Origin of the sequence: Pseudomonas sp. Choline-02u-1, from assembly GCF_002836515.1 — a bacterium.
Classification (GTDB): domain Bacteria; phylum Pseudomonadota; class Gammaproteobacteria; order Pseudomonadales; family Pseudomonadaceae; genus Aquipseudomonas.
In genome coordinates this window covers 57,672-288,357 of record NZ_PJBC01000060.1, presented here as the reverse complement: position 1 = coordinate 288,357, position 230,686 = coordinate 57,672, and the positions used below count along the sequence as shown (strand labels likewise).

The following is a 230,686-nucleotide window of genomic DNA, read 5'->3' as shown; positions in this document are numbered from 1 at the left end:
AAGGCGACCGTGAAGGCCTTGCCGGTGGCCCGAAAGTCTCGTTCAAGGAAGTTGCGACCAAACACTGGCGCAGCCTGATGACCTGCATCGGCGTGGTCGCGGCGACCAACGTCACCTATTACATGCTGCTCACCTACATGCCGAGCTACCTGACGCACAACCTGCACTACAGCGAAAACCACGGTGTGCTGATCATCATCGCGATCATGGTCGGCATGCTCTTCGTGCAGCCGCTGATCGGTTTCATCAGCGACAAAATCGGCCGCAAGCCCTTCATCGTCGTCGGCAGCATTGGCCTGTTCATCTTCGCCATTCCGGCGTTCATGCTGATCAACAGCGGCAGCATCGGCCTGATCTTCTCCGGCCTGCTGATCCTCGCGGTGCTGCTCAATTTCTTCATTGGTGTGATGGCCTCGACCCTGCCGGCGATGTTTCCCACGCACATCCGCTACAGCGCGCTGGCCAGTGCCTTCAACGTTTCGGTGTTGATCGCCGGCCTGACCCCGACTGCCGTGGCCTGGCTGGTGGAAAGCACCAACGACCTGTACATGCCTGCGTATTACCTGATGGTTATCGCGGTAGTCGGCCTGGTCACCGGTGTGACCATGAAGGAAACCGCCAACAAACCCCTGCGCGGCGCCGCCCCAGCGGCTTCCGACCTCGAAGAGGCCAAGGAACTGCTGCAGGAACACCACGACAACATCGAGCAGAAAATCGAAGACATCGATGCCGAAATCGCCGCGCTGGAAGCCAAGCGCAAGGAACTGGCGCTCCAGCATCCGCGCATCGATTGAACGGTACGGCGTCGGCAATCTGTCCGACGCAGCGCCGAGCTTGAGCTAGCCTTGAAACCGGATCGCATGCCATTCAAGGAGTTCACATGTTCAAGCTGATGAAAAGTTCGGTCGCTGGCGGATTGCTCTTCGCCAGCCTCCAGGCCGAAGCCGGCGGCATCATGATTTACGAAGCCGGCCACGAAGGCAGCGGCCTGGCCAACGCCGGTTCCGCGGTCATGGCCAGTGATCCGAGCATTCTGATGACCAACCCGGCGGGCATCAGCCAACTGGCCGGCACCCAGATCAACTTCAATGCGCAGTTGATTCTCGGCGATATCAGTTTCTCCCGAGACAATGCCAATACCTTCGGCGGCAACGAAGGCGGCAACGCCTTGAAGTACCTGCCCGGCTCCAGCTTCTTCATCAGCCACCAGCTCGATGATCGCTCCTCGATCGGCTTCGGCATGTACGGCAATTTCGGACTGGCGCTGGACTACGACGATGACTGGGCCGGGCGCTATTTCGCTCAGGAGTCGGCCATTATCGGCGTGTCATTCCAGCCCACCTATGCCTACAAGATCACCGACGACCTGTCCGTCGGCCTCGGCCCGCGCTTCATGCTTGGCTACTTCCGCACCGAAGTGGCCGTCAACAATAACGTGCTCGGTCTGGGCAACGCCGAAGATGGTCAGTTGCGCTACAAGGACACCGACTGGGGCACGGGTGCCAACGTCGGCGTGCTCTACAACCTCAACGAACGCACAAAACTCGGGCTGGCCTGGACCAGCAAGATCAAGCTCAAATTCGAAGACAAACCCGAGCTGAAGAAAATCACCAATCCGCTGCTGCGTCTGGCGCTCAACCGTCTCGACGCCGATCAGCTGAACGTCGACATGAACGTGCCGCAGACCGTCACCACCAGCGTGTCCTACCAGCTCGATCCGCAATGGACGCTGCTCGGCAGCCTCGGCTGGCAGGATTGGAGCGATTTCGGCAAGGTCGGCGTGGAAGTCGACACTGGCCTGGGCTCGACCTCAAGAACTGCGCAGCGCCAATACAAGGACACCTGGCATGCCTCGATCGGCGCGCAGCATCAGATCAACCCGAAACTGCGCTGGAACGTCGGCCTGGGTTACGACTCCTCGGCGGTGGATGACAAGGATCGCACCGTCGACAACCCGATGAACGAAGCGTGGCGGCTGGCGACCGGGGTCAGCTATGCATTGCAGGACGATGTCGATGTGCACATGAGCTACACGCTGATCTACCTCGGCGACATGGACGTGCAACAGACCAAAGCGCGCTCTGGCGGCTCGGTCTCCGGCGAATATAAAAACGCCGCCCTGCACGTGCTGGGCGGCGGTATGGTCTGGCGGTTCTAGGGATCACTGCTGCTTCGGTGCCTGCGCCGGCGCGGTGTACCACTGCTCCGGCGGCACGCGTTTTTCCTGCTGCGGATCGCCCAGGTAATGCGGCGACATGATCTGCACGCCGTATTCATTGAACACGTCCTGAATATTGGCATGGAGCATGCTCAACAGCACCGCACGCGGTCGCGGCTGGCTGGGGATGGCCTGGGCCACCAGTCGATACTCGGGATAGAAGTCCGACAGTGCGGTCTGGAATACCTGCGCCGGCGGATCTTCGATTACGCCCGGAGTGCGTTTGGCCGCCTCCAGCAGCATCGCTTCGACCTGCCGCCATGGGGTGTCGTAGCCGATGGTCACCACCGTGTCGACCACGTAGCCCGGACCTTGCACGGTGCGCGAGTAGTTCTTGGTCACGGTGCCGGTGATCAATGAATTTGGCAGCGTCAGCACTTCACCGAGACCGGTGCGAATGCGCGTGGTGAACATGCCCAGCTCGGTAACAGTGCCTTCGTACTCGCCGATTCTGACAAACTCGCCGGGGCGCAAGGTTCGTGTATAGGTCAGGATCAACCCGGCCGCCGCTTGCCCGACGACGCTGGTGGCGCCAAGGGAAATCATCAGGCCGATCAGCACCGACAGGCCTTTGAACGCATCGGTACCGGCGCCGGGCAAATAGGGATAAGCCATCGCCAGAGCAAACAGCCAGACTGCCAGGGCTGTCAGGCGTTGCGTCGGCTGCAGGGTTTCATGGTTGAGCCAGCTGAACGTCCCCGGCGCGGCCATCCGACGCAAAATGCGTCGGGTAAATGCGGTCACGCCGCGGGCAATAAAGAAAATCGCCAGCGCCACGCCCAGGCCCGGTATCGCGTCGACGATGCCCTGCAACAGATAACCGGCCAGTTCCACCAGATAATTGTTAAGGCTTTCGCCCCATGGCCGCGTATACGGGAAGCGTGACAGCACAAAGCCGAGCCATTCGTAGGTCAGCAGTAGAATCAACAACCAACGCAGGAACAGCAGACAGCGGCTGACCAACGGGTAGAGGAAGTTCGAATCGATCAGTTGCACCCGCCCGACCTTCAGCGCCTGGGTGTGGCGATCCATCAGCGCCGGCAGTTTCGCCAACAGCTTGTGGCGCAGCCATGACAGGCACCAGAGCAGCGCCAGGTAGATCAGCGTGGCCACCGCCGCCAGCGCCAGCGAACGCACAATCATCTGCACGTTACGCGCTTCACGGGTTTCGTTGACCACCTGACGCAGTTTTTCCGCTGCGCCTTCGGCGGCTTCCTGCACCGAGGAATAGGCCAGGCTGTCGACATCCTTGGGCGCAACGATAAACGCCCGGGTATTGCCGATGAGCACCATGTAACTGTTCTGGATCGAATCCGTGCTGATCTTCAGTCCCGGGTCTTCCTCCAGCGCTTCACTGATCACCCGCTTCGCCCGCTTGACCCGTGAGGCCGGCGCCTCGCCGAGGATGGTCGCGCGAAACAGCATGATGCTGCGGTTGGCCACCTTCAGTTCTACCGCTTCGTCCTTTGCTGTCGTGGTGTCTTCCAGTGCCTGGCCGAGCCCGGACCACAGTGTTGCAGCCAGCATCATCGCCAGCACCATCAGCCCGTTACGCATGCGCCTTTCCTTATGGCTGATTGTCGTGGGAGGTTTCGTCCAGCACTTCGCTGACGTCGGTCGGTTGATAAACCCAGCCGATGAATAATTCATAACCGACCGCCAGAATCACCGGCCCGGTGAACAGGCCGATGATGCCGCTGGTGACCATGCCGCCCAGCGCGCCGATCAGCACCACCGGCATCGGCACAGCCACGCCACGTCCGAGCAACATCGGTTTGAGCACGTTGTCCGAAAGCCCGGCGATCACCATCCACACGGCAAATATGATCGTCCCGGCGCCGACGCCGTCATGGGCAAAGACGAACACCACCACCGGCACGGTGATCAGCAGAACCGGCAGTTGCATGATGCCCAGCAGCAACACCATCAAAGCCAGAATGCCGGCAGCGGGCACCCCCATGATCACCAGTGCCACGCCGATCAAAATCATCTGGATGAAGGCGATACCGACCACGCCCTGCGCCACCGCGCGAATGGTCGAGGTGCACAATTGAGCGATCTGCGGGCCACGCACCGGGCCGGAAATCCGCGTAGTGATCGCCACCGCTGTGCGATGGCCACGTTCGCCGTGAGTCATGATCAGCCCGGCGACAATCAGCGCCACGACAAACACCACGATGCCTGCGCCGACGCCGGCGGCCTGATGCAAAAGCACCCGGCCCCAACTGGTCAGGTGCGGCGCGAGTTCCTTGAACACCCAGCTCAGGTCCTGCGAAGCGTGCATCCAGATGCCATACAACGGCGCACCGATCAGCGGCCAGTCGGCAACATTGGCGGGTGGCGGCGGAATCTCGAAGTGCCCCGCTTCCACGGTTTGCATGCCCGCCTCCACCGAATCGGCCACGGATGCGCCGAGCAGGCTCAGCGGCACCAGCAGGATTACCAGCCCCAGCAACACCAGCACAATCGCCGCCCAACCGTAACGGTTGCCGAGTTTCGCCCCGAGTGTCTGGTTCAGCGGATACAGGGTGATCGCGAGTATCAGCGCCCACAGCATCACATTGAGAAACGGATGAAAAATGTCGTAGCAGAACAGCACCAGGGTCGCGATCAACCCGGCGCGGATCAGCACGTCGAGCAACGCTTTTGAGCTGTTGAAGGCAATCAGCGGCTTCTCTTCCATGGCAACATTCCTGAGGGCGCAGCATTCCGGATGCGCTGAGCCTAGAACATGTTGGCGCGGTCTTCCTGTGGAGAGCGGGATTATCGGTTTACACAAGACAATGTGGGAGCGAGCCTGCTCGGGAAAGCGCAAGGTCAGGCAACACGAATGCTCAGGCCACCTACCAACAAAACCATCACACCACCGATTACTCCGCCCGCCGCATGGTGTTAAATAGGCGCCAGTCTTGACCTTGTCGCTTAAAGCCGTGCCACGAGAACCGCTATGAATACCCCTGCCCAGAACATCCACGCTCAACAGGTGACCCCATGATTGAAGTCACCGAAGTCTGCATCGCCCAATTGCGCGCTGCCCTCGAATCCGGCCAGACCACCGCTGTGGAGCTGGTGCAAGCCTATCTGGCGCGTATTGATGCCTACGATGGCGCCGACACCCCGACGGCACTCAACGCCGTCGTCGTGCGCAATCCTGAAGCGCTGAACGAAGCCCGCGCCTCCGACGCCCGCCGCGCCAAAGGTCAAACCCTTGGCCCACTCGATGGCATTCCCTACACCGCCAAGGACAGCTATCTGGTCAAGGGCCTGACCGCCGCTTCCGGCAGCCCGGCGTTCGCTGATCTGGTCGCCCATCGCGACGCCTTCACCATCGAACGCCTGCGCGCTGCCGGGGCGATCTGCCTGGGCAAGACCAACATGCCGCCGATGGCCAATGGCGGCATGCAGCGCGGCGTCTATGGTCGTGCTGAAAGTCCGTACAACGCCGCTTACCTCACTGCGCCCTTCGCCTCTGGCTCGTCCAACGGTGCCGGCACTGCCACCGCTGCCAGTTTCGCTGCGTTCGGTCTGGCCGAGGAAACCTGGTCGAGCGGTCGCGGCCCTGCGTCGAACAACGGCCTGTGCGCCTACACCCCTTCGCGCGGCGTAATCTCGGTGCGCGGCAACTGGCCGTTGACGCCGACCATGGACGTCGTCGTGCCGTTCGCGCGGACCATGGCGGACTTGCTTGAAGTACTCGAAGTGGTCGTTGCCGAAGACCCGGACACCCGTGGCGACCTGTGGCGCCTGCAACCCTGGGTGCCGATCCCGCGTGTCAGCGAAGTACGCCCGGCTGCGTACCGCGAACTGGCCGCCGACGCAAAAGCGCTGGCCGGCAAACGCTTCGCCATCCCGCGCATGTACATCAATGCCGACCCGGACGCCGGCACCAGCGAAGCCCCCGGCATCGGTGGCCCGACCGGCCAGCGCATCAACACCCGCGCGTCCGTGATCGACTTGTGGCAGCAGGCGCGTCAGGCCCTTGAGGCCGCTGGCGCCGAAGTTATCGAAACCGACTTCCCGCTGGTCTCCAACTGCGAAGGCGACCGTCCTGGCACGCCAACCGTGTTCACCCGTGGGCTAGTGTCGAAAGAATTCCTCCACCATGAACTGTGGGATCTGACTGCCTGGGCGTTCGACGATTTCCTGCAGGCCAATGGCGACCCGACACTCAACCGCCTGGTCGACGTCGACGGGCCGAAAATCTTCCCGCACGACCCGGGCACCCTACCCAACCGCGAAGGCGATCTGGCCGCCGGCATGGACGAATATGTGCGCATGGCCGAACGTGGCATCACGCCGTGGAATGAAATTCCTACCGTGCCCGATGGCCTGCGCGGCCTGGAGCAGACCCGGCGCGTCGACCTCGAAGACTGGATGGACAAGCTCGGCCTCGACGCGGTGCTGTTCCCGACCGTCGCCGATGTCGGCCCGGCGGATGCCGATATCAATCCTGCCTCGGCCGACATCGCCTGGAGCAACGGCGTCTGGGTGGCCAACGGCAACCTCGCGATCCGCCACCTCGGCGTCCCGACCGTGACCGTACCGATGGGCGTGATGGCCGACATCGGTATGCCGGTCGGCCTGACCTTCGCCGGCCGCGCTTACGACGATTCGAATCTGTTGCGCTTCGCCGCCGCGTTCGAATCCACCGGCAGCAAGCGCCAGATCCCGCCACGCACGCCGCCGCTGTCCTGATCAGCGCGACAGCAAGCCCGCTCTCGGCATCGATTGGGTGTTGGGGGCGGGCTTACTGATCCGCAGTCTGCATTCCTGCCCGCGTCGATTTGCCCAGCGCATGGGCAAAAAACCGTCCCGCTTCGGAAATCAGGTTGCGGTGAATGTCCTCGCGATCGACGCCATCAGCATAGGTGCACAACGCCGGCATGGCGCGGATCTGCTCTTCATTGCAGGGTGCCAGGAACACGAAGTGGCCTGCCCCTGCCAACAGTTTGAAGTCCGGCGCGGTAGGCAGTTTGCGCGCCAGGGCGGCAGCGTTTTTATCGAAGGCCACCAGTTTGTCCCCGTCGCCGCTGTAGAGCAGCACCGGCACGTGCACATCGGCGAGGGTATGGCGGCCGAATTTGAGGCTCAGCGGCGCCATCAGCAGCAAGGCGTGAACCCGTGGATCGGCCACCGGTTGCAAGTCGTCGCGATCGACAATCAGCTCGCCCTGCGTATTGCAGGCGTCGTGATCGTCCGGGCGTTCCTGGCAATAGCGGCGCAGGCGATCCAGATCCGGTTGCGCTCCGGAAAGTATCAATGCGGTCTCGCCCCCCGCCGAATAACCGATCACACCGACCTGATCAGCATTGACGAACGGCGCCAGCATGTTATCGGCGAGCGTCGCGGTGATCGCCCGGGAAATCTGGATCGGCCGCCCGTACAGATTGCTCAACGTGCCGAGTCGGCTATGGTCCCGCCAGTTGTCACCGGGATGAATCACCGCCACCACCACAAAGCCTTTGCGTGCCAGCGATGTCGCCAGATCATGCAAGGCCAGCGGCGTGCCTGTGTTGCCGTGGGAGAGCATCAACATCGGGAAACGCCCCATCGCCACTTTGGTGTCTTCGCCGGCCTCGACCGAGTAACCCTCAAGCAAACTCATGTGCTCGCGGTCGCTGGACGGGTAGAAAGCAATGGCGCGCATCGGTTGCAGATCAAGCGGGTCGAGAAAAGTCATTTCGTGATACCCAACGCTCCAGACAGGGTGGCGTCCCGGCGCGGCCTGCACTGAATTCAGGCTGCCCAGCAGGCAAATCAGCAACATTGCACAAAGATGCCTCATGAACGCCCCACCCTGTTGGACCACATCGTCTGATGTGCCGGAACTGCATAACCCGGGCCAGATTATGTAACAGCCGGAAACAAAAAACTCCGCATCTGGCCCTTGCAGAACCAGAATACAGAGTTTTTTGGGGATTGCCTGAACAGTAGCTGTTCTTCACGCAAGCCTTACGCGGCGGCGAACAGTTGCTCGCTGATCTTCGCTTGCGCAGCGCCCATCGCGTTGTTGCGCACTTCTTCGCCATAAGCCAGGCCTTCAGCGCGGACGATCTCGATATCGGTGATGCCGAGGAAGCCCAGCACCAGCTTCAGATATTCTTCGTGAGCGATGCCGCTGGCCTGACCGGCGTGGATGCCGCCGGAGGTCGACACGATCACCACCTTCTTGCCACCGCACAGGCCTTCAGGGCCGGCTTCGGTGTAGCGGAACGTCTGACCAGCCACGGCAACGCGATCGATCCACGCTTTGAGCTGGGTTGGAACGGTGAAGTTGTACATCGGCGCGCCAATGACCACGGCGTCGGCCGCGATGAATTCGGCCAGGGTCGAAGCGCTCAGCTCGGCTTCGTGCTGTTGCGCAGCGTCGCGCAATTGAGCCGTGGTGCCAGCGGCAACCAGTGTGTTGGCGGAAAAATGGCTGATGGCATCAGCGGCCAGGTCGCGGTAGGTGACCACGGCGCTCGGCTCGGCGGCTTGCCAAGCGTCGACGACTTGACGGCTTAACTGACGGGAAGCCGAGTTGTCGCCCAGAATGCTCGAATCGATGTGCAACAGTTTCATGTGGGTTCTCCTGAAAGAATCGCCGGTGGCGACGGAATGGAGACAATCCTACGCAACAAACCAATAGCTGATTAGTCGCTGACAATGCGATAGTTCGTCCCACTGATAGAACGGCTGGAAGCACACATGCAGGACCTCAACGATCTCTACTACTTCGCCAAAGTGGTCGAAGCCGGCGGATTCGCTGCCGCTGGACGCCTGCTTGGCATTCCAAAGTCGCGGCTTTCAAGACGAATTGCCGAACTGGAAGAACGCCTCGGCGCACGTCTGTTGCAACGCACCACGCGCCAACTGAACCTGACTGCTGTCGGCGAGCGCTATTTGCGCCACTGTCAGGCGATGTTGCTGGAAGCCGAAATGGCTGACGAAGCCGTGGCGAGCATGTCCAGCGAACCGCGCGGGCGCTTGCGGGTGTCGTGCCCGACCGGGCTTGCCCATGAAATGCTGCCGACGGTGATCAGCGATTTTCTCGGCAAGTTTCCTCAAGTGCAGTTGGAGGTCGTGCTGCTCAACCGCCGAGTCGATCTGGTCACAGAAGGTATCGATGTGGCGTTGCGTGTGCGCGATCACGGTGATGAAGATCCGTTGCTGGTCACGCGGCGCTTGCGTCAGGCCCAAGCGGTCGTGATCGCCAGCCCGGCGTTCATGCAGGGCAAGACCATCAACCATCCGCAGGACCTGAAAACCCTGCCAGTACTCGGCGCCCTGGAAGCCGATCGCATGGTCCATGTACGTTTGCTCGACCAACAAGGCAAGAGCGTCGATCTGAGTATGGAGGCGCGGCTGGGCATCGATGACTTCGTGGTGCGCAAGGCCTGCGTGCTGGCCGGCCAGGGCTTTACCGTGCTGCCAATGATGTTCTGCGAGACCGAACTGCGTAACGGCACGCTGGTGCAGGTGCTGCCGGAGTGGTCATTGCCCGGCGGCTGGCTGCAAGCGGTGTATCCGCACCGGCGAGGGGTAATGCCCGCGGTACGTGCGTGGATCGATCATCTGGTCGAGTCGTTCAATGCTTGCGGGGAGCGGTTGCTATGAAACCGGGAAAAATGAGCGAAGCCGAAGTTGCCGAGTTTTGTCTGGCCCTGCCCGGCGCGCGGGAAGACTACAAATGGGGCGGCGTGCGGGTGTTCTCGATTGCCGGCAACAAGATGTTTGCCTTGCAGGGATTACGCGGCGACTCGCTGGCGTTCAAGGTCGACAAGGATCTGTTTCTCGGCCATTGCGACCGTCCGGGGATTCATCCGGCGCCGTATCTGGCGCGGGCGCAGTGGATCATCATGCATCCGCCCTACCCGCTGGGTGCCGTGGAACTGCAGGGCCTGTTGCAGCGTTCGCATCAATTGGTGGTGAGCAAGTTGCCTAAAAAGGCTCAAATCGGCCTGCTGCTGTAAGCGCGGCCCAGCTCCTACAGGGGATTTCGGCGGGATTCAGAACAGGGACAACAGGTTCGAACCGAGAAAAATCTGGTCAATCCAGAACACCTGGTGCAGCAGCACAATCACCCAGAACAGAATCTGAAACGACACCTTGCGGGTCTTGTGCCGAAATACTTGCTGCGCGATCAGCGCACCCGGCCAACCGCCCGCCAGCTCTACCGCGTGCAAGATGTTTTCCGGGGTGCGCCAGGCATCGGCGCGGGCCTTGCGCTTGTCGGCCCAGTACAGAAGAAACGCCAGCACACTGACCGCGCCGTACGCCGCCAGCGGCACCCGTGAAAGGCCGCTCAGCCACATCGACAGCGAGCCGAACAGCGGTAGCGCACAGACGACCAGCAGCACCACAAGCTTCAACTTCACCTGCTGAAGGCGCCCACCCGAAGGTTGTCCTTGCGGGCGGCGCATGCGGGAATCACTCATGCCTTCGCTGCCGACCAGTCCACCCAGCCGAACTGCCAGGTCGCCAGAATGAACAGGCCGAAGGCAATCCGGTACCAGGCAAACGCTGCGTAGCTGTGGTTGCCAATGAACTTGAGCAAGCCGCGCACGGCAATCATGGCGAAGACAAATGCGGTGACGAAACCAATCGCGAACACCGGAAAATCGGCCGGCACAAACAGATCGCGGTATTTGTAGCCCGAATACACCGCCGCACCGACCATGGTTGGCATGGCAAGGAAAAACGAAAACTCGGTGGCGGTCTTGCGCGACAGGCCGAACAGCAGGCCGCCAATGATCGTCGAGCCAGAGCGCGAGGTGCCGGGAATCATCGCCAGGCACTGCGCGAAACCGATTTTCAGCGCATCGGTCCAGCGGATCTCGTCGACGGTTTCGGCATGCACTTCGTGTTGGCGCTGTTCGGCCCACAACATGATGATCCCGCCAATGACCAGCGCTGCCGCCACGGTAATCGGGTTGAACAGGTATTCGTGGATCAGATCGGCAAAGATCACTCCGAGCACCACGGCGGGCAAAAACGCGATCAGCAGATTAGCCGTAAAACGCCGAGCGCTGGGCTGGGTCGGCAGGCCGATGACCACGTCGAGGATCTTGCGGCGAAACTCCCAGACCACCGCGAGAATCGCCCCGAGCTGAATGATGATATTGAACGCCATGGCCCGTTCGCCGCCGAAATTCAGCAAGTCGGCGACGATGATCTGGTGTCCGGTACTCGAAATGGGCAAAAACTCCGTCAGCCCTTCTACAACTCCTAGAATCAGTGCCTGCAAGGCGGTCCAAAGATCCATCAATCCCCCAGAGAGCGATGCGCGAGGCATGCCCCGATAGTATTTTTTCGTTCACTGCGTCCAGCGTAGCCGGTAAAAGCTGTAGCGATTGCGCGCGCACAGGATCCACACGAATCAGTAAAAATTCCGTGAAATATCAAAACCGGGTTCAGGTTTTCGCGCGCGGGGCCGAAATCCTAACAGACAAGCCTTAATAGCGCTCCCTGCGCGACGTGGCTTGGCTGGCGCAGCCCCGAGCACTCAGCTGCGGCTGGATGCTGGCGATCATTTATTACAAGAACAAGAATCCGGAGTGACAGCGTTATGAACAGCTTGCGCAGTGTGTCGATCAGCCGACGCTTGTGGCTCATCTTGATTGTGGCGGTGGTCATGTTGCTGACCTTGGGCGTGCTGATGCTCAAGCAGATCCACGACGACCTCTATCACGCCAAGGCGCAGAAAACCCAACACGTGGTGCAGACCGCCAGAGGGCTGCTGACCTATTACCATGGCCTGGAAACCGCCGGCACCCTGACCCGGAACGCGGCGCAAAAGCAGGCGCTGACCGCAATCCGTGGCCTGCGCTACGACCAGAGCGATTATTTCTGGATCAACGACCTCACGCCTGTGATGGTCATGCACCCGACCAATCCCAAACTCGAAGGCCAGAATCTCTCGGCGATCCGCGACCCGGACGGCTTTGCGGTGTTCAATGAAATGGTCGCTATCGCCAAGGCCAAAGGTGCCGGCATGGTTGATTATCGCTGGCCGAAACCGGGGGCGACGGATCCCGTAGCGAAGACCTCGTACGTGAAACTGTTCGAGCCGTGGGGTTGGGTGATCGGTTCCGGCGTATACGTCGACGATGTGCAGGCCGAATTCAAGGGGCAGATGATCAAGGCCTCGGCAATCGGTCTGGCGATTGCGCTGATCATGGCGCTGCTGGTGATTCTCATCGCCCGCAGCATCGTTCGTCCGCTGCAGGAGACCGTCAATGCGATGGCCAACATCGCCAGCGGCGAGAGCGACCTGACCCGCAGCCTCGATACCCATGGCAAGGATGAAGTCACTGAGCTTGCTCATCACTTCAACGCTTTCACCGCCAAGTTGCGCAGAGTCATCGGTGATTTGCAGGTTTCAGCCAGCGCCTTGGGCCAGTCTTCCAGTGACCTGGGCAACGACGCCTCGCAGGCGCAAGAGCGCAGTCAGCAGCAATCGCAGCAGATGGAACTGGTGGCCACAGCGATCAACGAAGTCACTTACGGCGTGCAGGACGTGGCAAAAAACGCCGAACACGCCGCCGCAGAAATGCGCGATGCCGAAGCGCAGGCGCAACAGGGGCAGATCAACATTGACGGCAGCCTGCAACAGATCGACAAGTTGTCCGGCACGATCGATCAGGCGGTGGAAGTGATTCGCACGCTGGCGGCCGAGAGCACGCAAATTGGCAGTGTGCTGGAAGTGATTCGCTCGATTGCCGAACAAACCAACCTGTTGGCGCTCAATGCCGCGATCGAGGCGGCGCGTGCGGGTGAGCAAGGACGCGGATTTGCCGTGGTGGCCGATGAGGTGCGCTTGCTGGCCCAGCGCACGCAGAAGTCGACAGCGGAAATCCAGTCGATGATCGAGCGCCTGCAGAATCACTCCGAAGCTGCGGTGAAGGTGATCGGCGACAGCAGCAAGGCCTCGCAATTGACCATTGAACAGGCGGGACTGGCCGGTGCGAGCCTCAATGCAATTGGCCAGGCGTTGCGTAATCTCAATGGCCTGAATGCTTCGATCGCCAGCGCCACGTTGCAGCAGGCGCATGTGGTTGAAGACATCAATCAGAACGTCACCCAGGCGGCCGGCCTTTCGCACAGCACGGCGTTGGCGGCGGAGCAATCCAGTGCGGCCAGTCTGCGGCTTGGGCAACTGAGCGAACAGCTCAACGGGCTGCTGCGCCAGTTCCGGGTCTGACCCATAACCTGTGGGGTTGGCGGGAATCCGCGCATAACCGCAACCCCTGTGGGACTGGGCTTGCTCACGAAAGCGGCCGGTCAGGCGAATTTGCTGTGTCTGACTCAATGTCTTCGCGAGCAAGCCCGCTCCCACATGAGATGGGTGGGGTTGGCGGGAATCCGCGCATAACCACAACCCCTGTGGGAGTGGACTTGCTCACGAAAGCGGCGGGTCAGGCGAAGAAGATGTCGGCTGGACAGGCCCTTTCGCGAGCAGGTTCGTTCCCAGCGGGTTCTTCAGTGTTTGGGTGAATGCAGTACAATCCGCCCCCTTCTTCATTCCCCCAAAGGAATCTTCATGTCCGGGCTTGAACTGTTCGCCGCTGCCCTCGGTGTGATTGCCGTGTGGCTGACAGTCAAACAGAACCCGTGGTGCTGGCCCATCGGGCTGGTCATGGTGTTGCTCTACAGCTGGATCTTCTTTGAAGTGAAGCTGTATTCGGACATGTTGCTGCAAGTGATCTACGCCGCGCTGCAGATCTATGGCTGGTGGCAATGGACCCGCGCCGGGACGATGCATGACGGTCGCGAAGTCAGCCGCCTCGACACGCGCTCGTTGCTGCTGGGCCTCACCACGGGTGCGATCGGCAGCGTACTGCTGGGCGCGGCGATGGCGCACTGGACCGACGCCGCGCAGCCGTGGCTCGATGCCGCGCTCACCGGTTTCAGTCTGGTCGCGCAACTGTGGATGGCGCAGAAACGCCTGCAATGCTGGGCGCTGTGGTTTGTCCTGGATGTCATTTTTGTCGGCCTGTTCATCTATAAAGGCTTGTACCTGACTGCTGGCCTCTATGCGCTGTTTACCCTGCTCGCCGTACAAGGCTGGCGAGAATGGCGCGCCGATCCGGCGTTGCGCACATGAAAGTCGTCGTGCTCACGGGCCCGGAATCCACCGGCAAGAGCTGGCTGGCGGCAGGGTTGGAACAGCGCTTCGGCGGCGTGCGCGTTGATGAATATGTGCGTCGGTTCATCGAGCAAAATCCCCGCGACACCTGTTTGGCGGATATCCCCGACATCGCCCGAGGCCAGTTGCAATGGGAAGATCTGGCGCGTGCGAAACAGCCCTCCCTGCTGATCCTCGACACTCACCTGCTGAGCAACATTCTCTGGAGTCAGACCCTGTTCGGTGACTGCCCCGCCTGGCTGGAACCCGAATTGCTCACACGCCATTACGACCTGCACCTGCTGCTGTCGCCGCAACAGATCGACTGGGCCGAAGATGGCCAGCGCTGCCAACCAAATCTTGAAGATCGCATGGCCTTCTACGAAGCCACCCGCGCCTGGTTGATTCAGCACCACCAGTCGCTGCAAGTCATCGAAGGCAACTGGGTCGAACGTCAGACTCAAGCGTTCGCGGCGGTCGAGCGTTTGCTGTCCGATTAAGGTCAACACGCCGCCATTTCGAGCACATCTGTCCGTTTTTGAAACACTCCTGAGCGCGCAAAGCCCCCGTCCAAACGTGGTTCATGGCTGCGTCACGTCCTCTGTTACGTCGATGAAACACATCGGCGCAAACCCTTGTTCCAGAGCTTTGTAACGCCAGTCGCCATTCCCTCGCCCACTGAGGTGTCTCAGCGCTGAAACAGTGCCCGCTACAGGCCATCCTGCAGATCAGCCAAGTAACTGAAAACACAGATCAATTCAAAACCGGCACAGCTTTCGCTCTCTCCTTCACAACGCTGAACAACCCAGCCCACTGAAGAAGGAATCGCAGCCGTGGGGACATTCAATAAAAGCCTGACCTGCCTCCTGCTGATCGGATCAGCAGCCAGCGCATTGATCAGCGTCGGCGCCCAGGCTGAAGGCAACGGCGTGATCGTTCTCAACCGCGATGTTCAGCCGATCCCGATCGGCCGCAATGGCGGTAAAGACCCCTACCCGACCACGGTCAACGCCAACCCTTCGGCGCGGATCAATCAGACCCTCAGCAGCACCGAACTCAGCGATGGCGATTTCGCCAGCGTCGCCAGCGGCTCATCGATTCGCGGCAACATGAGCACGCCCAGTTCCAACCTGCCCGGCATGAACACCCTGACCAACCAGAACGGCCTGCCCGGTATGCGCACTGGCAGTGGCGGTGGCTCCGGCGCGTCGATTTCCAACACTGTCAACCGCGCGATGAGCACCGGGCTGGCGCCTCTGACTCGCATGGCCGGAGGCCAATGACATGAATCGCACCCTGCTGCTTCTCGCCCTGCTCGGCTGCACCAGCGCCATGGCCGATCCGGCTTCGGTCAACAAGGCAAATATTCAGGATTCCGGTGCGCAGTATCGCGGCAACTTCAACGTCAACCAGGCCGCCGGCGATCAAATGCAACAAGCCAACGTCAAGGCGATTGCCATCGGCACCGAATCCCATGCCAGCACCCGCGTCAGGCAGAACATCGACGCGCCCGCCAGCCGCGCCATCGACGCGAGCGCCAACATCGGCGGCAGCTCTTTCAGCAATGGCAACGGCATCCTCGGCGTGAACCAGGGCGCCGGCGCCAACAATCAAATGGCCAACGTTACCCGGGTCAGCATCAGTGCCGGCCCGCAGAGCGTTGACGACAGCGCCCTTTCGCAACAGAACGTGGCGTTTTTACCGAGCTCAGGAGCAACTGGTACCTCAATCGGCAGTCGCCAGGTCACAACCAGTGATCAGGCCTTCACCGGCAGCCGCGGGGTAATTCAGGTGAACCAGAGTGCCGGGGTGGGGAACCGCATGGCTAACACCCTGAGCATCCGGGTCGCTGACTGACCCAAACACCAAGCAGTGCAATTAGAAAAGTCCCAACACTTAACCAACTAATAAGCACGACGGAGAAACAACCATGAAACCTACAATGGCTCTCAAACCACTGGTTTTCGCACTCGCAGCAGTGATGGCAATGGCAGCACAGGCCGACGGTCGTGGTAACGGGCATGGCAATGGTCACGGCAATGGTCACGGCCAGCCTCAGGGACCCAACCTTGAACAACTGCTGCAGATCACCGCAGGCGCTGGCGCCGCTGTACTCGACGCGCAAAACAGCGACGGCAACGTGGTAAAAAACCAGGGCACCCTGAACAACGCCAATGCCAGCGACTCGCTCAACGGCTCCAACGGCAACATGGGCGCCAACGTTGCAGCCGGCGACGGCAACCAACAGGACAACGCTGCGGCGCTGGCCACCGCTGACGAAAGCTTCATCTTCGGCAATGCTGTTGCAGCCTCGAGCGCGACTCAGGTGAACAACAACAACTACGTGAAAAACTCCTCCACCTTCAACAACGCCACGCTCAACAATGCCGGCAACAACGGTTCGGGCAACATCGGCATCAACGTGAGCTCGGGCAACTTCAACCAACAGAAAAACAACCTCGCCATCGCTGTGTCCGGCGGTCGTGTAGCCACCGCTGCAGCCTCAGCCAACCAGTCCTCGACTGGCCTGGTTGTAGAAAACAAAGGCGTGCAGGCATACAAAACCGACACCCTTACCGGTACTTATGCAGCCGCTGGCACGTTCAAAGCCAAAGGCACCGCGACCATCGAAGACGACAACCATGGCGGTTGGGGTAACCGTGGCGGCGGCCACGGCGGTAACGATGATCAAAAAGCCAAGTTCGAAGCCGTGGGTACTTTTGGCCTCGCTGGCGTCACCACCCAACAAGTGCTGACCAAAGACGGCTGGAAAACCCCTGTCGTCAACAACGCCAACATGACCAACTCGATGAACAACTTCTCCGGTAACGGTGGAGCCAACGTCTCGGCCGGTGTCGGCAACCAACAAAGCAACTCGCTGTCCATCGCTGCAGGTTGCAAGGCCTGCATGTAATCGCGATCGAAACGAAAGCCCCGGCAACGGGGCTTTTTCCCAGGTTCCACCAGGCGTATTCGATCATGCGGACTCCTGCCCTCCTCGCTCTGCTTTGTCTGTGCGGTCTGACTCAGGCGGCGCAAATGCCCGTCGCTGCCCTGCCGGGTGGCGTGCTGGTCTACAAGGACGTGCAAAGTATTCGTGAGCGCAAGTTTGCCGACATCGTCGAACAGAAAACCGATTTCAGCTGCGGCGCGGCTGCACTGGCGACGGTCCTGCGCCAGGCCTATTGGCTCGACGTCGATGAGGAGCACATCATCAAAGGCATGCTGGTCCACGCTGACCAGGACCTGGTGCGAACCCAGGGTTTTTCCATGCTCGACATGAAGCGCTACGTAGAAAGTATCGGCATGCGCGCCCGTGGTTACCGGATCCCGCCCGAGAAACTCGAAGCGGTGACCATTCCGGTGGTGGTTCTGATGGACATTCGCGGCTACAAGCACTTCGTCGTCCTGCAGCGTTCGGACAAGGACTGGGTCTACATCGGTGATCCGGTTCTGGGTCACAAGCGCTACAAGCACGATGACTTTGTCAAAGGTTGGAACGGCATTGTCTTTGCCATCGTCGGCCCCGGTTACGACAAGGCCAACGCCTTGCGCAGCCCTCCGGTGCCGCTGACGGCGAAGAACTCGCTGGACGGTTTCAACCCGGTCAAAGATGCGGAATTGATGGATTTCGGGTTCATTCAGAGCGACTTCTTTTAATCGCCGAGTTAGAGAATGGGACTGGACGTCCCGGGAGCTGCAGATGAAAACCTCATACTGGCTGGCCGCCGCCTGCCTGGCCGCGAGTGCGTCAGGTTTTGCCCATGCCGGATTCAAGCCCATCGAAATCAAAGACCAGGAGCTCGCCGAGCTGCGCGGTCGTTACGTCATGCCGGGGCGGATCATCAGCTTCGGCATTGTCATGAGCAGCACTTGGCGCAACGCCAGCGGCGACTTGATCGGGGCCGCAACCTCGATGCAGATCCAGGCTGCAACCGTCAAACCGGAGTTCTATGTCTCGACCATCAAGGAGTCGGGCAACGGCAGCACGCCCACCTTGGGCACCGGCACTGTCATCGGCGGCGCCGGCCTCAACAGCACGCAAGGCGTGACCCAAAGCGTGCGCGCGGCGGGCGATAGCAACACCGCCAACAACAATGTCGCGATCAATGTCAGCGAAGCCAGTCAGGCGCCGGCACTGGCGCCGTCGCAAGGTCAGGCGCTCGTCGCCGGTCAGACCATTACCGGCAGCAACGGCGCCGGCAGTGTTGCGGTTTCAGCCAATGGCGGTGGCGTGCAAATGGCGATTCAGGCCAGCGGCAACCAAGGCACCGCGCTGCAACAGGTCGCGCAGGGCGGGCTGCTGCAGAACACCCGCTTGCTGGGCAGCGCCAACGTGGTCAACAACCTCACGCAACTCAACGTCGTACTTAACAATAACGGCAGAAGCGCCGGTGCACTGGACTGCAACCTGACTCAACTCGGGGCCCTACGCAATATCGGATATTGAACTACGCTGAGTCTCGATCATTGGGCTTAAAGGGACGGCTTATTCATGTATCGATCAGTATCACTGCGTGCTGCAGTGTGTTTGAGTACCCTTCTTCCGGCGGCAATGCTGCAAGCAGCACCCGACGCCGACGTAGAAGCCCTGAAACGGGAACTTCTGGAACTGAAACAACGATACGAAGTACAACAACAAGCCCTGGCGGTACTTGAACAACGGGTCCGCCAGGTAGAAGAACAACCCGCCGCCCCACCGCCAAAACGGCTGGCCAAATCGCCGTCCGACATGAAAGGCAATCGCGTCGCCGCCGGAGCCGCCACAGGCACCGGTGCGGCCGCTGCATCGGGAGGCGCCGCCGGGGGCAGCGGTGCTTCCTACGGTCAATCGCTGGCCGACGATTCGCAACCGGCGCAGAGTGTTTCCAACCTGTATGACGAAGCCAGCGGCTTCTTCGGTGGGGGCAAGTTCAGCGTCGAAACCGGCCTGACCTATTCGCGCTACGACACCCGCCAGTTGATCCTCAACGGTTTCCTTGCGCTGGATTCAATCTTCCTCGGCAACATCAACCTCGACCGGATCAAGGCCGACACCTGGACCCTGGACCTCACCGGCCGCTATAACTTCGACAACCGCTGGCAGTTCGATCTGAACGTGCCGGTGGTGTACCGCGAGTCGACTTACCAATCCGGTGGCGGCAACCAGGGCGCGGCCGGTGTCACTACTGAAGAAACCGTGACCAAGGATCCAACCATTGGCGACGTCAACTTCGGTATCGCCTACAAGTTCCTCGACGAGTCGGTCAATACCCCGGACGCCGTTGTCACCCTGCGCGTCAAGGCGCCAACCGGCAAAGACCCGTTCGGCATCAAACTGCGCCAGACCGATGCCAACTCCAACCTGTTCGTCCCCGATACCCTGCCCACCGGCAACGGCGTCTGGTCGATCACCCCAGGCATCTCGCTGGTCAAGACCTTCGACCCGGCGGTGCTGTTCGGCAGCCTTTCCTACACGCACAACCTCGAAGAGTCGTTCGACGACATCAGCTCCACCATCAATCAGAAAACCCCAGGCAAAGTGCGCATCGGCGACAGCTTCCAGATCGGCGCCGGTATCGCCTTCGCACTCAATGAGAAGATGAGTATGTCGTTCTCGGTCTCCGATCTGGTGCAGCGCAAAAGCAAGCTGAAGCAGGACGGCGGTGATTGGGAGTCGGTAGTGTCGAGTGACGCCAACGCCGGTTACTTCAACGTCGGCATGACCATTGCAGCCACGGACAACCTGACGATCGTGCCTAACTTGTCGATTGGCATGACCGATGATGCACCGGACTTTTCGTTCAGCCTGAAATTCCCGTATTACTTCTAACGCAAAGCAAAAGATCGCATCCTTCGGCAGCTCTTACATTGTTCCGTGCAGGAGCTGCAGAAGGTTGCGATCCGTTGATCTTCAGCTAATCAACGAATCTGATGCTTGTGCAACAACCGATAAAAAGTAGGCCGCGAAACTCCGAGGACTTTCGCGGCCACACTCAAATTGTCACTGTGCCTATTCAACACATCACACAACGCCTGCCGTTCCGCCCGGGTTTTGTAATCCTCCAGCGTGCCCATTGGGGTAGCAATGGAATGCTGACTGATCAATCCCAGATCCCGGGCTTCAATCTGCCGCCCCTCCGCCAAAACCAAACCGCGCCTTACCCGGTTAGCCAGCTCGCGCACATTTCCCGGCCAGTCATGCTTGCCCATCGCGATCAACGCATCCTCGCTGAAGCTACGAGGCCGGCGCCCGGTTTCATGGCTGTAGAAATGCGAAAAGTGGTTGGCCAGCATCGACAGGTCGCCATGGCGTTCGCGAAGGGGCGCGGTCACCACTTGCAGGACGTTGAGCCGGTAATACAGGTCTTCGCGAAAACGCTTCTTCTCGATCGCTGCTTCCAGGTCAACGTGAGTTGCTGCCAGCACGCGTACATCCACCGGTATCGGCTGACTGCCGCCTACCCGCTCGATGTGCTTTTCCTGGAGAAAACGCAGCAGACTGGCTTGCAGTTCCAGCGGTAGATCGCCAATTTCATCGAGGAACAACGTGCCGCCATTGGCGGCTTCGATGCGCCCGACCTTGCGCTGATGCGCGCCGGTAAAAGCGCCTTTCTCATGGCCAAACAATTCGGACTGGATCAGGTGCTCGGGAATTGCCCCGCAATTGATCGCTACGAATGGTTTGTTATGGCGCTGGGATTGACGATGCAGCGTGCGGGCGACCAGTTCCTTGCCAGTGCCGCTTTCACCGCGAATCAGCACGGGTGACTCGGTGGGCGCCAGTTTGCTCAGCAGTTTGCGCAGTTCGCGGATCGGTTTGCTGTCGCCGAGCAATTCGTGTTCGGGTTGGTCGACATGGATCGTCCCCTGCCCGCGCAAGCGCGCCATGCCGAACGCGCGGCCGAGGGTTACCTGGACGCGTGAAACATCGAAGGGCAAGGTGTGGAAATCGAAAAACCATTCACAGACGAAGTCACCGACATTCTGTAAACGCAGGACTTCCTGGTTGAGCACGGCGATCCACTCGGTGCCGCTGCGGCTGATCAGCTCTTTGACCGCCTCGGGACGCTCCAGATGAAAAGGTTGCAGGCGCAGCAGGCCGACATCACAGGCGCGAGCGGCGGCGTTTTCCAAATTGCAACTGTCGACATCCCAGCCCACGGCGCGCAATCCGGGCAACAGGCGATGGCAGTCGTCGCAGGGATCGACCACCAGTAAACGTCTCGACGCAGGCGCTTCGCTCATGACTGTTCCTTGGCGCCAAATTTGATAAATGATCGTAAAAACAGTCGTTTGGCAGACCCGGTTGTAACACTAGCAAGATATTGACGCAGGCTTGTACCGATTGCTTATAGGCGAGGTGTGAAAGTAGTTATAAGAACTGCAGTTGTTAGTTAGCTATCGACTATTTAATGATCTTGATTCGCGCGCACTTAAGTTAAAAATCTTTGTGTCATTTGTGACCCACCCCCCGGTTGCGTGCATCAGTACAAGTAACCCGCCGCACGGTAAGCCCAACCGACGGCACATCACTTGATTGGGCGCTAATAGAGAGAAGAACCCATGACTGCCCCGCTCCGTATCAACGAAGCCCTTTTGATTGCCAACCACGCGTTCAAGCCTTTCCAGTGCGTGGCCTGGGCGCCACAAGACGGCAATGGCGAACTGAGCCTGACCGTCGTCGACCGCACCAATTCCCACATCGGTCGCAAACAGATTCCGAGCAGCGCCTACTCTGATCCGGCGCAACTTGAGCAACTGCTGCAGCAGGCCCGCGCCGAACTAAGCGAAGACGGCCACCTGTTGCAATCCTGGTCGATGCCACACTGATGATCGAACAAGGGCGGATGACTTGAAGTCATCCGCCCTTGTTATTGCCGGAAACCGTTAGTTCCCGGGTCAGGTTGCTTGAATACTTGGCTCGCTTGCGACTGGTTCAACAAGACACTGTTCTGGCACAGTGCGACCGTCGTTCTGTTGATTTGCCCAGTTGTACTTCTTGCGGTTCAGGGATTGAATGTTTCGCTCGTGCAGTCAGCCTCCCAATCACTGGGTATCGGTTCACTCGCAAGGAGACGCGTGCATGACTACCCTGAACACTTATGCGCTGCCCACTGCATGGAACAACTCCGGCTCGCTCGACCTGTCGTTCGCTATTGGCGGTATCGCGCAGGTGTACTTCGCCGGCAGTCTGTCCAGCCAGACCCAGCATGTCGCGCTTGATGCACAGGGACGGATTCTGGTCGCCGCCAAGGTTGGCACGCCAAGAGGCAGTCGTTTTGGCGTGGCGCGGCTGCTGGCCGATGGTTCGGCGGATTTGTCCTTTGGCAGTCAGGGCAGCGTGATCGGCAGCTTCGTCGGAGATTTCGAGGCCAGGGCCGGCAAGGTTCAGGTGTTACCTGACGGGAGGACGCTGCTGGCGGGCCTGCATTATGAAAACGCCCATCGCACCCTGCCCGCCCTCGCCCTGTTTGATGCCAACGGCCAACCAGACCGAACCTTTGGCGATGACGGCTTCCAGGTCGTGCGGCTTCCCGGCGAACTGTCCATCGGCACCCGCGACAACTGGTTGCCGCCGGGCGTGCCGGGTGTCGAAGCCTGTGATTTCGCGGTGCAGGAAGACGGCCGCATTGTACTGATCGCCAACCATCATTTCAGCCTCGCCGATCACGCCGGGATGCTGATTCGTCTGCAGCCCGATGGCCGTCTGGATGAATCGTTCAACGGGCGCGGATTTGTCATGGTCCGCCACCTGCTGCTCAATACCTGGTTGAGCACGCTGCTGTTGAAGCAGGATGGGCGCATCGTCGTCGCAGGTTCCATCGACTTCCCGCAACAAGGCCTGCTGGCGGTGTATCGCCCCGATGGAAGCCTGGATGAGCACTTTGCCGTGGACGGCTTCTTGGCCTTCAAGGCGCACGGCAATAGCGCACAGGTCAGTCAGATCATCGACTCCGACGACAGGCTGCTTTGTTTCGGCAGCAGCCGCGATCCGATCCGCTGCCTGACATTTGTGCTGCACGCCAACGGCCGTCCGGACTCGCATTGTCACCATGGCCTGCCCCAAGTGCTGGATATCGGTCCCAGTGGCTGCCAGTGGAACGCCGCCCAGTTGATGAGCGACGGTCGAATTATCGCTGTCGGGGCGACCATCGGCGGGGTCGAGGCGGACTTCATGGTCGCCCGCTATCAACGCAATGGCAGCCTCGATCCAGCGTTTGGCCAAGGTAGCGGCTGGCTGCGCACGCGACTGGGCCGAAGTCTCGATACGGCCAACTCCCTGGCCGTGCAAACGGACGGCGCCATTGTTGTCGGCGGGTATTCGCTGGATGGCAACTACCGGGCAATGGTCGCGCGTTATCTGAATCAGTGAGTATTCGACGGCCAACGCGGGGGGCGAGTTGATCGGCGACTTGATCTTCCCTGAAACATCCGGCAACTTTCGCGCTTCTTAATAAAAGGAGCAGCCGATGTCCGGTTCAATCGCCCAGGCGTTAGCGCACAACTTCCTCGGGCAATCGCCACGTTGGTACAAGGCGACCATCGTCGGTTTTCTCATCCTCAATGCCGTGGTGCTGTTCACCGTAGGCCCGGTCGCGGCAGGCTGGCTGCTGGTGATCGAGTTCATTTTCACGCTGGCCATGGCGCTCAAGTGTTATCCATTGATGCCGGGCGGGTTGTTGTTGATTGAAGCGCTGCTGCTGAAAATGACCACGCCGCAAGCGCTCTATGACGAGTTGGTGCACAACTTCCCGGTCATCCTGCTGCTGATGTTCATGGTGGCCGGCATTTACTTCATGAAGGATTTGCTGCTGTTTCTGTTTTCGCGGCTGCTGTTGGGCGTGCGTTCGAAAGCCATTCTGGCGCTGATGTTCTGCTTCTTGTCGGCGTTTCTCTCTGCGTTTCTGGATGCGTTGACGGTGACGGCGGTGATCATCAGTGCGGCTGTGGGGTTTTACTCGGTGTATCACCGGGTCGCTTCGGGCAATGATCCGCGCCAGGACAGTGAGTTCACAGATGACCGCCAGCTGCCGAAGCTGCATCACGAAGACCTCAATCAATTCCGCGCTTTTCTGCGCAGCCTGTTGATGCATGGCGCGGTCGGTACGGCGCTCGGTGGTGTCTGCACGTTGGTCGGTGAGCCGCAGAATCTGTTGATCGGTCATGAGATGGGCTGGCATTTCGGTGAGTTCTTCCAGAAAGTTGCCCCGGTGTCGCTGCCCGTGCTCGCGGCGGGTCTGGTGACGTGCGTGCTGCTGGAGAAGCTGCGCTGGTTCGGTTACGGCACCCTGCTGCCGGATAACGTGCGTACGGTGCTGGCCAACTACGCTGCCGAGGACAACGCCGAGCGCACGCCACGCCAAACGGCAGCGTTGCTCGTGCAAGGTGCGGCGGCGCTGATTCTGATCGGATGCCTGGCGTTTCACTTAGCTGAAGTCGGCCTGATCGGTTTGATGGTGATTGTGTTGATCACTGCGTTTACCGGGATCACTGACGAACATCGCCTGGGCGGTGCGTTCAAGGACGCCATGCCGTTCACGGCGCTGCTGGTGGTGTTTTTTGCGGTGGTGGCGGTCATCCATGATCAGCAACTGTTCGCGCCGCTGATCCAGTGGGTCCTGGCGCTGCCATTGGAGCAACAGCCGGGCATGTTGTTTATCGCCAATGGCCTGCTCTCGGCGATCAGCGATAACGTGTTTGTCGCGACCATTTACATCACCGAAGTGAAACAGGCGTTCCTCGCCGGGCACATGAGTCGCGAGCATTTCGAGACATTGGCGATTGCGATCAACACCGGCACCAACCTGCCGAGTGTGGCGACACCCAATGGTCAAGCCGCGTTTTTGTTCCTGCTGACCTCGGCGATCGCGCCGCTGGTGCGCTTGTCGTACGGGCGGATGGTGTGGATGGCGGTGCCGTACACCGTGGTCATGGGGTCTCTGGGTTGGTATGCCGTGAGCTATTGGCTCTGACCAACACTGAATAAACCTGTGGGAGTGGGCTTGCTCACGAAGAGGGAGTGTCAGCCAACAGATTCGTTGAATGACACACCGCTTTCGCGGGCAAGCCCGCTCCCACATTGGTTTTGTGTGTTGCCGGGATCTCGCGAACGCCACCAAACCCTGTGGGAGTGGGCTTGCTCACGAAGAGGGAGTGTCAGTAAAGAGATTCGTTAACTGACACACCGCTTTCGCGAGCAAGCCCGCTCCCACATTGGTTTTGTGTGTTGCCGGGATCTCGCGAACGCCACCAAACCCTGTGGGAGTGGGCTTGCTCACGAAGAGGGAGTGTCAGTAAAGAGATTCGTTAACTGACACACCGCTTTCGCGGGCAAGCCCGCTGCCACATTGGTTATGTGTGTTGCCGGAATCTCGCGCGTGCCGCCAAACACTGTGGGAGTGGGCTTGCTCACGAAGAGGGTGTGTCAGCCAACAGATTCGTTAACTGACACACCGCTTTCGCGGGCAAGCCCGCTCCCACATTGGTTTTGTGTGTTGCCGGGATCTCGCGAACGCCACCAAACCCTGTGGGAGTGGGCTTGCTCACGAAGAGGGAGTGTCGGCCAACAGATTCGTTGAATGACACACCGCATTCGCGAGCAAGCCCGCTCCCACATTGGTTTTGTGTGTTGCCGGGATCTCGCGCGTGCCGCCAAACACTGAGGGAGTGGGCTTGCTCACGAAGAGGGAGTGTCAGCCAACAGATTCGTTGAATGACACACCGCTTTCGCGAGCAAGCCCGCTCCCACAGTAGTTTTGTGTGTTGCCGGGATCTTGCGCACGCACCCGCATTGGTTTGTGTTGCATCACTGCGGAAGAATGTATTTCTCGATCGCCAGGACCACGCCGTCTTCAGTGTTTGGTGCGGTGACGACATCGGCCTGGCGCTTGACGGCCTCTTCCGCCTGGCCCATGGCAATCGATAATCCGGCGCATTTGAACATTGCCGGATCGTTGCCGCCGTCGCCGATGACCGCGGTCTGTTCCAACGGCACGCCGAGGTATTCGGCAATCGTCGTCAGCGCGGTGCCTTTGTTGGCCTCCAGTGCGGTGACATCAAGATACACAGGCTGTGAACGCGACACCTGCGCCATGCCGTTGACCTTGGGCAACAGTTGCGCCTCCAGCTCAATCAACAGTTCGGTGTTGTTGCTGGTCGCTACGATCTTGTCGATACGTTGCAGATACGGTTCAAAACTCTCCACGACTACCGGCGGATAGCCGAGGCCGTTCTGCTCACGCGGGACCATTGGCCCGAGCGGATCCTTGAGCAGCCAGTCGCCGCCGCTGAACACCCAGATTTCCACGTCCGGCTGATCGGCGAACAGTGCCAGTGCGATCAATGCCGTGGTCGCCGGTAAATAATGCGCGGCCAACAGCGTGCCGTCCGGTTTGACGATGGTGCCGCCATTGAATGCAGCTGTCGGCAGATCAACGCCCAAGGCCTCGATCTGTTGCAGCATGGCTTTGGGCGGGCGCCCGCTGGCGAGGCTGAACAGCACGCCGGACTCGCGCAACGAGCGCACGGCGTCAATGGTGCGTTGGCTCAGTGTGTGATCAGGCAGCAACAAGGTGCCGTCCATGTCGCTGAGCAGAAAACGGATGGGTTGTTTCGCCAAGTCACTCATCCCAGGCCATGCCAGACGCGGCCATCGCGGGTCAGGAGGTCTTCGGCTGCTTGCGGGCCATCTTCACCTGCCGCGTAGGCCTCGACGCTGGCGTCCTGCTGCCACGCATCCAGGAACGGCTGCACGGCTCTCCAGCCGTTCTCGATATTGTCGGCGCGCTGGAACAGCGTCTGGTCGCCGGTCAGGCAGTCGTAGATCAAGGTTTCATAGCCGGTCGAAGGCTGCATCTCAAAGAAGTCCTTGTAGGCGAAACCCAGTTCGATGTTGGCCATGTTCAGTGCCGGCCCCGGCCGTTTGGCCAGCAGGTCGAACCACATGCCTTCGTTCGGCTGGATCTGGATGCGCAGGTAGGTCGGCTGCAACTCGTCGACTTCGGTGTCGCGGAACTGCGCATACGGCGCCGGTTTGAAGCAGATGACGATTTCGGTGTCGCGCACGCTCATGCGCTTGCCGGTGCGCAGGTAGAACGGCACGCCGACCCAGCGCCAATTGTCGATCATCACCTTCAGCGCCACGTAAGTTTCGGTGGTGCTGTCGGGTGAAACGTTGGCTTCTTCGCGATAACCCTTCAATGGCTGGCCTTCGCGCTCGCCGGCGCTGTACTGGCCGCGCACCGAGTTGGCCCGGGCTTCTTCCGTCGACCAGGGACGTATCGCCCCGACCACCTTGGCCTTCTCACCGCGCACCGCGTCAGCGCCAAAAGCGGCCGGCGGTTCCATGGCGACCATCGCCAGCAACTGGAACAGGTGATTGGGTACCATGTCGCGCAGTGCGCCGGTGTGTTCGTAAAAACTGCCACGGGTTTCGACGCCGACAGTTTCGGCGGCGGTGATCTGCACGTGGTCGATGTAATGGTTGTTCCAGAACGCTTCGAACAGGCTGTTGGAGAACCGGCTGACCAGAATGTTCTGCACGGTTTCCTTGCCCAGGTAATGGTCGATCCGGTAGATCTGCTTCTCGCTCATGACCTTGAGAAGGCAAGCGTTCAAGGCTTCGGCGGTTTGCAGATCGGAGCCGAACGGCTTCTCGATGACCACCCTTCTGAATGCTTCGGGGGTCTCTTCGAGCAATTTCGCAGCGCCGAGACGGTGCACGACTTCACTGAAGAAACGCGGCGCGGTGGCCAGATAGAACACCGCATTGCCGGTGCCGCTGTCGGCGATTTTAGCCGCCAACGCTGAATAGGTGCTGTCGTCCAGGAAGTCACCCTGGACGTAGCTGATACCTTGGGCGAGCTTGGCCCACAAGACCGGATCAAGCATCTGATCGCCCTTGCCGACTTTCGCCGCCACTTCGGTACGGATGAAGTCTTCGAGCTTCTGCGCGAAGGCGTCATCAGTGATTGCGTTGTGATCAACGCCGACGATCCGCAGATTCTCGTCGAGCAGGCCGTCGCGACTGAGGTTGTACAGCGCTGGCATGAGCAAGCGCTTGACCAGGTCGCCGTGGGCACCGAACAAAAACAGCGTGGTCGGTGGTGCGGGTTCTGCCTTGGATTTTCTGCGGATCGTACGGGTCATTTTTTCGTGGTCTCCACGTGGCCGCCGAAGCCGAAGCGTTGTGCCGACAGGATCTTGTCACCAAAGGTGCCCTGCCCGCGCGAGCGGTAACGGGAGAACAGCGAGTTGGACAGCACCGGCACCGGCACCGCTTGCTCCATCGCCGCCTCGATGGTCCATTGGCCTTCGCCGCTGTCGGCGACCGAGCCAGAGAAACCATCGAGCTTTGGATCGCTGGCCAGTGCATCGGCGGTCAGGTCGAGCAGCCAGGACGATACGACGCTGCCACGACGCCAGACTTCGGCGATGTCTGCCACATTCAGGTCGAAACGCTGATCTTCCGGCAGACGTTCGCTGGATTTGGTCTTGAGAATGTCGAAGCCCTCGGCGAACGCGGCCATCATGCCGTACTCGATGCCGTTGTGAATCATCTTCACGAAGTGCCCGGCACCGGCAGGACCGGCGTGGATGTAGCCGTGTTCGGCACGGTGGTCATCAGACTTGCGGTCCCTGGTGCGCGGGATGTCGCCCATGCCCGGCGCCAGAGCGGCGAACAGCGGGTCCAGACGCTGGACCGTTTCGGCGTCGCCACCGATCATCATGCAATAACCGCGTTCCAGGCCCCATACGCCGCCGGAGGTACCGACGTCGATGTAGTGCAGGCCCTTTTCATTCAAGGTTCTGGCCCGACGAATGTCATCCTTATAGTTGGTGTTGCCGCCGTCGATGATGGTATCGCCGGGTTCGAGCAGTTCGCTCAGGGTGTTGATGGTGTCTTCGGTCGGTGCGCCGGCCGGCAGCATGACCCAGACAGCGCGCGGCTTGTCGAGACCGGCGACCAGAGCCGGCAAGTCGGCGACGCCGGTGGAGCCCTCGGCGACCAGGTTGTCGATGAAAGCGGTATTGCGGTCGTAAACAACGGTGGTGTGACCGTTGAGCATCAGACGTCGCGCAATATTGCCGCCCATGCGGCCCAGTCCAATAATCCCGAGTTGCATGTGCTGATGCTCCTTACTACAAATAAATGTGTGTCATTGGTTATAGCCCAACGCGACTGATGGAGGTTAGTCCAGAGCGTTGCGATGAAGTTTCCGGGCATTGTGCCCGATCCAGAGTGATAACGCCCCGAATCCTGCCGAAGACACACCGACCATGAAAAATAAAAAAGTTCCCTTTAAGGGCAAAAGAAATCAAAATTGGCGCCGATAGTAAGTCAAGCGCCTCGGAACGAGGAGTGACTTACAGTTGATGCACGCCATTTGCGAGGTGAGCAATGGGCACAGTACACACAGCAATGCCGCCACAAACCCTCTACGTTACGATCCGTCGCGATGAATTGCGCCAGTTGAAAGACGAGCGTGACCAGTTGAAGCACGAATTGGCGCAATTGCGCGCACTGACCCAGGGCTCGCAGCCGCAACCACGTCCGGTTGTGCAGCGCGCACCCCACGCCTGATCCCCGCCTGCTTCGGGAACGGCCCCCGTCGTTCCCGACACGTTGCACCCTCTGACCGCCTGATACAAATCCGAAGCGGCGCTTAACAAATCTTTCACATGCCCTTGGGGATACTCCGCCCCATTCTGGCCGTGCCTGCGTGTACGGCCTTGTTCGTCGGTGTCATGGAAGCGTTTCCGGCGTGGGTCTGATGATTGAGCTGGAGCGCTGAATGGCATTGTTCAAACGCAGCAAAACGACTGCGAGCGGTTTCGACTGGGCCGGATTCATCTGGCTGTTCATCTTCTTCTGGTACTTCTCGGGCATTACCCAACTGCTGATCCAACTGACCGGCACTTCCGGCTTCACCGGATTTCGTCAGGCATTCGTGATGAGCGCGCTGTGGCTGGCGCCGATGCTTCTATTCCCCAAACAGACTCGTGTGCTTGCGGCGATCATCGGCGTGGTGTTGTGGGGCTGCTCAATGGCCAGTCTGGGTTACTTCTTCATTTACCAGCAGGAGTTCTCGCAGAGCGTCATCTTCATCATGTTCGAGTCGAACGTGTCGGAAGCCGGCGAGTACATGACGCAATACTTTGCCTGGTGGATGATCCCGGCGTTCCTCGCCCATACCGCGGTCGCGTACTTCCTGTGGACGCGGCTGCGCCCGGTGTACATGCCCCGTGGTCGCGCGCTGGTTGCCGCTACCGCGATCGTGATTGCCGTGGCCGGCTACCCGCTCATCAAACAGACGATGCGCATGGGCAACTTTGCCGAAGGCTTCGAGAAATTCGAAACCCGCATCGAGCCTGCCGTGCCGTGGCAGATGGCCGTGGCCTATCACCGTTATCTGGAAACGCTCGAGGACATGCAAGGCATGCTCGACAGCGCGAGCAAGATCCCACCGCTGAAAAACCTCAAGGACGCTTCGGCCGGTCAGCCGGCGACGCTGGTGCTGGTCATCGGTGAATCGACCAATCGCCAGCGCATGAGCCTTTACGGTTACCCGCGCAATACAACGCCGGAACTGGACAAGCTCAAGGATCAACTGGCGATCTTCGACAACGTCATCACACCGCGCCCCTACACCATCGAAGCGTTGCAGCAGGTGCTGACCTTTGCCGACGAGCAGAATCCCGACCTGTACCTGTCGACACCGTCGCTGGTCAGCGTGATGAAACAGGCCGGTTTCAAGACTTTCTGGATCACCAACCAGCAGACCATGACCAAGCGCAACACCATGCTCACGACCTTTTCCGAACAGGCCGACGAGCAGGTGTATCTCAACAACAACCGCAACCAGAACTCGGCCCAGTACGATGGCGACGTCATCGAGCCGTTCAACAAAGCGCTGGCCGATGCAGCGCCGCGCAAGCTGATCGTGGTGCATTTGCTCGGCACGCACATGAGCTACCAGTACCGATATCCACCGACGTTCGACAAGTTCAAGGATCGCCAGGGCGTACCGGCCGGCGTACGTGACGATCAGGTACCGACCTACAACAGCTACGACAATGCTGTGCTGTACAACGATTTCGTGGTTTCGAGCCTGATCAGGGACTACGCCAAAACCGACCCGAATGGCTTCCTGCTTTACCTCTCTGACCACGGCGAAGACGTCTTCGACTCAGCCGGCCACAGCACCCTGGGTCGCAACGAAAACAAACCGACTGCGCCGATGTACACCATTCCGTTCATGGCCTGGGCCTCGCCGAAGTGGAAGGAAAACCACGACTGGAACTTCGCCGGCGACCTCAGCCGCCCGTACAGCAGCTCGCAGTTCATTCACACCTGGGCGGACTTGGCCGGGTTGAGCTCCGATGAGCTGGATCGCAGCAAAAGCCTGGTCAGCGACAGCTTCGTACCGCGCAAGCTGCTGATTGGTGACCCGTATCAGGCACCGAGGCGGGCGTTGATTGACTTCAGTCTGATGAAGCCCCCGCACCCTGTTCCTGCGGAAGTAGCGCAGAAGTAAAACGACAGAGGGCCGCAAGGCCCTTTTTTGTGCCCGCCGATCATGGTGTTTCTGTAATACGCCGCAATATAGCGCTGAGCGAGCGTTAACCCATTGTTAATGGTCGCGACCCAGACTCTCTATCGCGGTCTGCTTCAAGGACGAACCGACTCCCACTTGTTCAGTAGGAGGCAATATGAAAACCACCACAGTCATCCTCACCGCCCTGCTCGCTGTCGGCTCTACCAGCGCCTTCGCTGAAGGCGGTGCCGAGCGCATGCGTTATCACTACAGCAATTTCCCGGTCCAGCACGCACAAAGCGAGCAGAAGGCCGATGCCAACGCGAAAGAAACTCGCGTTCCTGCTGACCAGACGGCGCAGGTAACCGAGTCTTATCGCGACTGAGCTTTACCGAGCAACCGATGGACCTCCCGTGGCTCCGCTCTGGCCAGGGAGATGATATTTAGGCGCCCTGCCCTGGGCGCCTTTTTTTTATGTCCGGGCTGGTAATTGGCGGGCCTTTCAGGCCGGTAAATCCTTTGTCCAGAACAGCATCCGTCCGTGATCCGGATTGAACATCCCCGGCGCAAAGCCGAATTTGCGATATGAACCCTGCGCCACAGTATTGCCCTCCAACACCTCCAGGGTAATTTTGCAGCAGCCACGCTGGCGGGCGATCTCTTCAACCTTCTGCAGCATTTTCTGGCTGAGCCCCAGGCCGCGGAATTTGCCGACCACGGCAACATCGTGAACGTTGACCAGCGGTTTGCAAGCAAAGGTCGAGAAGCCTTCGAAACAGTTGACCAGCCCGGCCGGTTCGCCGCCAACGAAGGCCAGCACGCTGAAGGCATGCGGGCGGCGGGCGAGTTCTTCGGGCAGGCGTTGCAGCAGTTCGGGCGAGATCGGGTGACCGCCGCCCATGGGATCTTCGGCGTAGTGGTTGAGCACGATGCCGATGGCTTCGGCGTGCACCGGGTTGGTGTAACTGGCCTGAAGTACAAGTATTTCTGCGGAATCCATTTCCATCCCCGATAAACAAAGAGCCCCGGCGCGCAAGGTGCTAGCTGGAAGGCCTAGGGGGGACATTAGCTTGGGTGCGCCTGAGAGGGCAACTTGAAAAGCTGAAGATCAAAAGATCGCAGCCTCGTTGCACTCGTCAGCTCCTACGGTCCGATATGTGTAGGAGTTGACGAGTGCAACGAGGCTGCGATCTCTCGCGGTCAGTGGCCCCAGATAAGTTCTTCAGTCCAGCCCAGTTCGGCGAAGTCTTCGGCGCGCAATGTGCTTTCGCCGACACAGAAAAATTCATCCAGTTGCGGTGGCTTCACCGTCGTGCTGCTGAGCATGGCATGCACTTGGCCGCGATGATGAATCTGGTGTTCGAACAGGTGCGAGAGCATACGCAGACGGCTGTCATGTTGCGGTTCGTCGCGAGCGATAGTGACGATTCTCTGCAGATCGGCATCGCGCAGTTGCTCGCAATAGGCGATCAGCCGGCGATCAACGCGGGCCTGTTCTACACGCAGCGCCGCAGCATCGGTAAACGGCTCGTCTGCATTGAAGAAAACGTAGCAATCCGGGTGCGGCTCGTCCCCGCGCAATTCCCGCTCCAGCGCGTCGACATAGAACCAGTCGCAGGTGAGGATGTGATTGAGCGTGAGGCGGATGCTCGGGAAGAAGCTCACCCGTGGCGCGGCCAATTCAGTGGCGTCGAGCCGGGTCCAGGCCTTGGCCAGGCGATGGTTGGCCCAGGCATTCTGGTAGGCCATGGTCAGCAAATGATGGGACAACGGTTGGCTCATCTGTGCGCCCTCCTCTTTCAAGCTTCGGCGAAACGCTGCAACTGCATCTCCTGCAAGCGGCTTAGCGTGCGGCGAAACGGGAATTGCAAGTAACCCTCGGTGTACAGCGCGTGCATTGGCACGCTTGCCTCGACGTACAGCGGCACTTTGCGGTCGTAACACTCGTCGACCAGCGCGATGAAGCGGCGCACGCCGTCGTCATGCACCGACAACTGCGGCAGCTCCCGATCGCCGGCGACCACGCGCTCGGCGCCGTCCTCGGTGCCGCGGGCGATGCGCCCCTCGCGCTTCTGCGCGCTGAGGTTTGGCACTTCGCTCAACAGAATAGCCCGGTAGCGATCGCACAGAGCGATGAAGTCCATGGCGGCAAAAGGCTGCTCGCACAGATCGTGGTAACGGCACCACAGAATGGATTCACTGGCCTTTACCACGTTGAGCATGCGATGGCCGACGGCGACGGGATCTTCACTGCTGTTTTCACCCGCAATCAGCGCTTCGAAAACAGCCCTCAGCGCGCTTGGCGAATCGGCTGTGCGGACAAAATAGCGTTGTTCGATCGTGCCCGGATGCAAGCGATGATCCTCGGCGCCATTCACCGCGACCACCTGCATATGCGCCTTGATCGCCGCAATGGCCGGAGTGAAACGGTCGCGATTGAAACCATCGGCGTACAGCTCGTCCGGCGGCAGGTTGGATGTGCAGACGACCACCACACCTTCGTCGAACATCACCTGAAAAAGTCGCCCGAGAATGATCGCGTCGCCGATGTCATTGACGAACAGCTCATCGAAACACAGCACGCGCACGTCGGCGGCGAGTTCTCTGGCCAGGGCGCGCAGCGGATCGGCGATGCCGCTCAGCTGAAACGAACGCTGATGCACCCAGCCCATGAAGTGATGAAAGTGCTGTCGCCGCGCCGGCACTCGCAGGCTTTGGTAGAACTGATCCATCAGCCAGGTCTTGCCGCGCCCGACCGGCCCCCACAGGTACACGCCGTTGACCGAACGGACGCCGGCATGCAGGGCTTCGTGGCATTTCTGCAAGGCCCAGACCGCGAGTTCCTGGGCTTCATCCTGGATGAAACCCTTGTGTTCAACGGCGTATTGCCAGGCACTGTGGGGGGAGTCGAAAGTCATGCGCGGGAGTATGCCAATGCCACGGGCGCTTTTCCATTGCCGGTCGAGGCACGTTTGATCGTTCCCGCGCTCTGCGTGGGAATGCCTCAAGGGACGCTCCGCGTTCCAGCTCTGGAAGGGACGCGGAGCGTCCCGGGCTGCATTCCCACGCGGAGCATGGCAACGATCAGAACAAGGGAGAGGCAGTAAAACCTGACCTTTCAGGCAGTTATTGCTCGTTGCCCTCGCCGTCCGCTTGCGGCATTCTGCGCACCCATTTTCTGACCCGGCTCCGCCTCGCGGCGCGCACCTGACCATGACCGCCTCCGATAAAACCCCGCGCAACAACGACCTGATCTACGGCCTCAACGACCGTCCGCACCTGACCGCCACGGTGTTCGCCGCGCTGCAACACGTGCTGGCGAGTTTCGTTGGCATCATCACCCCGACCCTCATCATGGGCGGCGCGCTGGGCCTGCAAAGTGAGATCCCTTACTTGATCAGCATGGCGCTGTTCGTCTCCGGCCTCGGCACGTTTGTCCAGGCCAAGCGCTTTGGCCCGGTGGGCTCCGGCCTGCTCTGCCTGCAAGGCACCAGTTTTTCCTTTATCAGCGTGATTCTCAGCGCCGGTTTCATGGTCAAGGCGCGCGGCGGCGGCACTGACGAAATCCTCTCGACCATCTTCGGCGTGTGTTTCTTCGCTGCATTCATCGAAGTAGTACTCAGCCAATTCATCGGCAAGCTGCGCATGCTGATCACGCCGGTGGTGACCGGCACGATCATCACCCTGATGGGTTTATCACTGATCAAAGTGGCGATGACCGATATCGCCGGCGGCTTCGGCGCACCTGACCTCGGCGCTGCCAGCCATGTGTTTCTGGCGGCGCTGGTAATTGGCACCATTGTCGTGTTGAACCGCGTCGACGTGCCGTTTCTGCGTCTGGGCGCGATTGTTATCGGTCTTACCCTCGGCTACGTAGTGGCTTGGTTGATGGGCACGGTGGATTTCGCTGCGATGCCCGAGGTGCCGCTGGTCAGCGTGCCAGTGCCGTTCAAGTACGGCTTCAATTTCGACTGGGTGGCGTTCGTGCCGGTGGCGGTCATTTTCCTCGTTTCGCCACTGGAAGCGGCCGGCGACCTGACCGCCAACTCGATGATTTCGCGGCAACCGGTCAAAGGCCCGTTATACATCCGCCGAATCAAATCCGGCCTGCTCGCCGACGGGCTCAACTCGGCCATGGCAGCGGTGTTCAACAGCATGCCGATGGTGACCTTCGCGCAGAACAACGGCGTGATTCAGCTCACCGGCGTGGCCAGCCGCTACGTTGCCTTCTTCATTGCCGGATTGCTGGTGATTCTCGGGTTGTTCCCGATGATCGGCGCGGTGCTGCAATTGATGCCGAAACCGGTGCTTGGCGGCGCCGAGCTGGTGATGTTCGGCACCGTCGCCGTGGCCGGGATCAAGATCCTTGCCGAGGCCGGCCTGCATCGGCGCAACATGCTGATCGTGGCGATCTCGCTGGGCATGGGCCTGGGTATCGCGGCGGTGCCGCAAGTGTTGCGTGAACTGCCGCAGGCGCTGCGCAACATCTTCGAATCGCCGATCACCGTCGGTGCGTTGTGCGCTATCGTGCTGAACATCTTCCTGCCCGAAGAATTCATTGAGCTGGAAGAAGACGATTTCGACCCGGAAGCGTCGATTCTGCAGGTCATGGAAAACCCCGACGTCACCGCCAAAGCTGAACCCGGCCAGGCGGCGGGTGTCGCACCATTGAACCGCTGACGTCGCGCCTCGAAAAAAAGGGCTGCACCGGCGACGGTTCAGCCCTTTTTTGTCGAGAGATTTTTATGCGCCGCGTTCACGCCGTCATCCTGTCGCTCCTGCTGCTGTCGCTCAGTGCCTGCGCGCTGTTCCCCAATCGCGATCCGGTGAACATCAATGTGGTCGGCCTCGAACCGTTGCCGAGCCAGGAACTGGAAGTGCGCTTCGCCATCAAGCTGCGGGTGCAGAATCCAAATGAGACCGCGATCGACTACAACGGCGTCGCGCTGGACCTGGAGGTCAATGGTCATCCACTGGCCTCGGGCGTGAGCGATCAGAGCGGCACGATACCGCGTTTCGCTGAAGCGATTGTCACAGTGCCGGTCAGCGTCTCGGCGTTCTCGTTCCTGCGCCAAACGTTGGGCCTGAGCCAGACGCAGAGCCTCGACAACCTGCCCTACGTGCTGCGTGGCAAGCTGGCTGGCGGAGTGTTTGGCACGATGCGCTTTACCGACAGCGGCAAGTTGAGTTTGCCCAAGGCGAGTGCGGCGACGTGGTAAAACGTGCTGGTGACTGTTTCAGATCCGGGCACTGCCCCCTGTGGGAGCTCAAAGGTCAGGAGTTGAACCGCACCCCCGGCTTCGCGCGCTCATCGACGGTCAACTCAAACACATCCGGCCGCGCATAGTGGCCGACCACATCGTAGTCATACCGCGCACGGATCAATTCATCGGTGTCGATTTGTGCCGTGAGCAACCCCGCTTCGCCACGCAACGGTCCCGCCAGGACATCGCCCATCGGCCCGACGATCACGCTGCCGCCGGCGATCAACGGGCGATCGCCCGGCCAGTTGGCAATCTCAACGCCCAACGCATTCGGCGAGGCTTGCACCTGACAAGCGCTGACCACGAAGCAGCGGCCTTCATGAGCGATGTGCCGCATGCTGACCTGCCACATCTCGCGCTCATCCACGGTCGGCGCGCACCAGACCTCGACACCCTTGGCATACATCGCCGTGCGCAGCAGCGGCATCATGTTTTCCCAGCAGACCACCGCGCCGAGCTTGCCGACCTGGGTGTCGAACACCGGCAGCGTCGAGCCGTCACCCTTGCCCCAGATCAGTCGTTCAGTGCCGGTGGGCATGAGCTTGCGGTGTTTACCGATCAGCCCGGCCTGCGGGTCGAAATACAGCACTGTGCAATACAACGTGCTGCCGGCGCGCTCGATGACACCGATCACCAGGTTGGCACCGGTGCGCGCTGACAATCCGGCCAGCGCTTCGGTTTCGGCGCCGGGCACATCGATGGCATTGGCGAAATAACGCGCGAAGGCCTCACGCCCCTCGGGCAGTCGGTAGCCCAATTGAGTGCCGAAGCCCTCGCCTTTCGGATAGCCACCAAGCAAGGCCTCGGGCATCACCACCAGCGCAGCGCCGGCGTCACGGATCGCGTCTTCCCAGCTCAGGATCTGTTCGAGAGTTTCGCTTTTACCGCCGGGCAAAGCGCCGATCTGCAGCGCGGCGACAATGGATTTGGGCATGGTGTTACTCCATCAGGTTCAGATGTTGCTGATTCTCCAGCGGCACGCGATCATGAATAAAGCCCTGCCCGCTGCTGAATGATATGAGCCAAATGAATATCGCCGACATCGACCTGAACCTGCTGAAAGTTTTCGAGGCACTGCACGAGGAGTCCAGCGCCAGCCGCGCCGCACTGCGCCTGGGCGTGACGCAATCGGCAGTCAGCGCGGCGTTGCGCCGTTTGCGCGAGGTCTATGGCGATCAGTTGTTCGTCCGCACCGGGCGCGGACTGGCGCCGACCCTGCAAGCCAATCAGCTGAAACCAGTGATCAGCGATGCCCTGAACAAATGCCGACAAAGTCTGGCCATGCTCGATCCAGCGGCCAATCAATACGACGGGCGTTCGATTGCGATTGGCCTGTCGGATGATTTCGAAATTGCCTACGGTCGCCACTTGATCGAGGAAATCGCCTGGCGCGCGCCGAAGCTGCGGCTGATCTTTCGCCAGACCCATAGCCAGATCGTCGCCCGCGCGCTGATGGAACGCAGCATCGACCTGGCGATTACCGCTGGCGGGTTTGCCGAGCGCCTGCTCAGCCGTCAGGTGTTGGGCGAAGGTGGCTACGCCTGCCTCGTCGACCCGGCCAGTCTCGCGCCCGGCCAGCAGCACATCGAGTTGCAGGAGTTCGTTATGCGCGAGCACATTCTGGTGTCGTCGGGAGGCTTTATCGGCATCACCGATGAGGGTTTGGCGGCAGTGGGATTGAGCCGCCGGGTCTGCGCGTCGACCACGCATTTTGCCGCGCTGCCGTTTCTGCTCAAGGGCAGTCAGGCCGTAGCAACCATTCCAACCCATGCTGCCGCAAGCATCGCAGCGCTGAGCGGGCTGGCATTGCTGCCCTGCCCTTTGCCGTTGCCGCGCTATCCGGTGGAACTGGGTTGGCGCACCAGCACGCAGATCGATCCGGTGCTGGGCAAGGTTCGCGAGGCGATTGCCGCCACGTTCAGCCAGGTGTGAAGCGGTTTACTTGTTCGCCGCCATCAGGCGATTGACTTCGCTGCGCACCATGTTGGCGAACTCCGGTGGCGACATGCCGTCGAGTTCGGCGCGAACCCACTCGGCCCATTTGCCCTTGCGTTTGGAGCGTTCGCCAAACAGGCGCGCGGCTTCGCCTTTGGCTTTACCCAGATTGTTCTGCCAGAGTTCGAACAGACGGGATTTCTCATCTTCCAGCGCGGCGCGCTCTGCGAGGGATTTGTCGGCCAGATTGAAACTCATGGGGATTTATCCTGCTGCGTAAAATGGCGACATCTTACACGCTCGGCGGAAATCTCCGGTGCAGGTTTTTCCCTTGTCCGCGAATGACATGCAACTTTTCGCCTGCCGCTACACTCCATTGGTCACTGTCCATTCACCTGCAAGGAGTCATCCAATGGCCCGTAAAACTGCCTCGCAAGCTGCCGAAGAGCAAATCAAGGATCAAGCTTTCAGCGAGCTTCAGGCTCTGATCGAAGAATCGGACAAACTGCTCAAGAGCAGCGCTTCACTGGTAGGCGAAGAGGCGGAAACGCTGCGTGCACAAATTGCTCAGAAACTGCAGCTGGCGCTGGATTCGGTGTCCAGGGTGCGCGACCGCACCAAACCCGCCGTTGCAGCCACCGAGAACTACATCGGTGGTCATCCTTGGCAGACCGTGGCGGTTTCCGCCGGTTTCGGCCTTGTGGTGGGCCTGCTGCTCGGCCGTCGCTGAATCCAGCGTGACAAAAAAAAGCGAACCCTGCGGTTCGCTTTTTTTATGCCTGCGCGAACTATTCTCCCGCCAACTCGCGTAACTGCCGCAACGTCTGCTCATCCAGGGCGATCCCTTGGGTCATTGATCGACCGCGCTGCAAATGCCGCCGATCCCCCGGCAGGCGCTTGAGCCCGACCCCGTGCATCTGCCGCACCAGTTCCTCGCTGCGCTGGGCAAAGCTTTGCCCCGCCGCTTTGCTCGGATCGATGACGATCAATAGTTGGCCAGTCCATGGGGTTTTCGCGCCAGGGTGGTTGGACCAATCGAACTCGAACGAAAAATTGCCACCGGTCAACGCCGCCGCCAGCAACTCGACCATCATCGACAGCGCCGACCCCTTGTGCCCGCCAAACGGCAACAACGCCCCGCCTTCGAGAATTGCCTTGGGATCCTGAGTCGGTTGGCCGAGGCTATCAACGCCCATGCCGGCCGGCAGCCTTTCGCCGTTGCGCGCAGCGATCTGCACATCGCCGTGGGCAATGGCGCTGGTGGCCAAGTCGAAAACTATCGGCGCGGCATTGGCTCTTGGCGCCGCGAAGGCAATCGGGTTCGTGCCGAACAGCGGTCTGTCAGCACCATGGGGCACCACGCAGGTCATGCTGTTGACCACGCTCAACGCCACAAAACCTTCGTCGGCGAAGGGTTCAACGTCCGGCCAGAGTGCGGCGAAATGATGTGAGTTGCGGATCGCCAACACCGCGATCCCGGCGTGACGAGCCTTTTCCACCAGCAGCGATCGGGCCGCCGCCAATGCCGGCTGGGCAAAACCATTGCCGGCATCGACGCGGACAAACCCGGGCGCGACGTCTTCAACCCGGGGCACGGCATGGCCATTGACCCAGCCACTCTTCAGGGTCGAGACATAACCGGGAATGCGGAATACACCGTGGCTATGGGCGCCATCGCGTTCGGCGTTGGCGCAATTGGCCGCCAGCACACCAGCCACTTCGCTGGAGGTGCCGTGGCGTAGAAAAATCGTTTCCAGCAGTTGCGTGAGTGCTTCGACGGATAACGAGGACGAACCATGATCGTGTGGCGCAGACATCTGAAGCTCCAGAATGATTATTGGAGGGAACAACAGCGTACGGTCGATTTGACCACCGATTAACCGCGCCAGAGCTGTCGGCTGTCAACCCTTGGATTGAACGACAATGCTGATGCTGGCGAATACACATTCACCCTTGGCAGGTGCGGTAACTGAATACCGCCAGTGCTCGCGGTCGTGGATCTATGGTTGAGTCCCTGCCCGATGGCGCCCCGTTCAGAGCCCTATGATGTCCAGTTCGACCGCACCTCTGCTGTTTCCCGAGATTTTGAAATCCCCCGGCCTGCATGCTGATCTGGCCAAAACCCATGGTCTGAACAGCAAAGACTTCAGTTGGCTCGCGCACGTGCAACTGGCCACCCACGCTCTGCGTAGCGAACAGACCCCGCCAATGCTCGCCGAGCGAATTCTGCTTAACGCCGACAAGCAACTGCCCGTACCGTTGGCCGGTAGCTTCATTCTCGGCAGCGGCCCGGACGACGACGGCATGTTTCTCTACACCCCCTACGACGGGCTGAAGAAATACAGCGATGACGAAGCGCTGACGCAGGCGTTGCAGACGCGCCTGGACAATGCCGATGAACAGGACGATCTGTTGGCGTTCCTCAGCGCTTCGCAGCGCAAGGAACTGGTGGAAAAAAGCGTTATCAGCGTTACCCGCGAAACGATCGAAGGCGATGTATTCGAGGAGCAACAAAACTCGATCACTCTCGCTCAGCAAGCCTGTTCGCGCGACTTGCTTGACGAACTCAAGCGCCTGCCGTCGCTCGCCTCCCTGCTGGAAAAGATTCTCGATGAACGACTCGAAGCGCACTTTGGCAACTTGCGACAGAGTGACACCCGGGTCAGTTTTTACGCGGATACTGCGCCCTCTTCCGGAGAAACCAGGCATTGGGTCGAATCGCTGTCGCTCAGTGCAGCGCTGCTGCTGCACTTTCGCCGTCAGCAGTGGCCGCAAGGCCAGACCATTGAATTCTCCAATCCTGCCCGCCTCCCAGCCACGGATGATCAATCGGCATGGGAAACCGCGGTCAAGACCGCGTCGGGCAAACTGATCATGCTGTTGTTTCGTCAGCTCGAGACCTACTGGAGTGCCGCCTCACTGGAGGGGGCTCCGAGACGTACATTGTTCAGCCAGGCTTTGCACGACCAGGCACGCGCCGATCTGATGATCAAGCGCGAGACACAAATCCTCAGCGCCAGCGAGTTCGATGCGCTGCACAGTCTGATCCGTGAGCCGAACGTGGCCGTACGGCGCCCCACCTTCGAAACCGTGTGTCTGCGCGAGGCCGCCACTCAGGTAGAGTTGGCCGGCTCGCTGATGATCAATCATGACAAGGCTTATCTCTACACCCCCAGCGAGGGCCTGCAAGTGTTGACCAACTATGCCGATCTCAAAGAGACGCTCAGTGCCAAACTCGATACTGCAGGGCACGAAGACGAACTGTATGGGCTGATGAGCCTTGAGGAGCGTGATCACTACCTTGGTTTTACCAACGCCCAGGTGTCAGGCGAAAACATCGGTGGCGAAATAATGACTACCTTGTTCGAGGCCATCGTCACCAAACAACGGCAAAACGTCGAGTTTGCCTTGCAGCAATTTCGCCAGAGTGAACGTACCAGAGACATTCATGCACTGTTCGACAAGGCGCTGGATATCCGCTCGATGATCCATCAGCGCCTGCTCAAACTCGACGTCAATCAGCGCTGGAGCACCCGGCCGTCGTTTTCCAGCGCGCCGCCATCGTCACTGGTGCAGGCAGACAAGGCGGCGCAATTGACGAAAGAGCTTCAAGGACGGCTCAAACCCCTCACTGATGAATTCAACAATCAACCGACTGCAAGCAGCGGTGAACAGCGCGGCTTCGTGGAAAGCATGCTGTGGAAACTGGCGCAGGCTTACCAGGCGGGAATTTGCGCTGAAGCACACCTGAGAAACTTCAATGGTTCATGGCCGCAGGCCGAACGAAAAATCATCGAAACCGTATTCGACACTGCCCACGCCACCCGCGCTGAACGCCAGTCGCTCAATGGCTTTCGCCCGGACGCCTGGACAATGTCCTTGAAATGCGAAGGCCAGACTGACGCATTGCCGCTTGCCTACTGTGTGTTGCTGACCGAACGCGGCGGCCTGGACGTCGCGCATTCCGGCCGCGCCATTCTGTGGACGCCGGCTAACGGCCTCGAGTCGTTCGCCGACATCGCCGTTGCGCGCCAGCAATTGCAACGAAGGCTAGACGACACAAACCTGAGTTCAACCTTGCTGGAAAATCTGCCAGCGAAGCTGCGTCGCCTGGATCAGCCGTACACGCTCGGCACTTTCGAGTTGATTGACGGCAGTGTGTCAAGCGATCGCATGCAATCGGCCATTGACCATTACATGGCCGAGTGTGAGTTTTTACGGATTTGCATCAAGGACGAAGACACGCTGGCGAAGTTTCTCAAGCAAATGAAAGCCAACGTCATCGATACCAATTTGCTGCGGGCCATCGATATCGCTCGTTCCGTTTCCCGGCATCTGGACTACCCCGACTGGTTGCGCACGGCACCGGTGAAGGAACAGCGCACGCAACTTGCACTGCTGGATGAGGTGCGGCGAGCCTTTATCGATGGCAAGGACTTCATTGAAGGCGTTCCGACTCTGGCCACTCACGTGGAGCAGACACTGAAGACACTGCTCGATGCCAGATTCCCCAATAACCGGCTCCGTCCTCAAGACATCCAGATCACCCCTAACCTGACGCTTGCCGGCCCAGCCTGCGACCTGCTGGAATTTGCCCAGCATCACTACAACATCGTGCAGGACACAGGTTTTTCAGTATCCGCAAAAACAGCCACGGCGTTACCGAAAAACTTCGATCAGGCCGCCGTGCGTCAACTGCTGCTATCGCTGGAAGTCGCCACAACTTATACGCGCAAGGTGACCGAAGCGCTGTCGGGCGACACTGAGGCTGCGCGCCTCAGCAAACAACGATTCCTCCGCCAATTACCCTGGCAGTTGATGCAGCACGCGCACACGTTGAAGCTGCAACAGCAACTGTCCGATAGCGGTTACGACTACATCTGCCAAATACTCGATATGCCGGACGGGATTGCCCGTGCCACCGTCGACGGAGCACATGCCATCGTCAGCCCACTCTCGTTGATCAAAACCTCCGGCGCCGCTTCCGTTGACGCCCTCGGCCTGTACGTCATCGGGCCGGGCGCGGGACAAACGGGGCCACGGGTCTTGTATGCGCCCTATTCCAGGTTCGTATTGCGTGAATTTGAAAACGAAGCGCAGTTGATCGAAGCATTGAACACCCCCGGGCCTTTCCAGGATCTGATCATCAGGCGTCTGCCAGAGAATCAGCAGGCCGTATTCAGGAACCTGTTGCAAACCACGATTGGCAAACCCAGCGAGATCACGCTTCAAAGCACAGCCGTCAACGATAATGCGCTTGAGCTGTTTCACAAGGACACGCTCAGTCTCGTGCCGCACCTGCTCGGTAGCCAGCCACAGATCAATGCCCAGTCGGATTGGGAAGCGGCGAAAATTCTGTTCAGTAAAGGCGTGCGCCTGGTACCCCACTTGTTGCCGGCGAAGCTCGCGTCTGTGTTTTTCCTTTGGCAAAGCTACCAAGACTTCAAGGCCTCTGCCGAAGCCCTTCAAAATCACCATTGGGCGGACGGTCTGAAAAACTTTATAGCCGGCGCGATATCCCTGTTCAGTCTGGGCCGCTTGTCCTGGGAAGCAGAAGCAGAAACGGCCACCGTCGATTTCGCTCCACAAGCTCAGCCCGCTGCCGGGGCAGATACAACGACCAAAGTTGCCCCCCGCTGGGCAAAAGTGTCACCCGTTTCAGCCGCTCGGGTGGAGCTACAGTCATTTGAAACCAGCAAAGCGCTGCAAAGTCTCAAACTCGAGAGCAATAAGCTGGTGTATGGAGACACGTCGACAACCCAGAAATATGCGGCCATTGCTGGCAAGGTCTACCCGGTGGTCGAGTCTGAGAAAACCTGGTATTTGCAGGTCAAGCAGGGCGGCAGAGGGCCTGCTCTCGAAGAGAAAAACCAAAGGCTGGTGATTGCGCGGACCGGCAACCCCGTTCACTTGTGCCGATCGAAGCGGCGCGATCTCGTACAAATCGAAGTCGAGACAAGCCGTTGGATAGAAATGGATATTCAGGCCAAAGGGATGGCACAGATCAATCGCCGCTACCCCGCCAGGGCCTTTGTCATCGAGCAAGCCATAGGCCGGGCAAGACGCTACGCACTGAACTGTCTGCACAACCTGGCCTTATATCGCGACAACCTGGGCGGCAGTCGCCTGGAAACTGTATTGAAGGGGATTTTCGACATCTCGCAAGTCACACCTGCTCTGCTTGCAAACATCAAAAAAGTGCTGATCCCCCTCTGCCATGAGCTGGCCGACCCCAAAGATGACTTACTCCATACCGAACGGTTTTTCGCTGGTTTGAATTCCCGTTACTCCGACAACACGGTTGCATTCGTCTTCAAACAGGACAAGCGAAAAATAGTTCACCTCACCGAGAACTTCTTCAACCCGCAGCAGGATGTCTATACCGCCTACTTGCCGCAACGGTTCAACGTCGATTCTCACGCTCGGGCAGTGACGCTGATTCACGAACTGTCGCATCTGGTGTGCGACAGCGAAGATTTTGCGGGGGTAGACGCGATCAGTCCCTATCCCGATCTGATTGACACGAGCACTGCAGATGGGCAAACGCTTAAAGATGATCTCGAACTCAGGCGCAAGTCCTTGTCGCGCTCTACAGCGTCTGAACGCCTGTTCTCAGTGGAAAACGCCAGCAACGCCTGGATCGGCGTGGACCAGGTGCCGTCGCACGCTGATGATTACAAAAAGATTCTGCGACTTACCAAGAGCAAAAACCTTGCAGACGCCCGCAAAGCGTTTCGCAGCCCGGTCTCGGATGAGGCGCGCATTGCTGTGGTTCTGGCCAACGCTGATTCGATCGCGTTGCTGATGAGTGATATCGGCAGAGAACTGGACCCGCTACCGGCAGCCATACCCTTACCGGCCCCAGTGCCTGTCTCTGTCTCTGTCCCAAGTCAGACGCAATCCCCGCAACCAGAGCCGTAAACAAAAAAGTGCGCAGGTTCGACACCCGCGCACTTTTTATACAGCCAGCAGTGAGGACTCAGTCCTTCTGATCACGCAACACGTTGCCCGACGCGCCGTCAATTCGGAACTCGTAAACAATACCGTCGGCCTTGCGCCCTTCGCCTTCCCAGTAGCCGTCATTGTCGGCACCGATCTCATAGACTTCGACATAACCGGCTTTGGTCTTGGCGACCTCGATGGCTTTTTCGATGGTGATCCAGCCAGCGCCTGGCTTGTCCGCCAGGGCGGCACCGGCGCTGAGCAGACCGGCGGTGGCAATCAGGGCTGTGAATGTCTGTTTGATCATTTTTTCACTCCATTTATGGATAGTAGGCACTTGCTTCCTGTGTTTTTGGGCGCCACAGGGGAAAATAAGTTCCACGTTGATGGGTAAATGCCATGACGGATGTTCTCGGCAGCGGGTCAGCGAGGTTAGAATGAGCGAAATCAGGACGAGTCAATGACCCAAGACACTCTTTCGGAAGCCGAATACGATGCGATCACCGATGCCGCCGCGCAGTGGTGCATGCGTCTGCATGCCGTTGACTGCACGGACGAAGAGCGTCGCGCGTTCCAGGCGTGGCACGATGCGCATCCCTTGCACGCTTTCGAATACGAGGCCATGCAAGAGATCTGGGAGGTCGCCGGAGATCTGCCGCGAACCGAGCCCGAGGCACTCGCAGCACAACGCAAGCCTTCGCGCTCATGGCCCAAGTTCGCGGTCATTGCCGGCGCCTGCGCCCTCGCCTTGCCGCTCGCGGCCTACACCGGCTGGAGTCTGGGCTGGTTGCCCAACAGTTATCAGCATTACGCCGCCAGCGACAATGTCCGTCAGATCACTTTGAGTGACGGTAGCCAGCTGGAACTCAACCTCAACACCGACCTGACCTTCAGCAATTACAAACATGAACGCCGCGTGACCCTGAACAAGGGCGAGGCGTTTTTCAGCGTCAGTCACGACGCCGCACACCCGTTCGTGGTTCGCGCCGGCGAAGGCAAGATCCGTGTGACCGGTACGCGCTTCAATGTCTGGATGTATGAAGACCAGGTTCGGGTGAATCTGATCGAAGGCTCGGTGCTGGTCAGCAGCAATCGCGATCTACCGGGCGACGGTCTGCGCCTGACGCCATCGATGCAGGCACGCTACCGACATGGCGACTACACGCCACAAATCAGCCAGACCTACCCGAACGACACCTCGCTGGCTTGGCGCAGCGGCCGATTGGTGCTCGACAACCTTGCGCTTCACGACGCCCTGCCGTTGATCAATCGTTACCTCGACAAGCCGTTGATGCTCGCCGACACCAGCACCGGCGCGATCCGCGTGGGCGGTGTCTATAACATCAAAGAGTTGAACAACCTCGCCAACAGCCTGCCGAAAGTGCTGCCGGTCTACCTGACCCGCAACAAGGAAGGTAACCCGGTGATCAACTCGATGCCGCAACGTCCCTCGAAAAGCTGAAGGCCGCGTCCCTTGCGGGAGGCGGCCTTCGTTTGTTTCAGGTGATGAACTTTTACTGCGCTACCACCTTCCCTGCCTGTTCTTGTGCCTGGTGTATGGTCTGCACCTGATATTGCGGGTCTGCCTGGATTTGCTGCTCGGTAAATGGCAGAACGCTCCACTGTTTTCTGGAAAACGCCGCCGTCTGATCGCGCGAGTATTTCGACGCCGGATCACTTGATAACGAGAACGCCAACAGCCCTTGGGCATGTGGGCCGCTTTCGTCGAAGCTCACCACTTGCAGATAACTGGTGCCGCTGACCACCTCCAGTTTGCCGTCCTCGCGGGGCACGCTTTGCATCGCGTTGTAGATGCCAAGGGTCCCCGGCCCGCCGTGAATCGGCGTTTGCTGCCCGCCGCTGCTGACCACTTGAATATCACCCCAGCGCGTGTCCGGCTTCAGGCGCATCTTGCCAGTCAGTTTTACCGACGCCAGCATCGCCTCGCGTAGCGCTTTGGCGACAGCGGGTTGTTCAACCGCCAGACCACGCGGAGTGTTTTGCGCATCAGCCGGATCGAAGGTGACGCGCCAGATGTCCGGCGATTCAAGCAGCGCCTGCATGATGTTCCGGAAGTGCACCAGGCCAAGCCCGGAATCCAGATTGGCGCGGCCGTCCCAGGCTTTGAGGCTGACGCAGGCAGGCTTTAGTGTCGCCGCATCGCTGCCCAGATCCGATGCGCAGAACTTCAGCAGATCAGGCATGACCTGCGTGGCCAGGTACACCTGATCATCCATCACCATGCTTTGCAGATCCCTGATCCCCAGCGGGCCTTTTTTGCTCAGGTTGCTCAGGCGATCCAGGGCGAATCGCGAGCGCAGGCCCAGCGGTTGTCCGTCCTGGCTGATCAGCGGGGAATAGCCGGTAAGCGGTTGCGCCGGATTGGCCAGCCACGCAGAGTCGTTTGAGTGCTGGACAAAATCCTTGCGCAGCAACTGCGGCAACTGACTGGAGGCGAATATGCCCTGCTGTGCCGCTTGCGGATCGATATCCCAGACACACTCGCTGTTGGAACCGTCCAGAACAATCATGTGCAGGCCCGCGCGTGGGTCGCTGCATTTGGCCAGCTTGTCGGCGCTGACATTCGGCACCACCGAGAGGTTCATGTACAGCGTCTGGCCTTTGTCATCCACCGCCAGAGTGTTGACCCAGGGAATGCCCTGAATCTTGTGCACGGCGTCCTGCAGATTCGAGATGCTGTTGGCCTGGTTCATCGCATACCACTGCTTGAGCACACGATCGTTGTCCAGATTGGCATCGCGCAAGCTGTAGGCGTACTGCTTGTCCCAGTCGAGCTTGCCCGGCCACTGCACGATCGGCCCGAATTGCGAACTGTAGACGTCGCGCGTCACCGGTACGACCTGGCCATCAGCCTGCTTGACCTGCACGGTGACTGTCTGCCTGCTCAGCGCGAGCGACTTGCCGTCGACCAGGTAACGGGTCGGATCTTTCGGATCGAGTTGCAGACGATACAACGTGAAGTGTTTCGACGAGTCGACGGTATGGGTCCAGGCCAGATGCTGGTTGAAACCGATGTTGATCATCGGCAAGCCCGGCAACGCCGCGCCCATGACATCCAGCTTGCCGGGAATGGTCAGGTGCATCTGATAGAAGCGCATTCCACCCACCCAGGGAAAATGCGGGTTGGCCAGCAACATGCCGCGGCCGTTGAACGAGCGCTCGCTGCCGACCGCCACGGCGTTACTGCCTCGATCGAGGGCGAAACGCTGCTGACGTACGTCGGCCAATTGAAAGGCCTGAGCGTTGCGCTGAACCTGCGCAGTGGATTGCGGTGGGGTCGCACCGGCCAGGGCTTCGGCGAACTGGCCCACCCCGCCTTCTGCCAGCAGGCGCCGCGTCAGCTTGACCAGATCCTCGGCGTGGATCTCACGCACCCATTCACCCTGGCATTGCTGCGGCAGTCCCTGTTGACGGCGTTCGGCCAGATAGCGGTTGTAACCGGCGGCGTAGCCTCGTACCAGATCACGCACCTGAGCCGGTTGCGCCTGCCAGAACGCTTCGACCGCTGCAGGTGTGTTGAGCCAGGTGAAGAACACATCACTCACGCGATTTTCCCGTTGTTCAACGGTGAACTGTTCGGGACCAAAGTAACGGGAACGCTCGCCATTGACCGTGACGATTTCATTGGCCAGCAGACACAAATTGTCCTGAGCATAGGCATAACCGATACCGAAACCCAGACCGCGCTCGTTCTCGGCACGAATGTGCGGCACGCCGAAACTGGTACGCCGAATGTCGGCGCGGGTGTCCGTGGCCGGACTCAGTGCATGAGCCGACAGGCTCAGTCCGAATAAGGTGCCGGCAAGGGCCAGCCCGGTGAGTTGCCTGGAAATAATCACGCTCGCTCCTGATCGAAAGGTCGGTTGCCCCTGCGTCCACGCGCAATGAGCCTGTCGAAGAAACGAAGCTGAGAAAAAATATTTAGCGAGAAAACCACCGAGACCGCGCCGTCATCACGAGGCTGGGACGAATTGGCGACGAAATTTCTACATCTTTTCTTTCATGATTTGTCGTGCTGAAACGTCTTGTTTAGAGAACGCAACAAAACCTTTCCCGATCTGGCTCTGAAAAGGAGTAATCGCATGTACAACTCGCAACTACCATCGGACGGTAGCCAGACGCCACAGAGCGTTTCCATAAGTACGCACACCGACAATTTCACCCAGCGCGGCGAGCGTCCGGGCAACGAGCGCATCCGCGTTCTATTGAAGAGTTTCGGCCTGCGCACCAGCCTGATTCGGCTGAAAGTCATCGACGCGCTGCTGGTGGCAGCACAGAGCAATCGCCGCTTGGGCGTGCGCGGTGTGCATAGCCAGTTGCTCGATCTGGACGTGCCGCTGTCTTTTCTCAGCGTCCGCGAAGTGCTTAAACGCTTGTGCGCCGAAGGTGTGATCACCTTCAACGCCGACAAGAGTTACAGCCTGCACCCGCACGCTGCTGCGGTCCTCAGCGACGAATGAGGCCTGTGAAATAAACGTCAGGGCTTGACCTTGCGGCGCATTACGCCATTGATCACCACCACAATCACTGCCACGCCAATCGCGACGTACTGGAAAGTTTTTTCAGTGATCATTCCGGCGTTTTGCAGCCAGGACAGGCCGAGCATGATCGCCAGTACGGACAAAGCGATCAGAATCGAATAAATCAAGCGTTGCTTCTGGGTCATTGCGGTTTCCTGAAACGTAGAAATGTGTCCGCTTGCAGGCCACCTGCTCTGAGGATTCTGAGTAAACGCGACACAAACGGAGGCTCATGTTACAGCCGCTGAGGCGTTTTGGCTGCAGGATCGGCCACCTTGAGGCCGCCCGGTCGATTTGCCGCAACCCACGCCCGCGCCGCCAGTTCGGTTAGAACCTGTCTGGCCGTATCACGAAGATTCCTGTTTAGCGCTGATCACGGCGGCTCAATTGCGAAACTAACCGGTCATCGCTACGCATTTGTTTAGGCACGCAAGCAGCTAAAGCTTCGGCGCAGAACGACGATACGCTGTGATACCCGCCCTGTTTCAATTCCCGCCGTTCAACAAAAAGCCGCTCAAGGATCAGTTCCATGCCCGCACTGCGCACTATTCAGGCTCGCTACACGCTGTTTCTGGTTCTGTTTATCCTGCTGTTGTCAGTGCTGACCGTGGCCGGCATCAGCCAATTGGTCGCGCCGACCCTGCGCGATACCGAAGAGAAGGTCGTGCTCAACCGCATCGCCGAGGTCGCGGTACAGATTCAGGGCGAACTGAACAAGGTACAGGCGCAGCAACGCAGCATCACTCAGACCATCCCGCTGCTCGACAGCGCTGCCATCGATGTAGTGTTGCCAGGGCTGGTGGATCAGTACGGCGAACCGAAAGTCTTCGGCGGCGGCATCTGGCCGTTGCCCGGCCAGCGTGAAGCCGGGCGCAACAAGTTCAGCACCTTCTGGCATCGCGACGCCTCGGGCCAGCTCAAGGTCAATACGTTCTGGAACAGCGATGCGGCACCCAACTACTACGACCAGAGCTGGCACAAGGGCGGCATGGCCACCCCGCGCGGCCAGTGCGCATGGGCCGCTGCCTATAAAGACGATGCCAGTGCCGAGCCGCGCACCAACTGCGCCATGGCTATCTACAAGAACGGCAGTGCCTGGGGCGTTTCGACCATCGACGTGACCCTGGGCTTCTTCAACGACCTGGTAGCGCGCAAGGAAAAAGACCTTAATGCCGAGATGCTCATCGTTGAGGCTGACGGCAAGATCATCAGCAACAGCTCGCGCATCAGCGGCCCGATCGTATTGAAGAACATCAGCGAACTGGCGGCCAGCTCGACCTTCGTCAATCAGATCAAGACCGGCCTGCAGAATCGCGATAAAGCGCAACGGGTCGAGTTCGACAACAACGGTGAAGCCGCGACATTCTTTATGCGCCCTATCGAGGGCACACCGTGGTTCCTCGCCACCGCCCTGCCCACCAAAATGCTCACCGCCCAGCGCGACGATGTGCTCAACAGCCTGAGCCTGATCCAGATTCCGCTGGTGATCCTGCTGGTGCTGTTGCAGGTTTACGCGATTCGCAAGCTGGTGCAGCGCATGAAAGCCCTCAAAGCCAACATCGACTCGCTGTCGAGCGGCGACGCCGACCTGACTCGCCGCATCACCATTCGCGCTGAAGACGAGCTCGGTGCGATCGGCCATTCGGTCAACACCTTCATCGCCTACCTGCAAAACATGATCGGCGAAGTCACTCAGGCCACCGGCGCCATGGCTTCGAGCCTCGACAACCTGCAGCGCACCTCGGCACACACCAGCCAGATCCTGCTGCGTCACGCCTCGGAAACCGACCAGACCGTCACTGCCATTACCGAAATGAGCTCGACCGCCGAAAGCGTTGCGCAAAACGCCGCCGAAACCGCAGCGTTCACCCAGCGCGCCAACGAGAACGCCGATCGCTCACGCGTCGTGGTCGGTGAAGCGACCAACAGCGTGGTCGCGCTGATTGACGAGGTCGCCAGCGCTACACACAAAGTTGAAAACATGCAGCAGGACGCCCAGCGCATCACCGAAATCCTTGGCGTGATCGGCGCGATTGCCGGGCAGACCAACCTGCTCGCCCTCAACGCAGCGATTGAAGCCGCGCGTGCCGGGGAACAGGGTCGCGGCTTTGCAGTGGTGGCGGATGAAGTCCGCGCCCTCGCCGCACGCACTCAGGCCAGCACTTCCGAAATCAACGAAATGTTGACCCGCCTGACCCAGGGCGTGAGTTCCTCAGTCAGCGCCATGGAAAACACCCAGGCCAGTTGCCAGTCCGCCGCCGACGCCACGGCACGGGTCAACTCGGGTCTGGACGAAATGGCCGGTTCGGTCAGCCACATCAACAGCCTCAGCACTCAGATCGCCACTGCCGCTGAACAGCAAAGCGCGGTCACCGAAGAGATCAACCGCAGCATGGTGCAGATCCGCCACATGGTCGATGAGTTGGTCCAGAGCGGCCAGGCCAGTGAGTTGAACACCCGCCAGTTGCTGGAAGCCAATAGCCGCGTCAGCGCGATCATGGGGCGGTTCAAGGTCAGTTGAGTCTTCACCACCCACACTGGATTGCCGATAGCAGACAATCCAGTGTGGGAGCAGGGATCTGATTCGCATCGACATTGCGATCAACATGTCATACCTTTCTGACCATCCAGCCACCTCTCCCTCATCCCCCTGTCAGCCTTGATCCATAATCATCCTGTCAGCCTGCCTTGTAGCAACTGGATACACTCAGTTGATGCCGGGGCGGAAAAACCGGTCAAAATGCGTTCTTTTTGCCCGTCACCGAGTCGAGAGCCCATCCCCATGCGAAGCCAACTGCGTCTGCTCGCCCTGAGCGCCCTGTTCATCTCCTCCCTGGCGCAAGCCGCCGAACTGATCCCGATCGAAGTGCATCGCGATGCCAATTGCGGGTGCTGCAAAAAATGGATCAGCCATCTCGAAGCCAACGGTTTCAAAGTCGAAGACCACGTCGAAAGCGACATGAGCAGCTTTAAACAGCAGCACGGCGTACCGCCGCGCCTGGCGTCCTGCCATACCGCGATCATCAATGGCAAATTCGTCGAAGGTCATGTGCCGGCCGATCAAGTGCTGGCGCTGAGCAAGCGCGACGATCTGCTGGGCGTTGCCGCGCCAGGCATGCCGATGGGTTCGCCGGGGATGGAAATGGACGGCATGAGCGATGCGTACCAAGTGATCGGCCTGAAGAAGGACGGCGCTGACGTGGTGGTGGCGGATTACCCGGCCCGTTGATGGGTGCAGCCTACTTCGGTCTGTTCTTTGCCGCGTTTGGCGCGGCGACATTGCTGCCATTGCAATCCGAGGCGCTGCTGGTCGGTCTGATCATCAGTGAGCGATATTGGCTGTGGGGGCTGCTCGCGGTGGCGACGCTGGGCAACGTGCTCGGTTCATTGGTCAACTGGTGGCTGGGCCGTGGTCTCGAGCGTTTTCAGGATCGCCGCTGGTTCCCGGTCAGTCCGCGGCATATGACCACGGCGCGCAAGCATTACGAGCGCTATGGGCATTGGTCGCTGCTGCTCAGTTGGCTGCCGGTGATCGGCGATCCGCTGACCTTGATTGCCGGTGTCATGCGTGAGCCACTCGGGCGGTTTCTGCTGATCGTCACGCTGGCCAAAGGCGCGCGTTATGGCGTGCTGGCCTTGCTGACGCTGGGCTGGCTCGGTTGAACCAACCGCCCGCATGATTGCCATTGTTTAACGTCGGCGTAATCCCGGCCTTACAGAGTCAGCCAATTTCCAAGGAGTTTGTGCTTATGTCCGTCACGCTTTCCCGCTGGCTGCCCGGCCTCGTCCTCAGCGCTGCACTGCCGCTAATGGCGCACGCAGCCACTCAAACCGCTCCCGCCGAAGGGCCTGCCTATGGCCCGCAGCTGCAAGGTTTCCAATATCCCTACACGCTTAAACATTTCGCCTTCGAATCCCAGGGGCAGAAACTGCAAATGGGTTACATGGATGTCGCCGCCAATGGCAAGGCCAACGGCCGCACCGTGGTGCTGATGCACGGCAAGAATTTCTGCGCAGCGACCTGGGACAGTTCGATCAAGGCCCTCAGCGATGCCGGTTACCGCGTCATCGCCCCAGACCAGATCGGCTTCTGTACATCCAGCAAACCTGAGCACTATCAGTACAGCTTCCAGCAACTGGCCACCAATACTCAGCAATTGCTCAAAGCGTTGGGTATCCAGAAAGCCACCCTCCTCGGCCACTCCACCGGCGGCATGCTCGCCACCCGTTATGCGCTGCTTTTTCCTGAGCAGGTCGATCAACTGGCGATGGTCAACCCGATCGGTCTGGAAGACTGGAAAGCCCTTGGCGTTCCATATCGCACCGTCGATCAGTGGTACCAGCGCGAGTTGAAGGTCACGGCCAAGGGCATTCGCGACTATGAGCGCACGACTTATTACGACGGCCGCTGGAAGCCCGAATTTGATCGTTGGGTCGACATGCTCGCCGGCCTGAGCAAAGGCCCGGGCAAGACCCAGGTCGCGTGGAACTCGGCGCTGATCTACGACATGATCTTCACCCAGCCGGTGTACTACGAATTCAAGAATCTGAAGATGCCGACCCTGTTGCTGATCGGCACCTCCGACACCACCGCCATCGGCAAGGACCTCGCGCCGCCTGAGGTGAAAGCGAAGATTGGTCATTACGAAGTGCTCGGCAAACAGGTCGCCAAGCTGATTCCCCAGTCGACGCTGATCGAATTCCCGGGCATGGGCCATGCGCCGCAAATGGAAGAGCCGGAGAAATTTCATCAGGCGCTGCTCGGCTGGCTGGGCAAAACCCCTTCCGCTCCATGATGAGGTAAGCCGATGACGGTGCAGATTGCGGTGATTGATGACTGGCAGGACGTGGCCCGTGACGTGGTCGACTGGTCCGTGCTCGAGAGCATCGGTGAAGTAAACTTTGTGCACGATTACCCGTCCGACAACGCCACGCTGGCCGAGCGCCTGGGCAAGTATCAGGTGATCTGCGTGATGCGCGAGCGCACGCGTTTCGACGCTGATCTGCTTGGGCGCTTGCCACAATTGAAGTTGCTGGTCACCGGCGGCATGCGCAATGCGGCGCTGGACATGTCAGCGGCAGCCGCGCTCGGCATCCAGGCCTGCGGCACCGACAGCTACAAACACGCCGCACCCGAACTGACGTGGGCGCTGATCATGGCGGCGACCCGTGATCTGGTCAAGGAAGCCAATGCCCTGCGCGCCGGCCAGTGGCAACAGGGCCTGGGCGGCGACCTGCATGGCAAGACGCTGGGAATTCTCGGTTTGGGCAGCATCGGCCAGCGAGTCGCGCAGTTCGGTCAGGTGTTCGGCATGCGGGTGATTGCCTGGAGCGAAAACCTCACGGCCGAACGTGCCGAAAATGCCGGCGTGACGTACGTCAGCAAGCAGCAATTGTTCGAGCAGGCCGACGTGCTGTCGGTGCATCTGGTGCTCAGCGAGCGCAGTCGGGGCCTGGTCGATGCCCAGGCGCTTGGCTGGATGAAACCGACCGCGCTGCTGGTCAACACCGCGCGCGGGCCAATCGTCGATGAAGCCGCGCTGATCAAGGCGCTGCAGAAACAACGCATTGCCGGCGCGGCGCTGGACGTATTCGACCAAGAGCCTTTGCCGGCTCTGCACCCGTTTCGCACGCTGGAAAACGTCCTCGCTACGCCGCATGTGGGCTATGTCAGCCGACAGAATTACGAGCAGTTCTTCGGGCAGATGATCGAGGATATTCAGGCGTGGGCGGCTGGAGAGCCGGTGCGATTGTTGAATTGAGTCTTTCATTTGAGAGGTTCAGCGCTCAACCGGCCGATTCGTGAACAGGCTCGCTTCCACAGGGTGTACGCGTGCCGATGTGGGAGCGGGCCTGTTCGCGAAGAGGCCATCATCGACACTACGCCAGAATGTTCTCGCACCAAAACGGTGCTATCCGCCCATCCCCTAGCACAAAATCGTGACTAACCAGTCACCGTTTTGGCCCACTCCGGACGGAAAACATGCCCTTCGTCGGAGCATTCGCCCTCTCAAACCCTCGTTAGCATACCGACACAACCGATTGTCGAACAATTTACCCCTTTGCCCTGACCCGCTCTAGGATCTGGCCTAGACTGATTTTTCAGTGGCCAAACCACTCGGTCATACCGACGAAAAAAAGTCGAAACTTTTGCTTCACGCCACAGGTCATCAGAACAACTGGGCGAAAGCGACTGGTGTAATCCTTGCAACGGCCTCACCACCCATTCTGCTTGCGCGTGTTGGGTCAGCATTTGCTCACCGATGCGTGGCGCCTTTGCGCCCGGCCACAGGACTTGGCCACGAAACAGCTTGTTCGAGACAAGAATCAGATCACACACGGGAGATACATATGATCAGTGCGGCATTGGATATTCAGGGAGAGCGTGCTCACCAGTCGCTTGGAGAATCGAGCACCATCAGTGTTCCCGGCAGCCGACAGATCAACGTACCCGGCACCAAGACGCTTGCTCCGGTAGCAAGCCAGAATCCCAACAAGAAAAAAGTGTTGTTTGTGACGTCGGAGATCGCCGATCTGGTCAAGACCGGTGGCCTCGGCGACGTTTCCGCCGCCTTGCCCCGGGCCATGGCCCATCTGCACGATGTGCGAGTGTTGATTCCCGGTTACCCGCAAGTGGTGCACAGCGAAAACCCGATCCACATTATCGGCGAGCTGGGTGGCCACGCCGCGCTGCCACCTTGCAAAATCGGTCGCATGGACATGCCCGATGGCCTGGTGATCTATGTGTTGATCTGCCCTGAATTGTATGAGCGCGAAGGTGGCCCTTACGGCGCCAACAACGGTCGCGACTGGCCGGACAACCATATCCGCTTCGCCCGTCTCGGCCTCGCTGCTGCCGATATCGCCGCCAACCTTGCGCAAATCCACTGGCGCCCGGATCTGGTGCACGCGCATGACTGGCCGGCTGGCCTCGCGCCCGCTTACATGCACTGGCGCGGGCAACGCACGCCGACCCTGTTCACCATTCACAACCTGGCCTATCAGGGCGTGACCAGCCTCGGTTCCTGCCCGGAGCTGGGGATTCCCGCCCATGCGCTGCAACAGGAAGGCATGGAGTTCTACGGCAAGATGTCGTTCCTCAAGGCCGGCATGGCCTATTCGAGCCACATCACCACCGTCAGCGCCACTTACGCGCAGGAAATCACTACTCCGGACTTCGGCTGCGGCCTCGACGGGTTCCTCGCTGCCAAAACCCAGCAAGGCCTGCTCAGCGGTATCCCGAACGGTATTGATGAGAGCTGGGATTCGGCAACCGATCCACACCTGTTTGCCCCGTTCGCCATCGGCGACTGGGAAGGCAAAGCGGTCAACGCCGCTCACGTCCGTGAACTGTTTGGCTTGCATGACTCTACCGGCCCACTGTTCGCCGTGGTCTCGCGGTTGGTCTATCAGAAAGGCCTCGACCTGACTGAAGCGGTGTCCGAGTTCATCGTGCAGAACGGTGGCCAGATCGCGATCATCGGTCGTGGCGAGCCAGAAGAAGAACAAGCCATGCGCGAGCTGGCCCTGCGCTTCCCTGGCCAGATCGGTGTGCGCATCGGCTTCAACGAAACCGACGCGCGGCGCATGTTCGCCGGCAGCGACTTCCTGTTGATGCCTTCACGCTACGAACCTTGCGGCTTGAGCCAGATGTACGCCCAGCGTTTCGGCTCGCTGCCGGTGGCGCGCAATACCGGCGGCCTTGCCGACACCATCGAAAACGGCGTTACCGGGTTTCTCTTCGATGAATCCACCGTCGAGAGCTACAAGGAAGCCCTGAGCCGCGCGTTCAAGGTTTTCGCCTTCCCGGAACTGCTCAATGCCATGCGATGCCGGGCCATGGCCGCACCGTTCAACTGGAGCAAAGCAGTCGAACCGTACGCCGAACTTTACGAACAACTGGTCGCCAAGGCGTTGGGTAAAGCCAGCCATAAATAACCAGGGAGTTGCAGAAAATGCCGTCAAGGACCCAAGAAACCTGGCCCCACGGCGCGATCATGCTGGATGCCGAACACACGCAGTTTGCGCTGTGGGCACCTGACGCGTTCTACGTCAGTGTGGAACTGGAAGGTGAAAGATCGTTGCCGATGCTGCCCCAGGGCGACGGTTGGTTTGTGATCAAGGCCAACTGCCCGGCGGGCAGCCGCTACCGTTACTGCATTGATGGCGAACTGGAGGTGCCCGACCCGGCCTCCAGGGCGCAGGATGGGGATCTCGACCGCCACAGCGTGGTGGTCGACCCGCATGCTTATCAATGGCGACACACGGCGTGGAATGGTCGGCCGTGGAGCGAAGCGGTGATCTACGAGTTGCACGTCGGTGCGCTCGGTGGTTTCGCTGAAGTCGAACAGCATCTGGCGCGGCTGGTTGCGCTGGGTGTTACCGCAATCGAATTGATGCCGCTGGCGCAATTCCCCGGTGATCGCAACTGGGGTTACGACGGCGTGTTGCCCTACGCGCCCCAAGCCTCCTACGGTACCCCGGAGCAACTCAAACACCTGATCGACAGCGCCCACGGCCATGGCCTGGCGGTGATTCTCGACGTCGTCTACAACCACTTCGGTCCAGACGGCAATTATCTGCATCGTTACGCCAAAGGCTTTTTCCGCGAAGACAAACACACGCCCTGGGGCGCGGCGATCGACTTCCGTCGCCCCGAAGTTCGCGAGTTCTTCATTGAAAACGCGCTGATGTGGCTGCTCGAATACCGTTTCGACGGCTTGCGTCTGGATGCGGTGCACGCGATTGAAGACCCGGATTTTCTCAGCGATCTGGCGCGGCGCATTCGCCAGCAGATCGACCCGACCCGGCACGTCTGGCTGACCGTCGAGAACGAGCTGAACCAGTCGAGCCTGTTGGAAACCGATTACGACGCGCAGTGGAACGACGACGGCCACAATGCTCTGCATGTGCTGCTGACCGGCGAAACCGATGCGTATTACGCCGACTATGCCGCGCAACCCACCGAACAATTGGTGCGCTGCCTGAGCCAAGGCTTCGTGTTCCAGGGCCATATCACGCGTCATGGTGAGCCTCGCGGCGAACCTAGCGAACATCTGCCCTCCACCGCCTTCGTGCTGTTTCTGCAGAATCATGACCAGATCGGCAACCGTGCCTTTGGCGAGCGTCTGCATCAGCTCGCCGACCCGCGTGCAGTGCAAGCGGCCACGGTGCTGTTGCTGCTGTCGCCGATGATTCCGCTGATCTTCATGGGCGACGAATTCGCTGCCGAGCAACCGTTTCTGTTTTTCACCAGCCACCACGGTGAGCTGGCAAAACTGGTGCGTGAAGGTCGGCGTAATGAGTTCGCCGCGTTCAGCGCCTTCACCGACCCGCACAAGCGCGAGCAGATTCCCGATCCGAATGCCGAGGACACCTTCCGCGCCTCGCAGCCGCGACTGGCTGGCAGTGGCACGCCGCTCCAACAGCAGACGCAAGAGCTCTACCGGCAACTGCTGCAGTTGCGTCACCAGTACATCATTCCCAATCTCTCCGGCACCCAGGCGCTGGGCGCGCAAATGCTCGGCTATGGCGCGGTCAGTGCACGCTGGCGACTGGGCAACGGCAGTGAGCTGCGAATTGACCTGAACCTCAGCGATAAGCCAGTGGTCAACCCTGCACAGACCGAGACCGAGTGGCTGTTTCAACAGCCAGCCGCCATCGAACTGTCGGACCCGAACCAACTGCCGGCGTACACCGCGCTCGTCAGCCTCACGGCCGCACCCGTTATGCACCCCCTGGATGGAGAGCGCCTATGAGCGATGCGCAACTGGAAATACTCGCCAGTCGAGCCGGCCTGGCCGTCGACTGGATCGACGCCAACGGGCGTCAGCAAAAAGTCGCTCCTGCTGTGTTGCGCAATGTCCTCATCGGACTCGGCCACCCGGCCAGCACCGCGCAAGAAATCGATGCCAGCCTGCTGGAATTGCAAGAAGTTCAGCAAGACCGCCATTTACCGCCCCTGCTGACCTGCGACGTAGGCGTTGCGCTCGACCTGAGTCGCTATTTTTCACCGGACACGCCCTGCGAAATTCATCTTGAAGATGGCTCGCAGATGAACCTCAAACTGGACAACGAGGCGATGTTGCCCGGCCTGATTCCGGTCGGTTATCAGCAAGTGCACATCGGCGATCAGTATTTCACGCTGGCCGTTGCGCCCGAGCGCTGCTTCAGCGTGGGCGATGCCGTCGATAGCCCAATCCCTCGCGCCTGGGGCCTGAGCGCACAGCTGTATGCGTTGCGCCGGCCAGGTGATGGGGGTTTCGGCGATACGCAGGCGCTGGAAGAACTGGTCCGCGTGGCTGGCGAGCGCGGCGCCGATGCGCTGGCGATCAGCCCGATGCACGCAATGTTCAGCGCCGACACCAGCCGCTACAGCCCTTATTCGCCATCGAGCCGCTTGTTTCTCAATTCACTGTATGCCGCCCCGGGCAGCATTCTCGGCGAACGCGCCTTGCGTGACGCGATCGATGCCAGTGGCCTGGCCGCTCAATTCGAGCAGCTGGAAAATCTCAAACTGATCGACTGGCCGGCTGCCGCCGAAGCCAAGCAGAAACTGCTGCGAGCCTTGTATGACGGCTTTATCGCTGGCGAACATCCGCTGCATGCCGACTTCGCCAGTTTTCGTCACTGCGGTGGCGAAGCGCTGGAAAACCATTGCCGCTTCGAAGCGATTCAGCAAATGCGTGCCGCCCGTGGCGAAAGCCTCGACTGGCGCGAATGGCCGGAGCACTGGCACGACCCGCGCGGCGCGGCGCTGAGTGCTTTTGCCGAAGAATATGCCGAGCGCATCGGCTATTTCGCCTTCTGCCAATGGCTGATTCATCGCTGCCTGGAGCGTGCACAAACTGCCGCGCGCAGTGCCGGCATGGGTATCGGCCTGATCGCCGACCTCGCCGTCGGTGCGGACGGCGCTGGCAGTCAGGCGTGGAGTTTTCAGGACGAATTGCTCGCCTCGCTGACCGTGGGCGCGCCGCCGGACATTCTCAATCGCAGCGGCCAGGGCTGGGGCATTTCCGCGTTCTCCCCTGAAGGGCTGATTCGGAATGGCTTCCGTGCCTTCATCGACATGCTGCGGGCCAACTTCGCCCACGCAGGCGGCTTGCGCATCGACCATGTCATGGGGCTGCAGCGTTTGTGGGTGATCCCCAACGGCGCTGATCCGGCCGACGGTGCCTATCTGTATTACCCGTTTGACGACATGCTGCGCCTGCTGACCCTCGAATCGCACCGACATCAAGCCATCGTGCTGGGTGAAGACCTCGGCACCGTGCCGGAAGGCCTGCGCGAAAAACTTGCCGCGCGTTCGATCCTGGGCATGCGCGTGCTGTTGTTCGAACAGGACAACACTCGCTTCAAACCGATTCTCGACTGGCCCGATGACGCGCTGGCCACCACCAGCACCCATGACCTGCCGACGCTCAATGGCTGGTGGCATGGACGCGATATCGACTGGAATGCGCGCCTTGGTCTGGTCGACGCCAACGGTGAAATCGACTGGCGCCGGCATCGCGAGCGTGAGCGCGAGGGCCTGCGCGATGCGCTGCGGCAGGATCCGCAGAACTTCCGCGAAGAGTCCCATGAAGCCGACCAAGTGGTCGATGCCAGCATCCGTTTCCTCGGCCACACCCGCGCGCCGCTGGTGCTGCTACCGCTGGAAGATGCCCTGGGTATCGATGAACAGGCGAATCTGCCCGGCACCACTGACTCACATCCGAACTGGTCGCGACGTTTGCCCGGTCCCAGCGAAGCGTTGCTGGACGGCCCCGATGCCGCCCGCCGCCTGGAACTGCTGGCCTGCGCGCGCCTTCAAGCCACTGAGCGTGACCAATGAATCAACAGCTTATCGAGCCATTGCGCGCCACGTTGCGCCTGCAATTTCATAAAGGTTTTACCCTCGAGCAAGCGGTGCCACTGGTGCCGTATTTCGCCCGACTCGGCATCAGTCACATCTATGCTTCCCCACTGCTGGCCGCGCGCGCCGGGTCGATGCACGGCTACGACGTGGTCGACCCCACTCAGGTCAACCCTGAGCTGGGCGGCGAGCCGGCATTGCGTCGACTGGTCAGCACCCTGCGCGAACACAACATGGGGCTGATCCTCGACATCGTATCCAACCACATGGCCGTGGGCGGCAACGACAATCCGTGGTGGCTCGACCTGCTGGAATGGGGACGCCTGAGCCCGTACGGCGAGTTCTTCGACATTCAGTGGCACTCGCCAGACCCGTTGATGGAAGGCCAGTTGCTGTTGCCGTTCCTCGGTAGCGACTACGGCGTGGCGCTGCAGGAAGGCACGCTCAAGCTCAAGTTCAATGCGCAGATCGGCAGTTTCTACGTCGAGCATTACGACCATCACTTCCCGATCTGCCCGAACAATTATGGGGAGCTACTTAAATCCGACGACGCGCTCAAATCCCTGGCCGATCGTTTCAGCACGCTCAGCTACCAGACTGATGCCCATTCGCTGGCGATGCCGCTCAAGCAGGAGCTGCGCGAGCTGGCAAGCGATCCGCGTGTTCTGGCGACTATCGAAGGCAACCTCGCACAGTACGATTCCACCACCGAGGAAGGCTTTCACAAGCTTCACGAACTGCTGGAACGGCAAAGCTATCGCCTGGCCAGTTGGCGCACGGCGGCGGACGACATCAACTGGCGGCGCTTCTTCGACATCAACGAGCTTGGCGGCCTGCGCGTCGAGCGTCCGGCGGTGTTCGAAGCGACCCACGGCAAAATCTTCCAATTGGTCGAAGAAGGTCTGGTCGACGGCTTGCGCATCGACCACATCGACGGCCTCGCCGACCCGCGTGGCTACTGCCGTAAATTGCGCCGTCGTCTTGACCAGCTGGCACCGGGACGTCATCTGCCTATCTATGTCGAAAAGATTCTCGGCGAAGGCGAAACCCTGCGCCGCGACTGGAGCGTGGACGGCACCACGGGTTACGAGTTCATGAATCAGCTGTCGCTGCTGCAACATGATCCGGACGGCGAACAGGTGCTCGGCGAACTCTGGCAGCGCCGCACCGAGCGCCCGGCCGCGTTTATCGAAGAGGCGCAACTGGCCCGGCAACAAATCCTCAATGGTTCACTGGCCAGCGACTTCGAAAGCGTCGCGCAGGCGCTGCACCAGGTGGCGCGTGATGACTTGATGACCCGCGACCTGACCCTTGGCGCAATCCGCCGCGTGCTGCACGCCTTGATCGTGCATTTCCCGGTTTACCGCACTTACATCAGCGCCATGGGTCGCTCGGAGCAGGACGAAGCAATCTTCCAGCACGCCATGGACGGTGCGAGGCAAGCCCTCAGCGAAGCAGACTGGCCGGTGCTCGATTCGGTCGCCGGCTGGCTCGGCGGCACGCCGTGGCGCCGCAAGCCGCGCGGGCGCTCGCGCAAGATCCTCAAGCATGCCTGCGTGCGCTTCCAGCAGTTGACCTCGCCGGCGGCCGCCAAAGCCGTGGAAGACACCGCGCTGTATCGCTCGGCGGTGCTGCTGTCGCGCAACGATGTCGGTTACAACACCGAGCAATTCAGCGCGCCGGTCAGCGAGTTCCACGAGGTCAATCAACGACGCATGGCAGAGTTCCCTGACAACCTGCTGGCCACCGCGACCCACGATCACAAACGCGGCGAAGACACCCGCGCCCGGCTGGCCGTCCTCAGCGAGCGCAGCCATTGGTACGCCGACCAGGTCGAACTGTGGCGCGCCCTCGCCCGCCCGGTACGCATCGAAGATGAAGCGCCGTCCGCGGGTGATGAACTGATTCTGTATCAGGCATTGCTCGGCAGCTGGCCACTGGACTTGCGTGACGATGACGAGGCTGGTTTCGCCGATTACGCCAAGCGCATCTGGCAATGGCAGCAGAAAGCTCTGCGTGAAGCCAAGCTGCAAAGTAGCTGGAGCGCGCCGAACGAAGCCTACGAAAACGCAGCACAGGCCTTTACGGAAAAACTGCTCACCGGCGAAGAAGGCCAATTGCTGCGTGCAGCGCTGAGCAAGACCGTCAACAGCATTGCTGCTGCCGGCGCGCTCAACGGGCTGGCGCAAACCTTGCTGCGCATGACCGTGCCTGGCGTGCCGGATTTGTATCAGGGCAACGAGTACTGGGACTTCAGCCTGGTTGATCCGGATAACCGCCGGCCAGTGGACTACGCCGCCCGCGAGCAATCCCTGCAGGCATCCGTGCCGCCAGCAGAACTGCTGAAGAACTGGCGTGACGGGCGCATCAAGCAGGCGCTGATCAGCGCTGTGCTGAATCTGCGCAAGGACCACAGCGAGCTGTTGCGCCGTGGCGATTATCAGCCGCTGCAAGTGCTGGGCAGTCAGGCCCATAACGTGCTGGCATTCGCACGTGAACACGACGGCGTGCGGGTCATCGTGGTAGTGCCGGTGCGTTGCGCGAAGTTGCTGGAAAACAGTGCCATCCCGCAGGTCGATGCGCTGCGCTGGGGCGATACGCGGGTGGTTTTACCGTCTGCCGCTTCGGATGCAAACCTGAAGGGACTTTTTGCCAGCAGCGTAGTCACACAAAACAGGGAGCTGAATGTCAGCGAAGCGCTGGGGGATGTCCCGGTCAATCTCTTTATCCAACACTTGACACAAGCATGAGTTCAGTTCAGGAGCATTGCGATGAGCACCGACGATAAACGCATTCGCGAATTCGCCTATCAGATCTGGGAGTCGGAAGGTAAGCCGGAAGGTCAGGAAGAACGTCATTGGGAGATGGCGCGCAAACTGGCTGAAGCCGAGGCGCTGGCGCCGAAGAAGCCACCGAAAGCGGCTGGCAGCAAGGTGGCAGGCAAGACTACAGCGGCCAAGAGCGCCGAGGCCAAAACCCTCGACGCTAAAACACCGACAGCCGCCAAAGCCAAACCAGCGGGAAAAGCCAAGCCTGCCGCGACGCCCAAAGTAGTCCCGCCGGGCGAAAAGGTTGCGCAGAAAAAGCCGCGAGCCCCGCGAAAGCCCCCGGCGATCTGACACCGTCCACGATTATTGAACTGAACGACTGTGTGGCGAGCTTGCTCGCCACAAGGGGTTTTTGCGCCCCGAAGAAAGCCACTCCCACCATGGGAGAAAAAACAATTCCTTATGGGAGCAAGCTCGCTCTCACAAGGTAAGCCCATTGCCTGAACCGTCCCGTTTTTTGCAGGAGCAATCATGACCCGTCCAAAGAAAGCCGAACCCGCTGCGCACGCTGAGCCGTCGAGAATCCGTGAAGGCCTGCCCTTCCCGCTCGGTGCAACCTGGGATGGTCTGGGGGTGAACTTTGCTCTGTTTTCCGCCAACGCTACCAAAGTCGAGCTGTGCATTTTCGATGACAGCGGCGAAGTGGAACTCGAGCGTATCGAGCTGCCGGAATACACCGATGAGATCTATCACGGCTACCTGCCCGATGCGCATCCGGGGCTGATCTACGGCTACCGTGTTTACGGTCCTTACGATCCGGCCAACGGTCACCGCTTCAACCACAACAAATTGTTGATCGACCCGTACGCCAAGCAATTGGTGGGCGAGCTGAAATGGTCGGAAGCATTGTTTGGCTACACCATCGGCCACCCCGACGCCGATCTCAGCTTCGACGAGCGCGACAGCGCGCCGTTCGTGCCCAAGTGCAAGGTCATCGATCCGGCGCATACGTGGGGCAACGACCATCGCGTCAGCGTGCCGTGGGACAAGACCATCATTTACGAAACCCACGTGCGCGGCATCAGCATGCGCCACCCTTCGGTACCGGAAAACCTGCGTGGCACTTTTGGCGGCCTGATGGTTGACGACGTGCTCGAGCACATCCGCAAGCTCGGCGTGTCCTCCGTTGAACTGCTGCCGATCCATGCCTTCGTCAACGATCAGCACCTGCTGCAGAAAGGCATGACCAACTATTGGGGCTACAACAGCATCGCCTTCTTCGCCCCGGATCCACGTTATCTGGCCAGTGGCAAGATTGCCGAATTCAAGGAAATGGTCGCGCACCTGCACGATGCAAATCTCGAAGTGATTCTCGACGTGGTGTACAACCACACCGCCGAAGGCAACGAGCAAGGCCCGACCCTGTCGATGCGTGGTATCGACAACGCCTCCTATTACCGCTTGATGCCGGACGACAAGCGCTACTACATCAACGACTCCGGCACCGGCAACACGCTGGACTTGAGCCATCCGTGCGTCCTGCAAATGGTCACCGACTCCCTGCGCTACTGGGCCAGCGAGATGCACGTCGACGGTTTCCGCTTCGACCTGGCGACCATTCTCGGCCGTTACCATGACGGCTTCGACGAGCGCCACAGCTTCCTCGTCGCCTGCCGCCAGGACCCGGTGCTGCGTCAGGTGAAGATGATCGCCGAGCCCTGGGACTGCGGCCCCGGCGGCTATCAGGTCGGCAACTTCCCGCCGGGCTGGGTCGAATGGAACGACAAGTTCCGCGACACCGTGCGTGCTTTCTGGAAAGGTGACGACGCTCAGCTTGCCGATTTCGCCAGCCGCATGACCGCTTCCGGCGAGATGTTCAATCAGCGCGGGCGCCGCCCGTATTCGTCGGTGAACTTCATCACCGCCCATGACGGCTTCACCCTGAACGATCTGGTCTCGTACAACGACAAGCACAACGAGGCCAACGATGAGAACAATCAGGACGGCAGCAATAACAACCTGTCGTGGAACCACGGTGTTGAAGGTCCGACCGACGATCCGGAAATCAACGCTCTGCGTCATCGGCAAATGCGTAACTTCTTCGCCACCCTGCTGCTGGCTCAGGGCACACCGATGATCGTCGCCGGGGATGAGTTCGCACGCACCCAGGACGGCAACAACAACGCTTACTGCCAGGACAGCGAAATCGGTTGGGTCAATTGGGATCTGAGCGAGGACGGCAAGGCGCTGCTGAAATTCGTCAAACGCTTGATCAAGCTGCGTCTGACCTATCCGATCCTGCGCCGTGGGCGCTTCCTCGTCGGCGAATATAACGAAGACATTGGCGTTAAAGACGTGACCTGGCTGGCTCCGGACGCCACCGAGATGACCACCGAGCATTGGCACGACGCGCACAATCGCTGTCTGGGCATGCTGCTCGATGGCCGCGCACAGGAAACCGGCATCCGCCGCAAAGGTGCCGACGCAACCCTGCTGCTGGTGGTCAACGCGCACCACGACATCGTCAACTTCACGTTGCCGGAAGTACCGGATGGTGGCTTCTGGACCTGCATGATCGACACCAATCAGCCGTCGATTCGCGGCCAGGAACGCTTCGACTTCGGCCATGAGTATTCAGTGACCGGACGTTCGCTGCTGTTGTTCGAACTGCAACGCGACGAAGAAGAGTGATATGGACTTTCAACATTATCTGGCCCGCCGTCCGCCAGATTACGCTGACACCAACGCCCTCGGCCGTTGCCTGCGCGCCATGGTCGAGGCGGGACTCGACCGCTTGCCGTTGCCTGGCAGCGGTCACACGCTGGAGCGTTTTCAGCGTCTTTCGGAGGTCGGCGGACACGATCTGGGGTTATGCAAGCTCTATGAAGGTCACACCGATGCGCTGGCGATCATCGAGCAGTTGGGTGGCACGCCAACGCCGGGCAGCACGTGGGGAATGTGGGCTGCCGAACCGCCGCAGGCACGGGTGAAAGTCACGCCGTCCGGGCAGATGGTGACGCTGAACGGACGCAAGGCATGGTGTTCTGGCGCTGCGGTGCTCAGCCACGCCTTGCTCACTGCGTGGGACGCTGACGATCAGCAGCAACTGGTGGCAGTCGCGCTGGATCAGCCTGGCGTGACCATCACCGATCAAGGCTGGCAAGCAGTGGGCATGGCGGCAACCGGAAGTGTCGAAGTGCTGTTCGACAACGCCGAAGCGCAGGCCATCGGCAATCCCGGCGATTACCTGCAGCGGCCGGGTTTCTGGCAAGGCGGAATCGGTATTGCGGCTTGCTGGTACGGCGCTTCGCGGCGGATTGCCGAAGGGCTGCGCCAGCATTGCGCGCAACGCGATGAACCGCATGCCCTCGCCCACCTCGGCGCGACTGACACCGCACTGCAAGCGGCTGCCGATGTGTTGCGTTTCAGCGCCTTGCAAATCGATGCGCAACCTGAGGCTGACGCCCAATTGCTGGCCCGCCGCGCCCGCGCCGTGGTCGAACAATCTGCCGAGCAGGTAATGCGTGAAGTCGGGCGGGCACTGGGGGCCGGGCCGTTTTGTCAGGATCGGCATTTCGCGCGACTGAGCGCCGACTTGCCGGTGTTTCTGCGCCAGAGTCACGCCGAACGCGACCTTGCCGCACTGGGCCAGCAAATTGCTGGCCAGTCCTGCGAGGTCTGGGCGTTATGAAGGACAACCCGATCGTCGGCCAAGGCACTTCGCTGCAGCAATGGCAGGGTTCGCGGCGTCTGGCCGAGCTGCCCGCCATCGACATTCTTGACCTCGTACCGCTGGGCTCGCGCGCAGTAATCATCGCGCCGCATCCGGATGACGAAGTGCTTGGCTGCGGCGGCATCATGCAGTTGCTCGCGGCCGCCGTGCGACCGCTGCAGTTGATCTCGGTTACCGATGGCAGCGCCAGCCACCCCGGCTCGCAACGCTGGACGGTCGAACGCCTGAGTGTGGTGCGTCCGCAAGAGTCCGCCGAAGCGCTGCGGCGTCTTGGCTTGCCGATGCACAGCCTGAAATGGCTGCGCGGCGGTTTCACCGATACCCAGGTGGCGGCTCAGGAAACCGAGTTGAGTGAATTCATCGGCGGTTATCTGCATGCCAGTGACGTGGTCTTCACCACCTGGCGCCAGGACGGCCACAGCGATCACGAGGCCGTCGGCCGCGCCAGTGTCGAAGCGGCGCGGCGCGTCGGTGCGACCTGCCATGAACTGCCGGTCTGGACCTGGCACTGGGCAACCCCGGAAGACGCCTCGGTGCCATGGGATCGGGCGCGCAAGATTATCCTTTCACCGACACACATCGCACGCAAACGCCACGCGGCGCACGCTTTCGCCAGCCAGTTGGAAGGCGATCGCGACGTCGGACTCGGGCCAGTGCTCGCACCCTATGTGCTCGATCGTCTGCTGCAACCTTTTGAAGTGGTATTCCTTTGAGTGTCGATGACCGCTATTTCGACGGGCTGTTCGCTGGTAATGACGACCCTTGGGCGTTCCGCCAGCGCTGGTACGAGCAGCGCAAACGCGCGATCACTCTGGCTGCCTTGCCCCGGCCGCGCTACAGGTCGGTTTTCGAGCCGGGTTGCGCCATTGGCGAACTGAGTGCGGAACTCGCTCCGCGCTGCGACCGCCTGCTGTGTTGCGACACAGCGAGCGCAGCGGTGAAGCTGGCGCGTACTCGCTTGAGCGTGTTCGAGCATGCCGAAGTCCGTCAGGGCCGCCTTCCGGTTGACTGGCCGGAGGAAAAATTCGACCTGATTGTATTCAGCGAAATCGGCTATTACCTCGATGAGAATGATCTGAGCGAAGTGATCCGCCGGATCAGTGCATCGCTGACCGCTGACGGCCAATTGCTTGCCTGCCACTGGCGACCGCCAATCGAAGGTTGCCCGCTGAATGCGCGCCAGGTACACGATCAGATCCATGATCAGTTGGCGTTGCCGCGTCTGGTGTTGCATCAGGAGGCGGATTTCATTCTCGAACTGTGGAGCCGCGAGCCACGCTCGGTGGCGGCCCTGGAGGGCTTGCGTTGATCGGCATTGTAATTCCGGCGCACAACGAAGAGGCGCTGCTCGATGAATGTCTGCGCGCCGCCTTGCGTGCCAGCCAACATGCGCAACTGGCCGGTGAGCCGGTGGAAATTCTCGTGGTACTGGATAGTTGCAGCGACGGCTCGGCGCAGATTGTCAACGCTTATCCGGTGTTGAGCCTGCAGATCGATGCGCGCAACGTTGGCCAGGCCCGCGCCGTCGGTGCACGCCTGCTGCTCGAACGCGGTGCGCGCTGGATCGCCTGCACTGATGCCGATAGCCGCGTCGCCGATGACTGGCTGGCGGCGCAACTGGGGCTGGAAGCTGACGCGGTGTGCGGCACGGTCACCGTCGAGCACTGGCACGAGTCGATCGATGAAGCGACGCAGATTCGCTATCACCGCGATTATCAGGCTCGCGATGGCCATCGACATATTCACGGCGCCAACCTGGGTGTCAGTGCCGAGGCCTATCGCCTGGCCGGCGGCTTCAAACCGCTGACCTGTGATGAGGATGTGCAACTTGTCCATGCGCTGGAACGCAGCGGCGCCAATATCGCCTGGAGTCACCGGCCGCAGGTGCACACCAGCGCCCGCCTCGACAGTCGGGCCAAGGGCGGATTCGGTGACTTCCTGCGAAACCTGGCACAGTTGGAATAAAAAAATACGATTCAGATTGATCTGTGACGCGACGAATCCGTTGGCTTGAGCAATACTCTGCCTCGCGGTAATCCAGGGGTTGGAGCACTGCACCATTGCTATTCATTTGCCTTCACGGGCCGCGACCAGCGTTGGCTGCTCACGACTGAGGGCGAGACACCACAAGGACGTCGCACTCATGACACCCTCATTGCTCAACGACCACGGCCTGCCAGCACAGATCTGGAACAGCGCGTCGCAGCTTGACAATATTCCAGTCATCAACACCCACAGTCTGGTGCCTGCTGGCGCTCGCGCCGTGGTCATTGCCCCGCATCCCGGTGATGAAGTGGTCACTTGCGGCGGCTTGTTGCAATTGCTGTGCAGCCTTGGCCATCCACTGCAATTGCTCTCCATCACCGATGGCAGCGCCAGCCACCCCGGCTCGCGGCAATGGTCGGAACAACGCCTGAGCGTATTCCGCCCGCAGGAAAGCGTCGAAGCCCTGCGCCGCCTCGGCTTGCCAATGCACAGCCTTAAATGGGTGCGCGGCGGATTCACCGACAACGCACTGAGTGATCAACAGACCCAGCTCACTGAATTCATCGGCCGTTACCTGCGCCCGGGCGATGTGGTGTTCAGCACCTGGCGCAAGGATGGCCCGCCTGATCATGAAGTGGTGGGCCGGGCCAGTTTCGACGCGGCACAAAAGGCCGGGGCGAGCTATCACGATGTGCCGGTGTGGGCCTGGCACTGGCCGGAGCGCGAACAGCGCATGATTCCCTGGGAGCGTGCGCGCAAGCTGCGACTCGATACCTGGACCGTTGCGCGCAAGAGCCACGCCACTCACGCTTATGCCAGCCAGCTGAAAGGCGAACCGGCCATCGGCATCGCCCCGCTGCTGCCACCGGTGTTGCTGGAACGGATGCGCTTACCGTATGAGATTGTCTTCGTTTGATCTCGGTCAACTGGACGCCAACAACCTCTGTGGAAGCTGGCTCGTGCGTACGATTAACCGTTTCTGGAAGGAACTGCCACCCTCTCAAATCAGTCGCATGAACAGGCAAGGCCCAATTCAGAGGAGTGAACGTGTCCAGCGATCCCAAGCGTCAAGCGGTCGACGCGCCAGTCATTCATCGCCTGCGGGTACTCACGGTCAACACCCACAAGGGTTTCACCGCGCTGAATCGGCGTTTCATCCTCCCGGAGCTGCGCGAAGCAGTGCGCAGCACCTCGGCCGATCTGGTGTTTCTGCAGGAAGTGGTGGGTGAACATGAACGCCATTCGAGTCGCTACAACGAATGGCCGCAAACCTCTCAATACGAATTCCTGGCCGACAGCATGTGGAGCGATTTTGCCTACGGTCGCAACGCTGTTTACCCCGATGGCCATCATGGCAATGCGCTGCTGTCGAAATACCCGATCCGCGAATACCGCAACCTCGATGTGTCGATCACCGGCCCCGAACGGCGCGGGTTGTTGCACTGCATCCTCGATGTGCCCGGGCATGCCGAGGTGCATGCGATCTGTGTGCATTTGAGTCTGCTGGAAAGCCATCGGCAGTTGCAGTTGCAGCTGCTCTGCCAGTTGCTGGAATCACTGCCGGACGATGCGCCGGTAATCATTGCCGGCGATTTCAATGACTGGCAGCTGCAGGGCAACGCTGCCCTCGCCCGGCGCGATTATCTGCACGAAGCCTTTGAACGGCATCATGGCCGCCCGGCAAAAACCTATCCGGCACGTTTTCCGCTCCTGCGGCTGGACCGGATCTATCTGCGCAATGCCAGCAGCCATGATCCAAGAATCCTCGGTAACAAGCCGTGGACGCATCTTTCTGATCACCTGCCATTAGCGGTGGAAGTGCATCTGTAGACCGATCCTGACGTGACCGTCTGTCGGAACCGCTTGATCAGCGGGCGAAACCCTCTACACCTACAGCAGCACATGGAGTGGCGCATTCAACGGGAGCATGGACCTCATAAGGTGCATCGGTGCACGGGGCGGCTCACAAAGGAATGGCTCATGGATGAATTCCCTAAAAATGATAGAGGGACTGTCATGATGCGCCACGCCACGAAACTGCGGGTGCTGCCGCCGTTCCTGATGCTGCCTGCTTATCTGCTGCTGGACAGTTCGCCCGTTACGGCCGCTTGCTCGCTGGTAGCGGGCCCTGGCAACGATGCTTTCATTTGCGACAGCGGCACCAGCGGTGCGCTGACCGATCTCTCTGGTAACAACAGCCTGACCCTTCCTGTCGGCGGCACGGGCCAGATCAACGGCAGCGTGTCGTTTGGCGCCGGTGCTGACAGGGTCGAGGTCAATTCCGGTGTGATCAGCCTTGCCGTCAATCAAGGCACAGGCGTCGACGATTTTGTGATGACCGGCGGCTCCATCGGGTTTCTTGGCCAAGGTGACGGTCGCGACACGTTCCTGATGACGGGTGGCACCATCGTCGCGGCGTTCGAGGACGGCGATGTTGCACGCATGACCGGCGGTACCATCGGCCGCGTCGACATGAAGCTCGACAACAATATTTTTGACCTGTCCGGCGGACAGATCATCGGCAATCTGGTGGCCGGATTCGGCACCGACACCATTATTGTTTCGGGCGGGCGTATCGGCGGCAATATCAGTGTCAGCGGCGGAAGCGACAGCATTACCGTAACCGGAGGGGAAATCGGCGGCGAGATCCGCGCCAGCGCGGGTGATGATCGCTTGTTATGGGACGGTGGCGGCATCATTCGCTCGGCGATTTTGATGGATGTCGCCAATGACAGCGCGACCTTGCGCAACCTGGACGACAGCATCCTCGCCCTCACACCGAGAGTCGACGGCGGCGCCGGCACTGACGTATTGACCTTTGACAACACGCGGACCGCCCTGCCCGCGCGCTTCAGCAACTGGGAAACGATCAATCTGAACGGTAGCGCCCTCGATCTGGGCTCGAACGCTTTGGTGCTGGGCGACGCAGGCACTGGCACCGGCGTGCTGAATATCGATGCCGCCAGCGTGATCCTTTCGACGCAAGGAGCTATATCGCCTGCACTGGCCGGGCAAGCCGTAACCGTCAACAACGCCGGCATCATTGATCTGACCCGCGATAACAGCCGTACCAATGATGCGTTGACGATCAATGGAAATTACATCGGCAGCGGCGGCCAGTTACTGTTGCAAACCGTCGTCGCTGGCGATGACTCCCCGAGCGACAAGCTGGTGGTCAGCAACGGCAGCCTCGACGGCGCGACGGTGATCAGCGTCAGCAACATCGGCGGGCTTGGCGCGCTGACTCAGCTCAATGGCATTCAACTGGTACAGGCCCAAGGCAGCACGGTCAGTAGCGATAATGCATTTACGCTCAATGGCCCGGTGTCTGCCGGGGCTTATGATTATTACCTGTTCAAGGGTGGCGTCACTGCCGGCACGGAAAACAGTTGGTACCTGCGCTCCGCCGTGGTCGCGCCACCAGTCGCGCCACCGGTGGTCAGCGTGCCGAACCCCGACCCGACCTTGCCTCCGATCATTGTGCCTCCAGTCATTGTGCCGGCGGTTGCTGTACCGATCGCCGCTGTGGCGCCGGCCGGCAGCCCGCCGCTGCCAGTATTGCCCGCTGCGGTGGCAGGCGCCGCGCCCATTGCGCTTTATCGCCCGGAAGTCCCGACCTGGTCGGTGCTTCCACCGGCTGCGGCGCAGTTGACGCTGAGCGCTCTGGGCACGTTCCATGACCGTCAGGGTGATCAACGTCTGCTCAGCGAGACTGGCGCCTTCGGTGCCGGATGGGGCCGGGTGTACGGCAAAAACCTCAATCAGACCTGGGCGGGCACGGTCACCCCGAGCCTCGACGGTTCGCTCAAAGGCTTTCAGGTCGGCAATGATCTGTACAGTTCGCTGATCCTGGACGACATGACTCAGCGCCTTGGTTTTTTCGTCGGGCATAGTCGCTTGCGAGGCGATGTCGACGGCTTCAACGAGGGTTTCCAAAACAACAGCGCCGGCAAGATCAAACTTGAGGGCGACAGCTATGGGCTGTACTGGACGCTGAGCGATCCGCATGGTGGGTACGTCGATACGGTAGTGATGGGTACCCGCTTCGATGGAGACAATCATTCCGATCGCGGCGTGAAGCTGGATAACCGCGGCCATGCGCTGACGCTCTCGGCCGAGGCGGGTTACCCGTTTGCGATGAACGACACCTGGGTGGTCGAGCCGCAGGCCCAGATCATTCACCAAAAAATCTCTCTCGACAGCCAGGACGACGGAATTTCCCGGGTCTCATTCGACTCCGACAGCGCCTGGACCGGCCGTCTCGGTGCGCGTCTCAAGGGGCGCTATCGGGTCAGTGGCTTGCCAGTGGAACCTTTCCTGCGCGCCAACCTTTGGCACACGTTCTCCGGCACCGATTCGGTCACCTTCGGCGACAGCACGGTGATCAATACCGAACAGAAGTCTTCAACAACGGACGTCGGTCTCGGTGTGATATTGACCCTTGACCGCGCTGTCAGCGTGTATGCGAGTACCGACTTCAGCCAGAATATCGACAGCAACGATGAGCGTGGGCTGGTGGCAAATATGGGGGTGCGGATCAGCTGGTAAACGGGTTTTTACGTACAAACAATCACTTAGTTATTTTTTTAAAAACAGCAACTTGCGTCGTGCAATTTGCCAGTACCGCTTATCGTCCATTTTCTTGACGCGCGGGCATCGCTCTTCTTATCTCTACCTTACTACCCCCCGGAATCACTACTGGGGCTGACCTTCCGGCACTCGTGAAATCGAGCCGCCACGGTTCGCCCCGCTCTATTCGGTCGCCCCTCGTTCGGGGTAGGAGAGACGCCAAACTTGAGAAGACGCATGCGCCTGCAAGGTAGACCTCCATGAAAACTTCACTGACCCCACACGAATTGAAAATCACCCTTTGCACAGTGTCAGGTTCGTTGATGCTGTGCTCATCCATGGAGGCGCATGCGGGTTCTGCGGCGGATGAACCCACGTGGTATCGCGCGGAGGTGCCAGTGATGACGTTGCCGGTCACCGTGATAACCCCTGGCCCGCTGCCGCTGGGCCAACAGACTTCGCGCCTGATCACCGAGGATCTGGCGCCCTCCGCATGGGATGAGCTTTATGGCAAACATGCGCGACGCGCTCAGACCGATGCACTGACCTCTGGTTACGCGATGCCCGGCGCAGAGGACAAGGGCCCGGCCGTGGTCACGTTGAAAAGCAACAATGGCGCTACCCAGACCCTTGGTCTGATCGGCGGCGACAATCAGATTCAACTGAGTGCCGAGGGTGCACTGACGCGACGCGCTTTCGCCGCCCCGAACACTGACAGGCTTAATCTGCACGGCCAGAGTCTGGGCGCTTATTACAGCCTCGTGGGCGCGCAAGGCTGGCATGTTGACCTGACGGCCAGCGGCGGCCGGGTCAGTGGTTTCAGTCGTACCGCGCAAGGTAACCGTCAGGTCACCGAAGGCAGCGCGATGACATTTTCTGTCGAGGGCGGTTATCCGATCGGCTTGGGTGAGAATTGGGTGGTTGAACCGCAAGCGCAACTGATCAATCAACGCATTAGCCTCGACGCTCCTTACGCCAGCGCGGGCAACGCTTCCTCGACTGACCTGACAGCGTGGAGCGGCCGCGTCGGTGCGCGGTTGAAAGGCAGTTATGACTTGAACGGGTTGCCGGTCGAGCCTTACGTGCGCACTAACCTGTGGCACACGGTCTATACCGGCAGCACGGTGACGCTGGATCAGGTCGACAAGATCAGCAGCAGTCGCAAATCTTCAACCGTGGAGTTGGGTTTGGGACTGGTGGCACGGGTCACGCCGGCAGTGAGCCTGTACATGAGCGCCGATTACAGCAGCGACGTGGATGACAACGACCTTAACGGAATTATTGGCAGCCTCGGGGTGCGGATGCGCTGGTGAGCCTCTGAACACTGAAGAACCTTGTGGGAGCGGGCTTGCTCGCGAAAGCGGTGTCACCTTCAACTTTATCGTTGACTGACACGGCGCCTTCGCGAGCAAGCCCGCTCCCACAATTGGGATGCGGTTGCGAATCAGCCTTGCGGCTTGAGGATCAACACCGCCAGCGGTGGCAGATTCAGCTCCAGCGACAACGACTGGCCATGACTGGGTACCTCTTCGGTCAACGCCCCGCCACCATTGCCATAATTGGAACCGGCATAAATGTCGGCATCGCTGTTGAACAACTCGGTCCAGCGCCCGGCAAACGGTACGCCGACACGATATGCCTGGCGCGGTACCGGAGTGAAGTTGGCGACGACCAAAACCGGCGAGCCATCCTTGCTCCAGCGCAACCACGCGTAAACGCTGTTGATCGCATCATCGCCAATCAACCACTGGAAGCCTTGCGGGGCGTCGTCCTGATCGTGCAGCGCCGGCTCTTCGCGATACAAACGGTTGAGATCGCCAACCAGTTTCTGTACACCCTTGTGCTCGGAGTACTGCAGCAGGTACCAGTCCAGCTGTTGATCGTGATTCCACTCGCGCCACTGGCCAAACTCGCAGCCCATGAACAACAGTTTCTTGCCCGGGTGCGTCCACATGAAACTCAGGTACGCGCGCAGGTTGGCGAATTTCTGCCAGCGGTCGCCGGGCATCTTGTCGATCAGCGAGTGCTTGCCGTGCACCACTTCATCGTGGGAAATCGGCAGGATGAAACGCTCCGACCAGGCGTAGACCAGACCAAAGCTCAACTCATTGTGGTGATGGGCGCGGTACACCGGATCCTGCTGGATGTAGTGCAGCGAATCGTGCATCCAGCCCATGTTCCATTTGTAGGAAAAGCCGAGGCCGCCCTGCTGGGTGCTCTGGCTGACGCCCGGCCATGCGGTGGATTCTTCAGCGATCACCAGCGCACCCGGGGCTTCCAGCGCGACCACATCGTTCAAATGACGCAGGAAGTCGATTGCTTCGAGATTCTCCCGACCACCGTGGCGGTTCGGCACCCATTCGCCAGCCTTGCGCGAATAGTCGCGATACAACATCGAGGCCACGGCATCGACACGCAGACCATCGATATGGAAGTGTTTCAGCCAATGCAGCGCCGAAGCGAGCATGTAGCCGTGCACCTCGGTGCGGCCGAGGTTGTAGATCAGCGTGTCCCAATCCTGGTGAAAGCCTTCCAGCGGGTTGCCGTATTCGTACAGCGCGGTGCCGTCAAATTGCGCCAGACCATGGGTGTCGGTGGGAAAATGCGCCGGCACCCAGTCGAGAATCACGCCGATGTCGGCCTGGTGACAGGCGTTGACGAATGCGGCGAACTGATCCGGCGTGCCATAACGGGCGCTCGGCGCGAATTGTGAGAGCAACTGGTAACCCCAGGAACCGCCGAAAGGGTGCTCCATGATCGGCATCAGTTCGATGTGCGTGAACCCCAGCTCCTTCACATAAGGAATCAGCCGCTCAGCCAGTTCCGGCCAGGTGTACTGACGCGCGACTTCGCCGAGATCATCCAGCTCGCACTGCCAGGAACCGGCGTGCAGCTCGTAGATGGACAAAGGCTTGGAATGCTTTTGCCGATCCTGACGGGCATTCATCCAGTCATGATCCTGCCAGTCGATTTGCAGAGGCGAGGCGACTTTCGAGGCGGTGTCCGGCGGCAGGCTGGTGGCCAGCGCCATCGGGTCGGCCTTGAGCGGCAGAATGCCGTGGGCGCCAAGGATTTCGTACTTGTACAACTCCCCCGCTTGCAGGCGTGGGATGAACAGCTCCCAAACGCCCGATGGGTGACGCAGGCGCATCGGGTGGCGACGACCGTCCCAGACGTTGAAATCGCCAACCACCGACACGCGGCGAGCATTCGGTGCCCACACGGCAAAGCGCACGCCGTCGACACCATCAACGGTTTTCAACTGCGCGCCGAGGCAGGCACTGAGGTCGCGGTGGTTGCCTTCGGCGAACAGGTACAAATCCATTTCGCCAAGCAACTGGCCGAAGCTGTACGGATCTTCCGCGACCTGCTCGCCACCGGCCCAGCGCGTACGCAACAGATACGGTCGCGCCTGATCGAAATGCCCGACAAACAGCCCCGGGGTTTCGGTCATCTGCAGCGGACCGAGTTCTTCGCCGCTGTCCTTGTCCAGCACCGCCACACTCAGTGCACCGGGCAGATACGCGCGGATGAACTGGCCACCAGCGCCATCGCCGTGCGGGCCGAGAATGGAAAACGGGTCGTGATGCTCAGCGCGCACCAAGGCATCGACGTCACGTGCCGAAGGTAACAACGCTTCCTTTACCACACCCTGTTCCTTGTTCGAGAAACTCATGACTACTCTCCACCAAGATCGGAAAAGGGTTTAAGCCCAGTCAATAATCCATACAAGCCGTGCAATGGCACGGGCAGCCACGTAGGGCGGTTTTCCGCTTCATAGGCCACTTCATAAGCGGCTTTTTCCAGGCCGAACAACGCCAGCGCGGCGTCGGCACCCTCAGGATCCTGCCAGGCATGCTCAAGACTAGCTGCCGCCTCGCGATATGACTGAACAAATGCCTCACGCGCTTCACGCAGATAACGCTCGGCAACGCGTTTACGCGCCGCTTCAGCTTCAGTGCTGTTGTCGACGTTGTGCACGTTGATGGTCATCGCCGCGGCGTAATCAAACGAACGCAGTACGCCACTGACATCTTTGTACGGGCTGTGTTTACCGCGACGCTCGCTCAGCGGCCGCGCCGGTTCGCCCTCAAAGTCGATCAGGTAGGCATCGCCCTTGATCACCAGCACCTGGCCCAAATGCAAGTCGCCGTGCACCCGAATGCGCAATCCGCCGGTGGCTTTCTTCGCCAGGTCCTGCACGTGCGCAAGAATGGTTTTCTTCTCATCGAGCAGACGCTTGACCCGTTTCTGGTCCGCCGGGTTCAACTCGCTTTGATGCTGCTTGAGCAGTTTCAACGCGTGTTCGACCTGGGCGGTGACATCCTTGCCCGTTGCAGCCATGTCCTTGCTTGACGACACCTGCGCAGCGAAGTCTTCGTTATCGGTAGGCGCCGCGAGCACCTGGTGCATCTCGCCCAGACGCTGGCCGAGCATGCCGGCGAAATCCTTCAGCTCACCCAAGGCGTTGTAATGTTGCTCCTGCTCGGACATGGCATCGGCCAGCTCATCGCGCAGCGCCCGTTCAAGGTTGTTCTGCGTCCATTCCCACGCGTCGCCCTGATTGCTCAGGTAGCCCTGCGCGATCATCAGCAGGTTGTCTTGACCTTGGGCGTCGCGACGAATCACCGAGCCCAGCAGTGGAGAGATATTGGCAAACCCGGCCTCGGTCAGGTAAGCGCTCATCTCCAGTTCCGGGTGTACGCCAGAAGCGACTTTACGTATGAGCTTAAGCACCAGGCTGTTGCCGATCACCACTGAACTGTTCGATTGCTCGGCCGACAGGTAACGCACATCCGACTCGGCGTTGAGGCCGAGTTTTTCCAGATGTGGGGTCTGTTCGAAGCGGATTTCGCCCTCGATCGATTCCAGCACCGTGTTGTTCTGCATGCCCTGCAGCACCGCGCGGACGAAGGTCTCCAGGCTGAACGCATCGGTGATCAGACCGACTTGGCGCACACGGCGGACCCGCGACAGCGCCAATTGCTGCGGCAATGGCGGGCCGACATGGTCCTCGGCGATAAAGCCGAACGGCAGTTGATAACGGTTGGTCTGGCCGCCGCTGGTGACTTCGATCTCGCTGAGCAGCACCGGGTGCTGGGCATCGCCGAAGCGCACGCCGTAAGCCAGATTGACCTTCTCGATCGCCGCATCCTTGCCGGCGAACCAGCGCCGGTTCTGCAGCCAGCTCGGCAGAATGCTTTGCTCCAGTGTGTTGCGCGACGGCGCTTCGAGCAGTTCTTCCATGCGTTTTTTCAGCACCAGCGTGGTGAAGTCCGGCAGGCTTTGCGCCGGCTCGACGTGCCAGCTCGGCATCTGGTTTTCCGTCGCCAGCGCAAACCAATAGAAGCCATATGGCGCGAGGGTCAGGAGGAAATTGAGTTGGCCGATAGGCGGAAACGCGTTACCGCCGAGCATTTCCACCGGCACCATGCCCACATACGCCGACAGATCCAGTTCGACCGCTTGCGCACTGCGCGAGACGTTGGCCACGCACAGAATGATTTCATGCTTACCGTCGGCATCGGTGTATTCGCGGGTGTAGGCCAGCACGCGACGGTTGGTCGGCGACAGCATCTTCAAAGTACCGCGGCCAAAGGCTTTCGACTGCTTGCGCACGGCCAGCAGACGCCGCGTCCAGTTCAACAGCGAATGGGGATCGCCGGACTGGGTTTCGACGTTGACCGACTGATAACCATACTGCGGATCCATGATCGGCGGCAGCACAAGACTGGCCGGATCGGCGCGGGAGAAACCGCCGTTGCGGTCGATCGACCACTGCATGGGCGTACGCACGCCGTCGCGGTCGCCAAGGTAAATGTTGTCGCCCATGCCGATTTCGTCGCCGTAATACAGCGTGGGCGTGCCCGGCATCGACAGCAACAGGCTATTGAGCAGTTCGATGCGGCGCCGATCGCGTTCCATCAGTGGTGCGAGTCGGCGGCGAATGCCGAGGTTGATCCGTGCGCGACGGTCAGCGGCGTAGTAGTTCCACAGGTAATCGCGCTCGCGGTCCGTGACCATTTCCAGGGTCAGTTCATCGTGGTTGCGCAAGAAGATCGCCCACTGGCAGTTCGCCGGAATCTCCGGGGTCTGGCGGAGAATATCGGTAATCGGGAAGCGATCTTCCTGAGCCAACGCCATGTACATGCGCGGCATCAGCGGGAAGTGAAAGGCCATGTGGCATTCGTCGCCGTTGACCCCAGCGGCATCGGTGTCGCCGAAGTACAGCTGAGTGTCTTCCGGCCACTGGTTGGCCTCGGCGAGCAACATGCGATCAGGGTAATTGGCGTCGATCTCGGCACGGATCTGCTTGAGGACGTCGTGAGTCTCGGGCAGGTTTTCGTTATTGGTGCCGTCGCGCTCGATCAGGTACGGAATTGCATCAAGGCGCAGACCGTCGATGCCCATGTCCAGCCAGTAACGCATCACCGACAACACCGCTTTCATCACTTGCGGGTTGTCGAAGTTCAGATCGGGCTGGTGCGAGTAGAAACGGTGCCAGAAATACTGGCCGGCGACCGGATCCCAGGTCCAGTTGGATTTTTCGGTGTCGAGGAAAATGATCCGCGTGCCGTCGTATTTCTGGTCGTCATCCGACCAGACATAAAAGTCCCGCGCCGCCGAACCGGGCTTGGCTTTACGCGCACGCTGGAACCACGGGTGCTGGTCGGAAGTGTGGTTGATGACCAGCTCGGTAATCACCCGCAGGCCGCGTTTGTGCGCTTCGGCAATAAAGCGCTTGGCGTCGGCCATGGTCCCGTAATCGCTGTGCACGCCGCGGTATTCGGCGATGTCGTAACCGTCGTCGCGGCGTGGCGAAGGGTAGAACGGCAGAAGCCAGATGGTGTTGACGCCGAGATCGGCAATGTAATCGAGTTTGGCGATAAGCCCGGGAAAGTCGCCGATCCCGTCATTGTTGGAGTCGTAGAACGATTTGACGTGAACCTGATAAATCACCGCGTCCTTGTACCAGAGCGGGTCTTTGATGAAGGCGGCTGCCTTGGGTTTCTTCGCCATGTGGAACTCCTGTTGAATACTTTATGTGCGTCCCACGATGATCGTTCCCACGCTCTGCGCGGGAATGCCGCCATGGACGCTTTGCGTCCGCTTTGGGACGCGGAGCGTCCCGGGATGCATTCCCACGCAGAGCGTGGGAACGATCATTACGTAGCGCTGATTCGCCAAATCCCGAACGGCTGATACGCAGGGTCAATGCGCATGAATTGATATTTGCCGTGCCAATCCCAGCGATGGCCATTCATCAAATCTTCGCCATGAGTGGTGGCGTCATCCGCCAGGCCCATTTCCCACAGCGGCAGTTCGAAATTCGCTTCCTGCACGTTATGCGGATCGAGGCTCACGGCGACGAGGATGAAATTGCTGCCGTCGGCGCTGCGCTTGCCGAAATACAGAATGTTGTCGTTCCAGGCGTTGTAGATTTTCAGGCCCAAATGCGTGTGCAGCGCCGGGTTCTGCCGTCGAATGCGGTTGAGTTGGGCGATCTCGGCAATGATGTTGCCTGGCGCGGTGAAATCGCGGACACGGATCTCGTATTTCTCTGAATCCAGATATTCCTCTTTGCCCGGCACCGGTGCCGATTCGCACAACTCGAAGCCGGAATACATGCCCCACAGGCCCGAGCCCATGGTCGCCAGTGCCGCGCGGATGAGGAAACCGGGACGCCCCGACTCGTGCAGGAACGCCGGGTTGATATCCGGGGTATTGACGAAGAAATTCGGCCGGTAGCACTCGCGCCACGGCGACTGGTTCAGCTCGGTGAAATATTCCGCCAGTTCGGCCTTGTTGTTGCGCCAGGTGAAATAGGTGTAGCTCTGCGAATAACCGACCTTGCCCAGACGCGCCATCATCGCCAGCGTGGTAAAGGCTTCGGCGAGGAAAATCACTTCCGGGTACAGCGTGCGCACGTCGGCAATGAGCCATTGCCAGAACGGCAGCGGTTTGGTGTGCGGGTTGTCGACGCGAAAGATCTTCACGCCTTCCTTGACCCAGCCCACCACGATGTCACGCAGCTCGACCCACAGGCTCGGAATCGCATCCGGCGCGTAGAAGTCGACGTTGACGATGTCCTGGTATTTCTTCGGCGGGTTTTCGGCGTATTTGATCGTGCCGTCCGGGCGCCAGTTGAACCAGCCCGGATGCTCCTTGAGCCACGGGTGATCCTGAGAACACTGAATGGCGAAGTCGAGGGCGATTTCCAGACCATGATCGGCGGCGGCGGCCACCAGGCGGCGGAAGTCTTCACGCGTGCCGAGCTGCGAGTGAATCGCTTCGTGGCCGCCCTCCTCGCTGCCGATCGCGTACGGGCTGCCGGGATCGTCGGGCCCGGCGGTCAGGGAATTGTTGCGGCCCTTGCGGTGGGCGCGGCCGATCGGGTGAATCGGCGTGAAATACAACACGTCGAAGCCCATGTCCTGAATCATCGGCAGGCGCGAATGCACGTCGTTGAAAGTGCCGTGACGCTTGGGGTCGTCGGTGATCGAGCGCGGAAACAGTTCATACCAACTGGCGAACTCTGCAAGTTCACGCTCGACGTCCATCGGGAATTCGGCGCTGACGCTGAGATAGGCGCGGTGATCGGCCTGAGCCATCAGCTCTGCACTGCGCGAGTGCAGAAACAGCGCGACCTGTTCGGTTTCGAGCAGGCCGGACAACTCATGGTGCAGTGCGGCGAGTTGCTCGCTGAGCTGGCCTTCGCTGCGTTCGGCGGCCTGTTGCACCATGGTTCGGCCTTCCTGCAGCTCCAGCGAAACGGGCACCGCAGCGCTGTGCTTCTTCTCAAGCTCATACTGGAAACTGGCGAAATGGTCGATCCACGCTTCGATGCAATAGAGGTAGCGGCCCTGCTCTTGCGGACGGAAGCGGCCTTGCCAGGTGTTGTTGCCCTGATCGGCCATGACCTCGGTCTGCCAGGATTCCTGGCCTTCCTCGCGCCAGCGGATACGCACGGCGAGCTTGTCATGACCGTCGGCGAACACTTTGCTGGTTACCACGACCTCGCGCCCGGCAATCGATTTGACTGCAAACTGGCCGCCGTCGAGCGTCGGCATGGTGTTTTCGATGACGATACGCGGCAGCAGCAACGCCTGCGACAGCGGCATGTGCGGGTTGTAACTCAGCTCTGAAGGTTTTTCAGCAGTCATTGAGCATCTCTCCTTAACGCCCCAAGGACGCTCTTGTGCCAGAACAGTATTCGCGACAAAGCGCCGGCCCTGTCATGAACTCACTTAGTTTCCGAGCAACCGGCGCGGGGAAAAGTTCAGATGAAATTATCGAGACGCACGCACGGATCGAATCAGCCGTGACCGGGTCAACTCACTTAAGCACGTCCCACGCCATGTGCCATACGGAGGTCACCTGATGAGCATCCCGATCCCGGCAGAAACGCCTGATCCGAACATCGACAAACCCACCCTGCCCGAGACCGAGCCGCCGGCGGTTCCGGAACAAGAACCGCCCGGCACCACGCCACCGCCAAAAGAAGAACCACCGAGCACAATGCCGCCGGTAATCGTCTGACATATCCATATCTGCTTTGCCAGCCCTGTAGGAGCTGCCGAAGGCTGCGATCTCTTTGCCGCCCTGCAAATCAAAAGATCGCAGCCTTCGGCAGCTCCTACACGGGACCGAGCGATGGGCTACAGGTGGTCGTTCTTGTCGACGTCCTTTTCGAACACTCTCACCACGTAAGGCATCACGCTGAAGATCGCCAGCGCCAGGATGGTACTGAGCAAGGCGGTCGCCTCCTTGCCGAGCCCTGCCGCCACGCCGATCGCTGCGGTCATCCATAAACCGGCCGCTGTGGTCAGGCCTTTGACATGCGCTTCATCGCCCTGCTGATTTTTCAGAATGGTACCGGCGCCGAGAAAGCCGATCCCGGCGATCACGCCCTGCAGCACTCGGCTCATGGCATCGGACTCGGCGCCCGAGGTCTGCGGCACCAATACAAACAGCGCAGCGCCCAACGCCACCAGCATGTGCGTGCGCACGCCCGCTGCCTTGCCTTTATGTTCACGCTCGAAACCGAGAATCCCGCCGAGAATCGCCGCCATCACCAGACGTACGGTGATCCGGGTCATCTGCGAGGCATCGCCAATGTCGGCAAATTCGGCTTGCATCGTTGCCCACACTTCATCCCACCAGTCTTCCATCGTGCTTCCCTTGTTATTGGCCTGATAAGCGATGGACAACAGCGACCATTAATCGGTTGCGCAGAACGATCGGCGCGTTGCGCTTCCTAACGTGCAGACCTAACCGGAAAAAGGACTGCCGTTATGCCCGTTCGTATCGATGAAACCAATCCCGAGCAGAAAGTGTGTTTTTTCACTGTTGAACATGGCGAGGAAATTCGTATCTGCGACACGCTGGAAGTCCTGACCGATAGCGACAAAGCCATGTCGTTCGTGGAAATTGAAGGCAAACGCACCTACGTCACCGAAGCGGAAGCCGACGCCCTCACCGTCGCTGGGGCCAAAGACGGGCGCAAACATCTGAAAGCCGACGATCGTGATTCGGTGGTTTGATTGACCTCGATCAATACCCCCCGCAGACGCCTGCAACAGGCGTTTGCGCCGCGCCCGGCCTGATGCTTCAAGTTGTCGCAGGCACCGCGCCAAAGCTCATCTGATCCGCTTTTAATTGCCAGAGCTGAGTCTGTTCTGCAAACAGATCGGCGCTCATAGTGCATTGGCCTGATGGAGGCTGATGAGCGAACGAACATGAGCGAGCAAATCCCCGTCCGAACCGTAGAAGCAGCGCCGACTATAAAAAGCGTACCCGCGCGCCCTCTGAAGGCGACTGCCGGATCCACCGATAAGCAGATCCATACCCGCAGTTTCACCGGTCTGTTCCGCAACCTGCGTATGAGCGGCGCCGGGGTGCTGTTCGTGCTGTTCTTCGGCACCGTGTGGTTGAACTGGGGCGGTCGGCAGGCGGTGCTGTGGGATCTGGCGGAAAGCAAATTTCACATTTTCGGCGCGACGTTCTGGCCGCAGGATTTCATTCTGCTCTCGGCGCTGCTGATCATTGCCGCGTTCGGACTCTTCGCCATCACTGTGTTCGCCGGGAGGGTCTGGTGCGGTTACACCTGCCCTCAGAGTTCGTGGACGTGGATCTTCATGTGGTGCGAGAAGATCACCGAAGGCGAGCGCAACCAGCGGATCAAGTTGCAAGCCGCGCCGTGGAGCCTGAACAAGCTCGCCCGGCGCGCGGCCAAGCACACATTGTGGCTGGCAATCAGCGTGATCACCGGCCTGACCTTCGTCGGCTACTTCACCCCGATCCGCCCGCTGGCCGAAGCACTGCTGACCCTGCAAATCGGTGGCGTCAGCCTGTTCTGGGTGCTGTTCTTTGCCGCCGCCACTTACATCAACGCCGGCTGGCTGCGTGAGGCGGTGTGCATGCACATGTGCCCGTATGCGCGGTTCCAGAGTGTGATGTTCGACAAGGACACGCTGACCATTGCCTACGACGCCGCCCGTGGCGAGAACCGTGGCCCGCGCAAACGTGAGGTACGCCCCGTCGAAGCAGGTCTGGGCGATTGCATCGATTGCCAGTTGTGCGTGCAGGTCTGCCCGACTGGCATCGACATTCGCGATGGCTTGCAGATGGAATGCATTGGCTGCGCCGCGTGCATCGACGCCTGCGATTCGATCATGGACAAAATGCATTACCCGCGCGGCTTGATTCGCTACAGTTCCGAGCGTCAATTACAGGGCGGCAAGACTCATCTGCTGCGTCCGCGTCTGATCGGCTATACGGCGGTGTTGTTGGTGATGATTGGAGCGCTAGCGCTGGCACTGGTCGAGCGGCCGATGGTATCGCTGGACGTAACCAAGGATCGCGGGTTGTTTCGTGAGAATGCTCAGGGGCAGATCGAGAATATTTACTCGCTGAAAGTGATCAACAAGACTCAGCAGCGTCAGGAATACCGGTTGAGTCTGGTTGGCGCTGAAGGATTCGAGCTGCAGGGCAAGACGGCACTGAGCCTGGCGCCGGAGGAGATTGTCGATGTGCCGGTGTCGGTGGCAATGACGACCGAGCGCCCGGCGAGCAGCTCGCAAACATTGAGCTTCAAGATTGAAGACATTGACGAACCGCAGATTTACAGCGTGGCGAACAGCCGGTTTGTGGCGCCGATGAATCGCTGATTGTCGTTAGACTGCGATGCTTTCATTCGCGACTCCTTTACAAGAACCCACCGGATCCACCGATGAAACGCTACGAAAAATTTGCCGACGACATCGCTGAACTGATCCGCTCCGGCGTGCTGGGCCCTGGCCAGCGAGTGCCTTCGGTGCGCTATGCCAGCCAGACTTACGGGGTCAGCCCGTCAACAGTGTTTCAGGCTTATTACCTGCTCGAACGCCGCGGGCTGATTCGCGCCCGGCCGCGTTCCGGTTACTTCGTCAACGCTCATACGCCGAGCACATTCTCCGAGCCGGTCATCAGCAGCCAGGTCAACGAGTCCACTGAAGTCGACGTCAGCGAACTGGTGTTCTCGGTGCTCGATTCGATCAAGGACCCCACCACCGTACCGTTCGGTTCGGCCTTCCCCAGCCCGATGCTGTTTCCCCTGCAGCGCCTGTCACGCTCGCTCGCCAGCGCCGCGCGGGACATGGATCCGCGCATGGTGGTGACCGACATGTCGCCGGGCAACCCGCAACTGCGTCGGCAGATCGCCCTGCGTTACATGGTCGGCGGCCTGATGCTGCCGATGGAAGAATTGCTCATCACCAACGGCGCCCTTGAAGCGCTGAACCTGTGTCTGCAAGCGGTGACCGAGCCGGGTGATCTGGTGGCCATCGAAGCCCCGGCGTTTTATGCCAGCCTGCAAGTGCTCGAACGCCTGAAGCTCAAAGCCGTGGAAATTCCCGTGCACCCACGCGACGGCATCGACCTCGGCGTACTGGCGCAAACCCTCGAACGTCACCCGATCAAGGCCTGTTGGTGCATGACCAGTTTCCAGAACCCGATGGGCGCGAGCATGCCCGAGGCGAACAAGCAGGAACTGGTCGAGCTGCTGCGCCAGCATCAGGTGCCGTTGATTGAGGACGACGTCTACGCTGAGCTTTATTACGGGCAACAGGCGCCGAAACCGGCCAAGGCCTTCGACACAGAGGGCTTGGTCATGCATTGCGGCTCGTTCGCCAAGAGCCTTGCACCCGGCTATCGCATCGGCTGGGTCGCCGCCGGGCGCTACGCGCAGAAAATCGAACGGCTGAAGCTGATGACCTCGTTATGCGCTTCGATGCCGGCGCAAGCGGCGATCGCCGACTATCTGCAACACGGCGGCTACGACCGGCATCTGCGCAAACTGCGCTATGCCCTGGAAGAACAGCAAAGCGCGATGCTTGCCGCAATTGCCCGTTATTTCCCCGCTCAGACTCGGGTCAGCCAACCGGCGGGCGGCTATTTTCTATGGCTGGAATTGCCGGAGCAGATGGATTCGCTGAAGCTGTTTCAAATGGCGCTGGCGCAAGGCATCAGCATCGCGCCGGGGCCGATTTTCTCGCCGACCCAGCGCTTCAGAAATTGCATTCGCTTGAATTACGGCAGCCCGTGGACCGATGAATCGGAAAAGGCCATGGAGACGTTGGGGCGGATTGTGCGTTCGTTCTGAGGGTTTTGTGCCGTTTGCACCGGCCTCATCGCTCGCAAGCCAGCGATGAGGACCGCACTGTCAGCGAAAATCTTTCGACCCTAGCGCCCGCCTCCCAAATCAACAAACGTCCCCGTCGCGTAAGAAGCCTTGTCGGACAGCAACCAGACAATCGCCTCCGCGACCTCATCCGGCCGGCCGCCACGGGCCATCGGGATGGCCGACTCAAGCTTGCTGACCCGATCAGGATCGCCGCTCAAGGCATGGAAATCGGTATAGATGTAGCCCGGACGCACGGCATTCACACGGATTCCCTCGCCCGCGACTTCTTTCGACAGGCCGATGGTGAACGTATCCAGCGCGCCTTTGGATGCAGCGTAATCAACGTATTCGTTTGGCGACCCGAGGCGAGCCGCGACCGAGGACACGTTGACGATGCTGCCGCCCTGCCCGCCATGTTTGGGTGACATGCGCAGGATCGCGTGTTTGGCGCAGAGAATTGGCGCCAGTACGTTGGTTTTCATGATTTTGAGGATGCGAAATTCGGACATTTCATCGACTCGCGACTTCTGCCCGACGGTGCCGGCATTGTTGACCAGCGACGTGACGCGGCCCAGTTCGGTGTCGACACGGCTGAACATCGCGATCACTTCGTCTTCGATGCTGACATCGGCGCGCACTGCGATGGCCTGGGCGCCCAAGGCTCTGACCTGCTCGAGCACGCTGTGTGCGGCCTGTTCATCCGACTGATAGTTGATGCAGATCCGGTAGCCCTGTTCGGCCGCCAACAATGCCGTGGCTGCGCCGATTCCGCGCCCGCCACCGGTGATGACAATGACTTTATCCATGCTGGCCTTCCCCTACGTACACACGTAACAGTCGGGGGAAGGATAACTGCCATTCATGGCTTTTGCATGAGTTCTATGGTGTTTGCACCATCGCCCTCGCGAGCAGGCTCGCTCCCACAAAGTGTCTAGACCACCGCCAAACGCTGGCCGCGCACGATGTCCTGCATGAAACGCTCCGCCGGCATCGGGTGGCCGAGCAGATAGCCCTGCAGCGAATCACAGCCCAGTTTCGTCAGGAAGTCCTGCTGGGCACCGGTCTCGACACCCTCGGCGACAATCCGCAGATCCAATGCCTGGCCCAGCGCCACGATCGCCGAAACGATCGCCGCATCATCGCTGTCGTGCTCCAGGTCGCGGACGAAACCGCGATCGATCTTCAACTCATTGGCCGGCAGGCGCTTGAGGTACATCAGGCTGGAATAACCGGTGCCAAAGTCGTCGATCGACAGGTCGACGCCCATGTCCGACAGCTCTTGCAGCACAGTCATGCTCGCGTCAGCGTCGCTCATGGCAGTGGTTTCAGTGATTTCCAGGGTCAGGCTGTTGGCCGGCAACTGGTGGGTCGCCAGCGCCTTGGCCACGCTTTGCACCAGCCCGGCGTGGCAGAACTGCAGCGCCGAGAGGTTCACGGCAATGCGCCAGTCGGTGTAGCCCAGCACGTACCACTCGCGCATTTGCCGGCAGGCTTCGTTGAGTACCCATTCGCCCATCGGAATGATCAGCCCGGTTTTCTCCGCCAGATCGATGAACTTGTCCGGCATCAACATGCCATGCAGCGGATGCGCCCAACGCAGCAGCGCTTCGGCCCCGACCGGGCGGCCATTGGCGGCGTCGAATTTGGGCTGGTAATGCAGACAAAACTGGTTGTGCTCGATGGCCGCGCGCAGGTCCTGTAACAGTTGCAGTTGTTTGCGCGCGTTGGTGTTCATCGACGCATCGAAGAAGCTGTAGCCGTTTTTGCCGCCGCCCTTGGCGTGGTACATCGCGGCGTCGGCGTTCATCAGCAGTTCCTGGGCGTTGTCGCCGTTGCCCGGGTACAAGGCAATGCCGACACTGGCGGAAATCTGCAGGTCATGTTCGGCGACGCGGAACGTGCGGGCGATCAGGCCAACCTGACGCGCGGCCAGGCTCAAGGCGTCGTTGGGCTCGCTCAAACGCACGAGCAGAACGAATTCATCGCCCCCGATTCGCGCCAGAGTGTCCTGGCTGCGCAAGTCTTCGCGCAGACGTACGCCGACTTCACGCAGCAATTGGTCGCCCATGTGATGGCCGAACGCGTCGTTGACGGGTTTGAAACCGTCGAGATCGATGAACATCAAGGCGAAGCAGCCGCCCTGTTCTTCAACCTTTTTTATCGCCTGGTTGATGCGGTCATCCAGCAGCATGCGATTGGGCAGACTGGTCAGCGGATCGTGCAGGGCCAACTGGGTAAGTTCGCGGTTGGCCACCGTCAGCGAGTGCGCCAGATCGGCGGTGCGTGCTTCGAGGCGGGCGTCGAGAATCGAGGTCAACAGGGCAATCGACAGCACCGCCAGGGTGGTGACCACCACCAGACTGTCGAGGCCATTACCCTTCAAGCCATTGAGCGTCGCGCCGCAGAAACTGCCGTCGGGAAATTGCGCGGCCGCCATGCCGGTGTAATGCATGCCAACAATCGCCACACCCATGATCACCGCTGCGCCGGCACGAATCAGCCGCACATAAGGCGATTGTTGGCGCAAACGAAAGGCGATCGACAACGCCGCTGCCGAGGCGCCGACGGCGATCAGTAACGAAGCACTGAACAGCGTCGGGTCGTAATCGATGCCCGGGGTCATGCGCAGCGCGGCCATGCCGGTGTAGTGCATGGCGCTGATGCCCGCGCCCATGATCAAGGCGCCGAAACCCAGTTGCGCTAGCGGCAGTTTCGGTTGACTGACCAGCCACAAGGCGAAGCCGCAGGACAACACCGCGATCAGCAATGACAAAGCGGTCAGGGCGAAGTCATATCCCAGGTCGATCGGCAATTTGAAGGCGAGCATGCCGATGAAATGCATCGACCAGACGCCAACGCCCATTGCCAACGCCCCGCCCGCCGTCCAGAAATGCACGGCGCGCCCTTTCGCCGTGGCGATGCGCCCGGTCAGGTCAAGCGCCGTGTAGGAAGCAAGAATGGCCACGCACAACGAAATGAAAACCAGGGTGAAAGAGTAGCTGCCGATGAGCATGGACGTTCTCGTGACAAGCCGAAACCGTACTGCTTCCATTCTCGGTCGGGCAAATGCGGCGATTGTACTGATTGCGCGGAAGAACGCACTGACAAAGTAACCAAATTGCCATCAAGCCGATGAAACGCTTGTTCGATCGTCCTACAAGGCTCTGCTGTGGGCTTTAGCCCGAGCTGAGCTGGCGGATGAAGATCGTTCCCACGCAGAGCGTGGGAACGATCATCGGGTGGCGTCGCTGACGTCGAGCTCGCCATCCCAGCCGCCGCCGAGCGCGGCAATCAGCTGCACACTGGCAATCAGTCGGTTCTGCAGGATATTCAGCACACTGCGCTCATTGCTCAGCGCGGTGGCCTGCACCACCACCACGTCGATGTACGCGATCAGGCCGGCCTTGTACTGGTTTTCGGTGAGGCGCAGGGAATCGCGGGCAGCATCCAGCGCTTCCTGGCGCACCGCCGCTTCGTCCTCATACACCTTGAGCTGGACCAGGTAGTTTTCCACTTCGCGGAACCCGTCGAGCACCGTCTGGCGATAACGGGCGACGGTTTCGTCGTAGGCCGCTTCGCTGCGGTCGACCTCGGCCGAGCGAATGCCGCCGTCAAATAGCGGCAACGACAGCTGCGGGCCGACCGACCAGAAACGGTTCGGCAGGCTGATCAGGTTTTTCGAGGTGCTGCTGCTGTAACCGCCGCTCAGACTCAGGGTCAGGTCCGGGTAATACGCGGCTTTAGCCACGCCGATGTTGGCGTTGGCGGCGATTACCGAGCGTTCGGCCGAAGCGATGTCAGGACGGCGTTCCAGCAGCTGTGAAGGCAAGCTCAGCGGTACTTGCGGCAGATTCGGGATGCTCTGGCTTTCGGCAATGCTGAAGTTGGCCGGTGCTTCGCCGGTCAGTACGGCAATAGCGTTTTCGAACTGTGCACGCTGCCAGATCAGGTCGACCAGATCAGCCTGGGTGCTTTTCAACTGGGTTTGCGCCTGCGCTACCGCATCGCGCCCGGAAACCCCGGCGCGATACTGATTCTGGGTCATTTTCAACGAGCGCTCGTAAGCGGCAACGGTGGCTTCAAGCAGGCGCTTCTGCTGGTCGATGACCCGCAGCTGCAAATAGTTCTGCACCAGTTCCGACTGCTGGCTCAGGCGCATCGCCGCCAGATCGGCAAAACTCGCTTGGGCGTTGGCTTCGTCCGCCTCCAGCCCACGGCGCAGTTTGCCCCACACATCCGCTTCCCAACTCACGCCCAACTGCGCGGTATACGTGTCACGAATACCGCTTGAGGAACTGCTCAGGCTTGAACTGCTGCTGCCGGTGCCCTGACTTGAACGGTTCTTGCCCAGACTCAGGTCGACGCTCGGGTAAAACGCCCCGCGCGCACTGCGCACCAGAGCCTGTGCCTGACGGAACTGCGCCTCGGATTGGGCGACGGTCTGGTTGGCGCTGTTGAGTTTCACGATCAGTGCGTTGAGCTGCTGATCGCCGTACAGCTCCCACCAGGCGCCCCGGGCGAGCGAGTCGCTGGGGTTGGCCTGACGCCAACCTTCGGCTTCCTTGAACTGAGCAATTTCTGCGGTTTGCGGGCGCTCGTAGTCCGGGCCGACGGCGCAAGCGCTGAGTAGCGCCACGCACAACGACAGGCTCAACAGGCGGGAGCCGCGCACGGTGGCCAAGTGGATAAGCGAACGGTCAGTCATAGCGGAGTTTCCAGAGCGGCATCAGTGCGCACGCCACGCCATTTGTTGAAACGATGGCGCAGCTTGTCGAGATAAAGGTAAACCACCGGGGTGGTGTAAAGGGTCAGGACCTGGCTGAACACCAGGCCGCCAATGATGGTCAGGCCCAGCGGCTGGCGCATTTCCGCACCTTCGGCGCGGCCGAGCAGCAGCGGCAAGGCGCCGAGGATCGCCGCCAGCGTGGTCATCAGAATCGGCCGCAGCCGTTGCAGGCAGGCACTGCGGATCGACTCCAGCGGTGACAGCCCCTGATGCCGCTCCAGTTGCAGCGCGAGATCGATCATCAGAATGGCGTTTTTCTTCACCACGCCGATCAGCAGGAATATCCCCAGCAGCGAAATCAGGCTGAACTCGCCGCCGAGTGCATAGATCGACAACAACGCGCCAACCCCGGCCGAGGGCAAGGTGGAGAGAATGGTCAGTGGGTGGATGTAGCTTTCGTACAGCACACCGAGCACCAGATACACCGCCAGCAACGCACCGAGGATCATGAACGGCTGGCTCTTCTGCGTGGCGGCAAAGGCATCAGCGGTACCGGCCATTTTCGCAATGACATCTTCCGGCAGGCCGACTTTGGCAATTGCCCGCTCAATGGCCGCACTGCCCTGCTCTACGGTCACACCTTCGGCCATGTCAAAGGAAATGCTTTCGGAAGCAAACTGGCCTTCATGGCTGACCCGGTCGTTTTCCAGACTGTTTTCGTAGTGAGCGAACGTCGACAGCGGCACCCGCGCACCGTCAGCGGTAATCACCTCGACCTGCTTGAGCGTCACCGGGTCCTGGGCGTATTTCGGGTTGACCTCCATCACCACCTGATACTGGTTGAGGCTGTCGTAGATGGTCGAAATCTGCCGCTGACTGTAGGCGTTGTTCAGCACGGCCGTGACCATGTTCATGTCGACACCGAGGCGCTTGGCCTGATCCCGGTCGACGATCAGCGTGACCTGCTGCGCCCCGGCACCTTCGCGCGCATCGATGGCGGTCAGCTCGGGCAAGGCACGCAGAGCGCTGACCACTTTCGGGAACCATTTGCGCAGCTCGGCGAGGTCGCCGCTTTGCAGAATGTAGGTGTACTGCGAACTGGTCTGTTCGCGGCCGCCGCCAAATTGCAGGTCCTGGTCGGCCATCAACATCAATTGCGCGCCGGGCACTTTGGGCATTTCCTTGCGCAGACGCTCGATGACTTTCTGTGCCGACAGTTGGCGTTCCTTGATCGGCTTCAGGCGCACGATCATGAAGGCATTGTTGGTGCCGTTGTTGCCCCCAATGAATCCGGCCACGCTTTCCACCGCTTCATCCTTGAGCACGGCGCGGCGGAAGGTTTCCATCTTCGGCTGCATGACGTTGAACGACAAACCGTCGTCGCCCCGCACGAAACCGATCAGTTGGCCGGTGTCCTGCTGCGGCAGAAAGGTTTTCGGCACCACCACATAGAGCGCGACGTTGACGCCAACGGTGAGCAACAGGCTGAACAGGGTCAGACGCCGATGACGCAACACCCAGTCGAGGCTGGTGGCGTATTTGCCGACCATCCAGTCGTTGGTCTTCTGGCTCCAGCGTTGCAGGCGGTTTTCCTGCCCCGGCGTATGCGGCTTGAGCCAGCGCGCACAGAGCATCGGCGTCAGCGTGAGGGACACCACCAGCGACACAACGATCGCCGCCGCGAGAGTGATGGAAAATTCGCGGAACAAGCTTTCGACCAGCCCGCCCATGAACAGGATCGACAGGAACACCGCCACTAGCGACACGTTCATCGACAACAAAGTGAAACCGACTTCCTTGGCGCCGAGGTACGCCGCCTGCATCGGTTTGACGCCTTCGTCGATATGCCGGGAAATGTTTTCCAGCACCACGATGGCGTCGTCCACCACCAGTCCGGTGGCCAGTATCAGCGCCATCAGCGACAGGTTGTTCAGCGAAAAACCGTAGAGGTACATCACCGCAAAGGTACCGACCAGCGACACAGGCACGGCCAGGGTCGGGATCAACGAGGCGCGAAAGTTACCGAGAAACAGATAGACGACCAGCACCACCAGGGCGACAGCGATCAGCAGGGTCATCTCGGCTTCGTGCAGCGTGGCCTTGATCACCGGCGAGCGATCCATGGCCAGATTGAGTTTGACACTGGCCGGCAGCACCGCTTGCAGTGCAGGCAACTGTGCCTTGATCTCGTTGACCGTTTCGATGATGTTGGCGCCGGCCTGACGGTTGATCACCAGCAGCACCGCCGCATCGTCGTTGAAGAAACCGCTGTTGTAACGGTCTTCGACGCCATCACTGACTTTCGCCACATCCTTGAGACGCAGCGCGGCGCCGTCGGCATAGTGAATGATCAGCGACTCGTAGTCCTTGGCTTTCTCAAGTTGGTCGTTGGCCTGGATCTGCCACAGACGCTGGCCGTCCTCGACCGAACCCTTGGGCCGGCGCACGTTGGCGTCGGCGATGGTCTTGCGCACATCGTCGAGCGCCACGCCGTACTGGTTGAGCGCCTGCGGTTCGAGCTCGATGCGCACGGCCGGCAACGAACTGCCACCGATCTGCACCTCGCCGACGCCCTGCACCTGCGACAGGCTTTGCGAGAGGATCGTCGAGGCCAGGTCGTAGAGCTGGCCTTTTTCCAGCACGTCCGAGGTCAGCGACAGCACCATGATCGGTGCCTGCGACGGGTTGACCTTTTTATAAGTAGGCATGCTGCGCATCCCGCTCGGCAGCAAATTGCGCGACGCATTGATCGCCGCCTGCACTTCGCGCGCCGCGCCGTTGATGTCGCGGTCGAGGTCAAATTGCAGAATGACCCGTGTCGAACCCTGACTGGAACGACTGCTCATGGTGTTGACGCCGGCAATCGCACCGAACGAACGCTCCAGCGGCGTCGCCACCGTCGAAGCCATCACCTCGGGACTGGCGCCCGGCAGACTGGCCTGGACGACGATCACCGGGAAATCCATCTGCGGCAATGGCGACACCGGGAGCAGACCGAAGCTGACCCCACCGAGCAACATGATTGCCAGGGACAGCAGCATGGTTGCCACGGGACGTTTGATGAAAGGGCCGGAGAGGTTCATCGAACGCGATCCTCGCCTTCACACAATTCCCCTGTGGGAGCGGGCTTGCTCGCGAAGACGGCGGCACAGCCAACCTGTGCAGCGGCTGACATGCCGCTTTCGCGAGCGAGCCCGCTCCCACAGGGTTCAAGCGTTCTGCCAGTCATACCGCGACCTCTTCACCTTCGGCTTTGGCTTTGCCAAAGCGCCTTCCGAGGCGGTCGAAGTACAAGTAAATCACCGGCGTCGTGAACAGCGTCAACACCTGGCTCACCAACAAACCACCGACCATCACCAGTCCCAGAGGCTGACGCAATTCAGCCCCGGAACCGGTGGCCAGCATCAGCGGCACGGCACCGAACAATGCTGCCAGCGTGGTCATCAGAATAGGACGGAAACGCAGCAGCGCCGCCTGATAGATAGCTTCTGCCGGGGCCATGCCCTGGGTTCGCTCGGCGTCGAGGGCGAAGTCGATCATCATGATCGCGTTCTTCTTGACAATACCGATCAGCAGAATGATGCCGATGATCGCGATCATCCCCAGATCGTTGCCACTGAGCAGCAACGCCAGCAAGGCACCGACTGCGGCCGACGGCAAGGTGGAGAGAATGGTGATCGGGTGGATGTAACTCTCGTAGAGCACGCCGAGCACGATGTACATGGTTACCACCGCTGCGAGAATCAGCAGCAAGGTGCTCGACAGCGAAGCCTGAAACGCTTGCGCCGCGCCCTGAAACTGGGTCTGCACGCCCACCGGCATGCCGATGTCCTGCTGCACCTGCTCGATGATGTCCACGGCATGCCCCAACGCCACGCCGGGCGCGAGGTTGAACGACATCATCACCGCCGGGAACTGGCCAATGTGAGTGATCGCCAATTGCGCCTGACGCTCTTCGACGTGGGCCAGACTCGACAGGCGTACCTGCGCGCCGTCAGTGGTCTTGACGTGAATCTGATCAAGCGCCTGCGGGCCGATTTTCTCGCCGGCCTGGGCTTGCAGCACCACGCGGTACTGGCTGGCCTGGGTGTAAATGGTCGAAATCTGCCGCTGGCCGAACGCGTCATATAGCGCATCGGTGATATTGGCCACCGAAACACCCAGACGCGAAGCGGCGTCGCGGTCGATCACCAGATAGACCTGCAAGCCTTTGTCCTGCAGGTCACTGGCAACATCGGTCAACTCCGGACGCTGTGCCAGCGCCTCGACCAGACGGCCGCTCCACTGGCTGAGCAGTTCGGAATCCGGTGAAGACATGCTGAACTGGTACTGGGTGCGGCTGACCCGATCTTCGATGGTCAGGTCCTGCACCGGCTGCATGAACAGACGGATGCCGACCAGTTTGTCCAGCCGCGGTTGCAGGCGTGCGATCACTTCGCTGGCCGTCAGATCGCGCTCGCCATGAGGCTTGAGGTTGATCAGCAAGCGGCCGCTGTTGAGCGTGGCGTTGTCGCCGTCGACGCCAATATAGGACGACAGGCTCTGCACCGCCGGATCTTCGAGGATGATCTTCGCCAGTTGCTGCTGCCGCTCGCCCATCGCCGCGAAGGAAATCGACTGCGGCGCTTCGGAAATGCCCTGAATCACACCGGTGTCCTGCACTGGAAAGAAGCCCTTCGGCACGATCACATAGAGGAACACGGTCAACGCCAGTGTGCCGATTGCGACCAGCAGGGTCAGCGGCTGATGCTTGAGCACCCAGCGCAGCATCCGCCCGTATTCCTTGATCATCCAATCGATGAACGCACCGCTGGCGCGATAGAAACGGCCTTGCTCGTGTTCCTGCGGTTCACGCTTGAGCAAACGCGCGCACATCATCGGCGTCAGGGTCAGCGACACGACCAGGGAAATAAGAATTGCCACGGCCAAAGTAATGGCGAATTCACGGAACAGGCGCCCCACCACATCGGCCATGAACAGCAGCGGAATCAGTACGGCAATCAGTGACAGCGTCAGGGAGATCAGAGTGAAACCGATCTGTTTCGCGCCCTTGAGCGCGGCCTGCATCGGGCTGTCACCCTCTTCGATGAAGCGCGAAATATTCTCGAGCATGACGATGGCGTCATCGACCACGAAGCCGGTGGCAATGGTCAGTGCCATCAGCGTCAGGTTGTTCACCGAGAAGCCGGCGAGGTACATCACGCCGAAGGTGCCGATCAACGACAGGGGCACGGCAACCGAGGGAATGATCGTCGCACTGGCGCGGCGTAGAAACAGGAACGTGACCATGACCACCAGCGCGATGGCGATCAGCAGTTCGTGCTGCACATCGGTAACCGAGGCGCGAATGGTCTGGGTGCGATCCGTCAGCACGGTGACATCAAGGCCGGCCGGCAGATTATCAGTGATGCTCGGCAGCAAGGCCTTGATGCGGTCGACCACTTCGATGACGTTGGCACCGGGCTGACGCTGGATGTTCAGCAGCACCGCCTGATTCTGATTGGCCCACGCGGCCAGCCGCTCGTTCTCGGCGCCATCGACAATTTCGGCCACGTCTTTGAGCCGCAGCGGCGCGCCGTTCTTGTAGGTCAGGATCAGGTTGGCGTAGTCCTCGGGCGAGGTCAGTTGGTCGTTGGCATCGAGCATCGATACCCGGGTAGGGCCATCGAAGTTGCCTTTCGGCTGGTTGACGTTGGAGGCGCCGATCAGCGTGCGCACGTCCGACAGGTTGAGGCTGTTGGCCGCCAGCGCTTCGGGGTTGACCTTGATCCGCACAGCCTGGCGCTGGCCGCCGGCAATGCTGACCATGCCGACACCGCTGATCTGGGCGATTTTCTGCGCCATGCGCGTATCGACCAGATCATTGAGCTTGGGCAGCAGCATGGTTTTCGAGGTGATGGCCAGGGTCAGCACCGGAGTGTCCGCCGGGTTGACCTTGTTGTACACCGGCGGTGCCGGCAGGTCGGTCGGCAGCAGGTTGGTCGCGGCGTTGATCGCGGCTTGCACCTGCTGCTCGGCGACGTCCATGTTGATGTCGAGGCTGAAACGCAGGGTCAGCACCGAAGCGCCGCCGGAGCTGGTCGACGCCATTTGCGTGAGGCCCGGCATTTGCCCGAACTGGCGTTCAAGCGGCGCGGTGACGGCGCTGGTCATCACGTCCGGACTGGCGCCCGGGTACAGGGTCATGACGCGGATGGTCGGGTAATCGACCTGCGGCAAGGCCGAAACCGGCAACAGGCGATAAGCGATCAGGCCGGCCAGAACAATGGCCAGCATGCTCAGGGTTGTGGCTACCGGACGGAGGATGAACAGCCGCGAAATGTTCATGCGCCCTTCTTGGCCTTGTCAACAGCAGTCGCATCCGGATTGGCGGCGGACTTGCCTTGCAGGTGTTCGGTCGGCGAGGTCGGCACTTCGCTGCTGTCATTGACCACTTCGACTTCGCTGCCCTCCTTCAGACGATCAGTGCCTTCAAGCACCACCCGATCGCCAGCGGCGAGGCCTTCGGTGACCACGGTGTTGTCACCGTCGCTGGCGCCGATCTTCAGTTGGCGAATGGTGACCTTCTTGTCACCGTCCAAGGCATAGACGAAGGTGCCGTTGGTGCCGAACTGAATCGCCGCCGACGGTGCCAGCACTACACCTTTGAGCGTGTCGGCGAGCAGGTGGACGTTGACGAACTGGTTGGGGAACAGCGACTGGTCGCGGTTATCGTAGCGAGCCTTGAACTTGAGGGTGCCAGTAGCGACGTCGATCTGGTTGTCGAGGCTTTGCAGCACGCCGGTGGCCTGCAGTTTGGTGTCGCCACGATCCCACGCCTCGGCAGGCAACTTGGCGCCGCTGCGGTAACGGGCCAGCACGGTGTCGAGGCTGTTTTCCGGCAAGGTAAAGGCCACGCTGATCGGTTGCGTCTGGGTGATCACCGCGAGGAACGTGGTGTCGTTGGCGGCGACGAGGTTGCCGACGTCGACCTGACGCAGACCGACGCGGCCGGCAATTGGCGCGCGGATCTTGGTGAATTCGAGATTGAGTTTGGCGTCGTTGACCGCGGCCTGATTGGTCTTGACCGTACCCAGATACTGCCCGACCAGCGCTTCGGCAGTGTCGAGGGTCTGTTTGGCGATGCTGTCTTCTTTATACAGGCCGCGGTAACGCTCGACGTCGACCTGGGCGTTTTTCAGTTGCGCCTGATTCTGCAGCAGCGTGCCTTCGGCCTGGAGCAAAGCGTTCTGGTACGGACGCGGATCGATCTCGGCCAACAGGTCGCCCGCCTTGACCATCTGCCCTTCTTCGAAATGAATCTTCACCAGTTCGCCGCCCACCCGACTGCGGACATTGATTGTGTTCAGCGCGGTTACCGTGCCCAGCGCTTTGTAATAAAGCGGGAAATCGCCCTTCACCGCCGGCGCCACGCGCACCGGAATCGGCCCGGTGCCGCCACCAAAGCCTGGTCGCATCATTCCCGCACGCCCGGTATGCCCGGCGGCCGCTTTGTCGCCGCCCGCCTTGTCAGCAGAGCCGGCGGGCCAGAATTTCCAGCACAGTACGGCGATGACCAACAGGACCAGCAGGCTGATCAGCCAGCGACGGGATTTGCGGGGGGACGATTGCATGGAGTTATTGACCATTGGGCGCGTGGGCTTCTATTACGGGAGGCTGAACGATAAGCACTGAGTGGATTTAAGCAAAGCAGCTTTACCGGCAATTTACCTTCCACTTACGTTTCAAGGTGTGAGGCAAAACCCTGATACACAAATGAAAACGGCCTGGACAGGGCCAGGCCGTTAACAATTGTAAAAGCCTTACTTGAGAACGGACAGTGCCGCTTCGTAGTTAGGCTCTTCAGCGATTTCCTTGACCAGTTCGCTGTGCAGGACGTTGTCGTTTTCGTCCAGAACCACAACGGCGCGAGCGGTCAGGCCTTTCAGCGGGCCGTCAGCAATGGCCACGCCGTAGTTTTCGATGAACTCGCTGCCGCGCAGGGTCGACAGGTTCTGTACGTTTTCCAGGCCTTCAGCACCGCAGAAGCGCGCCTGGGCGAACGGCAGGTCAGCGGAGATGCACAGCACCACGGTGTTGCTGATGTCGTTGGCCTGGGCGTTGAACTTGCGCACGGAGGTGGCGCAGGTCGGGGTGTCGACGCTTGGGAAGATGTTGAGGACTTTGCGCTTGCCGGCGAAGTCTTTCAGGGTGACGTCGGACAGATTGCCGGCTACCAGGGAAAAGGCTGGCGCCTTGGAACCGGCTTGTGGCAACTGGCCGTTGACTTGAACCGGATTGCCTTTGAGGGTGACTTGAGCCATGACTTGAGTCCTTCTGTTTTTTGATTGGAAAGCATGCAAGAGGCGGAAGTTAACCACGAAATCGGCTGACGACCTATGCCCCGTTGGAAATTGTTGGGCGCTCGGCTGCGAGATTGTATACAAGTCCTGTGGGAGCGAGCCTGCCCGCGAAATCAGGTATCGATATCAGAAACGTGTGTCAACTGGACTACCGCTTTCGCGAGTAGGCTCGCTTCCACGGAAGTTTGCAGTGCCGCCACAACCACCTTCGATTAAGCCCGGCTCCGACGATTAGAGGTGTGATATGTGCACCGCGTCCCCCGCACCAACGAATTACTTCCTTCGACTGGCTAACTCCCGATTAGCTGCTAGTTTCAGAAGGACGTGTCCTACAGGCTTGATAAGCAAAGGGATAACGCAGTAGCGGCGCGACAGTGCTCAGTTGTCCGGAAAAACACCATGGAATCGGGAATGATCTGCAGTCGAGCCGGAAATAGAGGATTTCTGCCGGGGCCGGATGACGCGGCGTTCGCCATGCTCAAGCCACCGAGCGGGCGTCTCCTCCTCTTGCTGTGCCTGGGCGCCAGTCCATCGCTGTTCGCCGCGGAAGGTGGCGTCGGCCGGCCGATCACGGGCCAGCAAGTGTTCGCCAATGCTGGCATCGTGCCGCCGGAGCCGGGCTGGGTAATGTCGTTGACCAGCATCTGGTACGACGGCTCGCTCAAGGGCAGCGACGGCGCACCGATTTCCGGCGCGATCAGTGGCGGGATCGACGTGAAAGTCTCCTACACCATGGCCAACTTCACCCATGTCTGGAACACCGGCAAGGGCCGCTGGAATTTCGCCTCGGCAATGGGCCTGCCGGTGCAATACACCGACATCAAGGCGAGCATCACCGGCCCGCGCGGGCGCACTTTGGGTGACAGCGATTCCGGCACGCAGTTTGCCGATGCGCTGATCACCCCGATCGCCGCTGGTTATCACTTCGACGAACTCAATCATCTCTCGCTGTCGCTACCGATCTACGTGCCGACCGGCGCCTATAACAAGGATCGCCTGGCCAACCCTGGACAGAATAACTACACATTCATGCCAACCGTGGCCTTTACCCACCTCGACGGCAAGGGCGGCGAGTTCACCTTGTCCAGCGGGCTGGAGTTCTACACCGAGAACGACGCTACCGACTATCGCAACGGCAACATCTTCACTCTCGACGCCCTCTGGACTCACGGCTTGGGCAATGGCTGGAACGCCGGACTTGCCGCCGGCTACGTGCAGCAGTTGACCGACGACAAAGGCCAGACCGCCGATGTCTTCAATGGCTATCGCGGCCGTTCGGTTGGCGCCGGCCCGGTGGTTGGCTGGGCCGGAAAATTCGCCGATGCCCAGGCCAATATCAGCGCGCGCTGGGTGCCAGAGTTCGACACCAAAAACCGCCCCGAAGGCAATGGCTTCAGCGTCAATCTGACCCTGGCGTTTTTCTAGACCCGGACACAAAGGACTGCCCATGACAGCGCTTACCGACCTCAACGCCCTGCAAGCCAGCATCGCCGAAGCGGTGCTCGGCCAGGATCAAGTCATCCGGCAAATTCTGCTCGGGCTGTTGGCCAATGGTCATTTGCTCCTGGAGAGTCTGCCCGGGCTGGCCAAGACACGCACGGTCAAGGCACTGGCCAAACACCTTGATGCCAAGATGAGCCGCATCCAGTTCACCCCCGACCTGTTGCCCTCGGACATCACTGGCGCCGAGGTGCTGCACCAGGTCGAGGGCAAAAACGAGATCCGATTCCAGCCCGGCCCGCTGTTCGGCAATCTGATCCTCGCCGACGAAATCAACCGCGCCCCGGCCAAGGTCCAGGCGGCGCTGCTCGAAGCCATGGAGGAACGCCAGATCACCGTCGCCGGCAACAGCCATGCGCTACCGGAGCTATTCATCGTGGTGGCGACGCAGAACCCGATCGAGCAGGAAGGCACCTACCCACTGCCGGAAGCGCAGATGGACCGTTTTCTGATGAAGGTGCTGCTCGATTACCCCAGCGCCGAAAACGAAAGCCAGGTGCTGCGCCTGCTGCGCAACGAAGAGTTTGCCCAAGGTGCGAGCACCACGCCGGTAAGGAATTTCACTTTGCCGCAGGAGGTGATTTTTGCCGCGCGCAAGGAAGTCAGCGCCGTGCACGTTTCACCGGCAATCGACACTTACCTGGTCGACCTGATCAACGCCACCCGCCACCCCGCCGACTACGACGAAGACCTCGCACGCTGGATTGCCATTGGCGCAAGCCCGCGTGGCGGAATTGGCCTGGACCGCTGCGCCCGCGCCGATGCCTGGCTGCAGGGGCAGGACTTCGTCTCGCCGGACAACGTCCGCGCAGTCGTTCATCCGGTGTTGCGCCATCGTTTGCAGCTGAGTTACGACGCCGTTGCCGATGGCGTCAGCGCCGATCAAGTGCTCGACCGGATTCTCGACAAAGTGGCGATTCCCGCATGAACGACGAAGGCTTGGTCTACGTCTCTCTCGCGCAATTGATGGCGTTGGAGTTCAAGGCCCGTGACCTGAGTTTTCTTGCCCGGCAGCCGCAGGGCAGCATCCTCGCCGGCAACCACGCTTCGCGGCTGCGCGGTCGCGGGCTGAACTTCGACGAGTTGCGCCGCTATCAACCGGGCGATGACCTGCGCCACCTCGACTGGCGCGCCTCGTTGCGTACCGGCAAACCGGTGGTGCGCACTTTCACCGAAGAACGCGACCGCCCGGCCCTGATCGTGGTCGACCAGCGCATGTCGATGTTCTTCGGCTCGCAGCGCAGCTTCAAATCGGCAGTCGCCGCCGAACTCGCCGCGCTGGCGGCGTGGATGGTTTTTCACGCCGGGGATCGGGTCGGCGGTCTGGTCTTCAACGACCAGCGTATCGACAGCATCGCGCCGTTGCGCAGTCGCAAGCGTGTCGAGGCACTGCTCAGCCGCGTGGTGCAGCAAAACCGCGCGCTGAACGCCGGTAATCCCGACGCCGAAGATGAAGACCAATTGGACAAGGCCTTGCAGCGTTGCCTCGGTGTGGCCGGGCACGACCACTTGATCTGCATCGTCAGCGACTTTGCCGGCGCCGGTGAACGCACCTTGCAATTGATGCGGCAGCTGTCGGCGCACAACGATGTGATTGCCTTGCAGGTCTATGATCCGCTGGCGCTGAAACTGCCGAACAACGGTCGCCTGCTGGTCACCCAGGGCGAGTTGCAGGTCGAACTGGCGATCGAGAAACGTAACGTGCATCAGCCGCTGGGGAATTTTCTCAGCGGGCGGCTCAAGGACGTCGCCACCCTGCTGCGCCGCAGTCAGGTGCCGCTGATGATGATCAGCACCGCCGAGGACGCCCATGGGCAACTGCGCGCCGAACTGGGCAAAAGCGCCGGGGGCGCGCGATGAACCCGAATATCCCCAGCATCGATCAGCTCAAGGAGCTGGCCCTGCCCGCGCCCGTCAGCTATGCGCCGCAAACGTGGGGCTGGTGGTTGTTGCTGGCGGTGCTGATACTCGCCGCGCTGTTGCTCGGCCTGCGCAGATACTGGCAATGGCGCCGCGACCGCTATCGCCGTGAAGCCCTTGCCCGACTGGCACAGTTGCGCGGCCGCAGCGACGATCTCAACGCCCTGCGCGAATTGCCTGAGCTGCTCAAACGCGTAGCCCTGTCCATGCCCACTCGATCGCGACGCTGGAATGTATTCCCTGTGGGAGCGAGCCTGCTCGCGAAGACGTCAGCGCACGCAATACCTCGATCCACTGACACAGCGCTTTCGCCAGCAGGTTCGCTCCCAGAAGGGCCGGCGGCGCTTGGCAAAGATGGCTGGCAGGAATTTCTGCAACGACATTGCAAAAACAGAATGCCCGCCGACTTCAGCAATCAACTGGCCCAACTCGCCTACGCGCCGGACCCCGTATTGCGCGCCCTCCCCGCAGCCCAACGGCAAATGCTCTTCGACAGCTGCCAATACTGGGTGGAGCATCACCATGTGGCAGCTTGATTACCCCTGGCTGTTGCTTCTGCTGCCGCTGCCTTGGCTGGCTTACCGCTTTTTGCCCGCCTACAACGAAGCACGCAGTGCTGTGCGCGTTCCGTTTTTCGCCGCGATGAGCCGCGCGGTCGGCGAAGCGCCAGGCACCGCTGGCAGTCGGCGCAATCGCTGGCAACTGCTGCTGAATGTGCTGGTGTGGGCGCTGATCCTGCTGGCCGTGTCGCGCCCGGTGTACGTCGAAAAGCCGATCGAGCGCCAGCAACCGGTGCGTGACCTGATGCTCGCCATCGACCTTTCGCAGTCGATGGAAACCGAGGACTTCACTAACGCCCAAGGCGAAAAAATCAATCGCCTGGCGGCGGTCAAAGGCGTGGTGCAAGGCTTCATCGACAAGCGCAAGGACGACCGCATCGGCCTGATCGTATTTGGCAGCGGTGCCTATCCACAGGCTCCTCTGACCCTCGATCACGCCAGCCTGTCGCTGTTGCTGGCCGATACCGGGATCGGCATGGCCGGCCCCAACACGGCGATCGGCGATGCGATCGGGCTCAGCCTGAAATTGCTCGACAAGGCCCATGAGCAGGAGAAAGTCCTGATCATGCTCACTGACGGCAACGACACCAGCAGCGCCATCACCCCGGATCACGCCGCCGAAATGGCGGCCAACAAAGGCGTGGTCATTCATACCATCGGCATCGGCGACCCCGACGCTTCCGGCGAAGCGAAGGTCAATCTGCAAGGCCTCGAACAGATCGCCAATACCACCGGCGGCCGCTTCTTCCGCGCCGAAGATCGCGCGGCACTGGATCAGGTCTACACCACCCTCGACCAGCTCACCCCGCATCAGGTGAAAACCCTCAGCCATCAACCGCAACGGGAATTGTTTTATTGGCCGCTGGGCGCAGCATTGCTGTTGTTAGCGCTGTATCAGCTGGGCGCCCTTTTACGCCCGAACCTGACGGTTGCGCGGCAGCGGCAGGAGGCCTGAAATGGAGATCAACCTCAGCGATTTCCACTTCCTGCGCCCGCTGTGGCTGTTGCTTGCGCTGTTCGGCGCAATGCTGCCACTGATCTGGCGCCGCAGCCGCGACCTGCAAAAACGCCTGCGCGGCAATATCGTCGAACACTTGCTGCCGCACTTGTTGATCACCCCGCAGGATCACCAACGCTTGCGCCCGGTACACCTGCTATGCGCGCTGCTGATTCTTGGCGCCCTCGCCGCTGCCGGGCCGACGTGGGAACAGGATCGCCCGGACTTTCTCGAGAACCGCGCGCCGTTGATTGTTGCCGTCGACCTTTCGCCGTCGATGGACGCCAACGATGTGCCGCCGACGCGGCTGGAGGCGGTCAAGCACAAGCTGCATGAGCTGCTTCAACGTCGCGCTGCTGCGCGGACCGCACTGATCGCCTATGCCGGCAGCGCCCATCTGGTGTTGCCACCGACCGACGATCCGGCGCTGCTCGACAGTTTCATCCAGGCCCTAGGCACGGGCTTGATCGACAAACCCGGCAAAAACGTCGCCGCCGTGATCGATCAAGCGAAACGCTTGCTCAGCGCCGAGAACACCCCGGGCAGTCTGCTGCTGATAACTGACGGGGCCGATACCACGCAACTCGATGATCTGCAAAAACACCTCGACGGCAGTGCCTTGCAGGTTCTGGTTCTGGCGGTGGGCAGCGAAGACTCGGGCGTCATCACTACCGCCAGCGGCCAGCCGAAAATCGACAGCAGCGGACGACCGGTGCTCGGCAGTTTCGATCAGGCGGCCCTCAAGCAATTGGCCTCGGCCGTCGACGCGCCGCTCGGCAGCCTGACCCTGAATAACGATGACCTGGAGTGGATCGAGTTGCACGCCCGCCAACACTTCCAGAGTGCCAGCGCCGAACAGCGCGAATTGCACTGGAAGGACGCCGGTTACTGGCTCTGCTGGCCATTGCTGTTACTGGCGCTGTTCAGCGTGCGCAAGGGCTGGAGCGTCAACTGGATACCGGCGCTGTTTTTGGCCGTAGGGTTGGGATGGCCTGCGGCGCCGGCGCAGGCCAACGCCCTCACCGATGCGTTTTTCACCCGCGACCAACAGGGCCGCTGGGCGTTTGAGCATGATCGTTTGCCCGAAGCCGCGGCGCTGTTCGTCGACCCGAACTGGAAAGGCGTCGCGGCCTATCACGCTGCCGATTACGACTTGGCAATGGCGACCTTTGCCCGCCTGGACACGCCGCAGGCGTATTTCTACCTGGGCAACATTTACGTGCGCCGCTTCAAGTTCGATCAGGCGATTGCCGCCTACAGCCAGGCGTTGAAACTGCAGCCGCAATTTCCCGAAGCGAGCGCCAATCTGGCCCTGGCCCAGGCGCTGCTCAAGGACACCGAAAGCGCCGAGAAAAACGCTCCGCAAACCAAACCTGATGAAATCAAATTCGACAAGGCACCCGGTAAAGGTCAGAGCAAAAAGGTCGCGACTCAGCAGGCGGCGTCCGACGCGCTGTGGCTGGAAAACCTGACCACCTCACCGGCGAAGTTTCTAAGGCAGAAGTTCAGCTTGCAGGATCAGCAGGTAGACCAGCCATGAACCGTGCTCGCGAAGAGGCCCGGACACTCACCGCAAAACTCAGCGCACTACTGCTGACCAGTCTGCTGTCCCTGAACGCTGTTGCTGCCCCCCCGCAACTGAAAGTCCAGGCCCACCTCAACCCCAGCGAGGGCGCGATGGTTGGCGGTCTGGTCGAACTGCAACTCGATGTCCTCACCGACACCTGGTTCACCAGCGCCGCCGCCCTGCCCGCCCTGAAACTGGACGGTGCACTGGTGATGCCGCCAAACGGCCAGGCGCAGCATCTGAACCAGACCATCGATGGCCAGTCGTTCAATGGCTTGCGCTATAGCTATCTGATCACACCCAACGTCGCACGCAGTTTCGATATTCCGGCGCTGACCGTACGCGCCAGGCTGGGCCAGGCCACTGAGGACATCAGCGCACAAAGCCAGCCGCTGAGTTTCAGCGCCGCCCAGCCGCCTGGCTTCGCGCCCGGGGAGACGCCTCTGGTTGCCAATGGGTTGCGCATGAAGCAGATCGTTACCCATTCTGCAACGCCGTTGCAAGTCGGCGACAGCATCACCCGTGAGCTCACCCTGCAAGCCGATGGCGCGCTGGCGATGGCCCTGCCGATTCCGACCTTCAGTGATGTTGCCGGCTTGAGTCGCTACGCGAAGACGCCACAAGTCAAAGCGCTGGATGACGGTCGCGGCAATATCCTTGGCGGTCAACGCGTCGACAGCGCCAGCTATCGCATCGACAGCGCCGGTACTTACATGCTGCCAGCCATCGGCGTGAAATGGTGGGACGCCTCTGCGAAGCAGATCCGCAGCGCTGAGGTGCCGGCCGTGAGCTTCGAGGCCGCAGCCAACAACGCCTATAAACCGGTGTTTTCGCTCGCCGCAGACCTCAGGCAACTGCAACAGAACCACTTGCACTTCTCCAGCCGCTGGCTGCTCTGGCTGGCGCTGTCGGTCGGCCTCGCCGTCGGTGTGTACTTGCTGCGGCCCGTCGCCGTTCGCGCCCATCGACGCTGGCTCGCACATAAACGGGCGAAGCAATTGGCCTGGCAGCAATCGGCCGCGTTCGCCTGGCAGCAGATCGATCCGCAATTGCGAGCCAGACCCGCCCAACTGACCGCGCTGTACCTGTGGCTACGGCGCAGTCGTCTGGGCTTGAAACTTACGGGCGCCGGGCCGCGTTTGCAGGGTGTGTTACGCGGGCTTTACGGCCGTCAGTCTGCCGTCGATCAAACACTTGTTCAGCTTCGCCAATCGTTGTCTACGCTTCAAAGTCAGGTCGCCAGGCAACACGCGAAACCCGCGCCAGCCCTGCGCCCGCTTAACCCAGTGCATGAGAAGGATTTCACATGATCAACCCGTTGCTGTTTTGCCAACGTTTCGGTCTTGCCCTGCTGTTGACACTGGCCCTGCCCCTGCTGGCACAGGCGAATGAACCGCTGCCATCGTGGAATGACGGTCCGGCCAAGAAGAGCATTATCGAATTCGTCCAAGCCGTGACCGACCCGAGCAGCAAGGACTTCGTCAAACCGGCCGAGCGGATCGCCGTGTTCGACAATGACGGCACCTTGTGGAGCGAGCAACCGGCGTATTTCGAATTGCTGTTTGCCTTCGACGAGGTCAAGCGCACCGCCGCGCAACACCCCGAATGGAAAACCACACAGCCGTTCAAAGCGGTGCTGGAAAATGATCACAAAGCCCTCGCCGCGTCGGGCATGGACGGTTTGCTGAAGATCGTCGGCGCCACCCACAGCGGCATGACCACCGAAGCTTTCGATGACTACGCGAAAACCTGGTTCAGCCAGGCCCGCCATCCGAAAACCGGCAAGCCCTACACGGAAATGATCTTCCAGCCGATGCTGGAAATGCTCGACTACCTGCGCAGCCAGAACTTCAAGACCTACATCGTATCCGGTGGCGACACCGGCTTCATGCGCGCCTTTGCCGAGAAGGTCTATGGCATTGCGCCGGAACAGGTGATCGGCACTACCTTCGTCACTTCTTACCAGTTCAAGGACGGCAAAGCCTCTATCGTGCGCACGCCGAAAGTCGCGCACAACGACGACGGCCCGGGCAAACCAGTAAGCATTGATGCGGTGATCGGTCGACGGCCGATTCTGGCCTTCGGTAATTCCGACGGTGACTTGCAGATGCTGCAGTGGACCGCCGCCGGGCCCGGCAAGCGCCTGATGGGGCTGGTGCACCACACCGATGCCAAGCGCGAGTGGGCATATGACCGGCAATCGAATATCGGCCGACTCGACAAGGCCCTCGACGAAGCGAATACCCGTGGCTGGACGGTGGTGGACATGGCGTCGGAATGGCGCCGGATCTATCCGTTCGATCCACCGGCAACCGAGCAGGTGCAATAAGAAAGCGTGATGCAGGAGAGCAATTAACGTTTGTCGCAAAAAACGACCCCCGCGCAAAGGAGCAAGTCACATGACTCGCATACGCAAGTGGCTACCGAATCTCGCCCTGGTGGCAACCTCGGTGATGGCGCTGTCGGCAACCGCCACAGCGGCTGAAAAACCCAACATTCTCGTCATCTTCGGCGATGACATCGGCCAGACCAACATCAGTGCCTATTCCATGGGCGTGGTCGGATACAAGACGCCGAATATCGACCGTATCGCTAAAGAAGGCATGATTTTCACCGATTACTATGCCGAAAACAGTTGCACGGCCGGACGCTCGTCGTTCATTACCGGGCAGACGCCATTGCGTACAGGCTTGTCCAAGGTGGGCATGCCAGGGGTTCCGGTGGGCTTGCAGCCACGCGATGTGACCATTGCCCAAGCGCTGAAAGCGCAAGGCTATGCCACGGGTCAATTCGGCAAGAACCACTTGGGGGACAAGGACGAATACCTTCCGACCAACCACGGCTTCGACGAGTTTTTCGGTAACCTCTATCACCTCAACGCCGAAGAGGAACCTGAACGTCCGTACTGGCCCAAGGATGATGCCGAGTTCGTCAAAGCCGCGTCGCCCCGTGGCGTGATCCACAGTTTTGCCGACGGCAAGATTGAAGACACCGGCGCGCTGACCAAAAAGCGCATGGAGACCATCGACGACGAAACCACAGCGGCCGCGCAAGCGTTCATCGAGAAACAGGCCAAAGCGGACAAGCCGTTCTTTGTCTGGATGAACACAACACGTATGCATGCCTTCACTCACGTGCGCGAGTCCATGCAAGGGCAAAGCGGCATGGTCGGCAACGAATATGCCGATGGCATGCTCGAGCATGACGGCGATGTCGGCAAGCTGCTCAAGACACTGGATGACTTGAAGCTGACCGAAAACACCATCGTCGTCTACACCACCGATAACGGCCCGAACCAATGGTCGTGGCCTGACGCTGCAACGACGCCGTTCCGCAACGAGAAAAACTCGAACTGGGAAGGCGCGTACCGGGTACCGGCGATGATTCGCTGGCCGGGCAAAGTCAAGGCAGGCGAAGTCTCCACGCAAATGTTCTCCGGTCTGGACTGGTTTCCGACGCTGTTGGCCGCCGTGGGCGACACCGACATCAAGGAGCGTTTGCTCAAAGGCGCCGACGTCGCCGGCAAAAACTTCAAAGTGCACCTGGACGGCTATAACCAGCTGGACTATCTGACAGGTAAAACCGATAAGAGCGCGCGCAAGGAGTTCTACTACTTCAACGATGACGGTGCGTTGGTCAGCATGCGTTTCAACGATTGGAAACTGGTGTTCTGTGAGCAGCGCGCGCCCGGCGGACTGCAGGTGTGGAGCGAACCGTTCACCTGCCTGCGTGTGCCGAAAATGTTCAACCTGCGCATGGACCCGTACGAACGCGCCGATATCGTGTCTGACCAGTACTATGACTGGCTGACGAAAAACGACTATTTGATTTTCGACGGTACCCGCCGCGCTGCGAAGTTCCTGCAGACCTTCGTCGACTATCCACCTAGCCAGCGTCCGGCGAGCTTCAGCATCGACCAGATCCGCGAGGACGTGGACCGCCGTATCGAAGAAAAAATGAAGAAGGCCCAGTAATACCGCTCTACCGCCGCCCGCTTTCACAGGCGGGCGGCCCTGTTTTGAACAAGCGACCGGGTCGGTTTCGTTCGCGAGCAGGCTCGCTCCCAAAAGGTTTTCTGCGATCGTTCCCACGCTCTGCGTGGTAACGCAGCCCGGGACGCTCTGCGTCCAATGCCGAAGCGGACGCCGAGCGTCCAGTGAGGCATTCCCACGCAGAGCGTGGGAACGATCAACATCAGCCAATCCATAACAAGGCTCACCGCATGTCCTCACGTGTCGCCAGCAAGTCGTCGGCCATACCCGTCTCGCAAGCCGCGCCCGCCACCTCGCTGATCCCTGCCCTGCTGCTCTGCATCTCCGGCGCGGCGGCGTTGGTCTATCAAGTGTTGTGGATCAAACAGCTATCGCTGGTGGTCGGCGTCGAGGTCTACGCGATCACGACCGGCATCAGCGCGTTTTTCGCCGGGCTCGCCCTCGGCGGCTGGTTGTTCGGGCGCTGGGCCGATCGTTTGCAACAGCCGGTCCTGCTGTATGCCGGGCTGGAAGTGCTGGTGGCGATGCTCGGGGTTGGCGCGACAGTGGCCATGAGTCTGGCGGCCAATGCATTTGCCTGGTTGCAGGGTCATGTCAGCGTGCTCGCGTGGTTGTTGCCGTTTGCGCTGGTGGGTATCCCGGCGGTGTTGATGGGCGGAACGTTGCCGGTGTTGGTGCGCTCTCTGGCGGCTGAGCCGGGCAAGGCCGGCGGTCAGTTGTATGCGGCAAATACGCTGGGCGCCATTGTCGGCACTTTGCTCGCCGCGTTCGTACTGATCGCCAGCCTCGGCGTGCGCGGTAGCGCGCTGTTCGCCGCGATGCTCAACTTGCTCGCCGCTGCCGGTGCGCTGTGGTTGCAGCGGCAGCAGCCATTGGCGCTGGGCACGCCGGTCAAACACGGCAACGCAAAAGCACCCGACCGCACTGCGCTGTGGCTCTACGCTATCGCCGGAGGTGTGGCGTTGGGTTACGAGGTGGTCTGGTCGCAATCGATCGTGCAGTTCATGAGCACGCGCACCTATGCGTTTGCGGTGGTGCTGGCGACTTACCTGACCGGGCTGTTTATCGGCAGCGTCGTACTCGCTCGTCGCGTCGAGCGCATTCGCGACCCATGGGGCGTATTCGGTTTGTTGATCGCCGGTGCAGGCCTGATTGCGCTGCTGGAGATCGCCATGCTCGGCCGCTGGCTGGTGCTCGCGCAAAGCCATGCCGAAACCTGGCTGCTGAGTCTGGGCGTCAGTGAGTTGGCCGGCATGAGCGCGCGATTTGCCGTGGCGGCGCTGAGCATAGTGTTTGCGCCGACCCTGCTGCTGGGCGCGGCGTTTCCTCTGGCGTTGCGCCTGAGTGTCGGCAGCGAACGTGTGGGTCGCGATGTCGGCGCCGTGGTGGCGTTCAACACCTTGGGCGGGATCATCGGTGTGATGCTTTGCGGCTTTGTATTGATTCCGTTGCTGGGACTTGTGCGCACCCTCGGTCTACTGGCGCTTATCGCAGCGACGATTGGTTATCTGGCGGTGCGCAAAGGCCATGGCGTGACGAAAGGTCGGCGCCAGGCCGTGGTCGCACTCGGTCTGGTTAGCGTAGCGGTGGCGGTACTGACCCCAGCCGACAAACTGGCCAGCCTGTTGCCCGGCGCACGCAACGGCACGCTGGCGTTCTACGAGGAAGGGCGCGGCGGCACGGTCGCGGTGGTCACTCAGGGGCGTGGCGAAAACACCTTCCACCGTTTGTACATCCAGGGAGTGTCGAACACTGGCGATGCCATGCCATCGCTGCGCTACATGCGCATTCAGGCGCTGCTGCCGCTGCTGATCCACAACGGTGAACCGCGCTCGACCCTGGTGATCGGCTTCGGCACCGGCATCACCGCAGGGGCCATGCTGCGCTATCCGGGTCTGGAACATCGCGTGGTCGCCGAGTTGCTGCCATCGGTGGTGAAAGCGGCGCCTTTGTTCAAGGGCAATTTCAATGCGGCCAGCGATCCCGATATCGACGTGCGCCTGCGCGACGGTCGCCAGGAACTGCTGCGCAGTGAACAGACCTACGACGTAATCACCCTCGAGCCCCCACCGCCCTCCGCCGCCGGCGTGGTCAATCTGTATTCGCGCGATTTCTACGAGCTGGCCGCCAGTCGCTTGCAGGACAAGGGCATCGTTGCCCAGTGGCTACCGCTGCCGACGCAGAACATCGACGACTCGCGCTCATTGGTGCGCAGCTTCCTCGATGTGTTCCCGCATGCCTCGCTGTGGACCAGCGAGTTCCACGAAATGCTGTTGGTCGGCTCGTTGGCACCGATGGAACTGGACGCCGCGAAAATCACCGCGCGCTTTCAGCAGGACAGCGTACGCAGCACCTTGCAGGACGTCGGCATCGGCTCGCCGGCGGCGCTGCTGGCCACCTGGGTCACCGACCGCGCCGGCCTGGACCGCTTCGCCGCCGATGCCCCGGCGGCGACCGATGACCAGCCGCGCATCGAATACGCGCCGTGGGTGCGCAGCAAGGAAATCACCCGCGTACTGCCAGCGCTGCTGGACTTGTATCAGCCACCGACACTGGTCAATGCCGATGCAGGGTTCATTGAACGCATGCAAGCGCATCGGCAGCGATTGATGCAATTCTATCGGGCAAGCCTGCACGCCTACGACGGCGATCGGGACGCCTGGGGACGGGATATTCGGGAGGTGATGCAGGGAGATCGGGCGAACCCATATTTTCGCTGGTTTGTCGGGCAGTAAGGTGGGGGCTGACAGAATGCCTTCGCGAGCAGGCTCGCTCCCACAAAACAGCAAAAGCAAGATCAGAAGATCGCAGCCTTCGGCAGCTCCTACACGATGAGCGTTAGCTCGAGTGCTCTTGATCTTGATCCACCGGCGACGTCGGAAGGCTGAGCGGAGGGATCGATCCGGGGGCGGGAGCGTAGCGACCGTCTGGCGAAGCCATCCAACCCCAACCCCAACCTTAAGCAGACAAGCCCCCAAACTGAACTGCAATCCAGCGGGAGCCAGCCTGCTCGCAAACAGGCCCGAGCCTCACGACATCACTTGGCCTCGGACTTGAGCTTCAGATACGTCTGATGCATGTCACTCGCCCAGCCATCGATCACCGCTTTGACATCAGTGGCTTTCATCACCTGCGAGGAATTTTCCAATGGCTGACCGGTGCCCTTGCGCACCACTTGAGCCACCACCTTGTTACTGCTGCCGTCGAGGAATACCGCCTCGGTGGCCAACGTGGTTTCTTGATCACGAATCCCGGTAGCCGTGCTCACCGCAGCAGCGACCAGCGCAATCGGAATCACCTCATACACATGCAGGCCTTCGGTCTTGCTGCTCACCGCCGTGATCGCCGGCCGGATCACGATGACGCCAGGCCCCGGGCCGGTGGCCAGCGGCAGCGACTTGCTCAGCTCACGCTTGAGCGCCTGATCGTAATAACTGGTGATGCCATTGAGCGTCTGCTGGGGGATTTTTTCCGTCGCTTGCGGCTTCGGATACAACTGGCTCGGTTCGACATAGACGCTACTGAATTTGTTGATATCGAGTTTCGGGTCCATCCAGCGCATCACCTCGGCACCCGACGGTGATTTGGTCTCCTTCAGTTGACTGTAATCCTTGAGAAAACCGGAGTACTGGTCTGGCTCGACGGTTTTGCTGGAACAACCCACCACACCCAGGGTGGCGATGCACAGCGTGCCCATCATTACGGCTAGCTTCATGCTGTAACTCCTGTCAGAAGGCCAAATCGTTTGCATAGGGGAAGTTACAGGTATAGCTAAAACCGCAGCAATTGCGATTGCAAATTACAAAATTCACACAGCGCTGCGCAGCGAATCACAACACACATTTGACAGACCCGCCGCATCCGGCAAAGCTGCATCCAGACGTATGCACGCCAGAAGGCCAACGCACCCGGACTACGGAAGTCGCAATGCCCAAGCATAAAAACAAAGCGGTGCAACCTGAACCTGACGCATCACCCTCCTCTTTTTCACGTTTCGTATTCCCGATCATCATCGGCGTGCTGCTCGCGGCCGTGGCCGGTATCGGCTGGTTCCTGTTCAGCCCGGCGTCCGCCCCCCTCAAACCTTCAGCAATCAGCGCGCCTGTAGCACCGCCAGCCAAGCCGCAACCAGTGGTGGCGAGCAAGCCGGCAAGCTTGGTCGATGAGCAGCAATGCCAAGGTTGCCACAGCGAACAGGTCAAGGACTGGCAAGGTTCGCATCACCAGTTGGCCATGCAGCCGGCGACTGGCGAAACCACCCTCGGCGACTTCAACAACCTGACCTTTAAGGCCGGGAACGAGACCACACGGTTCACCCGCAGGGGCGATGAGTTCTGGGTCAATACGCCCGGCGTCGACGGCAGGAACGCCGATTTCAAAGTGGCCTACACGTTCGGCATCGCGCCGCTGCAGCAATATCTGATCGAGGTTGGCCAGGGCCGCCTGCAAGCCCTCGGCGTAGCGTGGGATAGCGAAAAACATCGCTGGTTTCATCTGTACGCCGGCCAGGGTGTGAATTTCAAGAATCCGCTGCACTGGAGCAAACCGAGCCAGAACGCCAATTTCATGTGCGTCGAATGCCACACTACCGGTTTCAAGCGCAATTTCGATGCGGCGAGCAACAGCTTCAACAGTCAGTGGAACAGCCTTGGTGTCGGCTGTCAGGCCTGTCATGGCCCGGCGTCCAATCACCTGGAATGGGCGCAGAAAAAAGACGACCTGATCCATAAGGGCTTCGACGTCGATCTCAAGGACAAGAATGCCACGGTAGAAATCGAAACCTGTGCGCGCTGCCATTCCCGCCGCGCACCGCTGGGCGATGGTTTCACCGTCGGCAAGCGCCTGATGGACGATTACCTGCCCAGCGTCCTGACCCGCGAACTGTACGCACTGGATGGCAAGATCAAGGACGAAGTGTTCGAACACGGCTCGTTCCTGCAAAGCAAGATGTTCGACAAGGGCGTGCGCTGCAGCAATTGCCATAATCCGCACAGCAACGAACTGAAGGCACCGGGCAACGCCGTGTGTCTGCAATGTCACAACACGGCGGGCAAGACCTCGGTCGCCGGCGTCGACGGCAAGGGCCTGCAAGCGAAGAACTATGACTCTATCGAACACACCCGCCACGCTATCGGCCAGCCCGGTTCGCAGTGCGTCGATTGCCACATGCCTGGCAAGTTCTACATGGGCAACGACTTTCGGCATGACCACAGTTTCAGTATTCCCAACCCGGAGCGTGCGCAGAAACTCGGCACCCCAGACGCCTGCCTGACCTGTCACCAGGGCAAGGCCGGCGACAAGGTCACCGCGCAGTTCAAATTGTGGAACGCCACCGCCTCCCCGGCTCAGCAGGCGCCACGCTATGACGAAAGCCTGTGGCTGATCCGCAATGGCCAGCCCGGCGCCGCCGACGCGCTGTACCAGCAATTGCAGCGCAGCAACCTGCCGGCGATCCAGCGCGCAACGTTGCTGGCGGAATTACCGCTGTACCCGAGCGAACAGGCGCTGAAACTGGCCACTCAGGATCTGAAACATCCAGAGCCACAGGTGCGTGAAAGCGCGGTGCGGGCGATCAGCGCATTCCTGCCGCCGCCCGAGCGTGCGCCGTTATTGGCGCCGTTGCTCAATGATCCAGTGAAAGCCGTGCGCATCGTCGCCGCGCGGGATTTGCTCGGTGCCTCGCGCAACAATGGTCTGGGGGCGGCGCAAGCCAGCTGGAACGCGGCGATCGCCGAATATGAAGCCGTGCAGAAAAGCTTGCTCGAGCGTGCAGAAGCCAATCTCAATCTGGCGATGCTCTACCAGGCCAGCGGGCGCAATGCCGAGGTCGAACCGTTGCTGCGCAGTGCCCGGCAACGTGACCCGGATTTCTACCCCGCGCTGGTCACGCTGGCACAGTGGCTGGAAGCGAATGGTCGTGCCACCGAAGCGCAGAAGCTGTTGGATGACAGCCTCAAGCAGCATCCGGATGCGGCGCTGTTGCAGCACACGCGCGGGTTGTCGCTGATCCGTGCCGGCCAGCCCGCCGACGCCATGTCCTACCTGCGCAAAGCCGCACAACTGGAACCGGAGAATGCGCAATACGGCTATGTACTGGCGGTGGCACTGCATCAGGGCGGCAAGGTTGATGAGGCGTGCGCGATTCTGGAAAGTTTGCTCAAGGTACAACCGGCCAACCGCAATGCGCGGCTGTCGCTGATTCAGTACTACCTCGATAGCGACCAGGAACCCAAGGCGCAGGTGCTGTTGCAGGGCTGGAAGAAAATGAACATGGGGGATCCGGCGCTCAAGTGATCGATGGGATGCCCCCCCGATCACCTTTGGGAGCGAGCCTGCTCGCGAATGCAATCTGTCAGTGACATCGCAGTCGGCTGACGTAGCGTTTTCGCGAGCAGGCTCGCTCCCACAGGGCTACCACTGAGCTTCAGCGTTTGCATTACCAGGACGATGTTTCGCCACTGCGCAAAGCCATCTCTCGCCGGCTATTGGCGCGCATCGCCTTGATCAGCGACACCGTCCCCACCAACAAAATCGCCGCACCAAACAAAAAGTCGATGTTGTACAGCTGGAAATCTTCCACTGGCCCGATCAGCAATGTGCGCACCACCGCAATCCCCACCAGCGTCGCGAGGAAGTCGATCCCCGGTTCATCGCGGTAGAACACCAGCATCAGCGGCAGGCAAAGCACCAGCAGAAGCAACAACACCACCACCTTGAACGAGCCTTTGCGTTCGACGCTGAACGCGCATTCATGCGCGCCATAAGGCTTGTAGTCTTCGTCGCGGATCATCGAGTTTTTCTCGTTGATGTAATCGACGCGGTTGTACTTCTGGATCGGCGTGAAGGTGTTGGACATCTCCATCAGCGTGGTGATGTTTTTGAAGCGAAGGTCGATGCGTTCGCTGCCCTTGAGGTAATACAGCACCGGTTTGTAGCCGTAACGATAGGTGTCGAACGGGAACGCGGCCGTCTGCGCGTGTACGCCGATCAGCCGTGGTTCGAGTTCGGCGAAAGCACTTTTATTGGTCGACGAGAGGTTGCGGCTCAGCGGCTGCACCTTGACCTGTTCGAGGAAGATTGGCGTCACGCCAAACGACCATTGCAGCGGTTCCAGACGCAAGCGCAGTTCGTTGCGGCCCAGGTCGTAGCGGTTGAAGGTGCGTTCGGAAACCACCAGCGAACCGCCGACCATGAACTCGCCGCGCAGGTTGTTGGTGACGCGCAAGGTCAGTTGATCCTTGCCCAGCAACGCCGCCTCGCTGGTCGGTGGCGTGCCGCACCAGGCGGTGCTTTCGCCGACGCCGCCAAGCTGGCCGTCGCGGTTTTCCTTGAATACGTAAAAGTAACTGGCCCACAGCGTCAGCAGCAAAAGCGACGCCGTGAGACCGAGGATTTTTTTGCCCGGACTCACTGATCAGACTCCCTTCTTCGGTTCCATCGTCCAGCCGAAAACCCGCTGGCGACGGCGACTCTACCAAAAGGCCATCAGTGACCCAAGGGAAAATGCCGGACTGGCGTCGAGCCTAAGGGTTTCCCCGGTACTCGCCTTGACCAGGCAGATGCCCCGTCAGGTGCGCTCGCGGGGGATCAGGCTTTGCAATTGCTGGGCGAGAAAGTTGGCGTCGAAGGTAAAGGTATCCGGATCCTTCAAACCATTGGTCTTGCGCCACTGCCACGTGCCATTCGCCAGGCCGACCAGCGAAATGCTCCCATACCGCGCTGCCGTCAGCCCCATCACTGCCAGGGAAATCTGCCCGCCGCTGCCCATCACGTCCGGGACGAACTCTACCGGTTTGCCGGCAAGGACAATGCTCAACTTCTCTGTCTTGAAGGTCGATGTTTCAACCGGCACGCTCGGCCCGGAGGCGACGTAGGCCTCGCGGCTCACCTCCAGAAGATTCGGCGCCTTGACCGGTTCAAGCCATCGCTCGATCGCATCGAACAACGCGCCAATCCGTGTGGCCCACTCCGCCGACTGCGCAGTGAACAGTTGCTTCTTGTGCGCTTCGCTATCGGCATAGTGGCGAAGCATCTCGCCCAGTTGCTCTACGTCATTCATTGCTGTGTTCCTCGGAAAGGACCTGCGAAGGGGGATAGTGGCAGATCCCGGGCACGGCGTACGTTTAGTTCTTGCAGATGCACAGTTGTGTGAAAGATCGGCGGTACAGTCAGCCGGTGCTGGCGTCGCGACTCGAACAGAAGGAAACTTCGAGCCGACCTGAACGCTCGACACTGTTATTTGCCGGAGGAAGTCCAATGCGCACTATCGGCCTTATTGGCGGCATGAGCTGGGAGTCCAGCGCCGAATACTATCGTCTGATCAATCAGCAGGTCCGCGACCGCCTGGGCCCGCTGCGTTCGGCGCAATTGCTGATGTACAGCGTCGACTTCGGCCCGGTCGAACAGGCCCAGCACGCGGGACGCTGGGACGATGCGGCGGCGATTCTGGTGGATGCCGCGCGCAGGCTTGAGGCCGGTGGCGCCGAATGCGTGGTGCTGTGTACCAACACCATGCACAAAGTGGCAGATCAGATTCAGGCAGCGATCAGCATCCCGTTTCTGCACATTGCCGAACCGGCGGCGCGGGCGGCGCTGGAGATCGACGCGCTGACAGTCGGTCTGCTCGGCACGGCATTTACCATGGAAGAGGATTTCCTCAAGCAGCGGCTGATCGCCCAAGGCCTGACCGTGCTGGTGCCCGACGCAGCCGAGCGCAAGGACGTGCACCGGATCATCTACGACGAACTCTGCGTGGGCGTGATCAGCGAACAATCGCGCCAGATCTACCAAGGCGTTATTGAATCGTTAACCGCCCGTGGCGCTCAGGCGATCATCCTCGGTTGCACGGAAATCGGCCTGCTGGTCAAACCCGAACACAGCGCCCTGCCCCTGCTCGACACCACTGAACTGCATGCGCAGTCGGCGGTGGCGTTCGCACTCGGCGACTGACTCAGGCTTTCGGCGAACCGCGCAGACGGGCCATGCTCAGGGTGTCGACCCATTGCCCGTCGCGCACCGCGTAATCACGCAACAGCCCCTCGGCCTCGAAACCGAACTTGCGGTAAAGCGCGATCGCCGCCTCGTTATCGGCGTACACCGTGAGTTCGACGCGGTGCAGGTTCATCCAGTTGTCGGCAACGTCGAGCGCCGCCGCCAACAACTGCGAACCCACACCTTTGCCTTGCCATGGCACTGCGACGGCCATGCCGAAACTGCCGGCATGGGCGCGGCGCATCCTTGAACAGGCCTCCAGCCCAAGATTGCCGATCACCACGCCTTGGTGCAGCGCCACCAGTTTCAGCGCCCGTTCGTTGTCGGCCTGAAGACGCTGGCGCCAGACTTCACTGGACTGAAACGGCATTTGCAGCACTTGCCGTGCGACCGCCGGGTCGTTGTAGAGCGCGGTGATGCCTTCGAGGTGGGATTCGCTGGAGCGTTCGAGATGAATATCGGGAGTTGGGTCTGGCATGGGGATCGATCCGTGATCAGGGTGGCTGGTCACTCTAAACTGCTGATCTTGAACTTGGCGAGATGAAATTGTGCGAGCGGGCTTGCTCGCGAAGGCGGTGTGTCAGTCATTCAAGCTTCGACTGGCAGCTTGCATTCGCGGGCAAGCCCGCTCCCACAGGGAATTTTTGATGCTCACGCGACTGCGGTTCCACCACCGATTTTGTGGGAGCGGGCAAGCTCTTCCACAGGGGGCCGCGTCACGGCTGGAACCATTCGTGGCGCTCGTTGAACGTTTGCTGGATGAGGTCGGCGAGGGCTTTGATTTCGGGGGTGTTTTGCGAGTCAGCGTTGACCGCCAGCCACGCGTGCAGCTGCATCGGTTCGGCAAATAATCCGGGCAGCGCGACAACTCCCCGGTCGAAACGAGCCATGTAGGTGGGCAACAGACCAATACACCCACCACACCGAATCATCTCCAGCATCAATTCATAAGCATGCGTCTGCACCACCCCGGCCAACCTCCCTTCCACCAGCGCATTCCATGGCCGAAAACCCTCGACCCGCCGATCATGCTGCCACTGCACCAGCATGAAATCCGCCAGTTCATCCTGGGTTTGCGGTCGTGTGGTGACCCGCGAATAGCGCTTGGCAATGTGCGGCAGATATTCAATCCGCGCGAGGCATCGTGCTTCAGTGGTAGCAAACGTTGGGCCGGGGTTTGGGGTATCGCCGGCAGCGAGCCAAAGGACGATATCGGCGCTCACGGCGCGCAGCGACATTTCGCTGTCCAGGGCGATGATTTCCAGGCGCAGGCTGGCGTTGCGGCGCAGCAGTGCGATGAGGTCGCGGCCGAGGATGTCGTGAAGGATGGATTCGGCGACTGCGAGACGAATCAGCGGCTGCTCGATGACCGGCAGTTTGCGTTCGTGGGCCAAAGTGATCAGACGAGCCTGCAATTGCTGGCCTTCGCGGGTGAGGCTGAGGTGGCTGCCCTGGAAGCTGAACAGGCTGCGTTGCAATTGTTGTTCGAGTTGCGCGAGTTGTTTGCGCAGCAGGGTCGAGCGCACGTTGAGGCTGCGCGCAGCCTGCATGAAGCAACCGCAGCGGGCGCTGACGAGGAAGTATCGGGCGACTTCGCTGTCGATGTCAGCCGCCAGATTGAGCCAGGGCTCGGATCCGGATTGGGGCGATTGGTAGTCAGTGGTGCCCGGGCGTCCTGCAGGTTCGGTGAATGACATTGATGACTCCCTGTCGATCTAATGTGGTCGTTCTCAATACATGCGACCCCTTGTGGGAGCGGGCTTGCTCGCGAAAGCGTCGGCACATCCAACATCTTCGCTGACTGACCCACCGCTTCGCGAGCAAGCCCGCTCCCACAGGATTTGCGATGGTGATGGATCAGCGTTGTTCCTCAAGGATTTTGTTCAGTTCAGCGCCGTCGATGCTCAGGGTGGCGGTGTTGAGCATACCGTCCAGGTAAGCCTGGGCGATCTGTTCCTGGCGTTGTGCGCGCAGGGCCTGGGTCAGTTGGTCGCGCAGTTCCTCCAGCGTCGCGGTGCGGGCCGGTTGTTGTTCGGTTAGTTTGATCACGTGGAAGCCGGCGGCACTTTGTACCGGATCAGACACGGCGCCCACCTTGAGCCGCGCCACGGCGCTGCGCACTTCCGGCACCAGTTGTTGCAACGGTTGCAGACCGGTATCACCGCCCCGCTCTGCCGTGACGCGATCCTGCGAATATTGCGTAGCGAGCGCCGCAAAATCGCCCGGTGCTGACTGCGCCTTCTTGCTCAATTCAGCGGCTTGTTTGCGCACGGTTTCCAACGAAGCGGAATCACTGACAGCAAGGAAAATCTGACTGACCCGGTACAGCGCCGGCGTCTGCCAATTGGCCTTCCCCGCGTCGTACGCCTGCTGCAATTCAGCTGCGCTCGGATACTCCGCCGGCACCTGACTCACCGAGCGCAAATAATCACGAAACACGATTTGCTCAGTCGCTGCGCGAGTCTGCCGGGCGACGTCCGGCCGCTGCGCCCAACCCTGTGCGTCAGCCTGTTCCAGCACGGCTTTTTCCGCCAGTCGCGTACGAATCCAGCGTTCCAGCGCCTCACGGTTGCCGCGCAGCTGTTCGCGGGTTTGCGCCGGGACGGTGGCCAGCAGCGCCTGCAATTCCTCTGGCGAAACCTGCTGATTGCCCAACCGCGCGACCGCTGGCCCGGCTGAAACCGCAACCACCGTCGACGGCTGCTGGGCGGCGACCGGATCACTGCCCGGCCGCAGCACCAGCGCCACCGCCACCACCAACAACGCCACCGCTCCGGCGCCGATCACCATGGCAGGCTTCTTCACAGCGCAACTTCCTCTTGTTCGGCGAACGCGGATTTGGCGGTTTGCGCAGCAGCGGTCTGGCTGAAGTCACGCAGGTAAACGATGAACTCCTGCAACAGGCGATCCCACAATTCAAGGTTGCCACGCAGATGCTCATTGCTGACACCCGCCGCCACGACCACGTCCATCTCCATGACCAGAAACTCGCCCTGCAACGACAACCGCGCAAACCGCCGCGTTACGTTCCACTGCTCGGCGACGCCTTGGGGCAAATCACCTTGCACGCGCAGGGCACAGCTGAAGGTGAAATCGACAAAGCTGCCCTGCTCCAGCGCCGGGTTGCCGAAACGCACCGCGTAGCCGATGCCCTGACTGGCGCTGAGCAACTGGACGATGCCGTTCTGTTCGCTCTGATTGACACGGTAACCGGCCTCTTGCAGCACATCGGTCAGTGATTGCGGGGAAACGTGGGTGATCAATTGAGTCATGCCTTTCTTCCTTGTTTTCAGTGAGCGATCGCGGCTTGCGGCGCGTCGAATTGAGTCTTGTAGAGCTCGTCGCCAAAACCCTGCGCCAGTTCATCGAACTTGACCCGGACGCTACCCGCGAAGGGCTGGCGGATCTTCATCACCTCGGCGACATCGATGTTTTCGTAGGCCGTGAGAATCTGTTTGGCGACGCCGTACATTTGTTGATTCTTGGCTGAACATTGCTGCACTTGTGTGTCACGTTCTGCCAGTTGCGCTTGCAGGCTGGTGCGTTCGGCTTCTTTGCCGCGAGCCAGAACCAGCAATTCGTCATAGGCCTTTTTGAACTTGCCGGTCTGTTCGGCGCTGGCCGCCACTTGCGCCTGCGCCTGGCTGTGCAGGCTCTGTTGTTGCCCGGCCAATTGCTCGGCGAGGCCCTTGGCCTTGGCCAGTTCGGCCGTCAATTGCCTGATTTGCGCCTGGGCAGCCCTGGCTTCGTTCTGTGCCGCCAGTTGCGCGGCGCTGGCCTGGGCCTGTTGGCTTTGCAGGGCCTGCAATTGCTGGGTGGTGCTGCGCAATTGCGTGCGCAAGCGCTCTTCCATGCCTTCGGCGTTCGCCCCGGTGGCAATTACAAAACCCAGGCCCAGCGCGAGAAAACGCGTGTTCATAAAGCTCTCCCGGCGCCTTAGAAGCGCGTGTTGATCTCAAGCTGCAAGACGTCGATGTCGAACGGCGCGCCGTACACCGCTTCGGTGCTCATCCAGCGGCCGGTGGCAGAAACGTTCTTCGCCAGGCCGTAGTTGCCGCCCATGAAATAGCCCTTGGCGTTGGTGCCACCGAGGTGGAATGACGAGTCGTTGAAGCCGTCCGGCAAGGCGTCCGGCTGGATGTACTTGTAGCCGGCGAACAGGTTCCAGTCGCCCTTGCGCTTGAGGTCCAGCGCGTTGCCGAGGGTGAACTGCACCATCCATGCGTTGGCGCCGCTTTCGATCTCGCCGCTGCTGTCGAGGTTGTTGACGATTTGCCCGGCAGAACGCTTGCGCATGTCGCCCTCGTCGTAGCTGAGGTTGTGGATGTAGTTGCCCTGGCTGCGCAGCTTGAAATCCTGCGGCAGGTCGGCGTCCCAGACCAGGTTGAGGTCGAGCAGGTTGAATTCGGAGGCGAGGCCGACAAATTGCGGCTGCGGCGTGGCGCTCGGGTTGAGCGGGTTCGGCGTGATGTCGCGCAGCAGGAACACGCTGTTGCCTTTCTGCATGAACGCCGCGCGGGTGCCGTCGCTGTCGCAGCCCGGCGCGCCGGCCCACGGCTCGCAGGGGCTGGAGCGCTGGCCTTGAATATCGTCGAAACGGTAGTAGGCCAGCGCGCCCTTCAGGCGGTTGTTGCTGTTGATCGCCCATTTCGCGCCGAGCTGCGCGCCGTACAGCCACTTGTTGTCGCTCTCTTCCTTGTCGAAACCGTTGCTGCTGGAAGTGTCGTTGGTGTAATCCACCGGGAACGCGCCGACCGTACCGAACACGCCCCATTCGCGGTTGAGCTTGTGATCGAAGATCGCCGCGACTCCGTCGAAATTCAGGTCGTTGGAATAGAGCATGTCGGTGGACATGAATGGATTGGCGAAGCGCCCGCCGGTCAGGGTCAGTTCGTCCATTGGCTTCCAGCTCAGGTAGCCCTGATCGAGCCAGATATCTTTCTTGGCGAAGCCGCCACCGAGGTTCTGCGTGGTCGATACCGGGTTGTTGTCCGAACCGGTGCCGATGCGAATGCCGGCGGTCCATTCCTCCGAAATCACCGCTTTCATGCCCAGGCGAGCGCGCAGGCGAAAGAGGTTTTCGCGGTCTTCACGGGTGTTGAGCAACGGCGGCAGGCTGGTGCTGCTGTTGGGGTTCACGTCGTACGGGCCATTGTTGTTGAGCTTGGCGAAGTCGACGATTTCGTTGCTGTTGTTGCCCGAGTAGTAACGCGATTCGTCTCGCAGGCGAATGTCGCCGTCGAAGCTGATCCGCGAGGCCCAGTCCGGGAAGGTATTGGGCGCGGCCCAGTTTTCCTGTTTGGCGGTGGCCATGACCTCGGCTTTGACCTGATCGCGGATCTGGTCGCGCACCGCTGCCGGCACGTACTGCACGCGCACATCCCCCGGCGCGGCGACCGGCCCGGCCGCTACGGCAGTGGACGCGGCAGCCTGCTTGGCCTGCGCCGCTTCGTTCTGGGCCTGGGCGATCAGCGCGTCGGCCTTGTCCTGTTTGAGAATGCCCTGCTCGACCAGCAAGCGGATCAGATTGATCGTGGCGTTCTCCGAAGGCGCAGGCGCTGCCACGGCCTGACCGACCAGGGTCGCAATGACCATGCCGACCGCCAGGGACAATCGATTCACGTTGGAAATCATCTGCACACAACTCCTTTTGCCAAAGCTTGAATAAGTGAATTAACCCGGACGCCGCCCTTGCAGGGACAGGCGCACGGGCAAAGTGATGGAGGCCGGAGGCCTTTCGCTGAGCGCTGGCGCACCGCGTAAAGCGGCCAGCACCTGGGTATCGATTTGCGGGTTGCCACTGGACTTGATCAGCTCGACACGGGTGATCTCGCCGACGCTGCTCAGCCAGACATCGGCCTGTAGCGAGAACGCGAGGTTGCGCAGCTCGGGGTTCTCACGCAGCAAACGCTGGAAGGTGAACGCGAGAAACTGGCTGTACGTGCCCGTGCCCAAACGCCCGCCGCCGGCTCCGGCCATGCCGCCGCCCTTGCCCGCGCCGATGTTGAAAGCGTCGCTGCCGGCCTGCGCGTCGCCGTCCATTTGCATCGGGTTGGCCAGATCGTCGGCCGGCGATGGCGGCGCCTCTTCTGCAGGCTTGACCTCTTCCGGCTCCGGCGTTGGCTCGGGCTCGACGACTTTTTCTTCCACCGGCGTTTCCGGCTCTGGCGGTTTCTCCGGCGGCGGTGGTGGCGGTGGCGGCAACGGAATGATCGTCGGCACCTTCGGCGCTTCGCGGCGCACGCCGGCCATGTCGTTGGCCCACTGCCAGAGGAACCACGCGGCGAGTGCGCCGACCAGCAATCCGGCGCCCCACTTCACATAACGCAACGGCGACTTTTTCACGGGCGGCGGTTCGATCGGGAGTTGTGCGGTCATGACTCAGCCCTGACTCGGTTTGCCGGTGACGAGACCGACCTGGGACAGTTCGAGCCGGCGCAGCAGGTCCAGCACTTCGATGACTTTCTGGTACTGCACCGTCGCATCGCCGCGCACGATCACCGGAAAATCCGGACTCTGTGCTTTCTCGATGCGCAGGCGCTCTTCCAACTCGGCCAAAGTGACCGGATAGGCATCGAGAAACACCTGGCCGCCGTCGTTGACCGAGATCGCCTTGGTCTTGGCCTCCGACAGCGACACCGAGGCGCTGGCCTTGGGCAGGTTGATCTGGATCCCGGAGACCTGCGCGGTGGCGGTGAGGATGAACATCACCAGCACCACCATCAGCACATCGACCAGTGGGGTGATGTTGATGCTGTCGACGGCGGCATCGTCATCATCGTCGTGGGAGGCATTTACGGACGCCATGGCAGTGCTCCTCAGGCCGGTACGGAGTGGTTGGCGTGATGGCCGCGCTGGTGCGACGCCTCACTGAACTGGCTTTCGCCATGCATCTCTGCCAGACGAGTGATGAACTCGTCGACGAACACGCGCATGTCGGCGCTGACTTCCTTGTTGCGGGTGATCAGGCGGTTGTAGCCAAACAGCGCGGGGATCGCGACGAACAGGCCCATCGCCGTGGCCAACAGCGCGGCGGCCATACCGGGAGCGATGGCGTTGATGTTGACGTCGCCGGCCATTGCCGTGCCGAGGAACACCACCATGATCCCCAGCACCGTGCCGAGCAGGCCGATATACGGGCCGCCGGCGATGGCGTTGGACAGGGTCGAGAGTTTCGAGCTGAGCTGCTGGTTTTCGCGGGTGCGCACGCCGTCCATCGAGCAGCGGATGGCTTCGATGGTCGCCGCTGAAACCGAGGAGGTATCGGCGCCCTGCTCACGACGGGTACGGATCTCTTTGACCGCCACCAGGTACAGGCGCCACAGCGACGAATGCTGCAGACGCTGAGCCAGTTGCGCATCGTCGGCGAACATTTCCAGACGCGTGCCGACCTTGGCGAATTGCACGCGAAAGTCTTCGTTGGCAGCGGTGACGCGACTGAGGCTGCGGTTCTTGCGCAACATGATGATCCACGACTGGAACATCATCAGCACCAGCACGGCGATAATCACCCAGGCGTCGATCGGCACCGCGTTGAGCAAGAAGCCAAGGCTGCCGAAACCGAAGCCGGACTGCTCTTCATCGACGCCGTAAGCCACCAGTTTCGACTCGGCGCCTTGCGAGGTGGCATCGGCCAGCAACAGCGCGGCCGGACGGGCGACTTTCGACAGGCGCAGCTCATCAATTGCGCCAGCGAATGGCTGGAACGCGCCTTCCTGCAGATCGGTGCCGATGGCCATGACCGAGTTGAACGCCGGCATCGCCTGAGCCAACGCAGCGCTTTCGCGACCGTTGATGTACAGGGTGACTTTCGAGCCCTCGGCGGTCAGTGCGAGGTGTTGCCATTGCCCCGGCGCCAGCGCTTGGGTGGCAGCGGCGCGCTGGCCGTCGATCTCTACGAACGGCAGGCCTTGGCTGACGCCAATCAGCAGACTTTGCGTGCCTTCGCGACGCGCCAGTATCACTTGCTCGCCACTCGCCTGATCCAGACGCAGCCAGGCACTGAAGGTGAACGCGCTGCCGGCGTTGTGTTGCAGCGACGGACTGGCTGGCAGCAACAACGGCTGGCCGCTGAACTGCAAGGCGCGCCCGACGACGCCATCGATCGCTGTGCCGGTCGCGCTTTGCGCGGTGTTGCCGTAAGCCGTGGTGTCTTTCGCCGGGGTGCCGGTGGCACCGTCGAAGTGATACAGCGCGGTGTAATTCGGATCGAAAGTGAGTTGCCCGTTGCCAGTGGCCGGGGCTTTCTGGTTGCCGTAGTACATCCAGATGTCCTGACGCTGACCGCCCTCTACATTCGGCACATCAACCCAGATCAGCGCCATGCCCATCAGTGCGTCGAAACTTTCGATCTGGTGGTTGAGCACGGTTTTGTCATCCGCCGCGACAAAGCGCAGATCGGAGCCGTCCTCTTTCACGCCGTCGAAGGTGAAGTTGCCGGTGTGCAGGCGCACCAGCAGCGCGGTGCGGCCGAGGGCCTGATTGATCGCCGCGCCTTGCGGGGTGGTGTCGACGGCGATCTGTTTGCGGTAATGCCAGTCGTCCTGCCACCAGGCCTGAGCCGTGGCCGGGAGCACGAAGCCCAGGCAGATCAACAGCGAAAGGAAAAGGCGTTGCATGGACGTGCTCCGTTAGAAAGTGGCTTGAAGGTTGAAGTGCAGGCGCGATTCCTGCTTTGAGGTGTTCGGCCCTTCGAGTAGCGGGTAGCCCCAGTCGAGGCTGCCGGACAGCCATTTACTCAGGCTGGCGCGGGTGCCGAGGCCGACGCTGGCCAGGGCGTAATTGGCGTCCTGATCCGGCAGCTCATCGCGCAGGTACAACTGCGCGCCCTCGGCGAAGGCGTAGAAGCGCCAGTCCTGCATCCACGTGCCGGCGAATTTGGCCAGCGACGGCGTGCGCAATTCCTGGCTGAGCAAATAGCCGTCATCCGCCGTGCGTTCGGCGGCCAGATAGCCGCGCACCGAGGTGGCGCCACCGGCGGAGAATTGTTCGTTGGAAACCAGCGGGCCCGAGGCCAGTTGGAACGCCGCTTTGCTTGCGCTCTGCCAGTCGCTGTCGAAGGTCCAGGTGTAATTGGTGTCGCCCTTGAGCACGGCGAAACTCGGTTTGGCGCGATAGCGTTTGTAGTCGAAGTCTTCGTCGTCGCTGCCGTAGCCGAACACACTGCGCGTGGCGGCCACCAGACTCAGGCCGAGGCCGAGCTGGCTCTTTTCGCTGTAGCGGTAGCCGTTGTAGGCGAAGGTGAATGGTGCGTATTGCAGCGGGACCTTGTCGCTCTCGCCGGACAGCGTCAGGCGTTCATCAAAATCCTTGAAGTCGATGCCCGCCGACAGCGAGTTCGACCAGTTGCCGCTCGACGGCAGCGTATAAATCGCCGCGACGCCGTAGCTGTGGCCCTTGCCGAGCACGTTGCTGCCGCCGATGGTGGCGACGTTGCTGTCGGACTGGTAACCGGAGAACTGCACGCTCCAGCGCTCGCTCAGCGGCGCGGTATACGACCCGGACCAGACCTTGGCGTTGTCGGTTTCCTGCGGCGCGGTGAAGAACGTCAGGTTGACGCTGTGGCCGAGCTGCCAGAGGTTGTTGTAACCGAGGCTGGTGACGCTGCGCAGCTTTTCGGTGTCGGCGCTGTAGTCGTTATTGAGGCCGACGCTGGCCGTCCACGGGTTATGGTCTTCGACCTGCAAGTCGACATCCATGGTGCCGGGGCGTTGGCCCTCGCGCACCAGTGGCATGACCTGGCGTCCGGGTGTCTTGTTGAGCTGCGCGAGTTCGCCCTGGACCTTGGCGAAGTCCGGCACCTCGCCTTCTTTCAGCGCCGGGACGTTGTCGCGAATATCCAGTGGCGAATAATGTTTGGCGCCGACGACGCGCACCCGGCCGACCTTGGTTTCGCTGACTTGCAGATAGACGATGCCATCGGCAACGGCCTGCTCGGGCAACTCGACGAACACCGATTGATAGCCGCGTTCCTGATAGGCCTTCTGCAACGCATCACGTGCGCCTTCAATGTCGCTCAAGGCTTTCTGCGGACCGAGAAACGGGTACACCGCTTCTTCGATCGCCCGCGCATCAAGCACGGTGTTGCCGCGCACGAAGTATTCGTTGACATCGACCAGACGCTGCGCGGCGGGCGCTTCTGTGCCCTCCTCGGCCAGCGCCGGCTGCGCGCCCGCCGTCACCAGCAGCCAGCCCCACAGCGCCAGCCGTGACGTGAAAATCCGTTCCACACTACCCCCTGAAATTCGCGATGACCTGTGGGCGTTAGCGCCCGGTGTGTTGCGTCAATTGCTGATCGTTGTGGCGCAGGCGTGCTTGCCGAGCCAGGTGTGCAAGAGCGCGAAGTTCAGCGAGAACTCGGGCATCTGCAGCAAGGCGCCGCAGAACACTTCGCCGATGACTTTTTGAATCAGCAGAACCGCGCGCGGCTCGTTGAGGAGCGTGGCGATGTCACGACTGAGGGCGTTGAAGCTCCAGACTTTCTGGTTCAGGCCAAGGCCGACGAACCAGCGGAACAGCAGGTTGTAATTGAGCTGTTCATAGAGTTGCTGTTCGCTGGGCACCGAATAGAGCAATTGCAGGAGCAGGATGTGCATGACCGTCTGCGCGGGAATGAGCATGCCGGGCGCGGCATTAAGGTCGTGCAGCAGGTCTTGGTGAGCGTCGAGCAGATCGTCGATCTGCGGGCGCAGCAAAACCAGCGAATGGCCCGGCGGAATGTAGCTGGACACTTCTTTCAAGGCGCCCTGCCAGTCATCCTGCGAGACGATCCAGACCCACGGCGCGCCGTAGCGATACACCGAAACCGGCTTCTTGCGCGCGGCTTCGACGATCTTCGACAGGCGTTGATCGAGTTCCTGCATGCCCACTTTCGAATAGCGTTCCATAGTCCCCATTGCCTCACTCCCGGCGTCCCGCCACGGTTCGCAAAGTGCGCCCCGAAAGGCCCCTCAAGCGCGTTACACAGGCATGACCGGACTGGCTATGTGCTACCGAACTTTTGTCATAAAAGCTTCATTACCCAACTGCACATGGCCCGCGAAACCACACAAACCCTGTGGGATCGGTGGTGTTCCTGGCCCTCTGCCATGCACCGTTGCGTGACATTTACGTGACATTCACGGGGTTAAATCCATGGGCATTCAGGCGTATAACCTGTAGAGACTTTTTGATCTGCATGCAGACATCAACACAGGGTAGTGACATGACCACAGCAAATATCCTTGGCAACCTGTTCCCTTCTGTCAGCGACATCCCGGAGAAATACCGCCTCGATGCACAAATCGAGCAGCGTGAATATCTGGTCGATGGCCAATTGCGCCGCTGGGACGGTCCGCTCGCGCAGGTGCGCAGCCCGGTCTATCTGAAAGGCGAAAACGGCGAAGAACAAGCGATCCTGGGCAGCACGCCGCTGCTCGATGCCGACACTGCCCTCACCGCCCTCGACGCTGCCGTCCGCGCATATGACCGAGGCCAGGGCCTGTGGCCGACGATGCGTGTGGCCGAGCGCATCCAGCATGTCGAGGCGTTTCTCGGCCGCATGCGCGAGCAGCGCGAAGCCGTGGTGAAGCTGCTGATGTGGGAGATCGGCAAGAACCTCAAGGACTCGGAAAAAGAGTTCGACCGCACCTGCGATTACATCGTCGACACCATCAATGCCCTGAAAGAACTCGATCGCCGCTCCAGCCGTTTTGAACTGGAGCAGGACACCCTCGGCCAGATCCGCCGCGTGCCGCTTGGCGTCGCCTTGTGCATGGGCCCTTACAACTATCCGCTGAACGAAACCTTCACCACGTTGATTCCGGCGTTGATCATGGGCAACACCGTGGTATTCAAACCGGCCAAACTCGGCGTGCTGCTGATTCGCCCGTTGCTCGAAGCTTTCCGCGACAGCTTCCCGAGCGGTGTGATCAACGTGATCTACGGCAGCGGGCGCGAGACTGTCAGCGCTTTGATGGCCAGCGGCAAGATCGACATCTTCGCCTTCATCGGCACCAACAAGGCTGCCAGTGACCTGAAGAAGCTCCACCCGAAACCACATCGTTTGCGCGCCGCTCTCGGCCTGGATGCGAAGAACCCCGGCATCGTTTTGCCCGAGGTCGACCTCGACAACGCAGTCAGCGAAGCGGTGACCGGTTCGCTGTCATTCAACGGCCAGCGCTGCACCGCACTGAAAATCCTCTTCGTCCATGAAGACGTGGTCGACAGTTTCATCGAGAAATTCAACGCCAGACTGGCCACGCTCAAACCGGGCATGCCGTGGGACAGCGGCGTGGCGCTGACGCCGCTGCCGGAATCGGGCAAGGTCGATTATCTGCACGGTCTGGTCGCGGACGCACAAAGCAAAGGGGCGCAGGTGGTCAACCCCAATGGCGGCGAATCCCACGCCTCGTTTTTCTACCCGGCTGTGCTGTATCCGGTGAATCCGCAAATGCGCGTGTATCAGGAAGAACAGTTCGGCCCGGTCGTGCCCATCGTGCCGTACCGCCACCTCGATACCGTGATCGACTACGTGCTGGAATCCGACTTCGGCCAACAGCTGAGCATCTTCGGCACCAACCCGGTGGCGGTCGGTCGCCTGGTCGACACGTTCGCCAATCAGGTCGGGCGGATCAACCTCAACGCCCAGTGCCAGCGCGGCCCGGACACCTACCCGTTCAACGGCCGCAAGAACTCCGCCGAAGGCACGCTCTCGGTTCACGATGCATTGCGGGTGTTTTCGATCCGTACGCTGGTGGCGACCAAGTTCCAGGAGAGCAACAAGGATCTGATCAGCGAGATCATTCGCGGGCGTGATTCGAGCTTCCTGACCACCGATTACATCTTTTGACGGGTGATCGGCAGGATTGATTGATCCTGCCGATCCGTCAGCCCCCCGGCGATTCAGTGACTACACTGAGCCCAGCATTGCTGGATGCCTGGGAGGCTGACCATGCTCGACTACTTCGCGTTGGGTTTGCTGGTTTTTGTCGGTCTCGTGCTGTTTTACGGGATCATCGTGCTGCATGACATTCCGTACGAGATCGCCGTTCACCGCAACCATCCGCATCAGGACGCGATCCATGCCACTGGCTGGGTCAGCCTGTTTACCCTGCATGCGCTGTGGCCGTTTCTGTGGATCTGGGCGATGGCTTATCGCGAGGATCGCGGTTGGGGCTTTGGCGATGGCAAACCCGTTCAGAACCATGTCATCCGGCTCGAGCAGCAGGTGGTCGAGCTGCAAGCCCGGATCGAGCGACTCGAAGCGCAGTCGCCGGTTGCGCCTCACTCTGACAGCCGGGGGATCTGAGCATGGATCTGTTGCTCATCCTCACGTACGCCGCACTCTGCGTCGCCATCTTCAAGATCTTCCGCATTCCGCTGAACAAATGGACGGTGCCCACCGCTGTCTTGGGCGGCGTGCTGATCATCGGCGCGTTGATTTTCACCATGAACTACAACCACCCTTATTCCGAGGTCGCGCGCTCCTACTTTGTTTCGGTGCCAGTCATTCCGATTGTGAGCGGTCAGGTTATCGACGTGCCGGTCAAGGGCAATGAACCCCTGGAAAAAGGCGACGTGTTGTTCCGCATCGATCCCACGCCTTTCCAGAACCGCCTGAAATCGCTCAAGGCGCAACTGGTTGCAGCCAAGGGCGACCGCTACCGCATCACCGAGCTGATTCGCCGCAACTTCGGCACCCAACGTGAACTGGACGCGGCCATCGCCCGCACCGACGATCTGCAGGCGCAGCTGGACAACGCTCAGTTCGAGCTGGACAACACCGTGGTGCGAGCACCGAGCAAAGGCTTCGTTACCCACGTTTCGCTGCGACCGGGGATGATGGCGAGCAAGTTGCCGCTGCGCCCGTCGATGGTTTTTATCCCGCAGGAAGGTCAGTATTTTGCGGCGTGGATGCGTCAGAACAGCCTGTTGCGACTGACCGTGGGCGATGAGGCCGAGGTTGCCTTCGATGGCATCCCCGGCAAGGTCTTCGCTGGACGCGTGAAAAGCGTCATCGGCGTGATCGCCGAGGGTCAGGTGCAACCTTCCGGTACGCTGATCAGCTACACCGGTTCGCCACCGGCCGGACGCGTGCCGGTGATCATTGAAATCACTGACCCGGCGTTCGCGCCCTACAGTTCGCTCATGCCGGGTGGCGCCTACGGGCAAGCGGCGCTGTACAGCCAGCACTTTCACCACATCGGCGCGATGCGCAAAATCCTGCTGCGCATGGCGGCCTGGATGAATTACATTTTCCCCTTCCATTGATTTGACTGACACACGAGGTTCGCACTGACTACTTACAGCACCTCCCGCCTGCCACCGCTGTTACGCCGCATCCTGCGACCGCTGCTGGACCCGTATCGGCGCTACCGTCACGCCCGCCTGATCCACTCCGTGCGGGTAGCACTGGGGCTACTGGCGACGATTCTGCTGACCACCGGGATCAACCTGCCCCACGGCGAATGGGCGTCGGTGACGATGCTGGTGGTGATCGGCGGCTTGCAGCACCACGGCAATATCGGCAAAAAAGCTGCCGAGCGCGCTATTGGCACCCTGATCGGCGCGGGGGTCGGATTGGCCTTGGTGGCGCAGCACGCCTGGCTGGGCATGCCGTGGCTGACCTACTTTTCCATGGCAGTCGTTTGTGGGTTCTTCTCCTATCACGCGATTGGCAAGGGCGGCTACACCGCCCTGCTCTCGGCCATCACCGTGTTCATTGTCGCCGGGCATGGTGATAACCCGATCACTGATGGTCTTTGGCGCGGCGTCGACATCCTGATCGGCATCGCGCTCGCTCTGGCGTTCTCCTTTGCTTTGCCGCTGTACGCGGTCTACTCGTGGCGCTACAACCTCGCCGATGCCTTGCGCGACTGCGCCACGGTGTACGGGCGCATCATCAACGGTGAAGCGGTCAGCGCCGACGAGCATCTGCGACTGATGAGCAAGGTCGGCGCGGTGATGGTGCAACTGCGTTCGCTGATGCCATCGGTGTCCAAGGAAGTGAAGATTTCCATGACCGAGCTCGATGCGATTCAGCGCAACCTGCGCATGTGCATCAGCACGCTGGAAATCCTCGGCAATATCCGCCCCAACGTCAGCGACCCGCAGGCCATGGCACATTTGCAAATGGCACTGAAGGCTGAGCACCGACAGATTCGCGTGCAACTGATCGGCATGGCCCGCGCCCTGAAAACAGGCGCCTCGCAGCGGCTGGAGCGGCCAATGGAACTGCCCACGGCGAACCTCGATGCGCCGGTCGCCAATACCCTTGACGGCTACCGGATGCTAACCCGACAACTGGCAGCCAATATCGGCGAGATGCGCCAACGCCTGGCCGCCACTGCGCCGCGCTGGAACATCTGACCGCTACTGCGCCACCAGCCGCCGGGCTTTCCAGCCCCAACCTTGTTGCATGCCGGCGGCGGCCAGCAGGATCGCCGCGACGCCGATCCACTGCAGCAGTTCCAGGCGATGGCCGAAGGCGAACCAGTCGACGAAAATCGCCGCAATCGGATAGATGAAGGACAGCGCGCCGGTCAATGCCGTCGGCAATTTTTGAATCGCGCCGTACAGCAAGACGTACATCAGACCGGTGTGCACGATGCCCAAGGTCACCAGACTCACCCAGGCATCAGCGCCTGCCGGAAACGCGTCAAAATGCGCAAACGGCGCGAGTAACAACACGCCGGTGCAGACCTGAACCAACGCGATCAGATGCGGTGGCGTGCCAGTCAGGCGCTTGATGATCAGTGCAGCAATCGCATAGAGAAACGCCGCACCCGACGCCAGGGCAATTCCTAGCAGATAGTCATTGCCGCTGTCGCCCTGAGTGCCATGTGCGCTGACAATGGCCAGCATGCCCAAGAACGAAATCGCCAGCCAGAACAGCTTCTGCAAGGTGATTTTTTCGCCGAGAAACAACGCCGCCAGACCGACCAGCATGAACGGCTGCACGTTATAGACCGCCGTGCCAATGGCAATCGAGGCGCGCGAATACGACGCGAAAAGCAGCACCCAATTGCCAACGATCGCCATTCCACTGAGCACCGCCAGCAAAAACGTTGTGCGGGTCAGAATCCCTGGGCGCAGGAAGCCGAATGCGATGCAGATCAATAGCAAGGTGCCGGCGCCGAACACACAGCGCCAGAACACCACGTCCAGCACCGGTTGCCCGGACACCAGCACAAACCAGCCGATCGTCCCGGATATCAGCATCGCGGCGGTCATTTCCAGCGAACCGCGGCGGATTGAATTGTCCATCATTTATCTCCAGAGGCTGTGGCGAAGCATGGCCAAAGTATGCCTAGCAAGCGCCAGGCTGCTCCAGCGCATAAAGCAGGCTAAAATCACATTTCGCCTTTTTTATCGCAGGTGTTTCCCCCCCTTTTGCCTAATCAGAGACTTGCACATGACTGACGATATCGACCGGACTCTCATCGGCGCGCTGATGGAAGATTCGCGACGCTCGCTCAAAGCGCTGGCGCAGATCAGCGGCTTGTCCTCACCGAGCGTGGCGGAGCGGCTGCGGCGCCTGGAAGAGCGCGGCGTGCTCAAGGGCTACACGGTGGAAATCGATCCAAAATGCTTCGGCTATCAGCTTCAGGCGATCGTCCGGGTACGACCGCTGCCAGGGCAATTGCAGGAGGTGGAGCGGCAGATCATGGCAATCCCGGAGTTCACCGAGTGCGACAAGGTCACCGGCGAGGACTGCTTTATCGCCCGTCTGCACGTACGTTCGATGGAACAGCTCGACACCCTGCTTGATCGTCTCAATACGCTGGCGGAAACCAACACAGCGATCGTCAAGAAGACCCCGGTCAAGCGGCGACTGCCACCGATGGCGTGAGTGTCATTTGCCACCGATCGGCGTAGATTGTGATTTTTCGCGGCTAAGGAATGGCGGGATGAGAACTCGGGCAATGATGCTGACGGCGCTGCTGCTCGGCGGTTGTGGCACGATTCAAACAGTGGCGCGCAATGATCAGGCTGCAATGGACGGCCTTAAGGAACAAAAGAGTTATTGTGGCGCGGTGCCAAGGATCTATAGCGGCCTTGCCTATGACTTCTGTTCTTTGAATGCGCCGCTGGCCTCGGGCGTGGATGCCGATAATCATCGCAACACAGCGATCCCGGGGCTGTTGGTTGACGCCGTGGTCTCCGGCGCGCTCGATACCTTGCTGCTGCCTTATACGATCTATCGTCAACAAGTGGATGGCAGCATTGTCATCCACTGAATGAACACATTTCTCCAGACGATAAAAAACCCGCCGAAGCGGGTTTCTTATTGCAGTTATTACGATCAGTCGTCGCGGCTCATGATGCCGAACAGTTGCAGCAAGCTGACGAACAGGTTGTAGATCGATACATACAGGCTGATGGTTGCCATGATGTAGTTGCGCTCGCCCCCGTGAATGATCGCACTGGTCTGGAACAGAATGCAGACCGACGAGAACAGCACGAAGCCGGCGCTGATCGCCAGTTGCAGGCCGCTGATCTGGAAGAAGAAGCTGGCCAGCGTTGCGCCCAGCAGGACAAAGAAACCGGCAGTGATGAAACCACCGAGGAAGCTCATGTCCTTACGGGTGATCAGCACGTAGGCCGATAGACCACCGAACACCAGAGCGGTCATGGCGAATGCCGAGCTGACCACTTCAGCACCGCCCTGCATGCCCAGGTAACGGTTGAGGATCGGGCCGAGCAGGAAACCCATGAAACCGGTCAACGCAAAGGCGGACACCAGGCCCCACGCGGAATCACGGAGTTTGTTGGTGAGGAAGAACAGCCCGTAGAAGCCGATCAGCACCACGAAAATGTTCGGGTAGCCGACACGCATCTGCTGGGCTACGAAGGCCATCACGCCGCTGAATGCGAGGGTCAGAGCCAAGAGACCATAAGTGTTGCGCAGGACGCGGCTAACCTCTAGCTGCTCAGCCTGCACGCTGTTATTAACTGCGTAATCCTGTTCGCGCATGGCGACACTCCTGTTGGTTTGAAACGTTCAGTCGCAAAGATCATAACAGACGCTCTGTAACAAGCCATGCAGAGAGTTTGACAGTGTGTTTCATTCAGGTATTATGGCGCCCGCAACGCAAACGGAGGTGTGGCCGAGTGGTTTAAGGCAACGGTCTTGAAAACCGTCGACTGTAACAGGTCCATGAGTTCGAATCCCATCGCCTCCGCCATCTTATATACGACAAAGCCCTGATTATTCAGGGCTTTGTCGTTTCTGCGGTACACGTTTTACGCCGCATCGCTTACGCATCTTCTGAGTCATTTCACAGCAGCGCCTCGTATGCCAGAGGCTCTGCTGTTCTGGTAGCGGAGGGTGTAACCGCTTAACCGAGAGGCTCAAAGACAGCCTCTGCCCGGTGTTGCACCGGCGCTTGAGGTCTGAGCATTTGCTGCCAGGCGAGCTGCGCCTGGACCTTGGCCACCGAATCCAGCACTTTCTGCGCCCAGCGATCATCCTCAGGATGCACTACGACCACCCGGAAGCCATGATCCTTGCCTTCAAGCTGCACGCCCTCGGAGTCATCGACATGCAGGTCGATATCGAACGCCGGTGGATATTTTGAAGGCGAATTCGACATCCCATGTGCTGTCAGGGCACGGTTGTGCAGCACGCTGTTAACCACGCCGTCGACGCGGATGCCGTAAAGCGCTAACCAACGCCTGATATACGACGGAGTGCGCCCGGACGAGGTGTAGACCCAGACACTGCAATCCTGGCGTCGCAGCTCTCGGATCAGGGAACGCGTGCCCATACGCAACGGCTCACCCAACCAACGATGAATACAGGCCGGTATCCGACTTTTTTCGACCGCGCAGTGGTGCAGCTGGCAGGCGAGCGTGTCATCGATATCGAACGAAATCCGTATGCGCTGACGCCTGAACAGCTGCGGCACAGCGCAGCGGATGATCTGCCCTGCCCGGCTGCCGAAGTTTGTGCATTTGGCAAAGGCTGACGCCGCGCTCATCAATGGCCACCCTGAAAGAGAGGCAAAGGCTTTTCTTTGAGAAAGAACTTCATGGGATCCGGCGCCTGTTCTTCTAAAAATGCTGCGTATTTTTTCTTGATTTTGGGCAATTCGTACAACGCCTTGACGCCATGCTTGGCGGAGTTGCGGATGACCGAGGACGGGTTGAAATAGCCTTCGGCATTTTCCAGGGTCAACACGAATGGAGGCAGCCCTGCGCGCATGAGCAGGTAGCTGACAATGAGCGAGCCGCTCCGGTTATTGCCTTCGATGAACAGCTGCGGCTTGCTCAGAATGCGGACATAGACACCCGCTGCACGCTTCCAGACCGATTCACTGCGATACGCGCAATACCAGTTGTACAAATCCTTGATGCCACCCTCAACATTGTTGAAGAAATGCGCCTCGGTGGCTGCCAGATGCTGGGCGTATTCCAGCCGGCGCGCCGGATCTCGGCCACACAGCACCGTGGCATTGATTTCCAGCATCAGGTTCAGTTGCTGCAGATCGAACAGGTCGACGCCGCGGGCAACATACTCGTCAACCAACGCATAGCCTTCAAGCACGTTGTGCAGCACTTCGTCAGTCAACGGGTCACGCGGCTCGGTGAAGTGCCGGCTGAGCTCGGCGAAACGGCTCTGCACGTCCCGCAGTGCGCGCTCAATCGCAGGCAAATCAAGACGATGCTTGGCAGGCATTGGTGCTCCTTGGAAACGCTTGGTAAATGTCCACCGGATGCCCGCCAAATCCATTTGGCACAGGCGGCCTGATCCGGTGTGTGGCTTAGCTGAACTTGCCGCTGATGTAATCGCCGGTCATCTGTTCACGCGGGTTGTCGAAGATCTGCGCCGTCGGGCCCATCTCAACCAGATAACCGGTGCGCGTGCCCTGGGAAATATCCACCGAGAAAAACGCTGTGGTGTCAGCGACACGGATGGCTTGCTGCATGTTGTGGGTGACCAGCGCGATGGTGTAATCCTTCTTCAACTCGACCATCAATTCTTCGACCCGTCGGGTGGCGATCGGGTCCAGTGCCGAGCAAGGCTCATCCAGCAGCAGGACTTCCGGCTCAGTAGCAATGGCGCGGGCGATACACAGGCGTTGTTGCTGACCACCGGAGAGCGACAGGCCGCTGACCTTGAGCTTGTCCTTGACCTCATCCCATAACGCGGCGCCTTGCAGCGCGTGCTTGACGCGGTCACCGATATCGCCCTTGTAGCGATTGAGGCGAAGACCAAACGCGACGTTGTCGAAAATGCTCATCGAAAACGGGTTAGGTTGTTGAAACACCATGCCAATGTAGCGGCGCACGACCACCGGATCGACACCCTTGCCGTAGACGTCCTGCCCGAGAAAATGCACGTGGCCCTCGAAACGGAATCCCTTCACCAGATCGTTCATCCGGTTGAGGCTGCGCAGCACGGTGCTTTTGCCGCAGCCTGAGGGACCGATGAAACCGGTGATCTTGTTTTTCTCGATCGGCACGTGACTGTCACGTACTGCCATAAAGTTGCCGTAGAAAATCTTGTCCAGCTTGCAGTCCATGACTACAGGCGCCTGGGTGACAAACGGAGCGGCTATTTGCGCAGTGGATACGTTCAAAATCAGATGCTCCCGTTCTTAATACTTGGGCTTGCCGAAAATCCGGCTGATGATGTTGACGAACAGCACGATCATCACCAGCACCAACGAGGCCGCCCATGCGAGCTCGAGCTGGTTATCGAAAGGCATGCCGGAGAAGTTGTAGATCAGTACCGCCAGCGAGGCAGTCGGGTTCATGACGTCGAGATTGCCTTGGTGGTAGATCCAGTAGTTGCTGAACAGCGCGGTAAACAACAACGGTGCCGTCTCGCCTGCGGCACGTGCCACGGCGAGCATCACGCCAGTCAGGATCGCTGGCATACCGGTCGGCAAGATGATCTTCCAGATGACCTGCGAGCGGGTGCAGCCCATGCCATAAGCAGCATCTTTCATGATCTTGGGCACCATCCGCATCGATTCTTCAGCAGTCAGCACCACGATAGGCAGCATCAGGACGGCGAGCGCCACGCCACCTGCAGGTGCCGAATACGTGCCGGTGGTCATTACTACCAAAGCGTAGGCAAACACCCCCGCCAGGATCGACGGCAGGCCCGTAAGCATCTTGGCGGCAAAACGCGCGGCGTTCCCCAGCTTGCTGTCTGGCCCCAGTTCAGCGAGGAAGATGGCCGCCATGATCCCGATCGGCACCGCGATCGCTGCCGCGATTCCGACCATTACAAAGGTACCCGCCATCGCATTGCCGAAACCGCCGCCCATCTCGAAGCCGGTCGGTGGCAGCTCGGTAAACACTTCCAGGTTCAGACGCGCGCCACCGCGGGTGATCAGCATGTAGAGCACGGAAATCAGCGGCACGCTGGCCAGCAAAGCTCCTGCCCATACCAGGGTGGTCAGAATCAGGCTGCGCAGAGCGCGACCTTCGAACCTGCGTTGCAAGCTGGGCATTGCACCGGTTGGCGCGGTCAAGTCTGTTGCTGCGGTCAGGTCAGTCATCATCTGTTACCCCGTTGGGCGTACATCATGATCATCGAACCGAAAATGTTCACGATCAGCGTAATCAACATCAGCACCAGTGCGGCATACATCAACACCTCGATCTCGTTCGGCCCGGCTTCGGGGAAGTTCAGCGCCAGCAGAGCGGCAAGCGTGTTGGCCGGTGCAAACAGCGAGAGGGAAATGTTGTTGGCATTGCCGACCAGCATGGCCAGCGCCATCGTTTCACCCAGCGCGCGCCCCAGGCCCAGCACCAGCGAGCCGAAAATGCCGGTGGCGGCCGATGGCACCATCACTTTGAGAATCGCTTCCCAATGGGTAGTGCCCATGCCGTACGCAGCCTGCTTGGTTTTCATCGGCACAGCCGTTAGCGCGTCCTGCGAAACGGCGGCAATGGTCGGCAGAATCATGATGGCGAGCACCAGCGCTGCGGGCAGCAGGCCCGGACCGCTCAGGGACGTGCCGAAAAAGGGTATCCAGCCCAGTTCGCCGTTCAACCAGGTGGTCAGCGGCCGAATCGCCGGGATCACCACATAGATCCCCCACAGGCCATAGACCACGCTGGGAATGGCCGCGAGCAGTTCGACAATGGTGCGAAACAGCGCAGCGAGCTTGGTTGGCAAGAAATCCTGGGTGAGGAAAATCGCCATGCTCACGCCAAAAACACCGGCGATCAGCAAAGCGATGAAGGCGCTGTAGAGCGTGCCCCAGATGGCTGGCAGGATGCCGTATTTGCCTTGGTTGACGTCCCACACACTGCCCAGAAGGACATCGAAGCCGTGCTTCTCCATACCGGGAAGTGCCTTGCGTCCGACTTCGAACACCAGTGCAAATACCAGCGCCAGAATCAGTACCACACCGATGCGCGCCAGCGCGCGGAAGGTGCGATCAACCAGGAAATCCTTCGTCGAGGGTGGCTGGCAGGCAGAGTCGGGATTAACCGGTACGACAAAAGGTTTGTTCATGGGCTAAGTCCGGAACAGGGGGAAAACTCTCCCGGCGTGGCGCAGACGCACACGTCGAGAGAGACCTCACGGCGTTACTGAATGTTGGCGGACGCTTTGCGAACCTGTTCGACGACCGATTGCGGCAACGGGATGTAACCCATCGAATCGGCAATCTTCTGCCCTTCGGTCAGGCTGTATTCGACCATTTCACGCATGGCTTTGGCCTTGGCCGGGTTGCCATTGTCCTTGCGGAAAATCATCCAGGTATAAGAGGTGATCGGGTAGGACTTGGCGCCGTCCGGATCAGGCAGCCAGGCCACCAGGTTTTCCGGCATTTTTACCGCCGCCAGGGCCTCGGCACCGCTTTCGGCATTGGGCACCACGTAATTGCCAGCCTTGTTCTGCAACTGGGCAAAGTCGACCTTGGCCAGCTTGGCGAAGCCATATTCGATGTAACCAATCGCTCCAGGGGTCTGGCGCACGGTCGCCGTCACGCCATCGTTTTTCGGCGACTTGATGAACTTGTCACTGGCCGGCCAGTTGACGGTGTTGCCCTCACCCAGCGCCTGCTTGAACTCGGCGTTGACGGTTGCCAGGTGCTTGGTGAATACCGCGGTCGTACCGCTGGAATCTGCACGCACGACAACCGTGATCGGCGTATCGGAGAGCTTCAGGTCCGGGTTGGCTGCGACGATCTGCGGATCGTTCCAGCGCGTGATCTTGCCCAGGAAAATGTTGGAATAGACATCGCGTGGCAGCTTCAGCCCCTTGGGATTGCCCGGCAGGTTATAGGCCAGCACGATTTCCCCGGCGGTCATTGGCAGCAACTGCACGCCTTCGGCGACCTTGGCGATATCTTCGTCTTTCATTGCCGAGTCACTGGCAGCGAAATCCACGGTTTTGTTCAAGAAGTCCTGTACGCCCGCGCCACTGCCCTTGGATTGGTAATCGACAGTGACGCTATCGGATTTCTTGCTGAAATCCTTGAACCAGGTCAGGTAGATCGGTGCCGGGAAACTTGCTCCGGACCCCGTCAGGCGAACATTTTCTGCTGCAAAGGAGGCCGAGGTGGCACAAAGAGATACCGCAATGGCGAGCGCAGCAGACTTCATCGAACTTTTCATTAAATGACACCTAGTGATTACGGGCTCCCGAACTCTGCAGCAGTTTTGTGACGATTTCATGAAAGCAAAGTGGCAAGCGTTACCCTCATGGTCCGCAACAGCGCCCATGGATGTAATCGGTGCCAGGTTTTGAAAAATCGAATCTTCCTGTGCGGGGCTTGTCCCTACTCCCTGATCCTGAGCAGTCACGCGCCAGGTTCACATTGCACAAACGCTACTTTTCCCCAGCCTTTATGGCCCTCAACCGGAAATGGCGTTAGCATTTCACTCATTCGGCTGAACAAGCCTGTTTATCCAGATCAGGGTCGCATTGTGGAAAAGCTAAAACGCCTTCAAAGCGGGATCGAAGGGCTCGACGCGCTGCTTCAGGGGGGCTTTGTCGCCGGCGCTTCATACATCATTCAAGGGCGCCCGGGCTCGGGCAAAACCATCCTTGCCAACCAGCTCGGGTTTCACCATGCCCGCGACGGCGGCCGTGTGCTGGTCGCCACATTGCTGGCCGAGTCGCACGACCGGCTGTTCCAGTTTCTGTCGACCATGAGTTTTTTCGACGCCTCGCGAGTCGGCGCGGAGATTCAGTTTGTCAGCGCATTCGATACGCTGGAAAACGAAGGCCTCGATGAAGTCGTGAAGCTGCTGCGACGTGAAATCACCCGGCAGAAGGCGACCGTCATGGTCGTTGACGGCCTGCTCAATGCACGCTCCAAAGCCGACTCGCCAATCGATACAAAAAAATTCATCTCTGAACTGCAAGGCCACGCCGCGTTCGCCGGTTGCACCGTGCTGTTCCTGACCAGCTCGCGCCTGGACGACGGCAGCCCCGAGCACACGATGGTCGACGGCGTCATCGAAATGGGCGAAGAGCTGTTCGGTACCCGTTCGGTGCGCCGCATTCATTTGCGCAAGACTCGCGGCAGCGGCGCGTTGACCGGTCTTCACGAATGTGAAATCACCGATAACGGCCTGGTCGTCTATCCGCGCCTCGAAAGTCTCTACAAGCGCCCTTCCGCCCCCGACAGCGCGGACATGACGCGTATTCCAAGCGGCATTGCGTCGCTCGATGAGATCTTCGGTGGCGGCTTGCACAGCTCCAGCGTCACGCTGGTCATGGGCCCTTCCGGCATCGGCAAAACCACGCTGGGCCTGAAGTTTCTTGCGCAATCAACGGCCGAAGCGCCTGGCCTGCATTTCGGTTTCTATGAAAGCCCGCAGCGCCTGCGCCTGAAAGGCCGTTCGCTGGGCATCGATATTGAACGCATGGAACACAGCGGCGCATTGAGCATTGCCTGGCAGCCAACAACGGAGGGTTTACTCGACGGCCTCGGCGCACGCCTGCTGAGTCTGGTCGATGAGAAAGGTATCAAGCGCCTGTTCATCGATAGCCTGAGCGGCATGACACGGGTGTCAACCACACCGGAACGCATCACCGACTTTTTCAGTGCATTGATGAACGAACTGCGATCCAGAGGCGTGACCGTATTCGCCTCCTGGGAAATGCGCGATTTGTTCGGATCCGAGGTCAGCGCACCGAACTCTGACCTGTCCAGTATTGTCGACAACCTGATCCTCATGCGTTTCTTTGACAATCACGCTGAACTTCGCAGGACGCTTTCCATTCTTAAGGTACGCGATAGCTCCTACAACCCGTCGCGGTTCGAGGTGGTTGTACGCGATCAAGATGTGTTCCTGGAAAAGGCTTTGAAAAATGAACCTTCAGTCGCAGCTGAGTCATTGCCTGGTTCAATTTCGTAAGTCTTCAAGCGGGTTGAAATAACATGACCACCATTCTGGTAGTCGACGACGAGTATCTGATTGCTGACATTCTTGGCTTTGCGCTTGAGGATGAGGGCTTCATGACCGTGACCGCGAGCAACGGCAAGAAAGCGCTCGAGGTGCTGGAAAGAGAACGCCCGGCGCTGGTTATTACCGACTTCATGATGCCGGTCATGGACGGCCTCGAATTCGCCGAAGCCGTGCGTGCCCAGCCGTCCGTCAAGCACTTGCCGATCATTCTCATGAGTGGCGCGCAAGCGCACATCGGCATGCAGCGCTCGGATCTGTTTGATGTGGTAGTGCCCAAGCCGTTTGATATTGCCGTGATTGTGGGTGAGGTGAAGAGGCTGTTGGGCTCATAGATACTCGACGACAAAGGCAATTTCGGCATTGGCATCGCCCGCTCGCATTTGCGCATTGGAAGGCTCGATGCGCACGAAGCGGGCTTGCAAGGAAACGGATGCATTACCGCCGCTCGATGTTGGCGCTTTCATTATGTAATTCTGGTTCAGCTTGAGTATCGTCCTGTCACTGAAGCGCATTTGCAATGCCAGCCCTTTGGCAGTGGAGTTACTGTTGAGGTGTACCACGCCGGTATCAGCGCTCCATGCAGGGCTGCCCGCAGTGGGCGAAAAGGAGTACCTGAAGTTATTGATTCCGGGAGGACAGTTTTTCATATCAAGAAAGAAGTATTTCTCCTTGGCATAGTCACCGTTCTGCAAAAAATCGCTCATGGTGTAGCTGCCCATATCCACTTTCACATCAGGTGTTTCACAAGACTGCGAGACGATCCGCGTGCCATTTGTATTCATTGCCAGAGGCTCGATTTCTGCAGCGACGAAGGTCCCAAGTTGGCCTGAGGGTATCGTCGCACTGCCGGAAATAGTGCCCGTCTTTACAAAACGCAAGATGTGCTCAGAACCATTCCAACCCCAACCGCCAGCAGTGTCGGTAGTTCCTGGAAAGCCTTTCCACGCTTTCCCAGATGGCGGTCGGACCCATTGCCAGCCGATTCCGGTATTTCCGATAGGAAAAATCTCCGCGCCCGGTTGAGTAACGCCGACAGTATTGCGTACACCTTCGTTGTGTACCGCAGAGCACCTGAATGAGCTGGGTATGGCGCCCAGGGTCAAGATCGGGCTTTCATAGATAACCGTGCCGTTGGGCGTGTCACGAGGCACCGAGATCGTGGCTGGAAGAACCACCCTGACACTGCCCTTGGAATGATCCGGATAAAATTCGCAAATTGCAGCCATTGCGTTAAATGGCAGTAAATACAAAAAACCGACAATTAAAACATGGGAAAACTTCATAGCAATCTCTCTGAACTCGCCGTGTTGCAAGCAATTGAATGGCGGACGATTGCGTGAACTATCAGCAGTAACGCCACCAAAGCGGCAGCAGACGATAATGAAAAAAAGGAGCTTGAGCAAAAAGTTTATTTATTCGTAAACAAGACAATTCTCATGGCCCCACGAGAAACTTTAGATAGTCGGTTTTTAAACAACAAACCTTCTGCGAACTCTTTAAAAATGTTAGCCGTTATCGACATACGCAAACAGAGCACAAATTAAGACTCGTCTTAAAGGCCCAGCGAATCGAGGTTATTACACTGTCTACTCTTGATAGGAGGAACGATTCCGTGAGAGCCCTCGATACCCTCAATAGCTCAAAACCCCAGAGCAACGCCGCCATCTACTGCCTGACCATTCTTGCGCTGGCACTGATCGCCATGACTGTGGTCGCCGGCTACCAACTCAATGAACTGTTTCCACTGAAGGCTGTGGTGCAACAACAGGAGGTCCAACTCACCCAGCGCGCCGATGCAATCCAGTCGATGAGCGCAGAACTGAAGCGCCTGGCGGAACAGAAACAGGTTTTGGAAGCCGACCTGCTTAGCGCAAAGGAAGAGGCGAAGGCCGCTGAGCACGCAAAAACCGAACTCGAAAACAATCGACAGGCAGCCCTGACCAGCGCGGCGTTAGAGGATGAAGATTCACTGTGCGCGATCATCGAGCAAAACATCCGACTTGTTGCGGACCAACTCAATCGCGACGATTTCTTCCGCCTGCGTGATGAGCGCGAAGCTGAAGCCGAAGCGGTACTTGAAAGCTATGAAAAACAACTCGCCAGCTGCATTGAGCAGTTGACAGCACAAACCGCATCGCCAGCACAAACTGACTCTGCACCCCATGCGCAAGACTTTGCTGCGCCGATCGAGCGCTGATCAAGAAGCCCTGGTAGCCAGGGCTTTACGTTTATTGATTAAAGTTTGAATTCCTTGGTCAATTTGTTCAGCGACGCTGCCAATTGCGACAGCTCCGCCGATGCGACTGCGGTCTGTTTCGATCCCTCTGCGGTTTCACACGAAAGGTCGCGAATGCTGATCAGGCTGCGATCCACTTCACGCGCAACCTGAGCCTGCTCTTCTGCAGCGGTTGCCATCAGCAGGTTTCGCTCGTTGATGAGATTCAGCGAGCCAGTGATGTCGGTCAGCACTTCGCCGGCGATATTGGCCATTTCGAGCGTTCTCTCGGCCTGAGCGCGGGTGTGGCTCATGGAGGAAACTGCGCGGCTGGTGCCCGACTGAATGGAGCTGACCATGGACTCGATGTCCTCGGTCGACTTCTGAGTACGCTGCGCCAGCCCTCTCACCTCATCGGCAACCACGGCAAAACCGCGACCCGCCTCCCCCGCCCGCGCCGCTTCGATCGCTGCGTTCAAGGCAAGCAGATTGGTTTGTTCGGCAACCTCTCGGATAACGTCCAGCACGCTGCTGATATCGCTCGCCATAGTCGATAGCGCCTGCACCTCAGCCGAGGTGCTGTGCACGCTGGACACCATCAGGTTGATTGCGGCGACGGTGTCGCTGACCTGACTTCGACCGGCAATGGCTGCCGCACTTGATTCCGACGTCAGCTGCGAGGTCGATGCGGCGTTGTCTGCAACCTGCTCCACCGCTGCACTCATTTCAGTGACGGCGGTGGCGGCCATTTCGATTTCATGGCTCTGACGCTGAGTGATACGCGAGATATCTTCAGTGACGCCGTGCATGACCTCCGAGGTTTCGGCCAACTGCGTGGACGAATCACGGATCATGATCAAGGCATCTCGCAGACTGGTTTGCATCGCCGCCAATGACGACAGCATTTGCGCCGCCTCATCGGAGCCATCCAGCGCAATGGTTTCGCTCAGATCATTGGCGGCGATGCATTCGGCCACCCTTAGCGAGCCTGCAATGGGTACCGTCAGGCTGCGGGTATACAACACGGCCAGGGCCAACGAAGCACCGATCGCGATGAGAATGAACACACTGACGATCAACAGCGTGTGCTCATAGACATTGTCGGCCTGCTTGCCCGCCTCATAAGCTTCTATCTCGTTGAGAGCAATCAACTTTTTGAGCGCGACCTGTACGCCATCCGACGCCGCACGCATCTGATTCCTGGACAGCGCAATGGCCGCTTCAAGCTGCCCGTTCGCCACTGTTTCAAGGTATTGGTCCTGCGCCTGATCGTTGACCTTCTGTGCTTTGGCAAACTCCTCGAACGCCTCGCGCCCGGCGTCAGTCGCCAGCAGGTCAATGAGCGCACGCTGATGATTTTTGATCATCTGACGCGACTGCTGGATGTCAATCAGGGCCTGCGCTTTGCGCTCACTCGTTTCAATGGGATTGCGCAAGCGAGCGTTGTTGCCCTTGATTTCGACGAACTCTCGATCGAGTTGGCCGAGCAGCTTGATACTCGGCACGATCGTCGTCTCGACGTACGTTTCTGCCTTGTTGAGCAAGTCGACTTGCTGCAGAGCGATCAATCCGATCGCGATAATCATGAGACAGAACAAGCCGAAACACAGCGCCGAACGCGGCGCGAGATTGAGTTTACGAAGCAGCATGATGCCTTACCTTAGAGTGTATTCAAGACAATGGGGTAAACGTGTGGGCAGCGGAGCGGCGCTGCGGTATAGCGCCTCGGCGCATACCTGGATCAACGCGGGAAGGTGCGGTAGCTAGCGGTTGGCGCACGGAGAGAGTGTGGAGTTGGTCAAGGCCGGCTCCGCAATTTCCTTGAGCGCCGGGTCGGCCAGCATCAGAAAATCTGCCAGTCGCGGCAGATTGATTTTCGAGACCAGGCGCATCCAGCGTTGCGGATGCGGGTTGAAGAAGGTCTTCGACCACTGGTGATCATCGTTGGGATTGAAAATCAGCAGATGACGAATCAGCGGGTTTTCTCCGAAAAAGTCGAGCGGATCCATCGCCATTTCGCTGAGCAACTCAGCATTGACGACGACCAGGCTCAACCGTTGAGGGCAGTAATACGTCAGTATTTTCAGGTCACGATAAGTGCGAACGTTCAAGACGCTGAGACAGCCCAGCTTGTTGAACTGCTGTTCGATTGACAGACCTCTGCGCACATCGCTATCGGCGATCAGGATCCGCAAGGATCGACTGCGGTTATTTTCAAGAAACATCGGACACCTTTGGCAGCTCCATTCTTCCTTTCAAGAAAATAACCAAGGGCCAACCTGCCTGATATGAGACTTGTCTCAAAAATGAACGCAGGGATAGATGATAAAAAGCCACACCTTGACGACAGCCCACGCGATCGGCGCATGGTCTGGCTCAGAAAGTGTTGAAGGAGGGATTTTGCAACGCAGGGGAGTGGCGACAAGCCAGAAGCGCGGGACGGTTCTGTGCGAACCAGACAATTCTCATTATTAACGCCCCTTTTTGTCAGTAACCTTGAAACAAGGGGCGCAGACTCATTCTTTCCAAGCCATCAAGGCAGCGTCATCGTCACTACGTAATTACCGCTCGTTATCTGGTGACCCTTGTTGTCCGTGAGCAGCAAGCGCTGGTCGTAATAATCGTCCTGCTCATGAGTATCGGCAATCACCTTCACAAACACCTGCTGGCGCGACTTACCTCGCCCTGCCGCACTGACGTTGTTCACGGTAAAAGTCTGCCCGGTGCTTGCCTGGGGGCAATCAAGCAACTCGACAGAAGAATGGCTGGCGCCACTGGCAATGCAACTTGCCTCGACAATTCGACCGCTGAAGCGAATCACTCCGCTGACCGGCGCAGACTGGGCTGCGCTGACGGTGTCAAAACCGAGCAGGCAAAGGCAGGCAATCAATAAAGGACGTCGAATGATCATCGCGAAACTCCATGGTTATTAACCAAGGTATCGCCCGCTGCAAAATGATCTTTAACGTCAGCTTCAATGCAAGGCCAGTCGGATGGTCATGAGCCGATACGTTTACAGCTCGATCCGTTTGATTTTCTTGATCAGATCAGCCTGTGCATGCTCCAGCTTCAATGCACTGCGATTGAGGTCCAGCGGATCGATAACAGGCGCCTCACACTCGGCTTCAAGCTCGTTACACGCCTCAATGACCTGATGCTCGGCAACAATGCGCGCCGCCCCCTTGATGCGGTGCGCCAGGTCAGCCAACAGCCCGGGATCGCTTTCGGGTATTAGCGAATGCAACTCCTCCAGATCCTTTTCGCAACTCGACAGCGCCTCGCGCAGAAGTTCTTTCATCATGTCGAGATCGCCTCCGGTGAGCTCGTCAAGACGCTCGCGAATCGAACCCAGCTCCTTGATAGTCGCCGCAGGCGGGCTTTCAAATGGCTGGGTTTCAACATTTTTTTCCCAGCCTGCAAGCATGATCGACAAGGTGCCGAGACTGATCGGTTTGAACAGACAATCATCCATCCCGGCCTCCCGGCATTTCACTTTTTCTTCCGGCTGCGCGTTGGCCGTGAAGCCCAGTACGATGCACGGCGATCCACCACTTTCGCGTTCGTCCTGGCGAATGGTGCGGGCCAGCTCATAGCCGTTCATGACCGGCATGTTGCAGTCCGTGATCACAATGTCGAACGGCTCCGAGCGCCACAGCGCCAATGCCTGGGCACCGTCGGCGGCATCACGCACCGCCTGGCCAAGGAAACTCAGCTGCTGCGTCAATAGCAGGCGGTTGGCGCTCTGGTCATCGACTACGAGAATCCTGAGTGTCGGTACCGGTTTGTCCTGAACAACCGAAACAGGCAGCACTTTGCCGCCAAGCGGGCTGAGAATATTGAAGAACAGCGACACTTCCAGGCAGGTGCCTTTGCCAAGCGTACTGGTAATGTTCAGCCGCCCGCCCATCAATTCGCACAATGAACGGGAGATCGCCAATCCCAGACCGGTGCCGCCTCTGCTGGAGGGACCATGATTGGCTTGGGAAAACGGCTGGAACAGATTCTGCAGATCGGCGCTGGAAATGCCAATGCCGGTGTCCTCGACCTTGAGGTCGACCTGTAAGCGTTCGTCAGCGAGACGTTGGCCGCGAATCGAGACGCTGACATGACCGGTGTCGGTAAACTTGATCGCGTTGCCCACCAGGTTCGAGAGCACCTGCTGGAAGCGCATCGGATCAACCAATACGTCACAGCCGACAGTGGCGTCGATGTCGAGCTTCAGCACCAGACTCTTCTGCCTGGCCAAGCCGTCGAACACCCGCGCCACGGATTCGACCAATTCGCGCAGGTTGGCACGTTTCGGCGAAAGGCTGACATGGCCCGATTCGATGCGTACCACATCGAGGATATCGCCGATCAGTTCCAGCAGACCTTTTGCCGAGTCGTATGCCACTTCAATCGCCGGCCGATCGAAGTGACCTTGCTCGGCACGCTTGAGGGTAAGTTCGAGCATGCCGATCACGGCGCTCATCGGCGTACGGATTTCGTGGCTCATGGTCGCCAGGAACGTGGTTTTGGCGCGGCTCGACTCGTCAGCCAACTCTTTCGCCGAACGCAACTCCTCGATCAGTTCACGGCGTTCGCTGATATCGATCCAGCCGCAGATCACGCCTCTGACTTCACCCGCCGTGTCGTGATACGGCTGGATCCAGTGGTAAATGATCAGCCGCGTATCACCGACATGCAGCGTGCGATCCACCTCGTAAGGTTCGTCCTGCTCGATGACGCGCAAGTAGTCGTCGTGAAATTGCAACGCCTCCTGACGATTGCGCTTGCCGCTTTCGAGCACGGTCTTGCCGATCACGTCCTTTTCCAGCAGGCCAAATGTTTGCAGATAATTATTATTGCAGGTGACAAGCCGACCTTCACGATCACGTACGTAGATGGGATGCGGCGTGCCGTTGATCAACGCGCCCATGAACTTCAACTGATCGCCCAGCAAGCGCTCTGCCCGGCTGCGTTCGCGGATCTGCCGGCGAATATAGAAATTCCACGCCAGCGATCCCAGGATAATCAGGAACGCGCCAGCGCTGATCTGGTAGATCAGCGCCTTGTAATCGCGCCACGACAACCCCGAAAACGCTGCAATGGGACGCCACCTGTTGAGGATTACGTCCAGCTCATCCGGCGGAATGCTCAGCAACGCCTTGTTCAGAATGCTGACCAGCTCGGTATCGGCACGCCGCGCGGCGAAAGCGAGGAAGCCTTTGTTCATGCCGACGATGTTTGAGATACGCAAGCTGTCGCTGTAGATGTGGGCGATGTAGTAGCGCGCACTGTGCAACGTGGTAATCATCGCGTCCGCTCGACCGTCCTTCACGTCAGCCAAGGCGCCCAGAACTGTTTCGTTATCAACGATCTCGATGTCGGGGTAGTCCTTGAGCAGCTCACGCTCAGCCGAACTTTCGGGCACTGCGACGCGCTTGCCGCGCAGCTCCTGCAGGCTTGAAGGCGCGCCTGCGTCCTTGGTGGTGACGATCACAAAGGGGCTGGCAAGGAACGGATGAGTGAAACGCATGCCGACTTCCCGCGAGACCGTTGGTGTCAGCAGAGAAATATCCGCGCTGCCATCCAGCAGACGCGTGCTCAGACTGGAAAAGCTGTCGGTGCGCTCGACATTGATCTGCAAGCCGGTACGCCGCTGGATGAGCTCGAGCAGATCAGCGCCGATCCCGCCAAAGTTGCCGTCACCATCAAAGAATGCAAAAGGTGCCTGATCGTCATTGATCACGAACCGCGCGACCGGATGCAGCTCAAGCCAACGTGCTTCGCCGGGTGTCAGGTCAATGCGTTTGGGCGTCAGCGCCCCGCCGCCGCCCGACCAGCGCTTGGTAATTTCGGCAGTCTTCGCATCACCCAGCGACTCGAGCGTCGAATCGATCAGACGCAGCAATTGGTCGTTGCCCCGGCGCAAGGCAAAGCTGAAACCGCTGGTTTGGGTTATGACGAAAGAGTGCAGCCGCACATAGTTGAAGTAGTTGAGGTTGATCAGGTAATTGCTCGACACCGTATCGCCGAGAAACAGGTCGACCTTGCCAAAAGCCAGCGCAGCCAGTGCCAACTCGTTCGATGGAAAAAGCACGAATTCGGCGTTGGGGTATAACGCGTGTAATTGACTGGAAGGCAGGTAATCGTCGGCAACCGCAATACGCAAACCGGCCAGATTGGCCGGCATCGGTCGTCGATCATCGCCGCGCATGAACATCGCCGGCACGTCTTCGACATAAGGTTTACTGAGCGTGACGAGGCCATCGATCAATTCGAAACTGTTGGAACTGCCCAACATGTCAATGTCACCGCGCTCAAGTGCGGCCATGGCGTCACGCCGGTCAGGGTAAGCCTTGACGGTAATCTCAACATGCAGTGCCTGACCGATAATGCAGGCGATATCGGCGGCAATCCCCTCATAGCGCGTACCGCTGGCGGTCATGACATAAGGCGGGAAATCCGGAAGCGCAGAACCCAATATCAGGCTGCGCTTTTGCCGCAGCCAACTCCAGTCTTCATTGGCCAGATCGACTTGCAGCTCCTTGCAGTCCGAGCGACCGAACACCTGCAAGGTGCGCGGCTCTGCTGCCAATAACACACCACTACTGAATACGAAAAGCACACTGATTAGCAAAACACCGCGCAACAGATGAAACATAAGCGTGTTATCCCTGGTTGTCGGCTGTCAGGCTGTGCTGCAACTTGAACAGCTCTGCGTCACCACGAATGCCAAGCTTTTTGAAAGCGGCCTGTTTTTGCCCACTGATGGTTTTGCGACTGCGCGAGAACTTCAAGGCAATCTGCGTCACCCCCATCCCCTCGAGACAACAGCGCAAGACTTCTTTCTCTTTAGGTGACAGCAGAGGATTACTGAGGAAATCGTCGCTGTGCGCCGAGCTCTCGTCTTTGGCACCGGCGGGCTCGTCGATCGATGCTGGCAACACGTCAAGCTCAAAGGCCATGGTGGGAGACAGGTACAACTGGCCGGACGCTGCACAGCGAATGGCAGTAATCAGGTCATCGACCGACTGTGACTTGCCGAAGAATCCACTGACGCCCGCCCCGACCGCCATGTTCACCACTGCCGGGCGCTCTTCTGAGGAAGAGACGAGGATGCGCATGCCCGGATATTGCTTGCGCAGCAGGCGGATCAGATTGAGCCCGTCCAGCTCCCCATCGTGCAGTTTGTAATCGAGTATCAGCAGGTCGATGTCGATTTCGCGCAATCCGGCGAGCAACTGCGCGCTGCTGCCATACACACCTACGACACTGAACTCAGCTTCGCGCGTCAGCCGCGACTTCATCGCCAGACGTATGAGCGAGTGATCATCAAGGATGGCAACGCGTAACGGATTCACGACAGACCAATGCATGAACAGCTCCATGATGAAGAGTGTTGGAGGACCATCAGCACTTGGCAACCGCAGCAAATCCCGGGCATCACCGAAGCACTCAGGTGCATCTGATTGATTTCTCGGCACATGATGAGTGTTTTAAAGGCGTGACGAAATAGGGCTTTGTCCCAAAAGTCAGAATGCCGCTTGCATCAACGATCGGATGTGCCTATTGCGCGGCGCCAGGATGACTTCTGACCCTCGAAACGCCAGTCGACCAAATGCGCCCAATTCATCGGGCGAGCATAGAAGAAGCCCTGCCCCCACTGACAACCAAGCCGCGCCAGATGCTGAACCTGATCAGCGGTTTCAATACCCTCTGCCACCACGCGCATGTCCAATTCCCGCGCCAGGGCCAACGCCCCGTGGATGACCGCGCTGTAGCGCGCCTGATGGAAATTCTGCACGAAGCCGGCGTCGAGTTTGATTTCGTTGAACGGCATCTGGCACAGCCGCTCAAGTGAAGAATAGCCGACACCGAAATCATCGATTGCCAGACTGAAGCCGAGCATGCGCAGACGCACCATGTTTTCCATGCTGATCTCGGGCATCTGCAGCAGGCCGGTTTCCGTGAGCTCGAAAATGAGCCCAGCTGGCGAGGCGCCATGGATGCGCAACAGCGCCTTGATCCGGTCGACAAGATTCGGATTGGCCATCTGCGTCACGTCGAGATTGAACGCCAGCTTGAACGGCTTGCCGTGAGACTGGACGAAGCGCTGCAGACTCAAGCCTTGCGTGAGCAGACTGAAAAACATTTCATCGAGCAGACCGCAACGCTCGATCGTCGGCAAGAACATGCCTGGCGAGAGCAAGCCGCGACTGGGGCTCTGCCATCGCACCAGCACCTCGGCGCCATCCACCTCACCACTGCGCAGATGAAACTTGGGCTGGAAGTAGGCGCGAAATTCCTGACGGCGTATCGCTTCGAGCACTTCGTTCTCCGAAGGCTGATCGAGATGACTTTCCACCACTTTGGCATCGCCCGGAGTGTGCGGCCGATAACGCGCCAACAATGGCCCCAGCACATCGACCATCAGAGGCTTGCCGACACTGCCAAGCAACTCAAGCCCCTGCAACGTGACGATTCGATCAACCGTGCGCAACAAGTCTTCAGGCAGTGAACTGCAGATGATCACTGCACGAATCAAACCGGCCTCTCTCGCCAGGCGCAAGAACGTCAAACCATCCATCCCGGCCATGCTCAAGTCACACAATGCAACGTCCACGCCTCCAGCCTGGGATATCACAGCCAGCGCATCCTTGCCGTCAGCCGCCTGAAAGATATTTTTGTACCCCAGACTATTAAGCGCACTGACTGCCGCCGTGCGCTGAAAGGCGTGATCTTCCAAGACCAATATACGAAGCGTGTTCACAAACCTGGAACCTCTTTCTATCAGTCGTTAATAGCGAAAGTCTGAATAATCTTCAAGCAGGACGCCCGCTCACAAACTTTGCGTTGACTGAGAATTTCTGCATCCGCGAATACTAGCCAGACAAAGACCGCACGACTTTGAGAATTGTCTCATTTGGTTCGCTGCACCATTACCGCAAATATAAATACGCCACGGCCATATTACTGACTGGCTCGCACCTTTATCGCTTTAAGACAAATCCCAAAGACCCGCCACCACCGCACACCTAATATGGCCTGGCATTTCAATGCAGCACTTCACAATAACTTCGGATATAAACATGAAAAAGTTCGCTTTCGCAGTACTCACTCTTTCCGTACTGGCTGCCTCCACTGGTGCAGTGGCTGAAGAAGCCGCCAAAGCTGTAAAAGGCGGCAGTGGTCAAATCAGCTTCACTGGCGTTATCAATAACGACGCTTGCTCGGTAGATGGCGCGTTGGGTAACGACAAGATGATTGCCGTGGACATGGGCAGCGTGTCGATCAAAGACATGGGCACCGACTCTGCTCCGGGCGCCGGTCGTGTGGCCGCCAACGATTTCAACCTGAAAGTGAACTGCAACGCTGGCACCAAGGTTTCGATGCTGTTCAAACCAACCGTAAACGGCGGTTCGGGCCTGGTTGATGGCAAGAAAGTTCTCAAGCTGCAGGGTGCAGACGCGGCCAAAGGCGTTGGTATCGCACTGCTGGACAGCAATGGCCAGTTGATCGACCTGAGCTCCGAAGCCACTGCCAAAGTGCAGACCAACCTGACTGGCGACGCAACCACAGGTGGTGACGGCACCCTGTCGTTCGCAGCCGCTTACGTCACCACCGGCGACAAGACCACCGCTACTGCCGGTACCGGTAACGCCACTCTGCCGTTCGTTCTCGAATACGAATAAGCAGCCCGCAATACCTGGACGGGGCCGCTGTGCCTCGTCCTTCCCGACCAGATTAATCGGTGAAATCTATGTTTAGTCGCTACTTTCCGCTTTGCCTGGGGCTTGCCGGGGTGTTGATGACGCACTCGGCATTCGCCAGCATCTCCTTGAGCTCCACCCGGATTATCTTCGATGGCGCGCACAAAGAGGCGAATGTCACCGTGCGCAACGGCGGACAAACCATTCTGGCGCAATCGTGGCTGGATGCCGGCGATACGGCTGGCAGCGCACCGCCTTTCGCAGTTACTCCACCACTGGCCAAACTTGAGCCCAATCAACAGCAATTACTGAGGATTCTTTATGAAGGCCGCGGCATGCCTGCGGACAAGGAGTCGGTGGTATGGCTGAACGTGCAGGAAATCCCCCAGGCCAGTGCTGCCGATGTCAACACGCTGCAATTGGCGGTACGTCAGCGTATCAAGGTCTTCTTCCGCCCGGACGGACTCACCGGTGATGCCGCAAAGGCACCGGAGCAACTTGCATGGCAATTGGTCACTCAGGCTGGCAAGTCGGTGCTGAAAGTAAAAAACCAAAGCAACTACCACGTGTCGCTGGCGGATCTGAAAGTCGTTGCAGGGAAAAAAGCGGAATTGGTAATTGATTCGACAATGATCGTTCCAGGGGAAGTTCGCTCATTCAATCTGAAAGATCTGCCAGCTGGTACTTCGCATTTGAGTTTTTCAGCCATTAACGATTACGGCGCACAACAACGATTCGATGCACCACTAAGCGTTGCCGAAAGCCATGCCGAGCGCGTGAAAGATGCCTCCGCCCAGTAAATCCCCCGCCCCACCCTGCCAACTTACAAGCTATTCACAAGTTCCCGACTCCGGTTGAAGCAACACGGACTGATAAGGCAAATTGCATGTTTTCCTCCCAACACCACACATCTGAAAGTTGTGTTAAGCATCATGTTGCGCGCCAGAAAAACAAAGCGGCGTTGGGCTGCCTGCATCCATTGTGCTTTGCTATCAACATGGCCATTTGCGGATTCGCCGTGGGCGCCGAAGCCCCGGTCGCAGTGGCGAGTGAATCTTTCAATACGCTGTTCCTTGAAGGTTCATCGGCGGTCGATCTGCAACCGTTGCTTAATGCCAACAGCGTCTTGCCAGGCCAATACCGCGTCGACGTGTTCAGCAACGGCACGCTGGTCGGGCGTCGCGATATCGATTTCGCGGCCAACCCGGTCAACGGCAAAGTCGAGCCACGCATCACCCTGGAACTGTTGCAGCAGCTGGGTGTGGACATGCGCAAACTCCGTGAGCAGGGTCTTGTTGACGAGCAACACCCTGCCGATCACTACGACCTGCCTGAAATGATCGAGCAAGCGAGTCTCAATTTCGATGCCAACCGCCTGCGCCTCAACATCAGCGTGCCGCAGGTCGCCATTGCGCGTGGCATGCGCGGCTATGTAGATCCAGAGCTTTGGGACCAAGGTGTGGCCGCCGGTTTCATCAACTACCAGCTGAGCAGCACCCGCAGCAAAACCGATTACACCACGCAAATCTCCAATAACCTGGGGCTGCGCAACGGCATCAACTTTGGTGCCTGGCGTCTGCGCAACGAGTCCAATCTGAGCAGCTCCACCGGCCGGCCCAATCGTTTTGTCAGCAACCGCACGTTCATCCAGCGCGACCTCACGGCGATCAAGGGGCAACTGAGCGCGGGTGAAATCTTTTCAGACTCGGATCTGTTCGACAGCGTGCGCTACCAAGGCGTCAAGATCGCTTCTGATGAAGGCATGCGTGCAGACAGTGAGCGCGGTTATGCACCGATCATTCGTGGCGTGGCGGAAACCAATGCGAAGATCGAAGTCCGCCAGGACAACTACATTCTCTACACCACCAATGTACCGCCGGGTCCGTTCGAGATCAGTGATATCTACCCATCGGGCTCCAACGGTGACCTGGAGATCACCATTGTCGAAGCGGATGGTCGGCGCAAGGTAACCCGGCAGGCGTTCTCCGCCCTGCCGACGATGGTGCGTGAGGGGCAACTGACGTACAGCCTGTCGAGCGGCAAGTTCAACAACAACAGCGAGGGCTATGACAAACCGGCTTTCCTTGGGGGCACTTTCGCCTACGGCTTGACCAGCAATCTGACGGGCATTGCCGGCATTCAGGCGAGCAACGGCTTCAAGGCGCTGTCCATCGGTGCGGCGAAGAACACCTCGATTGGCGCGATGTCCCTGGACGTTACGCAATCGTCCAGCAAGGCATTCGGCAAAACCACCCAGGGCAGCAGTGTCCGCGCGCTCTATGCAAAGACCTTCACCGGTACCGATACCAGCTTCACCCTCGCCGCCTATCGTTATTCGACCGAGGGTTACCGCACGCTGACCGACCATGTGCAGGACACCAGCGCCGGCGCTACGCGGCGCGCGGGCAATGCCAAAACCCGTACCGACCTCACGGTCAACCAGACCCTTGGCGAAGCGCGCCAGTTCGGCTCGCTGTATTTGAATGCGAGTGACCAGCGCTATTGGGATCGCGGTGGCTCGCGCAGCTTTTCCGCCGGCTACAACAACAATTGGCGCGACCTGAACTACAACATCAGCCTGAGCAAAACCCAGGAATTCGGCGCACGCGGTGACACCAGCAACGACACGCAATTAAGCGTTTCAATTTCGTTCCCGCTCGGATCGACACCACGCGCACCGCGTGCCTACGTTTCCAGTAACCATCAGAACGCCGGTACCAGCACGCAAGCCGGGATCAATGGTTATCTGACCGAGGACAGCGACACCTACTATTCCGTGCAGACCGGGCGCAGCGTCCAGGGCGAGCGCTCTGGCTCACTCAGTTTGAGTACCCGTACGTCGATGGGCGATCTGGGCTTTGGCTACAACCGAGGCAGCGGCTATGAGTCGCAGAACTTGAGTGCGGCCGGATCGATCGTGGCTCATGCCGGCGGCATCAATATGGGCCAGACCGTCGGTGAAACGTTCGGCCTGGTGGAAGTCCCCGGCATGTCGGGCGTCGAAGTCAGCAGCTATTCGGGTGTGAAAACCGGCCTGAACGGCTATGCGGTTCTGCCTAACGCGCAACCGTACCGCGTGAACTGGGTAACGCTGGACACGCGTAACCTGGGCGGTGAGATCGAGCTGGACAATGCCACCCAGCAACTGGTGCCAAGACGCGGTTCGGTGGTTCTCGCACGCTTCGAAGGCAGCAAAGGCAGACGCGTCCAGTTTGAGTTGTACGATGCCAACGGCCAGGCGATTCCATTCGGCGCGGTGCTGTTGGATAGCGACGGCAAACAACTGGCATTGTCAGATCCGACGGGCAAGGCCCTGGCGCTGGTGACCAAAGATCACGGTGTCATCACCATCAAGTGGCAGGGCAAAAGCTGCCCCGTGCCATACAAGCTGCCGGAAAAGGTCGAAGGTTTGAACTATGAGCAGTATCGGTTGGCTTGCTCTTCGAGCGCGAAGTAGACCGACCGCGAGCTTGTCACCCTACGCCCCCTCAACCAAAACTCAGCCCTGATGATTCAGGGCTTTTAATGCGCGCGGTTTGGACATTGCCGATCAATACCATCGGAATCTGCAAAACAGCTGCAAGCAACGGCAATCAGTCCCAAGGCGCCGGCGACCATGCTTCCACCAGCCTGTCGATGAACAGCCGAATCTTCGGCGACAGGTGTCGCTTGCTCGGGTAAATCACCCGGATCGGCTCGGCAGCCTCGGCGTACTCTGCGAGCAACTGCACGAGCTTGCCACTGCGCAGGTCATCGTTGACCACATAGGATGGCAACGTCGCGATACCGAGGCCTGCCGCAGTCGCCTGATGCAAGGCTTCGGCGCTGTCCATTTGCAGCCGTCCGGCATGAATGACCGGCACAGGCTGACCATTGACGCGAAAATTCCACGCCAGCAATCGGCCGCCGCTGACGAAGTGCAGGCACGCATGCCCGGCGAGATCTTCGGGTGTCTGCGGTGCCGGATGTTCATTCAGATAATCGGGCGAGGCACAGGTGATCATTTGCTGGTAAGCCACCGTGCGCGTGAGTAGCCCGGAGTCTTCCTTGGGCGGACCGATGCGAATCGCCAGATCGAAACCCTCGTCGATCAGGTCGACCAGCCGATCGGAAAACGTCGCGTCGATGGCGAGCGACGGCCAGTCTCTCAGACAGCGCTCGATGTGCTGCACAACGTGCAGCCGGCCCAGTGCTACCGGCAGGCTCATGCGCAAGCGGCCGCTGGGCGTCGAACGGCGGAACGCCAAAGCCTCTTCGACCTCGTCCAGATCCTGCAGGATGCCCACACATCGCTCATACAGCACCCGACCATCGTCGGTCAGGCTCAGGCTGCGGGTGGTGCGGTTGAGCAGGCGGATCTGCAAACGCGATTCGAGCCGCACGATCGATTTACCGACGGCCGAGCGGGTCAGCCCGAGTTGCCTGGCCGCCGCCGTAAAACTTCCGGTATCCACCGAGGCGACGAAGGCGGCGATGTCGTTCAGGTTATGCAGTTCCATGTGGCCTCCGGATTTGGCATTCAAGCGGCTTGGCACCGGTTATGGGGAACCCTATTCCCCAATCATGAGCATAACATCTCGATTAGTTAAGCCTTCACTAACGCCTGATCGAGGTCATATGAACACTGAAGTAAAAGCAGCCGTGCGAACCTGGGCCAACAGCCTCAGCGATCTGGTACCTGTGCTCAAGGGCACCGATACCACCACAAGGATGAGCGACATCCGCGATGCCTACGCAAAAATGCTCGGGCAGAATCAGCCGCCTGCTGGCGTGGGGTTTGAAGCAGTCGACATGGGCGGAGTGCCCGCTACGCTGGTGACTCCGGATGAGCTCAAGACCGATGCGGTGCTGATGTACATCCACGGCGGTGCCTACATCGTCGGTCGACCTGACGGCTACCACGGCATCGGCGGCAACTACGCAAAAATGCTTGGCGCGCGGGTGTACATGCCGGATTACCGCCTCGCACCCGAGCATCAGTTTCCCGCCCCCATCGATGACACTTTGCGCGCCTACGAGTGGTTGCTTGAGCAGAACATCGCCGCCAGCAAGATTGCCTTCGCAGGCGAGTCCGCGGGTGGCGCGATGGTGGTCAGCGTGATGGTCGCGGCAAAATCCAAAGGCTTGCCCTTGCCCGCAGTGGGTTCGTCCATCTCGCCATGGGCCAACCTCGAACACACCGGCGCTTCCATGAGCAATCGTGAAGGCCTTGATCCGCTGAACTCCAAGCCAGTGCTGGATATCCTCGCGCGAGCCTTTCTCGGCGACACCTTGGCCAACCATCCGCTGGCCTCGCCGGTGTTCGCCGACGTCACCGGGCTGCCACCGATTCTGGTGCAGATCGGCGAAAACGAACTGATGCTCAGTGACGCCATGCGTCTGGCCAATCACCTGGCGGACAACCGCGTCCGGGTCAATCTTGAAGTGTGGCCCGGCATGTTTCACGCTTGGCATTTCTACGCGGGCATGCTGGCCGAGGGGCAGCAGGCGCTGGAGAGTTCGGTGCGGTTTATCGAGGCGGCGTTGATTGAGGTTAATCGCTGATCAGACAGCACTCGCTGCTGATTGGGGACACTTTTGGCTGTTTTGCTAGGCGCCTTGGCGATATGGTGGTTTGCCGACCGCCGAGGAACCCTGAATGCCGAAAAAACCACCACCCCCTGACAGCACCGCCAGCGCAGCCGACATCGAACGCGCCATTCTAGCCTTGAACAAAATGGCCGAACGTCTGTGGGGCGACGGGCGTGAAGCCGAGGCCAAGGCGTTGCTCGATGCGCTGGATGCGCTGAACCGCGCCCTCGACCGGATCCGCATTGGTGAAAGTCGCAGGGCCGTCACCCTGCACTGAATCAGACCTGATAAAACTCGCGATACCACTGCACGAACGCTTGCACGCCCTGCTCGATCGGCACCTGGGGGCGGAAGTCGATGCAGCGTGCCAGTGCCGACACGTCGGCCCAGGTTTTCAATACGTCGCCTTCCTGCATCGGCAGATAACGGCGCTGCGCCTCGATGACCAGCGTCTGTTCCAGGCATTCAACGAAGCTCATCAGCGCCACCGGACTGCCGCGACCGATATTGAACAAACGGTTGGTACCACGCTCGGCGCTGCGTGCGGGCGGTTTGTCGAGCAGTCGAAAAATCGCTTCGACAATGTCATCGATATAAGTGAAATCCCGCGCCATTTCGCCTTGGTTGTAGATGTCGATGGCGCGCCCTTGCAGCATCGCTTCGGTGAATTTGAACAGCGCCATGTCCGGCCGCCCCCAGGGGCCGTAAACGGTAAAGAAGCGCAGACCGGTGGCTTGCACGCCGTAGAGATGGCAGTAGCTGTGGGCGAGTAGTTCGTTGGCGCGTTTGGTCGCAGCGTACAAAGAAACCGGCTGGTCGACCCTGTCGTCTTCGCGAAACGGCATTCGGGTATTGGCGCCGTACACCGAACTGCTCGATGCGTAGATCAGGTGTTCCGGCGGATGACGTCGGCAGGCTTCCAGGACGTTGAGAAATCCGACCAGATTCGATTGCGCATAAGCCTCAGGATTGTCCAGCGAGTAGCGCACTCCGGCCTGCGCGGCGAGGTGAATGACCTGTTGGAATTGGCCGTGTTCGAACAGCGCGGTGAGTGCCGACGGGTCAACAATGTCCAGCCGATGGAAAGTGAAGTTGGTCTGCGCTTGCAGTCTGTGCAACCGCGCCTGTTTGAGTTTGACGTCGTAGTAAGGATTGAGATTATCGAGCCCAACAACCTCCAGTCCTTCGCGACATAATCGCATGGCCGTGTGATAACCGATAAAACCTGCGGCCCCCGTTACCAGAACACTCATGATTGCCTCGGCTCACTGTTTCGACTTTAAGGCGTTAAACACCGCCGTACATTTGTCCGCAAACGACGACAGTTATTCATAGACGACCTTAGTTACCAGGGCCAGCAGCATCCGACGCGAGGCATTTAAAAACCGAACTTCTTACGAACCGAAACATGTAAGATTGAAACTAATTTGCTATCACACACAGCATCTAACCTCGACGACTACAATAACTTCGAAAAGTTTAAAAAATCCGACGAACAGCTTTCATCGTTGAAAGTCAACGACTTACGAAACACGCCCATTATCAGCGGATGAAAGGCAATGTTTTTGACTGTTATCAATTGACAGCTTGCGCAGACTGGCCGATAACTTAGCACTGCCCGATGAGCTCGCGCCGCCGCGCACTTTTCTGCTCTCTGGCTACTTATGTAATTGGATCCTGAAGGTCGCAACTGCGAACCGTGCGGTAGCTTTGCTTAAACAAAAGCACGGACTCGTTATAGCCAAGACGGCCACGGATATAACAATAACCCGATCAACTTGATTCATTTTTGAAACACTTCTTCTGCCAATAAACATTGATGCATCTGGCTCGGCACTTTGCCTTGATCAGCCTACTACCTACTAGCAAGCAGGGCGGCTCGTCCCACGTTATCGGCCACCCTGCTTACACGATCGCTATGTATGGAGTACTCCAGCATGCTAACGGTTTGCCGCAACGGTTCTAACTGGTATTTATTGCAGTGCAAGCCCCGCCAGGATGAACGGGCACAACTCAATCTGCAGCAACAGAACTATTCGATCTTTCGGCCTCAGCTGATGAGCGAGCGCAGCATCCGTGGCAAACGCCAACGGACGCTGGAATCGTTGTTCCCAGGCTACGTGTTCATTCAACTGAGCCGTGACGATAACTGGGCGCCGATCCGCTCAACGCGCGGCGTCAGTCGCATTGTTGAATTCAACCATGTGCCCGCCCGGGTCGATGAAGACGTGATCGCACAACTGCGTGAACGCAGCCAGGAGTCGATCGGCTTTCCTGTCGATCCGATGCTCAAACCCGGCGAACCTTTGCAAATCTTCCAAGGCCCGCTGTCCCCGCTCGAAGGCGTGTTCCTGTCCATGCAGGGCGAAGAGCGCGTGATGCTTCTGCTCAATTTCCTCAACCGCCAACAGCACGTCAGCGTCCCGCTGAGTTACCTGGAACGCCAGCGACAATAGTCCGGATCCGCTTCGCCCTGACACCGACCCCCTTCATCAGGAGCGTGATCCATGGCTCTGAAGCCTCGCTGTTCCCTGGTTTTAGTCGTCGCCTGCTGCGCTCCCGAAGCCGCCTGGAGCGTCGAGCCGCAAGCGATCAATGTCTACGGCTTCGATTTCACCCCGACTTTCGCCTTGTCGGAAAGCTACGACGACAATTTTCGCGAAGTCGAACACGATGTCGAGTCCACCATGGTCACGCGATTGGCGCCCGCCTTCGAGCTCAAGGCCGAGGATCGCAACAGCGCCACGCGGGTGATTTGGGAACCGACCCGCTACATCTATCACAGCGACTCGGATGCTTCGAACACCGCCCAGCGCCTGCGCGCCGACAGCATCATGGAGTTTACGGACCGACATCGGCTGAAACTCGAAGCCGAGGCGCGCAAATACGAGCGCACCACGTCTACCGCCGTCGACGGCATCAACGACAAGATCGAAAGCAAACGCGTCGGCGGCGTCTACACCTTCGGTGCGCGCAGTGCGCTGAACCAGATCGACCTCGGCGCCAACTACGCACAGCTTCGCTACGACAACGCCGACGGCATCAACGATGACAAGGAGCGCGACACCAGCAACCTGACCACCACCTGGTATCACCGCCTCGGCAGCAAGACCCGTGGCCTGCTCGAATACGACCACACGCGCTTCGACTACTTGCAATCGAACAGCCCGCGCAGCAGCCGCTCCGATGCGGTGCTGGCCGGCGCCGAGTGGGACATGACGGCGAAAACCACCGGCAAGCTGCGCGTCGGCTACGAGCGCAAGAATTTCGACCAGAGCGGCTCCGACGACCTGAGCAACCCGACCTGGCAAGTGGACCTGGCGTGGAAACCGCGCACCTACTCGACCTTCACCTTTCTTGCGCGCCAGGCCATGGCCGAAGGCGACGACGGCGCCGACGCGGTGAAAACCACGTTCACCCAGGTCGGTTGGCGCCATGGCTGGACCGAGCGCATCACCAGTGTTGCCGAAGTCGGCATGGGTCATTACGTCTACGAAGGCCAGGACCGCAGCGACGATCTGCAGGATTACAAACTCGGCGTGAATTACGAAATGCGCCGCTGGCTGGACGTCGAAGTCGCCTACCGCCACCGCGACAACGACTCCGATGCCGACAACGAAAGCTTCACCCGCAACGTCTTCCAGATCACTTTCGACGTCAGTCTGTAGGAGGGTTGGGCCATGCACACGCGCCTGATTTTACTGTTGTTGCTGCTCTGGACAGTGCCCACGGTCGAGGCGGCGGACACCGACACCAATTACCGCCTGGCCGCTGGCGATGTCTTGCGCATCATCGTGTTCGGCGAGCCGGAACTGAGCTTCAAGAAGATCCGCCTCAATGACGCCGGCACTTTCTCCTACCCGTTTCTCGGCGAGATCGTCGCCAGGGGCCTGACGCCCAATCAAGTCGAACAAAAGATCGTCGACGGCCTCAAGCAAGGCTATCTGGTCGACCCGAAAGTCAGCCTCAGCCAGATCGAATACCGCCCTTTCTATATCAACGGCGAAGTGCAGAAACCCGGCAGCTATCCGTTCCAACCCGGCCTGACCCTGGAAAAAGCCATCGCGCTGGGCGGCGGTCTGACCGAACGCGCCTCGATGAAACGCGTGACGATTTTGCGCGGCAGTGGCGGCCCGCCGGTCACTGAAAACATTTCGCGCACTACCGTCATCGCCCCCGGCGACACCATTTCCATTGCACAAGGCTTTTTCTGATCATGGACAACAGCCCAAGCACCTACCTCGAACGTCCGCTCCAGGGCCACTTGCCAACGCAAGCCGCCGATGAGTCGGACACCCTTGATCTGCTGCACCTGTGGCGGGTGATCTGGTCGGCGAAGTGGAACATCGCCTGGCTGGTACTGCTCAGTTGCGCGTTGGCCGTGGCGGTGCTGTCGTTCATCACGCCGCAGTACGTCGGCAGTGCGACGCTGCTGATCAAGGACAAGACGCCGCCGGTGTTGAGTTTTCAGCAGGCCGCCGAAGCTGGCGGCGCGACCACCACCGATTACTTGCAGACTCAGCAGGCGTTGCTGCAATCGCGGGAACTCGCCGAGCGCGCGGTGCGCAAGCTCGGTCTGACCACCCACCCGATTACCGATCCACGCCAACAGGCGCAGAGCTGGTTCGCCCCGCGCCAATGGCTGGCCGAGCTCAATCGCGATCAATGGCTGCCATGGCTGGATCTGCTGCCGCCGCCCAAGCCGCCAGCCACTGAAGAACAGGTGTTCAACGACGTCACGCAAAACCTGATGCTGCACACCAGCGTCAAGTTCGTCGGCAAGAGCCAGTTGCTGGAAATCGACGTCGAGCTGCCCGACCCCGCGCTCGCTGCGGCGGTGGCCAATGCCCTCGCCCAAGGTTTCATCGACAGCCAGCAGGACACCAGTCTCAAGTCTTCGCAAAACAACACCAGCTGGATGAACACCCGCTTGGTCGAATTGCGCGACAACCTGCGCGTGGCCGAAAACAAGTTGCAGGCCTACCGCGAGGAACAGGGTCTGGTCGATGTTGACGGTGTCGCGACGATCAGTGCCAACGAGCTGCAAATGACCGGCAACCGCATGATCGACGCGCGCCGCGATCGTGCCGAGGCCGAGAGCCAGTACCGCCAGGCCCAATCTCTCAGCAATGGCGATATCAGTCGCCTGTCGAGCGTGCCAGCGGTGCTGAGCAACCCGTTGATTCAGCAGTTCCAAGGCGATCTGGCCAAGGCCCAGGCCAAAGTCGAGGAGTTGTCGGGGCGCTACGGGCCCAAGCACCCGGCGCTGATTTCCGCCCGTTCCGAACAGCGCACCGCTGCCAACAGCCTGCGCCTGCAGGTGCAGCAAGTGGTCGCCGGCATCGAACGCCAATATCAACTGGCGGTGGCCAGCGAAGACGCGTTGCGCAAATCCTTCAACAGCAACAAGGCGCAGATTCAGGATATTTCGCGCAAGGAATTCCAGCTGCGCGAATTCCAGCGCGAAGTCGACAGCACCCGAGCGCTGTACGAAACTTTCGTCACTCGCCTCAAGGAAACCGCCGCCACCTCGGACATGGATTCGGCCAAAGCACGCATCGTTGACCCGGCGATCGCGCCGCTGGAAGCGAGCAAACCGCGCAAGAATCTGATCCTCGCGATTGTTGCGCTGGTGGCTGCGGTCGTCGGCGTCGCCCTCGCCTTCCTCTTCGATACCCTGAGCAACACCTTCAAGACCGACGACACCGTCGAGAGCCTGCTCAATGTGCCGCTACTGAGCGTGGTGCCGCTGGTAATGAAAAAGAGCCGGCGGCAGTTGGCGCGGCTGTTCGAGGACAACGACCACCCGCGCTTCTGCGAAACCATCCGCAACCTGCGCACCTGGCTGATGCTGCAAAACAACGAACGTCCGGCGCAGGTGGTGCTGGTCACGTCTTCGGTGTCCGGCGAAGGCAAGAGCACCATCGCCAACAACCTCGCTTCGTCGCTCGCGCCGCTGGAGCGAGTGCTGCTGATCGATGCCGACATGCGTCAGCCGACACTGTCGCTGAACTTCGATTTCCCGCCTGAAAACCCCGGCCTGGCCAACCTCATGGCCGGCACCGCGCGGCTCGAAGACTGCATCCGCAGCGTGGGCAATCTCGACATGCTCCCGGCCGGTTGCCTGGCGCCTTCGGCGCTGGACCCGTTCGATGCGCCACGGCTGAAAGCCTCGAGCAGTTCGAGCAATGCCGTGGCCCCCGCGCAGGACTTGCTCAGTTCGCCACGCCTCGGTCGGCTATTGCAGATTCTGAAGTCGCGCTATCGGCACATCATCATCGATTCGCCGCCAGCAGAAATCGTCAGTGACGCGTTGTTGCTGGCTCAGCACTCCGACGCGGTGATTTACGTGGTCAAGGCGCAGAGCACGCCGGTCGGCCAGGTGCGCAAAAGCATCGCCGTGTTGCAGCAGAGCCAAGCGCCGGTGTTCGGCGTGGTGCTCAATCAGGTCGATCTGCGCAAGGCACGCAAGTACGGCCATGGTCACTCCCGCTCCTTCTACGACTACGACTTCGCCCCGCGCTGATTTTCCGGGCCGTGCCGCCCGGCAACAGCAAATCCCTCCCTGTTGGACGAATCGGAGATCGCGCCGATGACCTCGCAATATTCCGCGCAAATGGCACACCGTCGCGGCCTCACCTTCTGGGTGCAATGGCTGTGCGCAATGACTCTGGTCAACCTGTTGCTGATCGTGCTGGTGCACTGGCGCATCGGCGAACTGCCCAGTGAGTACCGCTTGCTGATCATCCTCACGGTGCTCGGTTCGATGCCGGTCTACGGCCTGGTGCAGGTCTACCACAAGCGCCATGGCCTGCTGGTCGGGCTCGGGCGTTTGCTTGCCGGCTGGCTGATTCTGCTCGGGCTGCTGATGAGCATCGCTTTCGTCACCCAGACCAGCGCTTTGTTCTCGCGGCAGGTGGTGATTGTCTGGGCCGTGGTCGGTTTTCTCGCTCAGGCGGCGACGTTTGTGCCGCTGCATCTGTTCGTGCGCCTCTACACCAGAATGATCAGCAACGAGCGCCGCGCGGTGATCATCGGCACCTGCCCGACCGCCCATGAGCTGGCGCGCAAACTCCTCGATCCGGATCGCGCGCTGCTGCTCGGTTTCGTCGCGGCGAAAGCCGACAGCGGCCCCGCGCCGAGCATCCTGCCGCTGCTCGGCGAGGTCGAGGACATCCGCGAAATCATCACGCGCCTGCAGGCGCGGCGCGTGTACATCGTGCTGCCAATGGCGGAGGCGGCGACCATCGAAGCGCTGTACATCAACCTGCTCGACATGAACGTCGACGTGGTGTGGATTCCGGATCTGGGCAGCATGGTCCTGCTTAATCACTCGATCTCCGAGATCGAACGGATGCCGGCGATCTACCTCAACGAAAGCCTGCTCACCTCGCACCCCGGCAGTCTGTTCTGCAAAGACCTGTTCGAACGCAGCGTGGCCGCCGTGGCGCTGATTCTGCTCAGCCCGCTGCTGCTCGGCGTGGCCATCGCGGTCAAGCTGACGTCGCCGGGGCCAGTGCTGTTCAAGCAAAGCCGCCATGGCTGCGACGGCGAAGTGATTCGCGTGTGGAAATTCCGTTCGATGCGCGTGCACGACGATCAGCAAGTGCGCCAGGCCACCCGCGACGACGATCGCGTCACCCCGCTGGGACGCTTTCTGCGACGCAGCTCGATCGATGAGCTGCCGCAACTGTTCAACGTGCTGTTCGGCCACATGGCGCTCGTCGGCCCGCGCCCCCACGCGGTCACCCACAACATCTATTACACCGGCAAGGTGCGCGCCTACATGGCGCGGCATCGGCTCAAGCCTGGCATCACCGGTCTGGCGCAGATCACCGGGCATCGCGGCGAAACCGAGACCGTGGAAAAGATGCAGCGCCGGGTCGCCCAGGACCTCAATTACATCAATCAATGGTCGCTGTGGCTGGACATCAAAATCCTCCTGAAGACGCCCTTCACCCTGTTCTCGAAAAACATCTACTGACAGCGGCCAGCGCTCTGGCCCACCCCGCCACGCATGAGGTTTTCCCATGAATGTGAGTGTATTCGGTATCGGTTATGTCGGACTGGTCCAGGGCGCCGCGCTGGCCGAGGTCGGCCACAACGTGCTGTGTGTGGATGTCGACGCGGCCAAGGTGCAGGCCTTGAATGACGGCAGCCTGCCCATCTACGAGCCGGGCCTGAAAAGCCTGGTGCGGGAAAATCATCAGAGCGGACGCTTGCAATTCGGCAGTGATCTGGCCGCTGCGGTAACGCACGGCGACGTGTTGCTGATCGCCGTCGGCACCCCGCCGGACGAGGACGGCTCGGCGGATCTCAAACATGTGCTGAGCGTCGCGCGAACGATCGGCGAGCATCTGCGCGGCGAGCAGATCATCGTCGACAAATCCACGGTGCCGGTGGGCACGGCGGACCGTGTGCGCGATTGCATCAATGTCATCCTCGCCGAAAGCGGCCGTGGCGAACTGACCTTCGATGTGGTCTCCAACCCGGAATTTCTCAAGGAAGGCTGCGCGGTCGATGACTGCATGCGACCCGACCGAATCATCATCGGCACCGAAAGCCCGCGGGCCGAAGCGCTGATGCGCGAGTTGTACGAACCGTTCAATCGCAACCGCGAAAAAATCATCGTGATGGATGTGCGCAGCGCCGAGCTGACCAAGTACGCGGCCAACTGCATGCTGGCGACCAAGATCAGTTTCATGAACGAAATGGCCGGGCTCGCCGAAAAGCTCGGCGCCGACATCGAAATGGTCCGCCACGGCATTGGCTCGGATCCGCGTATCGGCTACCAGTTCATCTACCCCGGCATCGGTTATGGCGGTTCGTGTTTTCCCAAGGATGTGCGTGCGCTGATTCATGCTGCCCAAGGCGTCGACATCGATGCGCGCCTGCTGCGCGCGGTGGAGTCGCGCAACAACGAACAGAAAAGCACGCTGTTCCATAAAATCGCCGAACACTTCAACGGCGCCCTGGAGGGCAAAACCTTTGCGCTGTGGGGCCTGAGTTTCAAGCCCAACACCGACGACATGCGCGAAGCACCCAGCCGCGTCTTGATGGAGGCGTTATGGCGCGCTGGCGCCAGCGTGCAGGCGTTCGACCCGAAAGCCATGGAACAGGCCCAGCAGCTTTACGGCCCGCGCGACGACCTGACCCTGGCCGGCACCAAAGAGGCGGCGCTGAAAAATGCCGACGCGCTGGTGATCGTCACCGAGTGGCAATCGTTTCGTGCGCCGGACTTCGAGTTGCTTGCTCGCCAGTTGAAAAACCCGCTGATCTTCGACGGCCGCAACCTGTTCGATCCGCAACGTCTCAGCGCACGCGGCTTTACCTACATCAGCGTCGGTCGGCCGACATGCGCCGCGCAAGTACAGGATCTTGCATCATGATCCGCCTGGAATTGCTCGACCGTTATTCGCCGGCCCTGCTGGAATCGAACCGGGCGTTCTCCTTTCTCAACTTTGCCTCGATTGGCAGTTTCATTCGCCAGCCGCCGCCGTCGCTGGCGTATTTCTGCGACGGCATGCTGATGTCCGGGTTCATGTCGCGCATCACCGGGCGCGCGGTGCAGCGGGTCAGTTTCGATTTCACCTCGATTGCCGACCCGGTGTTGCGCGAGTCCGAGCAGCGCGGCAAACGCGTCTACGTGGTCGGTGCGCGGCAGGCCGAGCTTGATCGTTTCGTTGACAAGCTCGGCACGCAGTACCCGCGCCTGCAATTGGTCGGCGCACACAACGGTTACTTCGACGCCGAACAAGGTGCGGCAATTCAAGCTGACATCCTCCGACAGCGCACCAACCTGCTGCTGGTCGGCCTCGGCGCCGGTCTGCAAGAGCGCTTTGTCCTCGATGCGCTGCGCGGCGGTTTCAGCGGCGTGGCGTTCACCTGCGGTGGCTTCATTCGTCAGGAAGCCAATGCCAGCGAGCGTTACTACCCCGACGCCATCAATCGCCTGCACCTGCGCGCCTTCTACCGCATGTATCGCGAGCCGCACACGATCAAACGCTACCTGCTCGACTACCCGAGCAATGCCCTGCGCCTGACCGAAATGATTCTGCGCCAGCAAGTGGCGATCAATGTCACTGCCCCATGAGGATTGTGTCGATGCATATTCTGTTCACGCTCAAGGATTACCAGACTGGCGGCGGCGTCGAGTGCGTGCAGCAACGCCTTGCCGAGCAGTTTCTGGCGGACGGTCGACGGGTGAGTTTTTACGTCATGAACGGCGACTCGCCCGACGTCGACGGCGCGCCGAGCGTGGCAGGTGGCGGCAGCGGACTCGCTGGCTGGTTGAAGTCGATCGTGCTGCTGCGCCGATTAATTCGCCGCGAAGGCGTGACGCACCTGATCGGCGCCAAGGAACAAGCCAATCTGTGCACCTGGTTCGCCACCCTGGGCAGTGACTGCAAAGTCATTTACAGTCGCCACGCTGCGCTGGATTGCGCCGAGCAAAACACCGGGCGTGCCAGCTTGCGCCTGTTGTACGCGCTGTATTTGTGCGGCAGCGGCAAGGTGGTCGCGGTGTCCCACGGTTTGCGCCAGTCGCTGGCCGGGTTGATGCCGTGGGGCCAGCCGCGCATCCGTTATTGCCCGAACGCGGTGATCACCGAGCAATTGCTGCACGCGGCACAAGCGCCGCTGCCCGGTGGCGTGCCCCATCATTACTGGCTGGGAATTGGCCGACTGGTGCACACCAAGGGCTTTGATTTGCTGCTCGAAGCCTATGCCGTGGCGGCGCAACAACGCACGTTGCCCTATCTGGTGATTGCCGGCGACGGGCCGTTGCGCGCTGAGCTTGAAGCACAGGCGCAACGGCTGGGCATCGAACGTCTGGTGCATTTCACCGGGCATCTGCGCAATCCATACCCGCTGATTCGCCATGCGCAGCTGTTGGTGCTCAGCTCACTTCACGAAGGCTTGCCGACGGTGCTGGTCGAGGCGCTGGCGCTGGGCACGGCGGTGATCTCCACCGATTGCGGCAGCGGGCCGCGCGAGTTGCTCGACGGCGGACGCCTCGGGCGCCTGGTCAGCGTCGATGATGTTCCGGCCCTGGCCGAGGCGCTGCTCGACAGTCTGGCCAGCCGCGAGCCCGCGACAGCGGCCCGACGCTCGGTCAGCGAAGCGATCCAGCCGTATACCAGCCAATACGCCGCGCAGGCTTATTACCAGGTGTGGAACCGATGAAAAAGCTGCTGATCATCCTCCAGGATCTCGGCGCCGGCGGCGCGGAGAAAATGATGGTGCGCCTCGCTGGTGCCTTGGTCGAGGCCGGCAATGAAGTGACGCTGCTGATGCTCACCGGTGCCGGCATCAATCAACCGGCGCTCGATCCTCGGGTCAGGCAAGTATTGCTCGATAGCCCACGCAGTGCCGCCGCCGTGCCCGCTTTGATGCGCTTTTTGCGCAGCAACCGCTACGACGCGCAACTGGCGGTGCTCACTCATGTCAACGTCGTGGCGATTGCCGCCGCCGCGCTGTCCGGGACGCTGGCGCGGCTGCATGTCAGCGAGCGCAATGCCTTCTCGCGGGACAAGCACGTCAACCCGGCGCTCTCGGTCAAGCTCGCCTATTGGCTGGCGCCGTGGCTGTATCGGCTGATTCCCAACCCGGTGATCTGCGTGTCACAGGGCGTCGCCGAAGACCTGGTCGACACCACTATCGCCCGCCCGCGCGATGTGACCACCGCCGACAACCCGGTACTCGACAACGATTTTCGCGACAAACCTGCCGCCGCCCCCAGCCATCCCTGGCTGCGGGAAAAAACCACTCCGGTGATCGTTGCCGTGGGTCGGCTGGCCCAGCAGAAAGGCTTCGACACGTTGATCGACGCCTTCGCCCGCCTGGCGCAACGCGATGCACGTCTGATCATCTTCGGCGAAGGCGCCTTGCGCGGCGAACTGCTTGCCCAGGCGACAGCGCTCGGCGTCGCAGAGCGTTGCGATCTGCCGGGGTACGCCAGTGACCCCATCGCCGAAATCGCTCGAGCCGATTGCTTTGTTTTGTCGTCACGCTTCGAGGGCAGCCCCAACGCCCTGGTCGAAGCCCTGTCGACCGGCACGCCGGTAGTGGCGACACGCTGCCCGTATGGCCCGCAGGAAATCCTCGCCGATGGCGCCGTCGCGCCCTTGGTCGAGGTTGACGACCCGGCGGCGCTGGCCGCTGCGATCAGCGAACAAATGGCCAGGCCGCGAGCGCTGCACCGACAACGGCGCATCGACGCCGCCGCACGCTTTGTCAGCGCTCGCGCGGTGCAGACCTACCTCAAGGCGTTACTCGGGAGGCGCTGAGATGAACCGTCTGCAAGTGCGTTATTCGACGCTCGCCGACGCCTTCACCTTGTTCGGTGTGCTGTTCTATACCCAAGTGATCGGCTTCTTTCTGCGCCTGGGCAATGTGAGCACGCTGGACGATGCGCAGCAGGATCTCGAGGGCAATCTGGCCAATCAGGTCTGTGGCTTGCTGACGCTGCTGGTGCCGCTGTTTTTCTTCATTCGCCACAAGGTGTTCCTCAGCAAGAGCTTCTACCGGCAGAACCTGTTTTTGCTGTTGTTTCTGGGCTGCGTGGCGGCGTCGATCAGTTGGTCGAGCGAGCCGATGCTCAGCTTCAAGCGTTTCGTTGCGCTGCTCAGCGTGGTGTTCTTTGCCGGTTTCATTGCCTGGCGCTACAGCCTGGAACGCATCGCTTTTCTGTTCGGCTGCGTGATCGGTGCGGCGGCGTTGGTCGGGTTGATCTTTGCCCTGATCCGCCCGGACATCGCCTTTATTTCCGGCGGCATTCGCGACGGCGCCTTTCGCGGGGTGTTCGCGGAAAAGAATGCTGGCGCGCGCCTGAACGCCATCGCGATTCTGTTGCTGCTGCCGATGATCCGCCAGCGCAACCCGCTGGCCATGCTGTATGGGCTGTTCGCGCTGATTGCCATTGGCCTCGCGCAGTCAGCCACGGCGATTGCCCTGATCGTCGCCGGCACTGCCAGCTACGCGTACTTCATTGCGCTGATCCGCTTGCGCATCAACCGCTCACTGCTCGCGTTCATGGCGGCGACGCTGGTGTTCTTCCTCCTGTGTGGGGTGCTTTACGCCAACTACGCGATGTTGCTGGAGCTGGTTGGCCGCGACCCGTCGCTGACCGACCGCACGCTGATCTGGGAGCTGTTGCAGCCCCTGATCGATGCGCAATTTCTCAAGGGCTATGGCTTCGGCGCGTTCTGGGCCAGTGCCGATGCCGACGCGTTCATCACGCGCTGGGGCTACATCGGCAACGCACACAGCGGCTACGTTGAGACCCTGCTCAACGGTGGCTTGATACAGTTGATCGCCTTGCTGCTGATGTTTGCCCAGACACTGGCAAAGCGTTATCGGGCAATCACGGCGGATCAATCGGCGCGCTATCAGGCGTGTGCTCTGGTGATCATCGGCCTGTTCGTCGTTACCAATTACGTTGCCTATGTAATTCCCAACTACCGCTCGGGCGAGTTCCTGATTTTCTGCGTGCTCAGCCTGACCTTCCGCCATCACCTCGTCACCCGTACCCAGCCGCTGCCAGCCGCCAGCGCGCGGCCGATGCGCAGCACTTTCCGGGAGCAACGCCCATGCTGAATGATCCCTCGGCCGTCACCGTGTGCGTGGTGATTCCGCTGTACAACGCCGCCGCCAGCATCCAGCGCACACTGGATTCGGTGTGCGCACAAACCCGCCAGCCGGACAAAGTCATCATCGTCGATGACGGCTCCAGCGATGCCGGGCCAGAGATCGTCAGGCAATACGCCGCGCCCTTCCCCATCGTCCTGTTGCAACAGCCCAATCAAGGCCCGGCCAGTGCGCGCAATCGCGGTGTGTTCAGTGCCAAGGAAACCTTTATCGCCTTCCTCGATGCCGATGACCGCTGGCATCCGGAAAAACTGCACAGGCAATTGGCGCTGCACGCTGAACTGACGCAGCAGGGACGCAAGGTCGGTTTGATCGATTGCTTTCAAATGAGTGAATTCAGCGACGGCAAACGGCAACTGGAGGATCGCTGCAAACACGGTGATCACTTTGCCGACTTCATGCGCGAAAACATCATCAACGGCACCTCCGGCGTGCTCGCGCTGCGCGAGATCATCGTTGCCATTGGCGGCTTCGATCAGAGCCTGCGCTTCGCCGAGGATCGCCTGTTGTGGACGCGCATCGGGGAAATCAGCGAGATCCACAGCGTGCCGCAGATCCTGCACTGGCGCGCCGTCAACGCCGCCAATATCACCGCGCAACCGCACAAGTACTACCCGCACAAACTGCGCTTCATCCAGCTGTACCTGGCGCGTTATGGCACCCGATTGAACAAGCAGCAGCGGATCTATTTCGTCCTCGCCAACCACGCGGAGTTTCTCAATGCCTTTTCCCGGCGCGGCGATCATCGCCGGGTCATCGAGGTGTTCCGGCAGATGCTCGGGCATTCGTGGCAGACGCTGTTTTTCTTTCAGGGCAAACCGACCCTGCGCTACCTCTACGCCTGCTTCAAAAGCCTGGGCAACAGCCGCTGACTCTCGGGGATCGCACCATGGCCAACCGTCGCCTGACGACACTCGCCTGGATTTTCACCGAGAAATTCGGCCTGATCTTTCTGTCGATGATCACCTTTGTCGTCTACGCACATTTGCTGACGCCAACGGAGCTGGGCATCGGCACGCTGATCATCGCTGTGGTCGAAGTGGTTGGCATTCTGTTCTCGTCGATGCTGGAAGACCCGCTGGTGCGTCTGCAGCGGGTGGAAGACAAACACATCAGCAGCGTGTTCTGGTTTGCCGTGCTGGTCAGTCTGTTGTCGATTGCGTTGATTTCGCTGGCGGTCGTGCTTTACACGCCGTCGCCCGCGCTACGCTGGATGACCGTTGTGGCCTCGGTGAAAATCCTCTTCACCCTGATGGCGCGGGTGTATGTGGCGCAGATGCGCCGCAGCGGCAATTTCAAGCTGCTGGCCTCGCGCACCTTGCTCGGCAAAGTTGCTGGCGGAGTGGGCGGTGTGGCCGTGGCACTGATGGGTTTCGGCCCGTGGGCGGTGGTCGCTCAGGCGCTGATCATGGACGGCATTTCCACGCTGGTACTGATGCGCAGCGAGCGTCGGCGCATTCCCTTGTTGATCGACCGCCAAGTGCTGGGCGAACTGCTGCGCGCCGGCCTGCCGGTCTGTGTCAACGTCATGAGCTCGCAAACCCTGCAACGCGGCGTCAACCTGCTTCTCGGCCTCACTGCCGGGGCGCAGGCGGTGGGCATGTTCAACCTGGCCATGCGCATCATCGACCTGCCGCGCTCGGCGATCTACAACGGTTTGATGAGTTACGCGCTGCCAGTGTTTGCCCGGCGCAGTGCCGAACCGGCGCGACTGATCGGTGTGATTGGTGATTCAACGGCGATCAGCGGCTTCGTGCTGACACCGCTTTTTTTCGGCATCGCCCTGACCGCCGAAGACATTATTCTGCTGATCTTCGGCGCCAAATGGGCCGATGCGATTCCGTTGCTGCAAGTGCTCGCGTGCACGGCAGCGCTGGGCAATCTGGCGCTGTACGCCACCACCGCGCTGGTGGCGGTCAACCGCACACACCTGACGCTCAAGGCCGAAGTCGCCACTACCCTGCTCGCGCTGGCGCTGGTCTACCTGCTCGGCGAGACCTATGGCGGCATGGCGGCGGCGCTGGCTTTGCTGCTGCGCATGCTGCTGATCACGCCGCTGCAGGTGCGCGGCCTGCACGCCGCCATCGGTTATGACTGGCGCAGCTTCTTCCAGTCCGGTTACCGCAGCCTGTTCGCTTCACTGGTGATGGCCGTCATGGTGATGTGGCTGTCGCGGCAAACCGGCCTGTCCGGCTACGCGCACCTGGCCGGCGACATCGCTATCGGCACGCTGACCTACGCCTTGGCCTACAGCCTGCTGCACCCGCGCTGGCCGCAAGAATTCAAGCTGGTGTTCACCGCCCGCTAAGCCGGATTTTCCCGCAATGGAGCACGTCGTCATGCGCAAAACCACGTTGGTCACGGGCGGTGCCGGCTACATCGGTTCGCACACGGCATTGCAACTGATCGAGTCCGGACACTCGGTTCTGATCCTCGACAATCTGTGCAACAGCAGCCGCGAGTCGATCGCACGGCTTGAGCTGTTGAGTCATTCGCACGTCGATTTCATCGAGGGCGATATTCGCGACGCCGCGCTGCTGGAAGAGATTTTCAGCACTTACGCGATCGACGCGGTGCTGCATTTCGCCGGGCTCAAAGCTGTGGCACAGAGCGTGCGCCGGCCGATGGATTACTACGCCAACAATGTCGTGGGCACACTGAACCTGTGTCAGGCGATGGCCCGCGCCCACGTGTTCAATCTGGTGTTCAGCTCATCGGCGACTGTCTACGGCGAGCCGGCCGCGATGCCCATCGTCGAGGAGCACGGCACCGGCATACCGGCAAATCCGTACGGGCGCTCGAAGCTGATGATCGAGCAATTGCTCGGCGACCTCGCCCTCGCCGATTCACGCTGGAACATCGCTGTGCTGCGCTATTTCAATCCAATTGGCGCGCATGAGAGCGGGCTGATCGGCGAAGCGCCCAATGGTCGACCGAACAATCTGCTGCCGTGCCTGAGCGAGGTTGCCAGCGGCCAGCGCGCTGCGTTAACCGTGTATGGCAATGACTATCCGACCGTCGACGGTACCTGTATTCGCGATTACATCCATGTGCTGGATCTGGCCGAAGGTCATCTCAAGGCGCTGCAGGTTTTGCAGGGCGATGAGCATGGCCTGCATGTGTGGAATCTCGGCACCGGCAGCGGCTACAGCGTGTTGCAGATCATCAGCGCCTTCGAAGACGTCACCGGTCTGCGCATTCCCTACCGTTTCGCCCCGCGCCGTGCCGGTGATGTCGCCGAGTGCCGCGCCGATGCGAGCAAGGCCGGGCGCGAGCTGGGCTGGCGGGCACAGCGTGAGTTGACGCAAATGCTCATCGACAGCTGGCGCTGGCAAACCAACAACCCGTGGGGCTACCGCCCGCAACCGACGCCGTTGCTGGCGGTGGGCACGTAATAACGGCGCAAACCAAGTTAGGGACGACTCATGAACAGATCACGATGCTTGCTGTTTGTTTTGCTGCTGCTGAGCGCCGGCGTCAGCGCCAATATTCCACAGCCTGTGGCTGACGGACTGGTGCTGTGGCTGGACGGCAATGACCCGGCCGCAATGACCCTCGAAGGGCAAAATCAGGTCGTACGCTGGCTGGATAAATCCGGCAAAGGCAATGACGTCGTCGTCGACAACCGTGCGGCAACGACGTTGCCGACGCGCGTCGACAACGCCCTCAACGGCCACGGCGTGGTGCGTTTCAGCGGCACGGCGGCGTTCATGGGCCAGGCCATTCGCACAAGCAAAGGCCCGGTGACAGTGTTTGTGGTCTCGCGGCGCTTGCCCGAGCAGGCCGGTGGCAAGGCATGGCAGCGCCTGTTCAGCTCGCGACCGCAACTGGCGGATAACGATAACGTCGCGCCGAATTTCGGCATCAGCGTGCAGCAGACCACGGCCTACGAACCGGCCCTGGCGGTGTTGGAAACCAGTGACGTGCCGATCGGCCCGTTCGCCGTGGCGCGCAACGTCGTCGGCACCTCGGAGATCCTGCGTGGCGACATTGCCGAAGTACTGGTTTACGACCGCCCATTCAGCAACCAGGACGAACGCCGCAACGTGTTCGAGTATCTGGCGCAAAAGTGGGCGGTCGCCCTACCGCAACAGGCCGATGCCTGGACTCGCGTCGGCCCGTTGGGCCCGACACCGACGCACGTTACGCCCGACCTGCCGTTATCGGACCAGGCCAATGCCGGCGGTTGGAAACGCGATACGCGGCTGTCCGACGAATTCAACGGCAGCGCGCTCGATGCCGAACGCTGGCACGTCAACAACGCCACCGGCACCGACTCCCTCGGGCGCAAACCGGCGCTGTTTTTGCCGGAGAACGCCAAGGTCGGCAACGGCAATCTGAACATCACTTTCCGCAAACAGACCCTCCCGGAAAAATATGTCGCCCTGGGCTACAAGGACTACAGCTCGGCGATGGTGCGCACCCATGAACGGGGCATGTACGGCTATTACGAAGCACGCGCGAAACCGATGAACTCTGCCGGTTCCAGCGCGTTCTGGCTGGCGTGGACGGGGCTGCCGGACAACGCCACGGAAATCGATATCTTCGAAATCGGCGGCAAAACCCTTAACGAAGCGTTTGATCGCCGCTACAACATGAATGCGCATGTCTGGGCCAGACCACAGAACGATCAACATCTCAGTTCCGGCAGTACCTGGATTGCGCCGTGGCGGCTGGCCAACACCTTTCATGTTTACGGTTTCGACTGGCAACCCGAGACCTTGCGCTGGTATGTCGACGGCGTACTCGTTAGGGAAGCGAAGAACAGCTACTGGCATTTTCCGATGCAGATCGTCTTCGACAGTGAAGCGATGTGGGACTGGTTCGGCGTGGTCGACGACGCGGACCTGCCGTCGGTCTTTCGCATCGATTACGTCAGGGTCTGGACCCGCTCAACGCAATAGGGCTGCACTCAGCGGTTATGCACCATCGCCTGCATCTGCCACAGCGTGCGAAACCGTCCCTGGCTCTCGCGCAGTTCTTCGGGAGTGCCGTCCTGCACGATCTCGCCGTCCTCCAACACCAGCACGCGGTCGAAGTTGGCGATGGTCGAGAGGCGGTGGGCGACGGCGAGCACCGTGCGGCCGCGCATCAAGTTGCTCAGTGCGCGCTGGATGATCGCTTCGGAATCGGAATCCAGGGCGGAGGTGGCCTCATCAAGAATCAGGATCGGTGCGTCCTTCAAAAACGCCCGCGCCAGCCCCAGGCGCTGGCGTTGCCCGCCGGACAACGTTACGCCGCGCTCCCCTACCGGCGTGTGATAACCCTGCGGTAGCGCCTGAATGAATTCATCGCAAAACGCCTGGCGGGCAGCCTCGATGATCTGCTGCTCGGTAGCGTGCGGTTGGCCGTAGCCGATGTTTTCCAGAATGCTGCGGTTGAACAGCGCCGGCTCTTGCGGCACCACGGCGATCTGCCGGCGCAGGCTGTCCTGGCTGACCGAGCGGATGTCACGGTCGTCGATCAGAATCACCCCGCTGCGCACGTCATCCAGACGTTGCAGCAAGCCGAGCAAGGTCGATTTGCCCGCGCCCGAGGTACCGGCAATCCCGATACTTTGCCCAGCCGGGATATCCAGAAAAAAATGCTCGAAGACGTTGCGCCCGTCCGGATAGGCGTAACTGACGTCGAGCATTTTTATGTGCCCGCGCGTTGGTGCCAATTCTTCTGCGGTGTCGCTGAGCTCGTGGGGCTGGGCGACGATGCCCAGCGTTTCGCTAATGACGCCCATTTGCTGGCTGGTTTCGACCAGCGCCAGCGCCAGTTCGCGCGAACCATGCAGGATGCGGAACGTCAGCGCGCTGACCATCACCACATCCCCTGCGGTCACTTGCCCCGTGCGCCAGAGCACAATCGCCCAGCCGAGCATGCCGCCGGCCATGAGGGTCAGGCAGATGTCGTGCAGCACCCGGGCCTTTTCCATGTAGATCCAGCTACGGCGGTGCGATTGCGCCTCGATGCCGATCTCGCGCTCCAGGCGCAGCCGCTCGCGTTCACGCCCGGAGAAAGCCTTGATCGTCCACACGTTGGAGACCAGGTCGACAATTTCGCCACCGACCCGGGCTGACTGCGAAGCGAACGCGATGTGCCGGCTGCGGCCGCGCACGCCAAAGAGGGTAATCAGCGCGGCGACCACGATGACGCAGCCGATCAAGGCCAGTGCCATTGCCGGATGGACCGCGACCATCACCACTACAGCGCCAATAAAATCCACGCACGGCGGCACGATGCGCCACGTCAGCCCGCCGTAGACCTTGTCGGCAGCGGCGCCGATCGCCGAGACGCGGTTGGCCAGCGAGCCGGAGAAATGCCGCCGGAAATAACGCATAGGGTGGCCAGTCAGATGATGAAACAGGTCGACACGCAGATCGGCACAACTGCCGACGATGGTGTAACAGCCCACCCAGCCGCCCAGACGCCAGAGCACGTTCTCCAGAATGATCAGTGCCATGAACAGGCCGAACGCGCGCCAGACCTGATCCGCTGCTGATTCGCCAGCCATGGCATCGACCAGCAGTTTCATGCCGTACTGCACCACCACCGCGCAACACGCCGCGCCAATCACCAGCGCCACCATTGCCATGAAATGCGCCGGGCGCACTCTGACGTAGCGCCACAAAAACGCGCTGGATGCGGCCGGCAACGGTTCGTCACGCAAGTGCTGGAAGTTCATGTTGGTCGCCCCTCCAATCGCCCGTCATTGAGCCTGCGCAACCGTGCGTTGATCCGCTCCGGGACTCGCGCAAGCTCGACATGCAACGGATGAAACGCCGCGCGCGCGCCCTCGCCATCCGCGTAGCCAAACACGCCGGTCGGGCAATAACGGCCGTCGTCCCAACCGGGATAATCGAGAAACGGATACCAGCAGATGCCTTGCACCGGCACACCGCGCTCCAGCGCACTCCCCACCTGATCAACAACGTAGCTCAGCCACGGCAGGCGTTCGTCATCCTCGGCGCCGGTCTCGGCAAGCAGCACCGGCCGCTGGTACCGCTGGTGCAATTCCTTGAGCATCCCGGCCAGCGGACGATAGTCCGCTTCGCCGCGAACAATGCGCCGCCCCTGGAAATACCATTGGTTATGCGGGTAGAAGTTCGCACCGATGATATCCAGGTAGCGTTCCTGCCCGCCCAGCCCCGGCCATTGGCGACCGGTGAGCAAATCCCACGCCTGGAACTGCGACAGCCGATACGCTTCGGCCGCTTCGACTTCATCGCTGCGCCGGGATCCGGCGATCACATGGATCAGCGGGTCGCACTGGACGAAGCGTGCATTCGGCGCCTGCCCGCGAATCGCTTCGATCGCAGCAATGCTGGCTCGCACCAGTTGATGCTTGAGTTCCTGTGCACGCCCGCGCGCGTTCGGGTTGAAGTAAGCGACATCGCCCCCCGCCCAACTCCAGAACGAAATCTCGTTGATCGGCGAGTAGAACGGCACGCTCACGCCCTCGTCGGTCATCAGCTTCGCAACGGCTCCAGCGAAACGGGCGAAGCGCTCGACGAACGACGGGCGCCAAATGTCCAGATCATCCGGATAACCGTAGTGGCACAAGTCCCAGACCACTTGCACCTGCCGCGCTTGCGCGGCTTTGAGCATGGGCACAAAGCTGCTCCAGTCATACCGCCCGGGGCTGCGTTCGATCAAGTGCCAGCGCAAGCCGTCTCGGGCGCAACGAATGTTCAAGGCGCCCAGGCGCTGGTAATCCTCTTCCACCCAACGCGCATGCCCGGTGTCTGCCAACAGGTCGAGACGCCGACCGTCCTGGCGGCGCTGACTGGAACACTCAAAACCGGCCATCACGAAGCTGCTGAACATCGAAGGTGCGCCTGCGCCGGGCTCGGGTTCGTCGCGTTTGGGCTGCACGCTCATGAGATATCGATCTCGGTTGCGGCAGTGACTGGTGCGTTCGCCGCTTGAATATCCCGATACAAGGCCAGCGCCTGCCCCACCACCTGATCCATGTTGTAGTACTTGTAGGTGCCCAGTCGTCCGAGAAACGTCACGTTCGGTGTCTGCTCAGCGAGCGCTCGGTAGCGTTTGTACAGCTCAGCGTTTTCCGCGCGGGGCACTGGATAATACGGATCGCCGTCATCACAGGGATATTCGTAGGTGATGCTGGTGCACGGGTGTGTCTGGCCGGTCAGATGTTTGTATTCGGTGATGCGCGTGTACGGCACGTCGGGATGCGGATAATTGACCACTGCCACGGGTTGATAATGTTCCTGCTCGAGGGTCCGATGCTCGAAGCGCAGCGACCGGTACGGCAAGCGGCCCAACTGGAAATCGAAGTACTCGTCGATCGGGCCGCAGTAGATCAAATGCGCGTACTTCACCCCTTCACGCACCGCCGTGAAATCGGTGCCCAGCAGCAAATCGATGTTCGGATGATCAAGCATGCGTTCGAACATTTTCGTGTAGCCATCGGTGGGCATGATCTGAAAGGTGTCACCGAAATAGCGGTCGTCTTCGCTGGTTCGCGTGGGGATGCGCGAGGTCACCGATTTGTCCAGCGCCGACGGATCCAGGCCCCACTGCTTGCGCGTATAGCCACGGAAGAACTTCTCATAAAGTTCGCGACCGATCTGGTTCACTACAACGTCCTCGGACGTGCGAATGGTCGCCACCGGTTCGGCGCGTTCGGCGAGAAATACCTCGGCTTCCTCAGAGGACATCGACAGACCATAAAGCGAATTAAGCGTCGTCAGATTGATCGGGATCGGCACCAGCTTGCCGTCCACCTGCGCCAGGACGCGGTGCTCATAGGGCCGCCACTTGGTAAAGCGCGACAGGTAATCGACGATCCGCTGCGCGTTGGTGTGAAAGATATGCGGGCCGTATCGGTGCACCAGCACCCCGGCCTCATCGTAATGGTCGTAGGCATTGCCAGCGATGTGTGGACGCCGATCAATCAGCAACACACGGCGACCCAACCCTTCAGCCAGACGCTCGGCGATAACGCTGCCGGCAAACCCGGCACCGACGATCAGGTAGTCGTAGGACTGGGCGGACTTTGCGCTCTCCAGGCTTATCGTAGGCATTCGATCTGCTCCTGCATGAAGCGGCTGGTGTTGTCCCACGACATACCGGCGATGGCGGCATCGGCGCGCTGCACAAATTCAATCGTACTTTTGAGCGGCAAGGCTTTTTCGATGGCTTCGACGAAAGCCTCGACGGTGTCGGCAATAAACACTGCGCCACTCTCGCCGTAGCCGCTGATGACATCGTGAATCGGCGTCGACACCACCGGGCAGCCGCCGGCGAGATATTCCGGGGTCTTGGTGGGGCTGATGTATCGCGTGGATGCGTTGAGAGCGAACGGCATCAGCGCCACGTCCCAGCCAGCGAGGTAGTCCGGCAGCTCGGCATATTGCTTGCCGCCCAGATAATGAATGTTCGGCCGTTGCGGCAGCGTCTGCGGATCTATTTTCACCACTGGCCCGATCAGTACGATTTGCCAGTCGGGACGCATCGTCGCCACTCGCTCGATCAACTGGAGATCAAAGCGTTCATCAATCACGCCAAAGAAACCCAGACGTGGCCGCGCTACGGATGCCTGGTCTGGCGGCTCCGGCAATGCCTGCCGCGCCGCCGCGAAATGCGCAATGTCTACGCTGCTGGGCACCGGATAAGCATTGCCGTGCTGGCGCTGCTTGACCTCCCACAAACTGACGCCGCCGGTAAACACCACGTCGGCTCGGGCCAGCAGTTGCTTTTCCATATCAATCAATCGCGCCGGTGCGCCCATGAAAGCCGAGAGTTCATCCATGCAGTCATAAATCGTGACGCGAGGGTCGAGGTGCTCGGTAAACAGCAGACTCATCGGCGTGAAATACCAAAGCAGCAGATCACCCTGCACGCGGCCCGCGAGGTGTTCGTCGAGCAGTTTTTTTTGCGCCTGCTCAATCGCTTCGCCGCTCATGCCGCCAGGCAAATGCGGTACAGCGACTTCTATCCCGGTTGCCGGATTCGAGAGTTCAAGCCGGGGGGTCGTGTCTTGGGAAAATACCGGTTCTTCGAAAAACACTACGTCGTAGTTTTTTGCCAGTCGCGACATGACGTGCTGCGGCCGCTGATAGACAAACCCCCAACGCAAGTGCGAAAGGCACACCAGCGTCGGCCGCACCTGTAGCGATGCTTCAACAGCTTTTTGCACACTCGCCAGTGCGAGGACCTCGGGTTGTTCTGCAAGGTTCATAGCCAGTTCCTCATCAAGAAAAACAAGACGACACAGTGCCGAGCCACCGGACCGTCACACTTGTCGACACAGCAAGTGCATGGCATGTCTCGATGAGGCCGTAGGGCTCTTGATTGTTGGAATCGCGGCGTTCACACAGCGTTCATACGAACGTTGGTCGCAGCCGATGAACTGCACATACCGGTTGGCAAAGCAGGTTGAACTCGCCGGCCATTCCATCCCCTACCGTCCAGGACAACCATGGTTTTGGCCGCCACACAGGCGCACCGAAACCATCCACATCGCCATCGCCATCGGCCGATGGCAGCACTGGTGAGGGCGGACGCATGATCTTGATTACGGGTGGTGCGGGATACATTGGTGCGCATGTCGCACTGCAATGGCTGGGCAACGGTGAGGATGTAGTGATCCTCGATAACTTGTGCAACAGCCAGCGCGCGGCGATCGAGCGCATCAGCACGCTGGCCGGAAAACGACCGGAGTTCATTCAGGGCGATGTGCGCAATCGACGACTGCTCGACAATCTCCTGCATGACTATCCGATCGATGCCGTGGTGCACTGCGCGGGTTTGAAAGCCGTTGGCGAAAGCGTCCGTGAACCACTGCGTTATTTCGATACCAACGTCGGCGGCAGCCTGACGCTGTGCCAGGCCATGGCCCAGGCCGGTGTATTCCATCTGGTGTTCAGCTCGTCGGCCACGGTCTACGGCGATTGTGCCACTCTGCCTATCAATGAAGCCTGCGCCACCGGCCAGCCGACCAATCCTTACGGGATGTCGAAACTGATGTCGGAAAACATCATGAAGAGCGTGGCCAGTTCCGACCCGCGCTGGTCGATTGGCCTGCTGCGCTATTTCAACCCGATCGGCGCGCATCCTTCCGGCCTGCTCGGTGAGGCCCCCACCAGCACGCCGAACAATCTGTTGCCCTACTTGCTGGAAGTCGCCAGTGGCCAGCGCGCGCAGCTGTCAGTATTCGGTAATGATTACCCGACCCCGGATGGCACCGGCATTCGTGATTACCTGCACGTCGTTGACCTGGCGCTGGGGCATGTCTGTGCGCTCGACGCGCTGCGCGATCGCCACGGCGTGAGCGTCTGGAACCTCGGCACCGGGCGCGGCTATTCGGTGCTGGAGGTGATCAGCGCCTTTGAACAGATCACCGGTATCAAGATCCCGATGAGTATTGAAGCGCGGCGGCCCGGCGATATCGCGCGTTGCTGGGCAGACCCGCAAAAAGCGATCGAAGAACTGGGGTGGCAGGCGAGCCGCTCACTGCACAGCATGCTCGCCGATGCCTGGCGCTGGCAGTGCAACCAGCGCGGAAATGTCAATGTTCGCCAAGCCAATTGAACGTTGCGCGCGGTCACTCATTCTCGTGGCCGTGCGCGTCGGCACAGGACAATCGCCCGGACTCGCCGCCGGCGATTCGCTCTGCCTGGTCGATACCGCGCTTGAGCGCGTCTTCGACTTCCCATTCCACGCCCGGCAATTTCCTGATGCGCTCATAGGCGCACTCGCCAGTCGCGGTGTACACGCTGATAAACATTTCTACGTCGCCATCATCGGCCTCCCGCGCCCGAACTTCGATATGGCAACCATTTTCAACTTCTTCGGTATGGCACTTCTCTGCCTTTTCCGTCGCTTTCCATTTGTTGTAGGTTTCGCCGCGTATAAACATGTCGTACTCCTGAAGTCACTCCGCTTTCTTCAATGACCCACCCTCTGGCTGGATGATTCCCGCTTTTGCCGAGAGGCATTTGCAGCATAGCCCGCAAGTTGCGCTTCGCCGTTTCGCTAGTTCAACCGTTCGTCAGCTTGCGAAACATTTTGTCAAACCAATGCCAGAGCGCTTATTCAAAAAGTTCGAGACCCAGACGAGTTCATCTCAACTCATCTCCGACAAAGGGTGGCAGAGCGGCCGCGCAAACACTGTTTTGCAGCCGACAGGAACACTATTGCCTGGAGAAATATCTCGGCAACTTCGCTTCGCTTGAACAAGCGCAACGGTATTTGCCTTTCAACATGGCGCGTCGCAGTCCCGGCGTAAAAAAAGGATCGCTCTGATAAACAGGAGCCTGTATGAAGCGAACAATCAGCTATTGCCTGGTCTACCTCGCTACCAGCGTTCTGCTCGCCGGTTGCAACCTGGTGGTGTTCAACCCCAAGGGCGATGTCGCCCGCGATGAACGCGACCTGATCATCCTCGCCACGGGCCTGATGCTGCTGGTGGTCATTCCGGTCATCGTCATGACTTTCCTGTTCGCCTATCGCTACCGGGCGACCAACAAGAAGGCCCGTTATTCGCCGCGTTGGGCCAGTTCGCACAAGATCGAAGCGGTGGTCTGGGGCGTGCCGTTCCTGATCATTTGCGTGCTCGGCTGGGTCACCTGGGAAACCACCCATGCACTCGATCCGTACCGACCGCTGGATTCCGATGTGCCGCACCTCAATGTGCAAGTGGTGGCAACCGACTGGAAATGGCTGTTCATTTACCCCGATCTGGGCATTGCCTCGGTCAATGAACTGGCGATACCGGTGAATACGCCGGTAAGTTTCACCGTCACTTCTGACGCTGCCATGACTTCATTCTTTATTCCTGCACTCGGTGGGCAGATATATGCCATGGCCGGCATGCAGACCAAGTTGCACTTGATCGCCAATGAAATCGGCCAGTATCGCGGGATCGCCGCGAACTATAACGGCCACGGTTTCTCCGACATGCACTTCAGCACCCTGGCACTCAGCGGTGCGGATTACGAAGCCTGGGTCAATAAAGTCAAAGCGGCGCCCGGCCAACTTGATCAGGCCAGTTACGCCGAGTTGGCCAAGCCCTCTGTCGCGCACAAGATTACTTATTACTCGGCTGTGCAGGAGCGACTGTTTCTCGACATCGTCGACAAGTATGAAGGGATGAACAAGGCACCACGCAAGAAGCAAACCCAAGTGCAACGCAACAGCGACGATGTGCGCGTCAATCAACAACCGAGTCTGCTGGCCGAGGAGCGTTAAATCATGTTCGGGAAACTTTCATGGGACGCGGTTCCACTGCATGAGCCGATTGTCATGTACACCCTGGCTATCGTCGGCCTGATGGGCTTTGCCCTGGTCGGCACCGTGACCTGGAAACGCAAGTGGGGTTACCTCTGGCGCGAGTGGTTCACCTCGGTCGACCACAAGAAAATCGGCTGCATGTACATCATCGTTGCGCTGGTCATGCTCCTGCGCGGTTTCTCCGACGCGATCATGATGCGCACCCAGCAAGCCATGGCATCCAGTGGCGGGCCGGGTTATTTGCCGCCGGAACACTACGACCAGATCTTTACTGCTCACGGCGTGATCATGATTTTCTTCATGGCCATGCCGTTCGTGGTCGGCCTGATGAACATCGTCGTGCCGCTGCAGATCGGCGCCCGCGACGTCGCCTATCCGTTCCTCAATGCCCTGAGTTTCTGGCTGTTCGTGGTCGGCGCGGCGCTGGTGAATATCTCGCTGGGTGTCGGTGAGTTTGCCCGCACCGGCTGGGTCGCCTACCCGCCCCTTTCCGAGCTCGGCTATAGCCCGGGAGTCGGGGTGGATTACTACATCTGGTCATTACAGATATCCGGCATAGGGACGTTATTAACCGGGGTCAACTTCTTCGTGACCATTCTGAAGATGCGCACCGAAGGCATGACCCTGTTCAAGATGCCGGTGTTCACCTGGAACGCACTGTGCACCTCGATTTTGATCCTCGCCGCGTTCCCGATCCTCACCGCGACACTACTGATGCTCACCCTCGATCGTTATCTGGGCATGCACTTCTTCACCAACGAGGCCGGCGGCAACCCGATGATGTACGTCAACCTCATCTGGGCCTGGGGACATCCGGAGGTGTACATCCTGATCTTGCCCGCGTTCGGGATTTTCTCCGAGATCGCCGCGACCTTCAGCAGCAAGCGCCTGTTCGGTTATGTGTCGCTGGTATGGGCGACGATTGCGATCACCATCCTCTCGTTCATCGTCTGGCTGCATCACTTCTTCACCATGGGCGCGGGGGCCAACGTCAACGCATTCTTCGGCATCATGACGATGATCATTGCCGTGCCGACCGGGGTGAAAATCTTCACCTGGCTGTTCACCATGTACCGCGGTCGGGTGCGCTTCGAAACGCCGATGCTGTGGACGCTGGGCTTTATCGTCACGTTCAGCATCGGCGGCATGACCGGCGTGCTGCTGGCGGTGCCCGGTGCCGACTTCCTGTTGCACAACAGCCTGTTCCTGATCGCCCACTTCCATAACGTGATCATCGGTGGCGCGGTGTTCGGCTACATGGCCGGGCTGACTTACTGGTTTCCCAAAGCCTTTGGCTTCCGCCTCAACGACCGCCTCGGGCGCATCGCGTTCTGGTGCTGGCTGGTCGGCTTCTACTTCGCGTTCATGCCGTCTTACGTGCTCGGCTTCATGGGTATGACGCGGCGTCTCAACCATTTCGACAACCCGGCCTGGCAACCGTGGCTGCTGCTGGAACTGGTCGGTGTCGGCATCATTCTCTGTGGCGTATCCGCGCAGGCGCTGCAGCTCTACGTGAGTATTCGCAACCGCGCGAAATTACGCGACCTCACCGGCGACCCATGGGACGGACGCACCCTGGAATGGGCCACGGCCTCGCCTCCACCGTTCTATAACTTTGCCGAGCAACCGAAGGTCAACGATCTCGACGCCTATTGGGGCATGAAGGAGCGCGGCGTCAGCACCCTCAGCCACACCGACTACCGCGCCATCCACATGCCGCGCAACACCTCGGCGGGCCTGGTGATCAGTGTCTTTGCGCTGATCTGCAGCTTTGCCCTGGTGTGGCACATCTGGTGGCTGGCGATCTTCGGCCTGGTCGCTTCTGTGGTAGCGATGATCGTGCGCAGCTACGACGAAGACATCGATTATTTCGTCCCGGCAGAGGAAGTCGCCCGGATTGAAAAAGCGCGTCTCAAAGATTTGGCGGAGGCCTGAACATGTCCAACATCATTCTGGATAAAGACATCGCGCACAGCCATGAACAGGGCCATGAAGACGCGGGGTCGATGCGCATTTTCGGCTTCTGGATCTACCTGATGACCGACTGCATCCTGTTCGCAACGCTGTTCGCAGGCTATGCAGTACTGCGTGACAGCGTGGCTGGCGGGCCATCGACCGTCGACATTTTCGAACTGCCCTACGTTCTTGCCGAAACCGCGTTGCTGTTGTTGAGCAGCATCACCTACGGCTACGCCATGCTGGCGATGAACCGCAATGACACATCCCATGTATTGCGCTGGCTGGGTGTCACCTTCGTGCTGGGTTGCGGCTTCATCGCCATGGAAATCAATGAATTCCATCATCTGATCGAAGAAGGCTACGGGCCGGATCGCAGCGGTTTCCTCACTGCGTTCTTCACCCTCGTCGGCACCCACGGCGCGCACGTACTCAGCGGTCTGGTGTGGATGGCGGTGCTGATGCTGCAAGTGCGCAGCCGTGGCCTGACCAACACCAACACCACGCGGCTGAGTTGCCTGAGCCTGTTCTGGCACTTCCTCGATGTGGTGTGGATTTGCGTGTTTACCGTGGTTTATCTGCTGGGGGTGGTGTGACATGTATAACCAGAGTCCGATTCATAGCAGTGCCGGTACCAGCCATGGCACCAGTCGTTCATACATGGTGGGCTTCATCATTTCGGTGATCCTGACGGTGATTCCCTTTGGCTTGGTCATGTACCCGACGTTGCCGCGCAGCGTCACCGCGTGGGTGGTGGTCGCACTCGGTGTAGTGCAGGTGTTTGCCCACCTCAAATATTTCCTGCATCTGGACACCGCCAAGGAGCAACGCTGGAACCTGATTGCGCTGATTTTTTCCGCCGTCATCATTCTTCTGCTGGTTGGGCTTTCGCTATGGATCATGGACAGCATTCACCACAACATGCTGGCGCACTGAAGCAATGGCGGCTGTCGCTGAATGTCGGGTTGGAACTGACCAAGCCCGGCATTATCGTCGGCAACCTGGCGTCGGTGTTCGGCGGCTACCTGCTTGCTGCAGGCGGGCGTCCGGTTACCCTGGCGCATTTATTGGCCGCCTTGCTCGGCACCGCGCTGGTCATTGCTTGCGGTTGCGTGATCAATAACTGCGTCGACCGCGACATCGACCGGCGCATGGTGCGCACCTGCCATCGGGCCTTGGCCATTCGCGCAGTATCGCTGCCTGGAGCGTTGTGCTACGCGGCAGTTCTCGGGGTCGTCGGCTTCGGCTTGCTGTGGGCCGGCACTACGCAATTGGCTTGTGCGATGGCGGCGGTCGGGCTGATTGTTTACGCGGGCGTCTACACCTGTCTGATGAAGCGCCGCTCGCATTGGGGCACGCTGGTCGGCAGCCTGTCCGGGGCCATGCCGCCGGTGGTCGGTTATTGCGCCGTGACAGGCAGCTTCGATGCGACGGCACTGATGCTGATCGTGGTGTTTTGCTGCTGGCAGATGCCCCACTCGCATGCGATTACGGTCATGCGCCACGAAGACTTTCGCGCCGCCGGATTGCCGACGTTGACCTTGGGTCAAGCCAGACGCGAGATCAACATCTACATGGTCGCTTTTCTGCTCAGCGCGGCGATATTGGGCTGGGTCGCGAATATCAATGTTTCCTATCCGCTGGTGGTGCTCGGGCTGGGCGGATACTGGTTTTACCTGGCCTTGCGCCCCGTGCGAAACGCTACCGCAAAAGCTTGGGCTCGGCGTTTGTTCAGCGTGTCGATCCTGCTGATCCTGGCGCTGAATCTTTCCCTGGCGCTGAACGCTGTGCTGCCCTCGCCCTCTGCGCTCTACCGCTCATCGGGCGTGGCGGAAAATCATCAAACGCAGGTGCGTGGCGGGTTATCAGAATCGATAACAACTTCACCAACAGACAGCCCGGAGGAAACCCATGGCTAATGCCCCCTCAACTACCGATTGCGCCTGCCCTGGCTGCACCTGCAAGTGCAGCGGCGAGCAGACCTTCGAGCGTGACGGCAAGCAGTTCTGCAGCCAGGCCTGCGCAGATCTCCATCCCAAAGGCCAACCCTGCCCGTCCTCAGCTTGCCACTGCGAGCAAAACCTTGGGGCCGATGAGCGCAATGTGAGTGATTCGAAACTGGATGAAGCGGTCGAAGAAACCTTCCCCGCCAGCGATCCGATTTCGCCGTGATCCGGCACTTGCGCTTTCGAAGCAGTCTTTTTTTTCAGCAGGAGACAACGTAATGGACGAGGAAACCATCCGAAAAATCGCCTATCGCCTCTGGGAAGAGCAGGGACGGCCCCACGGTAATGATTTCGAGCATTGGTTGCAGGCGCGTGCCGAGCTGGATGCGTTTGACTCCGATGGCTTGCCCGGCTCGGTGGCCAGCAGCGTCGCGCCACCGGCACCCCGCAAAAAAGCCAAGGCTGCAACCGCTGTTCCTGCGACCAAAACCCGCAAGAAAAGCGCGTCTGCTGCCAAATGACCGATCTTGAAAGCCGCGTGACTACGGGGCCCAAGCGCTCGTGAAACGTGGCATCAACCTTGTTGCGGCGGCCTTCGCGCTGACGGCGTTGTCTTATGGTCTGGCGCGCTTCGCCTACGGATTGCTGCTGCCGCAGATTCGTCAGGATCTGGCGCTCAGCGTGACCGCTGCCGGCTGGATCGGCGGCAGCGCGTTCGCGACTTATTGCGTGGGGATCGTGGCGACGTTTGTCTGCAGTCACAAAGTCAGCCCACGCGGGTTGACGGTCGTGGCCGGCGCCGCGGCTACGCTAGGGATGGGGTTGCTCGTGATCGCGTCGTCCGCACTGGCGTTGGGCTGCGGCGTAGCGCTGGCGGGATTGAGCACAGGTTTGACCTCGCCGCCATTGGCCAGCGCGGTGGCGGCGCGTCTTGATGACGCGGACCGGCCGCGTGCTAATGGTTTTATCAATGCAGGGACGGCGGCCGGGATCGTTTTTTCAGGCTTGGCGGCAATATTGGCGGCCGGGCAATGGCGGCCACTTTATGCGCTGTTCGGATTGATCGGCGTTGGCGTGACGGCCTGGCTTTGGTTTGCGGTACCGCGTCGGGTCGAGCATGACGTTGCGCAACACTTTTCTCTGGCAATGTTGCGTCGACCGGGCGTTATGCCGTTGTGCGCCAGTGCTTTTCTGATGGGGTTGGCGAGCACGGCGGTCTGGACGTTCGGCGCCGACATTCTGCGTAGCGAGGCTGGGTTCTCTGATCAGTCGATGGCCTGGGCGTGGATTGTGTTGGGCGCGGCGGGCATCAGTGGCTGCGCAACCGGTGTGCTGACCGGCCGGTTTGGTGTCGCACGAATGCAGCACCTGGCGCTCGCCGGGATCGCCGTCGGCACGCTGGGACTTGCCGCCACTGGCGCGGGTGCCATTTACGGCCTCGCTGCGATGGGCCTGTTTGGCGCGGCCTACATTGTTTCTTCAGGCGTTTATCTGTTGCAAGGGATCCGGTTGTTCCCGGATCGCCCGGATCTGGGGCTGGGCATTCCGTTTCTGGTGCTCGCACTCGGTCAGACCGCTGGCACGCCGATGTTCGGTGCAGTGCTGGAAGCTGCTGATGTGATCGTTGCCCTGTGTATTTTTGCGGCGGTCGCTTGCGTCGCCATGCTGCTGAGCCCGAGAGGTGGTGAAAACCCGCGCAGGCAAATGTGCGGCTCGGGAATGACCTGAGGCTTGCAGCGAGAATGATTTTTATCGTCAGGAGTAGAAACCATGGCCGTAAACATCAGCAATCTCACCCTCTCCACTCCGGTTCCCGTCTCGGCGACCAATCCGGTGGCACTGGAGCTCAACGGCGCCGAGGCGATCGCGCAGTTCCCCAGCATCGTCACGGTGCTGCCGGACGGGTCACTGCAACTGTCCGCGCCGACCAAAGGCGCCTCGAGCAAGAGCACCCACCGAACCCGCTGCGAATGGAAGGAATCCTTCTATTGGTCGCTGGCCAGCGCCGCTGACCACCTCAACGATCAAGAGATGACCGTGACCAAGGTCAGTTCAGCGCAAAAGGTCGTCATCTCACAGATGCACGTGAAAAACGACGACGGCCCGGTGATCAAAGTGTTCTGGCAGAAAGGCAACATCACCATGGGCTTCCGCCAGAGCTTCAACCAGGCCACGCCAGTCAACACTACGGTGCTCAAGGGCGTGCCGCTGGGCGCAAAGTTCAAGGTGACCATTCGCGCGAACTCTGCCGGCGTCGCCCGAGTCACGGTCGACTACAACGGCGTAGTAGGGACATCAGGCGACTTGCAGCTCGATTCAACCTGGAATTCGCAGGTGTTCAACTTCCACGGCGGGGTCTACAACCAGATCGATTACACCGACGCCACCCCGCCTGAGGATGGCTCGATTTGCATCATCAGTGATTTGTTGATTTCACATACCTAGGGCTGCAATGAGCAAGGGCCTGGGTCAGCTTTCGCTGGCAGGCCCTTGTTGGAGCTGAGCTTGATGATTGGTCTTCAGCCTCATGTCGGAACAGCCTGCGTCCTAACGTCGCAGCTTTCAGCTATTGGCAAATCCTGCGCAAGCCTTAGAATCCCGCGCGCTCTTGCTATCGCGCGTCTCGTCAGGGAGGCGGAACTGCAAGGCGGACCTTGTCCGACGCAACCGCCCTGCCCGATCGGCAGACATTTTCACAACACCTGTTCCAGCCTGGCAACCGCATGCGCAGAGGCGCACGTTGCGCTGTTCTATTTCTTGAGGTTTTTATGTCTCCGCGTTTGCTGGCCATGGCGCTGGCGCCCCTGCTCGGGCTGTTCATTATTGCTTTGGGCAATGGTTTTCTTTCCTCCCTGACCACCCTTCGCCTGGACGCCGCCGGTACCTCGGCAACGATGATCGGGATTGTTTCGTCGGCCTATTTCATGGGCCTGACGCTCGGCGCGGTGTTCAATGACCGGCTGATTCTGCGCATCGGCCACATTCGGGCCTACGGCAGCTTTGCCTCGCTGATAGCGGTGACGATTTTGCTGCAGGGTCTGTTCTATGACACTTGGGGCTGGCTGATTCTGCGCCTGATCAACGGCTGGGCCACGGTCGGTGTGTTTCTGGTGATCGAAAGCTGGCTGCTCTTGGCAGGTGACGAAAAAATTCGCGGGCGTTTGCTCGCGCTGTACATGATCGTCCTCTATGGCGCCGGCGTACTCGGACAGGCGACGTTGGGAACCATCACGGGCATGAGCGACAGCGCGCCGTTCATGGTTGCCGGCATGCTCGCTGCGTTGTCGGTACTGCCGATCGTGATCCTGCCACGGGTGTCGCCGCTGCTCGATCACGTCGAGCCGCTCAAGCCACGACAATTGCTGGGCGTGACGCCGACCGGGCTGGTCGGCTGTTTCGGCTCGGGGCTGACCATCGCGGCGATTTACACGTTGTTGCCGTTGTATCTGCAACGCAGCGGGCTGGACGTCGGTGAAGTCGGCAGCATGATGGCCTGGACGATTCTCGGCGCGATGTTGCTGCAGTACCCGGTCGGACGCTGGTCCGACCGCACGGATCGCGTGCAGGTGCTCACTCTGTTGGCGGTTGCGTGCACCGTGTTATCGCTGGTGATTGTGCTGATGCCGCTTTCCATGACAATGCTCGCGGTGATGTTGTTTCTGCTCGGTGGCGGCGTGTTCGCGCTGTATCCGGTTGCCGTCAGCCACGCAGCAGACCGCGCCCCCGCCGAAACACTCGTACCAATGATTCAGGGTTTGCTGCTGATCAACTCGCTGGGCTCGGCCATCAGCCCGATGATGATCTCGCCGGTGATGAGCTCGTTCGGCGCCAACGGCCTGTTCTGGGTATTTGCAGTGGTCAACCTGTGCATGGTCAGCTTTTTCTTCTGGCGCCGGGGCAAACGCCCGGTGCCGGCCAATCCCGCACCGTTCACGGCGGCAGCCACCTTTTCGCCTACGGGTGCGGAATTGCGGGTCACCGAGGATTTGCGCGTGGCAGCGGAAGAGCATCCGGCCATGGTGGATGCGATTAGTGGCGAATGGGTAGCGCAGCGCGGTGACAGCTGATCAGCGACCGCCCGGCGGGTTGCGTCGTTGATCGACGCGGCAAAAGCCAAAATAGCGAAGCGTAAACGAACAAAGGCCTGCGTAGCTTTCGCTAGCAGGCCTTTGTTGAAAGATGGTGCCCGAAGCCGGAATCGAACCGGCACGCCCTTACGAGCGGGGGATTTTAAGTCCCATGCGTCTACCAGTTTCGCCATTCGGGCGGTAGCGCGGTGTTGATTGGTTCAGCGTTGCGGTTGCGATCCAGACAGGATGACCGCTTGAAAAGCCGAGCGGGGAATATATACATCACATCCCGGTGAAGCAAGTTCGCAGTGGCAGATTTGGAGACTAAATCTTGCTGGCCATGAGAGCTAAAAAGCCATTTAAATCATTGTGCTATGTAGCGTGTTTGAAGTTGAGGCTGAAGCTTGATAAAAAACGCGCTAGCCAAACTCGAAACCGAAGCTAAAACCCAACAAGATCAAAAGGTTACCACTACATTCACTGTACGGGCCAGAGATTTTTCTGCGCTGGCGATCATGAAGAAGCAACCCATGACTCGCCGGGGTGTCTACGCTAAACGATGACGCCGGAATCAGCGACTGCATGTAACCCGCTTACCGTTTTTACACCGCATCCCGCCTCACAGGCGCTGACTTCCACTAAACGTCACCAGAGCTCAGCTCAGGGATGTACAAGCAATCAGGAGATTTAACCGAATGCAAATGAGTGACACCGTTCTCAAAGCGTCTTTGAGCCCCGAGGAGCGCTCGGCAATCGCCGAAATCGAAGCGACCACCAATATTTTGCAGCTCGTCACCCGGTTGACCGGCACGCGCTTCGCTGGCATCGCAAAATTCACAGAAACCGAATGGATAGTCTGTTCGGCCTACGATCCGATCGAACTGGGGATAAATGTCGGCGACACGCTGGATCTGGAGACTACGCTTTGCAGTGAGTTTCGCAGGGATCCTCAAGCCCTCTTCCTTCCACAAATCAGCCAGGACGGAAGACTTTCGTCGCGTCCCGTAGTGAAGCAATATTCAATTGAAAGCTACGCCGGCGCTCCGGTTTTCCTGCCGGACGGACGACTGTGGGGCGCGCTTTGTGCTCTTGATTCGAGGTCTGTTCTGTTTGATAACCCTGACCTGGCAGAGACACTGACGCTGTTCGCACGGCTTATCGGCTGTATCTTTTTCTCGAATCTGACAGTGGAAGGCGCCAGCCATATAAAGACAGGAGCGTGCGTGGCTGAGTGATCTTTTTGAAGGATGCGCAATTCCACTCTTTTTCGAAGACAACAAAAAACCCCGTAAATCATTGATCTACGGGGTTTTTGATAGTGGAGGCCGAGGTCGGAATCGAACCGGCGTAGGTGGATTTGCAATCCACTGCATAACCATTTTGCTACTCGGCCTCAAAGTATTCGCTGTCAGTAGCGCAACAACAAACACTGTACAAATTGGAGCGGGAAACGAGACTCGAACTCGCGACCCCGACCTTGGCAAGGTCGTGCTCTACCAACTGAGCTATTCCCGCTTGGTGTGGCGCATTCTATAGAATTAAGAAGCCCCGTCAACCCCTTGATTCAAAAAACTTTTATTTCTTTTCGACATCCGTCTTCAGGTGCGGCCATGCGGCGCGGAGGTATTGAACCATCGACCACAGCGTCAGCCCTGCCGATACGATCAGCAGCGTATAACCGAGCACGACCCAGAAGTTGAAAGCCTTTGGATGGGCCAGAAGTATGACCAGTGCGAGCATTTGCGCAGCGGTTTTCCATTTGCCCAGATTGGACACTGCAACCTGTGCCCGGGCGCCGAGTTCGGCCATCCATTCGCGCAGTGCCGAAATCACGATCTCGCGACCAATGATCACCGCTGCGGGCAGCGTGAGCCAGAGGTTGCCGTGTTCCTGCACCAGCAAGACCAGAGCAACTGCAACCATCAGCTTGTCGGCGACCGGATCGAGAAACGCACCGAAGGGTGTGCTTTGTTCCAGTCGGCGCGCCAGATAACCATCGAGCCAGTCGGTTGCGGCCGCGAAGGCAAACACCGAGGCAGAAGCCATGTAACTCCACTGGTAAGGCAAATAAAACAGCAGAATGAAGATCGGGATGAGCAGGACGCGGAGAACGGTAATCAGATTAGGGATATTCATCGGCACAACTGGCTACGAGGTGAAGGGGCATTCTACTCACTATGCAGGTTCGCATAAATCGACTCTGCGAGCTTTTTACTGATCCCCGGGGCTTTGGCGATCTCTTCGATGCTTGCACGAGACAGCTCCTGCAATCCACCAAAATGTTTCAACAGGTCACGTCGGCGTGTCGGCCCTACCCCTGCGACACCTTCCAGGGTCGAGGTTCGGCGAGTCTTGCCGCGACGGGCGCGATGTCCCGTAATCGCGAAGCGGTGTGCCTCATCACGAATCTGCTGAATAAGGTGCAATGCGGGCGAGTCGCCGCGCAAAGTGAACTCGTGCGCTGCATCATTCAGATACAACGTTTCGAACCCAGCCTTGCGGGTGGCGCCCTTGGCTACGCCCAAAAGTATCAGATCCGGCACTGCCAGTTCGTTGAGCACGTCACGGGCCATAGACAATTGCCCTTTGCCCCCGTCCACCAAAAGGATGTCCGGCAGCTTGCCCTCCCCGTCCTTGAGCTTGCTGAAGCGTCGCGTGAGTGCCTGATGCATGGCCGCATAATCGTCGCCCGCAGTGACGCCTTCGATGTTGTAACGGCGGTAATCCGACTTGATCGCGCCTTCCGGCCCGAACACCACACAGGACGCAACCGTCGCCTCGCCGCTGGAATGACTGATGTCATAGCATTCCAGACGTTGGGGCGGCTCATCCAGATTCAGCACCTCGGCCAGTGCATCGAACCGCGCGGCAGTGTGCTGACGGTTGGCCAGACGCGCGCCCAACGCTTGCTCGGCGTTGGTTACGGCCAGTTGTTGCCAGCGCGCACGGGTACCACGTACCCGATGGCTGATCGCCAACTCGCGACCGCGCAAGGTATGGATGCCTTCGATCAGCGCAGGAAAATCTTCATGAACCACGTTGACGATCAACTCGCTCGGCAGATCGCGTTCAGGGCTGCTGATGTAGTACTGGCCGAGGAACGCCGCCATGACTTCGGAGACGTCCTCCTCGATACCGACCTGAGGGAAGAAATTCTTGCTGCCCAGCACTCGGCCGCCGCGAACGCTGATCAGGTGCACGCAGGCACCGCCAGGGTTGACGAATGCGGCAATGACGTCGATATCACCGGTTCCGCCTTCCATGCTCTGCTGGTCCTGCACCCGGCGCAGCAAGGCAATCTGGTCGCGCAATTCGGCGGCGCGTTCGAATTCGAGGTTGATCGCCGCCTCTTCCATCGCGGTGGACAACTCGTTGGTCAACGCATGACTGCGCCCCTCAAGGAACATCACCGAGTGACGCACGTCTTCGGCATAGACGTCCGGCTCGACCAAACCCACACACGGCGCCTTGCAACGTTTGATCTGGTATTGCAGGCATGGACGAGTGCGGTTTTTGTAATAACTGTCTTCGCACTGACGGACGAAAAAGGTTTTTTGCAGGATGCTCAGGCTTTCGCGGATAGCACCGGCACTCGGATACGGGCCAAAATATTTGCCCTTGGCCTTTTTTGCACCGCGATGGATGCTCAGGCGCGGAAACTGCCCGTCTGACAAAAACACGTACGGATAGGATTTATCGTCGCGCAGCAGGATGTTGTAAGGCGGTCGCCATTCCTTGATCAGCGTCTGTTCAAGCAACAGCGCTTCGGTTTCGTTGGCGGTGATGGTTGTCTCAACCTGAGCGATACGCCCGACCAGTGCGGCGGTCTTCGGCGCCAGGCCGGTCTTGCGGAAATAGCTGGCCAGGCGCTTCTTCAGGTTTTTCGCTTTGCCCACGTACAGCAGGCGCGCCTCGCTGTCGAACATGCGATAGACGCCCGGCCGACCGCTCACGGTCGACAGGAAAGCACTGGAATCGAATGTCTCGGTCATGGTCAGGCGCTGGCATCCACCATGCCGTGCCGTACCGCGAGCAGTGTCAACTCGACGTCGCTGCTGATCGAAAGCTTTTCGAAAATGCGGTAGCGGTAGGTGTTCACGGTTTTCGGCGACAGGCACAATTTGTCGGAAATGATCTGGACCTTCTGACAGCCGACGATCATCAACGCGATCTGGATTTCCCGTTCCGACAAAGCATCGAACGGCGAATCATTGGTCGGCTGGAATGATTTGATCGCCAACTGCTGGGCGATTTGCGGACTGATATAACGCTGCCCGGCGAAGACCAATCGAATGGCCTGCACCATTTCCGGCAGACCTGCGCCCTTGGTCAGATAACCGGCGGCCCCTGCCTGCAGCAAGCGCGTCGGGAAAGGGTCTTCTTCGCACACCGTAACGGCAACCACCTTGATGTCCGGGTGGCTGCGCAGCAATTTCCGTGTGGCTTCGAGGCCGCCGATGCCGGGCATCTTGACGTCCATGAGCACTACGTCAGGCTTCAACTCACGGGCTTTGATCAGGGACTCTTCACCTGACTCGGCCTGCCCTACCACCTGCAGGCCATCAATATCGGCCAGCATCCGTGTAATGCCTGTGCGAACGAGATCATGGTCGTCGACCACTAGCACCCTAATCAAGCAGACACCTCGCGATATGGTCTTATTGGGATGCCGGACACCTTAGCAAAAAGTGCCAGACACACCTAGCGGAAAGCCGCATTTAAAAAGTTTCAATTCATCATTCAGGGCTTGCCGGCCGTGGGTTTCAGCGCACAGCTGTACTCAAATCAAGCTGCATCCTGATGAAACACTCGTCCCTGCCCACTCTGTGCAGCCCTTTGCGTGCATACAGTTCTTGCGCCGGGTTGTTCTCGAACACGGTCAGCCTGAGTGCGGGTCGTCTTGCCTGACGAGCCATCTCGATAACCTGGTCTATGCACCAGGAACCGGCACCCCGCCCATGCCAGGCCTGAGCAATTTGCAGTTCGCGTATGTATAGCGCCCGTGCATCCTGGCTCAGACTGAAAAAGCCGATTGGCGTTTCACCCTGCAGGACTATCCAGTTTTCACGAGACTGCCAGCCTGCGTCAAACGCCTCGTCCTGCCACAGCAGATCATGATCGATGTAATAGCGCAGCATGTTGCGACAGGTCAGATCCCGCGCAAAAGCCAGATCGTCGACCGTGGCATGGCGAATCCAGTAGATCATTCGGTTTTCTCCGTAACCGTAAAATGCGATTCACCCGTCTGGTTTGCCACTGATAGTCGTTTCGGGCAGCAGGCAATAGCATTTTCTGATTGCTGACGCGTATCAGCGTCGAGTAAGCTCGGCGCATTCAACGGAGACAGACCATGTTCAACGCCCCTTCACAGTCTTGCATCGCCAGCGCCCTGCGCTCGGTTGCGGCTGTCCGGGTGAATGAAACCTGCGCTCCTGCCACTTTTTATTTTGGGTATTGGTTTAGCCACTGGCGCGCCTGATACCCAAACGGCGCCCATGATAACGGGTCGCCTACCAGAGATTTCTCAACCCCCGGTCGGCCTCCCGACCGGGGGTTTTGTTTTTTCAGGCCCACAACTTTCAGCATCACACCACACTTTGAGGAATACATCATGAACTACGCCACTTATTACCGTTACGACAGCTTTAGCGCCTGGCGATTTACCAGCTTCCGCTCGGGACAGCCTGCCGCCTCCGATCGGTCACCTACAGGTGGCAAACATACGCGCCCAGCCAGTACGGCCATTTGTCGAACACCCCAGTAGGGCCGAGCGAGCGGGAAATACCCGCCATCCGCCCAGGAAGAACGAATATGAACTCCTCCGCTTCCGCTTTGCCGCTGTCCACCCTCGATTCTGCCAACGAAGCGTTGACCCTGCGTCTGCCCAGCTCGCTGCAGCTCAAACAGCAATTACCGCTCGGTCATTCCCTGCTTCAGCAAGTCAATGCCCATCGCCAGGCGGTGCGCGCCATCCTCAACGGTCAAGACCCACGCCTGCTGGTCATCGTTGGCCCCTGCTCCATCCATGATCCGCAATCGGCACTCGAATATGCCAGCAAACTCGCGCACCTGGCCGAGGATGTGAGCAGTGAAATGCTGCTGGTCATGCGCGCCTACGTCGAAAAGCCTCGTACGACAGTGGGCTGGAAAGGCCTGGCCTACGATCCGCATCTGGACGGCACTGACGACATGGCTGCCGGCCTCACGCTTTCCCGCGAATTGATGCTGCAAATGATCCAGCTCGGACTACCGATCGCCACCGAACTGCTACAACCCATGGCTGCCAATTACTTCGATGACCTTTTGAGCTGGGTGGCCATTGGCGCCCGCACCACCGAATCGCAAATCCACCGCGAAATGGCCAGTGGCTTGAACATGCCGGTGGGCTTCAAGAACGGCACCGATGGCGGCGCCGCCGTTGCTGTCGACGCCATGCGCTCGGCAGCCCACCCTCATCGGCACTTCGGCGTGGACAGCCAAGGGCATCCGGCGATTGTGCAGACTGCCGGCAACGCGGACACACACATCGTGCTGCGCGGTGGTCATCAAGGGCCAAACCACGATGCAACCAGCGTAGCCAAAATCAGCGCCGAACTCAGCCGACTAAAGATCCCCAACCGGATCATGGTCGACTGCAGCCATGCCAACAGCGGCAAGGATCCACTGCGTCAGCCAGCGGTGTTCAACGATGTGCTCGAACAACGTTTGCGAGGCAACCATTCGCTGATTGGCATGATGCTGGAGTCTCACCTGTTCGAAGGCTGTCAGTCGCTGAGCTCGTCTCTACGCTACGGTGTATCGATCACCGATGGCTGTCTCGGCTTCGGCGCTACCGAACAGTTGCTGACAGACGCCGCGCGGCGCCTGGCTCACGTCAGAAACTGAGCACATGCCGCCCTCCCGCTCATACAGGGCGTGGAGGGCTGATTCTAAAAGGCTATGCCTCTACGCTGATGCGTCTTACCGCCGAAAGTTGACTGACGTCATCCAGTCGCTCAATCGTGTAGCCGATCTCCACCGTCGTGCCGTGGTGCTCACGCCAGAACCGATGGGGAACAATGAAACTCACCGGCTGCCCGGCCATCTCCCGGGTGATTTCAAGATCATCCCGGTGACTGAAGAACTCACCGTCACACTTGAGATAGACCAGTTCCTGCTCCTGCACGTGCGCTTCTTCGATGAGGATGGAAACGCCGTCAACCGAATCCTTTACTGACAACACGTTTTCAACCGCCTCAACGACATCCGGCGCAGCCAGTTGCCCACGCACGGTCGGCCCGATGTAAATCGTCGCAGGTTCCGAAATTCGAACCGTTCCAGAGCGTGGTTCGACACGGTAGGCGACAACCACCTCGCCACCACGATGCGCTTCGATGTAACTGCCCGGCACCCAGAATGACAGGCTTTGCGCGACGGCGTAGGCCTCCACGTTCAACGAGTCGGTAAAGATCTCGGGTGAGGTGTCTCCGTGCCACGACAACATTACCCGGTCGCCCGCCGACATTCTCGCGTAAGGCTGCAGGGTCACCAGGGTGCCCTCGACCACTCGTGGCGGATCCAGCGCTCCGTTTACCGAGTTTTCTATAAGCGGCGCCAACAGTTGCGTACGGACATCGCCCACCGACAGTTGCAGGCGTGCTGATTCGACTGCCTTGGGTGCGAGCGCGGTTTGGAGCGTGCAGTAAACCTCAAGCGAGCCACCCTCCAGCGCAGCTATATGCATGCCCTTGATGACGAAGATAACGTCTTTGCCAACCTGGGCCTGGCTGATGAATCGAACACTTTCGTATTGATACGCAAAGCCTTCGATATCCAGCCCCTCCCAGTACAGAACGAGCTGATCGCCACTGCTCATGTTGGCGTAAGGAGAAATGCGAACGACGGCCCTGACCAGCGAAGGCTCCAGCACGCTGCCCTCCAACCCGTCAATCATCGGCGCAACCAGAGGCTCGACAGACGCTTCGGTAACCGCGAGCTGTCGTATCCGCCAGCAAAACTCGACTTCATGGCTATTCATTTTCGTCTCCACTCCCTGGACAACGTGCCGTCCTGAATGACGACACTGACGCCTACATTGAGCACTTCTTTGAATGTTCCGGATGTCAGCCGAATGCACCGCGACGACGGCGTAACCGCTACTCGCAAGGTAGGCAAATGGGGAGTTCACACTGTTATGACGACAAACGACCCAGCGAACTTCCGATTCGGATTTCACAGCTCTAGGAAATTTCGTACGCCTATTAATCCCTTTTCAAACGCAACGTGAAGCCTCTTCGTACTTCTTCAACGAGATGAGTGTTTTAGAGTGGCTCGGTGATTTCCCCATGAACTTCTACGAAAAAGGTAAGAACATGCAACGGAATGCTACAACTCGTTATCCAATCCTGTTGATCCACGGTCTGTTCGGGTTCGAGCGTATCGGTCATTTCGAGCTGTTCCATGACGTCAAGACCGCACTCAAAGCGTCCGGATGTCGTTTGTTTGTTCCACACCTTTCGGCCACCCACGATAATGAAACAAGGGGTGAGCAATTGCTGTCTCAGATTGCCTGTGTGCTGCGAGGCACAGGTGCGAAGAAAGTCAACCTCATAGGACACAGTCAGGGCGCACTCGCTGCGCGCTATGCGGCGGCGCTTGCACCAGACGTCGTCGCTTCAGTCACCTCCGTCAGTGGCCCGAACCACGGTTCGGAGCTTGCCGACTTCCTGCGCAAGGCTTTGATCCCAGGCAAGCTTCCCGAAGCCGTCGCACAAAACGTGGCGACGCAATTTGCTGATCTGTTATCGCTGCTCAGTGGCAACGTGGCACTGCCGCAAAATGCGTTGGCCGCACTCAACGCGCTGACGACCCTCGGCGTCGGTCAATTCAACGACAAGTTTCCGCAGGGATTGCCACAAACCTGGGGCGGCCACGGCCCTGAGCAAGTCAACGGCGTGCGTTATTACTCGTGGAGCGGGGTTGTAGCGCAATCCAAGCTGCCTGCGTTGGATCCGGTTGAAGCCATCTGCCGGGTGCTGTCGCAATATTTCACCACCGAAGCCCAGCAGAATGACGGTTTCGTCGGACGCTTCAGCAGCCATCTCGGCCAAGTGATCCGCTCCGATTATCCGATGGATCATCTGGCCAGCCTGCGACGCAGCGCGGGCATCAACCCGTCTTCAGCGGATCCGATCGAGCTGTACGTCGAGCATGCCCGGCGCCTGCGTGCGGCGGATCTTTGAATGGAGTCAGCAACTCACAATGGAACTTTGCCGAGAATTCGCCCACTGATTCCGGTAGGCTCCACCTTTTATTGAAACAGTTCGGAGAATTCCCCATGGCTAAAGCCACTGCCCGCCACATCCTGGTTTCCAGCGAAGACAAGTGCAACGAACTCAAGGCTCAGATCGAAGCCGGTGCCGATTTCGCCGAAGTCGCCAAAACCAACTCCACCTGCCCATCCAGCCGTCAGGGTGGTGATCTGGGTTCGTTCGGCCCTGGCCAGATGGTCAAGGAATTCGACACCGTGGTCTTCAGCGCGCCGATCAACGTCGTGCAAGGCCCGGTAAAGACCCAGTTCGGTTATCACCTTCTGGAAGTCACCAGCCGTCAGGACTGATTCCTCGTCCGATTGCTGACAACGGCCCGCCTTCTGGTGGGCCGTTGTGTTTCAGTAAAACATACGGCTGGCGAGTGGCGCGCCGCTCGCGTACAACTTGCGCTTATCGATTTCCGTTCCAAGGCTGACGATGCGACTGGTTTTTCCCACACTGATGCTCACCGCCCTCGCCCTGCTCACGGGTGCCGCAGGTGTGACCGCTGCGCCGCAACACGCACTGACCGTCTACGGCGAACCGGCCAGGTACCCCGCCGGTTTCAGCCACTTCGACTACACCAATCCGCAAGCGCCAAAGGGCGGAACAATGCGTCGATCGGCGATCGAAATCGGTCACTTCGACCATTTGCTGCCTTATATAGACAAAGGCATCGGCGTAACGCAGATCGACGGCATGCTGTATTCGCCATTGGCGCAGCGCTCGCTGGACGAGCCTTACACCGTCTATGGTCTGGTCGCGCAGAAGATGGAACGTTCGGACGACGGCCTGTCGCTGCGTTTCTTTATCAATCCCAAGGCACGCTTTGCCGATGGCAAACCGATTACTGCCGAAGACGTTCGCTACACCTTCAACTTGCTGATGACCCAGGGCAGCCTGCGTTATCGCACGCAGTTCGCCGACGTCAAAGGCGTCGAGGTCGAGGCCCCGCTGACCGTGCGCTTTGACTTCAAAAGCAACGAAAACCGCACGTTGCCGCTGGATATCGCGACCCTGCCGGTGTTCCCCGAACACTGGTGGAAGAGCCGCGATTTCGCCAGCGGCGGTGGTTATGAACCGCCGCTGGGCAGCGGACCGTACCGGGTTGGCAAGGTCGATTCCGGGCGCAGCATCACTTTCGAACGCAATGGCGACTGGTGGGGCAAGGATCTGCCGGTCAGTCGCGGCTTGTATAACTTCGATCATTTCAGCATCGAGTACTTCGGCGACACCGACGTCGCGCGTCAGGTGCTGCGTGGCGGCGCCTACGACTACAACCGGGAGTTCTCCGCGACCGGCTACTCGATCGGCTATGACAGCCCCGCCCTCAGCGATGGCCGCTTGCAAAAAGCCCACCTGGCCACTGAAGCGCCGCAGTCGGCCCAGGGTTTCGTGTTCAATCTGCAAAAGCCGATATTCCAGGACCGCCGGGTACGCCAGGCACTGGCGATGCTCTGGGATTTCGAATGGAGCAACCGGCAGATGATGCGCAACGTTTATATCCGCCAGCAAAGTTACTTTTCCAACACCGATCTCGCCGCCCGGCAGTTGCCCGATGCGCAGGAATTGAAAATCCTTGAACCGCTGCGCGGTCAGGTGCCTGAGGAAGTGTTCAGTAAAGTCTTCGAGGCGCCGAAGACCGACGGCAGCGGCATCATCCGTGACAAGCAGTTGCAAGCCCTGCAACTGCTCGAGCAGGCCGGCTGGAAACCGGATGGTGACCAATTGGTCAACAGCGCCGGCGAGCCGCTGAGCTTCACTTTTCTGGTCAGCCAGAACGGCATGGACCGCCTGCTGTTGCCATACAAGCGCACGCTGAAGCAGATCGGCATCGAGCTGAATATCCGTCGCATCGACGCCTCGCAATACGTCAATCGCCTGATGAGTCGCGACTACGACATGATCGTCACCGGCTATCCCGTTACCACTTCTCCGGGCGGCGAGTTGCTCAACTATTTCGGCTCGGCAGCGGCCAATGACCCGGGCGCGAACAACTACATGGTGTTGAAAAACCCGGCGGTCGATACCTTGATAAACGGACTGATCCGCGCCTCGACCCAGTCGGACATGTTGCATTACGCCCATGCGCTGGACCGGGTGCTGCAATGGAATTACTACTGGATTCCCAATTATTACCCGCCGGGCACCTCGACCGTGTGGTGGAATCGCTTCGGCATCCCCACGGTGCAGGCAAGCAATGACGAAGCCATCGAGAGCTGGTGGGAAATCAGTCGAACGCCGCTGACCAATCAACAAATGACCGCTGAGAAAATCAGTCGCAGCAGACCCGGAGGACCGCACTGATGTGGGGTTACACACTGCGGCGGCTGCTGCTGATCATTCCGACGCTGGTGATTATCCTGCTGGTCAATTTCGTGATCGTTCAGGCCGCGCCCGGCGGGCCAGTGGAACAAGCCATCGCCCATCTGCAAGGGATCGGCGGCGCCAGTGTCGGCGGTGGCGCCAGCGAGACGTCAAGTAACGCTTCGCGGGCCAGCCGGGGCCTGGACCCGCAACTGATCAAAGACATCGAAAAACAGTACGGCTTCGACAAGCCGGCCCACGAACGGCTGTGGCTGATGCTGAAGAATTACGCGCAGCTGGATTTCGGCAAGAGCTTCTTTCGTGGTGCAACGGTCACTGACCTGATTCTGGAAAAGATGCCGGTGACCATTTCCCTCGGGCTGTGGGCGACGCTGATCACTTATCTGGTGTCGATCCCGCTGGGCATCCGCAAGGCTGTGCACCACGGCAGCCATTTCGACATCTGGAGCAGCACGGCCATCATCATCGGTTACGCCATGCCCGCGTTTCTGTTTGCGATGTTCCTGATCGTGGTGTTTGCCGGCGGCACGTCGCTTGACTGGTTTCCGGTGCGCGGGCTGGTCTCGGACAATTTCGAATCGCTGTCGACACTGGGCAAGATCGCCGACTATTTCTGGCATCTGGTGTTGCCCGTCACTGCATTGGTGATCGGTGGCTTCGCGACCCTGACGATCCTGACGAAAAACTCGTTCCTCAATGAAATCACCCGACAGTACGTAGTAACGGCCCGCGCCAAAGGCTTGAGCGAACGCCGCGTGCTGTACGGACACGTGTTTCGCAACGCCATGCTGTTGGTGGTTTCGGGGATACCTCAGGCTTTCATCAGTGTGTTCTTTGCCGGCTCGCTGCTGATCGAAGTGATCTTCTCGCTCGATGGCCTCGGACGCATGAGCTACGAAGCCGCGGTGTCGCGGGACTACCCAGTGGTGTTCGGCTCGCTGTTCATCTTCACGCTGTTCGGCCTGCTGATAAAACTCATCGGCGACCTCTGCTACACCCTCGTCGACCCGCGTATCGACTTCGCCGCGAGGAATGCCTGATGTTCAAGCTCTCGCCTTTGGGTCGACGCCGTTTCGAGCGGTTCAAGAAAAACCGGCGCGGCTGGTGGTCGCTGTGGCTGTTCATCGGTCTGTTCATGCTGACGTTGGGTGGCGAGTTGATTGCCAACGACAAACCGCTGGTGGTCAGCTATCAGGACCAGTGGTACTTCCCGGTATTCAAGCGTCACACCGAACAGGAGTTCGGCGGGCAATTGCCGTTCCAGGCTGATTATCGCAGCGAGTATGTGCAGAATCTGATCCGCAAGGACGGCGGCTGGTTGCTGTTCCCGCCGATACCCTTCAGCGACGACACGCCCAACTACGATCTGGACAAACCCGCACCGAGCCCTCCGACCTCAGTCAACTGGCTGGGCACCGACGATCAGGCGCGCGATGTACTGGCGCGGGTCATTTTCGGTGCGAGGGTCTCGATACTGTTTGCCCTGATGCTGACCTTTGTCAGCGCGCTGATCGGTATCGCCGCCGGCGCGTTGCAGGGCTATTACGGTGGCTGGGTCGATTTGCTCGGACAGCGCGTGCTGGAAGTCTGGTCAGGGCTGCCGGTGCTGTATCTGCTGATCATCCTCTCCGGTTTCGTCGAGCCGAATTTCTGGTGGCTGCTGGGGATCATGGCGCTGTTTTCCTGGTTGGCGCTGGTGGACGTGGTGCGCGCCGAATTTCTGCGCGGGCGCAATCTGGAATACGTCAAAGCCGCACGCGCCTTGGGCCTGACTGACCGCAAGGTGATCTTCCGGCACATCCTGCCCAACGCAATGAATGCGACGCTGAGCTACCTGCCGTTCATTTTGACCGGGGCCATTTCGACGCTGACCGCGCTGGACTTCCTGGGATTTGGCATGCCGGCCGGCAGCGCTTCGCTGGGCGAGTTGATCGGTCAGGGCAAGCAGAACCTGCAAGCGCCATGGCTGGGGTTGACCGCGTTCTTCACCCTCGCGCTGATCCTTTCCTTGCTGGTATTCATCGGTGAAGCGTTACGTGACGCTTTTGACCCTCGATCCTGAAGCGTGACCATGACTGAAAATCTGATCGAAATCCGCAACCTCAATGTCGCTTTCCATGGCCAGACTGTGGTGCGTGACCTGTGCCTGGATATCCGCCCCGGTGAGTGCCTGGCACTGGTCGGCGAATCGGGTTCGGGGAAATCGGTGACCGCGCATTCGATCCTGCAGTTGCTGCCTGAGAGCGAGGCGCAAACCCGTGGCAGCGTTCGCTATCGCGGCCAGGAACTGCTCGGTGCTGATCCGAAGGTCTTGCGAGAACTGCGCGGCAATCGCATCGCCATGATCTTTCAGGAGCCGATGACTTCGCTCAATCCGCTGCACACCATCGAAAAGCAGATCGGCGAAACCCTGTTGCTGCACCGTGGCCTCGGCGGCAAACAAGCGCAGCAGCGCATTCTCGAACTGCTCGGGCTGGTCGGCATTCAGAAGCCCGGGGAACGGTTGAAAGCCTATCCGCATCAACTGTCCGGCGGCCAACGACAACGGGTGATGATCGCCATGGCGTTGGCGTGTGAGCCGGAGCTGTTGATCGCCGACGAGCCGACCACGGCGCTGGATGTCACCGTGCAACGCAAGATCCTTGTGCTGCTCAAGTCCCTGCAACAGCGACTCGGCATGTCGCTGCTGCTGATCAGTCACGATCTCAATCTGGTGCGCAGCATCGCGCAACGCGTGTGTGTGATGAAGGCTGGTGAGATCGTCGAGCAGGCACCCTGCGAAACCCTGTTCACCGAGCCGAAACACCCTTACAGCTGCGTGTTGTTGAACGCGGAACCGGAAGGTGAAGCCCTGCCCCGTGACGAACGTGAAAACGTGCTGGAAGTGGCTGACCTGCGCGTTGATTTCCAGGTCGGTGGCGGACTGCTCCAGCGCAAGCAATATTTGCGCGCGGTCGATGGGGTCAGCTTGAGTATTCAGCGTGGCAAGACCCTGGGGATCGTTGGCGAGTCCGGTTCGGGCAAGTCAACACTGGGTCAGGCGATCCTGCGCTTGCTCGACTCCGAAGGCAGCATTCGCTTTCAGGGCGAAGCGCTCGACAGTCTTGATCAAAAGCAACTGCGGCCGTGGCGGCGTCAGATGCAGGTGGTGTTTCAGGACCCGTTCGGCAGCCTCAGCCCGCGCATGTCGGTGGCGCAGATCATCAGTGAAGGCCTGGAAGTCCACGGCGAGTCGACGGCTGACGAATGCGAAGAGCAAGTGATTCGCGTACTCAAGGAAGTCGGCCTGGACCCCGAGAGTCGCCATCGTTATCCGCATGAATTCTCCGGTGGCCAGCGTCAGCGCATCGCCATCGCCCGGGCGCTGGTGCTGAAACCCGCGCTGATTCTGCTCGATGAACCGACTTCCGCGCTCGACCGCACCGTGCAGAAACAGGTGGTTGCGCTGCTGCGTGACCTGCAGGAGAAACACGGCTTGACTTACCTGTTCATCAGCCACGATCTGGCGGTAGTGCGCGCCCTCGCCCATGACATGATCGTGATCAAGGACGGTCAGGTCGTCGAGCGTGGCGCCAGTCATGACGTGTTTGACAACCCGCAGCATCCCTACACTCAAGAGCTGTTGGCGGCAGCACATCCGGGGTAGGCATAATCGGCGCTAGCCTCGGCACAGCGGCCCCTTCGCGAGCAGGCTAGCTCGCGAAGGGGCCGGCACTGGCGACACACATCAGGATCAATTTTCATGAACACCACCGAAAGCCTCAAGGACTACCAACGGGTGCGCACCCTGGCGATCCGTTCGCTGTTCGAGATCATCGAGCAATCCAGCGAGGGCACGGTGATTGTCGACCGCGACGCAAATATCGTCTGGATGAACGAACGCTACGCCCGGCGCTTTGGTCTTGCCTCAGCAGCAGGCGCGATCGGCAAACCTTGCGAAAGCGTGATCCCCGGTAGCTTGCTGCGTGAGGTGGTGCGTACCGGTCGGCCCATTCTGCTGGACATGCAGGACACGCCGAAGGAACCGCTGGTGGTGATGCGTCTGCCCATTCACGACGACGCCGGCAGCGTGATCGGCGCCATCGGTTTTGCCCTGTTCGACGAGCTGCGCACGCTGTCGCCGATGCTCAAGCGTTACCTGAGCATGCAGGAAGAACTGGCCTCGACCCGCTCGCTGCTGCGTGCGCGACAGACCAAATACAACTTCGCCCATTTCATCGGTACCAGCGCTGCCAGCCTGGAAGTCAAACGCCGCGCCCGGCGCAGTGCCAGCGCTGATTCGCCGGTATTGCTGCTGGGGGAAACGGGCGCTGGCAAGGAGCTGCTCGCGCAAGCGATTCACAGCGCTTCGCCCCGCGCGCACAAGGCCTTCGTCAGCATCAACAGCGCGGCGATTCCCGAGGCGCTGCTGGAGGCCGAGTTCTTTGGCACGGCACCCGGTGCTTTTACCGGCGCCGATCGCAAGGGACGCACCGGCAAGCTGCAGATTGCTCAGGGCGGCACGCTGTTTCTCGACGAGATCGGCGACATGCCGCTGCCGCTGCAAAGCAAACTGCTGCGGGTGCTGCAGGAAAAGGAGTTCGAACCGGTCGGCTCCAACGAAGTGATTCAGAGCGATGTGCGGGTGATCGCGGCAACCTCGACGGATCTGCAGGCGGCGATCAAACGCGGCGAGTTCCGCGCCGATTTGTACTACCGCCTCAACGTACTGCCGATCCAGGTGCCACCGCTGCGCGAACGTCTCGATGACCTCCCGGCGCTGAGCGAGGCGATCCTGGAAGAGCTGCGCAGCCAGCACGAATTGCACCGCGATGCGATGGCGTTGCTGGGCCAGCATGCGTGGCCGGGCAATATTCGCGAGCTGCGCAATGTACTGGAGCGGGCGGCGTTGCTCAGTGATGATTTGCTGCTGACAGAGCAGGATATTCGCGGGGCGATCGGGGCGTTCACGCCGGTTGAGCGACCGGTCGAGCCGGGCAGGCAACTTCCGCTCAACGAGACATTTGCGCAGGCGCGGGCGCGGTTTGACCGGCAGTTGATCGAATCGACGTTAGCGCAATGCGAGGGGAAAGTACCGCAAGCTGCGGCTCGGTTGGGGCTGGGGCGGTCGACCCTGTACAAGAAGATGGCTGCGCTGGGGATCGTTGAGTCTACATAAAGAGACACTGATCTCATATCATGGATAGGTTTTTTAAGATCAAAAGATCGCAGCCTTCGGCGTCTCTTACAGGGTAGATACGTATTTCCTTGTAGGAGCTGCCGAAGGCTGCGATCTTTTCGGTCTCACAAACGAGACAAATTTTCCTGCGCAATCTCACTCCCTCAGGAAATATCTACAGATATCAACATGTTAGGTATTTGGCACAGTAATCGCTAACACCTCTCCACACCCGTTCCACCCATAAAAACAACAATCCTGGAGAGACACACCATGAGTGTGATCATTGCCTTGGCAGCCCTGACGCTGCTGATGCTTGCTGCCTACCGTGGCTACAGCGTCATCCTCTTCGCCCCGATCGCCGCCCTCGGCGCGGTTCTGCTCACCGATCCGTCCGCCGTGGCGCCCGCATTCACCGGGGTATTCATGGACAAGATGGTCGGCTTCATCAAGCTGTACTTCCCGGTGTTCCTGCTTGGCGCAGTGTTCGGCAAGCTGATCGAATTGTCGGGTTTCTCGCGCTCGATTGTGGCTGCCGCGATTCGGTTGCTCGGCACCAAACAGGCCATGCTGGTGATTGTGCTGGTTTGCGCCCTGCTCACTTACGGCGGCGTATCGCTGTTCGTGGTGGTATTTGCGGTATATCCGTTTGCAGCCGAAATGTTCCGCCAGAGCAACATCCCCAAGCGTCTGATCCCGGCGACCATCGCCCTGGGTGCGTTCTCGTTCACCATGGACGCCCTGCCCGGCACCCCGCAGATCCAGAACATCATCCCCAGCACCTTCTTCAACACCACCGCGTGGGCAGCGCCATGGCTGGGCGTGATCGGCACGATTTTCGTGTTCTGCGCCGGCATGCTGTTTCTTCAGCGTCAGCGCAACAAGGCACAGCGTGCCGGTGAAGGTTACGGCACTGAACTGCGCAACGAGCCCGAGACGGCCGCAGACCTGAAGCTGCCCAACCCATGGATTGCGCTGTCGCCCTTGCTGGCAGTGGGCATCATGAATCTGCTGTTCACCCAATGGATTCCGCAGTGGTACGGCAAGACTCACAGCCTGGCGCTGCCGGGGATGGCTGCGCCGGTCACCACCGAGATCGCCAAGCTTACGGCGATCTGGGCGGTGCAGGCGGCGCTGCTGGTGGGCATCCTCATGGTGCTGGCATTCGGCTTCAAGGCGATTAAAAGCAAACTCGCCGAAGGCAGTAAAAGCGCGGTCAGCGGCGCATTGCTGGCGGCGATGAACACCGCGTCCGAGTACGGCTTTGGCGCGGTGATCGCGTCGCTGCCCGGTTTCCTGGTGCTGGCCGACTGGCTCAAGCAAATTCCCAATCCGTTGGTCAACGAAGCGATCACCGTGACGCTGCTCGCCGGCATCACCGGTTCGGCTTCCGGCGGCATGAGCATTGCGCTGGCAGCGATGTCCGAGCAATTCATCAGCGCGGCGCACGCGGCGAATATTCCGCTGGAAGTGCTGCACCGCGTGGCAGCGATGGCCAGCGGCGGCATGGACACCCTGCCGCACAATGGCGCGGTGATCACGCTGCTGGCCGTCACCGGGCTGACCCACCGCGAAGCCTACAAAGACATTTTCTGTATTACGCTGATCAAGACCCTGGCGGTTTTCGTGGTGATCGGCACTTTCTACGCCACTGGCATTGTGTGAGGTATTCATGACCACTCTTTCCGGCAAGACAGCTTTGGTCACCGGTTCTACCAGCGGCATCGGCCTGGGCATCGCGCTGAGCCTGGCGAAAGCTGGCGCCAACCTGATTCTCAATGGCTTCGGCGACGCCTCGCAGGTGATCGCCGAGGTCGCCCGGTTCGGCGGCAAGGTCGGCCACCATCCCGCCGATGTCAGCGATCCGGCGCAGATAGCCGACATGATCGCTTACGCCGAGCGTGAATTTGGCGGCGTCGATATTCTGGTCAATAACGCCGGCATTCAGCACGTGGCTGCGGTGGAGGAGTTTGCAGTGGAGCGCTGGGACTCGATCATTGCGATCAACCTGTCCTCGGTGTTTCACAGCACTCGCTTGAGCCTGCCGGGCATGCGCCAGAAAAACTGGGGACGCATCATCAATATCGCCTCGGTGCATGGCCAGGTCGGTTCCACCGGCAAAGCCGCGTATGTCGCCGCCAAGCATGGTGTTATCGGTCTGACCAAGGTAGTCGGGCTGGAAACCGCGACCAGCAATGTCACTTGCAATGCGATCTGTCCGGGCTGGGTGTTGACGCCGCTGGTGCAGAAGCAGATCGATGATCGCGCGGCCAAAGGCGTCGATCCGCAGCAGGCGCAGCATGATCTGCTTGCCGAGAAACAGCCGTCGCTGGAGTTCGTCACGCCGCAGCATCTGGGTGAGCTGGTGCTGTTCTTGTGCAGCGAAGCCGGCAGCCAGGTGCGCGGCGCGGCGTGGAATATTGATGGTGGCTGGTTGGCGCAATAAAGCCGCCCGCGCCTGCGCAGCTATGTGTAATCAAACAACAAGAGGCAACTGATGTCCGACATCCTCTGGCAACCCGACGCCCAGCGTATCGCTCGTTCGCGTATGGACGCTGCGCGGCGCGAGATCAATCAGCGGCATTCGCTTGAGCTCGATGGCTACCCTGCCCTGTACCAATGGAGCATCGGGCAACGCGCCGATTTCTGGCAAACGGTTGTCGATTTCTTCGATATCCGTTTTCACACTCAGCCCGATGCCGTTTTGCGCGAAGGCGCAGCGATGCCCAGCGCCGAGTGGTTCCCCGGGGCGACACTGAATTTCGCCGAACACCTGCTGCGCCGTCGCGACGATGCCGTTGCAGTGGTCGCCGTCGCGGAGAGCGGCCAGCGTGAGCAACTGACATGGGCCGAGCTGGCCGAACACGTCGCCGGTTTTCAGGCCAGCCTGCGGGCGGCGGGCGTTGCTCAAGGCGATCGCGTAGCAGCTTGCATGCCCAACACCTGGCAAACCCTGGTGGCGATGCTGGCAACCACCAGCCTTGGCGCAATCTGGTCGTGCTCGTCACCCGACTTCGGCACCCACGGCGTGATCGATCGCTTCGGCCAGATCGAACCGAAACTGCTGCTAACCTGCGCCGGTTATCAATACGCCGGAAAAACCCTTGACCAGACTGCCAAGCTCAATGAAATCCTCGCGCAGCTGCCGACACTGCAGCAGTTGGTCATCGTCCCGTACGCCCGAGCGCAGGCGCGCACCGAGGATTACCCAACCCAGGCGGAAGTTACCTTGTGGGAGGACTTTTATCAGCCCGGCGGCGAACCGGATTTCATCCCGGTGCCGTTCAATCATCCGCTTTACGTGCTGTACTCCAGCGGCACCACCGGCGTGCCGAAATGCATTGTGCACAGCACCGGCGGCGTGCTCCTGCAACACGTCAAGGAGCACGGTTTGCATTGCGATCTCGGGCCTGGTGATCGCTTGTTCTACTACACGACCTGCGGCTGGATGATGTGGAACTGGCTGGTCTCGGCATTGGCAGTCGGCAGCGCTGTGGTGCTCTACGACGGCTCGCCGTTTCACCCGGACCCTCAGCGTTTGCTCGACCTGATCGACGACGAGCGCATCAGCGTGTTCGGCACCAGCCCGAAGTTCCTCGCCACGCTTGAAAGCAGTGGCGTCAGACCCCGCGAAAGTCATCATCTGGCAAGCCTGAGAACCTTGCTCTGCACCGGCTCGGCGCTATCGCCGCACAGTTACGATTTCGTTTATCGCGACTTCAAAACCGACGTATGCCTGGCTTCGATGTCCGGTGGCACCGACATCGTTTCCTGCTTCGTCAACGGCAATCCGCTGTCACCGGTACGCCGTGGGGAGATCATGGGTAAAAGCCTGGGCATGGCCGTCGAGGTGTGGAACGACGCCGGCCAGCCGGTCGTCAGCGAGAAAGGCGAACTGGTCTGCACCCGGCATTTCCCGGCGATGCCGATCGGTTTGTGGAATGACTCCGACGGCGCAAAACTGCGTCAGTCCTATTTCAGTCTCTTTCCCGGCGTGTGGGCGCAAGGTGATTACGCTGAACAGTTGCCCCATGGCGCGATGATGATTCACGGCCGCTCGGATGCGGTGCTGAATCCGGGTGGTGTGCGCATCGGCACAGCGGAAATCTATCGCCAGGTCGAGAAAATCACTGAGGTACTGGACAGCGTCGCCATCGGTCAGCAATGGCAGGATGATGTGCGGGTTGTGTTGTTCGTGCGTCTGCGCGACGGCGTCGAACTGGATGCAGGGCTTGAACAGCGAATCCGCGACGTGATCCGCGCCAATACCACGCCCAGGCACGTCCCGGCGCGGATTGTGGCGGTGACGGACATACCGCGCACTATCAGCGGCAAGGTCGTCGAGCTGGCGGTACGCAATGTGGTGCATGGCGAAAAGGTGAAGAACACCGATGCCTTGGCCAATCCGCAAGCACTGGAACAGTTTCGCGACCGCGTCGAATTGCGCAACTGAGCGGGATCAATCCATCAACCCCCACTCACCCGAGTCAGGGTTCCCTGGCGCGCCGTCGGCCTGCAGCTTCAATCGCAGCCGCAGATTATTCACCGAGTCGGCGTGCTTGAGGGCCTCCTCCTCGCTGATGGCGCCCTCTATCACCAGCGCGTGTAACGCAGCGTCAAAGGTTTGCATGCCCGACTCGGCAGATTTTTCCATGATGCCTTTGAGCTCGCCCAATTGGTGGCTGCGGATCAAGTCGCTGACGGTTGGTGTGCCGAGCATTACTTCCACCGCTGCGCGGCGCTGACCGTCGCGCGTGCGGACCAAGCGCTGGGACACGCAGGCTTTGAGGTGATTGCCCAAGGCTTGCAGCAGTTGTGGCCTGCGCTCTTCGGTAAACATGTTGATGATCCGGTCCAGCGCTTGATTGGCATTGGTCGCATGCAACGTCGACAACACCAGATGCCCGGTTTCGGCAAACGCGAGCGCATGTTCCATCGTTTCGCGGTCACGGATTTCGCCGATCAACACAACATCCGGTGCCTGGCGCAGAGTGTTCTTGAGCGCCGCATGGAAGCTGCGTGTATCAACGCCGACTTCACGCTGGTTAATGATCGAGCGCTTGTGCCGATGTATATATTCGATTGGGTCCTCGATCGTCACAATGTGCCCGGCACTGTGGCGGTTGCGATGATCGATCAGTGCCGCCAACGAGGTCGATTTGCCCGAACTGGTCGCGCCGACGAACAGGATCAGGCCGCGTTTGAGCATCACCGTTTCCAGCAATACCGGCGGCAGCTTCAGGTCTTCGAATCGCGGGATGTCGAGTTTTACGTTACGAATCACGATCGAGACGTCGTTGCGCTGCTGAAAAATGTTTACGCGGAATCGCCCGACGCCCGTTCGGGAGATTGCCAGGTTCATTTCCAGATCCCGGTCGAACTCCCGCCGTTGCTCGGCGTCCATCAGGGAGGCGGCGATGGCCGCAGTTTCGCCGGGTTTGAACGGCTGGTCGCTCAATGCCCTCAGCACACCGTCAATGCGCGCGCTCGGCGCTGCGCCGGTGGAGAGGAATAGATCAGAACCGTTTTTTTGCGACAATATTGACAACAGTGCATCGATTTCCATGGCTGAAAGCACCCGCGAAGCATCGAAACAGCAGATTTGGCCTACGCTTTGCGCGGCTCCTGCAACAATGATAGACCCCGTCTCACCGAACCACGCTCAGGATTGAAACATGAATGCTGTACCCACCACCGATGACGCTCAGGCCCTGATTGCCCGCACCGACTGGAGCCGCAGCCCGCTGGGCGCCGCCGGCACCTGGCCGCAAAGCCTGCGCACGGCCGTGGATATCGTGCTTCATTCGCCGATGCCGATGTTGTTGTTATGGGGTCCTGAGCTGACGCAGATCTACAACAATGGTTTCGCCCTGCTCGCCGGCAGCAAGCATCCCGAGGCGTTCGGGCAGCCGACGCATGAGGTCTGGCCGGAAGTGCGGGATTTTTCCGAACCGATTTATCAGGCGGTACTGCAAGGCCAGGTGCGCAGCTTCAGCGAGCAGCGTTTCAGCGTGCAACGCGACGGTAAAAAAACCGATTTCTGGCTGGATCTGACCTACAGCCCGATTCGTGATGAAACCGCACAGGTCGCGGGAATTCTGATCACCGCCATCGAAACCAACGAACGCCGCCGCATCGCCCTTGAATTGCAGCGCCGCTCCGAGGAAAGCCTCAAGGCCCAGCGTCAGTCCGAAGAGCGCCTGCAACTGGCCCTCGCCGCCACCGACGCGGTCGGCACCTGGGATTGGGACATTGGTGAAGATCGCTTCATCGCCGATGCGCACTTCGCCGAATTGCATGGCGTCGATCCGGCCGGGGCCGGACAGTTGCCGATCAGCGAATATCTGCACGGGGTGCACCCGGAAGACCGCGCCATGGTCGCGCGTGGCATCAAACATTGCATTACTCATGGCACCGAGTACGCCGAGGAATACCGCTTGTTGCAGGCCGATGGCACGTTGCGCTGGGTGTTCGCACGCGGGCGCTGCTACAAGGACCATCATGGTCGGCCGATGCGGTTTCTCGGCGCGGCGCTGGATCTGACCGAACGCAAACACACGGAACAGGCGCTGCGTCAGAGCCAGACCGAATTGCAATTGATCATCAACGCCATGCCGATCCTGATCAGCTACGTCGACGCAGAAGAACGTTTTCGCCTCAACAACGCGGCCTATCTCGATTGGTACGGCCTGACACCGCAGGAGTTGTATGGGCGCACAATCCGCGAAGTCATCGGCGAAGAGGCGTATTTCCTGCGTGCGCCTTATATCGCTGAAGCGCTGGCCGGGCGCTCGTGTTCCTTCAGTTTCTACACCCCCCACCGCGACGGCAGCACCCGTCATGCCCTGATGAACTATCTGCCACGTCACGGCGCAGACGGTGCGGTCAACGGTTTCTACATCTTTGTGATTGACGAAACCGAGCGCAAGAAAACCGAAGAAGCCCTGCGCAATCTCAACGAAACGCTTGAAGAGCGGGTCAGCGCGCGCACTGAGCAACTGGCCCAGGCCAACCAGCGTTTGCAGAACGAGATGTTCGAGCGCGAGCGCGCCGAGGATGCCTTGCGCCACGCGCAGAAGATGGAAGCCGTCGGCCAGCTCACCGGGGGCATTGCCCACGACTTCAACAACATGCTCACCGGCATCATCGGCAGTCTGGATTTGATGCAGCGCTACATCGCCAACGGTCGCGCCGACGAGATCGGCCGATTCACCGAGGCGGCGGTGTCCTCGGCCAATCGCGCGGCGGCGCTGACGCATCGCTTGCTGGCGTTCTCACGGCGCCAATCGCTGGACCGCAAACAACTGAACGTCAACGAACTGGTGCATTCGCTGGAAGACCTCGTCCGCCGCACCAAGGGCGATGCCATCGATCTGCAACTGCGCCTGCCCGAAGAGGTTTGGCCAGTCAGCACCGACGTGAGTCAGCTGGAAAATGCCCTGCTCAATCTGGTGATCAACGCCCGCGATGCGATGCCGGAAGGCGGCACGTTGCTGATCCAGACCGCCAACGTGTATCTCGACAGCAGTGACATCACCATTCTCGAGCCGGTGAAGGCCGGGGAATACGTGATGCTCGCGGTCAGCGATAACGGCACCGGCATGACGCCGTCAATTCGCTCCAAGGCGTTTGACCCGTTTTTCACTACCAAGCCGATCGGCCAGGGCACCGGGCTCGGGCTGTCGATGATTTACGGTTTCGCCCAGCAGTCGGGCGGGCATGTCAGCCTCGACAGCGTGCCGGGGCAAGGCACTTGTGTGCGCCTGTACTTGCCGCGCTTGCTTGAACTGGATGCCGAGGCGGTGTCGGTGAAGAATGCCGAACCGATCGCGGCGTCATCGACTGGTGAAACCGCGCTGGTCGTCGAGGATGATCCGGCGGTGCGCATGCTGGTGCTCGATCTGCTCAAGGAGCTGGGCTACAAAACCGTCGAAGCGCAAAACGCTCAGACCGCGCTGCCGTTGCTCGAGTCTGCGCGGCGCGTCGATCTGCTGGTCACCGATGTCGGGCTGCCCGGCATGAACGGTCGCCAGTTGGCGGAGATTGCCCGTCAGCATCGTCCGGAGCTGAAGGTGCTGTTCATGACCGGTTACGCGCAAATTGCTGCCGAACGTCAGGGTTTCCTTGAAGAAGGTATGGACATGGTCGCCAAGCCGTTTGTCCTCGAAGTGCTGGCGAGCAAGATTCGCAAGTTGATCAACCCGACCCCGTGACTTGAGGCATAATCGCGCGCCCCGCCGTCGCCCCGTTATCAGGTATTGCACGATGAAAGCCCAAGCCCGCCACATTCTGGTGAAAACCGCCGAAGAGGCCGAACAACTCAAGCAGCGCATCGCCAAGGGCGAGGCGTTCGATGTGCTGGCGAAGAAGTTTTCGACCTGTCCGTCGGGCAAGCGCGGCGGCGATCTGGGCGAAGTGCGGCCGGGGCAGATGGTCGGCGCGATTGATGCGGTGATTTTCAAGAAACCGCTGCGCACCGTGCATGGGCCGATCAAGAGCAAGTTTGGTTATCACCTGGTGCAGGTGTTTTACCGCGATTGATCACTGCAGCTGTGTAGGAGCTGACGAGTGCAACGAGGCTGCGATCTTTTGATTCTGTATTAGCGGATCAAGATCAAAAGATCGCAGCCTCGTTGCACTCGTCAGCTCCTACAAGGGATTGGATTTCAGATTTTGGGGATCAGTGCTCCGGGCACCTGAATCACCCGACTGGCCAATTCATGTCCCGCCTGCGCCGCCTCTGCCGGGCTGCCGCCGAGCAGGCGCCTGGCCAGATACGCCGCACTGAACGAATCCCCTGCCGCCGTGGTGTCGACGACCTTTTCAACCTTCAGCGCCGGGACTTCAAACGCCTCCCCCGCACAACGTATCAGACACGCCTCGGCGCCACGCTTGAGCACCACTTCCGGCGTGCCGAACTGCGCATAAGCGGCGAACACTTCTTCGCCATCGGCAAAACCGAATAGCGCCTGTTCGTCATCTACGGTGAGTAACGCCAGATCGACGTAAGGCAAAACGCTGCGATACGCCGCCCGCGCCTCTTCCACCGAAGCCCACAGGCGTGGGCGGTAGTTATTGTCGAAAACGATACGCGCATTGCGCTGCCGGGCTTCGCTCAACGTCTTGACCAGGCGAGCGCGCCCCTGCATGCCGAGCACGGCGAGGGTGATGCCGCTGAAATACAGCACATCGTAGTCGGGCAAGGCCGCAAGGACTGGTTCAGCCGCAGGTGTCGTGAAGCAATCGCGCACCGCCGCTTCGTTGCGCCAATACAGGAAACGCCGCTCGCCGCTGGCGTCGGTCTGGATGCAGTACAAACCGGGCAGTCGACCGGGCAAACGCTGCACCAGTTCGAGGCCGATACCTTCGCTGCGCCAGATCTGGCACATGGCGTCGCTGAAACTGTCATCACCCAGCGCTGTTACGTAATCGACTTGCGCCTTGTCACCCATCGCGCGGGACAGGTACACCGCCGTATTGAGCGTATCGCCACCGAAGCTTTGCTGCAGACTGCCGTCGGCGCGTTGCTGCAGTTCGATCATGCATTCGCCGATGAGGGCGATATGTGGAATGTTCGGGCCCTGGGGGCTGAGGGTGTTCATTTTGTGCTGTCTCTGGTTGATCGATGGTGTCTGGACTGGCGTCTTCGCGAGCTTGCTCGCGAATGGCCGCAACGCGGTCTCAAGCCTTAGAAGCAAGTCTCCAGGGTCTCGATGACCGCCAACTGCTCATCTACCAGCAACCCCACCCGCCATTTATCGAACGTCAGGCACGGGTGCGAGGTACCAAAGGAAATGATGTCGCCGACCCGCAGCTCAATGCCCGGTGCCACCGTCATGAACGCATGTTGATCCATCACCGCCGTGACCTTGCATGCACCGACATCCTCACCCGCCGCCGGCACCACGCCGGCCTTGTAGCGCAACAACGGCACGGGCAAACCGGCATCGAATGCAACGTCGCGCTTGCCCAGCGCGATCACCGCGAAACCCGGTTCCGGCAGCGACTGCACATGAGCCCAGACTTCCAGCGCCGGGCGCAGGCCTTCGTGCAGGTCGCTGCGACGGTCGAGCACGCAGCACTGCGCCTCTTTGTAGATGCCATGGTCGTGCGCCACGTAGCTGCCCGGGCGCAACACACTGAGGAAGCGGCCAGCGGCGTTCTGCGTTTCGAAGGATTCGGCGATCAGGTCGTACCAGGCAGAACCGGATGCGGTAATGATCGGTTTGGCAATTGCGAAAGCGCCGCTGTCCTGCAACTGCACCGCCAGGCGCACCAGCGATGCGGCGAACTCGCGGATGCCGCTGACCGCGTGATCGCCGTGGATCACGCCTTCGTAACCTTCGATGCCGGTCAGTGCCAGCGCCGGTTGCGCGTCGATGGCCCTGGCCAGTTCGATGACTTCCTGCTCGCTGCGGCAACCACAGCGCCCGCCGACCACACCGTACTCGATCATCACGTTGAGTTTGACCCCACGCGAGGCGAAGTAAGCCCCGAGGTCGGCGACGTTGTCCGGATGATCGACCATGCAATAAAAATCGAACGACGGATCGGCCAGCAGATCGGCAATCAGCGCCATGTTCGGCGTGCCGACCAACTGATTCGCCATCAACACCCGTCGCACGCCATGAGCATAAGCGGCGCGGGTCTGAGTGGCGCTGGCGAGGGTAATGCCCCAGGCGCCGGCGTCGAGCTGTCGCTTGAACAACGCCGGGGTCATGCTGGTTTTGCCGTGGGGCGCCAGTTCCGCGCCGCTGTCACTGACAAATGTCTGCATCCAGCGAATGTTGTGCTCCAGCGCTTCGCGGTGCAGCACCAGCGCCGGCAGGCTGACGTCGCGGGTCAGCTGTGCGCCGATGGTGGCGTCGCCCTTTTCCACGGCAGAATTGATGGCAGTCGTCATGGTCCAATCCTCACAGTCGCGGCAGCAGGCAGCCGCGGTTATTCGTTGATACGCCGGGCGAGGCTGTTGGCGCTCTCGATCAAAACCCGGCGATAGTCGTTGTAATTGTTTTTCGCATCGGCCCGTGGGGCGACGATGCACAAGGTACAAATGGCCACGCCTTGCGGGTCTTTGACGGGCGCGGCGAAACAATGGGTGAAGGTGTCGGCGACGCTGTCGAAGGAGAAGAACCCATCGATGCCGGCCTGACGAATCTCTGCCAGAAAGCGTTCCAGCGGCAGGCGTTCGCCGTCGGGCAGGATGTAGTCGTCTTCATCGATCAGGTCGATGATCTGCTGATCGCTCAGATGCGCCAGCAGCAGGCGCCCGGAGGCCGTCCACGGGATCGGCGCGTTCTCGCCGATGTCGGACGAAATACGGAAATGCCGCTCGCCCTCTTTCATCAGCGCCACCGTGTATTTGCGCCCGTTGAGCAGGCACATCTGCGCGGTTTCGCGGGTCTGGCTGACGATTTCCTGCAGAGCGTGGTCGGCCTCGCGGCTGAGGTCGAAATGACGCAGATGCGCCTGGCCTAAAAAATACAGCTGCCGGCCCAGATAGACGTGACCGTCCTTGCCCACCGGCTCCAGAATCCGTCGTTCGAGCAGGGACGCGACCAGTTCGTAGACCGTGGATTTCGGACCGCCGATGCCGCTGGCGATGTCATTGGGGCGCAGCGGCTGGCCGATTTCCTTGAGAAAATCGAGGATATCGAACGCCCGGTCCAGACCGCGTGCCCGGCGTTTGATGGTGTCTTCGGTCATGTCATTACTCACTCGATATTCCCTGTAGGAGCTGCCGCAGGCCGCGATCTTTTGATCTTGCCTTTTTGGCGCATCCAAAAATGCCAAAAGATCGCAGCCTTCGGCAGCGCCTACAAGAGCCGCGTTGCCTCAGGCCTTCTTCTTGTAGGCAATGCAGTCGATCTCAACCTTGCAATCGACCATCATGCTCGCCTGCACACACGCCCGGGCCGGGGCGTGTTCGGGTTTGAAATACTCGGCGAAGACCTTGTTGAAACTGCTGAAATCCCGTGGATCGTCCAGCCACACACCGGCCCTTACCACATCCTCCAGGCCATAACCGGCCTCTTCGAGAATCGCGATCAGGTTCTTCATGGTCTGGTGGGTCTGCTCAACGATGCCGCCGACAATGATCTCGCCATCCACCGCCGGTACCTGACCGGACACATGCAGCCAGCCATCCGCTTCAACAGCGCGGGCGAAGGGACGAGGCTGGCCGCCGGCGGCGGTGCTGCCGGTGCCGTAACGCGTAATGCTCATGGGTGTTTCTCCTGATTGCAAAAGTGCAGATTCAAAACCGCGTGCTCTTGAGAAATTCAGCCAGACGCGGCGATTGCGGGCGTTCGAACAGTTCCTTGGGAGGCCCCTGCTCTTCGATGCGCCCTTGATTCATGAAGACGATCTTGTCCGAGACCTCGAAGGCAAAACGCATCTCGTGGGTCACCAGCAACATGGTCATGCCGTCCTCGGCCAGCCCCTTGATAACGTTAAGCACCTCGCCGACGAGTTCCGGGTCGAGGGCAGAGGTGACCTCATCGAAGAGCATCAGGCTCGGGGTCATCGCGATGGCCCGGGCGATGGCTACGCGCTGTTGCTGGCCGCCGGACAACTGACCGGGAAAGTGATTGCGCCGCTCCAGCAGGCCGACGCGCTCGAGCCATTTTTCGGCGAGCACCACGGCTTCGTCCTTGGGCATCTTCTTAACCTTGAGCAGGCCCAGCGTGACGTTCTGCAACGCGCTCAAGTGCGGGAACAGATTGAATTGCTGGAACGCCATGCCGGTCATCGCGCGATGACGGGCAATGACTTTTTCCGGATGGCGAACCCGTTTGCCGTTGATCTCGTCGTAGCCGATGGATTCGCCGTCGAGCAGGATCTGCCCGCCCTGGAATTCTTCCAGCATGTTCACGCAACGCAGCAACGTGGTCTTGCCCGAGCCGCTGGAGCCAATCAGCGTGACGACGTTGCCGCGCTGCATGCTCAGGTCGACACCTTTGAGCACTTCCACTGCGCCGTACTGTTTGTGCAGGCCGCGAATGTCCAGCAGCGCCTGATCCGGTGAAGCAACTTGAACTTGAGTCATGGCAGGGCCACCCGCTTTTCAATGTGCCGGCCGAGTAATTCGATGCCGTAGTTGATGACGAAGAACAGAAAACCGGCGAACAGATAGAACTCCAGGGTCATGAAGTTTCGGGCGATGATCTGTTGCGTGCTGAGCAGCAATTCGGCGACGCCGATCACCGAGAGCAGGGTCGAAGCCTTGACGATTTCGGTGGACGAGTTGACCCAGGTCGGCAGGATCTGCCGCAGCGCCTGAGGCAACAGTACGTAGCCGAGGGATTGGTAGAACGTCAGGCCAATGGCTTTGCCCGCCTCCATTTGGCCGCGCGGCAAGGCTTGCAACGCGCCGCGTACGATTTCGGCAACGTGCGAGCCGCAGAACAGGGTTAGCCCTAGAGCGCCGGCCTCAAACGCGCTGATCTGCCACCCGAGCGCCGGCGCCATGTAGAAGCAGGCCAGCACCAGCACGAATACTGGCGTGCCGCGAATCAGATCGACGTAAACCCGGAACGGCGCGCGCATCCAGAATCTGCCGTAAGTCAGGATCAGCCCGGTGACCACACCAAGCAGCGTGCCCAGCACAATGGCCAGCGCCGAAACTTGCACGCTGGTCAGAAAGCCCTGCCACAACGGTTCGCGCGCTAGCCACAATTCATGCAACCAACTGGGTGATTGGTACATCGCAGCCTCCTATCGGCGGATCGCCAGGCGCTGCTCGAGGTAACGCAGCAGCATGGCAATGAAGTAACAGGCCGCGACATACAACGCCGTGGTCACCAGCCAGGTTTCGATCACCCGGTAGCTTTCGACGTTGATTTTGCGCGCGTAATAGGTCAGCTCAGGCACCGCAATCGCAGCGGCGAGCGAAGTGTCCTTGAACAGCGAAATGAAATTGTTCGACAGCGCCGGCAAGACATTACGCAGCATCACCGGCACGGTGACGTAAGCCTTGACCTGCCATTCGCCGAGGCCGATCGCCAGCCCCGCTTCGCGCTGGCCTTTGGGAATGCTCAGCAAGCCGCCGCGAAAAACCTCGGTCAGATATGCGCCGGCATACAGCGACAGCGTGATGATGAACGACGGGATCTTGTCCAGACGTATCCCAAGGCTCGGCAAGGCAAAGTAGATCAACAGAATCAACACCAGGATCGGCGTGTTGCGCACCACCGTGACGTACACCGAGGCCAGCACCCGCAAGGCGCGATGCTTCGACAGCAAGGCAAACGCCATCAGCAGGCCGATCACGCAGCCGATGGCGATCGACACCAGCGCCAGCTGCAAGCCTAAACCGAGCCCCGCCAGCAAGGTGTCGAAATCGCGCCACACGGCAGCAAAGTTCAACTGATAGTTCATGGTCAGCAGTACCTTGAGCGGGGCGACTGAAATCGCCCCACTCTCACGGGATCATTTGAATTCGACGGGGAAACCGATGGCAGGCGACGGCAGATCAACACCGAACCACTGTTTGAACG

195 protein-coding genes, 4 tRNA genes and 2 pseudogenes (2 of these 201 only partly in view) are annotated in these 230,686 nt (G+C 60.0%); 117 read left to right on the top strand and 84 right to left on the bottom strand.

The window, feature by feature from the left end; translation table 11 throughout:
• Together proP and CXF97_RS17580 are read left to right on the top strand one after the other, a co-directional pair.
• A protein-coding gene (gene proP, locus CXF97_RS17585) for a glycine betaine/L-proline transporter ProP (RefSeq protein ID WP_024013032.1) crosses the window boundary here: on the top strand, positions 1–794 show its 3' portion. It extends 709 nt beyond the left edge of the window; the window shows 794 of its 1,503 coding nt (coding positions 710–1,503); its start codon lies beyond the left edge, outside the window; its stop codon occupies positions 792–794.
• A gap of 86 nt (positions 795–880) precedes the next feature.
• The gene (locus tag CXF97_RS17580; protein ID WP_101159585.1) at positions 881–2,158 is read left to right on the top strand and encodes an OmpP1/FadL family transporter; all 1,278 of its coding nucleotides are present in this window, start codon (positions 881–883) and stop codon (positions 2,156–2,158) included.
• A gap of 3 nt (positions 2,159–2,161) precedes the next feature.
• On the opposite strand, the gene CXF97_RS17575 is transcribed toward CXF97_RS17580, so the two are convergent.
• Together CXF97_RS17575 and CXF97_RS17570 are read right to left on the bottom strand one after the other, a co-directional pair.
• Positions 2,162–3,775: a mechanosensitive ion channel family protein gene (locus tag CXF97_RS17575; RefSeq protein ID WP_101159584.1), complete on the bottom strand. Its 1,614-nt coding sequence runs from the start codon at positions 3,773–3,775 to the stop codon at positions 2,162–2,164.
• A 10-nt stretch (positions 3,776–3,785) separates the two neighbouring features.
• Entirely contained in the window at positions 3,786–4,901 is a 1,116-nt protein-coding gene (locus CXF97_RS17570) for an AI-2E family transporter (RefSeq protein ID WP_101159583.1), read from the bottom strand.
• Positions 4,902–5,209: 308 nt separating this feature from the next.
• Between CXF97_RS17570 and CXF97_RS17565 the strand changes: the two genes are divergently transcribed.
• Positions 5,210–6,913: an amidase gene (locus CXF97_RS17565; RefSeq protein ID WP_101159582.1), complete on the top strand. Its 1,704-nt coding sequence runs from the start codon at positions 5,210–5,212 to the stop codon at positions 6,911–6,913.
• A gap of 52 nt (positions 6,914–6,965) precedes the next feature.
• Here the strand turns inward: CXF97_RS17565 and CXF97_RS17560 are convergent, their stop codons facing one another.
• Positions 6,966–8,003 (bottom strand): dienelactone hydrolase, encoded by a 1,038-nt coding sequence (locus CXF97_RS17560; RefSeq protein ID WP_101159581.1) that lies wholly within the window; start codon positions 8,001–8,003, stop codon positions 6,966–6,968.
• Between the two features lie 167 nt (positions 8,004–8,170).
• Positions 8,171–8,782: an FMN-dependent NADH-azoreductase gene (locus CXF97_RS17555; protein WP_101159580.1), complete on the bottom strand. Its 612-nt coding sequence runs from the start codon at positions 8,780–8,782 to the stop codon at positions 8,171–8,173.
• 126 nt (positions 8,783–8,908) lie between these two features.
• Between CXF97_RS17555 and CXF97_RS17550 the strand changes: the two genes are divergently transcribed.
• The gene (locus tag CXF97_RS17550) at positions 8,909–9,817 is read left to right on the top strand and encodes a LysR substrate-binding domain-containing protein (protein ID WP_039760577.1); all 909 of its coding nucleotides are present in this window, start codon (positions 8,909–8,911) and stop codon (positions 9,815–9,817) included.
• Positions 9,814–10,173: an MmcQ/YjbR family DNA-binding protein gene (locus CXF97_RS17545; protein WP_101159579.1), complete on the top strand. Its 360-nt coding sequence runs from the start codon at positions 9,814–9,816 to the stop codon at positions 10,171–10,173. The genes CXF97_RS17550 and CXF97_RS17545 overlap by 4 nt, the downstream gene beginning before the upstream one ends.
• Before the next feature lie 36 nt (positions 10,174–10,209).
• Here CXF97_RS17545 and CXF97_RS17540 read toward each other — a convergent pair whose 3' ends face one another.
• Complete coding sequence (locus CXF97_RS17540) at positions 10,210–10,638, bottom strand: DUF1294 domain-containing protein (protein ID WP_101159578.1); 429 nt, start codon at positions 10,636–10,638, stop codon at positions 10,210–10,212.
• The gene (locus tag CXF97_RS17535; RefSeq protein WP_101159577.1) at positions 10,635–11,465 is read right to left on the bottom strand and encodes an undecaprenyl-diphosphate phosphatase; all 831 of its coding nucleotides are present in this window, start codon (positions 11,463–11,465) and stop codon (positions 10,635–10,637) included. The genes CXF97_RS17540 and CXF97_RS17535 overlap by 4 nt, the downstream gene beginning before the upstream one ends.
• Positions 11,466–11,768: 303 nt before the next feature.
• On the opposite strand from CXF97_RS17535, the gene CXF97_RS17530 reads away from it, so the two are divergent.
• The 9 genes from CXF97_RS17530 to CXF97_RS17490 all read left to right on the top strand — a co-directional run bounded on the left by CXF97_RS17530 (position 11,769) and on the right by CXF97_RS17490 (position 20,139).
• A complete protein-coding gene (locus tag CXF97_RS17530) occupies positions 11,769–13,403 on the top strand; it encodes a methyl-accepting chemotaxis protein (protein ID WP_101159576.1) in 1,635 nt (544 codons plus the stop codon).
• 339 nt (positions 13,404–13,742) lie between these two features.
• Positions 13,743–14,306 carry a nicotinamide riboside transporter PnuC gene (gene pnuC / locus CXF97_RS17525; protein WP_101159575.1) on the top strand — a complete coding sequence of 188 codons (564 nt, stop codon included), beginning with the start codon at positions 13,743–13,745 and terminating at the stop codon, positions 14,304–14,306.
• Entirely contained in the window at positions 14,303–14,827 is a 525-nt protein-coding gene (locus CXF97_RS17520) for an AAA family ATPase (protein ID WP_101159612.1), read from the top strand. The genes pnuC and CXF97_RS17520 overlap by 4 nt, the downstream gene beginning before the upstream one ends.
• A gap of 333 nt (positions 14,828–15,160) precedes the next feature.
• A complete protein-coding gene (locus CXF97_RS17515) occupies positions 15,161–15,610 on the top strand; it encodes a hypothetical protein (RefSeq protein WP_101159574.1) in 450 nt (149 codons plus the stop codon).
• Between the two features lies 1 nt (position 15,611).
• The gene (locus tag CXF97_RS17510) at positions 15,612–16,184 is read left to right on the top strand and encodes an adhesin (protein WP_101159573.1); all 573 of its coding nucleotides are present in this window, start codon (positions 15,612–15,614) and stop codon (positions 16,182–16,184) included.
• Between the two features lie 73 nt (positions 16,185–16,257).
• Complete coding sequence (locus CXF97_RS17505; protein ID WP_101159572.1) at positions 16,258–17,241, top strand: heme utilization protein; 984 nt, start codon at positions 16,258–16,260, stop codon at positions 17,239–17,241.
• Between the two features lie 65 nt (positions 17,242–17,306).
• Entirely contained in the window at positions 17,307–17,987 is a 681-nt protein-coding gene (locus CXF97_RS17500; protein ID WP_101159571.1) for a C39 family peptidase, read from the top strand.
• A 43-nt stretch (positions 17,988–18,030) separates the two neighbouring features.
• Positions 18,031–18,777: a hypothetical protein gene (locus CXF97_RS17495; protein ID WP_101159570.1), complete on the top strand. Its 747-nt coding sequence runs from the start codon at positions 18,031–18,033 to the stop codon at positions 18,775–18,777.
• Positions 18,778–18,822: 45 nt separating this feature from the next.
• Positions 18,823–20,139: a hypothetical protein gene (locus tag CXF97_RS17490; RefSeq protein ID WP_101159569.1), complete on the top strand. Its 1,317-nt coding sequence runs from the start codon at positions 18,823–18,825 to the stop codon at positions 20,137–20,139.
• A gap of 89 nt (positions 20,140–20,228) precedes the next feature.
• On the opposite strand, the gene CXF97_RS17485 is transcribed toward CXF97_RS17490, so the two are convergent.
• Positions 20,229–21,554, bottom strand: coding sequence for a sigma-54 dependent transcriptional regulator (locus CXF97_RS17485; RefSeq protein ID WP_101159568.1), 1,326 nt, complete (start codon positions 21,552–21,554; stop codon positions 20,229–20,231).
• A 318-nt stretch (positions 21,555–21,872) separates the two neighbouring features.
• Here CXF97_RS17485 and CXF97_RS17480 point away from each other — a divergent pair, with 318 nt between their 5' ends.
• The 3 genes from CXF97_RS17480 (at position 21,873) to nhaB (ending at position 25,282) form a co-directional block, all read left to right on the top strand.
• On the top strand, positions 21,873–22,139 hold the full coding sequence (locus tag CXF97_RS17480; protein WP_101159567.1) for a hypothetical protein: 267 nt from the start codon (positions 21,873–21,875) through the stop codon (positions 22,137–22,139).
• Between the two features lie 253 nt (positions 22,140–22,392).
• Complete coding sequence (locus CXF97_RS17475; RefSeq protein WP_101159566.1) at positions 22,393–23,682, top strand: hypothetical protein; 1,290 nt, start codon at positions 22,393–22,395, stop codon at positions 23,680–23,682.
• 97 nt (positions 23,683–23,779) lie between these two features.
• Positions 23,780–25,282: a sodium/proton antiporter NhaB gene (gene nhaB / locus CXF97_RS17470; protein WP_101159565.1), complete on the top strand. Its 1,503-nt coding sequence runs from the start codon at positions 23,780–23,782 to the stop codon at positions 25,280–25,282.
• A gap of 833 nt (positions 25,283–26,115) precedes the next feature.
• Here nhaB and CXF97_RS17460 read toward each other — a convergent pair.
• From CXF97_RS17460 to gnd, 3 genes are read right to left on the bottom strand one after another with little or no spacing between them, the layout of a single operon-like run.
• Positions 26,116–26,937 (bottom strand): HAD family hydrolase, encoded by an 822-nt coding sequence (locus tag CXF97_RS17460; protein ID WP_101159563.1) that lies wholly within the window; start codon positions 26,935–26,937, stop codon positions 26,116–26,118.
• Entirely contained in the window at positions 26,934–28,457 is a 1,524-nt protein-coding gene (gene zwf / locus CXF97_RS17455; RefSeq protein ID WP_101159562.1) for a glucose-6-phosphate dehydrogenase, read from the bottom strand. The genes CXF97_RS17460 and zwf overlap by 4 nt, the downstream gene beginning before the upstream one ends.
• Positions 28,454–29,434: a phosphogluconate dehydrogenase (NAD(+)-dependent, decarboxylating) gene (gnd, locus tag CXF97_RS17450; RefSeq protein ID WP_101159561.1), complete on the bottom strand. Its 981-nt coding sequence runs from the start codon at positions 29,432–29,434 to the stop codon at positions 28,454–28,456. Before gnd ends, zwf begins: the two co-directional genes overlap by 4 nt.
• Before the next feature lie 275 nt (positions 29,435–29,709).
• Between gnd and CXF97_RS17445 the strand changes: the two genes are divergently transcribed.
• From CXF97_RS17445 to CXF97_RS17435, 3 genes are all read left to right on the top strand, one after another.
• The gene (locus tag CXF97_RS17445; protein ID WP_016774671.1) at positions 29,710–29,892 is read left to right on the top strand and encodes a DUF6026 family protein; all 183 of its coding nucleotides are present in this window, start codon (positions 29,710–29,712) and stop codon (positions 29,890–29,892) included.
• A gap of 211 nt (positions 29,893–30,103) precedes the next feature.
• Complete coding sequence (locus CXF97_RS17440; protein WP_101159560.1) at positions 30,104–31,846, top strand: phosphoethanolamine transferase CptA; 1,743 nt, start codon at positions 30,104–30,106, stop codon at positions 31,844–31,846.
• Between the two features lie 175 nt (positions 31,847–32,021).
• Positions 32,022–32,231 (top strand): hypothetical protein, encoded by a 210-nt coding sequence (locus CXF97_RS17435; RefSeq protein ID WP_101159559.1) that lies wholly within the window; start codon positions 32,022–32,024, stop codon positions 32,229–32,231.
• Positions 32,232–32,348: 117 nt separating this feature from the next.
• Here the strand turns inward: CXF97_RS17435 and CXF97_RS17430 are convergent, their stop codons facing one another.
• The 3 genes from CXF97_RS17430 to zapE form a co-directional block, all read right to left on the bottom strand.
• Positions 32,349–32,846, bottom strand: a complete 498-nt coding sequence (locus CXF97_RS17430; protein ID WP_101159558.1) for a GNAT family N-acetyltransferase — start codon at positions 32,844–32,846, stop codon at positions 32,349–32,351.
• A gap of 200 nt (positions 32,847–33,046) precedes the next feature.
• Entirely contained in the window at positions 33,047–33,628 is a 582-nt protein-coding gene (locus tag CXF97_RS17425) for a DinB family protein (protein ID WP_101159557.1), read from the bottom strand.
• A gap of 17 nt (positions 33,629–33,645) precedes the next feature.
• Complete coding sequence (gene zapE / locus CXF97_RS17420; protein ID WP_101159556.1) at positions 33,646–34,764, bottom strand: cell division protein ZapE; 1,119 nt, start codon at positions 34,762–34,764, stop codon at positions 33,646–33,648.
• Between the two features lie 295 nt (positions 34,765–35,059).
• Here zapE and CXF97_RS17415 point away from each other — a divergent pair, with 295 nt between their 5' ends.
• Positions 35,060–36,526 (top strand): nucleobase:cation symporter-2 family protein, encoded by a 1,467-nt coding sequence (locus tag CXF97_RS17415; protein ID WP_101159555.1) that lies wholly within the window; start codon positions 35,060–35,062, stop codon positions 36,524–36,526.
• 65 nt (positions 36,527–36,591) lie between these two features.
• A complete protein-coding gene (locus CXF97_RS17410) occupies positions 36,592–37,065 on the top strand; it encodes an LEA type 2 family protein (protein WP_101159554.1) in 474 nt (157 codons plus the stop codon).
• 55 nt (positions 37,066–37,120) lie between these two features.
• Here the strand turns inward: CXF97_RS17410 and CXF97_RS17405 are convergent, their stop codons facing one another.
• Positions 37,121–38,044 carry a carbon-nitrogen hydrolase family protein gene (locus tag CXF97_RS17405; RefSeq protein WP_101159553.1) on the bottom strand — a complete coding sequence of 308 codons (924 nt, stop codon included), beginning with the start codon at positions 38,042–38,044 and terminating at the stop codon, positions 37,121–37,123.
• A gap of 83 nt (positions 38,045–38,127) precedes the next feature.
• On the opposite strand from CXF97_RS17405, the gene CXF97_RS17400 reads away from it, so the two are divergent.
• Entirely contained in the window at positions 38,128–39,042 is a 915-nt protein-coding gene (locus tag CXF97_RS17400) for a LysR family transcriptional regulator (protein ID WP_101159552.1), read from the top strand.
• Positions 39,043–39,048: 6 nt separating this feature from the next.
• On the opposite strand, the gene CXF97_RS17395 is transcribed toward CXF97_RS17400, so the two are convergent.
• Positions 39,049–39,303: a hypothetical protein gene (locus CXF97_RS17395; RefSeq protein WP_003224595.1), complete on the bottom strand. Its 255-nt coding sequence runs from the start codon at positions 39,301–39,303 to the stop codon at positions 39,049–39,051.
• A 154-nt stretch (positions 39,304–39,457) separates the two neighbouring features.
• On the opposite strand from CXF97_RS17395, the gene CXF97_RS17390 reads away from it, so the two are divergent.
• A complete protein-coding gene (locus CXF97_RS17390; protein WP_101159551.1) occupies positions 39,458–39,775 on the top strand; it encodes a YqjD family protein in 318 nt (105 codons plus the stop codon).
• A gap of 58 nt (positions 39,776–39,833) precedes the next feature.
• Here CXF97_RS17390 and CXF97_RS17385 read toward each other — a convergent pair whose 3' ends face one another.
• Positions 39,834–40,862 carry an Ldh family oxidoreductase gene (locus CXF97_RS17385; protein ID WP_101159550.1) on the bottom strand — a complete coding sequence of 343 codons (1,029 nt, stop codon included), beginning with the start codon at positions 40,860–40,862 and terminating at the stop codon, positions 39,834–39,836.
• A 391-nt stretch (positions 40,863–41,253) separates the two neighbouring features.
• Here CXF97_RS17385 and CXF97_RS17380 point away from each other — a divergent pair, with 391 nt between their 5' ends.
• Positions 41,254–45,966, top strand: a complete 4,713-nt coding sequence (locus CXF97_RS17380) for a dermonecrotic toxin domain-containing protein (protein ID WP_256589856.1) — start codon at positions 41,254–41,256, stop codon at positions 45,964–45,966.
• Between the two features lie 58 nt (positions 45,967–46,024).
• Here CXF97_RS17380 and CXF97_RS17375 read toward each other — a convergent pair whose 3' ends face one another.
• On the bottom strand, positions 46,025–46,294 hold the full coding sequence (locus CXF97_RS17375; protein ID WP_101159548.1) for a PepSY domain-containing protein: 270 nt from the start codon (positions 46,292–46,294) through the stop codon (positions 46,025–46,027).
• A gap of 153 nt (positions 46,295–46,447) precedes the next feature.
• Here CXF97_RS17375 and CXF97_RS17370 point away from each other — a divergent pair, with 153 nt between their 5' ends.
• The gene (locus CXF97_RS17370) at positions 46,448–47,449 is read left to right on the top strand and encodes a FecR family protein (RefSeq protein WP_101159547.1); all 1,002 of its coding nucleotides are present in this window, start codon (positions 46,448–46,450) and stop codon (positions 47,447–47,449) included.
• Between the two features lie 52 nt (positions 47,450–47,501).
• Here CXF97_RS17370 and CXF97_RS17365 read toward each other — a convergent pair whose 3' ends face one another.
• The gene (locus tag CXF97_RS17365) at positions 47,502–49,847 is read right to left on the bottom strand and encodes an acylase (RefSeq protein ID WP_101159546.1); all 2,346 of its coding nucleotides are present in this window, start codon (positions 49,845–49,847) and stop codon (positions 47,502–47,504) included.
• A gap of 243 nt (positions 49,848–50,090) precedes the next feature.
• Between CXF97_RS17365 and CXF97_RS17360 the strand changes: the two genes are divergently transcribed.
• Positions 50,091–50,468 (top strand): fe2+ zn2+ uptake regulation protein, encoded by a 378-nt coding sequence (locus CXF97_RS17360; protein ID WP_101159545.1) that lies wholly within the window; start codon positions 50,091–50,093, stop codon positions 50,466–50,468.
• 17 nt (positions 50,469–50,485) lie between these two features.
• Here the strand turns inward: CXF97_RS17360 and CXF97_RS17355 are convergent, their stop codons facing one another.
• Positions 50,486–50,674 (bottom strand): hypothetical protein, encoded by a 189-nt coding sequence (locus CXF97_RS17355; protein ID WP_101159544.1) that lies wholly within the window; start codon positions 50,672–50,674, stop codon positions 50,486–50,488.
• Between the two features lie 217 nt (positions 50,675–50,891).
• On the bottom strand, positions 50,892–51,059 hold the full coding sequence (locus CXF97_RS28045) for a hypothetical protein (RefSeq protein WP_157830908.1): 168 nt from the start codon (positions 51,057–51,059) through the stop codon (positions 50,892–50,894).
• Between CXF97_RS28045 and CXF97_RS28815 the strand changes: the two are divergent.
• The 20 genes and pseudogenes from CXF97_RS28815 to CXF97_RS17260 form a co-directional block, all read left to right on the top strand.
• Positions 51,058–52,188, top strand: a pseudogene (locus CXF97_RS28815) (cache and HAMP domain-containing protein); the annotation flags it as partial. The gene CXF97_RS28045 and the pseudogene CXF97_RS28815 overlap by 2 nt on opposite strands.
• Positions 52,189–52,521: 333 nt before the next feature.
• Positions 52,522–53,049: pseudogene (locus CXF97_RS28810) on the top strand (methyl-accepting chemotaxis protein); the annotation flags it as partial.
• A 261-nt stretch (positions 53,050–53,310) separates the two neighbouring features.
• Complete coding sequence (locus CXF97_RS17345) at positions 53,311–53,757, top strand: DUF411 domain-containing protein (protein ID WP_041480975.1); 447 nt, start codon at positions 53,311–53,313, stop codon at positions 53,755–53,757.
• A complete protein-coding gene (locus CXF97_RS17340) occupies positions 53,757–54,191 on the top strand; it encodes a YqaA family protein (protein WP_101159542.1) in 435 nt (144 codons plus the stop codon). Before CXF97_RS17345 ends, CXF97_RS17340 begins: the two co-directional genes overlap by 1 nt.
• Before the next feature lie 86 nt (positions 54,192–54,277).
• On the top strand, positions 54,278–55,324 hold the full coding sequence (locus tag CXF97_RS17335) for an alpha/beta fold hydrolase (protein ID WP_101159541.1): 1,047 nt from the start codon (positions 54,278–54,280) through the stop codon (positions 55,322–55,324).
• Between the two features lie 12 nt (positions 55,325–55,336).
• The gene (locus CXF97_RS17330; protein ID WP_101159540.1) at positions 55,337–56,290 is read left to right on the top strand and encodes a D-2-hydroxyacid dehydrogenase family protein; all 954 of its coding nucleotides are present in this window, start codon (positions 55,337–55,339) and stop codon (positions 56,288–56,290) included.
• Between the two features lie 589 nt (positions 56,291–56,879).
• Positions 56,880–58,466, top strand: coding sequence for a glycogen synthase GlgA (gene glgA, locus CXF97_RS17325; protein WP_039760491.1), 1,587 nt, complete (start codon positions 56,880–56,882; stop codon positions 58,464–58,466).
• A gap of 17 nt (positions 58,467–58,483) precedes the next feature.
• Positions 58,484–60,286, top strand: a complete 1,803-nt coding sequence (treZ, locus tag CXF97_RS17320; protein WP_101159539.1) for a malto-oligosyltrehalose trehalohydrolase — start codon at positions 58,484–58,486, stop codon at positions 60,284–60,286.
• Positions 60,283–62,361 (top strand): 4-alpha-glucanotransferase, encoded by a 2,079-nt coding sequence (gene malQ, locus CXF97_RS17315; RefSeq protein WP_101159538.1) that lies wholly within the window; start codon positions 60,283–60,285, stop codon positions 62,359–62,361. The genes treZ and malQ overlap by 4 nt, the downstream gene beginning before the upstream one ends.
• Positions 62,358–65,132, top strand: coding sequence for a malto-oligosyltrehalose synthase (locus tag CXF97_RS17310; protein ID WP_101159537.1), 2,775 nt, complete (start codon positions 62,358–62,360; stop codon positions 65,130–65,132). Before malQ ends, CXF97_RS17310 begins: the two co-directional genes overlap by 4 nt.
• Before the next feature lie 21 nt (positions 65,133–65,153).
• Positions 65,154–65,501 carry a DUF2934 domain-containing protein gene (locus CXF97_RS17305; RefSeq protein WP_101159536.1) on the top strand — a complete coding sequence of 116 codons (348 nt, stop codon included), beginning with the start codon at positions 65,154–65,156 and terminating at the stop codon, positions 65,499–65,501.
• Between the two features lie 180 nt (positions 65,502–65,681).
• Positions 65,682–67,841: a glycogen debranching protein GlgX gene (glgX, locus tag CXF97_RS17300; protein WP_101159535.1), complete on the top strand. Its 2,160-nt coding sequence runs from the start codon at positions 65,682–65,684 to the stop codon at positions 67,839–67,841.
• Between the two features lies 1 nt (position 67,842).
• Positions 67,843–68,841, top strand: coding sequence for an acyl-CoA dehydrogenase family protein (locus CXF97_RS17295; RefSeq protein ID WP_101159534.1), 999 nt, complete (start codon positions 67,843–67,845; stop codon positions 68,839–68,841).
• Entirely contained in the window at positions 68,838–69,596 is a 759-nt protein-coding gene (locus CXF97_RS17290) for a PIG-L deacetylase family protein (RefSeq protein ID WP_101159533.1), read from the top strand. The genes CXF97_RS17295 and CXF97_RS17290 overlap by 4 nt, the downstream gene beginning before the upstream one ends.
• The gene (locus CXF97_RS17285; RefSeq protein ID WP_101159532.1) at positions 69,593–70,192 is read left to right on the top strand and encodes an SAM-dependent methyltransferase; all 600 of its coding nucleotides are present in this window, start codon (positions 69,593–69,595) and stop codon (positions 70,190–70,192) included. Before CXF97_RS17290 ends, CXF97_RS17285 begins: the two co-directional genes overlap by 4 nt.
• Positions 70,189–70,848 (top strand): glycosyltransferase family 2 protein, encoded by a 660-nt coding sequence (locus tag CXF97_RS17280; RefSeq protein ID WP_101159531.1) that lies wholly within the window; start codon positions 70,189–70,191, stop codon positions 70,846–70,848. Before CXF97_RS17285 ends, CXF97_RS17280 begins: the two co-directional genes overlap by 4 nt.
• A 178-nt stretch (positions 70,849–71,026) precedes the next feature.
• A complete protein-coding gene (locus tag CXF97_RS17275) occupies positions 71,027–71,785 on the top strand; it encodes a PIG-L deacetylase family protein (RefSeq protein WP_101159530.1) in 759 nt (252 codons plus the stop codon).
• Between the two features lie 131 nt (positions 71,786–71,916).
• Positions 71,917–72,699, top strand: a complete 783-nt coding sequence (locus CXF97_RS17270) for an endonuclease/exonuclease/phosphatase family protein (protein ID WP_101159529.1) — start codon at positions 71,917–71,919, stop codon at positions 72,697–72,699.
• 186 nt (positions 72,700–72,885) lie between these two features.
• The gene (locus tag CXF97_RS17265; protein WP_101159528.1) at positions 72,886–75,417 is read left to right on the top strand and encodes an autotransporter outer membrane beta-barrel domain-containing protein; all 2,532 of its coding nucleotides are present in this window, start codon (positions 72,886–72,888) and stop codon (positions 75,415–75,417) included.
• A gap of 281 nt (positions 75,418–75,698) precedes the next feature.
• Positions 75,699–76,751 (top strand): autotransporter outer membrane beta-barrel domain-containing protein, encoded by a 1,053-nt coding sequence (locus CXF97_RS17260; protein ID WP_101159527.1) that lies wholly within the window; start codon positions 75,699–75,701, stop codon positions 76,749–76,751.
• 131 nt (positions 76,752–76,882) lie between these two features.
• On the opposite strand, the gene glgB is transcribed toward CXF97_RS17260, so the two are convergent.
• The 3 genes from glgB to CXF97_RS17245 form a co-directional block, all read right to left on the bottom strand.
• On the bottom strand, positions 76,883–79,114 hold the full coding sequence (gene glgB, locus CXF97_RS17255; RefSeq protein ID WP_101159526.1) for a 1,4-alpha-glucan branching protein GlgB: 2,232 nt from the start codon (positions 79,112–79,114) through the stop codon (positions 76,883–76,885).
• Between the two features lie 2 nt (positions 79,115–79,116).
• The gene (gene treS / locus CXF97_RS17250) at positions 79,117–82,458 is read right to left on the bottom strand and encodes a maltose alpha-D-glucosyltransferase (RefSeq protein ID WP_101159525.1); all 3,342 of its coding nucleotides are present in this window, start codon (positions 82,456–82,458) and stop codon (positions 79,117–79,119) included.
• A 146-nt stretch (positions 82,459–82,604) separates the two neighbouring features.
• Positions 82,605–84,602 carry an alpha-1,4-glucan--maltose-1-phosphate maltosyltransferase gene (locus tag CXF97_RS17245; RefSeq protein WP_101159524.1) on the bottom strand — a complete coding sequence of 666 codons (1,998 nt, stop codon included), beginning with the start codon at positions 84,600–84,602 and terminating at the stop codon, positions 82,605–82,607.
• Positions 84,603–84,819: 217 nt separating this feature from the next.
• On the opposite strand from CXF97_RS17245, the gene CXF97_RS28250 reads away from it, so the two are divergent.
• Entirely contained in the window at positions 84,820–84,978 is a 159-nt protein-coding gene (locus CXF97_RS28250; RefSeq protein WP_165368403.1) for a hypothetical protein, read from the top strand.
• Positions 84,979–85,097: 119 nt separating this feature from the next.
• Here the strand turns inward: CXF97_RS28250 and CXF97_RS17235 are convergent, their stop codons facing one another.
• The gene (locus CXF97_RS17235; protein WP_016774631.1) at positions 85,098–85,610 is read right to left on the bottom strand and encodes an MgtC/SapB family protein; all 513 of its coding nucleotides are present in this window, start codon (positions 85,608–85,610) and stop codon (positions 85,098–85,100) included.
• A gap of 123 nt (positions 85,611–85,733) precedes the next feature.
• Between CXF97_RS17235 and CXF97_RS17230 the strand changes: the two genes are divergently transcribed.
• The 3 genes from CXF97_RS17230 to mapR all read left to right on the top strand — a co-directional run bounded on the left by CXF97_RS17230 (position 85,734) and on the right by mapR (position 89,080).
• The gene (locus CXF97_RS17230) at positions 85,734–85,982 is read left to right on the top strand and encodes a DUF3203 family protein (RefSeq protein WP_101159523.1); all 249 of its coding nucleotides are present in this window, start codon (positions 85,734–85,736) and stop codon (positions 85,980–85,982) included.
• Between the two features lie 195 nt (positions 85,983–86,177).
• Entirely contained in the window at positions 86,178–87,608 is a 1,431-nt protein-coding gene (gene ccoG, locus CXF97_RS17225; RefSeq protein ID WP_101159522.1) for a cytochrome c oxidase accessory protein CcoG, read from the top strand.
• A 62-nt stretch (positions 87,609–87,670) separates the two neighbouring features.
• Positions 87,671–89,080, top strand: a complete 1,410-nt coding sequence (mapR, locus tag CXF97_RS17220) for a GntR family transcriptional regulator MpaR (RefSeq protein ID WP_101159521.1) — start codon at positions 87,671–87,673, stop codon at positions 89,078–89,080.
• Positions 89,081–89,160: 80 nt separating this feature from the next.
• Here mapR and CXF97_RS17215 read toward each other — a convergent pair whose 3' ends face one another.
• The 7 genes from CXF97_RS17215 to tpx form a co-directional block, all read right to left on the bottom strand.
• On the bottom strand, positions 89,161–89,907 hold the full coding sequence (locus CXF97_RS17215; RefSeq protein ID WP_101159520.1) for an SDR family oxidoreductase: 747 nt from the start codon (positions 89,905–89,907) through the stop codon (positions 89,161–89,163).
• A 125-nt stretch (positions 89,908–90,032) separates the two neighbouring features.
• Positions 90,033–92,114 carry a bifunctional diguanylate cyclase/phosphodiesterase gene (locus CXF97_RS17210; RefSeq protein WP_101159519.1) on the bottom strand — a complete coding sequence of 694 codons (2,082 nt, stop codon included), beginning with the start codon at positions 92,112–92,114 and terminating at the stop codon, positions 90,033–90,035.
• 219 nt (positions 92,115–92,333) lie between these two features.
• Complete coding sequence (locus tag CXF97_RS17205) at positions 92,334–93,806, bottom strand: efflux transporter outer membrane subunit (protein ID WP_101159518.1); 1,473 nt, start codon at positions 93,804–93,806, stop codon at positions 92,334–92,336.
• Complete coding sequence (locus CXF97_RS17200) at positions 93,803–96,910, bottom strand: efflux RND transporter permease subunit (protein WP_101159517.1); 3,108 nt, start codon at positions 96,908–96,910, stop codon at positions 93,803–93,805. Before CXF97_RS17200 ends, CXF97_RS17205 begins: the two co-directional genes overlap by 4 nt.
• A gap of 142 nt (positions 96,911–97,052) precedes the next feature.
• Complete coding sequence (locus CXF97_RS17190; protein WP_101159516.1) at positions 97,053–100,154, bottom strand: MdtB/MuxB family multidrug efflux RND transporter permease subunit; 3,102 nt, start codon at positions 100,152–100,154, stop codon at positions 97,053–97,055.
• Positions 100,151–101,455 carry an MdtA/MuxA family multidrug efflux RND transporter periplasmic adaptor subunit gene (locus tag CXF97_RS17185; RefSeq protein WP_101159515.1) on the bottom strand — a complete coding sequence of 435 codons (1,305 nt, stop codon included), beginning with the start codon at positions 101,453–101,455 and terminating at the stop codon, positions 100,151–100,153. Before CXF97_RS17185 ends, CXF97_RS17190 begins: the two co-directional genes overlap by 4 nt.
• A 174-nt stretch (positions 101,456–101,629) precedes the next feature.
• Entirely contained in the window at positions 101,630–102,130 is a 501-nt protein-coding gene (tpx, locus tag CXF97_RS17180; RefSeq protein WP_071172346.1) for a thiol peroxidase, read from the bottom strand.
• Between the two features lie 513 nt (positions 102,131–102,643).
• On the opposite strand from tpx, the gene CXF97_RS17175 reads away from it, so the two are divergent.
• The 10 genes from CXF97_RS17175 (at position 102,644) to CXF97_RS17130 (ending at position 115,440) form a co-directional block, all read left to right on the top strand.
• Positions 102,644–103,594 (top strand): transporter, encoded by a 951-nt coding sequence (locus tag CXF97_RS17175; protein WP_101159514.1) that lies wholly within the window; start codon positions 102,644–102,646, stop codon positions 103,592–103,594.
• A 22-nt stretch (positions 103,595–103,616) separates the two neighbouring features.
• A complete protein-coding gene (locus tag CXF97_RS17170; protein ID WP_101159513.1) occupies positions 103,617–104,597 on the top strand; it encodes a MoxR family ATPase in 981 nt (326 codons plus the stop codon).
• A complete protein-coding gene (locus CXF97_RS17165) occupies positions 104,594–105,529 on the top strand; it encodes a DUF58 domain-containing protein (protein ID WP_101159512.1) in 936 nt (311 codons plus the stop codon). Before CXF97_RS17170 ends, CXF97_RS17165 begins: the two co-directional genes overlap by 4 nt.
• Positions 105,526–106,125, top strand: coding sequence for a DUF4381 domain-containing protein (locus tag CXF97_RS17160; protein ID WP_101159511.1), 600 nt, complete (start codon positions 105,526–105,528; stop codon positions 106,123–106,125). The genes CXF97_RS17165 and CXF97_RS17160 overlap by 4 nt, the downstream gene beginning before the upstream one ends.
• Positions 106,112–107,104, top strand: coding sequence for a VWA domain-containing protein (locus CXF97_RS17155; protein WP_101159510.1), 993 nt, complete (start codon positions 106,112–106,114; stop codon positions 107,102–107,104). The genes CXF97_RS17160 and CXF97_RS17155 overlap by 14 nt, the downstream gene beginning before the upstream one ends.
• A 1-nt stretch (position 107,105) precedes the next feature.
• Complete coding sequence (locus tag CXF97_RS17150; RefSeq protein WP_101159509.1) at positions 107,106–108,686, top strand: VWA domain-containing protein; 1,581 nt, start codon at positions 107,106–107,108, stop codon at positions 108,684–108,686.
• Complete coding sequence (locus CXF97_RS17145; RefSeq protein WP_101159508.1) at positions 108,683–110,023, top strand: BatD family protein; 1,341 nt, start codon at positions 108,683–108,685, stop codon at positions 110,021–110,023. The genes CXF97_RS17150 and CXF97_RS17145 overlap by 4 nt, the downstream gene beginning before the upstream one ends.
• On the top strand, positions 110,020–111,042 hold the full coding sequence (locus CXF97_RS17140) for an HAD family phosphatase (RefSeq protein ID WP_101159507.1): 1,023 nt from the start codon (positions 110,020–110,022) through the stop codon (positions 111,040–111,042). The genes CXF97_RS17145 and CXF97_RS17140 overlap by 4 nt, the downstream gene beginning before the upstream one ends.
• Positions 111,043–111,112: 70 nt before the next feature.
• Positions 111,113–112,687 carry an arylsulfatase gene (locus CXF97_RS17135; protein WP_101159506.1) on the top strand — a complete coding sequence of 525 codons (1,575 nt, stop codon included), beginning with the start codon at positions 111,113–111,115 and terminating at the stop codon, positions 112,685–112,687.
• Positions 112,688–112,935: 248 nt separating this feature from the next.
• Entirely contained in the window at positions 112,936–115,440 is a 2,505-nt protein-coding gene (locus CXF97_RS17130) for a fused MFS/spermidine synthase (RefSeq protein WP_101159505.1), read from the top strand.
• 302 nt (positions 115,441–115,742) lie between these two features.
• Here the strand turns inward: CXF97_RS17130 and CXF97_RS17125 are convergent, their stop codons facing one another.
• Positions 115,743–116,420 (bottom strand): DUF3313 domain-containing protein, encoded by a 678-nt coding sequence (locus tag CXF97_RS17125; RefSeq protein WP_016774611.1) that lies wholly within the window; start codon positions 116,418–116,420, stop codon positions 115,743–115,745.
• Between the two features lie 212 nt (positions 116,421–116,632).
• Here CXF97_RS17125 and CXF97_RS17120 point away from each other — a divergent pair, with 212 nt between their 5' ends.
• A complete protein-coding gene (locus CXF97_RS17120; protein ID WP_101159504.1) occupies positions 116,633–118,999 on the top strand; it encodes a tetratricopeptide repeat protein in 2,367 nt (788 codons plus the stop codon).
• Between the two features lie 142 nt (positions 119,000–119,141).
• Here the strand turns inward: CXF97_RS17120 and CXF97_RS17115 are convergent, their stop codons facing one another.
• On the bottom strand, positions 119,142–120,116 hold the full coding sequence (locus CXF97_RS17115) for a hypothetical protein (RefSeq protein ID WP_101159503.1): 975 nt from the start codon (positions 120,114–120,116) through the stop codon (positions 119,142–119,144).
• Positions 120,117–120,272: 156 nt separating this feature from the next.
• A complete protein-coding gene (locus CXF97_RS17110; RefSeq protein WP_101159502.1) occupies positions 120,273–120,764 on the bottom strand; it encodes a hypothetical protein in 492 nt (163 codons plus the stop codon).
• A gap of 197 nt (positions 120,765–120,961) precedes the next feature.
• Here CXF97_RS17110 and CXF97_RS17105 point away from each other — a divergent pair, with 197 nt between their 5' ends.
• Positions 120,962–121,654 (top strand): aspartate/glutamate racemase family protein, encoded by a 693-nt coding sequence (locus CXF97_RS17105; RefSeq protein ID WP_101159501.1) that lies wholly within the window; start codon positions 120,962–120,964, stop codon positions 121,652–121,654.
• 1 nt (position 121,655) lies between these two features.
• Here the strand turns inward: CXF97_RS17105 and CXF97_RS17100 are convergent, their stop codons facing one another.
• The 11 genes from CXF97_RS17100 to CXF97_RS28805 all read right to left on the bottom strand — a co-directional run bounded on the left by CXF97_RS17100 (position 121,656) and on the right by CXF97_RS28805 (position 132,591).
• On the bottom strand, positions 121,656–122,174 hold the full coding sequence (locus CXF97_RS17100) for a GNAT family N-acetyltransferase (protein ID WP_101159500.1): 519 nt from the start codon (positions 122,172–122,174) through the stop codon (positions 121,656–121,658).
• Between the two features lie 238 nt (positions 122,175–122,412).
• Positions 122,413–123,393 (bottom strand): LysR family transcriptional regulator, encoded by a 981-nt coding sequence (locus CXF97_RS17095; protein WP_101159499.1) that lies wholly within the window; start codon positions 123,391–123,393, stop codon positions 122,413–122,415.
• Between the two features lie 160 nt (positions 123,394–123,553).
• Positions 123,554–124,501, bottom strand: coding sequence for a peptidylprolyl isomerase (locus tag CXF97_RS17090; protein ID WP_101159498.1), 948 nt, complete (start codon positions 124,499–124,501; stop codon positions 123,554–123,556).
• Entirely contained in the window at positions 124,498–124,968 is a 471-nt protein-coding gene (locus tag CXF97_RS17085; protein WP_101159497.1) for a YbjN domain-containing protein, read from the bottom strand. Before CXF97_RS17085 ends, CXF97_RS17090 begins: the two co-directional genes overlap by 4 nt.
• 17 nt (positions 124,969–124,985) lie before the next feature.
• Positions 124,986–125,615, bottom strand: coding sequence for a DNA repair protein (locus CXF97_RS17080; RefSeq protein WP_101159496.1), 630 nt, complete (start codon positions 125,613–125,615; stop codon positions 124,986–124,988).
• Between the two features lie 17 nt (positions 125,616–125,632).
• Positions 125,633–127,330, bottom strand: coding sequence for a putative porin (locus tag CXF97_RS17075; RefSeq protein ID WP_101159495.1), 1,698 nt, complete (start codon positions 127,328–127,330; stop codon positions 125,633–125,635).
• 39 nt (positions 127,331–127,369) lie between these two features.
• Positions 127,370–128,074, bottom strand: a complete 705-nt coding sequence (locus CXF97_RS17070; RefSeq protein ID WP_101159494.1) for an energy transducer TonB — start codon at positions 128,072–128,074, stop codon at positions 127,370–127,372.
• Positions 128,075–128,077: 3 nt separating this feature from the next.
• A complete protein-coding gene (locus CXF97_RS17065; RefSeq protein WP_003201710.1) occupies positions 128,078–128,503 on the bottom strand; it encodes a biopolymer transporter ExbD in 426 nt (141 codons plus the stop codon).
• A gap of 11 nt (positions 128,504–128,514) precedes the next feature.
• On the bottom strand, positions 128,515–130,314 hold the full coding sequence (locus tag CXF97_RS17060) for a DUF2341 domain-containing protein (RefSeq protein ID WP_101159493.1): 1,800 nt from the start codon (positions 130,312–130,314) through the stop codon (positions 128,515–128,517).
• Positions 130,315–130,326: 12 nt separating this feature from the next.
• Positions 130,327–131,925: a ShlB/FhaC/HecB family hemolysin secretion/activation protein gene (locus CXF97_RS17055; RefSeq protein ID WP_101159492.1), complete on the bottom strand. Its 1,599-nt coding sequence runs from the start codon at positions 131,923–131,925 to the stop codon at positions 130,327–130,329.
• Positions 131,926–131,979: 54 nt separating this feature from the next.
• Positions 131,980–132,591 (bottom strand): transposase, encoded by a 612-nt coding sequence (locus CXF97_RS28805; RefSeq protein WP_101159491.1) that lies wholly within the window; start codon positions 132,589–132,591, stop codon positions 131,980–131,982.
• A gap of 308 nt (positions 132,592–132,899) precedes the next feature.
• Between CXF97_RS28805 and CXF97_RS17045 the strand changes: the two genes are divergently transcribed.
• The 4 genes from CXF97_RS17045 (at position 132,900) to CXF97_RS17030 (ending at position 137,044) form a co-directional block, all read left to right on the top strand.
• Entirely contained in the window at positions 132,900–134,525 is a 1,626-nt protein-coding gene (locus tag CXF97_RS17045) for an NADP-dependent glyceraldehyde-3-phosphate dehydrogenase (RefSeq protein ID WP_101159490.1), read from the top strand.
• Between the two features lie 102 nt (positions 134,526–134,627).
• Entirely contained in the window at positions 134,628–134,984 is a 357-nt protein-coding gene (locus CXF97_RS17040) for a DUF3302 domain-containing protein (protein ID WP_101159489.1), read from the top strand.
• Positions 134,985–134,986: 2 nt separating this feature from the next.
• The gene (locus tag CXF97_RS17035) at positions 134,987–135,946 is read left to right on the top strand and encodes an HlyD family secretion protein (RefSeq protein ID WP_101159488.1); all 960 of its coding nucleotides are present in this window, start codon (positions 134,987–134,989) and stop codon (positions 135,944–135,946) included.
• Positions 135,947–136,003: 57 nt separating this feature from the next.
• Entirely contained in the window at positions 136,004–137,044 is a 1,041-nt protein-coding gene (locus CXF97_RS17030; protein WP_178081208.1) for an FUSC family protein, read from the top strand.
• 3 nt (positions 137,045–137,047) lie between these two features.
• Here the strand turns inward: CXF97_RS17030 and CXF97_RS17025 are convergent, their stop codons facing one another.
• Positions 137,048–137,941 carry a DMT family transporter gene (locus tag CXF97_RS17025; RefSeq protein ID WP_101159486.1) on the bottom strand — a complete coding sequence of 298 codons (894 nt, stop codon included), beginning with the start codon at positions 137,939–137,941 and terminating at the stop codon, positions 137,048–137,050.
• A gap of 148 nt (positions 137,942–138,089) precedes the next feature.
• Here CXF97_RS17025 and CXF97_RS17020 point away from each other — a divergent pair, with 148 nt between their 5' ends.
• Together CXF97_RS17020 and CXF97_RS17015 are read left to right on the top strand one after the other, a co-directional pair.
• Positions 138,090–138,527, top strand: coding sequence for an Lrp/AsnC family transcriptional regulator (locus CXF97_RS17020; protein ID WP_101159485.1), 438 nt, complete (start codon positions 138,090–138,092; stop codon positions 138,525–138,527).
• A gap of 58 nt (positions 138,528–138,585) precedes the next feature.
• Entirely contained in the window at positions 138,586–138,915 is a 330-nt protein-coding gene (locus CXF97_RS17015) for a YceK/YidQ family lipoprotein (RefSeq protein ID WP_101159484.1), read from the top strand.
• A gap of 65 nt (positions 138,916–138,980) precedes the next feature.
• Here CXF97_RS17015 and CXF97_RS17010 read toward each other — a convergent pair whose 3' ends face one another.
• The gene (locus CXF97_RS17010) at positions 138,981–139,652 is read right to left on the bottom strand and encodes a Bax inhibitor-1/YccA family protein (protein WP_008006561.1); all 672 of its coding nucleotides are present in this window, start codon (positions 139,650–139,652) and stop codon (positions 138,981–138,983) included.
• A gap of 123 nt (positions 139,653–139,775) precedes the next feature.
• Here CXF97_RS17010 and CXF97_RS17005 point away from each other — a divergent pair.
• Positions 139,776–139,863, top strand: a tRNA-Ser gene (locus CXF97_RS17005).
• A 153-nt stretch (positions 139,864–140,016) separates the two neighbouring features.
• Here the strand turns inward: CXF97_RS17005 and CXF97_RS17000 are convergent.
• The 6 genes from CXF97_RS17000 to pstS form a co-directional block, all read right to left on the bottom strand.
• Complete coding sequence (locus tag CXF97_RS17000) at positions 140,017–140,658, bottom strand: hypothetical protein (protein WP_256589855.1); 642 nt, start codon at positions 140,656–140,658, stop codon at positions 140,017–140,019.
• Positions 140,658–141,356, bottom strand: a complete 699-nt coding sequence (locus CXF97_RS16995) for a hypothetical protein (protein WP_101159483.1) — start codon at positions 141,354–141,356, stop codon at positions 140,658–140,660. The genes CXF97_RS17000 and CXF97_RS16995 overlap by 1 nt, the downstream gene beginning before the upstream one ends.
• Positions 141,357–141,441: 85 nt before the next feature.
• Positions 141,442–142,203: a phosphate ABC transporter ATP-binding protein PstB gene (pstB, locus tag CXF97_RS16990; protein ID WP_016774591.1), complete on the bottom strand. Its 762-nt coding sequence runs from the start codon at positions 142,201–142,203 to the stop codon at positions 141,442–141,444.
• Positions 142,204–142,278: 75 nt separating this feature from the next.
• Entirely contained in the window at positions 142,279–143,190 is a 912-nt protein-coding gene (gene pstA, locus CXF97_RS16985) for a phosphate ABC transporter permease PstA (RefSeq protein WP_101159610.1), read from the bottom strand.
• The gene (gene pstC / locus CXF97_RS16980; RefSeq protein ID WP_101159482.1) at positions 143,190–144,155 is read right to left on the bottom strand and encodes a phosphate ABC transporter permease subunit PstC; all 966 of its coding nucleotides are present in this window, start codon (positions 144,153–144,155) and stop codon (positions 143,190–143,192) included. The genes pstA and pstC overlap by 1 nt, the downstream gene beginning before the upstream one ends.
• 74 nt (positions 144,156–144,229) lie before the next feature.
• Positions 144,230–145,261: a phosphate ABC transporter substrate-binding protein PstS gene (pstS, locus tag CXF97_RS16975; RefSeq protein WP_101159481.1), complete on the bottom strand. Its 1,032-nt coding sequence runs from the start codon at positions 145,259–145,261 to the stop codon at positions 144,230–144,232.
• Between the two features lie 312 nt (positions 145,262–145,573).
• On the opposite strand from pstS, the gene CXF97_RS16970 reads away from it, so the two are divergent.
• Together CXF97_RS16970 and CXF97_RS16965 are read left to right on the top strand one after the other, a co-directional pair.
• A complete protein-coding gene (locus tag CXF97_RS16970) occupies positions 145,574–147,013 on the top strand; it encodes an ATPase domain-containing protein (protein WP_101159480.1) in 1,440 nt (479 codons plus the stop codon).
• A gap of 23 nt (positions 147,014–147,036) precedes the next feature.
• Positions 147,037–147,396 carry a response regulator gene (locus CXF97_RS16965; RefSeq protein WP_101159479.1) on the top strand — a complete coding sequence of 120 codons (360 nt, stop codon included), beginning with the start codon at positions 147,037–147,039 and terminating at the stop codon, positions 147,394–147,396.
• Here CXF97_RS16965 and CXF97_RS16960 read toward each other — a convergent pair.
• Positions 147,391–148,347: a fimbrial protein gene (locus CXF97_RS16960; RefSeq protein WP_101159478.1), complete on the bottom strand. Its 957-nt coding sequence runs from the start codon at positions 148,345–148,347 to the stop codon at positions 147,391–147,393. The genes CXF97_RS16965 and CXF97_RS16960 overlap by 6 nt on opposite strands.
• Before the next feature lie 329 nt (positions 148,348–148,676).
• On the opposite strand from CXF97_RS16960, the gene CXF97_RS16955 reads away from it, so the two are divergent.
• The gene (locus CXF97_RS16955; RefSeq protein ID WP_101159477.1) at positions 148,677–149,261 is read left to right on the top strand and encodes a hypothetical protein; all 585 of its coding nucleotides are present in this window, start codon (positions 148,677–148,679) and stop codon (positions 149,259–149,261) included.
• Positions 149,262–149,299: 38 nt separating this feature from the next.
• Here CXF97_RS16955 and CXF97_RS16950 read toward each other — a convergent pair whose 3' ends face one another.
• The 6 genes from CXF97_RS16950 to CXF97_RS16925 all read right to left on the bottom strand — a co-directional run bounded on the left by CXF97_RS16950 (position 149,300) and on the right by CXF97_RS16925 (position 158,034).
• A complete protein-coding gene (locus CXF97_RS16950; RefSeq protein ID WP_073474635.1) occupies positions 149,300–150,928 on the bottom strand; it encodes a methyl-accepting chemotaxis protein in 1,629 nt (542 codons plus the stop codon).
• Between the two features lie 114 nt (positions 150,929–151,042).
• Positions 151,043–151,504: a hypothetical protein gene (locus tag CXF97_RS16945; protein WP_101159476.1), complete on the bottom strand. Its 462-nt coding sequence runs from the start codon at positions 151,502–151,504 to the stop codon at positions 151,043–151,045.
• Between the two features lie 308 nt (positions 151,505–151,812).
• Positions 151,813–152,190, bottom strand: coding sequence for a type 1 fimbrial protein (locus tag CXF97_RS16940; RefSeq protein WP_101159475.1), 378 nt, complete (start codon positions 152,188–152,190; stop codon positions 151,813–151,815).
• Between the two features lie 102 nt (positions 152,191–152,292).
• A complete protein-coding gene (locus CXF97_RS16935; protein ID WP_101159474.1) occupies positions 152,293–155,925 on the bottom strand; it encodes a transporter substrate-binding domain-containing protein in 3,633 nt (1,210 codons plus the stop codon).
• A 7-nt stretch (positions 155,926–155,932) separates the two neighbouring features.
• Positions 155,933–156,640 (bottom strand): response regulator transcription factor, encoded by a 708-nt coding sequence (locus tag CXF97_RS16930; RefSeq protein WP_101159473.1) that lies wholly within the window; start codon positions 156,638–156,640, stop codon positions 155,933–155,935.
• Between the two features lie 173 nt (positions 156,641–156,813).
• Complete coding sequence (locus CXF97_RS16925) at positions 156,814–158,034, bottom strand: EAL domain-containing protein (RefSeq protein WP_024012832.1); 1,221 nt, start codon at positions 158,032–158,034, stop codon at positions 156,814–156,816.
• 319 nt (positions 158,035–158,353) lie between these two features.
• Here CXF97_RS16925 and CXF97_RS16920 point away from each other — a divergent pair, with 319 nt between their 5' ends.
• The 3 genes from CXF97_RS16920 (at position 158,354) to CXF97_RS16910 (ending at position 162,431) form a co-directional block, all read left to right on the top strand.
• Positions 158,354–158,956, top strand: a complete 603-nt coding sequence (locus CXF97_RS16920) for a fimbrial protein (RefSeq protein ID WP_101159472.1) — start codon at positions 158,354–158,356, stop codon at positions 158,954–158,956.
• Positions 158,957–159,024: 68 nt separating this feature from the next.
• The gene (locus tag CXF97_RS16915; protein ID WP_101159471.1) at positions 159,025–159,774 is read left to right on the top strand and encodes a molecular chaperone; all 750 of its coding nucleotides are present in this window, start codon (positions 159,025–159,027) and stop codon (positions 159,772–159,774) included.
• Positions 159,775–159,971: 197 nt separating this feature from the next.
• Positions 159,972–162,431, top strand: a complete 2,460-nt coding sequence (locus CXF97_RS16910) for a fimbria/pilus outer membrane usher protein (RefSeq protein WP_256589854.1) — start codon at positions 159,972–159,974, stop codon at positions 162,429–162,431.
• 136 nt (positions 162,432–162,567) lie between these two features.
• Here CXF97_RS16910 and CXF97_RS16905 read toward each other — a convergent pair whose 3' ends face one another.
• On the bottom strand, positions 162,568–163,473 hold the full coding sequence (locus tag CXF97_RS16905) for a LysR family transcriptional regulator (RefSeq protein ID WP_101159470.1): 906 nt from the start codon (positions 163,471–163,473) through the stop codon (positions 162,568–162,570).
• A 118-nt stretch (positions 163,474–163,591) separates the two neighbouring features.
• On the opposite strand from CXF97_RS16905, the gene CXF97_RS16900 reads away from it, so the two are divergent.
• Together CXF97_RS16900 and CXF97_RS16895 are read left to right on the top strand one after the other, a co-directional pair.
• Complete coding sequence (locus CXF97_RS16900) at positions 163,592–164,518, top strand: alpha/beta hydrolase (protein WP_178081205.1); 927 nt, start codon at positions 163,592–163,594, stop codon at positions 164,516–164,518.
• Positions 164,519–164,612: 94 nt separating this feature from the next.
• A complete protein-coding gene (locus CXF97_RS16895) occupies positions 164,613–164,822 on the top strand; it encodes a hypothetical protein (RefSeq protein WP_073474659.1) in 210 nt (69 codons plus the stop codon).
• Position 164,823: 1 nt separating this feature from the next.
• On the opposite strand, the gene CXF97_RS16890 is transcribed toward CXF97_RS16895, so the two are convergent.
• Positions 164,824–165,798 carry an NAD-dependent epimerase gene (locus CXF97_RS16890; protein ID WP_101159469.1) on the bottom strand — a complete coding sequence of 325 codons (975 nt, stop codon included), beginning with the start codon at positions 165,796–165,798 and terminating at the stop codon, positions 164,824–164,826.
• A 684-nt stretch (positions 165,799–166,482) separates the two neighbouring features.
• Between CXF97_RS16890 and rfaH the strand changes: the two genes are divergently transcribed.
• The 14 genes from rfaH to CXF97_RS16820 all read left to right on the top strand — a co-directional run bounded on the left by rfaH (position 166,483) and on the right by CXF97_RS16820 (position 183,096).
• Positions 166,483–167,001, top strand: a complete 519-nt coding sequence (rfaH, locus tag CXF97_RS16885) for a transcription/translation regulatory transformer protein RfaH (protein ID WP_101159468.1) — start codon at positions 166,483–166,485, stop codon at positions 166,999–167,001.
• A 51-nt stretch (positions 167,002–167,052) separates the two neighbouring features.
• The gene (locus CXF97_RS16880) at positions 167,053–168,213 is read left to right on the top strand and encodes an outer membrane beta-barrel protein (RefSeq protein WP_101159467.1); all 1,161 of its coding nucleotides are present in this window, start codon (positions 167,053–167,055) and stop codon (positions 168,211–168,213) included.
• 12 nt (positions 168,214–168,225) lie between these two features.
• Positions 168,226–168,759, top strand: coding sequence for a polysaccharide biosynthesis/export family protein (locus CXF97_RS16875; RefSeq protein ID WP_101159466.1), 534 nt, complete (start codon positions 168,226–168,228; stop codon positions 168,757–168,759).
• 2 nt (positions 168,760–168,761) lie between these two features.
• A complete protein-coding gene (locus CXF97_RS16870) occupies positions 168,762–171,071 on the top strand; it encodes a polysaccharide biosynthesis tyrosine autokinase (RefSeq protein WP_101159465.1) in 2,310 nt (769 codons plus the stop codon).
• A gap of 66 nt (positions 171,072–171,137) precedes the next feature.
• Positions 171,138–172,529 (top strand): undecaprenyl-phosphate glucose phosphotransferase, encoded by a 1,392-nt coding sequence (locus CXF97_RS16865; protein ID WP_101159464.1) that lies wholly within the window; start codon positions 171,138–171,140, stop codon positions 172,527–172,529.
• A gap of 46 nt (positions 172,530–172,575) precedes the next feature.
• On the top strand, positions 172,576–173,934 hold the full coding sequence (locus CXF97_RS16860; RefSeq protein ID WP_101159463.1) for a UDP-glucose/GDP-mannose dehydrogenase family protein: 1,359 nt from the start codon (positions 172,576–172,578) through the stop codon (positions 173,932–173,934).
• Positions 173,931–174,638: a WecB/TagA/CpsF family glycosyltransferase gene (locus tag CXF97_RS16855; RefSeq protein ID WP_101159462.1), complete on the top strand. Its 708-nt coding sequence runs from the start codon at positions 173,931–173,933 to the stop codon at positions 174,636–174,638. The genes CXF97_RS16860 and CXF97_RS16855 overlap by 4 nt, the downstream gene beginning before the upstream one ends.
• A gap of 11 nt (positions 174,639–174,649) precedes the next feature.
• The gene (locus tag CXF97_RS16850; protein WP_101159461.1) at positions 174,650–175,729 is read left to right on the top strand and encodes a glycosyltransferase; all 1,080 of its coding nucleotides are present in this window, start codon (positions 174,650–174,652) and stop codon (positions 175,727–175,729) included.
• Positions 175,726–176,832 (top strand): glycosyltransferase, encoded by a 1,107-nt coding sequence (locus CXF97_RS16845; protein ID WP_101159460.1) that lies wholly within the window; start codon positions 175,726–175,728, stop codon positions 176,830–176,832. The genes CXF97_RS16850 and CXF97_RS16845 overlap by 4 nt, the downstream gene beginning before the upstream one ends.
• A gap of 1 nt (position 176,833) precedes the next feature.
• A complete protein-coding gene (locus CXF97_RS16840) occupies positions 176,834–178,141 on the top strand; it encodes an O-antigen ligase (RefSeq protein WP_101159459.1) in 1,308 nt (435 codons plus the stop codon).
• Positions 178,135–179,064, top strand: a complete 930-nt coding sequence (locus CXF97_RS16835; RefSeq protein ID WP_101159458.1) for a glycosyltransferase family 2 protein — start codon at positions 178,135–178,137, stop codon at positions 179,062–179,064. The genes CXF97_RS16840 and CXF97_RS16835 overlap by 7 nt, the downstream gene beginning before the upstream one ends.
• 17 nt (positions 179,065–179,081) lie before the next feature.
• Positions 179,082–180,500 (top strand): oligosaccharide flippase family protein, encoded by a 1,419-nt coding sequence (locus CXF97_RS16830; protein ID WP_101159457.1) that lies wholly within the window; start codon positions 179,082–179,084, stop codon positions 180,498–180,500.
• Positions 180,501–180,531: 31 nt separating this feature from the next.
• Positions 180,532–181,587: a UDP-glucose 4-epimerase GalE gene (gene galE, locus CXF97_RS16825; RefSeq protein WP_101159456.1), complete on the top strand. Its 1,056-nt coding sequence runs from the start codon at positions 180,532–180,534 to the stop codon at positions 181,585–181,587.
• Positions 181,588–181,617: 30 nt separating this feature from the next.
• Positions 181,618–183,096 (top strand): family 16 glycosylhydrolase, encoded by a 1,479-nt coding sequence (locus CXF97_RS16820; RefSeq protein WP_101159455.1) that lies wholly within the window; start codon positions 181,618–181,620, stop codon positions 183,094–183,096.
• A gap of 8 nt (positions 183,097–183,104) precedes the next feature.
• Here the strand turns inward: CXF97_RS16820 and CXF97_RS16815 are convergent, their stop codons facing one another.
• From CXF97_RS16815 to CXF97_RS16800, 4 genes are read right to left on the bottom strand one after another with little or no spacing between them, the layout of a single operon-like run.
• The gene (locus CXF97_RS16815; protein ID WP_101159454.1) at positions 183,105–184,865 is read right to left on the bottom strand and encodes an ABC transporter ATP-binding protein; all 1,761 of its coding nucleotides are present in this window, start codon (positions 184,863–184,865) and stop codon (positions 183,105–183,107) included.
• The gene (locus tag CXF97_RS16810; protein ID WP_101159453.1) at positions 184,862–186,061 is read right to left on the bottom strand and encodes a beta-glucosidase; all 1,200 of its coding nucleotides are present in this window, start codon (positions 186,059–186,061) and stop codon (positions 184,862–184,864) included. The genes CXF97_RS16815 and CXF97_RS16810 overlap by 4 nt, the downstream gene beginning before the upstream one ends.
• Positions 186,058–187,230, bottom strand: a complete 1,173-nt coding sequence (glf, locus tag CXF97_RS16805) for a UDP-galactopyranose mutase (protein WP_101159452.1) — start codon at positions 187,228–187,230, stop codon at positions 186,058–186,060. The genes CXF97_RS16810 and glf overlap by 4 nt, the downstream gene beginning before the upstream one ends.
• Positions 187,218–188,387 carry a glycosyltransferase family 1 protein gene (locus tag CXF97_RS16800; RefSeq protein WP_101159451.1) on the bottom strand — a complete coding sequence of 390 codons (1,170 nt, stop codon included), beginning with the start codon at positions 188,385–188,387 and terminating at the stop codon, positions 187,218–187,220. The genes glf and CXF97_RS16800 overlap by 13 nt, the downstream gene beginning before the upstream one ends.
• A gap of 326 nt (positions 188,388–188,713) precedes the next feature.
• Here CXF97_RS16800 and galE (CXF97_RS16795) point away from each other — a divergent pair, with 326 nt between their 5' ends.
• Positions 188,714–189,739 (top strand): UDP-glucose 4-epimerase GalE, encoded by a 1,026-nt coding sequence (gene galE, locus CXF97_RS16795; protein ID WP_101159450.1) that lies wholly within the window; start codon positions 188,714–188,716, stop codon positions 189,737–189,739.
• A gap of 13 nt (positions 189,740–189,752) precedes the next feature.
• Here galE (CXF97_RS16795) and CXF97_RS16790 read toward each other — a convergent pair whose 3' ends face one another.
• Positions 189,753–190,067, bottom strand: coding sequence for a hypothetical protein (locus tag CXF97_RS16790; RefSeq protein WP_101159449.1), 315 nt, complete (start codon positions 190,065–190,067; stop codon positions 189,753–189,755).
• A gap of 401 nt (positions 190,068–190,468) precedes the next feature.
• Here CXF97_RS16790 and cyoA point away from each other — a divergent pair, with 401 nt between their 5' ends.
• From cyoA to CXF97_RS16740, 10 genes are all read left to right on the top strand, one after another.
• On the top strand, positions 190,469–191,398 hold the full coding sequence (gene cyoA, locus CXF97_RS16785; protein ID WP_039760286.1) for a ubiquinol oxidase subunit II: 930 nt from the start codon (positions 190,469–190,471) through the stop codon (positions 191,396–191,398).
• Between the two features lie 3 nt (positions 191,399–191,401).
• Positions 191,402–193,375 (top strand): cytochrome o ubiquinol oxidase subunit I, encoded by a 1,974-nt coding sequence (gene cyoB, locus CXF97_RS16780; RefSeq protein ID WP_101159448.1) that lies wholly within the window; start codon positions 191,402–191,404, stop codon positions 193,373–193,375.
• 2 nt (positions 193,376–193,377) lie between these two features.
• A complete protein-coding gene (locus CXF97_RS16775; RefSeq protein WP_101159447.1) occupies positions 193,378–193,992 on the top strand; it encodes a cytochrome o ubiquinol oxidase subunit III in 615 nt (204 codons plus the stop codon).
• 1 nt (position 193,993) lies between these two features.
• Positions 193,994–194,332 carry a cytochrome o ubiquinol oxidase subunit IV gene (cyoD, locus tag CXF97_RS16770; protein ID WP_101159446.1) on the top strand — a complete coding sequence of 113 codons (339 nt, stop codon included), beginning with the start codon at positions 193,994–193,996 and terminating at the stop codon, positions 194,330–194,332.
• A 29-nt stretch (positions 194,333–194,361) separates the two neighbouring features.
• The gene (gene cyoE / locus CXF97_RS16765; RefSeq protein WP_256589853.1) at positions 194,362–195,315 is read left to right on the top strand and encodes a heme o synthase; all 954 of its coding nucleotides are present in this window, start codon (positions 194,362–194,364) and stop codon (positions 195,313–195,315) included.
• The gene (locus CXF97_RS16760) at positions 195,308–195,568 is read left to right on the top strand and encodes a metallothionein (protein ID WP_101159444.1); all 261 of its coding nucleotides are present in this window, start codon (positions 195,308–195,310) and stop codon (positions 195,566–195,568) included. The genes cyoE and CXF97_RS16760 overlap by 8 nt, the downstream gene beginning before the upstream one ends.
• 52 nt (positions 195,569–195,620) lie before the next feature.
• Complete coding sequence (locus tag CXF97_RS16755) at positions 195,621–195,863, top strand: DUF2934 domain-containing protein (protein WP_101159443.1); 243 nt, start codon at positions 195,621–195,623, stop codon at positions 195,861–195,863.
• Between the two features lie 40 nt (positions 195,864–195,903).
• Positions 195,904–197,070: an MFS transporter gene (locus tag CXF97_RS16750; RefSeq protein ID WP_101159442.1), complete on the top strand. Its 1,167-nt coding sequence runs from the start codon at positions 195,904–195,906 to the stop codon at positions 197,068–197,070.
• Between the two features lie 42 nt (positions 197,071–197,112).
• Complete coding sequence (locus CXF97_RS16745; RefSeq protein ID WP_101159441.1) at positions 197,113–197,787, top strand: polysaccharide lyase family 7 protein; 675 nt, start codon at positions 197,113–197,115, stop codon at positions 197,785–197,787.
• A gap of 278 nt (positions 197,788–198,065) precedes the next feature.
• The gene (locus tag CXF97_RS16740) at positions 198,066–199,409 is read left to right on the top strand and encodes an MFS transporter (protein WP_371918390.1); all 1,344 of its coding nucleotides are present in this window, start codon (positions 198,066–198,068) and stop codon (positions 199,407–199,409) included.
• Positions 199,410–199,522: 113 nt separating this feature from the next.
• On the opposite strand, the gene CXF97_RS16735 is transcribed toward CXF97_RS16740, so the two are convergent.
• Positions 199,523–199,609, bottom strand: a tRNA-Leu gene (locus CXF97_RS16735).
• A gap of 504 nt (positions 199,610–200,113) precedes the next feature.
• Between CXF97_RS16735 and CXF97_RS16730 the strand changes: the two genes are divergently transcribed.
• Entirely contained in the window at positions 200,114–200,647 is a 534-nt protein-coding gene (locus tag CXF97_RS16730; RefSeq protein ID WP_178081207.1) for a GAF domain-containing protein, read from the top strand.
• 84 nt (positions 200,648–200,731) lie between these two features.
• On the opposite strand, the gene CXF97_RS16725 is transcribed toward CXF97_RS16730, so the two are convergent.
• The 6 genes from CXF97_RS16725 to CXF97_RS16700 all read right to left on the bottom strand — a co-directional run bounded on the left by CXF97_RS16725 (position 200,732) and on the right by CXF97_RS16700 (position 204,619).
• Positions 200,732–200,805 (bottom strand) — tRNA-Cys (locus tag CXF97_RS16725).
• 46 nt (positions 200,806–200,851) lie between these two features.
• Positions 200,852–200,927 (bottom strand) — tRNA-Gly (locus tag CXF97_RS16720).
• Positions 200,928–200,987: 60 nt separating this feature from the next.
• The gene (pgsA, locus tag CXF97_RS16715) at positions 200,988–201,548 is read right to left on the bottom strand and encodes a CDP-diacylglycerol--glycerol-3-phosphate 3-phosphatidyltransferase (RefSeq protein WP_101159438.1); all 561 of its coding nucleotides are present in this window, start codon (positions 201,546–201,548) and stop codon (positions 200,988–200,990) included.
• Positions 201,549–201,580: 32 nt separating this feature from the next.
• Positions 201,581–203,404: an excinuclease ABC subunit UvrC gene (gene uvrC / locus CXF97_RS16710; protein WP_024012762.1), complete on the bottom strand. Its 1,824-nt coding sequence runs from the start codon at positions 203,402–203,404 to the stop codon at positions 201,581–201,583.
• Between the two features lie 2 nt (positions 203,405–203,406).
• On the bottom strand, positions 203,407–204,048 hold the full coding sequence (gene uvrY / locus CXF97_RS16705) for a UvrY/SirA/GacA family response regulator transcription factor (protein ID WP_024012761.1): 642 nt from the start codon (positions 204,046–204,048) through the stop codon (positions 203,407–203,409).
• A 127-nt stretch (positions 204,049–204,175) separates the two neighbouring features.
• Entirely contained in the window at positions 204,176–204,619 is a 444-nt protein-coding gene (locus CXF97_RS16700) for an N-acetyltransferase (protein WP_101159437.1), read from the bottom strand.
• Positions 204,620–205,223: 604 nt separating this feature from the next.
• On the opposite strand from CXF97_RS16700, the gene CXF97_RS16695 reads away from it, so the two are divergent.
• Positions 205,224–206,297: a 3-deoxy-7-phosphoheptulonate synthase gene (locus tag CXF97_RS16695; protein WP_101159436.1), complete on the top strand. Its 1,074-nt coding sequence runs from the start codon at positions 205,224–205,226 to the stop codon at positions 206,295–206,297.
• Positions 206,298–206,349: 52 nt separating this feature from the next.
• Here CXF97_RS16695 and CXF97_RS16690 read toward each other — a convergent pair whose 3' ends face one another.
• Positions 206,350–207,429: a hypothetical protein gene (locus CXF97_RS16690; protein ID WP_101159435.1), complete on the bottom strand. Its 1,080-nt coding sequence runs from the start codon at positions 207,427–207,429 to the stop codon at positions 206,350–206,352.
• Between the two features lie 334 nt (positions 207,430–207,763).
• Between CXF97_RS16690 and CXF97_RS16685 the strand changes: the two genes are divergently transcribed.
• The 10 genes from CXF97_RS16685 (at position 207,764) to CXF97_RS16640 (ending at position 220,641) form a co-directional block, all read left to right on the top strand.
• A complete protein-coding gene (locus CXF97_RS16685; RefSeq protein WP_101159607.1) occupies positions 207,764–208,633 on the top strand; it encodes a triacylglycerol lipase in 870 nt (289 codons plus the stop codon).
• Between the two features lie 95 nt (positions 208,634–208,728).
• A complete protein-coding gene (locus CXF97_RS16680) occupies positions 208,729–209,010 on the top strand; it encodes a peptidylprolyl isomerase (RefSeq protein WP_042610373.1) in 282 nt (93 codons plus the stop codon).
• A 130-nt stretch (positions 209,011–209,140) separates the two neighbouring features.
• The gene (locus CXF97_RS16675) at positions 209,141–211,009 is read left to right on the top strand and encodes an extracellular solute-binding protein (protein ID WP_101159434.1); all 1,869 of its coding nucleotides are present in this window, start codon (positions 209,141–209,143) and stop codon (positions 211,007–211,009) included.
• A complete protein-coding gene (locus tag CXF97_RS16670; RefSeq protein ID WP_101159433.1) occupies positions 211,009–212,070 on the top strand; it encodes a microcin C ABC transporter permease YejB in 1,062 nt (353 codons plus the stop codon). The genes CXF97_RS16675 and CXF97_RS16670 overlap by 1 nt, the downstream gene beginning before the upstream one ends.
• Positions 212,070–213,092 carry an ABC transporter permease gene (locus CXF97_RS16665; RefSeq protein ID WP_101159432.1) on the top strand — a complete coding sequence of 341 codons (1,023 nt, stop codon included), beginning with the start codon at positions 212,070–212,072 and terminating at the stop codon, positions 213,090–213,092. Before CXF97_RS16670 ends, CXF97_RS16665 begins: the two co-directional genes overlap by 1 nt.
• A gap of 9 nt (positions 213,093–213,101) precedes the next feature.
• A complete protein-coding gene (locus CXF97_RS16660) occupies positions 213,102–214,676 on the top strand; it encodes an ABC transporter ATP-binding protein (protein WP_101159431.1) in 1,575 nt (524 codons plus the stop codon).
• A 96-nt stretch (positions 214,677–214,772) separates the two neighbouring features.
• The gene (locus tag CXF97_RS16655) at positions 214,773–216,188 is read left to right on the top strand and encodes a sigma-54-dependent Fis family transcriptional regulator (protein WP_101159430.1); all 1,416 of its coding nucleotides are present in this window, start codon (positions 214,773–214,775) and stop codon (positions 216,186–216,188) included.
• A gap of 273 nt (positions 216,189–216,461) precedes the next feature.
• Positions 216,462–217,853, top strand: coding sequence for a GntP family permease (locus CXF97_RS16650; protein WP_101159429.1), 1,392 nt, complete (start codon positions 216,462–216,464; stop codon positions 217,851–217,853).
• A gap of 7 nt (positions 217,854–217,860) precedes the next feature.
• Complete coding sequence (gene hbdH, locus CXF97_RS16645) at positions 217,861–218,634, top strand: 3-hydroxybutyrate dehydrogenase (protein WP_101159428.1); 774 nt, start codon at positions 217,861–217,863, stop codon at positions 218,632–218,634.
• A gap of 51 nt (positions 218,635–218,685) precedes the next feature.
• A complete protein-coding gene (locus CXF97_RS16640; protein WP_101159427.1) occupies positions 218,686–220,641 on the top strand; it encodes an acetoacetate--CoA ligase in 1,956 nt (651 codons plus the stop codon).
• 6 nt (positions 220,642–220,647) lie between these two features.
• Here the strand turns inward: CXF97_RS16640 and CXF97_RS16635 are convergent, their stop codons facing one another.
• Positions 220,648–221,754 carry a PilT/PilU family type 4a pilus ATPase gene (locus tag CXF97_RS16635; protein WP_101159426.1) on the bottom strand — a complete coding sequence of 369 codons (1,107 nt, stop codon included), beginning with the start codon at positions 221,752–221,754 and terminating at the stop codon, positions 220,648–220,650.
• A gap of 109 nt (positions 221,755–221,863) precedes the next feature.
• On the opposite strand from CXF97_RS16635, the gene CXF97_RS16630 reads away from it, so the two are divergent.
• Positions 221,864–224,401: a PAS domain-containing protein gene (locus tag CXF97_RS16630; protein ID WP_101159425.1), complete on the top strand. Its 2,538-nt coding sequence runs from the start codon at positions 221,864–221,866 to the stop codon at positions 224,399–224,401.
• A gap of 52 nt (positions 224,402–224,453) precedes the next feature.
• Positions 224,454–224,729: a peptidylprolyl isomerase gene (locus tag CXF97_RS16625; protein WP_007912322.1), complete on the top strand. Its 276-nt coding sequence runs from the start codon at positions 224,454–224,456 to the stop codon at positions 224,727–224,729.
• Positions 224,730–224,854: 125 nt separating this feature from the next.
• Here CXF97_RS16625 and CXF97_RS16620 read toward each other — a convergent pair whose 3' ends face one another.
• The 8 genes from CXF97_RS16620 to CXF97_RS16585 all read right to left on the bottom strand — a co-directional run.
• Complete coding sequence (locus CXF97_RS16620; RefSeq protein ID WP_101159424.1) at positions 224,855–225,790, bottom strand: sugar kinase; 936 nt, start codon at positions 225,788–225,790, stop codon at positions 224,855–224,857.
• Positions 225,791–225,876: 86 nt separating this feature from the next.
• The gene (locus tag CXF97_RS16615) at positions 225,877–227,091 is read right to left on the bottom strand and encodes an amino acid deaminase (RefSeq protein ID WP_101159423.1); all 1,215 of its coding nucleotides are present in this window, start codon (positions 227,089–227,091) and stop codon (positions 225,877–225,879) included.
• Between the two features lie 38 nt (positions 227,092–227,129).
• Positions 227,130–227,894: an IclR family transcriptional regulator gene (locus CXF97_RS16610; protein WP_101159422.1), complete on the bottom strand. Its 765-nt coding sequence runs from the start codon at positions 227,892–227,894 to the stop codon at positions 227,130–227,132.
• A 129-nt stretch (positions 227,895–228,023) separates the two neighbouring features.
• The gene (locus CXF97_RS16605; RefSeq protein ID WP_016774497.1) at positions 228,024–228,413 is read right to left on the bottom strand and encodes a RidA family protein; all 390 of its coding nucleotides are present in this window, start codon (positions 228,411–228,413) and stop codon (positions 228,024–228,026) included.
• A gap of 31 nt (positions 228,414–228,444) precedes the next feature.
• Positions 228,445–229,236 carry an amino acid ABC transporter ATP-binding protein gene (locus tag CXF97_RS16600; protein ID WP_101159421.1) on the bottom strand — a complete coding sequence of 264 codons (792 nt, stop codon included), beginning with the start codon at positions 229,234–229,236 and terminating at the stop codon, positions 228,445–228,447.
• On the bottom strand, positions 229,233–229,895 hold the full coding sequence (locus tag CXF97_RS16595) for an amino acid ABC transporter permease (protein ID WP_101159420.1): 663 nt from the start codon (positions 229,893–229,895) through the stop codon (positions 229,233–229,235). The genes CXF97_RS16600 and CXF97_RS16595 overlap by 4 nt, the downstream gene beginning before the upstream one ends.
• A gap of 9 nt (positions 229,896–229,904) precedes the next feature.
• Positions 229,905–230,567: an amino acid ABC transporter permease gene (locus CXF97_RS16590; protein WP_101159419.1), complete on the bottom strand. Its 663-nt coding sequence runs from the start codon at positions 230,565–230,567 to the stop codon at positions 229,905–229,907.
• Positions 230,568–230,618: 51 nt separating this feature from the next.
• Positions 230,619–230,686, bottom strand: the final stretch of a protein-coding gene (locus CXF97_RS16585) for a transporter substrate-binding domain-containing protein (protein ID WP_101159418.1). 781 nt of this gene lie beyond the right edge of the window; the window shows 68 of its 849 coding nt (coding positions 782–849); the start codon falls outside the window, past its right edge; it ends in the stop codon at positions 230,619–230,621.

Excerpts from the sequence above, each read along its gene's own strand:
- CXF97_RS17580 (WP_101159585.1), top strand. The coding sequence starts at position 881 with ATGTTCAAGCTGATGAAAAGTTCGGTCGCTGGCGGATTGCTCTTCGCC.
- CXF97_RS17575 (WP_101159584.1), bottom strand. The coding sequence starts at position 3,775 with ATGCGTAACGGGCTGATGGTGCTGGCGATGATGCTGGCTGCAACACTG.
- CXF97_RS17570 (WP_101159583.1), bottom strand. The coding sequence starts at position 4,901 with ATGGAAGAGAAGCCGCTGATTGCCTTCAACAGCTCAAAAGCGTTGCTC.
- CXF97_RS17565 (WP_101159582.1), top strand. The coding sequence starts at position 5,210 with ATGATTGAAGTCACCGAAGTCTGCATCGCCCAATTGCGCGCTGCCCTC.
- CXF97_RS17560 (WP_101159581.1), bottom strand. The coding sequence starts at position 8,003 with ATGAGGCATCTTTGTGCAATGTTGCTGATTTGCCTGCTGGGCAGCCTG.
- CXF97_RS17555 (WP_101159580.1), bottom strand. The coding sequence starts at position 8,782 with ATGAAACTGTTGCACATCGATTCGAGCATTCTGGGCGACAACTCGGCT.
- CXF97_RS17550 (WP_039760577.1), top strand. The coding sequence starts at position 8,909 with ATGCAGGACCTCAACGATCTCTACTACTTCGCCAAAGTGGTCGAAGCC.
- CXF97_RS17545 (WP_101159579.1), top strand. The coding sequence starts at position 9,814 with ATGAAACCGGGAAAAATGAGCGAAGCCGAAGTTGCCGAGTTTTGTCTG.
- CXF97_RS17540 (WP_101159578.1), bottom strand. The coding sequence starts at position 10,638 with ATGAGTGATTCCCGCATGCGCCGCCCGCAAGGACAACCTTCGGGTGGG.
- CXF97_RS17535 (WP_101159577.1), bottom strand. The coding sequence starts at position 11,465 with ATGGATCTTTGGACCGCCTTGCAGGCACTGATTCTAGGAGTTGTAGAA.
- CXF97_RS17530 (WP_101159576.1), top strand. The coding sequence starts at position 11,769 with ATGAACAGCTTGCGCAGTGTGTCGATCAGCCGACGCTTGTGGCTCATC.
- pnuC (WP_101159575.1), top strand. The coding sequence starts at position 13,743 with ATGTCCGGGCTTGAACTGTTCGCCGCTGCCCTCGGTGTGATTGCCGTG.
- CXF97_RS17520 (WP_101159612.1), top strand. The coding sequence starts at position 14,303 with ATGAAAGTCGTCGTGCTCACGGGCCCGGAATCCACCGGCAAGAGCTGG.
- CXF97_RS17510 (WP_101159573.1), top strand. The coding sequence starts at position 15,612 with ATGAATCGCACCCTGCTGCTTCTCGCCCTGCTCGGCTGCACCAGCGCC.
- CXF97_RS17505 (WP_101159572.1), top strand. The coding sequence starts at position 16,258 with ATGAAACCTACAATGGCTCTCAAACCACTGGTTTTCGCACTCGCAGCA.
- CXF97_RS17500 (WP_101159571.1), top strand. The coding sequence starts at position 17,307 with ATGCGGACTCCTGCCCTCCTCGCTCTGCTTTGTCTGTGCGGTCTGACT.
- CXF97_RS17495 (WP_101159570.1), top strand. The coding sequence starts at position 18,031 with ATGAAAACCTCATACTGGCTGGCCGCCGCCTGCCTGGCCGCGAGTGCG.
- CXF97_RS17490 (WP_101159569.1), top strand. The coding sequence starts at position 18,823 with ATGTATCGATCAGTATCACTGCGTGCTGCAGTGTGTTTGAGTACCCTT.
- CXF97_RS17485 (WP_101159568.1), bottom strand. The coding sequence starts at position 21,554 with ATGAGCGAAGCGCCTGCGTCGAGACGTTTACTGGTGGTCGATCCCTGC.
- CXF97_RS17480 (WP_101159567.1), top strand. The coding sequence starts at position 21,873 with ATGACTGCCCCGCTCCGTATCAACGAAGCCCTTTTGATTGCCAACCAC.
- CXF97_RS17475 (WP_101159566.1), top strand. The coding sequence starts at position 22,393 with ATGACTACCCTGAACACTTATGCGCTGCCCACTGCATGGAACAACTCC.
- nhaB (WP_101159565.1), top strand. The coding sequence starts at position 23,780 with ATGTCCGGTTCAATCGCCCAGGCGTTAGCGCACAACTTCCTCGGGCAA.
- CXF97_RS17460 (WP_101159563.1), bottom strand. The coding sequence starts at position 26,937 with ATGAGTGACTTGGCGAAACAACCCATCCGTTTTCTGCTCAGCGACATG.
- zwf (WP_101159562.1), bottom strand. The coding sequence starts at position 28,457 with ATGACCCGTACGATCCGCAGAAAATCCAAGGCAGAACCCGCACCACCG.
- gnd (WP_101159561.1), bottom strand. The coding sequence starts at position 29,434 with ATGCAACTCGGGATTATTGGACTGGGCCGCATGGGCGGCAATATTGCG.
- CXF97_RS17445 (WP_016774671.1), top strand. The coding sequence starts at position 29,710 with ATGGGCACAGTACACACAGCAATGCCGCCACAAACCCTCTACGTTACG.
- CXF97_RS17440 (WP_101159560.1), top strand. The coding sequence starts at position 30,104 with ATGGCATTGTTCAAACGCAGCAAAACGACTGCGAGCGGTTTCGACTGG.
- CXF97_RS17435 (WP_101159559.1), top strand. The coding sequence starts at position 32,022 with ATGAAAACCACCACAGTCATCCTCACCGCCCTGCTCGCTGTCGGCTCT.
- CXF97_RS17430 (WP_101159558.1), bottom strand. The coding sequence starts at position 32,846 with ATGGATTCCGCAGAAATACTTGTACTTCAGGCCAGTTACACCAACCCG.
- CXF97_RS17425 (WP_101159557.1), bottom strand. The coding sequence starts at position 33,628 with ATGAGCCAACCGTTGTCCCATCATTTGCTGACCATGGCCTACCAGAAT.
- zapE (WP_101159556.1), bottom strand. The coding sequence starts at position 34,764 with ATGACTTTCGACTCCCCCCACAGTGCCTGGCAATACGCCGTTGAACAC.
- CXF97_RS17415 (WP_101159555.1), top strand. The coding sequence starts at position 35,060 with ATGACCGCCTCCGATAAAACCCCGCGCAACAACGACCTGATCTACGGC.
- CXF97_RS17410 (WP_101159554.1), top strand. The coding sequence starts at position 36,592 with ATGCGCCGCGTTCACGCCGTCATCCTGTCGCTCCTGCTGCTGTCGCTC.
- CXF97_RS17405 (WP_101159553.1), bottom strand. The coding sequence starts at position 38,044 with ATGCCCAAATCCATTGTCGCCGCGCTGCAGATCGGCGCTTTGCCCGGC.
- CXF97_RS17400 (WP_101159552.1), top strand. The coding sequence starts at position 38,128 with ATGAGCCAAATGAATATCGCCGACATCGACCTGAACCTGCTGAAAGTT.
- CXF97_RS17395 (WP_003224595.1), bottom strand. The coding sequence starts at position 39,303 with ATGAGTTTCAATCTGGCCGACAAATCCCTCGCAGAGCGCGCCGCGCTG.
- CXF97_RS17390 (WP_101159551.1), top strand. The coding sequence starts at position 39,458 with ATGGCCCGTAAAACTGCCTCGCAAGCTGCCGAAGAGCAAATCAAGGAT.
- CXF97_RS17385 (WP_101159550.1), bottom strand. The coding sequence starts at position 40,862 with ATGTCTGCGCCACACGATCATGGTTCGTCCTCGTTATCCGTCGAAGCA.
- CXF97_RS17380 (WP_256589856.1), top strand. The coding sequence starts at position 41,254 with ATGCTCGCCGAGCGAATTCTGCTTAACGCCGACAAGCAACTGCCCGTA.
- CXF97_RS17375 (WP_101159548.1), bottom strand. The coding sequence starts at position 46,294 with ATGATCAAACAGACATTCACAGCCCTGATTGCCACCGCCGGTCTGCTC.
- CXF97_RS17370 (WP_101159547.1), top strand. The coding sequence starts at position 46,448 with ATGACCCAAGACACTCTTTCGGAAGCCGAATACGATGCGATCACCGAT.
- CXF97_RS17360 (WP_101159545.1), top strand. The coding sequence starts at position 50,091 with ATGTACAACTCGCAACTACCATCGGACGGTAGCCAGACGCCACAGAGC.
- CXF97_RS17355 (WP_101159544.1), bottom strand. The coding sequence starts at position 50,674 with ATGACCCAGAAGCAACGCTTGATTTATTCGATTCTGATCGCTTTGTCC.
- CXF97_RS28045 (WP_157830908.1), bottom strand. The coding sequence starts at position 51,059 with ATGGAACTGATCCTTGAGCGGCTTTTTGTTGAACGGCGGGAATTGAAA.
- CXF97_RS17345 (WP_041480975.1), top strand. The coding sequence starts at position 53,311 with ATGCGAAGCCAACTGCGTCTGCTCGCCCTGAGCGCCCTGTTCATCTCC.
- CXF97_RS17340 (WP_101159542.1), top strand. The coding sequence starts at position 53,757 with ATGGGTGCAGCCTACTTCGGTCTGTTCTTTGCCGCGTTTGGCGCGGCG.
- CXF97_RS17335 (WP_101159541.1), top strand. The coding sequence starts at position 54,278 with ATGTCCGTCACGCTTTCCCGCTGGCTGCCCGGCCTCGTCCTCAGCGCT.
- CXF97_RS17330 (WP_101159540.1), top strand. The coding sequence starts at position 55,337 with ATGACGGTGCAGATTGCGGTGATTGATGACTGGCAGGACGTGGCCCGT.
- glgA (WP_039760491.1), top strand. The coding sequence starts at position 56,880 with ATGATCAGTGCGGCATTGGATATTCAGGGAGAGCGTGCTCACCAGTCG.
- treZ (WP_101159539.1), top strand. The coding sequence starts at position 58,484 with ATGCCGTCAAGGACCCAAGAAACCTGGCCCCACGGCGCGATCATGCTG.
- malQ (WP_101159538.1), top strand. The coding sequence starts at position 60,283 with ATGAGCGATGCGCAACTGGAAATACTCGCCAGTCGAGCCGGCCTGGCC.
- CXF97_RS17310 (WP_101159537.1), top strand. The coding sequence starts at position 62,358 with ATGAATCAACAGCTTATCGAGCCATTGCGCGCCACGTTGCGCCTGCAA.
- CXF97_RS17305 (WP_101159536.1), top strand. The coding sequence starts at position 65,154 with ATGAGCACCGACGATAAACGCATTCGCGAATTCGCCTATCAGATCTGG.
- glgX (WP_101159535.1), top strand. The coding sequence starts at position 65,682 with ATGACCCGTCCAAAGAAAGCCGAACCCGCTGCGCACGCTGAGCCGTCG.
- CXF97_RS17295 (WP_101159534.1), top strand. The coding sequence starts at position 67,843 with ATGGACTTTCAACATTATCTGGCCCGCCGTCCGCCAGATTACGCTGAC.
- CXF97_RS17290 (WP_101159533.1), top strand. The coding sequence starts at position 68,838 with ATGAAGGACAACCCGATCGTCGGCCAAGGCACTTCGCTGCAGCAATGG.
- CXF97_RS17275 (WP_101159530.1), top strand. The coding sequence starts at position 71,027 with ATGACACCCTCATTGCTCAACGACCACGGCCTGCCAGCACAGATCTGG.
- CXF97_RS17265 (WP_101159528.1), top strand. The coding sequence starts at position 72,886 with ATGATGCGCCACGCCACGAAACTGCGGGTGCTGCCGCCGTTCCTGATG.
- CXF97_RS17260 (WP_101159527.1), top strand. The coding sequence starts at position 75,699 with ATGAAAACTTCACTGACCCCACACGAATTGAAAATCACCCTTTGCACA.
- glgB (WP_101159526.1), bottom strand. The coding sequence starts at position 79,114 with ATGAGTTTCTCGAACAAGGAACAGGGTGTGGTAAAGGAAGCGTTGTTA.
- treS (WP_101159525.1), bottom strand. The coding sequence starts at position 82,458 with ATGGCGAAGAAACCCAAGGCAGCCGCCTTCATCAAAGACCCGCTCTGG.
- CXF97_RS17245 (WP_101159524.1), bottom strand. The coding sequence starts at position 84,602 with ATGACTGCTGAAAAACCTTCAGAGCTGAGTTACAACCCGCACATGCCG.
- CXF97_RS28250 (WP_165368403.1), top strand. The coding sequence starts at position 84,820 with ATGAGCATCCCGATCCCGGCAGAAACGCCTGATCCGAACATCGACAAA.
- CXF97_RS17235 (WP_016774631.1), bottom strand. The coding sequence starts at position 85,610 with ATGGAAGACTGGTGGGATGAAGTGTGGGCAACGATGCAAGCCGAATTT.
- CXF97_RS17230 (WP_101159523.1), top strand. The coding sequence starts at position 85,734 with ATGCCCGTTCGTATCGATGAAACCAATCCCGAGCAGAAAGTGTGTTTT.
- ccoG (WP_101159522.1), top strand. The coding sequence starts at position 86,178 with ATGAGCGAGCAAATCCCCGTCCGAACCGTAGAAGCAGCGCCGACTATA.
- mapR (WP_101159521.1), top strand. The coding sequence starts at position 87,671 with ATGAAACGCTACGAAAAATTTGCCGACGACATCGCTGAACTGATCCGC.
- CXF97_RS17215 (WP_101159520.1), bottom strand. The coding sequence starts at position 89,907 with ATGGATAAAGTCATTGTCATCACCGGTGGCGGGCGCGGAATCGGCGCA.
- CXF97_RS17210 (WP_101159519.1), bottom strand. The coding sequence starts at position 92,114 with ATGCTCATCGGCAGCTACTCTTTCACCCTGGTTTTCATTTCGTTGTGC.
- CXF97_RS17205 (WP_101159518.1), bottom strand. The coding sequence starts at position 93,806 with ATGACTGACCGTTCGCTTATCCACTTGGCCACCGTGCGCGGCTCCCGC.
- CXF97_RS17200 (WP_101159517.1), bottom strand. The coding sequence starts at position 96,910 with ATGAACCTCTCCGGCCCTTTCATCAAACGTCCCGTGGCAACCATGCTG.
- CXF97_RS17190 (WP_101159516.1), bottom strand. The coding sequence starts at position 100,154 with ATGAACATTTCGCGGCTGTTCATCCTCCGTCCGGTAGCCACAACCCTG.
- CXF97_RS17185 (WP_101159515.1), bottom strand. The coding sequence starts at position 101,455 with ATGGTCAATAACTCCATGCAATCGTCCCCCCGCAAATCCCGTCGCTGG.
- tpx (WP_071172346.1), bottom strand. The coding sequence starts at position 102,130 with ATGGCTCAAGTCACCCTCAAAGGCAATCCGGTTCAAGTCAACGGCCAG.
- CXF97_RS17175 (WP_101159514.1), top strand. The coding sequence starts at position 102,644 with ATGCTCAAGCCACCGAGCGGGCGTCTCCTCCTCTTGCTGTGCCTGGGC.
- CXF97_RS17170 (WP_101159513.1), top strand. The coding sequence starts at position 103,617 with ATGACAGCGCTTACCGACCTCAACGCCCTGCAAGCCAGCATCGCCGAA.
- CXF97_RS17165 (WP_101159512.1), top strand. The coding sequence starts at position 104,594 with ATGAACGACGAAGGCTTGGTCTACGTCTCTCTCGCGCAATTGATGGCG.
- CXF97_RS17160 (WP_101159511.1), top strand. The coding sequence starts at position 105,526 with ATGAACCCGAATATCCCCAGCATCGATCAGCTCAAGGAGCTGGCCCTG.
- CXF97_RS17155 (WP_101159510.1), top strand. The coding sequence starts at position 106,112 with ATGTGGCAGCTTGATTACCCCTGGCTGTTGCTTCTGCTGCCGCTGCCT.
- CXF97_RS17150 (WP_101159509.1), top strand. The coding sequence starts at position 107,106 with ATGGAGATCAACCTCAGCGATTTCCACTTCCTGCGCCCGCTGTGGCTG.
- CXF97_RS17145 (WP_101159508.1), top strand. The coding sequence starts at position 108,683 with ATGAACCGTGCTCGCGAAGAGGCCCGGACACTCACCGCAAAACTCAGC.
- CXF97_RS17140 (WP_101159507.1), top strand. The coding sequence starts at position 110,020 with ATGATCAACCCGTTGCTGTTTTGCCAACGTTTCGGTCTTGCCCTGCTG.
- CXF97_RS17135 (WP_101159506.1), top strand. The coding sequence starts at position 111,113 with ATGACTCGCATACGCAAGTGGCTACCGAATCTCGCCCTGGTGGCAACC.
- CXF97_RS17130 (WP_101159505.1), top strand. The coding sequence starts at position 112,936 with ATGTCCTCACGTGTCGCCAGCAAGTCGTCGGCCATACCCGTCTCGCAA.
- CXF97_RS17125 (WP_016774611.1), bottom strand. The coding sequence starts at position 116,420 with ATGAAGCTAGCCGTAATGATGGGCACGCTGTGCATCGCCACCCTGGGT.
- CXF97_RS17120 (WP_101159504.1), top strand. The coding sequence starts at position 116,633 with ATGCCCAAGCATAAAAACAAAGCGGTGCAACCTGAACCTGACGCATCA.
- CXF97_RS17110 (WP_101159502.1), bottom strand. The coding sequence starts at position 120,764 with ATGAATGACGTAGAGCAACTGGGCGAGATGCTTCGCCACTATGCCGAT.
- CXF97_RS17105 (WP_101159501.1), top strand. The coding sequence starts at position 120,962 with ATGCGCACTATCGGCCTTATTGGCGGCATGAGCTGGGAGTCCAGCGCC.
- CXF97_RS17100 (WP_101159500.1), bottom strand. The coding sequence starts at position 122,174 with ATGCCAGACCCAACTCCCGATATTCATCTCGAACGCTCCAGCGAATCC.
- CXF97_RS17095 (WP_101159499.1), bottom strand. The coding sequence starts at position 123,393 with ATGTCATTCACCGAACCTGCAGGACGCCCGGGCACCACTGACTACCAA.
- CXF97_RS17085 (WP_101159497.1), bottom strand. The coding sequence starts at position 124,968 with ATGACTCAATTGATCACCCACGTTTCCCCGCAATCACTGACCGATGTG.
- CXF97_RS17080 (WP_101159496.1), bottom strand. The coding sequence starts at position 125,615 with ATGAACACGCGTTTTCTCGCGCTGGGCCTGGGTTTTGTAATTGCCACC.
- CXF97_RS17075 (WP_101159495.1), bottom strand. The coding sequence starts at position 127,330 with ATGATTTCCAACGTGAATCGATTGTCCCTGGCGGTCGGCATGGTCATT.
- CXF97_RS17070 (WP_101159494.1), bottom strand. The coding sequence starts at position 128,074 with ATGACCGCACAACTCCCGATCGAACCGCCGCCCGTGAAAAAGTCGCCG.
- CXF97_RS17065 (WP_003201710.1), bottom strand. The coding sequence starts at position 128,503 with ATGGCGTCCGTAAATGCCTCCCACGACGATGATGACGATGCCGCCGTC.
- CXF97_RS17060 (WP_101159493.1), bottom strand. The coding sequence starts at position 130,314 with ATGCAACGCCTTTTCCTTTCGCTGTTGATCTGCCTGGGCTTCGTGCTC.
- CXF97_RS28805 (WP_101159491.1), bottom strand. The coding sequence starts at position 132,591 with ATGGGGACTATGGAACGCTATTCGAAAGTGGGCATGCAGGAACTCGAT.
- CXF97_RS17045 (WP_101159490.1), top strand. The coding sequence starts at position 132,900 with ATGACCACAGCAAATATCCTTGGCAACCTGTTCCCTTCTGTCAGCGAC.
- CXF97_RS17040 (WP_101159489.1), top strand. The coding sequence starts at position 134,628 with ATGCTCGACTACTTCGCGTTGGGTTTGCTGGTTTTTGTCGGTCTCGTG.
- CXF97_RS17035 (WP_101159488.1), top strand. The coding sequence starts at position 134,987 with ATGGATCTGTTGCTCATCCTCACGTACGCCGCACTCTGCGTCGCCATC.
- CXF97_RS17025 (WP_101159486.1), bottom strand. The coding sequence starts at position 137,941 with ATGGACAATTCAATCCGCCGCGGTTCGCTGGAAATGACCGCCGCGATG.
- CXF97_RS17020 (WP_101159485.1), top strand. The coding sequence starts at position 138,090 with ATGACTGACGATATCGACCGGACTCTCATCGGCGCGCTGATGGAAGAT.
- CXF97_RS17015 (WP_101159484.1), top strand. The coding sequence starts at position 138,586 with ATGAGAACTCGGGCAATGATGCTGACGGCGCTGCTGCTCGGCGGTTGT.
- CXF97_RS17010 (WP_008006561.1), bottom strand. The coding sequence starts at position 139,652 with ATGCGCGAACAGGATTACGCAGTTAATAACAGCGTGCAGGCTGAGCAG.
- CXF97_RS17000 (WP_256589855.1), bottom strand. The coding sequence starts at position 140,658 with ATGAGCGCGGCGTCAGCCTTTGCCAAATGCACAAACTTCGGCAGCCGG.
- CXF97_RS16995 (WP_101159483.1), bottom strand. The coding sequence starts at position 141,356 with ATGCCTGCCAAGCATCGTCTTGATTTGCCTGCGATTGAGCGCGCACTG.
- pstB (WP_016774591.1), bottom strand. The coding sequence starts at position 142,203 with ATGGACTGCAAGCTGGACAAGATTTTCTACGGCAACTTTATGGCAGTA.
- pstA (WP_101159610.1), bottom strand. The coding sequence starts at position 143,190 with ATGACTGACCTGACCGCAGCAACAGACTTGACCGCGCCAACCGGTGCA.
- pstC (WP_101159482.1), bottom strand. The coding sequence starts at position 144,155 with ATGAACAAACCTTTTGTCGTACCGGTTAATCCCGACTCTGCCTGCCAG.
- pstS (WP_101159481.1), bottom strand. The coding sequence starts at position 145,261 with ATGAAAAGTTCGATGAAGTCTGCTGCGCTCGCCATTGCGGTATCTCTT.
- CXF97_RS16965 (WP_101159479.1), top strand. The coding sequence starts at position 147,037 with ATGACCACCATTCTGGTAGTCGACGACGAGTATCTGATTGCTGACATT.
- CXF97_RS16960 (WP_101159478.1), bottom strand. The coding sequence starts at position 148,347 with ATGAAGTTTTCCCATGTTTTAATTGTCGGTTTTTTGTATTTACTGCCA.
- CXF97_RS16950 (WP_073474635.1), bottom strand. The coding sequence starts at position 150,928 with ATGCTGCTTCGTAAACTCAATCTCGCGCCGCGTTCGGCGCTGTGTTTC.
- CXF97_RS16945 (WP_101159476.1), bottom strand. The coding sequence starts at position 151,504 with ATGTTTCTTGAAAATAACCGCAGTCGATCCTTGCGGATCCTGATCGCC.
- CXF97_RS16940 (WP_101159475.1), bottom strand. The coding sequence starts at position 152,190 with ATGATCATTCGACGTCCTTTATTGATTGCCTGCCTTTGCCTGCTCGGT.
- CXF97_RS16935 (WP_101159474.1), bottom strand. The coding sequence starts at position 155,925 with ATGTTTCATCTGTTGCGCGGTGTTTTGCTAATCAGTGTGCTTTTCGTA.
- CXF97_RS16930 (WP_101159473.1), bottom strand. The coding sequence starts at position 156,640 with ATGCATTGGTCTGTCGTGAATCCGTTACGCGTTGCCATCCTTGATGAT.
- CXF97_RS16920 (WP_101159472.1), top strand. The coding sequence starts at position 158,354 with ATGAAAAAGTTCGCTTTCGCAGTACTCACTCTTTCCGTACTGGCTGCC.
- CXF97_RS16915 (WP_101159471.1), top strand. The coding sequence starts at position 159,025 with ATGTTTAGTCGCTACTTTCCGCTTTGCCTGGGGCTTGCCGGGGTGTTG.
- CXF97_RS16910 (WP_256589854.1), top strand. The coding sequence starts at position 159,972 with ATGGCCATTTGCGGATTCGCCGTGGGCGCCGAAGCCCCGGTCGCAGTG.
- CXF97_RS16905 (WP_101159470.1), bottom strand. The coding sequence starts at position 163,473 with ATGGAACTGCATAACCTGAACGACATCGCCGCCTTCGTCGCCTCGGTG.
- CXF97_RS16900 (WP_178081205.1), top strand. The coding sequence starts at position 163,592 with ATGAACACTGAAGTAAAAGCAGCCGTGCGAACCTGGGCCAACAGCCTC.
- CXF97_RS16895 (WP_073474659.1), top strand. The coding sequence starts at position 164,613 with ATGCCGAAAAAACCACCACCCCCTGACAGCACCGCCAGCGCAGCCGAC.
- CXF97_RS16890 (WP_101159469.1), bottom strand. The coding sequence starts at position 165,798 with ATGAGTGTTCTGGTAACGGGGGCCGCAGGTTTTATCGGTTATCACACG.
- rfaH (WP_101159468.1), top strand. The coding sequence starts at position 166,483 with ATGCTAACGGTTTGCCGCAACGGTTCTAACTGGTATTTATTGCAGTGC.
- CXF97_RS16880 (WP_101159467.1), top strand. The coding sequence starts at position 167,053 with ATGGCTCTGAAGCCTCGCTGTTCCCTGGTTTTAGTCGTCGCCTGCTGC.
- CXF97_RS16875 (WP_101159466.1), top strand. The coding sequence starts at position 168,226 with ATGCACACGCGCCTGATTTTACTGTTGTTGCTGCTCTGGACAGTGCCC.
- CXF97_RS16870 (WP_101159465.1), top strand. The coding sequence starts at position 168,762 with ATGGACAACAGCCCAAGCACCTACCTCGAACGTCCGCTCCAGGGCCAC.
- CXF97_RS16865 (WP_101159464.1), top strand. The coding sequence starts at position 171,138 with ATGACCTCGCAATATTCCGCGCAAATGGCACACCGTCGCGGCCTCACC.
- CXF97_RS16860 (WP_101159463.1), top strand. The coding sequence starts at position 172,576 with ATGAATGTGAGTGTATTCGGTATCGGTTATGTCGGACTGGTCCAGGGC.
- CXF97_RS16855 (WP_101159462.1), top strand. The coding sequence starts at position 173,931 with ATGATCCGCCTGGAATTGCTCGACCGTTATTCGCCGGCCCTGCTGGAA.
- CXF97_RS16850 (WP_101159461.1), top strand. The coding sequence starts at position 174,650 with ATGCATATTCTGTTCACGCTCAAGGATTACCAGACTGGCGGCGGCGTC.
- CXF97_RS16845 (WP_101159460.1), top strand. The coding sequence starts at position 175,726 with ATGAAAAAGCTGCTGATCATCCTCCAGGATCTCGGCGCCGGCGGCGCG.
- CXF97_RS16840 (WP_101159459.1), top strand. The coding sequence starts at position 176,834 with ATGAACCGTCTGCAAGTGCGTTATTCGACGCTCGCCGACGCCTTCACC.
- CXF97_RS16835 (WP_101159458.1), top strand. The coding sequence starts at position 178,135 with ATGCTGAATGATCCCTCGGCCGTCACCGTGTGCGTGGTGATTCCGCTG.
- CXF97_RS16830 (WP_101159457.1), top strand. The coding sequence starts at position 179,082 with ATGGCCAACCGTCGCCTGACGACACTCGCCTGGATTTTCACCGAGAAA.
- galE (WP_101159456.1), top strand. The coding sequence starts at position 180,532 with ATGCGCAAAACCACGTTGGTCACGGGCGGTGCCGGCTACATCGGTTCG.
- CXF97_RS16820 (WP_101159455.1), top strand. The coding sequence starts at position 181,618 with ATGAACAGATCACGATGCTTGCTGTTTGTTTTGCTGCTGCTGAGCGCC.
- CXF97_RS16815 (WP_101159454.1), bottom strand. The coding sequence starts at position 184,865 with ATGAACTTCCAGCACTTGCGTGACGAACCGTTGCCGGCCGCATCCAGC.
- CXF97_RS16810 (WP_101159453.1), bottom strand. The coding sequence starts at position 186,061 with ATGAGCGTGCAGCCCAAACGCGACGAACCCGAGCCCGGCGCAGGCGCA.
- glf (WP_101159452.1), bottom strand. The coding sequence starts at position 187,230 with ATGCCTACGATAAGCCTGGAGAGCGCAAAGTCCGCCCAGTCCTACGAC.
- CXF97_RS16800 (WP_101159451.1), bottom strand. The coding sequence starts at position 188,387 with ATGAACCTTGCAGAACAACCCGAGGTCCTCGCACTGGCGAGTGTGCAA.
- galE (WP_101159450.1), top strand. The coding sequence starts at position 188,714 with ATGATCTTGATTACGGGTGGTGCGGGATACATTGGTGCGCATGTCGCA.
- CXF97_RS16790 (WP_101159449.1), bottom strand. The coding sequence starts at position 190,067 with ATGTTTATACGCGGCGAAACCTACAACAAATGGAAAGCGACGGAAAAG.
- cyoA (WP_039760286.1), top strand. The coding sequence starts at position 190,469 with ATGAAGCGAACAATCAGCTATTGCCTGGTCTACCTCGCTACCAGCGTT.
- cyoB (WP_101159448.1), top strand. The coding sequence starts at position 191,402 with ATGTTCGGGAAACTTTCATGGGACGCGGTTCCACTGCATGAGCCGATT.
- CXF97_RS16775 (WP_101159447.1), top strand. The coding sequence starts at position 193,378 with ATGTCCAACATCATTCTGGATAAAGACATCGCGCACAGCCATGAACAG.
- cyoD (WP_101159446.1), top strand. The coding sequence starts at position 193,994 with ATGTATAACCAGAGTCCGATTCATAGCAGTGCCGGTACCAGCCATGGC.
- CXF97_RS16760 (WP_101159444.1), top strand. The coding sequence starts at position 195,308 with ATGGCTAATGCCCCCTCAACTACCGATTGCGCCTGCCCTGGCTGCACC.
- CXF97_RS16755 (WP_101159443.1), top strand. The coding sequence starts at position 195,621 with ATGGACGAGGAAACCATCCGAAAAATCGCCTATCGCCTCTGGGAAGAG.
- CXF97_RS16745 (WP_101159441.1), top strand. The coding sequence starts at position 197,113 with ATGGCCGTAAACATCAGCAATCTCACCCTCTCCACTCCGGTTCCCGTC.
- CXF97_RS16740 (WP_371918390.1), top strand. The coding sequence starts at position 198,066 with ATGCGCAGAGGCGCACGTTGCGCTGTTCTATTTCTTGAGGTTTTTATG.
- CXF97_RS16730 (WP_178081207.1), top strand. The coding sequence starts at position 200,114 with ATGAGTGACACCGTTCTCAAAGCGTCTTTGAGCCCCGAGGAGCGCTCG.
- pgsA (WP_101159438.1), bottom strand. The coding sequence starts at position 201,548 with ATGAATATCCCTAATCTGATTACCGTTCTCCGCGTCCTGCTCATCCCG.
- uvrC (WP_024012762.1), bottom strand. The coding sequence starts at position 203,404 with ATGACCGAGACATTCGATTCCAGTGCTTTCCTGTCGACCGTGAGCGGT.
- CXF97_RS16700 (WP_101159437.1), bottom strand. The coding sequence starts at position 204,619 with ATGATCTACTGGATTCGCCATGCCACGGTCGACGATCTGGCTTTTGCG.
- CXF97_RS16695 (WP_101159436.1), top strand. The coding sequence starts at position 205,224 with ATGAACTCCTCCGCTTCCGCTTTGCCGCTGTCCACCCTCGATTCTGCC.
- CXF97_RS16690 (WP_101159435.1), bottom strand. The coding sequence starts at position 207,429 with ATGAATAGCCATGAAGTCGAGTTTTGCTGGCGGATACGACAGCTCGCG.
- CXF97_RS16685 (WP_101159607.1), top strand. The coding sequence starts at position 207,764 with ATGCAACGGAATGCTACAACTCGTTATCCAATCCTGTTGATCCACGGT.
- CXF97_RS16680 (WP_042610373.1), top strand. The coding sequence starts at position 208,729 with ATGGCTAAAGCCACTGCCCGCCACATCCTGGTTTCCAGCGAAGACAAG.
- CXF97_RS16675 (WP_101159434.1), top strand. The coding sequence starts at position 209,141 with ATGCGACTGGTTTTTCCCACACTGATGCTCACCGCCCTCGCCCTGCTC.
- CXF97_RS16670 (WP_101159433.1), top strand. The coding sequence starts at position 211,009 with ATGTGGGGTTACACACTGCGGCGGCTGCTGCTGATCATTCCGACGCTG.
- CXF97_RS16665 (WP_101159432.1), top strand. The coding sequence starts at position 212,070 with ATGTTCAAGCTCTCGCCTTTGGGTCGACGCCGTTTCGAGCGGTTCAAG.
- CXF97_RS16660 (WP_101159431.1), top strand. The coding sequence starts at position 213,102 with ATGACTGAAAATCTGATCGAAATCCGCAACCTCAATGTCGCTTTCCAT.
- CXF97_RS16655 (WP_101159430.1), top strand. The coding sequence starts at position 214,773 with ATGAACACCACCGAAAGCCTCAAGGACTACCAACGGGTGCGCACCCTG.
- CXF97_RS16650 (WP_101159429.1), top strand. The coding sequence starts at position 216,462 with ATGAGTGTGATCATTGCCTTGGCAGCCCTGACGCTGCTGATGCTTGCT.
- hbdH (WP_101159428.1), top strand. The coding sequence starts at position 217,861 with ATGACCACTCTTTCCGGCAAGACAGCTTTGGTCACCGGTTCTACCAGC.
- CXF97_RS16640 (WP_101159427.1), top strand. The coding sequence starts at position 218,686 with ATGTCCGACATCCTCTGGCAACCCGACGCCCAGCGTATCGCTCGTTCG.
- CXF97_RS16635 (WP_101159426.1), bottom strand. The coding sequence starts at position 221,754 with ATGGAAATCGATGCACTGTTGTCAATATTGTCGCAAAAAAACGGTTCT.
- CXF97_RS16630 (WP_101159425.1), top strand. The coding sequence starts at position 221,864 with ATGAATGCTGTACCCACCACCGATGACGCTCAGGCCCTGATTGCCCGC.
- CXF97_RS16625 (WP_007912322.1), top strand. The coding sequence starts at position 224,454 with ATGAAAGCCCAAGCCCGCCACATTCTGGTGAAAACCGCCGAAGAGGCC.
- CXF97_RS16620 (WP_101159424.1), bottom strand. The coding sequence starts at position 225,790 with ATGAACACCCTCAGCCCCCAGGGCCCGAACATTCCACATATCGCCCTC.
- CXF97_RS16615 (WP_101159423.1), bottom strand. The coding sequence starts at position 227,091 with ATGACGACTGCCATCAATTCTGCCGTGGAAAAGGGCGACGCCACCATC.
- CXF97_RS16610 (WP_101159422.1), bottom strand. The coding sequence starts at position 227,894 with ATGACCGAAGACACCATCAAACGCCGGGCACGCGGTCTGGACCGGGCG.
- CXF97_RS16605 (WP_016774497.1), bottom strand. The coding sequence starts at position 228,413 with ATGAGCATTACGCGTTACGGCACCGGCAGCACCGCCGCCGGCGGCCAG.
- CXF97_RS16600 (WP_101159421.1), bottom strand. The coding sequence starts at position 229,236 with ATGACTCAAGTTCAAGTTGCTTCACCGGATCAGGCGCTGCTGGACATT.
- CXF97_RS16595 (WP_101159420.1), bottom strand. The coding sequence starts at position 229,895 with ATGTACCAATCACCCAGTTGGTTGCATGAATTGTGGCTAGCGCGCGAA.
- CXF97_RS16590 (WP_101159419.1), bottom strand. The coding sequence starts at position 230,567 with ATGAACTATCAGTTGAACTTTGCTGCCGTGTGGCGCGATTTCGACACC.